The sequence below is a fragment of the Metabacillus sp. KH_069 genome (assembly GCF_057838075.1).
Genome location: NZ_CM174460.1, coordinates 1,824,460 through 2,055,145, shown reverse-complemented (window position 1 = coordinate 2,055,145; position 230,686 = coordinate 1,824,460). Strand labels below are relative to the sequence as shown.

General features: G+C 41.6%; 220 protein-coding genes, 1 pseudogene, 1 riboswitch and 1 other annotated feature (1 of these 223 cut by a window edge). Of the genes and pseudogenes, 9 read left to right on the top strand and 212 right to left on the bottom strand.

What is annotated here, in order from left to right; all coding sequences use genetic code 11:
- Positions 1-46: 46 nt before the first annotated feature.
- Positions 47-526: a hypothetical protein gene (locus AC3ISE_RS10125; protein ID WP_489224078.1), complete on the top strand. Its 480-nt coding sequence runs from the start codon at positions 47-49 to the stop codon at positions 524-526.
- 35 nt (positions 527-561) lie between these two features.
- Here the strand turns inward: AC3ISE_RS10125 and mutL are convergent, their stop codons facing one another.
- The 129 genes and pseudogenes from mutL to AC3ISE_RS09480 form a co-directional block, all read right to left on the bottom strand.
- Complete coding sequence (gene mutL, locus AC3ISE_RS10120; RefSeq protein WP_489224077.1) at positions 562-2,403, bottom strand: DNA mismatch repair endonuclease MutL; 1,842 nt, start codon at positions 2,401-2,403, stop codon at positions 562-564.
- Between the two features lie 16 nt (positions 2,404-2,419).
- Positions 2,420-5,008 (bottom strand): DNA mismatch repair protein MutS, encoded by a 2,589-nt coding sequence (mutS, locus tag AC3ISE_RS10115; RefSeq protein WP_489224076.1) that lies wholly within the window; start codon positions 5,006-5,008, stop codon positions 2,420-2,422.
- Positions 5,009-5,405: 397 nt separating this feature from the next.
- Entirely contained in the window at positions 5,406-5,951 is a 546-nt protein-coding gene (gene cotE / locus AC3ISE_RS10110; RefSeq protein WP_070877329.1) for an outer spore coat protein CotE, read from the bottom strand.
- Between the two features lie 446 nt (positions 5,952-6,397).
- A complete protein-coding gene (locus tag AC3ISE_RS10105; protein WP_489224075.1) occupies positions 6,398-6,829 on the bottom strand; it encodes a YlbF/YmcA family competence regulator in 432 nt (143 codons plus the stop codon).
- 3 nt (positions 6,830-6,832) lie between these two features.
- Positions 6,833-8,362, bottom strand: coding sequence for a tRNA (N6-isopentenyl adenosine(37)-C2)-methylthiotransferase MiaB (gene miaB, locus AC3ISE_RS10100; RefSeq protein WP_489224074.1), 1,530 nt, complete (start codon positions 8,360-8,362; stop codon positions 6,833-6,835).
- A gap of 235 nt (positions 8,363-8,597) precedes the next feature.
- Positions 8,598-9,773, bottom strand: coding sequence for a glycine C-acetyltransferase (locus tag AC3ISE_RS10095; RefSeq protein WP_489224309.1), 1,176 nt, complete (start codon positions 9,771-9,773; stop codon positions 8,598-8,600).
- Positions 9,774-9,928: 155 nt separating this feature from the next.
- On the bottom strand, positions 9,929-10,969 hold the full coding sequence (tdh, locus tag AC3ISE_RS10090) for an L-threonine 3-dehydrogenase (RefSeq protein ID WP_489224073.1): 1,041 nt from the start codon (positions 10,967-10,969) through the stop codon (positions 9,929-9,931).
- A 200-nt stretch (positions 10,970-11,169) separates the two neighbouring features.
- Positions 11,170-12,036, bottom strand: coding sequence for a 2-oxoacid:ferredoxin oxidoreductase subunit beta (locus AC3ISE_RS10085; protein WP_070877325.1), 867 nt, complete (start codon positions 12,034-12,036; stop codon positions 11,170-11,172).
- Entirely contained in the window at positions 12,037-13,776 is a 1,740-nt protein-coding gene (locus tag AC3ISE_RS10080; protein ID WP_489224072.1) for a 2-oxoacid:acceptor oxidoreductase subunit alpha, read from the bottom strand.
- 236 nt (positions 13,777-14,012) lie between these two features.
- Positions 14,013-14,930 (bottom strand): dipeptidase, encoded by a 918-nt coding sequence (locus tag AC3ISE_RS10075; RefSeq protein WP_489224071.1) that lies wholly within the window; start codon positions 14,928-14,930, stop codon positions 14,013-14,015.
- Between the two features lie 300 nt (positions 14,931-15,230).
- Positions 15,231-15,491, bottom strand: a complete 261-nt coding sequence (gene spoVS / locus AC3ISE_RS10070; RefSeq protein ID WP_029281188.1) for a stage V sporulation protein SpoVS — start codon at positions 15,489-15,491, stop codon at positions 15,231-15,233.
- Positions 15,492-15,690: 199 nt separating this feature from the next.
- Entirely contained in the window at positions 15,691-16,485 is a 795-nt protein-coding gene (locus tag AC3ISE_RS10065; RefSeq protein WP_489224070.1) for a TIGR00282 family metallophosphoesterase, read from the bottom strand.
- Between the two features lie 93 nt (positions 16,486-16,578).
- A complete protein-coding gene (gene rny, locus AC3ISE_RS10060; RefSeq protein WP_489224308.1) occupies positions 16,579-18,141 on the bottom strand; it encodes a ribonuclease Y in 1,563 nt (520 codons plus the stop codon).
- A 368-nt stretch (positions 18,142-18,509) separates the two neighbouring features.
- Complete coding sequence (gene recA / locus AC3ISE_RS10055; protein ID WP_307435764.1) at positions 18,510-19,547, bottom strand: recombinase RecA; 1,038 nt, start codon at positions 19,545-19,547, stop codon at positions 18,510-18,512.
- 348 nt (positions 19,548-19,895) lie between these two features.
- Positions 19,896-21,152 carry a competence/damage-inducible protein A gene (locus AC3ISE_RS10050; RefSeq protein WP_489224069.1) on the bottom strand — a complete coding sequence of 419 codons (1,257 nt, stop codon included), beginning with the start codon at positions 21,150-21,152 and terminating at the stop codon, positions 19,896-19,898.
- 25 nt (positions 21,153-21,177) lie between these two features.
- A complete protein-coding gene (gene pgsA, locus AC3ISE_RS10045) occupies positions 21,178-21,756 on the bottom strand; it encodes a CDP-diacylglycerol--glycerol-3-phosphate 3-phosphatidyltransferase (RefSeq protein WP_309191653.1) in 579 nt (192 codons plus the stop codon).
- Between the two features lie 72 nt (positions 21,757-21,828).
- Entirely contained in the window at positions 21,829-22,722 is an 894-nt protein-coding gene (locus AC3ISE_RS10040; RefSeq protein WP_489224068.1) for a helix-turn-helix domain-containing protein, read from the bottom strand.
- 18 nt (positions 22,723-22,740) lie between these two features.
- Positions 22,741-23,532, bottom strand: coding sequence for a DUF3388 domain-containing protein (locus tag AC3ISE_RS10035; protein ID WP_223442480.1), 792 nt, complete (start codon positions 23,530-23,532; stop codon positions 22,741-22,743).
- 219 nt (positions 23,533-23,751) lie between these two features.
- A complete protein-coding gene (locus tag AC3ISE_RS10030) occupies positions 23,752-24,009 on the bottom strand; it encodes a DUF3243 domain-containing protein (RefSeq protein ID WP_489224067.1) in 258 nt (85 codons plus the stop codon).
- Between the two features lie 80 nt (positions 24,010-24,089).
- Positions 24,090-24,830, bottom strand: coding sequence for an elongation factor P 5-aminopentanone reductase (gene ymfI, locus AC3ISE_RS10025; protein ID WP_489224307.1), 741 nt, complete (start codon positions 24,828-24,830; stop codon positions 24,090-24,092).
- A gap of 48 nt (positions 24,831-24,878) precedes the next feature.
- Positions 24,879-26,165, bottom strand: coding sequence for an EF-P 5-aminopentanol modification-associated protein YfmH (gene yfmH, locus AC3ISE_RS10020; RefSeq protein WP_489224066.1), 1,287 nt, complete (start codon positions 26,163-26,165; stop codon positions 24,879-24,881).
- Positions 26,162-27,445, bottom strand: coding sequence for an EF-P 5-aminopentanol modification-associated protein YfmF (gene yfmF / locus AC3ISE_RS10015; protein ID WP_489224065.1), 1,284 nt, complete (start codon positions 27,443-27,445; stop codon positions 26,162-26,164). Before yfmF ends, yfmH begins: the two co-directional genes overlap by 4 nt.
- Positions 27,446-27,600: 155 nt before the next feature.
- Positions 27,601-28,818: a bacillibactin exporter BcbE gene (bcbE, locus tag AC3ISE_RS10010; RefSeq protein ID WP_489224064.1), complete on the bottom strand. Its 1,218-nt coding sequence runs from the start codon at positions 28,816-28,818 to the stop codon at positions 27,601-27,603.
- A 149-nt stretch (positions 28,819-28,967) separates the two neighbouring features.
- Positions 28,968-29,912 (bottom strand): ABC transporter permease, encoded by a 945-nt coding sequence (locus AC3ISE_RS10005; protein ID WP_489224306.1) that lies wholly within the window; start codon positions 29,910-29,912, stop codon positions 28,968-28,970.
- Positions 29,913-29,927: 15 nt separating this feature from the next.
- Positions 29,928-30,974, bottom strand: coding sequence for an ABC transporter permease (locus tag AC3ISE_RS10000; protein ID WP_489224063.1), 1,047 nt, complete (start codon positions 30,972-30,974; stop codon positions 29,928-29,930).
- A complete protein-coding gene (locus AC3ISE_RS09995) occupies positions 30,971-32,500 on the bottom strand; it encodes an ABC transporter ATP-binding protein (protein WP_489224305.1) in 1,530 nt (509 codons plus the stop codon). The genes AC3ISE_RS10000 and AC3ISE_RS09995 overlap by 4 nt, the downstream gene beginning before the upstream one ends.
- Positions 32,501-32,758: 258 nt before the next feature.
- Positions 32,759-33,805 (bottom strand): BMP family lipoprotein, encoded by a 1,047-nt coding sequence (locus AC3ISE_RS09990; protein WP_489224062.1) that lies wholly within the window; start codon positions 33,803-33,805, stop codon positions 32,759-32,761.
- A 103-nt stretch (positions 33,806-33,908) separates the two neighbouring features.
- Positions 33,909-34,634: a GntR family transcriptional regulator gene (locus AC3ISE_RS09985; protein ID WP_489224061.1), complete on the bottom strand. Its 726-nt coding sequence runs from the start codon at positions 34,632-34,634 to the stop codon at positions 33,909-33,911.
- Positions 34,635-35,123: 489 nt separating this feature from the next.
- Positions 35,124-37,481, bottom strand: a complete 2,358-nt coding sequence (locus tag AC3ISE_RS09980) for a DNA translocase FtsK (protein ID WP_489224060.1) — start codon at positions 37,479-37,481, stop codon at positions 35,124-35,126.
- A 375-nt stretch (positions 37,482-37,856) separates the two neighbouring features.
- Entirely contained in the window at positions 37,857-38,081 is a 225-nt protein-coding gene (locus AC3ISE_RS09975) for a YlzJ-like family protein (protein WP_133311021.1), read from the bottom strand.
- The gene (locus AC3ISE_RS09970; protein WP_070877304.1) at positions 38,078-38,830 is read right to left on the bottom strand and encodes a ClpP family protease; all 753 of its coding nucleotides are present in this window, start codon (positions 38,828-38,830) and stop codon (positions 38,078-38,080) included. Before AC3ISE_RS09970 ends, AC3ISE_RS09975 begins: the two co-directional genes overlap by 4 nt.
- A 129-nt stretch (positions 38,831-38,959) precedes the next feature.
- The gene (locus AC3ISE_RS09965) at positions 38,960-40,624 is read right to left on the bottom strand and encodes a ribonuclease J (RefSeq protein WP_489224059.1); all 1,665 of its coding nucleotides are present in this window, start codon (positions 40,622-40,624) and stop codon (positions 38,960-38,962) included.
- A gap of 171 nt (positions 40,625-40,795) precedes the next feature.
- Positions 40,796-41,668, bottom strand: coding sequence for a 4-hydroxy-tetrahydrodipicolinate synthase (gene dapA / locus AC3ISE_RS09960; RefSeq protein WP_489224058.1), 873 nt, complete (start codon positions 41,666-41,668; stop codon positions 40,796-40,798).
- A gap of 35 nt (positions 41,669-41,703) precedes the next feature.
- Positions 41,704-42,918, bottom strand: coding sequence for an aspartate kinase (gene dapG, locus AC3ISE_RS09955; RefSeq protein ID WP_489224057.1), 1,215 nt, complete (start codon positions 42,916-42,918; stop codon positions 41,704-41,706).
- A gap of 70 nt (positions 42,919-42,988) precedes the next feature.
- The gene (asd, locus tag AC3ISE_RS09950; RefSeq protein WP_489224056.1) at positions 42,989-44,032 is read right to left on the bottom strand and encodes an aspartate-semialdehyde dehydrogenase; all 1,044 of its coding nucleotides are present in this window, start codon (positions 44,030-44,032) and stop codon (positions 42,989-42,991) included.
- A gap of 139 nt (positions 44,033-44,171) precedes the next feature.
- Positions 44,172-44,771, bottom strand: coding sequence for a dipicolinate synthase subunit B (gene dpaB, locus AC3ISE_RS09945; RefSeq protein WP_070877299.1), 600 nt, complete (start codon positions 44,769-44,771; stop codon positions 44,172-44,174).
- Positions 44,768-45,670 (bottom strand): dipicolinic acid synthetase subunit A, encoded by a 903-nt coding sequence (dpaA, locus tag AC3ISE_RS09940; RefSeq protein ID WP_133311027.1) that lies wholly within the window; start codon positions 45,668-45,670, stop codon positions 44,768-44,770. The genes dpaB and dpaA overlap by 4 nt, the downstream gene beginning before the upstream one ends.
- Positions 45,671-45,924: 254 nt before the next feature.
- Entirely contained in the window at positions 45,925-46,182 is a 258-nt protein-coding gene (locus AC3ISE_RS09935) for a YlmC/YmxH family sporulation protein (protein WP_070877297.1), read from the bottom strand.
- Between the two features lie 80 nt (positions 46,183-46,262).
- Entirely contained in the window at positions 46,263-47,504 is a 1,242-nt protein-coding gene (locus tag AC3ISE_RS09930; protein WP_489224055.1) for a M16 family metallopeptidase, read from the bottom strand.
- A 56-nt stretch (positions 47,505-47,560) separates the two neighbouring features.
- The gene (locus tag AC3ISE_RS09925; protein ID WP_489224054.1) at positions 47,561-48,520 is read right to left on the bottom strand and encodes a polysaccharide deacetylase family protein; all 960 of its coding nucleotides are present in this window, start codon (positions 48,518-48,520) and stop codon (positions 47,561-47,563) included.
- A 128-nt stretch (positions 48,521-48,648) separates the two neighbouring features.
- Entirely contained in the window at positions 48,649-50,766 is a 2,118-nt protein-coding gene (pnp, locus tag AC3ISE_RS09920) for a polyribonucleotide nucleotidyltransferase (RefSeq protein ID WP_489224053.1), read from the bottom strand.
- A gap of 267 nt (positions 50,767-51,033) precedes the next feature.
- Complete coding sequence (rpsO, locus tag AC3ISE_RS09915; RefSeq protein ID WP_070877293.1) at positions 51,034-51,303, bottom strand: 30S ribosomal protein S15; 270 nt, start codon at positions 51,301-51,303, stop codon at positions 51,034-51,036.
- Between the two features lie 124 nt (positions 51,304-51,427).
- On the bottom strand, positions 51,428-52,378 hold the full coding sequence (ribF, locus tag AC3ISE_RS09910; RefSeq protein ID WP_489224052.1) for a bifunctional riboflavin kinase/FAD synthetase: 951 nt from the start codon (positions 52,376-52,378) through the stop codon (positions 51,428-51,430).
- A gap of 41 nt (positions 52,379-52,419) precedes the next feature.
- Positions 52,420-53,334 (bottom strand): tRNA pseudouridine(55) synthase TruB, encoded by a 915-nt coding sequence (gene truB, locus AC3ISE_RS09905; RefSeq protein WP_489224051.1) that lies wholly within the window; start codon positions 53,332-53,334, stop codon positions 52,420-52,422.
- Between the two features lie 73 nt (positions 53,335-53,407).
- Entirely contained in the window at positions 53,408-53,764 is a 357-nt protein-coding gene (rbfA, locus tag AC3ISE_RS09900) for a 30S ribosome-binding factor RbfA (protein ID WP_070877290.1), read from the bottom strand.
- 15 nt (positions 53,765-53,779) lie between these two features.
- Positions 53,780-54,058, bottom strand: coding sequence for a DUF503 domain-containing protein (locus tag AC3ISE_RS09895; RefSeq protein WP_070877289.1), 279 nt, complete (start codon positions 54,056-54,058; stop codon positions 53,780-53,782).
- Positions 54,055-56,244, bottom strand: a complete 2,190-nt coding sequence (gene infB / locus AC3ISE_RS09890) for a translation initiation factor IF-2 (protein WP_489224050.1) — start codon at positions 56,242-56,244, stop codon at positions 54,055-54,057. Before infB ends, AC3ISE_RS09895 begins: the two co-directional genes overlap by 4 nt.
- A gap of 19 nt (positions 56,245-56,263) precedes the next feature.
- A complete protein-coding gene (locus AC3ISE_RS09885) occupies positions 56,264-56,566 on the bottom strand; it encodes a YlxQ family RNA-binding protein (protein ID WP_070877287.1) in 303 nt (100 codons plus the stop codon).
- 4 nt (positions 56,567-56,570) lie between these two features.
- Complete coding sequence (rnpM, locus tag AC3ISE_RS09880; RefSeq protein WP_133311035.1) at positions 56,571-56,846, bottom strand: RNase P modulator RnpM; 276 nt, start codon at positions 56,844-56,846, stop codon at positions 56,571-56,573.
- Between the two features lie 13 nt (positions 56,847-56,859).
- Positions 56,860-57,993: a transcription termination factor NusA gene (gene nusA, locus AC3ISE_RS09875; protein ID WP_070877285.1), complete on the bottom strand. Its 1,134-nt coding sequence runs from the start codon at positions 57,991-57,993 to the stop codon at positions 56,860-56,862.
- A 36-nt stretch (positions 57,994-58,029) separates the two neighbouring features.
- Positions 58,030-58,503, bottom strand: a complete 474-nt coding sequence (gene rimP / locus AC3ISE_RS09870) for a ribosome maturation factor RimP (RefSeq protein ID WP_070877284.1) — start codon at positions 58,501-58,503, stop codon at positions 58,030-58,032.
- A 320-nt stretch (positions 58,504-58,823) separates the two neighbouring features.
- A complete protein-coding gene (locus AC3ISE_RS09865; protein ID WP_489224049.1) occupies positions 58,824-63,125 on the bottom strand; it encodes a PolC-type DNA polymerase III in 4,302 nt (1,433 codons plus the stop codon).
- Positions 63,126-63,250: 125 nt separating this feature from the next.
- Entirely contained in the window at positions 63,251-64,954 is a 1,704-nt protein-coding gene (locus tag AC3ISE_RS09860; RefSeq protein WP_489224048.1) for a proline--tRNA ligase, read from the bottom strand.
- Positions 64,955-65,058: 104 nt separating this feature from the next.
- Positions 65,059-66,321, bottom strand: coding sequence for an RIP metalloprotease RseP (gene rseP, locus AC3ISE_RS09855; RefSeq protein WP_489224047.1), 1,263 nt, complete (start codon positions 66,319-66,321; stop codon positions 65,059-65,061).
- Between the two features lie 15 nt (positions 66,322-66,336).
- Positions 66,337-67,483 (bottom strand): annotated as a pseudogene (gene dxr / locus AC3ISE_RS09850) (1-deoxy-D-xylulose-5-phosphate reductoisomerase).
- A gap of 36 nt (positions 67,484-67,519) precedes the next feature.
- Positions 67,520-68,314: a phosphatidate cytidylyltransferase gene (locus AC3ISE_RS09845; RefSeq protein ID WP_489224046.1), complete on the bottom strand. Its 795-nt coding sequence runs from the start codon at positions 68,312-68,314 to the stop codon at positions 67,520-67,522.
- A 15-nt stretch (positions 68,315-68,329) separates the two neighbouring features.
- Entirely contained in the window at positions 68,330-69,103 is a 774-nt protein-coding gene (gene uppS, locus AC3ISE_RS09840) for an undecaprenyl pyrophosphate synthase (protein WP_489224045.1), read from the bottom strand.
- A 124-nt stretch (positions 69,104-69,227) separates the two neighbouring features.
- Entirely contained in the window at positions 69,228-69,785 is a 558-nt protein-coding gene (gene frr / locus AC3ISE_RS09835) for a ribosome recycling factor (protein WP_223442395.1), read from the bottom strand.
- Positions 69,786-69,787: 2 nt separating this feature from the next.
- Positions 69,788-70,510: a UMP kinase gene (gene pyrH, locus AC3ISE_RS09830; RefSeq protein ID WP_430005804.1), complete on the bottom strand. Its 723-nt coding sequence runs from the start codon at positions 70,508-70,510 to the stop codon at positions 69,788-69,790.
- A 148-nt stretch (positions 70,511-70,658) separates the two neighbouring features.
- Complete coding sequence (gene tsf, locus AC3ISE_RS09825; protein WP_133311043.1) at positions 70,659-71,540, bottom strand: translation elongation factor Ts; 882 nt, start codon at positions 71,538-71,540, stop codon at positions 70,659-70,661.
- 171 nt (positions 71,541-71,711) lie between these two features.
- Entirely contained in the window at positions 71,712-72,410 is a 699-nt protein-coding gene (rpsB, locus tag AC3ISE_RS09820) for a 30S ribosomal protein S2 (RefSeq protein WP_029281282.1), read from the bottom strand.
- Between the two features lie 152 nt (positions 72,411-72,562).
- Positions 72,563-73,036, bottom strand: a complete 474-nt coding sequence (locus AC3ISE_RS09815) for a hypothetical protein (protein WP_489224044.1) — start codon at positions 73,034-73,036, stop codon at positions 72,563-72,565.
- Positions 73,037-73,078: 42 nt separating this feature from the next.
- Complete coding sequence (locus tag AC3ISE_RS09810; RefSeq protein WP_489224304.1) at positions 73,079-73,846, bottom strand: FliA/WhiG family RNA polymerase sigma factor; 768 nt, start codon at positions 73,844-73,846, stop codon at positions 73,079-73,081.
- A gap of 48 nt (positions 73,847-73,894) precedes the next feature.
- Positions 73,895-74,392, bottom strand: coding sequence for a chemotaxis protein CheD (locus AC3ISE_RS09805; RefSeq protein WP_489224043.1), 498 nt, complete (start codon positions 74,390-74,392; stop codon positions 73,895-73,897).
- A 4-nt stretch (positions 74,393-74,396) separates the two neighbouring features.
- Positions 74,397-75,026, bottom strand: coding sequence for a chemotaxis protein CheC (locus tag AC3ISE_RS09800; protein ID WP_489224042.1), 630 nt, complete (start codon positions 75,024-75,026; stop codon positions 74,397-74,399).
- A gap of 11 nt (positions 75,027-75,037) precedes the next feature.
- Entirely contained in the window at positions 75,038-75,499 is a 462-nt protein-coding gene (locus tag AC3ISE_RS09795) for a chemotaxis protein CheW (protein ID WP_489224041.1), read from the bottom strand.
- Between the two features lie 27 nt (positions 75,500-75,526).
- The gene (locus AC3ISE_RS09790) at positions 75,527-77,527 is read right to left on the bottom strand and encodes a chemotaxis protein CheW (RefSeq protein ID WP_489224040.1); all 2,001 of its coding nucleotides are present in this window, start codon (positions 77,525-77,527) and stop codon (positions 75,527-75,529) included.
- A gap of 15 nt (positions 77,528-77,542) precedes the next feature.
- Entirely contained in the window at positions 77,543-78,589 is a 1,047-nt protein-coding gene (locus tag AC3ISE_RS09785; RefSeq protein ID WP_489224039.1) for a protein-glutamate methylesterase/protein-glutamine glutaminase, read from the bottom strand.
- Positions 78,590-79,459 (bottom strand): MinD/ParA family protein, encoded by an 870-nt coding sequence (locus AC3ISE_RS09780; RefSeq protein WP_489224038.1) that lies wholly within the window; start codon positions 79,457-79,459, stop codon positions 78,590-78,592. It abuts the gene before it with no gap.
- On the bottom strand, positions 79,459-80,553 hold the full coding sequence (gene flhF / locus AC3ISE_RS09775; protein WP_489224037.1) for a flagellar biosynthesis GTPase FlhF: 1,095 nt from the start codon (positions 80,551-80,553) through the stop codon (positions 79,459-79,461). The genes AC3ISE_RS09780 and flhF overlap by 1 nt, the downstream gene beginning before the upstream one ends.
- Entirely contained in the window at positions 80,550-82,583 is a 2,034-nt protein-coding gene (gene flhA / locus AC3ISE_RS09770; RefSeq protein ID WP_489224036.1) for a flagellar biosynthesis protein FlhA, read from the bottom strand. Before flhA ends, flhF begins: the two co-directional genes overlap by 4 nt.
- Positions 82,584-82,624: 41 nt before the next feature.
- Positions 82,625-83,707, bottom strand: a complete 1,083-nt coding sequence (flhB, locus tag AC3ISE_RS09765; RefSeq protein ID WP_489224035.1) for a flagellar biosynthesis protein FlhB — start codon at positions 83,705-83,707, stop codon at positions 82,625-82,627.
- A 1-nt stretch (position 83,708) separates the two neighbouring features.
- On the bottom strand, positions 83,709-84,482 hold the full coding sequence (fliR, locus tag AC3ISE_RS09760) for a flagellar biosynthetic protein FliR (RefSeq protein WP_489224034.1): 774 nt from the start codon (positions 84,480-84,482) through the stop codon (positions 83,709-83,711).
- Between the two features lie 3 nt (positions 84,483-84,485).
- On the bottom strand, positions 84,486-84,755 hold the full coding sequence (gene fliQ / locus AC3ISE_RS09755) for a flagellar biosynthesis protein FliQ (RefSeq protein ID WP_070877263.1): 270 nt from the start codon (positions 84,753-84,755) through the stop codon (positions 84,486-84,488).
- A gap of 16 nt (positions 84,756-84,771) precedes the next feature.
- Positions 84,772-85,437, bottom strand: coding sequence for a flagellar type III secretion system pore protein FliP (fliP, locus tag AC3ISE_RS09750; RefSeq protein ID WP_133311055.1), 666 nt, complete (start codon positions 85,435-85,437; stop codon positions 84,772-84,774).
- Complete coding sequence (fliO, locus tag AC3ISE_RS09745) at positions 85,434-86,090, bottom strand: flagellar biosynthetic protein FliO (protein ID WP_489224303.1); 657 nt, start codon at positions 86,088-86,090, stop codon at positions 85,434-85,436. The genes fliP and fliO overlap by 4 nt, the downstream gene beginning before the upstream one ends.
- Positions 86,091-86,111: 21 nt before the next feature.
- On the bottom strand, positions 86,112-86,474 hold the full coding sequence (gene cheY, locus AC3ISE_RS09740; RefSeq protein WP_489224033.1) for a chemotaxis protein CheY: 363 nt from the start codon (positions 86,472-86,474) through the stop codon (positions 86,112-86,114).
- Positions 86,475-86,495: 21 nt separating this feature from the next.
- Positions 86,496-87,623 carry a flagellar motor switch phosphatase FliY gene (gene fliY, locus AC3ISE_RS09735; protein WP_489224032.1) on the bottom strand — a complete coding sequence of 376 codons (1,128 nt, stop codon included), beginning with the start codon at positions 87,621-87,623 and terminating at the stop codon, positions 86,496-86,498.
- Positions 87,607-88,605, bottom strand: coding sequence for a flagellar motor switch protein FliM (gene fliM / locus AC3ISE_RS09730; RefSeq protein ID WP_489224031.1), 999 nt, complete (start codon positions 88,603-88,605; stop codon positions 87,607-87,609). Before fliM ends, fliY begins: the two co-directional genes overlap by 17 nt.
- Positions 88,606-88,641: 36 nt before the next feature.
- Positions 88,642-89,073 (bottom strand): flagellar basal body-associated protein FliL, encoded by a 432-nt coding sequence (fliL, locus tag AC3ISE_RS09725; protein ID WP_489224030.1) that lies wholly within the window; start codon positions 89,071-89,073, stop codon positions 88,642-88,644.
- A complete protein-coding gene (locus AC3ISE_RS09720; protein ID WP_489224029.1) occupies positions 89,066-89,287 on the bottom strand; it encodes a flagellar FlbD family protein in 222 nt (73 codons plus the stop codon). The genes fliL and AC3ISE_RS09720 overlap by 8 nt, the downstream gene beginning before the upstream one ends.
- A gap of 45 nt (positions 89,288-89,332) precedes the next feature.
- The gene (gene flgG, locus AC3ISE_RS09715) at positions 89,333-90,286 is read right to left on the bottom strand and encodes a flagellar basal body rod protein FlgG (RefSeq protein ID WP_489224028.1); all 954 of its coding nucleotides are present in this window, start codon (positions 90,284-90,286) and stop codon (positions 89,333-89,335) included.
- Between the two features lie 83 nt (positions 90,287-90,369).
- Positions 90,370-90,735, bottom strand: coding sequence for a TIGR02530 family flagellar biosynthesis protein (locus AC3ISE_RS09710; protein WP_489224027.1), 366 nt, complete (start codon positions 90,733-90,735; stop codon positions 90,370-90,372).
- An 8-nt stretch (positions 90,736-90,743) separates the two neighbouring features.
- Positions 90,744-91,181: a flagellar hook assembly protein FlgD gene (gene flgD / locus AC3ISE_RS09705; protein ID WP_489224026.1), complete on the bottom strand. Its 438-nt coding sequence runs from the start codon at positions 91,179-91,181 to the stop codon at positions 90,744-90,746.
- A gap of 13 nt (positions 91,182-91,194) precedes the next feature.
- Positions 91,195-93,375: a flagellar hook-length control protein FliK gene (locus tag AC3ISE_RS09700; protein ID WP_489224025.1), complete on the bottom strand. Its 2,181-nt coding sequence runs from the start codon at positions 93,373-93,375 to the stop codon at positions 91,195-91,197.
- Positions 93,376-93,408: 33 nt separating this feature from the next.
- Positions 93,409-94,005 carry a MotE family protein gene (locus AC3ISE_RS09695; protein WP_489224024.1) on the bottom strand — a complete coding sequence of 199 codons (597 nt, stop codon included), beginning with the start codon at positions 94,003-94,005 and terminating at the stop codon, positions 93,409-93,411.
- Positions 94,006-94,449 carry a flagellar export protein FliJ gene (fliJ, locus tag AC3ISE_RS09690; RefSeq protein WP_489224023.1) on the bottom strand — a complete coding sequence of 148 codons (444 nt, stop codon included), beginning with the start codon at positions 94,447-94,449 and terminating at the stop codon, positions 94,006-94,008.
- A complete protein-coding gene (fliI, locus tag AC3ISE_RS09685) occupies positions 94,446-95,768 on the bottom strand; it encodes a flagellar protein export ATPase FliI (RefSeq protein WP_489224022.1) in 1,323 nt (440 codons plus the stop codon). Before fliI ends, fliJ begins: the two co-directional genes overlap by 4 nt.
- A 7-nt stretch (positions 95,769-95,775) precedes the next feature.
- Positions 95,776-96,534, bottom strand: a complete 759-nt coding sequence (fliH, locus tag AC3ISE_RS09680; protein ID WP_489224021.1) for a flagellar assembly protein FliH — start codon at positions 96,532-96,534, stop codon at positions 95,776-95,778.
- Positions 96,527-97,546 carry a flagellar motor switch protein FliG gene (gene fliG, locus AC3ISE_RS09675; RefSeq protein ID WP_133311201.1) on the bottom strand — a complete coding sequence of 340 codons (1,020 nt, stop codon included), beginning with the start codon at positions 97,544-97,546 and terminating at the stop codon, positions 96,527-96,529. The genes fliH and fliG overlap by 8 nt, the downstream gene beginning before the upstream one ends.
- A gap of 13 nt (positions 97,547-97,559) precedes the next feature.
- Positions 97,560-99,152 (bottom strand): flagellar basal-body MS-ring/collar protein FliF, encoded by a 1,593-nt coding sequence (fliF, locus tag AC3ISE_RS09670; protein ID WP_489224020.1) that lies wholly within the window; start codon positions 99,150-99,152, stop codon positions 97,560-97,562.
- Between the two features lie 81 nt (positions 99,153-99,233).
- A complete protein-coding gene (gene fliE / locus AC3ISE_RS09665) occupies positions 99,234-99,539 on the bottom strand; it encodes a flagellar hook-basal body complex protein FliE (protein ID WP_489224019.1) in 306 nt (101 codons plus the stop codon).
- Positions 99,540-99,551: 12 nt separating this feature from the next.
- Entirely contained in the window at positions 99,552-100,004 is a 453-nt protein-coding gene (gene flgC, locus AC3ISE_RS09660; protein ID WP_489224018.1) for a flagellar basal body rod protein FlgC, read from the bottom strand.
- Between the two features lie 2 nt (positions 100,005-100,006).
- Positions 100,007-100,396: a flagellar basal body rod protein FlgB gene (gene flgB / locus AC3ISE_RS09655; protein ID WP_489224017.1), complete on the bottom strand. Its 390-nt coding sequence runs from the start codon at positions 100,394-100,396 to the stop codon at positions 100,007-100,009.
- Between the two features lie 285 nt (positions 100,397-100,681).
- Positions 100,682-101,461, bottom strand: a complete 780-nt coding sequence (gene codY, locus AC3ISE_RS09650) for a GTP-sensing pleiotropic transcriptional regulator CodY (protein ID WP_133311071.1) — start codon at positions 101,459-101,461, stop codon at positions 100,682-100,684.
- 27 nt (positions 101,462-101,488) lie between these two features.
- Positions 101,489-102,892: an ATP-dependent protease ATPase subunit HslU gene (gene hslU, locus AC3ISE_RS09645; protein WP_489224016.1), complete on the bottom strand. Its 1,404-nt coding sequence runs from the start codon at positions 102,890-102,892 to the stop codon at positions 101,489-101,491.
- Between the two features lie 19 nt (positions 102,893-102,911).
- Positions 102,912-103,454 carry an ATP-dependent protease subunit HslV gene (gene hslV / locus AC3ISE_RS09640; RefSeq protein WP_133311073.1) on the bottom strand — a complete coding sequence of 181 codons (543 nt, stop codon included), beginning with the start codon at positions 103,452-103,454 and terminating at the stop codon, positions 102,912-102,914.
- A 25-nt stretch (positions 103,455-103,479) separates the two neighbouring features.
- On the bottom strand, positions 103,480-104,388 hold the full coding sequence (xerC, locus tag AC3ISE_RS09635) for a tyrosine recombinase XerC (protein ID WP_489224015.1): 909 nt from the start codon (positions 104,386-104,388) through the stop codon (positions 103,480-103,482).
- 62 nt (positions 104,389-104,450) lie between these two features.
- On the bottom strand, positions 104,451-105,758 hold the full coding sequence (gene trmFO / locus AC3ISE_RS09630; protein ID WP_489224014.1) for an FADH(2)-oxidizing methylenetetrahydrofolate--tRNA-(uracil(54)-C(5))-methyltransferase TrmFO: 1,308 nt from the start codon (positions 105,756-105,758) through the stop codon (positions 104,451-104,453).
- 53 nt (positions 105,759-105,811) lie between these two features.
- Positions 105,812-107,887: a type I DNA topoisomerase gene (topA, locus tag AC3ISE_RS09625; RefSeq protein ID WP_489224013.1), complete on the bottom strand. Its 2,076-nt coding sequence runs from the start codon at positions 107,885-107,887 to the stop codon at positions 105,812-105,814.
- A 223-nt stretch (positions 107,888-108,110) separates the two neighbouring features.
- Positions 108,111-108,935 (bottom strand): DNA-processing protein DprA, encoded by an 825-nt coding sequence (dprA, locus tag AC3ISE_RS09620; protein WP_489224012.1) that lies wholly within the window; start codon positions 108,933-108,935, stop codon positions 108,111-108,113.
- Between the two features lie 170 nt (positions 108,936-109,105).
- The gene (gene sucD / locus AC3ISE_RS09615; RefSeq protein WP_489224011.1) at positions 109,106-110,008 is read right to left on the bottom strand and encodes a succinate--CoA ligase subunit alpha; all 903 of its coding nucleotides are present in this window, start codon (positions 110,006-110,008) and stop codon (positions 109,106-109,108) included.
- Positions 110,009-110,026: 18 nt separating this feature from the next.
- Positions 110,027-111,187 (bottom strand): ADP-forming succinate--CoA ligase subunit beta, encoded by a 1,161-nt coding sequence (gene sucC, locus AC3ISE_RS09610; protein ID WP_070877235.1) that lies wholly within the window; start codon positions 111,185-111,187, stop codon positions 110,027-110,029.
- A 157-nt stretch (positions 111,188-111,344) separates the two neighbouring features.
- On the bottom strand, positions 111,345-111,647 hold the full coding sequence (locus AC3ISE_RS09605) for an EscU/YscU/HrcU family type III secretion system export apparatus switch protein (protein ID WP_489224010.1): 303 nt from the start codon (positions 111,645-111,647) through the stop codon (positions 111,345-111,347).
- Positions 111,644-112,915: a hypothetical protein gene (locus AC3ISE_RS09600; RefSeq protein ID WP_489224009.1), complete on the bottom strand. Its 1,272-nt coding sequence runs from the start codon at positions 112,913-112,915 to the stop codon at positions 111,644-111,646. Before AC3ISE_RS09600 ends, AC3ISE_RS09605 begins: the two co-directional genes overlap by 4 nt.
- 13 nt (positions 112,916-112,928) lie before the next feature.
- The gene (gene rnhB, locus AC3ISE_RS09595) at positions 112,929-113,705 is read right to left on the bottom strand and encodes a ribonuclease HII (protein ID WP_489224008.1); all 777 of its coding nucleotides are present in this window, start codon (positions 113,703-113,705) and stop codon (positions 112,929-112,931) included.
- 97 nt (positions 113,706-113,802) lie between these two features.
- Positions 113,803-114,660, bottom strand: coding sequence for a ribosome biogenesis GTPase YlqF (ylqF, locus tag AC3ISE_RS09590; protein ID WP_430005763.1), 858 nt, complete (start codon positions 114,658-114,660; stop codon positions 113,803-113,805).
- Positions 114,661-114,740: 80 nt separating this feature from the next.
- Positions 114,741-115,274: a signal peptidase I gene (lepB, locus tag AC3ISE_RS09585; RefSeq protein ID WP_489224007.1), complete on the bottom strand. Its 534-nt coding sequence runs from the start codon at positions 115,272-115,274 to the stop codon at positions 114,741-114,743.
- 133 nt (positions 115,275-115,407) lie between these two features.
- Complete coding sequence (gene rplS, locus AC3ISE_RS09580; protein WP_029281375.1) at positions 115,408-115,752, bottom strand: 50S ribosomal protein L19; 345 nt, start codon at positions 115,750-115,752, stop codon at positions 115,408-115,410.
- A gap of 165 nt (positions 115,753-115,917) precedes the next feature.
- Positions 115,918-116,649: a tRNA (guanosine(37)-N1)-methyltransferase TrmD gene (gene trmD, locus AC3ISE_RS09575; protein ID WP_489224006.1), complete on the bottom strand. Its 732-nt coding sequence runs from the start codon at positions 116,647-116,649 to the stop codon at positions 115,918-115,920.
- Complete coding sequence (gene rimM / locus AC3ISE_RS09570; protein ID WP_309191538.1) at positions 116,646-117,170, bottom strand: ribosome maturation factor RimM; 525 nt, start codon at positions 117,168-117,170, stop codon at positions 116,646-116,648. Before rimM ends, trmD begins: the two co-directional genes overlap by 4 nt.
- Positions 117,171-117,182: 12 nt before the next feature.
- Positions 117,183-117,563 carry a YlqD family protein gene (locus AC3ISE_RS09565; RefSeq protein ID WP_133311085.1) on the bottom strand — a complete coding sequence of 127 codons (381 nt, stop codon included), beginning with the start codon at positions 117,561-117,563 and terminating at the stop codon, positions 117,183-117,185.
- A 91-nt stretch (positions 117,564-117,654) separates the two neighbouring features.
- Positions 117,655-117,885 carry a KH domain-containing protein gene (locus tag AC3ISE_RS09560; protein WP_133311086.1) on the bottom strand — a complete coding sequence of 77 codons (231 nt, stop codon included), beginning with the start codon at positions 117,883-117,885 and terminating at the stop codon, positions 117,655-117,657.
- Between the two features lie 11 nt (positions 117,886-117,896).
- Positions 117,897-118,169 (bottom strand): 30S ribosomal protein S16, encoded by a 273-nt coding sequence (gene rpsP, locus AC3ISE_RS09555; protein WP_070877225.1) that lies wholly within the window; start codon positions 118,167-118,169, stop codon positions 117,897-117,899.
- Between the two features lie 94 nt (positions 118,170-118,263).
- Positions 118,264-119,607 carry a signal recognition particle protein gene (ffh, locus tag AC3ISE_RS09550; protein ID WP_070877224.1) on the bottom strand — a complete coding sequence of 448 codons (1,344 nt, stop codon included), beginning with the start codon at positions 119,605-119,607 and terminating at the stop codon, positions 118,264-118,266.
- Between the two features lie 12 nt (positions 119,608-119,619).
- Positions 119,620-119,952, bottom strand: a complete 333-nt coding sequence (locus AC3ISE_RS09545; RefSeq protein ID WP_139149128.1) for a putative DNA-binding protein — start codon at positions 119,950-119,952, stop codon at positions 119,620-119,622.
- A 613-nt stretch (positions 119,953-120,565) separates the two neighbouring features.
- Complete coding sequence (gene ftsY / locus AC3ISE_RS09540; protein WP_489224005.1) at positions 120,566-121,555, bottom strand: signal recognition particle-docking protein FtsY; 990 nt, start codon at positions 121,553-121,555, stop codon at positions 120,566-120,568.
- Between the two features lie 14 nt (positions 121,556-121,569).
- Positions 121,570-125,136, bottom strand: coding sequence for a chromosome segregation protein SMC (smc, locus tag AC3ISE_RS09535; RefSeq protein WP_489224004.1), 3,567 nt, complete (start codon positions 125,134-125,136; stop codon positions 121,570-121,572).
- 440 nt (positions 125,137-125,576) lie between these two features.
- Positions 125,577-126,308, bottom strand: coding sequence for a ribonuclease III (gene rnc / locus AC3ISE_RS09530; RefSeq protein ID WP_191556393.1), 732 nt, complete (start codon positions 126,306-126,308; stop codon positions 125,577-125,579).
- A 99-nt stretch (positions 126,309-126,407) separates the two neighbouring features.
- Positions 126,408-126,641, bottom strand: a complete 234-nt coding sequence (gene acpP / locus AC3ISE_RS09525; protein ID WP_070879146.1) for an acyl carrier protein — start codon at positions 126,639-126,641, stop codon at positions 126,408-126,410.
- Between the two features lie 93 nt (positions 126,642-126,734).
- Positions 126,735-127,475, bottom strand: a complete 741-nt coding sequence (fabG, locus tag AC3ISE_RS09520) for a 3-oxoacyl-[acyl-carrier-protein] reductase (RefSeq protein ID WP_489224003.1) — start codon at positions 127,473-127,475, stop codon at positions 126,735-126,737.
- Positions 127,475-128,419, bottom strand: coding sequence for an ACP S-malonyltransferase (gene fabD, locus AC3ISE_RS09515; RefSeq protein ID WP_489224002.1), 945 nt, complete (start codon positions 128,417-128,419; stop codon positions 127,475-127,477). Before fabD ends, fabG begins: the two co-directional genes overlap by 1 nt.
- 3 nt (positions 128,420-128,422) lie before the next feature.
- Positions 128,423-129,433 carry a phosphate acyltransferase PlsX gene (gene plsX, locus AC3ISE_RS09510; protein WP_489224001.1) on the bottom strand — a complete coding sequence of 337 codons (1,011 nt, stop codon included), beginning with the start codon at positions 129,431-129,433 and terminating at the stop codon, positions 128,423-128,425.
- On the bottom strand, positions 129,417-130,016 hold the full coding sequence (fapR, locus tag AC3ISE_RS09505) for a transcription factor FapR (RefSeq protein WP_070879142.1): 600 nt from the start codon (positions 130,014-130,016) through the stop codon (positions 129,417-129,419). The genes plsX and fapR overlap by 17 nt, the downstream gene beginning before the upstream one ends.
- 112 nt (positions 130,017-130,128) lie before the next feature.
- Positions 130,129-132,183 carry an ATP-dependent DNA helicase RecG gene (gene recG / locus AC3ISE_RS09500; RefSeq protein ID WP_489224000.1) on the bottom strand — a complete coding sequence of 685 codons (2,055 nt, stop codon included), beginning with the start codon at positions 132,181-132,183 and terminating at the stop codon, positions 130,129-130,131.
- On the bottom strand, positions 132,170-133,057 hold the full coding sequence (gene sdaAA, locus AC3ISE_RS09495) for an L-serine ammonia-lyase, iron-sulfur-dependent, subunit alpha (protein WP_309191516.1): 888 nt from the start codon (positions 133,055-133,057) through the stop codon (positions 132,170-132,172). Before sdaAA ends, recG begins: the two co-directional genes overlap by 14 nt.
- A gap of 36 nt (positions 133,058-133,093) precedes the next feature.
- Positions 133,094-133,756, bottom strand: coding sequence for an L-serine ammonia-lyase, iron-sulfur-dependent subunit beta (gene sdaAB, locus AC3ISE_RS09490; RefSeq protein WP_070879139.1), 663 nt, complete (start codon positions 133,754-133,756; stop codon positions 133,094-133,096).
- 184 nt (positions 133,757-133,940) lie between these two features.
- Positions 133,941-135,617, bottom strand: a complete 1,677-nt coding sequence (locus AC3ISE_RS09485) for a DAK2 domain-containing protein (RefSeq protein WP_489223999.1) — start codon at positions 135,615-135,617, stop codon at positions 133,941-133,943.
- A 17-nt stretch (positions 135,618-135,634) separates the two neighbouring features.
- Positions 135,635-135,997, bottom strand: a complete 363-nt coding sequence (locus AC3ISE_RS09480; RefSeq protein ID WP_070879137.1) for an Asp23/Gls24 family envelope stress response protein — start codon at positions 135,995-135,997, stop codon at positions 135,635-135,637.
- A gap of 277 nt (positions 135,998-136,274) precedes the next feature.
- Between AC3ISE_RS09480 and rpmB the strand changes: the two genes are divergently transcribed.
- On the top strand, positions 136,275-136,463 hold the full coding sequence (gene rpmB / locus AC3ISE_RS09475) for a 50S ribosomal protein L28 (protein ID WP_070879136.1): 189 nt from the start codon (positions 136,275-136,277) through the stop codon (positions 136,461-136,463).
- 209 nt (positions 136,464-136,672) lie between these two features.
- On the opposite strand, the gene spoVM is transcribed toward rpmB, so the two are convergent.
- From spoVM to AC3ISE_RS09390, 17 genes are all read right to left on the bottom strand, one after another.
- The gene (gene spoVM, locus AC3ISE_RS09470; RefSeq protein ID WP_003328987.1) at positions 136,673-136,753 is read right to left on the bottom strand and encodes a stage V sporulation protein SpoVM; all 81 of its coding nucleotides are present in this window, start codon (positions 136,751-136,753) and stop codon (positions 136,673-136,675) included.
- 139 nt (positions 136,754-136,892) lie between these two features.
- Complete coding sequence (locus AC3ISE_RS09465; RefSeq protein WP_489223998.1) at positions 136,893-137,534, bottom strand: thiamine diphosphokinase; 642 nt, start codon at positions 137,532-137,534, stop codon at positions 136,893-136,895.
- Positions 137,535-137,858: 324 nt separating this feature from the next.
- On the bottom strand, positions 137,859-138,506 hold the full coding sequence (gene rpe / locus AC3ISE_RS09460; RefSeq protein WP_489223997.1) for a ribulose-phosphate 3-epimerase: 648 nt from the start codon (positions 138,504-138,506) through the stop codon (positions 137,859-137,861).
- A gap of 2 nt (positions 138,507-138,508) precedes the next feature.
- Complete coding sequence (gene rsgA / locus AC3ISE_RS09455) at positions 138,509-139,393, bottom strand: ribosome small subunit-dependent GTPase A (RefSeq protein WP_154318186.1); 885 nt, start codon at positions 139,391-139,393, stop codon at positions 138,509-138,511.
- Positions 139,394-139,421: 28 nt separating this feature from the next.
- Entirely contained in the window at positions 139,422-141,398 is a 1,977-nt protein-coding gene (gene pknB, locus AC3ISE_RS09450) for a Stk1 family PASTA domain-containing Ser/Thr kinase (protein ID WP_489223996.1), read from the bottom strand.
- Positions 141,392-142,153, bottom strand: coding sequence for a Stp1/IreP family PP2C-type Ser/Thr phosphatase (locus AC3ISE_RS09445; RefSeq protein WP_489223995.1), 762 nt, complete (start codon positions 142,151-142,153; stop codon positions 141,392-141,394). Before AC3ISE_RS09445 ends, pknB begins: the two co-directional genes overlap by 7 nt.
- 4 nt (positions 142,154-142,157) lie before the next feature.
- Positions 142,158-143,249: a dual-specificity RNA methyltransferase RlmN gene (rlmN, locus tag AC3ISE_RS09440; protein WP_070879129.1), complete on the bottom strand. Its 1,092-nt coding sequence runs from the start codon at positions 143,247-143,249 to the stop codon at positions 142,158-142,160.
- Positions 143,250-143,251: 2 nt separating this feature from the next.
- Positions 143,252-144,598 (bottom strand): 16S rRNA (cytosine(967)-C(5))-methyltransferase RsmB, encoded by a 1,347-nt coding sequence (gene rsmB, locus AC3ISE_RS09435; protein WP_489223994.1) that lies wholly within the window; start codon positions 144,596-144,598, stop codon positions 143,252-143,254.
- Complete coding sequence (gene fmt / locus AC3ISE_RS09430; protein WP_489223993.1) at positions 144,582-145,538, bottom strand: methionyl-tRNA formyltransferase; 957 nt, start codon at positions 145,536-145,538, stop codon at positions 144,582-144,584. Before fmt ends, rsmB begins: the two co-directional genes overlap by 17 nt.
- 5 nt (positions 145,539-145,543) lie before the next feature.
- A complete protein-coding gene (gene def / locus AC3ISE_RS09425; protein WP_309191504.1) occupies positions 145,544-146,026 on the bottom strand; it encodes a peptide deformylase in 483 nt (160 codons plus the stop codon).
- Between the two features lie 189 nt (positions 146,027-146,215).
- Positions 146,216-148,633, bottom strand: a complete 2,418-nt coding sequence (gene priA / locus AC3ISE_RS09420; RefSeq protein ID WP_489223992.1) for a primosomal protein N' — start codon at positions 148,631-148,633, stop codon at positions 146,216-146,218.
- Between the two features lie 3 nt (positions 148,634-148,636).
- Positions 148,637-149,839, bottom strand: coding sequence for a bifunctional phosphopantothenoylcysteine decarboxylase/phosphopantothenate--cysteine ligase CoaBC (coaBC, locus tag AC3ISE_RS09415; protein ID WP_489223991.1), 1,203 nt, complete (start codon positions 149,837-149,839; stop codon positions 148,637-148,639).
- Between the two features lie 109 nt (positions 149,840-149,948).
- On the bottom strand, positions 149,949-150,146 hold the full coding sequence (rpoZ, locus tag AC3ISE_RS09410; RefSeq protein WP_070879124.1) for a DNA-directed RNA polymerase subunit omega: 198 nt from the start codon (positions 150,144-150,146) through the stop codon (positions 149,949-149,951).
- Positions 150,147-150,151: 5 nt separating this feature from the next.
- Positions 150,152-150,766: a guanylate kinase gene (gene gmk / locus AC3ISE_RS09405; RefSeq protein ID WP_133311221.1), complete on the bottom strand. Its 615-nt coding sequence runs from the start codon at positions 150,764-150,766 to the stop codon at positions 150,152-150,154.
- Positions 150,767-150,780: 14 nt separating this feature from the next.
- Positions 150,781-151,044, bottom strand: coding sequence for an extracellular matrix/biofilm regulator RemA (remA, locus tag AC3ISE_RS09400; protein WP_029281439.1), 264 nt, complete (start codon positions 151,042-151,044; stop codon positions 150,781-150,783).
- A gap of 74 nt (positions 151,045-151,118) precedes the next feature.
- Complete coding sequence (locus AC3ISE_RS09395; RefSeq protein ID WP_489223990.1) at positions 151,119-151,994, bottom strand: YicC/YloC family endoribonuclease; 876 nt, start codon at positions 151,992-151,994, stop codon at positions 151,119-151,121.
- A gap of 233 nt (positions 151,995-152,227) precedes the next feature.
- Complete coding sequence (locus AC3ISE_RS09390) at positions 152,228-154,903, bottom strand: calcium-translocating P-type ATPase, SERCA-type (protein ID WP_489223989.1); 2,676 nt, start codon at positions 154,901-154,903, stop codon at positions 152,228-152,230.
- Between the two features lie 143 nt (positions 154,904-155,046).
- Here AC3ISE_RS09390 and AC3ISE_RS09385 point away from each other — a divergent pair, with 143 nt between their 5' ends.
- On the top strand, positions 155,047-156,753 hold the full coding sequence (locus tag AC3ISE_RS09385; RefSeq protein WP_489223988.1) for an Rqc2 family fibronectin-binding protein: 1,707 nt from the start codon (positions 155,047-155,049) through the stop codon (positions 156,751-156,753).
- Positions 156,754-156,758: 5 nt separating this feature from the next.
- Here AC3ISE_RS09385 and AC3ISE_RS09380 read toward each other — a convergent pair whose 3' ends face one another.
- From AC3ISE_RS09380 to AC3ISE_RS09105, 56 genes are all read right to left on the bottom strand, one after another.
- On the bottom strand, positions 156,759-157,319 hold the full coding sequence (locus AC3ISE_RS09380; protein WP_489223987.1) for a precorrin-2 dehydrogenase/sirohydrochlorin ferrochelatase family protein: 561 nt from the start codon (positions 157,317-157,319) through the stop codon (positions 156,759-156,761).
- Positions 157,300-158,085 carry a sirohydrochlorin chelatase gene (locus tag AC3ISE_RS09375; RefSeq protein WP_489223986.1) on the bottom strand — a complete coding sequence of 262 codons (786 nt, stop codon included), beginning with the start codon at positions 158,083-158,085 and terminating at the stop codon, positions 157,300-157,302. The genes AC3ISE_RS09380 and AC3ISE_RS09375 overlap by 20 nt, the downstream gene beginning before the upstream one ends.
- 1 nt (position 158,086) lies before the next feature.
- A complete protein-coding gene (gene cobA, locus AC3ISE_RS09370; RefSeq protein ID WP_489223985.1) occupies positions 158,087-158,863 on the bottom strand; it encodes a uroporphyrinogen-III C-methyltransferase in 777 nt (258 codons plus the stop codon).
- Between the two features lie 156 nt (positions 158,864-159,019).
- A complete protein-coding gene (gene cysC, locus AC3ISE_RS09365; RefSeq protein WP_489223984.1) occupies positions 159,020-159,613 on the bottom strand; it encodes an adenylyl-sulfate kinase in 594 nt (197 codons plus the stop codon).
- 16 nt (positions 159,614-159,629) lie between these two features.
- On the bottom strand, positions 159,630-160,769 hold the full coding sequence (gene sat, locus AC3ISE_RS09360; RefSeq protein ID WP_489223983.1) for a sulfate adenylyltransferase: 1,140 nt from the start codon (positions 160,767-160,769) through the stop codon (positions 159,630-159,632).
- A gap of 44 nt (positions 160,770-160,813) precedes the next feature.
- Positions 160,814-161,836, bottom strand: coding sequence for a sulfate permease (gene cysP / locus AC3ISE_RS09355; RefSeq protein ID WP_489224302.1), 1,023 nt, complete (start codon positions 161,834-161,836; stop codon positions 160,814-160,816).
- Between the two features lie 54 nt (positions 161,837-161,890).
- Positions 161,891-162,592: a phosphoadenylyl-sulfate reductase gene (locus tag AC3ISE_RS09350; protein WP_489223982.1), complete on the bottom strand. Its 702-nt coding sequence runs from the start codon at positions 162,590-162,592 to the stop codon at positions 161,891-161,893.
- A gap of 107 nt (positions 162,593-162,699) precedes the next feature.
- On the bottom strand, positions 162,700-162,843 hold the full coding sequence (locus AC3ISE_RS09345; RefSeq protein ID WP_133311231.1) for a YezD family protein: 144 nt from the start codon (positions 162,841-162,843) through the stop codon (positions 162,700-162,702).
- A 106-nt stretch (positions 162,844-162,949) separates the two neighbouring features.
- Positions 162,950-163,055, bottom strand: a riboswitch (SAM riboswitch).
- A gap of 817 nt (positions 163,056-163,872) precedes the next feature.
- Positions 163,873-164,505 carry an orotate phosphoribosyltransferase gene (gene pyrE, locus AC3ISE_RS09340; protein WP_489223981.1) on the bottom strand — a complete coding sequence of 211 codons (633 nt, stop codon included), beginning with the start codon at positions 164,503-164,505 and terminating at the stop codon, positions 163,873-163,875.
- A complete protein-coding gene (pyrF, locus tag AC3ISE_RS09335) occupies positions 164,502-165,221 on the bottom strand; it encodes an orotidine-5'-phosphate decarboxylase (RefSeq protein ID WP_489223980.1) in 720 nt (239 codons plus the stop codon). Before pyrF ends, pyrE begins: the two co-directional genes overlap by 4 nt.
- The gene (locus AC3ISE_RS09330) at positions 165,190-166,125 is read right to left on the bottom strand and encodes a dihydroorotate dehydrogenase (RefSeq protein ID WP_489223979.1); all 936 of its coding nucleotides are present in this window, start codon (positions 166,123-166,125) and stop codon (positions 165,190-165,192) included. The genes pyrF and AC3ISE_RS09330 overlap by 32 nt, the downstream gene beginning before the upstream one ends.
- Complete coding sequence (locus tag AC3ISE_RS09325; RefSeq protein ID WP_489223978.1) at positions 166,119-166,904, bottom strand: dihydroorotate dehydrogenase electron transfer subunit; 786 nt, start codon at positions 166,902-166,904, stop codon at positions 166,119-166,121. The genes AC3ISE_RS09330 and AC3ISE_RS09325 overlap by 7 nt, the downstream gene beginning before the upstream one ends.
- Positions 166,901-170,113 (bottom strand): carbamoyl-phosphate synthase large subunit, encoded by a 3,213-nt coding sequence (gene carB / locus AC3ISE_RS09320; protein ID WP_489223977.1) that lies wholly within the window; start codon positions 170,111-170,113, stop codon positions 166,901-166,903. Before carB ends, AC3ISE_RS09325 begins: the two co-directional genes overlap by 4 nt.
- Positions 170,098-171,198 (bottom strand): carbamoyl phosphate synthase small subunit, encoded by a 1,101-nt coding sequence (locus tag AC3ISE_RS09315; RefSeq protein WP_489223976.1) that lies wholly within the window; start codon positions 171,196-171,198, stop codon positions 170,098-170,100. The genes carB and AC3ISE_RS09315 overlap by 16 nt, the downstream gene beginning before the upstream one ends.
- Positions 171,195-172,481: a dihydroorotase gene (gene pyrC / locus AC3ISE_RS09310; protein WP_489223975.1), complete on the bottom strand. Its 1,287-nt coding sequence runs from the start codon at positions 172,479-172,481 to the stop codon at positions 171,195-171,197. The genes AC3ISE_RS09315 and pyrC overlap by 4 nt, the downstream gene beginning before the upstream one ends.
- On the bottom strand, positions 172,465-173,385 hold the full coding sequence (locus AC3ISE_RS09305; RefSeq protein WP_489223974.1) for an aspartate carbamoyltransferase catalytic subunit: 921 nt from the start codon (positions 173,383-173,385) through the stop codon (positions 172,465-172,467). The genes pyrC and AC3ISE_RS09305 overlap by 17 nt, the downstream gene beginning before the upstream one ends.
- A 203-nt stretch (positions 173,386-173,588) precedes the next feature.
- Positions 173,589-174,896 carry a solute carrier family 23 protein gene (locus AC3ISE_RS09300; RefSeq protein WP_489223973.1) on the bottom strand — a complete coding sequence of 436 codons (1,308 nt, stop codon included), beginning with the start codon at positions 174,894-174,896 and terminating at the stop codon, positions 173,589-173,591.
- Between the two features lie 152 nt (positions 174,897-175,048).
- Positions 175,049-175,594, bottom strand: coding sequence for a bifunctional pyr operon transcriptional regulator/uracil phosphoribosyltransferase PyrR (gene pyrR / locus AC3ISE_RS09295; protein WP_489223972.1), 546 nt, complete (start codon positions 175,592-175,594; stop codon positions 175,049-175,051).
- Positions 175,595-175,784: 190 nt separating this feature from the next.
- On the bottom strand, positions 175,785-176,699 hold the full coding sequence (locus AC3ISE_RS09290; protein WP_489223971.1) for an RluA family pseudouridine synthase: 915 nt from the start codon (positions 176,697-176,699) through the stop codon (positions 175,785-175,787).
- Positions 176,680-177,162, bottom strand: a complete 483-nt coding sequence (gene lspA, locus AC3ISE_RS09285; RefSeq protein ID WP_489223970.1) for a signal peptidase II — start codon at positions 177,160-177,162, stop codon at positions 176,680-176,682. The genes AC3ISE_RS09290 and lspA overlap by 20 nt, the downstream gene beginning before the upstream one ends.
- A 90-nt stretch (positions 177,163-177,252) precedes the next feature.
- Positions 177,253-177,624, bottom strand: a complete 372-nt coding sequence (locus AC3ISE_RS09280; protein ID WP_489223969.1) for a TraR/DksA family transcriptional regulator — start codon at positions 177,622-177,624, stop codon at positions 177,253-177,255.
- A 464-nt stretch (positions 177,625-178,088) separates the two neighbouring features.
- Positions 178,089-180,860: an isoleucine--tRNA ligase gene (ileS, locus tag AC3ISE_RS09275; protein WP_489223968.1), complete on the bottom strand. Its 2,772-nt coding sequence runs from the start codon at positions 180,858-180,860 to the stop codon at positions 178,089-178,091.
- Positions 180,861-180,939: 79 nt separating this feature from the next.
- Positions 180,940-181,166 (bottom strand) — a binding site (T-box leader).
- Positions 181,167-181,223: 57 nt separating this feature from the next.
- Complete coding sequence (locus AC3ISE_RS09270; protein WP_070879099.1) at positions 181,224-181,730, bottom strand: DivIVA domain-containing protein; 507 nt, start codon at positions 181,728-181,730, stop codon at positions 181,224-181,226.
- 99 nt (positions 181,731-181,829) lie between these two features.
- A complete protein-coding gene (locus AC3ISE_RS09265) occupies positions 181,830-182,600 on the bottom strand; it encodes a YlmH family RNA-binding protein (protein ID WP_489223967.1) in 771 nt (256 codons plus the stop codon).
- 65 nt (positions 182,601-182,665) lie between these two features.
- Positions 182,666-182,929: a YggT family protein gene (locus AC3ISE_RS09260; RefSeq protein ID WP_223442120.1), complete on the bottom strand. Its 264-nt coding sequence runs from the start codon at positions 182,927-182,929 to the stop codon at positions 182,666-182,668.
- A 6-nt stretch (positions 182,930-182,935) separates the two neighbouring features.
- A complete protein-coding gene (locus tag AC3ISE_RS09255) occupies positions 182,936-183,373 on the bottom strand; it encodes a cell division protein SepF (protein ID WP_070879097.1) in 438 nt (145 codons plus the stop codon).
- A 20-nt stretch (positions 183,374-183,393) separates the two neighbouring features.
- On the bottom strand, positions 183,394-184,062 hold the full coding sequence (locus AC3ISE_RS09250; RefSeq protein WP_489223966.1) for a YggS family pyridoxal phosphate-dependent enzyme: 669 nt from the start codon (positions 184,060-184,062) through the stop codon (positions 183,394-183,396).
- Positions 184,059-184,898: a peptidoglycan editing factor PgeF gene (gene pgeF, locus AC3ISE_RS09245; protein WP_489223965.1), complete on the bottom strand. Its 840-nt coding sequence runs from the start codon at positions 184,896-184,898 to the stop codon at positions 184,059-184,061. Before pgeF ends, AC3ISE_RS09250 begins: the two co-directional genes overlap by 4 nt.
- 94 nt (positions 184,899-184,992) lie before the next feature.
- Complete coding sequence (locus AC3ISE_RS09240) at positions 184,993-185,256, bottom strand: YlmC/YmxH family sporulation protein (RefSeq protein ID WP_133311249.1); 264 nt, start codon at positions 185,254-185,256, stop codon at positions 184,993-184,995.
- A gap of 130 nt (positions 185,257-185,386) precedes the next feature.
- A complete protein-coding gene (gene sigG / locus AC3ISE_RS09235; RefSeq protein WP_249042921.1) occupies positions 185,387-186,235 on the bottom strand; it encodes an RNA polymerase sporulation sigma factor SigG in 849 nt (282 codons plus the stop codon).
- Between the two features lie 74 nt (positions 186,236-186,309).
- On the bottom strand, positions 186,310-187,029 hold the full coding sequence (gene sigE / locus AC3ISE_RS09230) for an RNA polymerase sporulation sigma factor SigE (protein ID WP_070879092.1): 720 nt from the start codon (positions 187,027-187,029) through the stop codon (positions 186,310-186,312).
- 54 nt (positions 187,030-187,083) lie between these two features.
- On the bottom strand, positions 187,084-188,013 hold the full coding sequence (gene spoIIGA, locus AC3ISE_RS09225) for a sigma-E processing peptidase SpoIIGA (RefSeq protein WP_489223964.1): 930 nt from the start codon (positions 188,011-188,013) through the stop codon (positions 187,084-187,086).
- 282 nt (positions 188,014-188,295) lie between these two features.
- Entirely contained in the window at positions 188,296-192,612 is a 4,317-nt protein-coding gene (locus AC3ISE_RS09220; RefSeq protein ID WP_489223963.1) for a S8 family serine peptidase, read from the bottom strand.
- Positions 192,613-193,128: 516 nt separating this feature from the next.
- The gene (gene ftsZ, locus AC3ISE_RS09215; protein WP_070879089.1) at positions 193,129-194,289 is read right to left on the bottom strand and encodes a cell division protein FtsZ; all 1,161 of its coding nucleotides are present in this window, start codon (positions 194,287-194,289) and stop codon (positions 193,129-193,131) included.
- A gap of 44 nt (positions 194,290-194,333) precedes the next feature.
- Entirely contained in the window at positions 194,334-195,629 is a 1,296-nt protein-coding gene (gene ftsA, locus AC3ISE_RS09210) for a cell division protein FtsA (protein ID WP_430007328.1), read from the bottom strand.
- Positions 195,630-195,846: 217 nt separating this feature from the next.
- A complete protein-coding gene (locus AC3ISE_RS09205) occupies positions 195,847-196,209 on the bottom strand; it encodes a small basic family protein (RefSeq protein WP_070879087.1) in 363 nt (120 codons plus the stop codon).
- Positions 196,209-196,928 (bottom strand): DUF881 domain-containing protein, encoded by a 720-nt coding sequence (locus AC3ISE_RS09200; protein WP_489223962.1) that lies wholly within the window; start codon positions 196,926-196,928, stop codon positions 196,209-196,211. Before AC3ISE_RS09200 ends, AC3ISE_RS09205 begins: the two co-directional genes overlap by 1 nt.
- Positions 196,929-196,940: 12 nt before the next feature.
- A complete protein-coding gene (locus AC3ISE_RS09195; RefSeq protein ID WP_489224301.1) occupies positions 196,941-197,639 on the bottom strand; it encodes a DUF881 domain-containing protein in 699 nt (232 codons plus the stop codon).
- Positions 197,629-198,468, bottom strand: a complete 840-nt coding sequence (locus tag AC3ISE_RS09190) for a cell division protein FtsQ/DivIB (RefSeq protein WP_489223961.1) — start codon at positions 198,466-198,468, stop codon at positions 197,629-197,631. The genes AC3ISE_RS09195 and AC3ISE_RS09190 overlap by 11 nt, the downstream gene beginning before the upstream one ends.
- A 148-nt stretch (positions 198,469-198,616) precedes the next feature.
- Complete coding sequence (murB, locus tag AC3ISE_RS09185) at positions 198,617-199,528, bottom strand: UDP-N-acetylmuramate dehydrogenase (protein ID WP_489223960.1); 912 nt, start codon at positions 199,526-199,528, stop codon at positions 198,617-198,619.
- Between the two features lie 294 nt (positions 199,529-199,822).
- Positions 199,823-200,908 carry an undecaprenyldiphospho-muramoylpentapeptide beta-N-acetylglucosaminyltransferase gene (gene murG / locus AC3ISE_RS09180; RefSeq protein ID WP_489223959.1) on the bottom strand — a complete coding sequence of 362 codons (1,086 nt, stop codon included), beginning with the start codon at positions 200,906-200,908 and terminating at the stop codon, positions 199,823-199,825.
- A gap of 108 nt (positions 200,909-201,016) precedes the next feature.
- Positions 201,017-202,117 carry a stage V sporulation protein E gene (spoVE, locus tag AC3ISE_RS09175; RefSeq protein ID WP_489223958.1) on the bottom strand — a complete coding sequence of 367 codons (1,101 nt, stop codon included), beginning with the start codon at positions 202,115-202,117 and terminating at the stop codon, positions 201,017-201,019.
- A gap of 64 nt (positions 202,118-202,181) precedes the next feature.
- A complete protein-coding gene (murD, locus tag AC3ISE_RS09170) occupies positions 202,182-203,531 on the bottom strand; it encodes a UDP-N-acetylmuramoyl-L-alanine--D-glutamate ligase (protein ID WP_489223957.1) in 1,350 nt (449 codons plus the stop codon).
- A gap of 1 nt (position 203,532) precedes the next feature.
- The gene (gene mraY, locus AC3ISE_RS09165; protein ID WP_489223956.1) at positions 203,533-204,507 is read right to left on the bottom strand and encodes a phospho-N-acetylmuramoyl-pentapeptide-transferase; all 975 of its coding nucleotides are present in this window, start codon (positions 204,505-204,507) and stop codon (positions 203,533-203,535) included.
- 107 nt (positions 204,508-204,614) lie between these two features.
- Positions 204,615-206,078 (bottom strand): UDP-N-acetylmuramoyl-L-alanyl-D-glutamate--2,6-diaminopimelate ligase, encoded by a 1,464-nt coding sequence (locus tag AC3ISE_RS09160; RefSeq protein WP_489224300.1) that lies wholly within the window; start codon positions 206,076-206,078, stop codon positions 204,615-204,617.
- A gap of 230 nt (positions 206,079-206,308) precedes the next feature.
- The gene (locus tag AC3ISE_RS09155; protein ID WP_489223955.1) at positions 206,309-208,249 is read right to left on the bottom strand and encodes a stage V sporulation protein D; all 1,941 of its coding nucleotides are present in this window, start codon (positions 208,247-208,249) and stop codon (positions 206,309-206,311) included.
- Positions 208,250-208,408: 159 nt separating this feature from the next.
- Complete coding sequence (locus AC3ISE_RS09150; RefSeq protein WP_489223954.1) at positions 208,409-210,613, bottom strand: penicillin-binding protein; 2,205 nt, start codon at positions 210,611-210,613, stop codon at positions 208,409-208,411.
- A gap of 2 nt (positions 210,614-210,615) precedes the next feature.
- Positions 210,616-210,990: a cell division protein FtsL gene (gene ftsL, locus AC3ISE_RS09145; RefSeq protein ID WP_489223953.1), complete on the bottom strand. Its 375-nt coding sequence runs from the start codon at positions 210,988-210,990 to the stop codon at positions 210,616-210,618.
- Positions 210,991-211,023: 33 nt separating this feature from the next.
- On the bottom strand, positions 211,024-211,956 hold the full coding sequence (rsmH, locus tag AC3ISE_RS09140; RefSeq protein ID WP_489223952.1) for a 16S rRNA (cytosine(1402)-N(4))-methyltransferase RsmH: 933 nt from the start codon (positions 211,954-211,956) through the stop codon (positions 211,024-211,026).
- 91 nt (positions 211,957-212,047) lie between these two features.
- Complete coding sequence (gene mraZ / locus AC3ISE_RS09135) at positions 212,048-212,479, bottom strand: division/cell wall cluster transcriptional repressor MraZ (protein ID WP_133311264.1); 432 nt, start codon at positions 212,477-212,479, stop codon at positions 212,048-212,050.
- 123 nt (positions 212,480-212,602) lie between these two features.
- A complete protein-coding gene (gene bshC, locus AC3ISE_RS09130; protein ID WP_489223951.1) occupies positions 212,603-214,231 on the bottom strand; it encodes a bacillithiol biosynthesis cysteine-adding enzyme BshC in 1,629 nt (542 codons plus the stop codon).
- A gap of 88 nt (positions 214,232-214,319) precedes the next feature.
- On the bottom strand, positions 214,320-214,712 hold the full coding sequence (locus AC3ISE_RS09125; RefSeq protein WP_489223950.1) for a DUF3397 family protein: 393 nt from the start codon (positions 214,710-214,712) through the stop codon (positions 214,320-214,322).
- Positions 214,709-215,590: a 2-dehydropantoate 2-reductase gene (locus AC3ISE_RS09120; RefSeq protein ID WP_489223949.1), complete on the bottom strand. Its 882-nt coding sequence runs from the start codon at positions 215,588-215,590 to the stop codon at positions 214,709-214,711. The genes AC3ISE_RS09125 and AC3ISE_RS09120 overlap by 4 nt, the downstream gene beginning before the upstream one ends.
- A gap of 275 nt (positions 215,591-215,865) precedes the next feature.
- Complete coding sequence (locus AC3ISE_RS09115) at positions 215,866-217,407, bottom strand: acyl-CoA carboxylase subunit beta (protein WP_489223948.1); 1,542 nt, start codon at positions 217,405-217,407, stop codon at positions 215,866-215,868.
- Positions 217,408-217,423: 16 nt separating this feature from the next.
- Positions 217,424-217,639: an acetyl-CoA carboxylase biotin carboxyl carrier protein subunit gene (locus tag AC3ISE_RS09110; protein ID WP_133311269.1), complete on the bottom strand. Its 216-nt coding sequence runs from the start codon at positions 217,637-217,639 to the stop codon at positions 217,424-217,426.
- 58 nt (positions 217,640-217,697) lie between these two features.
- On the bottom strand, positions 217,698-219,035 hold the full coding sequence (locus AC3ISE_RS09105) for an acetyl-CoA carboxylase biotin carboxylase subunit (RefSeq protein WP_489223947.1): 1,338 nt from the start codon (positions 219,033-219,035) through the stop codon (positions 217,698-217,700).
- A gap of 218 nt (positions 219,036-219,253) precedes the next feature.
- On the opposite strand from AC3ISE_RS09105, the gene AC3ISE_RS09100 reads away from it, so the two are divergent.
- Positions 219,254-219,733: an N-acetyltransferase gene (locus AC3ISE_RS09100; RefSeq protein ID WP_070879069.1), complete on the top strand. Its 480-nt coding sequence runs from the start codon at positions 219,254-219,256 to the stop codon at positions 219,731-219,733.
- 50 nt (positions 219,734-219,783) lie between these two features.
- Here the strand turns inward: AC3ISE_RS09100 and AC3ISE_RS09095 are convergent, their stop codons facing one another.
- From AC3ISE_RS09095 to AC3ISE_RS09080, 4 genes are all read right to left on the bottom strand, one after another.
- Positions 219,784-220,398: an RsfA family transcriptional regulator gene (locus tag AC3ISE_RS09095; protein WP_489223946.1), complete on the bottom strand. Its 615-nt coding sequence runs from the start codon at positions 220,396-220,398 to the stop codon at positions 219,784-219,786.
- 107 nt (positions 220,399-220,505) lie between these two features.
- On the bottom strand, positions 220,506-221,264 hold the full coding sequence (locus AC3ISE_RS09090; protein ID WP_489223945.1) for an enoyl-CoA hydratase/isomerase family protein: 759 nt from the start codon (positions 221,262-221,264) through the stop codon (positions 220,506-220,508).
- A gap of 238 nt (positions 221,265-221,502) precedes the next feature.
- Positions 221,503-221,676, bottom strand: coding sequence for a 50S ribosomal protein L32 (gene rpmF / locus AC3ISE_RS09085; RefSeq protein ID WP_029285043.1), 174 nt, complete (start codon positions 221,674-221,676; stop codon positions 221,503-221,505).
- 76 nt (positions 221,677-221,752) lie between these two features.
- Positions 221,753-222,274, bottom strand: coding sequence for a YceD family protein (locus AC3ISE_RS09080; RefSeq protein WP_489223944.1), 522 nt, complete (start codon positions 222,272-222,274; stop codon positions 221,753-221,755).
- A 230-nt stretch (positions 222,275-222,504) separates the two neighbouring features.
- On the opposite strand from AC3ISE_RS09080, the gene AC3ISE_RS09075 reads away from it, so the two are divergent.
- Complete coding sequence (locus AC3ISE_RS09075) at positions 222,505-223,734, top strand: nucleotidyltransferase (RefSeq protein WP_489223943.1); 1,230 nt, start codon at positions 222,505-222,507, stop codon at positions 223,732-223,734.
- Positions 223,735-223,777: 43 nt separating this feature from the next.
- Here the strand turns inward: AC3ISE_RS09075 and AC3ISE_RS09070 are convergent, their stop codons facing one another.
- Together AC3ISE_RS09070 and AC3ISE_RS09065 are read right to left on the bottom strand one after the other, a co-directional pair.
- Positions 223,778-224,797 carry a SepM family pheromone-processing serine protease gene (locus AC3ISE_RS09070; RefSeq protein WP_489223942.1) on the bottom strand — a complete coding sequence of 340 codons (1,020 nt, stop codon included), beginning with the start codon at positions 224,795-224,797 and terminating at the stop codon, positions 223,778-223,780.
- Entirely contained in the window at positions 224,787-225,587 is an 801-nt protein-coding gene (locus AC3ISE_RS09065) for a patatin-like phospholipase family protein (protein ID WP_489223941.1), read from the bottom strand. The genes AC3ISE_RS09070 and AC3ISE_RS09065 overlap by 11 nt, the downstream gene beginning before the upstream one ends.
- A gap of 174 nt (positions 225,588-225,761) precedes the next feature.
- Here AC3ISE_RS09065 and ylbJ point away from each other — a divergent pair, with 174 nt between their 5' ends.
- The gene (ylbJ, locus tag AC3ISE_RS09060; RefSeq protein WP_489223940.1) at positions 225,762-226,973 is read left to right on the top strand and encodes a sporulation integral membrane protein YlbJ; all 1,212 of its coding nucleotides are present in this window, start codon (positions 225,762-225,764) and stop codon (positions 226,971-226,973) included.
- Positions 226,974-227,111: 138 nt separating this feature from the next.
- Here the strand turns inward: ylbJ and coaD are convergent, their stop codons facing one another.
- Together coaD and rsmD are read right to left on the bottom strand one after the other, a co-directional pair.
- Positions 227,112-227,594, bottom strand: a complete 483-nt coding sequence (gene coaD, locus AC3ISE_RS09055) for a pantetheine-phosphate adenylyltransferase (RefSeq protein WP_070879061.1) — start codon at positions 227,592-227,594, stop codon at positions 227,112-227,114.
- Position 227,595: 1 nt separating this feature from the next.
- Positions 227,596-228,165 (bottom strand): 16S rRNA (guanine(966)-N(2))-methyltransferase RsmD, encoded by a 570-nt coding sequence (rsmD, locus tag AC3ISE_RS09050; RefSeq protein WP_489223939.1) that lies wholly within the window; start codon positions 228,163-228,165, stop codon positions 227,596-227,598.
- 579 nt (positions 228,166-228,744) lie between these two features.
- Between rsmD and AC3ISE_RS09045 the strand changes: the two genes are divergently transcribed.
- Both AC3ISE_RS09045 and AC3ISE_RS09040 read left to right on the top strand, forming a co-directional pair.
- Positions 228,745-229,125 carry a DUF7147 family protein gene (locus AC3ISE_RS09045; protein WP_489223938.1) on the top strand — a complete coding sequence of 127 codons (381 nt, stop codon included), beginning with the start codon at positions 228,745-228,747 and terminating at the stop codon, positions 229,123-229,125.
- A 307-nt stretch (positions 229,126-229,432) separates the two neighbouring features.
- Positions 229,433-229,630 carry a hypothetical protein gene (locus AC3ISE_RS09040; RefSeq protein ID WP_489223937.1) on the top strand — a complete coding sequence of 66 codons (198 nt, stop codon included), beginning with the start codon at positions 229,433-229,435 and terminating at the stop codon, positions 229,628-229,630.
- Between the two features lie 249 nt (positions 229,631-229,879).
- On the opposite strand, the gene AC3ISE_RS09035 is transcribed toward AC3ISE_RS09040, so the two are convergent.
- Entirely contained in the window at positions 229,880-230,152 is a 273-nt protein-coding gene (locus tag AC3ISE_RS09035) for a YlbG family protein (protein WP_070879159.1), read from the bottom strand.
- A 105-nt stretch (positions 230,153-230,257) separates the two neighbouring features.
- On the opposite strand from AC3ISE_RS09035, the gene AC3ISE_RS09030 reads away from it, so the two are divergent.
- On the top strand, positions 230,258-230,581 hold the full coding sequence (locus AC3ISE_RS09030) for a hypothetical protein (protein WP_489223936.1): 324 nt from the start codon (positions 230,258-230,260) through the stop codon (positions 230,579-230,581).
- A gap of 23 nt (positions 230,582-230,604) precedes the next feature.
- On the opposite strand, the gene AC3ISE_RS09025 is transcribed toward AC3ISE_RS09030, so the two are convergent.
- Positions 230,605-230,686 carry the end of a YlbF/YmcA family competence regulator gene (locus AC3ISE_RS09025; RefSeq protein ID WP_489223935.1) on the bottom strand. 368 nt of this gene lie beyond the right edge of the window, so only the last 82 of its 450 coding nucleotides appear in the window; its start codon lies beyond the right edge, outside the window — the gene reads right to left on this strand; its stop codon occupies positions 230,605-230,607.

Genomic DNA, 230,686 nt, shown 5'->3' with positions numbered 1-230,686 from the left:
TTGAGGGAATTTAACCAGTAATTCATTAAGTAGGAGGGCCTGTTGCATGTTTCAGCTAGAGGATATGATCACGTTTTTTTGGGCTTTCTTTTTCGTGCTGCCAATCGTAGCATTTATTCATCAGCTGGGACACTTTGTCTTCGTTTGGATGTTTGGGGGCAAAGCCGTTTTTATACTCGGCAGAGGGAAACTTCTTTTCAGAATAGGTAAACTTGAAGTCAATCAATACTATTTTTTAGATTCCTTTTGTCAATACGACAGTTTGAATTGGGATAATCGCTACACACACGCATTTGTCTATGCCGGCGGGTCTCTGTTTAATCTATCAGCCATTTTGATTGTTAATACATTGATCCACACCGGTATTCTTGAACCGCATATATTTTTCTACCAGTTTGTTTATTTTTCCGTTTACTTTGTGTTCTTTTCGTTGCTTCCATTTAAATACTCAGAAAATCACTCATCTGACGGGCGGTCTATATATGATGTCATTAAGTATGGCAAAAGCTGCAGTCAGCTTGATTAGAAATAGATAAAAGGAAAGCCGGCGGGCTTTCCTTTTTACATGATGCGCTTAAACATTTTTTCCATTTCATACGTTGAATAATGAATAATAATCGGTCTTCCATGCGGACAAGTAAAAGGATCTGTTGTTTTTCTGAGCGTTTCGAGTAAAGCAAACATTTCATCATTGCGGAGATGATGATTGGCTTTGATGGCAGCCTTGCAGCTCATCATGATTGCAGCTTCTTCACGCAGCTTTTTAATATCCGCCTGTTTATGATCAAGCACTTCCTGAATGATTTCCTCAATTAACTCCCGCTCGTCTCCGCGCGGGAACCATTGCGGATGAGAGCGCACGATAAAGCTATTTCCGCCAAATGGCTCAAGGAAGATTCCCACTTCAGCCAGTGCCTGCATTTTCTCATTGATGATCAAAGCTTCATCTGCTGAATAGTGAATCGTAATCGGAACAAGGAGCTCTTGCACTTCCGTTGCAACTTGTCCTACTTTTTCTTTAAAGTATTCATAATTGATTCTTTCCTGAGCCGCGTGCTGATCGATAATATATAAACCAGTCTCATTTTGGGCAAGAATATACGTTCCGTGCATTTGGCCTATCGGATATAGAACTGGAACTCTTGGTTCAGCCTCTGCAGCTTTCGGTTCTTCTACATCATAACCGGGTGACTGTTCATCGTAAGTTTCAAATTCCTCTTCTATGCCTGGAGGACTTTGTTCTGTGATATCCTCTTCTGGTTCCGAAGCTTCATCCAGTTCAATCTCCCGCTTTTCCATGACCTGCTGAACAGACGCAGCTGACAGCGGCTTGTTTTCAGCATGACTGAAAGTAAATGTCTGCTGTTCATCAAAACTTTTTTCTTTCCGCTTTGGCAGAATAGCCTCAGGAATCAGCTTTTGATGGGAGAATGCTTCTTTTATGCCTGCTGAAATCAGTTCATTCAATTCAGCCTCTTTGCTTAACCTGACTTCCATTTTGGCAGGATGAACGTTTACGTCAACTAAAATAGGATCCATGTTGATTTCCAGAAAGACAATTGGAAACCGGCCGATTGGAAGCAGCGTATGATAACCTTGCTGAATCGCTTTTACAAGCGGATAGTTTTTTATAAATCTGCCATTTACGATTGTGGATATATAGTTTCGGGATGCTCTAGTGATTTCAGGCAGAGAAATATAGCCTTTCACTTCAAAATCAAGAGACTGCAAGTTAATAGGAATCATTTTCTTTGCGATTGCCAGCCCATAGATGCCGGCAATAACTTGACGCACATCGCCGTTTCCGCTAGTATGCAGCATTTGCTTTCCATTATGAGTCAGCTTGAAAGAAATGGACGGGTTTGATAGAGCCAGACGGTTGACAACATCTGTAATGTTCCCAAGCTCGGTATGAACGGTTTTCACATATTTTAAACGGGCTGGTGTGTTGAAAAATAAATTCGTCACAGTAAGGTCGCTGCCTTTTCTGCTTGAAGCAGCTTCATGGATCTCTACCTTTCCTCCTGACAGAACCATTCTTGTGCCTGCACCAGACCCTGTGCTTGTTTTCAGTTCAATATGGGAAACAGACGCGATACTCGGCAAAGCCTCTCCCCTGAATCCCAAAGTCCGGATCCGGAAAAGGTCGTTTTCGTCTTTGATTTTGCTTGTAGCATGTCTGTGAAAAGCGTTCAGACAATCCTCAGGCAAAATGCCGTCTCCATTATCAATGATGCGAATCTTGCTTAATCCCGCTTCTTCTATTTGAATTTCAATGACGGTACTGCCGGCATCAATGCTATTTTCCGTTAATTCCTTTACAACAGAAGCCGGACGTTCGACAACTTCTCCGGCGGCTATCTTGTTTGATAGTGAATCGTCAAGGCGAATAATTTTCCCCATGCTGTTCACCTCTTCATTATTTTAATTTTTTTTGGATTTGATAGAGTTCATTCATTGCATCAAGCGGCGTCATTTCAAGCAGGTTAATGGCCCGCAGCTGCTCAAGCACCAGCATGTCTTTTTTCGGAACCTGTCTGCTCTCTTTCTTTGCAGGCTGTTCATTAAAAAAGGAGAGCTGAGCTTCATCGCTTTTAAACGTTTCCGTCTTCTCAATCACCGATGCAGGAACTTTTACTGTCTGCTCGGCTTCAAGACTTTCTAAAATTTCTTTTGCTCTCTCAATCAGCTCAGCCGGCAGCTCTGCAAGTTCGGCAACATGTATTCCATAACTTTTATCTGCCGGACCTTCCTCGATTTTGTGCAGAAACACAACCTTGCCGTTTTCTTCTATTGCAGACACATGAACATTCTGAAGCTGCGGCAATCCGTCAGCAAGGCTTGTCAGCTCATGATAATGCGTGGAGAACAGCGTTTTGGCACCGATATGATGGTGAATATGTTCAATAATGGCCTGCGCAAGCGCCATTCCATCATAAGTAGAGGTCCCCCGTCCAATTTCATCAAATAAGATTAAGCTGTTTTCCGAAGCATTGACAATGGCATTTTTTGCTTCCAGCATTTCAACCATAAAGGTACTCTGTCCTGATATTAAATCATCAGCAGCGCCTATTCTGGTGAAAATCTGATCAAAGATCGGCAGGACAGCTTCTGAAGCAGGAACAAAACATCCGATTTGAGCCAGAATAGACGTCAGAGCAACCTGTCTCATATACGTGCTCTTACCGGACATATTTGGCCCCGTAATCAAGAGCATTTCGCGTTCATTTGAGAAATAACAATCGTTTGGAACATATTCCTGAGAATTCATTACTTTTTCTACGACAGGATGTCTGCCGTCCTTAATGAACAGCTCTTGATCTGAAAAAGAAGGTTTGGAATAATGTCTTTTTTCACTGATGACAGCAAAGCACTGCAGCACATCGAGCTCACTTATGCACTTTGATAAGGATTGAAGTCTTGGAATAAATTCCTTCACTTGTTCCCGAAGCTTTACAAACAATTCATATTCGATATCTACCATTTTTTCTTCTGCTTCAAGAATGAGCGTTTCTTTTTCTTTAAGCTCAGGTGTTATGAATCTTTCAGCGTTTGTCAGTGTTTGCTTACGTGTATATCTGCCTTCTTCAAGCAAGTGGACATTTGCTCTAGTTACTTCGATATAGTAGCCGAATACTCTGTTGAACCCAATTTTCAGCGATTTAATGCCTGTACGCATCCGCTCTTGCTGTTCAAGCTGTGCTATCCATGATTTGCCGTTTCTGCTGGCATCCCTGAATTGATCGAGCTGTTCATGAAAACCGTCTTTCATGATGTTGCCGTCTTTAATAGACAGCGGCGGATTCTCTACTAAAGCTGCAGCAAGCAAGTCTGTCAGTTCTGTACAAGGATCAATTTTTTCTGCCATTTCATTTATTTGATTATGCTTTACTGTTCTTAGCACTTCTTTTATTGCAGGCACCTGCTGCAATGATTTCTTCAGCTGGATTAAGTCTCTGGCATTAACATTGCCGAATGCTACTCTCCCGGCGAGCCGTTCAAGATCATAGACTTCTTTTAGCCGTTCTCTGAGATCTTCGCGTTCAAAATAGTGATCAAGCAAGGATTGGACCATTTGAAGACGGCTTTCGATTTCATTTTTAGACAGCAAAGGCCGATCGATCCATTGCTTGAGCATTCTTGCCCCCATTGCTGTTTTTGTCTCATCAAGCAGCCAGAGCAGCGACCCTTTTTTCCCTTTAGAACGGATCGTTTCCGTAAGCTCCAAATTGCGCTTTGAATACAAATCAATTTTCATGAAATCCTGCAGCTGATAGACTTTTACTTTTTGCAGATGATCAAGGCTTCTCTTTTGCGTTTTCTGCAAATAGTTGTGAAGTCTGCCGAAGGTTTCTTTTAATCTCTCATCTTCAAGGTGGCCAATAATCGCTTCAAATTTCTCTGTGCCCGCATCGATTTCAAACGAAACGGTCACTCTGGATCTTTCGGCGATTTTTTTTAAATATGATTCAGGAAAATCTGGATGCACGACTAATTCCTTTGCACCCAGAGAATACATTTCATTAATGATGTCATCAAGATGGTTTATTAATGTCACTTGGTTTTCACCAGTAGATAGATCTGTAACCGCGAAACCAAACTTAGAAGGAAATGCCGTTACGGATGCTAAGTAGTTATTCTCCCGCTCCTGCAGACCTTTCCCGTTCATAACTGTTCCAGGTGTGATCAGCTGGACAACCTCCCGGCGGACTACACCTTTCGCCTGCTTTGGATCTTCTGTTTGTTCACATATGGCAACCTTGTAGCCTTTTTCAATTAATGATTCTATATATCCGGGAGCAGAGTGATAAGGTACACCGCACATTGGAATACGTTCGGCTCCCCCGCCATCTCTGCTCGTTAATGTTATTTCAAGTTCAGCAGATGCTCTTTTGGCATCTTCAAAAAACATTTCATAAAAATCGCCTAAACGAAAAAATAAAAAGGCATCCTGATACTCTGCCTTTATTTTTAAATATTGCTGTATCATCGGCGTATATGTAGCCATTGTAATCCCCCATTGCATTTGCGTACGTTTCAAAACAAACTTTATTATAACATACATAGGGGATTTTTTGCTTTGGCGAATCCCGGAAGGTTGTCCCAGAAATAGCATGTGAATTATAGTGATTATTATTAAAGGCTGTTTTTCGAACAGATTGTTGTTTTCGATTATAAATGTTGTCCGTTCCTTTCCACTATAGGAACTTGCTTTCCGCAGTCCGGTGTGAGACTCCTCTGCATGCCTGCAGGGTCTCCCATTTCGCTCTATTTCCAGCAGGAGTCAAGTTCCTGCAGCGTAGATGCACTTATGGGTTTAAACATATCTGTTCTAATAACAACAATTTACGAAAAGAGCATTTAAAAAAAGAAAAACCAGGAAGATAATTCTCCCTAGTTTCCTCTTATTCTTCGTCTCCGCCTACTAAAAATTCCGGATTCAGATCTTCAAACTCATCATCGAGATCTTCTTCCCAGTCTTCATCCGCTTCAGCAAAGGCTTCTGTATTAATTGCGACAACGACCTTTGTCTCACCGACCACTTCCGCCAAAAACTCACGCTCAGCAGAAACAACAACCTTGCTTCCGTTTGGAGAAATATTGACCTCCATGCAATTTGGCTGCTGCATCACTTTTGCGATGACTTCATGCTCATCGTCCAAAAAGTTGTTATCTTTATATTTCAACTTAATGACGTCTACATAAGAAACTTTTTCTGTGACAACTTCTGTTTTCGTATTATCAGCATACGAATACCATACATTGATGTCGTAAGTACCTTCAACCTCGACTGTTTTCCCAACCTTTTTTGCATCATATTTATGGTTGATCAACCAGCCTCCTAGAATGCTTGTTGGTTTTTGCGAAGGAGCAATGCTGTGCGTGGATTGAGTAAACTTCTTGCCTTTCGCAACTATCGCTTTCGTAATTATTTCTCTGTATTCAGCCATTCGTACATACCCTCCTCAATCAATCTTCATTTAATCCTATGCTGGGCTAGTATGGTTTGTGCTACTAATATAAAGGAATAAATAATATGTTCCACCAATACATGAATCGGTATAGTTCATTGTATGCGTGTACGCCCAGATATGTGCCTAAATTTTGAAAAGAAAAAGCGGAATTGTCCGGTAATCTCAGTTGGGCACTAAGGTTTTGGCAGCAAAGGCTGTTTTTGCCTTTGCTGCCGGGTTCAGAGGTTACTATGATTATTTAGAACATAGTTCAATTAAATATTTATTTGTAGATTTGATTGTGTTTTCGGCTGTTGGAGATAACTGCGGAAGAATAAATCATAGTGCGCTCTTTATCGGGAATAATTATTTTAAAAGAAACTGCAGATTTGCTCTCTTAATGAAATAAAAAAACACACTGCTTTGAACAGTGTGCTCCTCTTTTAATGACAGGCTGAACCTGGTGAGTTATTTAGTTTTGAACCTGTTTCACCGCTTAACAGATTTCCGCCGGTTGTGCGGATGATTTCATCTGTCACATGGTTTGAAATCGTGACTGCAATCAATTGAAGCAAATCGTTCACTTCAACTTGAGATTCTTTGAATTCCTGAATAATTGGAAGTTCATCTAATTCCGCCTGAATTTTATCGATTTTGTCTTCTACCTGCTTCAGTGCTTCCTGCTTGCTGTAATGCTGGAAGTTAACAGCTTGTTTTTGAAGACTCTTGATGCTTGCTACTTTTTCGCGGATTTTTTGGTTCTCATTGATTTGTGCTTCCGCTTTTTTGAAAAACTCAACTTCTTTCGTATCAGCAACCATTTGTGCTAATTCACGGGCTTTTGCTACGATTTCTTCTTTAGTATATAATGACATCCCCTATTTCACCTCTATCGCTTCTTCTACCATTTCCCCATCTAAAGACCACGTTTTTGCTTTGTTTATTTTCACTTTAACAATTTGGCCGACAGCAGACTTTGGACCTTTAAAGTTTACAAGTTTGCTTTTTGTTGTATAGCCTGCAAGTACTTCCGGGTTATTTTTGCTTTCCCCTTCTACAAGTACTTCTACAACCTGACCTTCGTATTCCATCATTTTTTTAGCTGAAATTTCTTTTACAAGATCATTCAGCTTTTGAAGACGTGCTTTCTTTACTTCCATTGGAACATTATCCTGCATTTTCGCTGCAGGCGTCCCTTCACGCGGAGAGTAAATGAACGTATAGGCACTGTCGAATTCAACTTCACGGTACATAGACAGCGTTTCTTCAAATTGCTCATCTGTTTCATTTGGGAAGCCTACAATGATATCAGTAGTCAAAGAAGCCGTTGGAATCGCTTCCTTAATTTTTTTCACTAATGTCATATATTTTTCCCGGTCATATTTGCGTGCCATCAGCTTCAGGATCTCAGAGCTTCCTGACTGAACAGGCAAATGAATATGATCAAGCAGGTTGCCGCCTTTAGCAAGCACCTCAATCAGATGATCATCAAAATCACGCGGGTGACTTGTTGTAAAGCGGACACGGGCTACATCGATTTTGCGGATTTCATCCATTAAATCGCCTAGGCCGTATGAAATGTCCTCAAAATCTTTCCCATAGGCGTTTACATTCTGGCCAAGGAGTGTAATTTCCTTATATCCGCCGGCAGCAAGCTGACGTACTTCCTGAATGATTTCCTCAGGGCGTCTGCTTCTTTCTTTTCCGCGTGTATATGGAACGATGCAATACGTACAGAATTTATCACAGCCAAACATGATATTGACCCATGCTTTGACATTTCCTTTACGCTCTCTGGGAAGGTTTTCGATAACGTCCCCTTCTTTAGACCAAACTTCGATGACCATTTCTTTTGACATGTATGCGTCTTTTAGAATATTAGGCAAGCGGTGAATGTTATGCGTTCCAAAAATCATGTCAACATGCTGATGTTTTTTCATGATTCTTGTGACAACTGATTCTTCCTGCGACATACAACCGCAAACACCGATTAATAACCCTGGTTTTTCTCTTTTTAGAGACTTAAGATGACCGATTTCACCAAATACTTTGTTTTCTGCATTTTCACGGATGGCACATGTGTTCAGGAGAATCACATCTGCATCTTCTGTTGTGTTCGTAGCTTCATAGCCGAGTGCCATGAAAATTCCAGCCATGACTTCAGTATCGTGCTCGTTCATTTGACAGCCATACGTGCGGATCAGAAATTTCTTTCCGTTCCCAAGGCCTCTGAACTCTTCTGAAATGCTGAAATCATTTTGGTATTTCACTTCCTCTTTTCCGCGCTTTTTAGCATCCTTTAAGGAAGGCGGCATATAAACGGCTTGGAAATACTTACTGTAGTCCTTTTCGGATTTTTTGTCCGCCGGATTTACCTGTGTATTTTCCAAACGCTGCTTTTCATTCATGTAAAACAGTCTCCTTTCAAGCCCTTCTAACCCTACTCTCCAAGTGAGAGTATACCAATTTTATAGTATATATGTTCTTAATGAACAAAACAATATAGAAATCAAGAAAGGACTTACATCTATAGTAAATGAAACGGGTAAAAAAGAAAAGCGGAGTCTCCCGCATAGCCCAGTCATTTTGAGCTTTTAGAGCTCCAAAAAAGAGAGGCCGAAGCCTCTCTTTCCATTACTTCTACTACAAAATGTTTAACTCTTTTGCAGCTTTTTCAAAGATATCTAAAGCTTTCTGAAGCTCTTCTTTTGAATGCTCAGCCGTTACGATTGTGCGGACACGTGCCTGTCCTTTTGCCACAGTCGGGAATGCAATCCCCTGTGCAAAGACGCCATATTCTCTGAGTTTATCAGAGAATTGATGAGACAGTGCTTCATCGCCCACGATGACAGGCGTTACTGGTGTTTCACTTTTACCTGTATCAAAACCGAGATTTTCAAGGCCTTTTTTGAAGAATTTTGCGTTATCCCAAAGCTTATCAATCAGCTCAGGCTCTTCTATAAGAACGTTGATCGCCTCAATACAGGCAGCTGTTACTGCTGGAGGATGAGATGTACTGAATAAAAATGGACGTCCTTTTTGAATTAAGTAATCAATCAGTGTACGCGTACTTGCTACATACCCTCCCAGTACACCAACCGCTTTACTTAATGTCCCAACCTGAATATGTACACGTCCGTCAAGACCGAAATGGTTGACTGTGCCGCGGCCGTTTTGTCCAAGTACACCTGAAGCATGTGCATCGTCAACCATAACAAGTGCATCGTACTTTTCGGCAAGTTCAACAATTTCAGGAAGCGGTGCAATATTTCCATCCATCGAAAATACGCCATCTGTTACGATTAAACGGACTCTGTAGTCTGCTGATTCTTTTAACGCTCTTTCTAAATCTGCCACATCAACGTGGTTATATACTTTGCGTGCAGCCTTTGTTAAACGGATGCCATCGATAATTGAAGCATGGTTGAGAGAATCTGAAATCACTACATCTTCTTTTGTCAAAATAGAAGAAAGCACACCCTGGTTTGTTGTAAAGCCTGATTGAAACACAAGTGCAGCTTCTGTATGCTTAAATTCAGCAAGCTTCGTTTCAAGCTCTTCATGCATGGTAAAAGTGCCGGCAATCGTTCTTACCGATCCGGTTCCCGCTCCAAATTTCTCAGCAGCTTTGATTGATGCTTCTACCAGTCTAGGATGAGTTGTTAAACCTAAATAATTGTTAGATGATAACTGAATTAATTCTTTCCCATCTATGACAACTTTTGAAGCCTGGTCTGACTCGAGCGGAATCAGCGTCCGGAATGTTCCTTGCTGTTTCATTTCATCAAGTTCTGCCTGCAAATATTCAAAACCTTTCATCATAGCCCCTCCATTTTCATTTTAATTTTTCATATTAACAGTCAGTAAAATCTCCGCTTTTATGGTTATGTATATTGTTTTGAAAACTGAGGCGGGTTTACTGCCGGTAACAGCTTATCAACAGGGGGATGAATCTCCCCTGCCGGAAAAATACATTATGGGTGTAATACGACTTTACCACATTTTCCTTCGATCATTAAATCGAAGCCTTTTTTGAAATCATCTAAAGAAAAATGATGAGTAATCAGCGGCGTTACATCAACTTGCCCTGATTTTAAAAGTCTTGAAACCTGCTGCCATGTTTCGTACATTTTTCTGCCTGTAATTCCTTGTACCGTGATTCCTTTAAAAACGATGTCATTGGTGATATCCAGTTCAACCGGACGGACAGGGAGGCTCAGGATCGAAACACGCCCGCCATTTGTGACCATTTTGAAACCTTGATCCATCGCAATTGGGTGGCCTGACATTTCACAGACCACATCCACTCCGTTGCCGTCTGTTAATTCATTGATTCTCGCCAAAGGATCCTCATTTTTTGAATTAATGACCGTTGTTGCTCCCATTTCTTTTGCTAAATTTAAACGGTAATCGTTCAAATCAAGCGCAATCACCTGGGATGCTCCCGCTGCTTTTGCAACTCCGACAGCCATAATCCCAATTGGGCCGCATCCGATGACAGCAACACTTTTTCCTGCAACATCACCTGCTAAAACAGTGTGCACCGCATTTCCCATCGGTTCTTGAATGGATGCTACATCAAACGGCATTTCTTTTGGATTTTTCCAAAGGTTCCCTGCTGGCAAAGACACATACTCTGCAAAGCATCCGTCTGTATCCACACCAATAATTTTCGTGTTTTTACAAATATGATACTGTCCTGTTAAACATTGAGGACATTCATAGCAGACTAAATGAGTTTCAGCGGAAACAAAATCTCCGATTTCAACGCTTGTTACTTTATTTCCTATTTCAACAACTTCTCCAGAAAATTCATGGCCAAATACATAAGGCGGATTCACTCTGCTTTCCGACCAAGCATCCCAAGTATATATATGAACATCTGTACCGCAGATTGAAGTTGCTTTTACTTTGATTAAGACTTCATTTTCTTTAATCTGAGGGATGTCTACCATCTGAAGCTCAGCACCAAAGCCTCTGTGGTGCTTAACGATTGCTTTCATTTTTCCATTCACAATGAACACTCCTTGTTCCAAAAACCATCTGATTTTATGAGTATATATGAAATTTTATCATCCAAAAATAATGGTGTAAAGGAGACTGTCCACCCTGTGTAGACGTTTGAACGCATGAAAAAAAAACTCAATTTTTTTTTTATAAATCGTAAAGTCAGGCAATAAAAAAACGCCTATCATTAAGATAGACGTTTTTCCCATTACATAAACTCTGAAAGCAGTTCGTTGAATTTCTCTTCACTGATTTGCAGATCAGCGTGTGATAAAGGTGTTTCACTGTAGTTATGAACAAGCTCCTGATAAGAAGGCTGATTCTTGTTCTGATAAATCAAACCAGTAACAAGTCCGTTTTTCTCCATCAGCGTCTGCATGGCGGTCATGCGGTTAGATGGATCATACCCTTCAATATCACTCAGCTTTGTAAGATTTTCTTTAAACCAGTCATATGTGTTGATTTTGTTGTAAGTGACACATGGACTGAAAACATTGATTAATGAGAATCCTTTATGATTGATTCCTGCTTCAATGATGGAAGTTAAATCTTTCAAATCAGTTGAGAAGCTTTGTGCTACAAACGTTGCTCCTGCCGTAAGGGCCATCTCCATCACTGATAAAGAGGATTCAATTGAACCTTTAGGCGTGCTCTTCGTTTTGAAGCCGACATCACTTCGCGGAGACGTTTGGCCTTTAGTTAATCCATAAATTTGATTGTCCATTACGATATAAGTGACATCAATGTTTCTTCTGATTGCGTGAATCGTATGGCCCATTCCAATGGCAAATCCGTCGCCGTCACCGCCAGATGCAATAACGGTCAAATCTTTATTCGCCATTTTTACACCTTGTGCGATTGGAAGCGAACGGCCATGAATGCCGTGGAAACCGTAAGCGTTAATATAACCCGAAATACGTCCTGAACATCCAATCCCGGAAACTACAGCAAGCTGATCCGGTTCGAGTCCTGCGTTTGCAGCAGCACGCTGAATCGCCGCTTGTACGGAGAAGTCTCCGCAGCCAGGACACCAGTTAGGCTTTACATTGTTTCTAAATTCCTTAAACGTCGCCATTTAGAACAACTCCTTGCATTTTGAATGAACTTCATGCGGCAAGAGCGGATTTCCGTCATATTTAAGAATACTGGAAATTTTCTCTGCATGACCAACATTCATTTTTATTAGGCTTGCGAGCTGTCCAGTTGCATTATTTTCAACAACTACAACCTTTTTAGCTGCCTTCACAAGCGGAAGCATCTCATCAGCCGGGAATGGGTGAAGCAGACGGACGTGAGCATGATTTACCTTTACACCGTCTTCTTCAAGGCGTATCATCGCTTCTTCAATTGTGCCTCTAGTAGAGTTGAACCCTACGAATAATACATCCGGCTCAGGGTGAGTCAGATTTTGATGGACAGGTGTGTCAAAACGCATATCAGACAGCTTCCGCAGACGTTTGTCCATCTGTGCTTTCCGGTTCGTTGCCACCTCAGAAGGTTTGCCGGTTTCATCATGTTCAACCCCTGTAACATGGTGTATGCCGTTTTTCATGCCTGGCACTACACGAGGTGAAACGCCATCTTCTGTTACTTCAAATCGTTTAAAGTATCCTTTGTTTTCAATCTCAGGCAGCTCGCCGCCCTGTACAAGCTTTCCTCTTCGGATTTGGATTTTATCATATTGAAGCGGTTCTACCGTCTGTTTTCCAAGTGACAGCTGAAGATCTGTCAGCAAAATAACAGGACATTGATATTCTTCCGCTAAATTGAAAGCTTCGATTGTATCGTAAAATGCCTCTTGAACCGTGCTGGGCGCCATCACGATTTTCGGAATTTCTCCATGTGTTCCGTAAATCATCGCCATTAAATCAGATTGTTCCTGTTTCGTTGGAAGTCCTGTACTTGGTCCTCCGCGCTGCGTATCAATAATGACAAGCGGCTGCTCCGTAATACCTGAAAGCCCGATTGCTTCCATCATCAGAGACAGTCCCGGTCCTGCAGAAGCCGTTAATGTGCGTGTGCCCGCATAGTTTGCACCTATTGCCATCGTACAAGCCGCAATTTCATCTTCCGTTTGAATGACAGTTCCGCCGAAATCAGGCAGCTTCTTAATAAGATATTCCATGATTTCAGAAGCAGGTGTAATTGGATAGGCAGCCATGAAACGTGCTCCGCCCGCCACTGCGCCGAGTGCGATTGCATCGTTGCCGATCATGAACATGCGTTTCCTGCCGTCTGCTTTTTCAAGATACATATCATCACGGTCAAAGTTGAGTTCTTGTTTCATATAAGTTGAGCCTTTTTCAATGGCTTCTAAATTCTTTTCAACAATTTGCTGGCCTTTTTTGCCGTATATCTCCTGCACAACATTTTGAAATTGTGCTGTTCCAAGATCAAGCACAGCACTGGTTGCGCCGATTGCAACCATATTTTTCATCAGTGATGTGCCTAACTCTGTCGCAATCTGTGTAAATGGAACAGAATACAATACTGCGCTGCAATCATCAGGTATGACCGGATTAAATTTTGAATCTGCAATAACAAGACCGCCCTTGCGGAGTTCATATACGTTCACATCGATTGTTTCCTGATCAAAAGCTACTAATATATCAAGATCGTCAGAAATGGCACGAACTTGAGTTGTACTGACACGGATTTTATTATTTGTATGACCGCCTTTAATTCGAGATGAGAAATGACGGTATCCATATAAATAATAGCCCATTCTGTTTAATGCAATTGAAAACACTTCTCCGGTACTTTCGATACCTTCACCTTGCTGTCCCCCAACTTTCCATGAAAGTTGACTGATCATGTGCCTTACACCCCTTCTTAAGAAACACTCATATATTTTTTGCTCTAATTTAGAGCTCTTACACACGTTATAAATATTGTTAGAATATGTACTAAACGTTTACAATTGTAGAACGAACATGAGAAAAAAACAAGCGTTTAAAGGAAATAAACATGTTTTCCGGGTTATTTTTTTGATTTTTGAGAATTTTATATTCATTCATTCCTTTAACCCTAATATGCAATAGCAGCCTTGAACTAAAAAGGAATGGATTCAGCAAAATTTTTATACATGAATTTTTCAACCTGGCTTTCTGAATAATGCTTCAAGAGCGTATTTAACAAGTAAGGATATTGTTCATACCCTTCAAGCCCTTCAATCGTTTCATCTATCCCGTCAAAATCAGATCCAAAACCAACTGCATTTTCTCCTGCAAGTCCGCATACGTAATCCAAGTGATTAAGAAGATGCTTCATGGAAGCAAGCGGGCGGGAAGATGTGAATTGCGGAACGAACGTTATGCCGATCAGCCCTTTTTTGGCAACAATTGCTTTAATTTGATCGTCTCTTAAATTTCTTGGATGCGGACAAAGTGCATACGAATTTGAATGACTCGCAATCGGATGGTCTGCAAGCTGAATCACATCCCAAAAGCTTCGTTCAGAAAGATGTGATAAGTCTGTCCACATATGATAATGATTTAGTTTCTCGACAACATGCTTACCATAAAAGGATAGACCTGCATTTCTCGTCTCAAGCGCTCCATCAGCCAGTAAATTGGCAAAGTTCCAGGTAAGACCAGCGGATCTGACTCCAAGCTGCTGAAAAATGGATAGAAGGCTTAAATCATGGCCAATTGGCTCGCAGCCTTCAAGAGTCAAGATGGCTCCAATCTCGTCATCCTTTAGACCAAGAAGATCCTGTTTTGTCCGAATATGTATCATCTTTTCATATCCATTGATTATCCGATCGAAAAAAATGGAGGCCTGAGCAAAAGCAGCTTCTAATTTATTCGTGACTTCCACAGGTATAAAGATGGCAAAGCATTGGACTTTTGCTCCGAACTGAAAAAGCTTTTCAATGGTAATATGCAGATTCAGATCATTCCATTCACTAATTTCCGGCCTGCGCCACAATTGATAGAGCAAATCACAATGAGCATCGAAAATTCGCACGTCAGCATCTCTCCTAAAGAAAAATAAGGGGCTGTGTTCGAAAAAAAGATTGCATTAGATATAATGATCAGATTCTTTGATTTTTTCTATATGTAAAAAAATTCGTGACCTATGATGGAATGCAAAGTGCATAGATTGTTGTTTTTGATTATAAATTGTTGTCCGTTGCTTTCCGCTGCAATCCACTTATAGTTTTAAACAAATCTAGTCTATTAGCATTAAAGTTTAGTGCATTATGAAAGATCCAAATAAAACAAACCTGTTTGCGTGACCCGCAAACAGGTTGATCATTTTGTCTATTTAACGTGGCTCAATAATTAATTTAATGGCCGTACGCTCTTCTCCATCGATGAGAATATCCGTAAAGGCAGGAATACAGATTAAATCTACACCGCTCGGGGCAACAAACCCTCGGGCAATAGCTACTGCTTTTACAGCTTGGTTAAGTGCTCCAGCTCCAATTGCCTGGATTTCGGCAGCGCCTCTTTCACGCAGGACACCTGCTAGTGCTCCCGCTACAGAGTTAGGATTGGACTTTGCTGAAACTTTTAATATTTCCATTTCTAGTATCCCCCTTATTTTTCAATAGATCGTGAATGTACGTTGGATCATGCCTTATTAGATCTGTTCGGAGGGCCCATCCCCTTTATGAAGCCTTCTGAACCTCTTTCACAGCCATTCCATTGATACTATATTCACTAGAGGGAACTAGTATTCCTGCTTGTTTTACTATTTTTTCTAAAATTTCTAAATATATATTCTATTCAAAAAACATATGATCATCATTAATTAAAATGCGGTCAATTTTTACAGCTTTGCCGGTTTTATCTTGAACATCAATGACGACAGCACTCAGCTGCGCCTTGCCTTCCGTGACTTCAAAACGCACAGGGAGGCTTGTCAGGAAGCGTTTTATGACAGCATCCCTTTCGACTCCCAGAATGCCATCATAAGGTCCAGTCATGCCCACATCTGTAATAAAAGCTGTCCCTTGGTCAAGGATTCTCTCATCTGCCGTTTGAACATGAGTATGCGTTCCGACAACAGCGGTTACTCTCCCATCCAAATACCAGCCCATAGCCTGCTTCTCACTCGTTGCTTCTGCATGAAAATCGACAAAAATAATAGACGTTCTCTTTTTTGCTTCTTCAATCAGCTCATCTGCTTTTTTAAATGGACAATCGATCGGCGCAAGGAACGTGCGTCCCTGCAGATTAATCACTGCGATTTCTTTGCCATCGCATGTTATATATGTAATGCCCTTACCAGGAGTGCCTTCAGGAAAATTCGCAGGCCGAATCAAGTTAGAGTAATTATCAATGAATTCAAAGATCTCCCGCTTATCCCATGTATGGTTCCCCATTGTAACGACCTGAGCCCCAGCCTGATTAAGCTCGTGAAAGATCTTTTCAGTAATCCCTTTTCCGTGTGCCGCATTCTCTCCGTTTACAATCGTCAGGGACGGTCTATATTTTCGTTTCAGCTTTGGCAAATACTCTTTAATCATATCTCTACCTGGAGATCCGACTACATCTCCTACAAATAATAATTTCATGCTTCAATTAAACCTTCTCTCAAAATAGTGTATGTTTACCCTTAAGTTTTGCACAGTTTGCAAAAAAAATAAAGCGATGCAGAAGGCATCGCTTTATTTCGCATATTCAACAGCTCTTGTTTCACGGATAACTGTTACTTTAATATGACCTGGGTAATCTAATTCTTCTTCAATCCGCTTGCGGATGTCCCGTGCTAAACGGTGTGCCTGAAGATCATCAATCGTATCAGGTTTTACCATGATACGCACTTCACGGCCTGCCTGAATGGCGAAGGATTTTTCAACGCCTTCGTAAGATTCAGAAATCTCTTCAAGCTTTTCTAAGCGGCGAATATAGTTTTCGAGCGTTTCGCTTCTTGCGCCGGGACGTGCTGCAGATAAAGCATCTGCTGCCGCGACCAGAACGGCAATAACCGAAGTAGCCTCCTGATCGCCATGATGCGAAGCAATACTGTTGATGACAACAGGGTGTTCCTTATACTTCGTAGCAAGTTCAACCCCAATTTCAACATGGCTTCCTTCTACTTCATGGTCAATCGCTTTACCGATGTCATGCAGTAAACCTGCACGCTTGGCAAGAGTGACATCTTCACCCAGTTCTGCAGCCATGAGTCCTGATAAATAAGCGACCTCCATGGAATGCTTTAATACATTTTGACCATAGCTCGTTCTGAACTTCAGACGGCCCATAATCTTGATTAAATCTGGATGAAGCCCGTGAACACCAACTTCAAATGTTGTTTGCTCACCAACCTCGCGGATGTACTCATCAACCTCACGGCGTGATTTTTCAACCATTTCTTCAATACGTGCTGGATGGATGCGTCCATCTTGAACAAGCTTGTCTAGGGCAATTCTGGCTGTTTCCCTGCGGATTGGATCAAATCCAGATAAAATAACTGCTTCTGGAGTATCATCAATAATGAGGTCAATACCAGTCAATGTTTCAAGCGTTCTGATGTTACGCCCTTCACGACCAATGATGCGGCCTTTCATTTCATCATTTGGAAGGTTAACGACAGATACCGTAGTTTCAGCTACATGGTCTGCAGCACAACGCTGGATTGCAAGGGAAAGAATTTCTTTCGCTCGTTTATCCGCTTCTTCTTTCGCACGGTTTTCGCTTTCTTTAACAGTTACAGCGATGTCATGCGAAAGTTCATTTTCAACCTTTTCGAGAATGATCTGCTTTGCCTCTTCACGAGTCAAGCTGGAAATACGTTCAAGCTCTGATTGCTGTTTACGCACCATCTCGTCCACTTTGCTTTCCATCTCTTCAATATGCTGTTGTCTTTCATTTAGAGAATCTTCTTTTTTCTCAAGCATGTTCTCGCGCTTGTCTAAAGATTCATCCTTACGATCAAGATTCTCTTCTTTTTGTAATAAGCGATTTTCTTGTTTTTGCAGCTCATTTCGTCGTTCACGAATTTCTTGCTCTGCTTCTGTCCGAAGCTTGTGAATATCATCCTTTGCCTCAAGCAACGCTTCTTTCTTCGTTGCTTCAGCATCACGCTTCGCATCTTCAAGAATTTGCTCAGCAGTACCTTTCGCACCGGCAATTTTCGCTTCTGCAATGGATTTACGAACAAAATAGCCAACAACTGCACCGACGATTAGGCCAAGCAAAATGGAGATGATCATTGTAATGGGATCCATCATTTCACCTCCTCTTGCTATGAACTTGTTTCTTGCTAGATTTAAGTGTCGGCATGTATATTGCATAACGTTCTTCAACATACAGCACAAAGCTTAAGGGTTTCATGGAGACCTTGCAGCATCTGCTGCACAAATCAACATTTGCTTTCATAGTGCCTCGCTAAAAGTTCTAACAAAATAATAATACACCCTAATTGTAAATGTGTGAAATTTTCTTGTCAAGCCTGTCATTCTGGCGTTTTTAATGCAATTGGGAATTTTCAGGTATTGCCTTACATTTCTTGAACAGGAAAAGTCAGGATTGTCTATCGGTTGTATCGTGGATTTTGACTTCTCATATACAAAAAAGAGGCGATAATCGCCTCTTTTTAATCTTCCAGTAAATCTAATTCTTCTTGACCATCAGGAGCAACGGCAACTTCATCAAGCCCGTAGTGGCTGCGGATCTTTTCCTGAATCTCTAAGCGGATGCTAGGATTCTCTTTAAGGAAGATCTTTGCGTTTTCTCTTCCCTGGCCTAAACGCTCCTCATTGTACGAATACCATGAACCGCTCTTTTGAACAATATCAATTTCTGTTCCCAGATCGATGATTTCGCCTTCTTTAGAGATTCCTTCTCCGTACATAATGTCGACCTCTGCAACACGGAAAGGAGGTGCAACTTTGTTTTTGACAACTTTGATTTTCGTTTTATTTCCGACCATCTCATTGCCCTGTTTTAATGTTTCGGCACGGCGCACCTCTAAACGTACAGAAGAATAAAACTTCAGCGCGCGTCCGCCTGGAGTTGTTTCAGGATTACCGAACATAACTCCTACTTTTTCACGGATTTGGTTAATGAAAATGGCAATTGTTTTTGATTTGCTGATTGCTCCGGATAATTTACGCAATGCCTGAGACATAAGACGCGCCTGCAAGCCTACGTGAGCATCTCCCATTTCGCCTTCGATTTCAGCTTTTGGAACTAAAGCTGCTACAGAGTCAATGACCAGAATATCCACTGCTCCGCTTCGAACAAGTGCTTCTGCAATTTCAAGCGCCTGCTCTCCGGTATCCGGCTGTGAAAGAAGAAGTTCATCTATATTTACACCCAGCTTTTGAGCATATACAGGATCAAGGGCATGCTCTGCATCTATAAATGCAGCCTGTCCTCCCTTTTGCTGTACTTCTGCAATCGCATGAAGGGCAACTGTCGTTTTACCTGAGCTCTCAGGTCCATATATTTCTATAATTCTTCCACGGGGATATCCGCCAACCCCAAGTGCTGTATCAAGTGCAAGTGAACCGCTTGGAGATGTAGAAATCTTCCGGTCAGTCTGTTCACCGAGTTTCATAATTGAACCTTTACCAAATTGCTTTTCTATTTGTTTCAGTGCCATATCTAAGGCAGCTTGACGATCGCTCACTGAGTTTCCTCCTTTAGTTATCAACCTATTAATAATATACCTTTTATTCGAACGTTTGACAAGTAAAAAACGAACATTTATTCGGTTTTTTTACAGGCAATAACAGACTGAAAATTCTCTTTTCTCTTAAAGAAAATAAAATTTTGCTGCCTATTAAACAGCTAAAATACTAAATTGTCTTTTTGCCGGGGTTTCAAACGCAGAACTTATAAAAAGGCTGTTTTCGCATATATTGTTGTTTTTGATAATAAATATGCTCGTTCCCTTCCGCTCCAGTTAAGATTATTAACATTTAGTCTAAAAACATCTAAGTTTACGAAAAGAGCCTATAAAAAAGAAAAATACAGCTTATTCCGCTGTATTTTCCAATAGGGTTTTTATAAGCAAGTGACAGCCATATTTCACTGTGCGCCTGCGAATGGCGTTGCGGCTGCCTGCAAGATGAAGGAGAACGGTCTTTGTCGGCTGACCAATACATGCCAGTCCGATATAGACGGTTCCAGGTTTTTTCCCTTCAACAGGATCTTCCCCCGCAATGCCGGTAAAACTTATCCCGATATCACTATTTGTCAGCTTCCTGATTTGTTCAGCCATTTCTTTGGCACATTGTTCACTGACAGCCCCGTGCTGATCAAGCGTTTCTTTAGATACTTTTAATATGGATTGCTTTACTTCATTTGTGTAGCAGACAATTGTACCTTTAAAGACATCCGATGTTCCTTTAACGGCTGTCAGCTGATCTGAAAAAAGCCCTCCAGTTAAACTCTCAGCTGCTGAAATCGTCATGTTGCTTTGTCTGAGATGTCTCAGCACTTCATCAGCCAGAGTTGTCTGGTCATATCCGTAGAAAAAACCGCCAACTCTGCTGTTTATTGTTTTCTCCATTTCATTTATAAGCCGCACAGCCTCAGCTTCTTGCTGATGGCGGGCCGTCAATCTGAGTGTTACTTCCCCGTCACCCGCAAGCGGTGCAATGGTTGGATTGGTTTGAGCATCGATCAAATCCTGGATATCTGTCTCAAGCTGCGATTCGCCTATGCCGAAATAGCGGAGTACCCTGGATATAATTTTATCATTCTGGCCAAGCTTCTCCCTGAAGTAGGGAAGCCCGTACTTTATAAACATTGGTTTCATTTCGCTTGGAGGGCCAGGCAGCAGCATATAAATCCGGTCATCCGCTTCTATTGCCATTCCAGGCGCCATTCCGTGCTCATTTTTCAATACATGCGAATCCTCAAGGATCCAAGCTTGTTTTTTATTGTTTTCAGACATGCTTCTATTTACTGTAACAAAATAGTCTTCAATGCTGTGAAGGGCCTCTTCATCCGTGACAAGCTTTTTGCCCAGAATATTCGCGATTGTTTCTTTCGTTAAATCATCTTTAGTCGGTCCAAGACCGCCTGTAAAAATAATAATGTTCGAACGCTCTTTTGCAATCTTTACTGCCTGCTCAAGTCTTGCGGGATTATCACCGACAACCGTGTGATAATAGACATTAAGACCATTTTCAGCCAGCTGCTGAGATAAGAACTGGGCATTGGAGTTAACAATTTGCCCGAGAAGCAATTCTGAGCCTACTGCGATAATTTCTGTTTTTGACGTCATGCAAACTCCCCCTGTGAATGAAGAATTACTTGGAATTCAGTAATGCGGCTTTGTTTTTTGCAAAGTAGTCCCATCCTGAATAAACCGTAAAGAATAATGCTACCCATAATGCGATGTCTGCAAACGGGAATGAGATGAAGACAAATGGAATGTTGTGCAAAAGAAGGGCTGATATCGCGATAATCTGAGCCCATGTTTTAATTTTTCCGAGCATGTTGGCTGCAACTACTTCACCTTCGCCGGCAAGCACAAGACGCAAACCTGTAACAGCGAATTCACGGCTGATGATGATAATCACGATCCAAGATGGTGCAAGTCCAAGCTCAACTAAGATAATTAACGCTGCAGATACAAGCAGTTTATCGGCAAGCGGATCTAAAAACTTCCCTAAGTTTGTCACCATATTTAGCTTACGTGCATAATAGCCGTCTACCCAGTCCGTTGTAGACGCTATAATAAATAATATCGCTCCTGCCAGGTGTGCCGCTGGAATAGAAGCATCCCCGATATATAATGTGCCCCAGTCAAAAGGAGCGAGCATAATCACCATAAAAACTGGGATTAAGAGAATTCTTGAGATGGTAATGCGATTCGGTAAATTCATGTTTTTTCCTCCAGATTATAAAAGTATGTATCAGAAAATATAAAAGAAAGAAAAGCCATCTTGAAGATGACTTTACTCCTTAGTATATACAATCTGCATATCTTGTCTTACAGTTTTTTTAGGATCAATCTGATATTCCACAGGCTTTCCATTCACTTTAATTTCAGCAGCCGAAGCATTTCCGATGACGATAAATGCTTCTGTTTCATTCGTGAAGTCATGAGCCTCGGTTTGATCTTTCTTAAGCATGCCGCTGTAGAATTTTTTCCCTGAAGCATTTCGGATCTCAATCCAAGTCTGCCCTTTAGAGGTAACTTCGAGCTTGAATTCTTTGGCTTTTTTCAGCTCGTATACCGCTTTTCTGGCTGTCTTTTCTTTAAATGCAAGTTCAGAAGCCTGCTCTTCCGGTTTCTCCTCTTCAGGCTTTTCTTCTTTGGCTTTTTCATCAGCTGCCGCTTTCTCTTCCGGCTCTTTGGATTCAGAAGCATCTTCGCCATTATCAATTGAATCATATTCATTTTCGCCGTTTGAAATTTGCTGAGCCTGATCTTCCGTTTCTTTTGCACCATCCGGCTTGTCCTTTTGAACAAAAATCCAGATAACGACCGCTGCTAATAATACCAATACGATTATTAAGATCCTAGGCAAAATTTCCAAAGCCTTCGATGCTGACTTTGGCAGCTCTTTATGTGTTTTCACCCTTGAAAGCTCAGGAGTTTCCTCTGAATGAACAACCGGTATTTCATTCTTATGCTCATCGAAAATCCGGTCGGGATCAAGTCCAACTGTTTCAGCATACTGTTTAATAAATGCCCGCACATAGAAATTCCCCGGCATAACGCCGTAATTGCCTTCTTCAATTCCAATCAGATACCGCTTTTGAATTTTTGTCATTGCCTGGAGATCGTCAAGACTTAATTTCCGCTCTTCTCTCGCCTGCTTAAGTCGATTCCCTAGTTCACTCAACCATAACACCTTCCATATCTAAAAATCAAACCCGGAAAAACTTGATTCATCAAACATTTGAGGTCCAGATGCTTCCTCATATGTAATCTTTTCATCCGGATCGTTTCGAAGTTCAATTATATAGTCAAAATCATCAAGTGTATACTCTGTATTTTGTACAAACATATCAGGATGTTCGACAACTTTTGTAGCAGACAGCCTCATGATTTCTCTCACAAGCTGCAAATGTTTTTCAGAGCCTCTTCTTGTGGAAACAATCCCATCAATAATAAATACATTATCAACACTGTATTCATCTGCAATGAGCTGGCTTCTGATTGTCTGTTTTAATAAAGTTGAAGACACAAAAAGCCATCTTTTATTTGCACATACACTTGAAGCAACGATTGACTCTGTTTTACCGACGCGGGGCATGCCTCTTATTCCGATCAATTTGTGGCCTTCCTGCTTATATAATTCAGCCAGAAAGTCCACAAGCAGGCCAAGTTCGTCTCTGACAAAACGGAATGTCTTTTTATCATCTGCATCACGCTGTATGTATCTTCCGTGCCGGACTGCAAGTGTATCTCTTAATTTAGGCTTGCGCAATTTCGTTACTTTAATATGATCCATTGTATTTAAGATGGATTCCAGCCTCTGGATCTGCTCGTTATTTGAGCACTTAAGCAGCAATCCCCTGCGGCTGTCATCCACGCCGTTAATCGTCACAATATTTATAGAAAGCATCCCGAGAAGCGAAGAAATATCGCCAAGAAGTCCGGGACGGTTTTTTTGAATTTCATACTCTAAATACCATTCCTGCATCTCCAAAAAAGGACCCCCTTCAAAAACCAGGTCTATAACACCTATATCCTTATCATAAAGCATTTTGATGAAAGAGGAAAGAATAATTCCTTGACAATAAAAAAGGGGGTATGAGGACCTAGAATGCACTATTTAATTTTAAATTTTGAATGACGGCATTTATCATCAAAAACAGCAATCTATGCAAAAACAGACATAAAAAAAGAGAGGACCTTCGTCCCCCCTTTATTTCGTACCGTTATTTTCCACTAGCTTAACCATCATGTTTGCAATGGCATGCTGTTCCTCTTTAGAAGCTACGCTCCAAAGATCAGCAAGTACTCTTTCCTGATCATTTTTCGGATCAACCTGTTTTGCTAAGTAATCGCCGATTTCGTAAGCTAAGTCATTAACAGCTTCCGTTTTCATTCCATCTCCTTCAGCGTGGTGCAGACGATCGCCGAGGAAGTTTTTCCATGAATCCCAATTTTCTAAAACAGACATTATAACCCCTCCTAATTAAGTGGAATACAATGTTAGTTTGTCTTGCATGAACCGATTTATACGGATAGGCTGAGAAAAATTTATGTATGCCATCCGCCGTTTACAGAAAGCACTTGTCCTGTAATATAACTTGCGTGATTGGATGATAAAAACAAAACAGCGTCAGCTATCTCTTCAGGCTTTCCAATCCTGCCCAAAGGGATTTCATCCTTAAGATCAGCCAGGTCCTCCTCTGAAAAAGCCTGCAGCATGTCAGTTGCAACTGCTCCAGGTGCTATTGCATTAACCCTGATGCCGGAAGGAGCCAATTCTTTTGCAAGTGCCTTAACAAATGTATTTTGCCCTCCCTTAACCATGCTGTATAAGACTTCACACGAAGCACCGATTTCCCCCCAAATGGAAGAAATAACAATGATGCTGCCGCTTTTTTTTCTTACCATTTCAGGGATTAATTCTTTAGAAAGCATATATGGACTTGTAATTTGAAGCTGCACCATTTGACGGATTTCAGCGTCTTTTATATCCGTCATTAACCCGAAAAAACTCTTCCCGCTGTTTAAAACGAGCAGGTCTATCCCATGATCAAGCTGCTCGACAAGCCGTTTTACGCCTTCTTGATCTGAAAGATCCGCTTTTACCGGCTTGCAGACTGCCTCCGGTCCAAGTTCCTTAATAAGCTTTATCACGCTATCTTCATTCTTGTGATAATGCAGATACAATTGATAATTTTCCCCTGCGAGCTTTTGCGCGACAGCTTTTCCGATACCGCCGCTCGCACCTGTAATTAAAGCTGTTTTTTTCATTTTTTTCTCCTTATAGATAAAGGCTTTTCCTGTCCCAGATAAAAAAACATCCTTAAAAAGGATGCTTTACTTAGGTACTACTTGACAGACTGAAAATAATTGTTCATCAATCACTTCATTCAGCGTATGGTGAATATCATCATTTGTCAATTGTTCAAGCGTCGGTACAACATCAAACAAATTCATTTCGTTAAAAGAATAGCGTGTAAATTGGTTCGCAATGTATTCCGGTGAATTAATCGCTCTTAAAAAAGAACCGATTTTCTTTCTCTTGGCGTTCTCAAGACGTTCTGCTGGAATCCCGTTCTGTTTTGCCTTCAGCAGCGTGCTCTTTATTTCTTCAGCAAGCTGATCGGGCTGATCAGTATCTCCGCCTATCATCGCAAATCCAAAACCGCTCTCTTCTGTGTAATCAAAACTGAACGTGTCATCAATTAGGCCATTCTCATAGAGCTGAGTATAGGTGTCAGTGCTTTTCCCAAAAACCATATCAAGAATCAGGTTCATGCACAGTTCGTGTTTTAAAAGCTCTTCACCGGACCGGTCTGCCTGTTTCGCCTTCAGCCCGACTAAACATTTAGAAGATTGAACATTCATTTTGAGCTTTTCTAATGGTTTTGCTACAGTATCCGGTTCATCTACTTCAGCACGCTTGATTTCAGACTGAGGTTTAAACTCTTTTTTATCCTGATTTTCGCGGATTTGAGATAGAATTTGTTCAGGATCAATCGGGCCAACAACGAATAGCAGCATATTGCTTGGATGGTAAAACGTATTGTAGCACTCGTAAAGAAGGTCTTTCGTAATTTTGGAAATCGATTCAACGGTGCCGGCAATATCAATTCCTACCGGATGTTTATGAAACATGTTCTGAATGAGTCCAAAATAGAGTCTCCAGTCAGGATTGTCATCATACATATTAATTTCCTGTCCGATGATGCCTTTTTCTTTCTCAACCGATTTTTCAGTAAAATAAGGCTCCTGAACGAAATCGATGAGCGTTTCTAAATTTTTTTCAACATTTGACGTGCTTGAAAATAAGTAAGCCGTTCGTGTAAATGATGTAAAAGCATTAGAAGAGGCGCCCTGTTTACTGAAATCCTGAAAAACGTCGCCGTCTTCTTTTTCAAACAGCTTATGCTCTAAAAAGTGAGCGATCCCATCGGGAACTAATTTCATTTCATTTTGATCAAGAGGCACAAATTGATTATCGATCGAGCCGTATTTTGTTGTAAACGTTGCATATGTCTTATTAAACCCTTTTTTAGGAAGGACATATACATCCAATCCATTTTTCATTTTTTCATAAAAGAGCTCTTCCTGAAGCTGATCAAACTTTATGGATTTTGTCATTGTGCACCCTCCATTCCTTTTAAGAAATAGATCGTATCCAGCTGGATCTTTTTAGCCGCTGCGATGATTTCCTCTTTTGTTACCTTTTCAATTCCCTGCAGATATTTATCAAAAGGTTCATTAATATTGGAAATAACATTATGATAGAGAACCTCAACAGAGCCGTATGATGTATCGATTGTTTCAAGAAGCTGATTTTTAATGACGGCTTTAGTCTGATTGATATCTTTGTCTTCAAAATCTCCATTTTTCATTGCTTCGAGCTGCTCTTTAATAATCGTCACCGCCCGCTCGTAATTCGCAAATTCAATTCCTGACATAACCATTAAGAGTCCTTTATGACTCTCAACTCTGGATGCTGCATAGTAAGCAAGGCTTTCTTTTTCGCGGACATTAATGAAAAGCTTAGAATGCGAAAACCCGCCGAAAATGCCATTGAACACTTGCAGGGCATAATAGGATTGATCCCCATATGTGCAGTTAGTGCGGTAGCCGATGTTCAATTTACCCTGTTTAACATCCTGATCTTCAATCACTTCATTCGGCTCTCTAATCTCTTTTTCAGTAATAGATTTTTCTACAGCCTGATGGGCATTTTCATTAAAAGTGAAAAATCTTTTTGTATATTCACTGACTTCATCAGCCGATACATCTCCTACAACATACAAATCCATTTTATCTTCTTTTAATGCCTTTTTATAATACTCATACAAACTTGAAGAAGTAATTTTTTCAAGATGATCAATCTCTCCATTGACATGCAGGCGATACGGTTCATCTTTGCACATCTCCTGGACAAGTCTTAAATTGGAATACCTCATTTTGTCATCATATACAGCCTGGATGCGCTGTTTCAATGTGCGTTTTTCCTGATTAATAATTTCATCAGGGAAAGATTCTTCCTTTACTACAGGAGACAGAATGATTTCTGACAGCAGCTGAAGCGCTTTTTCAAGCAGGGGTGTCTGATCTGATAAAAAGCGTTCATTTGCAACTTCAATCCGGATCGAAATGATATGATGATCGCCTTTTTTAGATAAATCTACAAATAAAGTTGCTCCGTAAAGTTCATCAAGATGCTTTCTGAGCTCGGTGCTCGTCGGAAAAGATTTTGTTCCCCGCTGCAGCACATAAGGAAGCAGCGCTCTGAATGTGACATCCTCTTCGTTCAGCGGTGCAAGCATTTTAAATACAAGTGAATTTGTTTTAAATTTATTCGTTTGAACGGTATGCAATGTTAACCCATTAATTGATTCTATTTGTTCTTTTAAAAATTCCATTGTGACCCTCCTCGCGTGGCAGATTCCATTTTATTTTTTCCTGTTTTCTAATTTAGCGTATGGATTCATTCTAGTAATTATATCAACTTTAGGATAATTAAGGAAATGTTAACCCTGATTAAAAAAGAAAAGACGAAATGCAGCCAATTTGCGTCCTATGCTTGCTTTAATGCTGGTTTCGATTCTTTGGAAGGTTTGATAAAGAAAAGGGCAATTAAAACAGCAAGCAAGCTTACACCTGCAGAAACATAATAAACCAGATGATCTCCTACAGGCATAATGTAGGCATAAACAGGCGGTCCTGCCGCTACCCCTATAAATCTCATGGAACTGTAAATCGATGTAATGGTTCCACGTTCTTCCTTTTCCACTCCTTCTGTAATCAGGGCGTCAAGTGCAGGCAAAGAGACCCCTATTCCAATTCCGCTAATAATTAAAAAAAGAATTAAGAAAGTAAAACTATGCTGTATTCGGATGGCAATAAAAGAGACAGTCAGAAGGGCCATTCCAAAAGCAATGACAACTTTCATAAGCTGTTTGTTCTGTCCGATTTTTCTGCCCGCAATAAATGAGCTGATAGATAGGGCAAGCAGAGGAACGGCAAGCATGGCTCCTTTATAAATCCCTTTAATGTTATATTGCTTTTCAAGAGTATCAGACAAATAAAAAAGCACTCCAAATAAGATAAACATGATAAAGCAGCCGATGGCAAAAATGGCATAGAGCCATCTGCCCTTTTCCTTAAAAATAACTCTTACACACCTTAAAAATTCTTTTATAGTCTGTTTCTCTTTTTCCTGTTTTGGTATTTTCACCAAAAAAAAGACAAGTGCTACACTGATCAGACTGAAGAAAGGAATAAACCAAAATGGCAAAAACCAAATAAAGGTTGCAAGCAGCGCGCCGATGATCGGACTTAAGACTTTTCCGGCTGTATTTGCTGTTTCAATTAGCCCAAGTCCTGAACTCACTTCTTCATCTTTTTCAAACATATCGCCGATAAGAGGAATAACAACAGGAGCGGCTCCCGCTGAACCAATTCCTTGAAGAACCCGTCCGAGAAGGATGATCGTAAAAGGGTCATCCATTGTCCATGAGGCCCAACCTGATACGGCCCCGCCTGCACCTGCTATTAGCAGACATGGAACCATGACTAATTTCCTTCCGAAACGGTCAGATAAATAGCCTGCAACAGGTATGAGGAGAATAGCAACAACTGAATATACGGTTATGATGAGAGACACTTGAAATGACGAAATCCCCAACTGTTTTTCAATCAGGGGCAATACCGGAATTAACATGGAATTTCCAAGAGTCATCACTAATGGCACGGATGACAATGCGATTAAATCAAGCTTCTTTTTTGCTCCCATTCTTTTCACCTTTGTTTCGTAGTATCTTGCATTGATTAGATTTTGCCTCTAAATCAAAAAACTATACTCTAACCCTTATAGACATACATTCTCCCGATATAAAAAAAGCGGCCTGGCCTCAATAAATGAGGCCAGGCCGCTTCTGCTGATTAACGTTTTCCTTTTTCGTAAGGAGTTCCCAGCGCTTTTGGTGCATCTGCGCGTCCTATAAATCCAGTTAAAGCTAAAATAGTTAAAACGTAAGGTGTAATTAACAAGTACATGGTTGGTATGCCTTCAAGCAAAGGCAGCTGTCCGCCGATCACGCTCAGACCTTGAGCGAGCCCGAAGAATATGGCAGCTCCCATAGCACCAAGCGGATGCCATTTACCGAAGATAAGAGCAGCAAGAGCCATGAATCCCTGTCCGCTGATTGTTGCATGGCTGAAATCACGTGCAATGATTGTCGCATAAACAGCACCGCCGACACCAGCGAAAGCTCCGCTTAAAATAACGCCGATATAGCGCATTTTCACAACATTTATCCCCATAGTATCTGCTGCCATAGGATGTTCTCCAACTGCGCGCAGACGGAGACCAAATGGCGTTTTATACATAACGAACCAAACTGCAAACGCAGTGATAATGGCGATGTATGTTGTTATATATCCGTTTGAGAAAAATAATGGTCCAATAACAGGAATATCGCTGAGAAAAGGGATATCCATTTTGCTGAAACTTTCTGTGATGCGGTCTGTTTGTCCTTTTCCATAGAACAATTTTACAAGGAAAAGCGATAAACCAATGGCAAGAAAGTTAATAGCTACTCCGCTTACAACCTGATCGGCACGGAATGTGATGGATGCTACTGCGTGAAGAATGGAAAGCACAGCTCCAGCAGCCATTGCAACTAAAATAGAGAGCCACGGAGTTGCATCTCCAAATGCATCGGCATATGTCAGGTTAAAAACGATGGCAACGAAGGCTCCAATAACCATCAATCCTTCAAGCCCTATATTAACAACTCCTGACCGTTCACTGAACATGCCTCCAAGTGCAGTGAAAATAAGCGGAGCGGCAACGAATAACGCTGTAGGGATGATGAGTTCTAGCATCTGTAGTATGCTCACTTATTTCCCCTCCTTTTTGAAACGCAGTAAAATCCAGCGAATGAAATAGCTTGAAGCGACGAAAAGTATAATCAGAGCAATAACAATCTCAACAAGCTCATATGGCACACCGGCCTCAGATGGCATGTTCAGCGCTCCAACCTTCAATCCTCCGAATAAAGCAGCTGCGAAAATGATGCCAAGTGCTGTGTTTCCTCCTAAAAGGGCTACAGCGATTCCATCAAATCCAACACCTGTAAATCCGCCTTTGACAGAAACATACTGGAATGTTCCAAGCCCTTCCATCGCACCGGCGATTCCTGCAAATGCTCCGGAAATGACCATCGAAAGAATAATATTACGGCTTACATTCATCCCTGCATACTGGGCAGCATCCTGATTAAACCCTACCGATCTCAATTCATATCCTTTTGTTGTTTTCTCAAGGATGAACCACATGACAAGAGCGCCAATTAACGCAAGGAATATTCCGTAGTGCATTCTGGAATAGTCAGTCATTGTCTGGAAAAACTCAGAGCTTAATGAAGCAGAAGGGAAAATGTTTTCCGATTTATCCCCTTTATCAGATAAAACATACTGAATTAAATGATTTGTTAAATATAAGGCAATATAGTTCATCATAATTGTCACAATTACTTCGTGAACCTTGAATTTTGCTTTTAATAATCCTGGAATGAAACCCCATAGTGCACCTGCAGCAGCAGCAACGATGATTGCAAGCGGCAAATGGATGATTTTTGGAAGCTCAAATGCAACTCCCACCCATACCGCTGCAAACCAGCCTACAATCAGCTGTCCTTCTACACCGATATTAAATAATCCTGTGCGGAATGCGAAAGCGACAGCAAGTCCGGCAAAAATATACGGAGTTAACTGGCGGATTGTTTCGCCGATATAATAGGTATCACCAAAGATTCCGTTCCACAATGCTGAGTAGCCGGCTACTGGATCATATCCGGTTACGAGCATAATGATCGCGCCGCAGATCAATCCAAGCAATACAGCAATTACGGGTACGATAATATTAAAATAGCGCGCTATATTCATGATGATGCACCTGCTTCCCTGCGGCTGCTTCCTGCCATGAGCAAACCAAGCTCCTGCTCAGTCGTTTCCTTCGGACTCACAATCGCAACGATTTTTCCTTCATAGATAACCGCGATCCTGTCACTTACATTCATAATTTCCTCAAGCTCAAATGAGATGAGCAGGACGGCTTTCCCTTTATCTCTTTGCTCAATTAATCGTCTATGAATAAATTCAATCGCACCGACATCCAGCCCCCTTGTCGGCTGTGCTGCAATCAATAAATCAGGATCTCTGTCAACTTCGCGGCCGATGATGGCTTTTTGCTGATTTCCTCCTGACAGAGCACGCGCAAGTGTTGAGCTGCTTGGAGTTCTGACATCAAATTCCTTGATCAGTTTTTCTGCTTTGTCATAAATCGCTTTAAAATTCAGCACGCCTTTTTTTGAATAAGGCTTTTGATAATACGTTTGCAGAACCATATTTTCTCCGACCGGAAAATCAAGCACCAAGCCATGTTTATGACGGTCCTGAGGAATATGGCCAACACCTGCTTCAGTAATCTGACGGGGGCGCTGATTTCTGATGTCTTTGCCATTTAAATGAATTGATCCAGACTCTGAATTCATTAATCCGGTAATGGCTTCAATCAATTCAGATTGACCATTGCCATCCACTCCCGCGATTCCTACAATTTCACCGGCTTTAACTGAGAGATTCAGTGAATCGATAACCGTTACATTTCTGCTGTCTTTGACGGTTAAGTCTTGAATTTTCAGTACTTCTTCCGCTGGAACGGCTTCTGTCTTTTGAGTAGTAAAAAGGACTTCTCTGCCCACCATAAGAGCTGCCAGTTCGTTTGGATTTGTCTCAGCAACATTTACAGTTCCAATGCCTTCTCCTTTGCGGATAACGGTCACGCGGTCACACACTTCCATAATTTCTTTCAGTTTATGAGTAATCAGTATGATTGATTTGCCTTCTTTGATCAGTGTTTTCATGATGCCGATTAATTCTTTTATTTCCTGCGGCGTAAGCACAGCAGTCGGCTCATCAAAGATTAAAATTTCAGCTCCCCGGTACAGCGTTTTCAAAATTTCTACACGCTGCTGCATTCCTACTGAAATATCACTTATTTTTGCAGATGGGTTAACAGCAAGTCCATATCTTTCTGAAATTTCTTTTACTTGCATTTCTGCATCCTTCAAGTTGATTTTTCCTGTTTTAACAGGTTCATTGCCGAGAATAATATTTTCAGTGACAGAAAAATTATTGACAAGCATGAAATGTTGGTGTACCATACCTATTCCCAGATCATTAGCAATGTTAGGGTTAGTAATGTTTACTTTTTTGCCATTTACACGGATTTCACCTTTTTCAGGCTGATATAGACCGAATAAAACGTTCATTAAAGTGGATTTTCCTGCGCCATTCTCTCCCAGAAGCGCGTGAATTTCACCCTTTTTGACCTGTAAATTGATATTATCATTTGCGACGATTCCCGGAAATTCTTTGCGGATTCCAAGCATTTCAATGACATATTCCAACATGATCACTCCTTTTCCTGAAGCTCATTGATGATTAAGATGATAGATGTTAGGAAATTTATGTTTACCCTTATATAACTAGTTTCATTGACTCCCTTTTTACTTTTAAAATCACCAACTAAAAATCTATAATTCCATCACTCAATGATGTGCATATCGAACTAGTTTTCGATTATAGACTTTTAGTCAGGCGACTTTTCAGGCTAATAAAAAGGCTAGGAACAAACTAGCCTTTTTATCAGTAATATAGTTTAGTGCTTATTCAAAAGGTACTTTAATTTCACCGTCGATGATTTTTTGCTTGTAATCATCAACTTTAGCGATAACTTCTTCAGAAAGATTATCTTGTGTAGGGGCAATTCCTACACCGTTTTCTTTAAGACCGTATTCAATGATTTCTCCGCCAGGGAAGTCGCCGTCTTTAGCTTTTTCAGCTAAGTCTTTAACAGCAACGTCAACGCCTTTAACCATAGAAGTAAGTGTTACGTTGAAGCCGTCGCCTTCGCCAAGCTCATGCTGATCGCGGTCAACTCCGATAACCCATGCGTCTTTGTCCGGATTTTTCGTTTTCAAGTCAACTGCTGCAGTGAATACGCCGTTTCCAGCTCCGCCTGCTGCGTGATAAATGACGTCTGCGCCTTGACCGTACATGATTTCAGCAACTTGCTGCCCTTTAGCTGCATCACTGAACGTACCTGCATACTGAACGATTACTTCAGCGTCAGGATTAGCTGCTTTAACGCCTTCTACAAATCCAACTTCGAACTTTTTGATTAATGAGCCTTCCATACCGCCAACAAATCCTACTTTGTTTGATTTTGTTGAAAGTCCCGCAGCAACACCTACAAGGAATGAGCCTTCATGCTCTTTAAATGTGATGCTCGCAACGTTAGGCTTGTCTACTACACTGTCAACGATTGCAAAGTTTGCATCTTTCTGCTGATCAGCAATTTTTGTCACAGCATCTGTCATCAAGTAGCCGATTCCATAAACTAAATCGAACTTTTGACGAACTAGTTTGTTTAAGTTTGTTTCATAGTCTGCGTCGCTTTGAGATTGAAGGTAATCAAATCCGCCTGTCCCTTTTTCAAGGCCGTTGTCCTCGCCGTAAGACTGAATGCCTTCCCATGCAGACTGGTTGAATGATTTGTCGTCAACTCCGCCTGTATCAGTTACCATTGCAACAGAGTAGCCTTCTTTTTTGTCTCCGCCTGCATTGTCTTTATCTTCAGATGATCCGCAAGCGCTAAGCAATGTTCCTGCAGCAAGTACAAGTGACAATGTTAAACCTAATCGTTTTTTCACTTTCATTTTCCCCCTATTATTCATTTGAAATGTTTGTTTACAAGAGCCTTTGTCCAAAACACCTTCGTCCTTGGAACCACCTCCTTAAAATTGCAAACGTTTATTACAAGCGCTTTCTTACCACATGGAAGCTAAATTGATCAGCGCGGAAGTAATTCAGTGAGAATAAAACGGGTTGATCGTTTTCATCAAAATGCATTTGTTTTAAACACAGCAAAGCGGTTTCAGGATCACATTCAAGGATTGGGGAAATCTTATCGTGGTATCCGATTGGTTCTATGTGAGTTACTGCATAAGAAATATAGCGTCCAGCTTCGTCCTGAAGCAATTCAAACAGAGATTCCTGCTCATGAATGAATGTCTGTGGAAGGATATGTCTTGGAATTTTGTCTAGGCAATAAACGACCGGCTTTCCATTCGCCGTTCTGACGCGTTCAAGCAAAAAGATATCTTCGTTTGTGCGGCATTTAAAGCGTTTAACATCTTCCTCGGTTGGACTGTTAACTTGTGAGGATAAAAAGATTGTGCCAGGAACCATATTGGCCTGTTCGATCATTTCTGTGACACTATTTAATTGCTCAATTCCAGAAGTGAACAGCGGTTTGGAGTTGATGAACGTTCCGACGCCATGACGGCGAATGATAACGTTCTCTTCTTCGAGAATGCGAAGCGCTTCTCTCAATGTTGCGCGGCTGACTCCGAGTTTTTTTGAAAGCTCAAATTCAGATGGAAGTTTTTCTTTTTCTACATATGTTCCATTTTCAATATCTTCTTTAATTTTATCAATTACTTGCAAGTATAAATGACGGTTATCTGTTTTTATGGTCATATTAAGCCTCCGTCTAATCGTTTCAATCCAGAGATCAGACATCTGATGTTATACCCTTTCTCTAATCGAAAATAATATACCATGTATTCTGAAATAAATAAATAGAAATTTATTAAATTTGTCGAAAATTGATAGCCCTTTCTCACTAGTCCTAATTTTCTTCTAGAGATTTCTTCACAAAAAAGTCTCTTTTATTCTATTCATTATTTACTATTTTCAGTTTTTATTTTTTATTTATAGGCTGTTTTCGCATGAATTATTGTTTTTCATGATGAATGTTGTCCGTTCCTTGCAGCTAGAGGAACTTGCTTTCCGCGGGGAGCATGGGAGCCTTCTCGGCGTTGCCTGTGGGGTCTCCCATTTCGCTCTATTTCCCGCAGGAGTCAAGTTTATCCGCTACAATCCACTTAAGTTTTTAAACATTTAGACTAGTTGCAGCACAGTTTACGAAAAGAGCTTAAAAAAAAGAAAGGCCAAATGCGCCTTTCTTTACGAACTCACTTCATCATAATGGTCTTTTGACAGCAGAACTTCTCTCGGCTTGCTTCCTTCATACGGGCCGACAACCCCGCGGTCTTCCATAGCGTCAATCAGTCTTGCGGCTCTTGTATAGCCAACTCTGAATCGTCTTTGCAGCATGGATACAGAAGCTGTCTGCATTTCCAGAACCAACTGAACTGCGTCATCGTAAAGATCATCACTGACCTCTTCCTTTACTTCCGGAGTTTCGCTCGGTATCATTTCCTCCTGATATTGTGCTCTTTGCTGAGAAATCACATAGGATACAACCTGCTCGACTTCTTCATCTGATAAAAATGCGCCCTGCACTCTGACTGGTTTTGATGCCCCTACAGGGAGAAACAGCATATCCCCGCGGCCAAGAAGCTTCTCTGCGCCGCCCATGTCAAGAATCGTTCTTGAATCTGTCTGTGACGAAACGCTGAACGCAATTCTTGATGGAATATTGGCTTTAATTACTCCCGTAATAACATCAACAGAAGGACGCTGTGTGGCAATAATTAAATGAATGCCCGCTGCCCGCGCCATCTGTGACAGGCGCGTAATGGAATCCTCTACATCAGATGAAGCTACCATCATTAAATCTGCCAGCTCGTCCACGATCACGACGATATAAGGGAACTCAGGATTTTTCGTTCCTTCTTCCAAGTTGGATCTTCTAATATATTCATTGTAGCCTTCAATATTTCTTGTCCCTGTATGAGAGAAAAGCTCGTATCTTCTCTCCATCTCATTGACTACCTTTTTTAAAGCCTGAGAAGCTTTTTTGGGATCTGTCACGACTGGCGCAAGCAGATGCGGAATTCCGTTATACACATTCAGCTCTACCATCTTGGGATCGATCATCATCATTTTCACTTCATGAGGCTTTGCTCTCATCAGTATACTTGTAATAATGCCGTTGATGCACACACTTTTCCCGCTTCCTGTAGAACCGGCAACAAGAAGATGAGGCATTTTATTCATTTCAGCAAGAACAGCATCACCTGAGATATCTCTGCCAAGTCCCATAAGAAGCTTAGCCTCCGGACGGTCATTTGCTTTTGATTCGAGCACCTCGCGCAAGGAGACCATGGCGATTTCAGAATTGGGAACTTCAATTCCAATGGCTGATTTCCCTGGAATCGGCGCTTCTATCCGAATATCTTTAGCAGCAAGCGCAAGGGCTAAATCATCGCTGAGATTCACAATTTTACTTACCTTCACGCCTACATCAGGATAAACTTCATATTTCGTAACCGCTGGACCCAAGTGCACCTGCGTCACTTTTGCTTTTACGCCAAAGCTTTGAAACGTTTTTTCAAGCTTTCGCGCATTTTCATAAATGTTCTTTTTATCCGTTTGCTGGCTATTGACCTTAGGCTGTGACAAAAGATCAAGCGAAGGCAGCAAATACGATTTATTTTCTACTTCAGTAAATGTTATCGGCGGCACTGCAGGTTCTTCGGCCGTTTCAGTTTCAGGTTTCTTTTTCGGCGTTCTGACAGGAGGATCGGGGTTAACCTGTTCCTGCTCCTGATCAAATGCTTTAATTTCGAGTTCATTCCTGTCTGCAAAACTTGAGATAATCGGCTCAACATGAATGATTTCTGCTTCTTCTTCCTCTGCAGGATCTTCTTCATGCCTTCGCTCTTTTTTAGCCTTTTTCGGCTTAGAAGCTTCTGCTTTTTTCGCATTTTTTATTGATTTCGGCAGATTTTTCATATCCTCGTAAAAGGCAATTGCCTGTGTTTTCATAAAACGAAGAAATGGCGCAATGATTTTCCCGAGTGTTGAACCGAGAGATCTTCCAGTAATAAGCACAATTCCAATTAATATTAAAATAAATGAAATGATGCGGGACCCCGCTGCTGCAAATAAATAATAAGATGCTGCAAAAAGAATGGCTCCAATCATTCCTCCCCCAAGATCAGGCGTTCTTATCTGTCCATTAACCTCCATGAAAAAAAGTTCCCATGTATTGGTTATGACGCTCGGCGAAGAGAGGGCGCCTTTTTTGGTAAGCATCTGAAACAGCGTGACATGACTCAGAAGCAGGATAGCAGAAAGGACGCAATACAGGCCGACAATCTGCCTTGAAAATAAGGACGGCCATCTTCGGTTCCACATCACATAACCTGAAAGAACGAGCATGCCGATTAAGGCTGCCATATACCATTCACCAATAAAAAATCTGAATAAGTAAACGAACGTTTTTCCTACAAAACCTAAATTTGAAATCGCAATCAGCGAAATAGCGAGCAGGACTAGCCCGATGAGTTCAAATTTCAGCGTTTGCCGCCAGTCATCCCCTGTTTTTTTCTTTTGTCTCCGTTTTTGTTTTGCCATTAGTTATCACCTATGTATAAAATTTGCTAATGGCTGATTTCGCATAAACAGCTGTGAATCAGTCCCAGCATTTTAGTGAATTTCGAGCTCTTTTACTATCAGAAACAGATACACTTAAATCTTCATAAAAGCTCTTTTCAAATTGATTGTTGTTTGAGGTTATACATTAACCTATGAATCTCCGCTGCAGTCCACTCAAGATTTTACATTCTTTCTAAAACAACAAAGGTTATAAAAAGAGCCTTTTATAAAACTGACCATTTTTCAACTTAAGACCGATAACAGCAAGTTTCACGAAAAAAGCCTTTTATAAACAAAGAAAGCAGCCAAATGCAGGCTGCGGACATGTTTGTGTAAAGTTAGTATAGCATATTATCAGGAAAACGAGAATGTCATAGAAATTTTTTGTCCGGGAGAATATTGCTCGTTTAGAAAATCCTGCGGATCTGTGCTTAAAAGCCGGACAATTTCATATTGGTTCTGTTCTGTCTGTCTTACCACCATTTGCAGTCCGTTCATTTCAATGGTTGAAACACTTTCAAAATCAGCTGTTTGTACTGGGAATATGAGCTCTTCAGGCATGGATGTGTATAAAATCATTGCAGCATTTGCTCCTCGCCGGATTCGTCTTTTTTGCCGATCATTTCATTTAGCTTCATGATCGCCTGGCCTACACCGCCGACTCCGTCAATAAGCCCATAATCTACAGCATCATTTCCGACAACATTCGTTCCAATATCCCTTGTTAAGTTGCCTTTTGAAAACATAAGCTCTTTAAACTTTTCTTCCGTAATATTCGAATGTTTGGTAACAAAATTAACTACGCGGTCCTGCATTTTGTCCAAATACTCAAACGTCTGCGGCACTCCGATGACCAGTCCTGTTAATCTGACTGGATGAATCGTCATAGTCGCTGTTTCTGCAATAAAAGAATAGTCGCATGAAACGGCAATCGGCACGCCAATAGAATGGCCCCCGCCTAAAACAATGGAAACAGTAGGCTTTGATAAGGATGCAAGCATTTCTGCTATGGCAAGACCTGCTTCCACATCTCCCCCAACTGTATTCAGCACAATCAGGAGTCCTTCTATTTTAGGATTTTGCTCAATGGCCACGATTTGCGGGATAACATGCTCATATTTGGTCGTTTTATTTTGAGGAGGAAGCTGAATATGACCTTCTATTTGTCCGATAATCGTCAGGCAATGAATTCTTGCATCCTGGGATAATTGCGGAACATTTGTCGATCCAAGCTGCTGGATTTTTTCTACTAGAGAAGGTTCCTTCCCCTCTTGTTTATCCCCATTCGGTTCTGAATTTTCCTGTATGTAGCGGGAATCTTTGCTCATGTGGCTTCACCCTTCCTTTCATGAATGTGTTTATTATTCGCAGATCTTCCTGAAAACATTCGAAAGGGGGGAAATTTAGGCAGGCAATTTAGACAAAAAAAAGAGCCTTAAAAAAGGCTCTTAATTTGATTAAATCTCCATGATGATCGGTAAAATCATTGGTCTGCGCTTCGTTTGTTCAAATAAGAAACGATTCAGCGCCTCGCGGATATTTAATTTCAATGCAGACCATTCAATACCGTGGCCCTGCATGCTCTTTTCTACAATTTCTGTAACCATCTCAGAAGCTTTTAAAATAAGTTCTTCCGATTCCCTGACATAGACAAATCCTCTTGAAATAATCTCAGGACCTGAAATCATCACTTTTTTAGAGCGGTCTAAGGTGACAACGACAATGAGAATGCCATCCTGGGAAAGGAGCCTGCGGTCTCTCAATACGATGTTTCCGATATCGCCTACGCCTAGACCGTCAATCAGTACATTTCCTGAAGGAACTTTGGAAATGGATTTCACTTTATGCTGAGAGAACTCAATGACATCGCCTTTTTCAACAACGAAAATATTTTCTTCTTCCATGCCGGCGGATTTAGCAAGTTTAGCATGTGCTTTTTGCATTTTGTACTCGCCGTTAATCGGAATAAAATATTTCGGCTTCATCATATTCAGCATTAACTTTAATTCTTCCTGACTGCCATGGCCTGATACATGGATTTGTTTCTGTCCGAAAATGACATTCGCTCCAGCACGGTAGAGCTGATCGACTGTTTTGGAAAAATGAAGTTCATTTCCCGGTACAGGTGTTGCAGAGATGATGACTGTATCATCTTTTTCAATGCGAATTTGTTTATGAGCACCTTTTGCCATACGGGTTAAAACCGTTAGGGGTTCTCCCTGATGACCTGTTGTCAGAATGGCTACTTCATTTTTAGGATATTTATCGATATCTTGGACGGGTATGATTAAATTTTCACTTTCAGTGATGTATCCTAAATTTTTCGCAATTTCATAAACATTTTTGATTGAATTTCCAAGCAGGACAAGTTTTCTCTTATTATCAGATGCAGCTTCAATCACTTGGACGATGCGGTTGATGTTTGAAGCATAAATCGCCACAATCGTTCTTCCATTTGCATTGTACATCGCATCTGAAATTTCATGGCCTACAACTGTTTCAGATGCTGTAAACCCTGGACGCTCTGCATTTGTACTGTCTGATAGAAGACAAAGGACGCCTTCTTCTCCAATCAGGGCCATTTTGCCTAAATCAGAGCTTGTATTAAGCACAGGTGTTGTATCAAATTTAAAATCCCCTGTATGCACAATCGCTCCAAGTGAAGTATGGAAGCATACTCCGACTGAGTCAGGAATGCTGTGAATGGTTCTGAAGAAAGACACATTCACCCCATCAAAATCTAAAACAGTGGAAGAATCAATTTCCTGGTAATCAGCTTTTTGCTTCGGATTTAGTTCTTTTACCTTTTGGGACACTAACGCAAGAGTCAATTTCGTACCATAAACTGGAATCGACAGATGTCTCAGCACATAGAAAACGCCGCCAATGTTCTCGTCGTGACCGTGTGTTAAAAAGATGCCCTTCACCCGATCTGCATTCTCACGCAAGTATGTAATGTCAGGAATGACCATATCAATCCCTAACATCCCGGCTTCTGGATACATCAATCCAGCATCAACGATAAAGATGTTATGATCGATTTCAATGACATACAAATTCTTGCCAATTTCTCCAACTCCGCCTAGGGCAATAATCTTGATGTTTTCTGTCTGTTTATTCAATTGGTAATCCTCCTTGAACCCGTCCAATACAACTAATGCCTATTATAACTGATGAAAGAATTGGAATACAAGGAAATAATCTCTTGGGAGCTGAGGAAATGAAAAGAAAACAAGTCAATTTTCATATATTGAGATCAAAAAAGGACCAATCCTGTGATTGGTCCTCTTGTTTTAGATGGACTGGATGACGTTCGTCAATTCATTTCTTTCTGTTTCAGTTAATGAGATGAGCGGCAATCTCACAGGTCCTACGTCAAGACCTTTGAGCTGAAGAGCCGTTTTAACAGGTGCCGGATTTGGTGCTTTGAAAAGCTGTTTCATTATAGGAAGCAGCTGACGGTGTATCGCTCCTGCTCTTACATTTTCACCCGTGTTAAATGCAGCAATCATTTCCTGCATTTCGTTTCCGATCACATGTGATGCTACAGAGACGATCCCTGCACCCCCGATAGAAAGAACAGGAAGTGTCAAGCCGTCATCTCCAGAATATAAAGCGAAATCTTCCGGCGTTTTTGAAATAATTTCAGACATTGCATCCAAATCACCGCTCGCTTCTTTCACAGCAACCACATTTGGAAGCTCTGCAAGGCGGGCGATGGTATCTGGAGAAATGCTTACTACTGTGCGTCCAGGTACATTGTAAATCATAACAGGAAGCTCAGTTGCCTCTGCAATCGTTTTAAAATGCAGGTAAAGACCCTCTTGATTTGGCTTATTGTAGTAAGGTGCTACAAGCATCACTGCGTCCACTCCTGCAGCCTCTGCTTTTTTTGTCAGATCAATTGATGCTTTCGTGTTGTTGCTTCCCGTGCCGGCAATAACAGGCACTCTGCCGTTTACTTCAGAAACAACATGCTTAAATAAAGCGATCTTTTCTTCTGATGTAAGTGTAGGAGATTCTCCTGTCGTTCCTGCCACAACTAATGAATCTGATCCATTTTGAATTAAGAAATTCACTAGCTGTGATGTTTTAGCAAAATCAATGTTTCCATTTTTATCAAATGGGGTTACCATGGCTGTAGATATCTTACCAAAGTCAATCATTGTGACACTCCTCTTTTTTCACTTGAATCTTAGTGTTATTCCGAGAGATCAAATGCTTCATGCAATGCGTTGACTGCATTAATCATATCCTCTTCTTTTACCAATACCCAAATTGTTGTATGACTATCTGCCGATTGAAGAATTTGTATGCCCTGTTCAGACAGTGCGGTTACAATTTTAGCCGTTACACCGGGCACTCCGGCGATACCCGCTCCAACTGTAGAAACTTTTGCACAATGCCTTTTGACGGCTGGTTCATATTCCATGCCTCTTAAAATTTCAATCGCAGCATCTGTTACATCTTCTGCAACCGTATAGATGACAGATCTTGGCGTGATATTGAAGAAATCGACACTGATTCCTGCGCGCGCCATAGCTTTAAATACCTCAGTCTGCACCTCGTATTGCCCTTCTTTGGCAGAGACATGAATCTGTGTGACATTCGAAACGTTGGCGATGCCTGTGATCAGTCTGTCATTGATGTCACTGCCCAGGTTTTCAGAATGATGGGAGGTAACAAGTGTGCCTAGACCTTCTGAATAGGTTGAACGGATTCTGATTGGGACTTTTGCCTGCATGGCAATTTCAACAGCCCGCGGGTGAATCACTTTTGCACCCTGATAAGCCAGGTTGCAAATCTCTGTATACGTAACCGTTGTAAGAGGCTTTGCTTTTTCAACTATTCTTGGATCTGCTGTCATGACACCTTCGACATCCGTAAAAATATCAATGAATTCAGCTTCAAGAGCTGCTCCAAGCGCTGCTGCGGATGTATCGCTTCCGCCTCTGCCGATCGTCGTTATGTCTCCGCTTTTAGTTGCTCCCTGGAAGCCGGCAACAACAACCACATCATTGTAGTCCAGCTCTCTTCTGAGACGCTCGCATCTCATATCAAGGATCTTTGCATTAGTATAGTCTTCATTTGTTAAAAATCCTGCCTGTGCCCCGCTCAGTGAAGAAGCTGCAATTCCTTCTGACTTCAGCATGCTTGTGAAAACAACAGAAGAGATTGTTTCGCCGCAGGATAACAGCATATCCTGTTCCCGCTTTGAAATCGAAGCTGTGCCGCCGTATAGAAGATTTAAAAAAGAATCTGTCGCGTACGGGTCTCCGTTTCTGCCCATTGCTGAGACAACTACAACCACTTTATACTGCTCTTTTAATGCATCACTTATATGTTTTAATGCCATTTTCCGGCCGTGATCATCTTTAACAGATGTTCCGCCGAATTTTTGAACGATTATTTTCATCCTTACACCCCGACTCTATACGTAAGAGAAGAGAGCAGGTATTATGTACCCTCGCTCTCTCCGACCCTGCTTATACTAATTTCAATTTAACAAGACTTTCTGCAATCTGAACAGAGTTCCATGCAGCACCTTTTAAGAGATTATCAGAGACAATCCACAAATGGAAGCCATTTGCACGATCAGGATCTTTGCGGATGCGTCCGACAAATACATCATTTTTCCCTACACAGTCTGCAGGCATTGGATATGTTTGTGTAAGCGGATCATCCTGAAGAGTAACTCCAGGTGCATCTTTTAATAATTCATGAATGTCCCGTACACTGACAGAATCTGAATCAAGTTCAATGTAAACAGATTCAGAATGACCAGTCTCAACCGGAATTCGCACACATGTAGCAGCAATTTCAAGGTTTGACATGTGCATGATTTTTTTCGTTTCATTCATCATTTTCATTTCTTCGAAAGTAAAGCCATTTTCTTCAAATTTGTCAATTTGAGGAATGGCATTAAAAGCGATCTGAAAGTGCTTTTTATCGCCCTTTACAGGGAGAATTTCAGGAGTAAACTCTTCGCCTTTTAAGATTGCTTCCGATTGAGTTTTTAATTCTTCAATTGCAGCAGCGCCGGATCCTGATACTGCCTGGTATGTCGATACGATTACTTTGTTTAAGCCGTATGCCTGTCGCAAAGGTTCAAGAGCAACAACCATTTGGATAGTAGAGCAGTTAGGATTGGCGATAATGCCGTTATGTTCGTTTAAATCTTCCTCATTTACTTCTGGAACAACAAGCGGAACATTTTCATCCATGCGGAAGGCACTTGTATTATCAACAACAATTGCCCCGTGCTTGACAGCTTCAGGAGCAAATTCTTTAGAAACACTGCCGCCTGCGCTGAAAAGGGCGATTTGAACACCTTTAAAGCTGTCAGGGCTAGCAGCCTGAACTTCATATTCCTCTCCTTTAAACATCACTTTTTTGCCGGCTGATCTTGCAGAAGACAATAAAGTCAGTTTAGAAATAGGAAAGTCCCGCTCTTCCAAAGTCTGCAGCATTTGCTGTCCCACTGCGCCTGTTGCGCCAAGGACAGCAACATGATAACCATTCGTATTCATCAATCAAAACTCCTTCCGCGATTATCCGTATTCAACCCGGATTAACTTCATATCATATTGTGTATTAGTTTATCATAGACTAGGTGTATTCATTATACAACCATGATTTTTCTTGCCTTCTATTCTATCAAGAAGCAGGCTATTCGTCATCACGAAATTTTTCAATGATCACCGGCTGGAATTGTGAATGCTCTAATGCTGCTTCTACTGTTTCCAATAATAAGTCCATTTTAGCCACTAAAGAATTCGGCTTTTTAAAAGGAGCATCCTGGCCAAATGGGATAAAATAAATATTCTTTGCCGCCATCAGCTTCATCAGATTTGCACCGTTTAATCCAAGCCCGTCATTCGTCGAGATGCCAAGGACTACCGGTTTGTGGTTTCTTAAAGTAGCCTTTGCAGCCATCAGCACCGGAGATTCTGTCATCGCATTTGCAAGCTTGCTCATTGAATTGCCGGTCATAGGGGCAACAACCATGCAGTCAAGCGGAATTTTCGGCCCAAGGGGTTCTGCTCCTACAATGGAATCAATGACTTTATGGCCCGTCAGTTCTTCAATCTTTTTTATCCACTCCTCACCTTCGCCAAATCTTGTGTTAGTGAATTTTACCGTATTTGTGACGACAGGCATGACATCTGCTCCTTCGTCAATTAATCGTTTAATCTGCGGATAAACTGCATCATATGTGCAGTGGGACCCCGTTAGTCCAAATCCGATTCTCTTGCCTTTAACCTTCATGATGATGACCCCTTCCTTTTGGAGAATTCCTCTGTAAGCAGCGCCGCCAATACGTTCGCCACAATCTGACCAGCCGTTTTCGGTGCGACTATCCCCGGAAGACCCGGTGCGAGCAATGCTTTTATGCCCCTTTTTTCAGCATATTTAAAATCCGTTCCCCCCGGCTTTGATGCAAGGTCAATGATCAATGTGTGAGCAGGCATTTTTGAGATCACTTTTGCCGTCACGATGTGATAAGGAATCGTATTAATGCAGATGTCTATTTGAGAAACTTCTTTTTCAAGATCCTCAAGCTGAAAAGACTCAAGTCCCATTTCAATAATTCTTGCTATATGCGAAGACTTTCTTGCTCCTACCTTCACTTTTGCACCAAGCGCTGAGAATGTGCGCGCAACGCTCATTCCTACCCGTCCAAGTCCCAGTACAGCAATTCTTGATCCGTGGATCGTAAAATCGGTGTGCTGAATAGCCATCATAATTGTTCCTTCTACGGTCGGAATAGAATTGTAAATCGCTACATCATCTCTTTCGAAAAGCTGAACAAGTTCCCGGTTTGTTCCATCAATTATTCCATCTAAGTATGGATTGCTGATTCCAGAATAAATGATGCAATGAGGAGGTGTTCTTGCAATAATCTCCTCCGTTAACACTACTTCCTCATTGGAGAAGATTGTATCGACGTGCCCTTCTAAATTCGTTCCGGGAACAGGCAGAATAATGACATCTATTTCTTCAAATTGCACTTCGGCAAGCTTTAATTTCGCGGCTCCGGTAAATCCATGATCCAGCTGGTCAAAGCCTACTAAAAAAAGCTTTGCATCAAGTTCAGTCAATTTCCGTATGACCTCCAGCTGCCGAGCATCTCCTCCAATGACTGCTATGTTAAGTCCTGTTAACATACGACCCTTTCACCTACTTTTTCGCGATGTATATATTCATATTGATTAAATCCTGAGTGAACTTACTTAAACATCTTATGTAATATCAGCGGGCGGGGTGATAGACTTTCCTGCATATAATTGTGAGTCAGGCAGTTGACTTTCAGCATTTTAACATCAGGAGCTGATCAGCCTCTTCACAGAAATCATGAATCGTATTGCTGCTCTTTTAAGAAGAGATCCCATAAAAAAAAGCGATTGTCGCCCAATCGCTTTCATTCTAAAAGTTTGATTTGATCATCTTCAATGTCTAAAATAATCATATCGGTGCCAATCTTTTTAATGTGAAGCCAGGGAACTCTTATTTCACCTCCCTGCTTTCTGAATCCAAACCATTTGACAGACGGAATGACAAGGGCGGTTATTTGACCGGTCTGTTCATTAATCTCAAGGTCCGTCTGTCCTAAAATTCCCAGTCTTTCGGCTCTTTTCACATCCACAATTTCTTTTCCGCTCAGCTCGCTCAGCCTCATGGAACCACCATCCTTTTTATCATATATATACATTTGGACATAAAAAAGACCTGCAGGAAATTCCCTGCAGGTCTAACTGATTATTGTTTTAAAGCAGAAGGAAGCTTTCCGTCCGGGCTGATCAGAGCAATGGAGTAGTCATCCGTAAATAATTGTTTTGCGAGTGCATTTACATTATCTGCAGTAACTTCATTAATCTTTTCAATCATTTCATCCAGGCTGCGGTGACGGCCAAGAAGAAGTTCATTTTTACCGTTTCGGCTCATGCGGCTGTTTGTACTTTCTAAGCTGAGCATCAAATTGCCTTTCATTTGCTCAATGCTGTTTGTAAGCTCTTTTGAAGTGATGCCTTCTTTTTTCAATGTAGCAAGTGTTTCCTGGATCGTTTCAAACAGAACATCAAGCTGAGCACGTCCTGTGCCGCCGTAAATCGTCAGCATGCCATTGTCCTCGTAAGAAGAGTGATAGGAGAAAACGGAATAGGCAAGCCCTTTTTGCTCACGGACATCCTGGAACAGTCTTGAGCTCATGCTGCCGCCAAGTACATTATTTAATACAATCAGATCGTAAATTTTTTCGTGGCCGACTTGAAGTCCGTCAAAGCCGATGCAAAGATGTGCCTGCTCTGTATCTTTTTTGCGCGCAAGCTTATGAGTCATGAATTCAGGTGCACCAATTTCAGTTCCCTTTTGAGACGTCTCAAACGAACCGAATTGTTTTTCGACCTCCGAAATAAAGCTCTCTGAAATATTGCCGGCTACAGAAATCACGACGTTTTCTGGAGTGTAATATTGATCCATATACTCTCTTAATGTGTCGCTTTCGAATTTAGCAAGCGTTTCTTCTGTTCCTAAAATAGGATACCCCAGCGGATGATCGCCGTATGTTGCTTTGCTGAGTAAATCATGTACGATATCGTCCGGAGTATCTTCATACATTTTAATTTCTTCATAAACAACATTTTTCTCTTTTTTCAGCTCAATGTCATCGAACGTTGAGTTGAAGAACATATCTGCAAGCACTTCAAGTGCATAGTCAGAATGTTCATCAAGCACTTTTGCATAATAACACGTGTATTCTTTTGAAGTAAAAGCGTTTACTTGCCCGCCGATGCTGTCAAATGATTCAGCAATTTCCCGTGCTGATCTTGTTTTTGTGCCTTTGAAAAACATATGCTCTAAAAAGTGGGAAATCCCATTATTTTTTTCATTTTCGTTTCGTGAGCCAGTGCCAATCCATACCCCGATTGCAACTGATCTTACATGGGGAATATTCTCGAGCACGATTCTTACACCATTTTGGCATGTATACTTTTTAATCAAACTTGTTCCTCCTATCTATCTGTAAGCTCCAAGGATTTGTAATTGATGTGAATATGTTATTTAGATGCAGGCAGCCGTTCTTCATCCATGAGCATTGAGACAGAACCGAAAGAATAGCCCTTCTGTTTTATTGACTGAATCAATGTTTCTAAACTTCTAGACGTGGAATCAGTAGGATGCATAAGAATCATAGCACCATTATGAACCTTTTTAAGGACGCGTTCAACTAAAACGCTGGGTTCGGGCTTTTGCCAGTCAATCGTATCAACTGACCAAAGAACCGTCTCCATCTTAAATTCATCTGCTGCTGTAATCACGTCCTGCCTGAAGCTTCCGCTTGGAGGTGCGAACCAGACTGGGGCGGTGCCTGTTATCTCTTTGATGACTTCATTTGTTGAACCAATCTGTTTACGGATTTGGTCTGTTGTGATTCTTGCCATATCAGGATGGGAATAGGAATGATTCCCGATTTCATGACCTGCTTCTTTTATTTTTTTGACAAGTCCCGGATTTTCTTTTGCCCATCTTCCTTCAAGGAAAAAGGTAGCTTTTACTCCATGCTTATCAAGCACTTCAAGCATAGCTGGAAGATATTCATTTCCCCAGGCAACATTAATGAGAAAAGAAACCATTGATTTATCAGGGTGTCCTCTGTAAATGGGAGCAGGCGGCAAGTCGCCTAAGTGAACTTTTGGATTAACCTGTCTGAAGACAAGCTGCTTTTCATCGAACTTCCCTTTTTTCTTCATTTTTTTATACGAATCATCAATATCAACCGTTATGCCATTGTAGCCGGGAGTAGCTTTCCAGACGGTATGTATTTGAGCATCCTGTGCCGGCTTTTCATAGTCCTTTGCCTTTGCAGCTATCGCCTGATAGAGCTCATCGGGCTGCTTTACAGCTGAAACATCTTCTACTTTCATTGTAGACACATAGGCTGATGTATATGGATTCTGTATAACAGCACCAGTTACGATTATGATGAGCGCAATGCTTAATAAATGGAACCTCTTCATGTTTGTCTTCCCCCTTTTTACTAGAAAATATGTACGAAGGGGACAAGGTAGAACATGTTGCAAGAGATGCCATGGTTACCTGGAAAAATGCAAAAAGAAGCCAGACTAGCTTCTCTGGCTTCTACACTTTAAGAATTTTGCTTTTCTTTTTCTTTCTCGTCACGAAGAACTGCTTTTCTAGAAAGATTGACGCGACCTTGTTTATCAATTTCAGTTACCTTCACAAGCAACTCATCACCGATTTTAACAACATCCTCAACTTTTCCAACGCGCTCTTCTGCGAGTTCAGAAATGTGTACTAAACCGTCTTTGCCATTGAATATTTCAACGAAAGCACCGAACTTTTCAACGCGCTTCACTTTTCCTAAATACATTTGTCCGACAACAACTTCGCGGACAATGTCTTCAATAATTTGCTTCGCTTTTTGATTCATTTCCTCATTCGTTGACGAAATAAAGACCGTTCCGTCTTGTTCAATGTCAATTTTAACGCCAGTTTCTTCGATGATTTTATTGATTTGTTTACCGCTTGGCCCAATAACATCGCGGATTTTATCAGGATTAATCGCCATCATTAAGATTTTAGGAGCATATTGAGACAGCTCAGTGCGAGGCTCTTTGATCGTTGCAAGCATTGATTCAAGGATTTCCATGCGTCCTTTTTTAGCCTGAAGAAGAGCTTCTTCTAAAATTTCACGGGATAAACCCTCGATTTTAATGTCCATTTGAAGGGCAGTTACGCCTTTAGCCGTTCCTGCTACTTTAAAGTCCATGTCTCCAAGGTGATCTTCCATTCCCTGAATATCAGTCAGCACTGAGTAATGCTCTCCTGATTTCACAAGTCCCATTGCAATCCCTGCTACAGGAGCTTTAAGAGGAACACCCGCATCCATCATGGCAAGTGTGCTTGCACAAATACTTGCTTGTGAGGTTGAACCGTTTGATTCAAGAACTTCTGATACAAGACGAACTGTATACGGGAAATCCTTTTCAGAAGGAATGACAGGCTCAAGAGCTCTTTCGCCGAGCGCGCCATGGCCGATTTCACGGCGTCCAGGTCCGCGCATAAATCCAGTTTCCCCTACGCTGAACAGCGGGAAATTGTAATGATGCATAAAACGTTTTGTTTCTTCAATGCCAAGACCGTCAAGAATCTGCACATCTCCAAGTGCTCCAAGCGTACAAATGCTTAGCGCCTGAGTTTGTCCGCGTGTGAACAGACCTGAACCATGCGTGCGGGATAATAAGCCGACTTCAGAAGAAAGAGGGCGGATTTCATCAATTTTACGTCCATCCGGGCGGACTTTATCTTCAGTGATCAGACGGCGGACTTCTTGTTTAACTAATTTCGAGAGGATTTCTTTCACTTGTTTAAGAGTGTCAGCTTCTGCTTCCTGCTCTTCAAAATGAGCAACGACTGTTTTCTTCACTTCATTAATGGCTTCTTCGCGTGCATGTTTTTCCTGCACTTGAATCGCTGAAAGCAAGTCTTTTTCAGCCATTTCACGAATGCTTGTCTCAAGATCAGCATCAAGAACATACAGTTTCACTTCTGATTTTGCTTTCGCTACTTGAGCTGCAATTTCTTCCTGGAATGCAATCAGACGCTTGATTTCATTATGACCAAACATAATCGCTTCAAGCATGATTTCCTCAGGAACTTCATTTGCTCCTGCTTCTACCATGTTAATGGCATCTTTTGTGCCAGCAACAATTAAGTTGATATCGCTTTTATCCATTTGGTCAACTGTCGGATTGATGACAAACTCATTATCCACACGTCCGACAACAACGCCTGCAATCGGACCTTCAAACGGGATGTCAGATACAGTTAACGCAAGGGATGAACCAAACATTGCAGCCATTTCAGATGAACAGTCCTGATCGACACTCATCACGATACTGACAACCTGTACTTCATTGCGGAATCCATCTGCAAACAATGGACGCAATGGACGGTCAATCAGACGGCTTGCAAGGATTGCTTTTTCACTTGGGCGTCCTTCGCGTTTAATAAATCCTCCTGGAATTTTACCAACGGCATACAGGCGCTCTTCGTAATTGACAGTCAACGGGAAAAAGTCAACCGTTTTAGGTTCTTTTGATGCTGTTGCTGTACTTAATACAGCTGTGTCTCCATAGCGGATCAGTGCCGCGCCGTTGGCCTGTTTTGCCAGCTGGCCAACTTCTACGGTCAATTCTCTTCCAGCCCAATCAATGGAGAACACTTGTTTTTCTTGTCCCATATAAGAATGAACTCCTCTCGTCATATAAGTCACAACATACAATTATGTATTATTATGAACCATTTAAATTCAACATATCAATGTTATTCCGGTATGTAAATAGATCACGTGAAAATCTTATTGTTTATTCGTATAGAATATTTAAATTTCCGCATTCATGCAAGCTCCAGCGCCTGGATCCCAGGTCTGAAATGATCAGGTCAAAACGCTCCTGCTTTTCTTATTTTAATACACTAAAAAAGCGGGAATTCTCCCGCTTTTCAAAGATTATCGGCGTAAACCAAGCTTGTTGATTAGATCGCGATAACGAGTTACGTCATTATTGCGCAGGTACGTCAAAAGATTACGGCGTTTACCTACCATTTTCAAAAGACCGCGACGTGAATGGTGGTCTTTCTTGTGAACACGTAAATGTCCATTAAGATTGTTAATATCCTCAGTTAGGATAGCGATTTGAACTTCTGGAGAACCAGTGTCCGTATCATGCGTTCTGTACTCAGTGATAATTTCATTCTTACGTTCTTGAGTGATTGCCATCCTATTCACCTCCTTCATTTAAAAACCCCAATTACCGAGCAAACGTTGGTGAATCGTTTTGCCAAGCAATGGTTATAAAAGTTACAAGTATTAGAATACTATTTTTCGTGGAATAAGGCAAGTGTTAATCTTGCAGATCTTGAAAAAATTGCTCAGCGGAAGCTTTGTCTTTGCCGATCTGCTGGATCAGTTCGTCAATGGAACCGAATTTTTGCTCGCTTCTTATCCGTTTATACCAGAATATAGAAACATTCTTTCCATATATAGATTTATTAAACTCAAAAATATGGACTTCTATGCTTGGTTTTAGTTTTTTTTCATCGTAAAAGGTAGGTTTGTAGCCAATGTTGCATACTCCATTGTAAATCTCTTCCCCAATTTGAAATCTGACAGCATATACCCCTGTAGGCGGGATGATATATGCCCCGTCAAGCTCTATATTAGCCGTTGGAAACCCGATTGTTCTCCCGCGCTTATCTCCGTGTATCACAGTTCCGTTTACCTTGTGAGGCCTGTTCAGAAGGCGTGATGCATACTCTACATCCCCGTTTCTCAGTACCTCCCTGATCAAGGTTGAACTGATTTTCCGGTCATGATCTGTCTGCTTGGTGATTGTCGTCTGTTCAAAAGCGCTTCTTGAATGAAACGGCAAGGTTTCCATCGTTCCTTTGCCAAGTCTTCCATAAGAATAATCAAAGCCTGCTATTACATGTTTTACATTCAAGCGGATAATATATTGGTCTACAAATTCCTGGGGAAGCAATGCTGCAAATTCTTCGGAAAATTGAACGATAAAAAGATAATCAATTTCAAGCTTTTCAACTAAATCAATTTTGTCCTGGAGGGTTGTAATCGCTTCGACGTGCTGAATATTTTTTCTTAAAACGACCGAAGGATGAGGATCAAACGTCATAACTGCACTTTTTAATCCTTTTTCTTCTGCTGTTTTTTTGGCTGTTAATATAACTTCCTGATGCCCACGATGAACGCCGTCAAAATAGCCAAGCGCCATTGCCAGCTGAGGCATTTCTATGTCGTTTAAAGAGTGCGGATGCGTTAGTTTGATCGTTTTCACTCGTGTTTCACCTTTTCTGTATCAGCTTTCTTCCCGCCAGGTCAGATGACAAGGACTTTGGAAGGTTTAAGGAAGTGGGGTTTTTCGGGATGCTGCTTGTATATCGCAAGGCAGGTTCCCTGTTCATCATATACGGCAATGGAGTCTTCAGCCGCATACTGTTCAAAACCAGACGGAACCTCAAGCACCGCACCATTTTTCACTTTCTTTGCTAATGTATCATTTATGGACAATTTGGGCAAATGATTTAAAGCTGTACTGATAGGGATGAGTTCATCCTGCAGTCTGCCCTCTTCTGCCATTTCCTCGATGTCTTCAAAGGTGTGGCATTGATCAATTAAAAACGGTCCTGAAGCTGTTCTGATTAAATGCGACATATGAGCAGGAAAACCCAATTTTTCGCCGATCATCACAGCAAGTGTTCTTACATATGTACCCTTGGAACATTGAACTTTAAAACGGAAAGAAACGGTATCTTCTTTGATTTCTATGTCAGATAAAAGGGTCATTTCGTGAATCGTGATTTTTCTCGATGGCCGCTCAATTGTCTGCCCTGCTCTTGCATATTCGTACAGTTTTTTCCCTCCTATTTTCACCGCTGAATACATCGGAGGCACCTGATCGATCTCACCTGTAAGAGACTTCAGCGCTTCTAGGACATCTTCCTTCGTAATAACCGCATCCACTTTCTTCTTTTCAACCACTTCACCGGAGGAGTCCTCTGTCGTTGTTGAGAAACCAATGGTAACTTCTGCTTCATATGTTTTTGATGCTGCCGTTAAATATTCAACAATCTTAGTTGCCCGTCCAAGGCAGACAGGCAGAACTCCTGTAACATCTGGGTCGAGCGTTCCGGTATGACCGACTTTTTTTGTCCTGGCAATTCGTCTCATTTTAGCAACACAGTCATGTGATGTCATTCCGGCAGGCTTATTTATTAATAAAACACCTTCCATTGCATGCTTTCCGCCCTTCTATCCAGTCAGATTACATAAACGAAAAGGATAGACTGATGTCTATCCTCTCCCGTTAATCTTCCTGCTTGTTTTCTTGATTAATTTCATGGATCAATGTTTCGATCCGGTTTCCATAATCAACGGATTCATCAAATTCAAAAAGGATTTCAGGTGTTTTTCTCAGCCTTATGCGCTGGCCGATTTCAGAACGGATAAAGCCTTTTGCTTTTGCAAGGCCTTTTAAAGTGTTTTCTCTCTTTTCTTCATCTCCAAGAACTGAAATGTAGACTTTTGCAATTTGCAGATCTCCTGACACTCTTACATCTGTAACAGTAACAAATCCAATTCGGGGATCTTTAATTTTCCGGCTGATAATTTCGCCTAATTCTTTTTTCATTTGTTCGCCGACTCTGTTCGCTCGTAAACTCATGCTATCACCTCACTGTTAAAGCCAATCAAACGAGGTTACAGTGCGTTCAATCTCTGGAAAAGAATCAATCATAGCAAGAGCTTTGTTCAATTCTTTTTCTGTTTGAACTTTATTTGATGTGATGGCGACGATGCCAATCTTGGTTCTCTGCCATGTGTCCTGAAAATCAATTTCTGAAACAGAGACATTGTGCCTCTGCTTCAGCCTCATCAAAATACGCTGTAAAACAGCCCGTTTGTCCTTCAATGATTGTGCATCATAAATCATGCACTCACATTCTGCATATCCAATCACTTGCGCTCAATTTCTTCCATGACGTATGCTTCGATGATATCTCCTTCTTTGATATCATTGAAGTTTTTAATCGTAATCCCGCACTCATAGTTTTGCGCAACTTCTTTTACATCATCTTTAAAACGTTTCAGAACGTCCACTTCACCTTCGAAGACAACGACTCCGTCGCGAATAACACGGATGCTGCTGTCGCGGGTGATTTTGCCGTCTGTTACATAAGAACCGGCAATTGTACCGATTTTAGATACTTTAATTGTTTGACGGACTTCAACTTGACCGATGACTTTTTCTTCAAATTCAGGGTCAAGCATTCCCTTCATTGCTGCTTCAATTTCTTCAATTACTTTGTAGATGATGCGGTGGAGTCGAATGTCTACTTTTTCTGCATCAGCCGTTCTCTTAGCATTCCCATCAGGGCGCACGTTAAATCCGATTACAATCGCGTTTGAAGCAGAAGCTAAAATAATGTCAGATTCCGTGATTGCTCCAACGCCTGTAAGGATGATTTTTACTTTAACGCCTTCTACATCAATTTTTTGAAGAGAAGCAGCCAAAGCTTCAGCAGATCCTTGAACATCTGCTTTGACGATCAGGTTGATATCTTTGATATCGCCTTGTTTAATTTGTTCAAACAGATCATCAAGGCTTAATTTCGCGCCTTCTTTACGCTGTTCATCAAGCTGCTTGCTTGCACGCGCTTCTCCAACCTGGCGGGCTTTTTTCTCATCAGTGAAGACCATGAACTGATCTCCTGCCTGCGGTACATCGTTAAGTCCTGTAATCTCAACAGGTGTTGAAGGTCCTACTTCTTTCACACGGCGTCCAAGGTCATTGACCATTGCACGGACACGTCCGAATGTATTACCCACTACGATTGAGTCACCTACGCGAAGTGTACCATTTTGAACAAGAAGTGTTGCAACTGAACCGCGGCCTTTATCAAGCTGAGCTTCAATAACCGTTCCTGTTGCAGCACGGTTTGGATTTGCTTTCCATTCTTCTACTTCACTGACAAGAAGGATCATTTCAAGCAATTCATCGATCCCGTCGCCTGATAAAGCTGAAAGCGGAACAAAGATTGTGTCCCCGCCCCATGCTTCAGATACTAGACCGTATTCAGTCAGTTCCTGCATTACGCGGTCAGGGTTTGCCGATTCTTTATCCATTTTGTTTACAGCTACAATGATTGGAACCTCAGCCGCTTTAGCATGGCTGATTGCTTCCACTGTTTGAGGCATAACGCCGTCATCAGCTGCTACGACAAGGATTGTAATATCTGTTACTTGAGCACCGCGGGCACGCATTGTTGTAAACGCAGCATGTCCCGGAGTATCAAGGAATGTAATTTTTTTGTTGTTTACAACAACCTGATAGGCACCGATATGCTGAGTGATTCCGCCAGCCTCGCCTGCAGTTACTTTTGTATTTCGGATTGAGTCGAGTAAAGTTGTTTTACCATGGTCAACGTGACCCATAATTGTAACAACCGGAGGACGGATTTGAAGCTGATCTTCTTGATCCTCTGTTGCATAGCCTTCAAATTCAGTTACGTCAAATACGATAACTTCTTCAACTTCCACACCATACTCGCCGGCAATCAATTCGATTGAATCTTTATCAAGATCCTGATTGATTGTTGCCATGACGCCAAGCATAAATAATTTTTTAATGATCTCAGAAGGCTCTTTATGAAGCTTTCCTGCCAATTCTCCTACTGTAAGGCTGCCTGTAAAAGTAATTTTGCTCGGCATTTCCTTTTTAGGCTGTACAGGTGCTGCTCCCTGAGGTCTGCGCTGATTATTATTGCTGCTGTTTTTCTTGTTGCCGAAATTTTTCTTGTTATTGTTGTTGCGGTTATTGTTGTTATTATTTGATTTTCCCTGCTGGCTAAAAGGCTTGCTGCCGCCTTTTGCTGCTGGTTTAGTTGGATTAGCCGGTTTTGTGTTGTTAGTATTCTCTTGTTTTTGCATAGGCGTTTTGTGATCTTCCCTTTGTTTGACAGAAATGGATTTAGTTGTTTCTTTCTTATCTGCCTTGTATTTTCCGTCCAGTTTGACAATTACATGATCGTCAATTGTTGACATATGGTTGCTGACTTCAACATTCATACTCTGCAAGGCTGTAATAACATCCTTGCTTGATATGTTTTGTTTTTTTGCATATTCGTAAACTCTCATTTTCGTCATATGGTCACCCCCAAGAAATTTAATCGAGCAAGGTTTTCATTTTTGCAGCAAAGCCTGCATCAACTAATGCCACAACTACTCGAGCATCCTTTCCAATCGCCTGACCTAACAGGTACCGATCCGGGACCGAGACAACAGGAATGTTGTAAAAACTGCATTTATCATGAACCTTTTTAGCAGTATTTTCTGATGCATCTTTTGAGAGCAGAACAAGTTTTGCACGTGATTGTCTAACTTCTTTGATGACAAGTTCTTCTCCTGAAACAATCTTTCTTGCCCGATTTGCTAAGCCCAATAAGGACATCCATTGATGCTTTACCATACCATTAATGTTTCTCCTTCTCAGCTAGCTGAAGCAATTCTTCGTAGATGGCATCTTCAATTTTTACTTGCAGGTGATTAGCCAGTACATTCTTCTTTTTAGCTTGTAAAATACAGTCTTTATCAAGTGAGAGGTAAGCTCCGCGTCCGTTCTTCTTGCCTGTAGGATCAACGGAAACTTCTCCTTCTTTTGAACGGACAATACGAACAAGTTCTTTTTTCGGCTTCATTTCCCCAGTTGCCACGCATTTGCGCAGCGGAACTTTTCTTTGATTGTTCACATTGCCTCACCTCTTACTTGTCTAATTCATCTTGATTGAAAGAAAAAAGCGGCTCATCATCATCGCTTTCGTCAAGCGGAACATTTGCTCCTGCACGAGGATAAATGCCCATTTGCAGTGCGTCTGTCTCGCTTTTAATATCAATCTTCCAGTTTGTCAATTTTGCCGCCAAACGTGCATTTTGGCCTCTTTTGCCGATAGCAAGCGATAATTGATAATCAGGAACAACCACTGTTGTCGCTTTATCATCTTCGTTCACATTAACATCAAGAACTTTAGATGGACTTAAAGCATTGGCCACAAACAGAACAGGATCGTTTGACCATTTTACAATGTCAATCTTTTCGCCTTTTAATTCATTTACAATTGCCTGTACACGCTGGCCTTTAGGACCTACACATGAACCAACCGGATCAACCTCAGGGTTGTCTGAGTGCACAGAGATTTTCGAACGGTCGCCAGCTTCGCGTGCCACTGATTTAATTTCTACCGTGCCGTCATAAATTTCAGGAACCTCAATTTCAAATAATCGTTTTAATAAGCCAGGATGAGTGCGTGAAACGAAAATTTGAGGTCCTTTTGTTGTTTTTTCAACCTTTGTGATAAATACTTTAATGCGGTCATGAGGCTTGTATTTCTCATTTGGCATTTGTTCGCTTACAGGAAGCAGCGCCTCAATTTTGCCAAGGCTCACATAAATAAATTTAGAATCAATTCTTTGGACAATGCCAGTCATGATATCCTCTTCGCGATCTACAAATTCAGAGTAGATCACACCGCGTTCTGCTTCGCGCACACGCTGCGTTACAACCTGCTTGGCTGTTTGAGCTGCAATGCGGCCGAAGTCTTTAGGCGTAACTTCCATTTCAAGAACATCATTTACTTGATAGCTTGGATTTACGCTTTGAGCTTCTTCAACAGAAACTTCAAGTCTTGGGTCATATACTTCATCAACTACATCTTTTCTTGCAAAGACTCTCATTGTTCCTGTGTCGCGGTTTAAATCAACGCGCACATTTTGAGCCTGATTAAAATTACGCTTATAAGCTGAGATCAAAGCAGCTTCAATGGCTTCTATGATCACTTCTTTACTGATGCCTTTTTCTTTTTCAAGAATCGTTAAGGCATCTAAAAGTTCATTACTCATCTTATCGGTTTCCCCCTTATCCATCTAACAGTTTATTTAATTGAATGTGACAGCGAGCCGGGCACTGGCAATTTTTTCGTAAGGTATTTGAATTTGTTTTTTGCGTGTTTTAATTAAGATCGTCACAATAACATGCTCACCGTCAAAAGCAGTAAGCTCTCCTTCAAATACTTTTGAGCCTTCAAAAGGCTCATATGTTTTAATATAAACATTTTTGCCGATTGATTTTGTGAAGTCAGAGTCCTTCTTAAGCGGTCGCTCAGCCCCAGGCGATGAAACTTCAAGAAAATAATTTTGTTCAATTGGATCTGTTTCATCTAATTTTTCACTTAATTTTTCGCTGACAATCGCGCAATGTTCAATGTCGATTCCGTCACTTGAATCTATAAATACGCGCAAAAACCATTCTTTTCCTTCTTTTACGAACTCTACATCCACTAATTCCAATGTTAATTCATCTAAAATCGGCATAGCTAATTCTGCTACGATTTCAGTAACTTTTTTGCTCATCCCGTTCCTCCTTGTGAAATAGAAGCAAATATGACACTATTAGTTGCTGAAAAACCCTGCTTCATATTGAGCAGGGAATGTATGTACACAACACGCGATCCGAATGAAGAGACAATAAAATCTCTACTCAATACGAAAGAGTGGGTTGCCCCACTCTCTGCCTCTAACTATCGTTAGCATTTCCATAAAAAATATAACATAACCGGCCATTTATTGCAAATTAAAATCAAACTGCGTAAGGCATTTCAGGAGATATTGCAAGATTTTTCTCCTGAAAAGATTCAGTGAATATTTCCCAATTCACAGGTCTGTCAAAAAAATTAAAACAGAGACAGCTGGTTTTGATCAGGAAGCGACTCGAGACAGCCTTGCTTGTCAAGATATTCAATAATTGTCTTAGACACCTTGCCGCGCTGCTGAAGGTCCTCTTTGGAGAGGAATTCTCCGTTCTGTCTTGCATTTACGATATTTATTGCAGCATTGGTTCCGAGCCCTGGAATGGAATTGAAAGGCGGGATTAAAGAGTTCCCGTCAATCAGGAAATCCGTGGCACTGGATCTGTACAGATCTACTTTTTGGAACGAATAGCCGCGCTCGCACATTTCTAGGGCAAGTTCAAGAACTGTCAGTAAACTCTTTTCTTTAGGTGATGCCTCAAGTCCTTTTTGATTAATCTCAACTATTTTTGCTTTAATTGGCTCTGAGCCTTTTACCATCGTTTCAATGTCAAAATCATCGGCACGGACTGTGAAGTAAGCAGAATAATAAAGCAGGGCATGATGCACTTTAAAATAGGCAATCCGGACAGCCATCAAAACATATGCTGCGGCATGGGCTTTCGGAAACATGTACTTTATTTTGAGGCATGAGCTGATGTACCAGTCAGGCACCTCATTCTTTTTCATTTCCTCCACCATTTCCGGTGTAAGTCCCTTCCCTTTACGCACAGACTCCATAATTTTAAAAGCAAATGAAGGCTCTAGCCCCTGATAGATTAAATAAACCATAATATCATCACGGCAGCCGATTACTTCGCTCAGCGTACAAGTATTATCGTGAATTAATTCCTGTGCATTCCCAAGCCATACGTCCGTTCCGTGGGAAAGTCCGGATATTTGCACGAGCTCAGAAAATGTAGTCGGCTTTGTGTCTTCAAGCATTTGACGGACAAAGCGGGTACCGAATTCCGGAATTCCGAGTGTACCGGTTTTACACATAATCTGTTCTTCTGTTACACCAAGGGATTCTGTCCCGCTGAATATTTTCATTACCTCTTTATCATCAGTCGGAATCGTTTTCGGATCAATTCCGCTAAGATCCTGGAGCATCCTGATCACTGTCGGGTCGTCGTGTCCCAGAATATCAAGCTTCAGCAAATTATCATGAATGGAATGAAAGTCAAAGTGAGTTGTTTTCCATTCAGAACCCGTTGCATCAGCCGGAAATTGAATTGGTGAAAAATCGTATATATCCATATAATCCGGCACAACGATGATTCCGCCCGGATGCTGGCCGGTATTTCTTTTTACACCTGTACAGCCTTGAACAAGACGGTCGACTTCTGCATTTCTGAGCATTAAGTTGTTGTCGCCCGCGTAGCCTTTCACATATCCGTATGCTGTTTTCTCAGCGACTGTACCGATGGTTCCGGCGCGGAACACGTTATCTTCCCCAAAAAGGTCCTTCGTGTAATTATGCGCTCTCGGCTGATATTCTCCCGAGAAGTTCAAATCGATATCAGGTACTTTATCTCCTTTAAATCCAAGGAACGTTTCAAACGGTATATCATGACCATCTTTATGATATTTTGCTCCGCATTCCGGACAGTCCTTATTCGGCAGATCAAACCCCGAACCTACTGATCCATCATTAAAGAATTCTGAATGCTTGCAGTCAGGACAAACATAATGCGGAGGCAGCGGGTTAACCTCTGTTATCTCCGTCATGGTAGCAACAAGGGATGATCCGACAGAGCCCCTTGAACCAACAAGATATCCATCATCAAGAGATCTTTTAACAAGCTTGTGCGAAATCAGGTAAATAACGGCAAAGCCGTGGCCGATGATACTTTTCAGTTCTTTTTCAAGTCTTGCTTCGACGATTTCCGGAAGCTGGCTGCCATAAATGCTTCTGGCCATGCTATAGCTCATTTCACGGATTTCATCGTCTGCACCATCAATTTTTGGTGTATAAAGGTCATCTTTAATAGGTTTAATTTCTTCAATTAATTCTGCTACACGATGTGTATTGTCAATGACAATTTCACGTGCTTTCTCTTTCCCGAGAAAACTGAAGCAATCGAGCATTTCATTCGTTGGTCTGAAATGAACATTTGGAAGCTCGTGGCGGTTCAGCGGATTCGCACCGCCCTGAGAGTTTACTAGAATCTTGCGGTAAATTTTATCTTCCGGCTGAAGATAGTGTACGTTTCCGGTTGCAACGACCGGCTTTTCAAGCTTTTCGCCAAGATTCACAAGGTTCGTGATGATTTCTTTGAGAGCCATTTCGTCCTTTATATACTCCATCTGAATTAAGTGGCGGTATACTTCAGGAGGCTGCACCTCAATGTAATCATAGAAAGCGGCTATATCTTCCACTTCCTCTGGAGACTTTTGCATCATGCCTTCAAACACTTCCCCGCGGTCGCAGGCTGAGCCGACAAGGATCCCTTCACGGTGCTTAGTGAGCTGAGATCTCGGCACTCGTGCAACTCGGTAGAAATAATCAATATGAGAAAGCGAAACAAGTTTAAACAAGTTTTTTAAGCCAATTTCATTTTGGGCAAGCAGAATCGCATGATAAGGACGAGCCCGCTGATAAGCATTGCCCTGACCCATATTATCGTTAAGCTGGTTATGGTTCTCAATTCCTTTTTCAGCAGCATCCTTCAGCATTCTGAGCAGAAGATATCCTGTTGCTTCCGCGTCAAAAATAGCACGGTGATGCTGAGTCAGCTCAATATCAAACTTTTTGGCAAGTGTATTTAATCTGTGGCTTTTCAGCTCAGGGTATAAAAATCTGCCGAGTTCAAGAGTATCGATGACAGGGTTGGCTGCTTTACCCGCACCAAGCAGCTGTTTATAGCCAACGTTTAAGAAGCCCATATCGAAGCTTGCATTATGTGCAACCAAAATGTCGTCTCCTGCCCACTCTTTGAACCTGCGGAGCACTTCGTCTACATTTGGCGCTGTTGCCACCATATCATCTGTAATGCCGGTTAACTCTATTGTTGTCGCTGATAGACGGTGATGAGGATTTGCAAACGACTCAAAACGGTCGATGATTTCGCCGTTTCTGATTTTAACGGCTGCAAGCTCAATAATCGTATCGTATACAGCTGATAAACCGGTTGTCTCTACGTCAAATACGACATAGGTTGCTTCAGGCAAAAACCGATCCTGCCCGTTATAAGCAATCGGCACTCCGTCATCAACCAGGTTAATTTCTACACCGTACAAGACTTTGATGCCATTTTTCTTGCCTGCAGAATACGCTTCAGGGAACGACTGTGCAACAGCGTGATCAGTGATTGCTACAGCAGGATGCCCCCATTTACTTGCCTGTCCGACTAAAGAACTGACAGATGATACAGCATCCATTTGGCTCATTGGAGTGTGCAAATGAAGCTCTATTCTTTTTTCATCAGACGTATCCTGACGAATTTCAGGCTTGATTTCATTAATATCATTTGCAATCATGACTAAATCCCTTACAAATGTATCATTCTGAATGCTGCCGCGAGCCTTAACCCACATACCTTTTTTCAGTGTTTGCAGAAGAACTGCGTCTTCTTTATCCCGGGCAAACATTTTTACTAAAATGGAGTTTGTATAGTCGGTTACTTTAAACGTGCATAATGTTCGTCCGCTGCGGAGTTCTCTTGTTTCGGCATCGAATACATATCCTTGAATGGTGATGCGGCGCTCTTCATCTTCAATCGTGTTGATCTGTTTAATTTCTTCGTCATTCTTAATGGCATAGCCGATCATCAGAGGACCCTGAGGAGCCTCCTGTTCTTGATCTTTCTTATCCATTTCTGTAATGGCAAGCATCATTTTTTCTTGATCTTCAAGCTTCTTCTGCTCTTGGAACTTTTGAATTTCTTCTTTTGATATATTAACGGTCGTATCAAGCTGAATGAGAGGAAAGCCATATTGTGCAAAGCTGTCCTGAAGAACCGATGTGTATTTTTTCTTGATGGCCATTGCTTCGGTTTCATTTCTCGTTTTTACAATCAGCTTTAATCCCTGTACTTCAGGAATTTGCTCATTTAATAAAGAGAGCATAGGGGGAGAAATCCCCTGCATTTCCTGGACACAAACCGACCAATAGTCTGCAATTAAATTTTCATCAAATGTTTGATCATTAACGGTAATTTTAAATGATACATCAGCTATATGCGAAAATGATTTTGTTAATTTCGCATAAAAAATCCGGTACACTTCAAAAGGAAGGATCCGGTCAAATGAAAATTGGAATTCCCATTTCTTTGACAGCTTATGGACTGTCAGTTTTGTGATCGCACCGTTTTTAAAATGATTAAAAACAGCATCGTCTGTTAAATCGATTTGCTGAAGCAGCAGCTGAAATCGCTCTTTTTGAGCTTTCGAAAGTTCGTCCATTCTAACCGTCCCCTCTTACAATAATCGATCCTCATAATTGAAGGTACCTCGCTCTTTGCGAGGTACCTTTAAATGTTTTATTCACTTACTTATCATAACATGAATAAAACAGAGCTTCATGTTTTTTAATTGGATAATAAATTGGAAATGGTGCCAGTTAAATCAGACAATGCAACATCCATTCCTTCACCTGTTTTGCGGACCTTCACTTCAACGATTCCGTCCGCAGCCTGTTTCCCGACCACGACTCTTACTGGGATGCCGATAAGATCTGAATCTGCAAATTTCACGCCTGCACGTTCAATCCGGTCATCGTACAGGACTTCAAATCCAGCTTCTTTAAGATCTGCATATAATTTATCACTTAATTCAGACTGAACTTCATTTTTTGCATTGGCACTAATTATGTGAACCTGGAACGGAGCAACCGCTGCAGGCCATACAATGCCCTTTTCATCGTTGTATTGCTCGACGATGGCTGCAAGTGTTCTCGAAACTCCAATACCGTAGCAGCCCATGATCATCGGCTGCGCTCTGCCGTTTTCATCCAGGAACGTCGCATTCATGGCTTCACTGTAGCGTGTGCCAAGTTTAAATACATGACCTACTTCAATGCCTTTTGCAAATTGAATGATGCCTTGTCCATCAGGAGATAAGTCTCCTTCTTCAATAAATCTCAAATCAGCAAATTGAGATACGTTTGCATCACGTTCAATATTCACGCCTGTGTAATGATAGTTCTCTTCGTTCGCTCCGCACACACCGTTTACGATAGCCTGAACGGCCATGTCTGCAATAATCTCCACTTCTGAGCTGACTGCAACAGGACCTACATAGCCCGGCAGCACGCCGACTGCCTGCTTTGTCTCTTCAGCCGATGCAAGCTCTACAATGGAAGCTCCATATAAGTTTTTAATTTTAATGTCATTAACCTCATGATCTCCGCGCACTAAAACTAATACGAATTTCTCATCCACTTTGAACAGAAGAGACTTAATTAATTGTTCTTTAGCTGTATTTAAGAACGCAGAAATTTCATCAATTGTTTTTTGATCGGGTGTTTCCACCTTTTCAAGACTCTGAGCTTCTTCGCCGCTTTTTTCATATTGATTAATGACAGGAGCCATTTCAATGTTTGCAGCATACTGGGAAGTATCGGAGTATGCAATCGTATCTTCTCCTACATCTGAGAGCACCATGAATTCATGCGTATCTTTCCCGCCCATTGCACCGGAATCTGCGATGACTGCACGGTAATTTAAGCCGCAGCGCGAGAAGATATTGCTGTATGCCTGGAACATTTTTTCATAGACCTCATCAAGACTTTCAAAAGATGCGTGGAAAGAATAGGCGTCTTTCATAATAAATTCACGGCCGCGAAGCAGACCGAAACGAGGACGTTTTTCATCTCTGAATTTAGATTGAATTTGAAATAGGTTCAAAGGCAGTCTTTTATACGATTTTACTTCGTCTCTGACAAGAGAAGTGATAACTTCTTCATGTGTTGCACCAAGCGCAAATTCACGGCTGTGGCGGTCTTTCATCCGCATTAGTTCAGGGCCGTACGTATACCATCTGCCAGACTCCTGCCAAAGCTCTGCCTGTTGAAGTGCAGGCATTAACAGTTCGGATGACCCGGCACGATTCATTTCTTCACGCACAATTTGCTCAATTTTTTTCAGGACAATGGAAGCAAGCGGCAAGTAACTGTAAATCCCGCTTGCATTTTGCCGCATAAAGCCTGCACGCAATAAAAGCTGATGGCTTTTAATGTCAGCGTCTGCAGGCACTTCTCTTAAAGTAGGAATAAATGTCATACTCTGTTTCATCTTCAAGCACCTCTATCTATTTATACATTTTAAAAGTCAGTTTAAGAAAAAGAGAGGACGGTCTGAGTAAAAATGATAACGCCCTCTCAGGTCATAGCTAAGCCTTATAAAAAGAATCTTTGAATATCATTCCATGTGACAACCAGCATTAACAGCATCAATAAGGCAAAACCGATAAAATGGACAACGCCTTCTTTTTGGCGGTCAATCGGTTTCCCTCTCAGCGCTTCTACAAGGAAGAATAATAGTCTTCCTCCGTCCAGTGCAGGAATCGGAAGCAGATTGACAATACCTAAGTTGATGCTCAGAATGGCAGCCCAGCTCATTAAATTGATGATGCCTGTTTTTGCGACCTGGTCTGTCATGTCATAAATTCCTACCGGACCTGAAAGCATGTCGATCGAAAACTGTCCAGTGACCAATTTTCCAAGTCCCAGCACAATTTCCTTTGTCCAATTGAATGTTTCCGTTACTCCATATTTCAATGATCCGACGAATGATTTTTCAACAGGGTTATAAGCTCCGATTCTGCCAATCGTCTCTTCCCCTACTTTACTCGCTTCAGGGACTACTTCCACTTCAAGGTTTTGACCGCCGCGGTTAATGGCAAAAGTCAGTTCTTGTTCTGGATTTGCCTGAATAACAGAAACGACCTGTTTCCATGAAGACATTACTTTTCCCTCAATGGATGTAATTTCATCGCCTTCTTTAAGTCCAGATTCTACAGCTGAACCGTCCGGCGTCAGCTTCCCTAAAATCGGTTCATCAATTGGAGCCCCTTGAATAAATCCAAGGGAGAATAATAGGACAAACGCTAAAATAAAATTCATCAGCGGTCCAGCAATAATCGCCGCTGTCCGCTGTCCAAGCGTTTTCGAGCCAAACTGGCGGTTATAAGGGGCAATTTGAACTTCAGAACCATCTACAATGAAGAAAGATTTTTCGCTCACTTCAAAGTTTTTCAGTATTTCATCCTCTTCGCCCTGTTCATAACCTGAAATGAACATTTTATGTTCAAGATCAGCCTGTTCTACTTCAATAACTCTTGCACGCGGATATTTTTCCTTATTATTAAGGATGATTTTTTCAACTTTATTTTCTTTATTAAACAGCAAACCTACATTATATCCAGGCTTCACTTCTATCATTTCTGGATCTTCACCAGCCATGCGGACAAATCCGCCAAGGGGAAGGAGTCTGATGGTATAGACAGTTTCATCTTTCATGAAAGAAAAGATCTTCGGTCCAAACCCAATTGCAAATTCACGGCATAAAATACCTGCCCGTTTTGCTAAAACTAAATGTCCCAGCTCGTGAAAGAATACGAGTGCTCCAAAAATAATAACAAACGCTAAAACGGTATTCACGTTTCATGACCACCTTTATGAATATAATGTTTGAACAAATTGTCTCGTCTCTTTGTCCACTTCTTGAATGATATGCAAATCCGGGTTTGATATCACACTATGTTTTGTCAAAGCTTTTTCTATGAGATCTTCAATTTGAAGGAAGGCAATTTGGCCTTTTAAAAATGCTCCGACTGCTTCTTCGTTTGCTGCATTCAGCACAGTTGGCATTGTACCGCCTATTTTACCTGAATCATACGCAAATTGTAAGCAGCGGTATCTTTCAAAGTCCGCTTTCTCGAAATGAAGCTTGCCTACTTCCCACAGATTTAATTGCTTAGTTGATGAAAGCGGCAATCGTTCTGGATAGGATAAGGCATATTGAATGGGGACTCTCATATCCGGAGATCCAAGCTTGCGCAATCACACTTCGGTCATGAAACTCTGCCATCGAATGAATAATGCTTTCTTTATGAAGCAGTACCTCTATCTTTTCGTACGGCAAATCAAAGAGCCAGTGTGCCTCAATCACTTCAAGACCTTTGTTCATCATAGTAGCAGAATCGATTGTGATTTTAGCACCCATGGACCAATTCGGATGATTGAGAGCCTCGTCGACTGTTACATCTGCTAACTCTTCACGTTTTCTGTCGCGGAAGCTTCCGCCGGATGCTGTCACGATCAGCCTTTCCAGTGATTTAGGATTTTCACCCTGCAGACATTGAAAAATAGCGGAATGTTCGCTGTCAACCGGAAGAAGATCCACACCATATTTTCTTGCATGTTCTGTTACAAGATGTCCGGCAGTAACCAGGGTCTCTTTATTTGCAAGCGCAATCGTTTTTTTGCATTCAATTGCTTTTAAAGTAGGCATTAGACCGACACTTCCAACAACTGCATTAACCACAATTTGAGCTTCGGAGAGTACAGCTGCTTCTATAAGGCCTTCGGCACCATATGTAAATGTTATGTTCGGAAATTCTTCTTTCAGCTGTGAATATGCGTTAAAATCATTAACAGCTACTAGACTTGGAGAAAAATCTGAAATCGCTTTTCTTCCAAGCTCCAAATTACTTCCAAAAGACATGGCAACAAGCTGAAATTGATCGGGATGACATTTAATTACATCCAGTGTTTGCTGACCAATTGAACCTGTTGCACCCAATAAGCTAATCTTCTTCACCATGTCACTCCCATTCGTTTGTCACAGATAATCTATTCAGTTAAAAAACAAAAACAAGAAATGCATGATCGGCAATACAAAGATCAGACTGTCAAAGCGATCCAAGATTCCCCCGTGTCCAGGCAGGATATGCCCTGAATCTTTTACTTGATAATGACGCTTTAAAGCTGATTCGGCCAAATCCCCAATTTGTCCAAAAATGGACAGCAAAACAGTGATTAGCGTGATGCTAAAATAGGAGTCTGCAAAGGCAGTAAAATATTGAAAGATCCACGCGATAATGACGGCGCAGAAGATTCCTCCAAAAGATCCCTCTATCGTTTTGTTTGGACTTATTTCCGGCCACAGCTTTCTTTTACCTGCTGATTTTCCGATAAAATAAGCACCTGAATCTGTAGCCCAAATAATCAGCAGGGCATAAAAGATTGAATAAAGGCCAATGTTTCGCATTTCAATAAAATAAAAAAATCCGATACCGATGTACATGGTTGCTATAATGGTAAATCCTACATCATCAAAGGAAAATCTGTTCTTAGTCACCACGGTATAACATAAGAAAAACAGGACACCAAGCAATGCAATTTCTATTTTAGTTATGCTGTATTCATCTAATAAGTTTATGTAGTTACTGGGGATTAATAGAACCCAAAGCAATAATAAACTGAGCAGCCCCGGTACACTGTATATCGTAATTCGCTTCATCTTCAGCAGTTCATAAAGGGCGATGGAAGCTAATAAGTATATAAAAATAGTAAAAGGAGCGCGTCCATAAATGACGGCCGGCAAAAAAACGGCCAAAGCGATTAAGGCAGTTATAATTCTCTGTTTCACTCTGTCACCTTCATCTTATAAACCGCCAAATCTTCGCCCTCTATGCTGATATTCATCAATGGCTGCAAGTAAATGATCTTCGCTGAAGTCCGGCCAAAGCACGTCTGTAAAGACAAATTCAGAATATGCAAGCTGCCATAACATGAAATTGCTCAGCCTGATTTCTCCGCTTGTTCGAATCAGCAAATCCGGATCTCTCATGTCTTTTGTCATTAAGTATTGTGAAAATAATGCTTCATTAATGTCTTCAGGGCTGATGCTGCCCTTTTCAACATCCTGCACAATTCCCTGAACTGCATGAATCATTTCAGCTCGGCTGCCATAATTCAGAGCGAAATTCAGGATAAGACCATTATTATTTTTCGTATCTTCCTTTGCCTTTTGCACAGCGCGAAGTGTATGTTCCGGAATTTTTGATTCTTCTCCTATAATTCTCACTTGCACATTTTCTTCTACAAGTTCCGGCAAGAATGTTCCCAAAAATTCTTCAGGCAGCTTCATCAAGTAATCCACTTCCGTTTTTGGCCTCTTCCAGTTTTCTGTAGAAAAAGCATATAAGGTTAAGGCTTTTACTCCTAGTTCATTAGAAAGCTTCGTTATTTTTCTGACAACTTTCATGCCTTCATGATGTCCGGCAATTCTGGGAAGAGCTCTTTTTTTAGCCCAGCGGCCATTTCCATCCATAATAATTGCAATATGTTCCGGAATTTCCCGTTTCAGAATTTCTTCTTTTGAGAATTCCGATTGCTCGCGGTTAGGATTTCTCCATTTTTTCAATTTGCCAAGCATGTGATTCCTCCATCACCATTCTGCGGTCTCATATACTGCAACAATGTTAACAGTATTAACAAAAAAACCCCCTGTAAACATTAGAGGGTCTTTTAAGCACAATTCCATTGTACAGAGTTTTTTCTTAAACTTCCATGATTTCTTTTTCTTTATCTTTTGCAATTGCATCAATTTTGCTGATGAAATCATCTGTTGCTTTTTGAACATTGTCATTGTTGCTGCGAAGCTCGTCTTCCGTGATTTCGCCATTTTTTTCAAGCTTTTTCAAGTCGTCGTTTGCATCGCGGCGTACATTGCGGACAGCAACTTTCGCTTCTTCAGCATATTTTTTAACAAGCTTTGCAAGCTCTTTGCGTCGTTCCTCAGTAAGTGCAGGAATAGCAAGACGAATTAAAGATCCGTCATTTGTCGGATTTAAACCAAGATCTGATTTTAAAATCGCTTTTTCAATTTCGCCTAAGACTGTTTTGTCATAAGGCTGGATAACAAGCAATCTTGCTTCAGGAATATTGATAGAAGCTAATTGATTGACAGGTGTTGGAGCACCGTAATAGTCTACAACGATTTTATCAAGCAATGATGCATTCGCACGTCCGGCACGGACAGTAGAAAGCTCTCTGTTAAATGCAGATACTGCTTTTTCCATTTTGTCTTTCGCTTGTGATAGCACTTGTTTTGCCATGATTATTTCCCCCTTACAATAGTTCCGATATTTTCGCCTAATACTGCACGTTTAATATTTCCTTCTTCCATAACTGAGAAGACAATAAGCGGAATATCATTGTCCATGCATAGTGATGAAGCAGTTGAATCCATTACTTCTAATCCTTCTTTTAATACATCCAGATAAGAAAGTGTTTCATATTTAACTGCTGTTGCGTCTTTTTTAGGATCGGCTGTATAAACTCCGTCGACGTTGTTTTTTGCCATCAGAATGACATCAGCTTCAATTTCTGCAGCACGCAGTGCAGCTGTTGTGTCAGTAGAGAAATACGGATTTCCTGTACCGGCAGCAAAGATGACAACCCGTTTTTTCTCCAGGTGTCTGATTGCTTTTCTTCTTATGTACGGTTCAGCCACTTGACGCATCTCAATGGAAGTTTGAACGCGAGTTTGAATTCCAAACGTTTCCAGGCTGTCCTGAAGAGCAAGTGAATTCATGACAGTAGCAAGCATCCCCATATAGTCTGCCGTCGCACGGTCCATGCCCATCTCACTGCCGATTTTACCGCGCCAAATGTTTCCGCCGCCGACTACAACAGCAACTTCAACATCCAGTTCTGCAATTTCTTTTACTTGTTTAGCAATGGATTGAATAACGGCAGGCTTTATGCCAAAGCTGTCGTTTCCAGCTAAAGCTTCACCGCTTAGTTTAAGTACAATACGATTATATTTAGGTTTACTCATAATGACCTCCAAGTCTTTTCCAATAGATCTAAGTACCGTGTAAATGATTTTTTAAAAAGAGGGAACACAGATGTGTGTTCCCTGTCTTTCATTTACTCATTTCTGTCTTCTGCTAAAGTTTTTGCTTCAGCAGGCGGAACAGACCTGATTATTTTTTGACTTGGTTCATAACTTCTTCAGCGAAATTATCCTGGCGTTTTTCAATGCCTTCGCCAACTTCGTAGCGAGTGAAGCTCTTCACTGAAGCGCCTTTAGATTCTACGAATTGTTTAACTTTTAAATCAGGGTTTTTAACGAAGCTTTGCTCAAGAAGGCAAATGTCTTCGAAGAATTTGCCAAGACGGCCTTCTACCATTTTCTCAACGATGTTAGCAGGCTTGCCTTCGTTTAGAGCTTGCTGAGATAATACTTCGCGCTCGCGAGTTACTTCTTCTTCGCTTACAGCGTCGCGTCCGATATATTTAGGGTTAACTGCAGCAACATGCATAGCAACATCTTTCGCAGTTTCTTCTTCTGTTGTTCCTTCAAGAACAGTTAATACAGCAATGCGTCCGCCCATGTGCAGGTAAGCACCAAATGCGTCGCTGTCTGTTTTTGTCACAATTTCAAAGCGGCGAAGCGTGATTTTCTCACCAATTTTTGCGATTGCAGCATTAATGAAATCAGCAACTGTTGATCCGTTGTCCATTGTTTGAGTCATAGCTTCATCAAGGTTTGCAGGTTTTTTAGCAAGCAAGTGAGAAGCAAGTGCATCAAGAAGTTCTTTGAAGCCTTCGTTTTTAGCTACGAAGTCAGTTTCTGAGTTTACTTCAAGGATAACAGCTTCGTTGCCTTCAGACTTAACAAGTGCTAAGCCTTCTGCAGCAACGCGGTCTGCTTTTTTAGATGCAGAAGCGATTCCTTTTTCACGAAGGAAGTCGATTGCTTTTTCCATGTCACCGTTTGTTTCTGTTAAAGCTTTTTTGCAGTCCATCATGCCTGCACCAGTTTTTTCGCGAAGTTCTTTTACCATTTGAGCAGTAATTGCCATGAGAGTTTTCCTCCTTATTATGTGGCCGTTATCGGCGTTATGTATTGTTTTCATTCATAAATGAATGCTGTTTGCTTTGCATGATTAAAAGGCGGCTCCTCCCGAAGAATGGAGCCTCTTTAAAAAAGGTGATAAAAGGCATTCCCCTCTTATCACCTTTACTTTACCTAATTAAGCAGTTGTTTCTTCACCTTGTTTTGTTTCAAGAATTGCATCAGCAATTTTAGAAGTTAAAAGCTTAACTGCACGGATTGCATCATCGTTTGCAGGGATTACGTAATCAATTTCATCTGGATCACAGTTCGTATCAACGATACCAACGATCGGAATGTTTAATTTACGAGCTTCAGCAACTGCAATACGCTCTTTGCGAGGGTCAATGATGAACAATGCATCAGGAAGACCTTTCATATCTTTGATTCCGCCTAAGAATTTTTCAAGACGCTCAAGCTCTTTGTTAAGCTGAACAACTTCTTTCTTAGGAAGTACTTCGAAAGTGCCGTCTTCTTGCATTTTTTCGATGTCTTTAAGACGTTTGATGCGCTTTTGAATTGTTTCAAAGTTTGTTAACGTTCCGCCTAACCAGCGTTGGTTAACGAAGTACATGCCTGAACGCTCAGCTTCTTCTTTAACAGAATCTTGAGCTTGTTTTTTTGTACCAACGAAAAGAATTGTACCGCCGTTTGCAGCAAGTTCTTTCGTGAATTGGTAAGCTTCTTCAACCTTTTTAACTGTTTTTTGAAGGTCGATGATGTAGATGCCGTTACGCTCTGTGAAGATGTAACGTTTCATTTTAGGGTTCCAGCGGCGTGTTTGATGACCGAAGTGAACACCTGCTTCAAGTAGTTGCTTCATTGAAATGACTGACATGATATTTCCTCCTAAATGGTTTTTGCTCCTCCGCACATATCATCTTTAGGCAAAACTGTTTTAAACAGCACCATTGCCCAAATCTATGGCGTGTGTATTAACACCAAAAATTAATATATCATAAGGATTGATCATAAGCAAGCAAAAATCGACTAGTTTTGACGGAATTTAAGCAAAAGCTCAACTTCTGTTTTCCCTTTATTTAATTCTCTCGCGATTTCCTCAGAAGAAAACCCTTTTTGATAAAGGGAAATGATCTTTTTCTCTTCTGATTCGGGGTGACCTTTTTCCATTAGATCTGATAACTCCAGCTGATCTTCATGGGCTATTTTTAGAACCGGAAAATCCGGATCTTCCGGTTCTGTCTCTGATTTTTGCGGGTGAGAGCTGTTTCTACCTATATTAATAGCTTTCTGCTGAGCCATTTTCATTCCGGCTATCAGTTTTTCATTCTCTTCCTTAAATTCAATCAAATAAGCTGCAAGCGACTGCTCTGCTTCTTCAAGCATGGCTGCTTGCTTTTCTTCTGATTGTTTAACTGATTGATATTTTAAATATAAAAGGGCAATAAAATAAAATCCTGCAGCATGGAGAATCATGCTGATGATCAATAGAACGGCTGTCATATATTTTTTTCACTCACTTGGTATAAGACTTATGCTGCTTCATTATTGAATGATTTTTTCAAGTAAATTTCTTAATTTGAACAGCGCTTTCGAGTGAATTTGGGAAATGCGCGATGTCGAAAGCCCCATCACTTGTCCGATTTCTGTAAGCGTCAGTTCTTCTTTATAAAATAAACTGACCACAAGCTGTTCTTTTTCAGACAGGCCGATGATGACTTCACTTAATTGCTGAATCAGCTCATCCTTCACGATTTTTTCCTCGGGAGAAACTGACTTCTCGTCTTTGAGAACCATTTTGGAATGGTGCTCCTGTTCATCGTGCTCGTGATTTTGGTCGTCTATAGAAAGAACATTCGCAAAGAAACCCTCATTCATAATGTGTGTTACTTCATCTTCTGACATTTCAAGGTCCTTTGCAACTTCGCGGGGCATCACGTTCCGCAAATACTTTTGCTCAAGACGCTCTATACTCGCATCCACTTTTTTAGCTTTTTCTCTAGAGCTTCTCGGCAGCCAGTCTTCTTTTCTGAGACCGTCTAAAATGGCGCCTCTTATCCGAAATGAAGCATATGTTTCAAACTTTAGATCTCTTTTGTAATCAAATTTTTCAAGGGCGTCATATAACCCGATCATTCCAATGCTCTTTAAATCCTCTTTATTCACTGATTTTGGCAGACTGACTGAGATGCGCTGCACATGATAGCTTACAAGCGGCATGTATCTCTTAATCAGCGCATCGCACGCATCATTGTCGCGGAAGTGAATCCATTTGTCCCAATGCTCTTGTTCTTCGATTTTTGCTGCTTGTATCATTTTTCTCCCCTTCTGATTTGTGATTTTTAACTTCTGGTGTGTTTTTTATATCGTTTTAGATCCTTGATTGACCGTTCTTATATGCAACATGCAGGTAGCGGGATCAAACTCGATTGTTCTCCCGCTGCTTCCCCCTACATCCATGCTGACAACGGGAATATGCAATTGATGAAGCTGTTCGAGTATGGCTTCAACATTTCTTGGACCGATGCGCATCGTGCTGTTTGCAGACTGAAATTGAAACATTTGCGCACCGCCTGCAAGTTTTGCTTTTAACAAACCTCGGCGCCCTCCGCATGAAATAATTTGTCTGATTAGTTCTTTGACTGCGGTGTCCGCATATTTAGAAGGATTTTGTACACCTGACTTGGCGAGAGCTGAATCAGGAAGCATGACATGCACCAATCCTGCTATTTTTCTGAACTCATCATAAAGAACAAGCCCTACACAAGAACCGAGGCCTGAAGTGCGAATCCACTTTGGCGGCTCTACAACATCTTTTTCCGCTATTCCGACTTTTACAATCTCCACTATTTGAGTCATGCTGTTATACTCCTATTGATTTGAAGAGTTTGTCAAAAGAGTCCGGGTCCGGCATCAGGAAAAAATGTCCTTGAATCACTTCTGTGCTCTCATCGCCGCTCTCTTGGATAGCCGTATCAATGACTATGGCGTAATCGCTCACATGCGAGAGCTCGATCAGCCCATGTGTAATGACGGCTGCGAACATATCAATGGAAAGGCCAGGAACTGATGGATAAAGACTGAGACCTGTAAAGTCTGACAATGCAGTCAAATATGATCCCGTCACGATATTTCCAAGCTCCTTAAGGGCAGAGGTTCCGATTTCTTCCTGTTCAATATTTTCTATGTTAAAGCCTGGATCCTTCGTCAAATTCCGGATGAATCTTTCAGCCTGTTCAATGGATAAGATAAAATACATGGAACCCGGCAGATCCCCCTCAATTCTTAAATAAAGGCCAGCCACAGCCATTTCTGGTCCGCCTAAACGTTCTGTAAGCTCATTAAATGAAAGCAGGCTGACATCAGGAATCTTCATTTCAATTCTTTTATTTAAAAGAGCCGAAAGAGCTGTAGCGGAATGACCTGCTCCTATGTTGCCCGCTTCTTTTAAAATATCTAAATGCAGAGCTGAAAGCTGATTGAAATCATTCATACACAAGATCCTTAAGATTGAAGGGCAAACGTTTTGTCTGCTGCCAATACTTTATTCAAATCAAGAATGATAATCAGGCGTCTGTCGATTTTAGCAATACCTTCTACATAGTCTGCCTCTACTGCACCGACAACCTCAGGAGCAGGTTCCACTTCATCCAATGCCAAATCGATGACATCATTAGCGGCATCGACGATCAATCCAACCTCAAATTGATCTAAAGAAGCAACAATGATCCTTGTACTATCTGTAAATGGTTTCTGCTCCAAATTAAATCTTGTGCGCAAATCAATAATTGGCGTGACAATACCTCTTAAATTGATAACCCCTTTAACAAAAGGCTCTGTTCCGGGAACACGTGTAAAGGTCTGTATTTTTTCAATAGAGCGCACTTTATCGACTGAAATTCCGTATTCTTCGTGATTTAATTGAAAAACAATCATTTTCATCTGTTTTTTGATTGTATCCGTCATTTCTACATCCCCTATTCGATAAATAAACTATTTGATAAGAGCGTTGCAATCTATGATTAAAGCCACTTGTCCATCGCCGAGTATCGTTGCACCTGATACAGCAAAAACGGAGTTTAGGTAATGACCCAGTGACTTTAGAACAATTTCCTGCTGGCCAATAAATGAACTGACTGTCAGTGCAGCCGTTTTATCCCCTTTTTTTACAATAACAATTGCAAGATGGGAGTCTTCTTCTTTTTCAGCCGGCACTTCAAAAACATCTGAAAGGGAGATAAGCGGAACAATTCTGCCTCTGAAGTCAATGACTTTCTGATTATGTGCACTCATGACTTCATCTTTGCTGATCACGGCCGTTTCAATGATTGAAGAAATCGGAATAGCAAATGTTTCATTCGCAAGCTTCACAAGCATGACTGATATGATAGACAGCGTGAGGGGAAGCTGTATGGAAAATAGGGAACCTGCGCCTTCTCTGGAATCGATTGAAATCGAGCCTCCAAGAGCTTCGATGGTGTTTTTGACCACATCAAGTCCAACCCCTCTCCCGGATATATCTGATATCGTTTCTGCTGTTGAAAACCCGGAAGAGAAAATCAATTCATAGACCTGCTTATCAGAAAGTGCCTCTGCCATTTTTTCTGATACTATTGCTCTGTCAATCGCTTTCTTTAACACTCTTTCTCTGCTGATGCCATTTCCGTCATCTTCAATCTCAATAAAGACATAATTTCCGCTGTGATAAGCTCTAAGGACGACTTTGCCTTCTTCGCTCTTTCCGTGCTTTAGGCGCGTTTCAGGCGATTCAATTCCATGATCAATTGCATTCCTTAAAAGATGTACGAGCGGATCTCCGATTTCATCAATAACAGTCCGGTCAAGCTCGGTTTCAGCACCGTTAATCTCAAGATTGATTTTTTTATTTAAGTCTTTAGCAAGCTTTCTGATCATGCGGGGAAAACGGTTGAAAACAGTCTCAACAGGGACCATTCTCATGTTCAGGATAATCGTTTGAAGATCTCCTGATATACGCGACATATGCTCCACTGTTTCATTTAGCTCGTTATTTTTCAGCTGCTTTGAAATCTGCTCAAGCCTTCCTCTGTCAATCACAAGTTCTTCAAAAAGATTCATGAGGCTGTCAAGCCTGTCTATATTCACTCGGATCGTTTTTGAACTTGCTTGTACGGCTCCATTAGAAACAGCTGCTTCATCTTTTGCAGCTATCTGTTCGGAATTTGCAGCACTTTCACCATATTGACCAGGTTCTTTTTCTATCAATCTTTCATCAATCGAAAGCGGAGATACTTCAACAGATTGAATTTCAGAAACCTTCATGATTTGTCTTTCTATCTCATTTGCAGATTCCTTAGTGACAAAAGCGAGCTGAAATTGCTGATCAAATTTTTCTTCTTCAAGCAAATCAACTGAAGGAACAGATTTTATGACTTCTCCAAGCTTTTCAGCTATTTCAAAAACCATAAAAACACGCGCTGCCTTCAAGAGACAATCTTCTCTTAATCGAATCGTCAGTTCATATGTATGAAAGCCTTGCTCTTTTGACTGCTGCAGGACAGTTCGTTCAAAATCATCGAATTCTTTCATCGTTGTGAGGGATGATTCTTCGTCTGTATGTTCCATTTTCTCATGTTCACCCGTTTCAATCTTTTTCAGCTTGGCAATCACGTTTTTAACATCTTTCTTTCCATCTCCGCCTTCAGCAATGGATAAAACCATTACCTCAAGGTCATCAACAGCCTGAAAGACGGCATCAAGCAGGACATCGGATACTTGCAGTTTCTCATTGCGGATGGCATCGAGCACGTTTTCCATCTGGTGGGTCAAATTAGCTAAATCACTGTAACCCATCGTCGCACTCATGCCTTTTAATGTGTGGGCTGAACGGAAAATTTCATTAACGATGAATAAATCTGCAGGATTTTTCTCCAGTTCCAGCAGCTTTTCATTACAAGACTGCAAATGTTCTTTACTTTCTTCAATGAAGACCTCTAAGTATTGACTCATATCCATTTAAGTTTACTCCCCTTAGCCTCGAATAAATTTCATAATAAAAGCAGCAATATCCTGTACATCTAAAACTGCATCAATTGCTTTTGTCTGAAAAGCGTTCTTCGGCATTCCAAAAACAATCGACGTTTTTTCAGATTCTGAGATGGCATGCAGATCTCCTGACTGCTTTAATTTCTTTAACCCTTCTGTTCCGTCTGCCCCCATGCCTGTCATAATAACAGCCACTTTATGAATATTTTCAAGCATGCTTATTGATTCAAACAGCGTGTCAACAGAGGGTCTGTGCCCATTCCGCGGATTTTCTTTATTCAGCCTGATGATTATCCCGTTTTTATCCCCTGCAATCTTCATGTGAAATCCGCCTGGCGCAATATAGGCTGTTCCATTTAAAGCAAGTTCACCATCTTCTGCTTCTTTCACATTTATGGCTGAAAGAGCATTCAGTCTAGCAGCCAAAGAAGAAGTAAATCCTTCTGGCATGTGCTGTACGATAAAGACCGGAGCTTCAAGATCTTCCGGCAGTCTTGGCAATACCTGCTGGAGAGCTCTTGGGCCTCCTGTGGAAGTTCCAATGCAGATGAGATGCTTACTGTTCCTGTGTACGCAAGTCTTAGTATTTAGTTTGATCGGTTCAATTCTTATAGAACTAATTTTTCTAACGCTTGAACGACTTGCCGTCTGTACTTTTTGAATTAATTCCTGTCTCACTTTATGGAGATCAAGAGATATCGCTCCCGAAGGTTTTGCGATAAAATCTATCGCGCCAAGCTGCAGAGATTGAATGGTATGATCTGCCCCTTCTTTTGTGGTGCTCGACAGCATAATGACAGGCTTTGGGAAATCCTCCATAATCCGTTTTAAAATCTGAAGACCGTTCAATCCCGGCATCTCGATATCCAGCGTAATGACATCAGGATCCAATTGGCCGATTTTAGACAGGGCATCTTGACCATTGCGCGCTGCAGCCACCACTTCTATAAAGCCGCTTTCTTCCAGAAAATCGGTGATCAGCTTTCTCATAAAGGCAGAGTCGTCTACCACCAGAACCCTAATCTTTGTCATTTAATAACTGCCTCCTCTGATGAATTGCGACATTTTAAAGAGAAACGAAGCAGTTTTTGGATGGAAAGCCGAGTCCTTTTTCCCCCGGCCCAAGAAATTAGCAGCAATCTCATGCAGCGCCCTGCTAGCGGCACTTTTGGGAAATAATAAAGTAAATGGAATCTGTCTGATTACAGCCTGTGAAACAAAACCGTCATCCGGCATCCATCCTGCGTATGACGATTTCATATCAAGAAACTGTTCAATCGCAGCCTGCATTCTCACAGATGTCTGATGTGCAGCTTTTGCATGATCAGCCTTGTTCACAACAATGGAAATCGGGATGCTTTTATCATTCATGCTTATTTGCTTGATGGCTGAATAGGCATCCGTAATGGAAGTTGGCTCAGGTGTAGTGACCATGATCAGCTCATCTGCTGACAAAACAAATTTCAAGCTTTCCTCTGTCATACCGGCACCCATATCAAAAATGATGTAATCGTATTCTTTAAACAGCGCTTCAAGCTTAGCGGAGAAAGAATCGAATTGAGCTTTCTCCATTTTGAACAAATATGATAATCCGGTTCCTCCGCATATATAATCAAAACCTCCAGGGCCAGTCTGTATCAGTTCATTTAGCTCTTTTTTTCGATTAAAAAAGTCTAGTATTGAACAAGAGCTAGATTGCCCAATAAGGATGTCAATGTTTCCATATCCAATATCCAAATCAAAAACAAGCACACGTTTTTCATTTTCTGCTAGCCTTATAGCGAAATTGATTGTGAAATTCGATTTGCCGACTCCGCCTTTTCCGCTGATGACAGCAATGGATTTTGCATCATTTTTATTCAGTTGCTGTAACTGCAGCCTTAACTGCTCTGCCTGATCCATTACCTCAAAATCTCTTCCGCTGTCAGTTTTGCGGTAGCCATCAGGATATCATCCGGAACGTTCTGTCCGTTCGTCATATAGGCAACGCCTTTATCAGCAGACAGGATAAAATCATACATCGATCCTTTTGAATGGGTTTCATCAAGCTTTGTAAAAATGATTTTATCGATTTGAATGGAAGAGAAATTATCATAGATTTCAAGCATGTCATTTAGTTTAGAAGTAACCGACAGCACGAGGAATGTTTCCACTTCTTCGGTGAAATCAATCAGTTTCTCTAAATCTGCTACAAGCTGCCGGTTCCTGAAATTACGGCCGGCGGTATCAATAAAAACCATATCCATTTCCTTGAATTTTTCTTTTGCTCTCTGAAAGTCTTCAAGTGAATAACAGACCTCAAGCGGTGCATTTAATATTTTGGCGTACGTTTTGATTTGTTCGATTGCTGCGATTCTGTATGTATCCACAGTGATAAAAGCAATTTTTTTTTGTTTTCTCAGCATGCTTTCAGCTGCGAGCTTGGCCAGTGTAGTTGTTTTTCCGACACCGGTTGGACCGACAACATTAATATATTTCTTTTGATAAGAGATTCCTCCAAACGCCAGGTGTCCCATCTTTTTCTCCATCACATTAACTGCTTCTGAATGTAATCCGGATGGATCTGTCGTATCACCAGAGAAGTCTGAAAGGATGTCAATTCTGCCTGAAGACCCTATTTCTTTTTCTTCAAGAAATTGATTCAGCTTTATCAGATGAGCAGGAAGATTCTTTTGCTGTTCATTCATATTTATGGATTTCACAAGTTTTTTCAGTTCAAGGACCTCTGACATCAGGGATTGCTCATGATTCATCTCATATGCCGGTGTCTCTGCAGGCTCGTCTTTTACATATCCGGTTTTCAAATGACTTCTATTAATCAGCGGATCCGGATCGTGCCCGGCGATCACTTCAATCTTTTTTTTCGTAAAAAGACCAAAGACTCCACCGGTATGAACGACCTTTGAATTTAAAATCACGGCATCATGACCGAGTTCACTTTTAATTTTTTTCATCGCTTCCTGCATATTTGGAGCTATATATTTTTTTACCTTCATGCGATATTCACCACCCCGACACTTTGAACTTCCACATTGGCCTCAAGCTCGTTATAGGAGAGCACAGGCAGCTGAGGAAAATAGCGGTCTATTAATTGTCTGACATACATTCTTACAGCCGGCGAACATAGAAGGATCGGTGACTGCTCCTGCAAAGCTAATTGTTCGATCTCTTTTGCAATCGATTCAATAATAGCTTGAGAGATGTCCGGTTCAATAGACAGGTAATTTCCATGCTCAGTTTGCTGCACTCCTTCTGCAACAGCTTTTTCAACTCTTCCGGAAAGAGTCACTACTTTTAGCGTTTCACCAGATGAATACTGGCTTGTAATTTGTTTTGCTAATGCCTGTCTGACGTATTCTCCTAATAATTCTGTATCTGACGTCATTTTTCCGTAATCAGCCAAAGATTCAAAAATCACCGGCAAATTCCGAATCGACACCTTCTCCTTTAATAGCTTTGCAAGCACTTTTTGAATTTCACCGATTGAGAGTGGAGATGGTGTAACCTCTTCTGCGAGAATCGGATATGACTCTTTCAAATGATCAATAAGCTGTTTCGTCTCCTGACGCCCAAGGAGCTCATGGGCGTATTGTTTTATCGTTTCAGTAATATGTGTAGAAACAACAGACGGAGGATCGACGACGGTATAGCCGAACATTTCAGCCGCATCCTTGTTTTCTTCATTAATCCATTTGGCGGGAAGCCCAAACGCGGGCTCGATCGTATCAATCCCCTCAATGGAATCATCTTCAATTCCAGGCGCCATTGCCAAATAATGATCAAGAAGAACCTCACCTTTGGCTACTTCATTTCCTTTTAGCTTTAGTCTGTATTCATTGGGCTGAAGCTGGATGTTGTCACGTATTCGCACAACTGGAATAACAAGTCCAAGTTCAATCGCAAGCTGCCTCCTGATCATCACAATCCGGTCAAGCAGATCACCTCCCTGATTCGTGTCAGCAAGCGGAATCAGACCATATCCAAATTCAAATTCAATCGGATCCACATTCAGCAGCTGTACGACACTCTCAGGTGTTTTCATTTCATCAATCTCGACTTCCTCTTCCACTTCTTCTTCTAATTTCAGCTGATCCTGTTTCGATTTAGAAATAAAATATCCTCCGAAACCAAATGCAGAAGCAATCGGCACTGTAACAAATAAACCAATCGGTGTAAATATGCCGAGCAGGAGAATGGTTCCTGCTGCGACATACATCATTTTCGGATATGCAAACAATTGACTTGTAATATCTGTTCCTAAATTGCCGTCAGAAGCAGCTCTTGTCACAACTATGCCGGTTGCAGTTGAAATAAGCAGGGCAGGTATTTGACTGACAATACCGTCACCGACTGTAAGCATCGTAAAGTGAACTGCAGCATCCCCAAAACCCATGCCAAGCTGCATCATTCCGATAATGATTCCGAAAATCATATTGATTATCACGATGATGATCCCTGCAATCGCATCACCCTTTACAAACTTGCTCGCACCGTCCATGGCTCCGTAGAAATCTGCTTCTCTGGACACTTTTTCACGGCGTGTGCGGGCCTGCTGCTCAGAAATGACGCCTGCATTTAAATCAGCATCAATACTCATCTGTTTTCCGGGCATCGCATCAAGAGTAAATCTTGCCGCAACTTCAGATACCCTTTCTGATCCTTTCGTGATAACCACAAACTGAATGATAATCAGGATAAGGAATACAACAAACCCAACTAATACATTTCCGCCTACGACAAACGTTCCAAATGTTTCAACAACACCGCCTGCTTCACCTTTTGATAAAATTGAACGCGTCGTGGATACATTCAGTCCAAGACGAAAGAGAGTGAGCAGCAATAATAAGGATGGAAAAATGGCAAAATCAAGGGGCTCCCTCATATTCATTGAAGTTAAAAGAACGAGAAGCGCGAGGGTAATATTTAACATGATAAGCAGGCTCAGCAGCCATGTTGGAAACGGAATAATCAGCATTGCAACAATCAATATTACACTTAATAAAACAGATAAATCTCGAGCTTGCATGGTTAACCTCTCTTTCAAACAGAACCAGTATCCTCTAAACTTTAAATCTTATTTTTCAGCTGATAAACATAAGCCAATATTTCTGCTATGGCTTTAAAAAATTCTTCAGGCACCGCTTTTCCGATTTCAACTTGATCGTAAAGCGCTCTAGCTAAAGGCCGATTTTCAACCATTGTCACTTCATTTGCTTTTGCCGTCTCTTTGATTTTTTGAGCAACAAAATCGACTCCTTTAGCTACAACGAACGGTGCATCCATTTTGTCTTCGTCATATTTTAAGGCGATAGCAAAGTGAGTCGGATTTGTAATGACTACATCTGCATTCGGCACTTCCTGCATCATGCGCCTTGCAGCCATTTCTCTTTGCTTTTGTTTTATGCGGGATTTTATTAAAGGATCTCCCTCTGACTTTTTGTACTCATCTTTAAGATCCTGCTTAGACATGCGGATGTTCTTTTCAAAATCGAATTTTTGATAAAAATAGTCAAGCAGTGAGAGAAACAACAGAGCGATGGAAGCGAACAAACCCATTTGAAAGGTTAGTTTTGCTATGAAGATGAATGATTTTTCTATTGTTATTTTTGAAAGTGACAGAATTTCCGCCATCTGAAACCAGATGACAGAAAAGGTTACAGCCCCGACAAATGATATTTTCAATATTGATTTAAGCAGTTCAACAATCGCGCGCAGAGAGTAAATGCGTTTGAAGCCTTGAATCGGGTTGATTTTCTCAAGTTTCATCTGAATGGCTTCTGTTGAAAATAAAAAACCGACCTGCATGTAGTTTCCTGCGACTCCTGCAACTAATGCAACCCCCATAACAGGAGCACTTATATAGGCTGATTCAATCACCATTTCCACCATCAGCTCATGAACATTTTTTTCTGTCAGATTCATTAAAATTGTCTCCTGCAATGACGCATTCATCATTGTAAGTATCCGCCCAAACATGAAAGGCCCGATAAACAGCAGGGATAAAAAAATGGACAGCAGGCTTATTGCCGTATTCACATCCGCACTTTTTGCAACCTGCCCTTTTTTTCTGACATCATCACGTTTGCGCGGTGTAGCTTTTTCTGTTTTTTCACCTGAAAAGAACTGCAGATCAAGTTTAAGAAATTCCATTTCATGCTCCTCCGATTAATTCCATTAAACTCCGCATCGTATAAATCATCGTTTCGAACACGTCCTGGATGAGCATAAACATTGCTCCCATTACCAATATGAGCATAATAAAGCTGACGCCTATTTTCAGCGGCAGTCCTACAACAAAAATGTTCAGCTGAGGCACTGTGCGCGCTACAATGCCAAGAGCCAGATCCACCAGGAACAGCGATGCCACAACAGGAAAGGACATTTGAAAAGCGATCAAAAACATCGCACTAAATGATTTTGTGATCATTTTGGCGATATTCCCATCTCCAAAAGGAAAAGCAGCACCCTCAAGCGGAATGTATTGAAAACTGTAAAAAACACCGTCCAGCAAAAGATGATGGGCGTTTACACTCAGCATGAAAAGCAAGGCCAAAATATTCAGGAACTGACCAATAAGCGGACTTTGCGCCCCTGTTTGCGGATCGATAATATTGGCAATGGCAAAACCCATTTGAAAATCAATCAAGCTTCCTGCTATTTGGACAGCAGCCATCATAAGATAGGCAGAAAAACCGATGAAAAGACCGATCATGACTTCTTTTACTGCAAGGAGTATAAATGCTCCGTTCAGTTCCATCGGTTCTGGATTTATTGCAGTGAATACAATAAGAGATAGAAAAAAAGAAAAACCGATTTTATGCACAGTTGGAATCGTGCGATATGAAAAGAGCGGCAGTGTGACAAAAAAGGCACTCAATCTCGCAAATATAAGCAAAAATGCCGGAAAACTTTCAATTACATTCATGCTTTAACCTACAAATCTATTAAGATTGCCGAAAATATCCTGTGCATACGATATGATGATTGACAGCATCCAAGGGCCGAAAAAGACAAGCCCAATCAGCACTCCCACAATCTTAGGAACGAACGCCAGCGTCTGCTCCTGAATTTGGGTTGTCGCCTGAAAAACACTGACAACTAATCCAATGACCAGGGCGATCGCCAAAAGAGGACCGCAGATGATCAAAGTTGTATAAATCGCTTTTTCAGCAATCGAAATGACAAATTCTGAACTCATATGTTTAATCTCCTACTCAGAAACTTTGAAGAAGTGATTTCACGACCAAATACCATCCATCTACAAGCACAAACAGCAGAATTTTAAATGGAAGTGAGATCATCACCGGCGGCAGCATCATCATTCCCATTGACATTAAAATACTTGCTACGACCATGTCGATGACTAAGAATGGGATAAAGATCATAAATCCTATTTGAAAAGCCGTTTTTATTTCACTGATGGCAAACGCAGGAACAAGTGCTGTAAGAGGAATATCTTCAACCGATTGGGGCTTGTCCATCTTTGCGTATTCAAGAAACAGAGCTAAATCCTTTTGCCTTGTATGCTTGCTCATAAATTCCTTCAAAGGGAGAGCAGCTTTCTCATAAGCTTCCTCGAGGTCAATTTCTTCATTAAATAAAGGCGTCAGTGCCTGCTCATTTATTTCTGAAAAAGTCGGGGCCATTATGAAAAATGTCAGAAACAGGGCAATGCCGATCAGCACCTGGTTCGGCGGCATCTGCTGTGTTGCAAGCGACGTTCTTACAAATGACAGGACAATAATAATTCTTGTAAAACATGTCATTAAGATTAAGATGCTTGGTGCGAGAGAAAGGACTGTCAGCAGCAGCAGCAATTTGACAGACGTGCTGACATTTTCTGCATCACTATTGCTGAATATTTCCACAAATTCATTCATTTTGTGTGATCCTTTCCAGCTATTTCCTCTAAGCTGCTTTGTCTTTCTTTTTTTAATTGCTCCAGCTGTTCTTTAAAGGAAAATGAATGCCCGTCCGCCATCCCATTATTTTTTTTACTAAACAATGGAGCTGATACGTTTTTAAGCCAGTCCTTCGTGTCGATTGCGGCAGCAAACCTCTGCTGATGTTCCTCAGTAATCTCCCGGCATTCATCTTCATCGTCAATCTCTTTCAGCAGCTGAACAGAATCTGAAACACCTACTACAAGGATTTTTTTTCCTACTTTTACTAATTGGATGGAACGATTCTGTCCAACATTTGTCCCGCCAAGGTTTTCAATGTAGTTTGATGAAGAAGTGAATTTGTTTCTTTTACTCACAAATCTCAGCAGTATGTAAATTAAAAATATGATAAATGCAGTTGCCAGGATCATCTTAATGAAATCCCATGCTGTCACTGATGTTTCAGAAGCTTGGTATCCAACATCCGATTTCCCGCTGTTTTTTTCACTCTTGCTGTCAGCCGTTTTTTCATCTGAACCGACCCAGTCTGCCACAGATTCAGTCCCCTGCTCCGCATGAACAGCTGACTCACTATGCGGCAGCAGGAAAAGAAGAAGAATCACAGCTATTGGTATCCATTTTATTTTCACTTGCAAGTGGAAAGACTCCTTTTAGCTTAATGTTTTATTAATAGCTTCTAGCACTCTGTCTGCCTGAAAGGGCTTCACGATAAAATCTTTTGCACCGGCTTGAATCGCATCAATGACCATAGCCTGCTGTCCCATTGCAGAACACATGATGACTTTAGCGTGAGCGTTGATTTTTTTAATTTCTTTAAGGGCAGTAATGCCATCCATCTCCGGCATTGTGATATCCATTGTTATTAAATCCGGAAAGTGCTCTTTATATTTCTCTACAGCTTGTGCACCGTCAGCAGCTTCAGCTACGACATCAAATCCATTTTTTATTAAGATATCTTTGATCATCATTCTCATAAATGCTGCATCGTCCACGATCATTATTTTATGTGCCATTCCAGTCACTCCCATGATTGATTACTTTAGTTTATTTAAACGCTCAGTCTGACTTAAAATATCTGTCACCCGAACTCCGAAATTTTCTTCAATAACGACGACTTCCCCTTGAGCGACGATTTTGTTGTTGATCAGAATATCAACTGGTTCACCTGCCAGTTTATCCAGCTCAATGATGGAGCCGGATGATAATTCAAGGATTTCTTTCACTGAACGCTTCGTGCGGCCAAGTTCAACAGTGACCTGAAGCGGGATATCCAGCAGCATATCAAGATTTTTCATTTCATTTTGATACATTGGGACAGATTCGAAAGATGAAAATTCTGCCGGTTTTACATCGACGGGCTGCCTCTCTGCTCTTTGCTGGACAGGCTGTGCAGGATAACTGCGCTGTTTCTCTGAATGAGCAGGCGCAGGTTTAATCCGAACTTCTTCTTCAATAGCTTCAATAGTCGCTGCTTGCTGCTTCGGGTTCATCAGCTCTTCAACAAGATCTTTTCCAAATTGCAGCGGCAGAAGCTGCATAATCTCTGAATCTATTAAAATTCCCACTTTCAGCCTAAAGGCAACTTTCAAGAACAGGTCTTCTTTTGGAAATGCTTCTGTTCCTTCTCCTTCTTTTATATCTAAGAGCTCGATTGATGGAGGAGAGATATCTACTTTTTTGTTAAAAATCGTAGACATTGACGTGGCAGCTGACCCCATCATTTGATTCATTGCTTCCTGAACTGCACTGATCATGATGTCATCCAGTGATGAATCGGTAATTTCTCCATTACCGCCTATCATTAAGTCTGCAATAATCGCTGCATCACTTTGTTTAATCACTAGTAAATTACTGCCTATAAATCCTTCTGTATAATTCACTTCGATCGCTACATAAGGATGAGGAAACTCATCGGATATTCTTTGTCTTTGGACAACCGAAACAGTCGGAGTCGTAATTTCCACTTTTTGTTGAAGCAAAGTAGAAAGCGCCGTTGCAGAACTGCCAAATGAAATATTGCCTATTTCTCCAATTGCATCTTTTTCCATGTCATCCAAATAATCGTGTGTATCTATCGTATAATCTTCTTCGTTTGAATCTGTACCCTTTAAAAGAGCATCAATCTCATCTTGAGATAACATCCCATTACTCACCTTCTTCATGCCCCCTCTGATAATGGCCGATTACTTGCACTGCAGCTTTTCTTTTCAGTTTACCTGGCTGACCATAAAATTTAGGTTTATCCCCTATTTTAATAACCAAAGGCTGATCAATGGCTTTTTCCAGCTGTATCACATCTCCAGCTTGAATGTCTAAAAATTCTTGAATCGTGATCTCTGACATTCCGAGTTCTGCAATAATCTGAAGTTCTGCTGATTGAATTTTTCTCTCCAGAGCTTCAACTTCGTTTGGCTTCGGTTCTTTTCTTTCAGACTGCATCCAAAAATGAACACTCAATCGTGGAATGATCGGCTCTAAAATGACATGAGGAATACAGAGATTTATCATGCCGCTGATTTCGCCGATCTGTGTATTCAGCGATATGACAACCACCGTTTCATTCGGGGAAACCATCTGCAAAAACTGCGGATTGACTTCTAAATTATTCATGACCGGGTCGATAGCAAAGATGGAACTCCATGCCTCTTTGTAATTATCAAGTGATTTTTCAAACAGATTTGACATAATTCTGCTTTCAATTTCCGTTAATTGATCTGATTTGCTTAAACCAGTACCCAGTCCGCCCATCAGCCTGTCCATCATGGCATATGCAATATTCGGATTGACTTCCATTAAAATCCGCCCATTTAAAGGGCGTACTTCAAATACATTAAGCACTGTCATCTTTGGAATAGAGCGAATAAACTCTTCATAAGGCAGCTGATCTACAGATCCAACGCTGATTTGCACATATGTTCTCAGCTGAGCTGAAAAATAGGTTGTTAACAGCCTTGCAAAATTCTCATGTATCCTTGTTAAACTTCTAATTTGATCTTTTGAAAACCGGAGTGCTCTTTTAAAATCGTAAACTTTCACTTTCCGCTCTGTCTCTTCTTTTTTTAATTCATCAGCATCCATTTCACCTGATGAAATCGCGGATAGCAATGCATCTATTTCATTTTGCGACAGAATTTCACTTGACATGCATTCACACCTCCTGTGCATGGGATTTATGCCAAACTATTGAATGATATAGGAGGTTGTGTAGACCTTCTGAATTTTGCCTTTTTGCATCAATTCGTTTGCACGCTTTTTCACAGTCTCTTTAAATGCTTTCATCCCGTCTTTTCCATCCAATTCTTCAGCAGAAATATTTGAAAGCTCTGAAATGATAATGTCTCGGACTTGAAATTCTCTTTTTTCCAGCTCTTCTTTCGCTTTCTTGCTGTCCGTTTCTAATTTGAAAGACAAACGGACAATGTTGTCACTAGCAAGATTTGTCGTGATTTCCGGAAGGTCAAAGGAATACTCAATAACTTCATCGATCGACGGCTCTTTTGCTTTTGCTTCAGCTGTATCCATAAAATTTGTTACGATAACTAATGCTGTTACCCCTATTAATGTAATGGATGTAATGATGACAAGCATAATGGTTAATAATTTTTTATTCATGATCACCCACCTCCGGAGCACCTGATGCATGTAATAGATGAATTTCTTTATAAAAATTGCGGGTTAATAACGAAACGGCGGATTCTGATTCTTTTACAACAAACTTTTTGCCGTTGGTCAGCGTGATGGTTGTGTCCGGAAAAGACTCGACTTGCTCTATGTAAATCGCATTTAATGTAAAAGACTTTCCGTTTAAACGAGTTAATAAAATCAAATGCTGCGGGGGTCATATATAGTTATGAGCCCCCTGCCCCCTAACTTATCGTTTTAAATTCATTAATTCCTGTAGAATTTCATCAGAAGTCGTAATAATTTTTGTATTGGACTGGAAGCCGCGCTGAGCCACAATCATTTCTGTGAATTCATCTGCAAGGTCTACGTTTGACATTTCAAGCATTCCGGCCATGATTGTGGCTGAGCCGTCTTGGCCAGGGATTGAAAATTCGTCAATTTGTATACCTGCAGTGCCGTTATTATTTAGAGTTCCTGAATTACTGGATTCTTTGTATAAATTCCCTCCAACTTTTTCAAGACCGCCTTCGTTTGCAAAATTGGCAACTCTAATTTGACCGGCTGTGTTTAAATTTCCTCCAGCGTCTACAAAGCTAACTTTTCCATCTGGACCGATATTAAAGCTTTTTGCATCAAGAGGGATTTGGATAAGACCTGCAGCGTTACTGAGCTGATTATTCCATGTTGAATTTGCGGGATTTTTATTACCTGTTTCTCCCACTAAGTAATAGCCATCTGAAGTTACTAAATAACCCTTATCGTCTAAATAGAAATTCCCTGAACGTGTGTAGCTAAGATCCATTGCAGTATCAATTGGTCCATTTATTTTATTGTCGCCTTTTGCAGTTTGCGTATCTTCGTTAACTAATGCGGGAGCTTTAATCGTCCCAACCACAAAAAACCCATCACCAGCTAAAGCAAGGTCAAGCGTTCTGCCTGTTGTCTGATTTGAACCTGCTGTGTGAATCGTATCAATTGAGCTTAGTGCTGATCCAAGTCCTACCTGCTTGGCATTCATCCCGCTTGTATTTCCGGTAGCTGCACTTGCGCCGGCAATCTGCTGATTGATTAGATCTTTATATGTGACACGGCCTTTCTTAAAACCGTATGTATTAACGTTTGCGATGTTATTTCCGATCACATCAAGCTTTGTCTGGAAATTTTTCATACCGCTGACACCTGAGTACATTGAACGCAACATATTTTTTCTCTCCCTATTGGATCTATTTTATTTGCTGCTTCGCTCGTTCCGCAGCAATGGCCTCCATTAAAGGTCCAGCCCGTTTACTTTAAGATGATGGTTCCGTTAATATTTGTAAAAATTTGATCATTTGCTTCTTTTCGGTTCATGGCTGTAATCACGATGTTGTTTTTAATGTTAACGATGATTGCTGCCTGTTCTAATAAAACCAGCGAATCGTTTACACCTTTAGATCTTGCTTCAGACATTTTTTCTTTCATTTTGCTCCATTGATGTTCTTCTACCACAATCCCCCGATCAGACATTCTTTGTTTGGCATGTTTGCTTATTTTAATAGATGAATGCTCATCTTTAAGCAGTTCCTGAAAGGTTGGCTTGTGACCTGTTTTTACTTCAGTTGTTTTTGGTATTAAAGACAGGGGATGCTTATTTAAATGACTGATTATCATTGAAATGTTTAGCTTGCTTCATTCTGAGCTGTAACTTTTGTTATTAATGCACTCGGTATCTCTTTCCCGCTTTGCATTTCAAGGATAATATCAGCCCCAGATTGTTTGATGGATTTAACTGTGCCTTTTTCCGCTGCCCCGTCTTCAGTGCTCCATTCGACTTGTTTGCCAATCATTTCTGAATATTTTAAGATTCCATCATTTACTTGAAGCTGTATAAAGCTGCTCAGCTGTGTATTCATGTTTGTCATTTGCTCAAGAGATGAGAAGCTTGCCATTTGAGAAATAAATTCTTTATCCTCCATCGGGTTTAAAGGATCCTGATTTTGCAGCTGGGCAATCAGAATCTTCAAAAAATCATCCTTGCCCAGATTTGATTTACCGCCAGATTTTTCAGCGGTCGTCGATGATAAAAGCAGCCCTGTGTCAATTGTGTTTTGTGTCATAGGAAACCTCCATTTACGTCAGCATATTTAAGTGAGCCTTAAAGGAATCTTTTTCATCTTCGTTTTCAGTTTCCTCTTTTTTTCTGTCTTGTTCATAGCGATTATGATTATTTTCTTCCTGCCTGCGATTAAATGATGTCTCCACTTGCTCTCCGTAAACTTCAAACCTGTCTACTTGAATATTTAATGAAGGCAATGCCTGCTTCAATTGATGAATGCTTTGTTCAACAAGCTCTTTCGCAGACTTTGTGGAAGTGATAATTTTAGCTGTCATTTCACCATGCTGCTGTTGAAGCTTAACTGTGAGCATTCCTAGATGTTCAGGAGCCAGCCTAATTGTCATTTGTGAAAAACCGTTTGATAAAAATCTAGTTTTCGATCTTTTAAAGACATCTGTCAACTGACTTAAAATAAGTTGATAACTAGAATGGAACGGTTTTTCTTTTAAAGATGGGATATCATTATTCATTTTCAATAAATCTGTTTGAAGGATATTTTCCATTGACGGCTGATTGCTTAAGCGACTATTTTTATAATCATTAACAGTTATAACTGGTTCCTTTGAAATGTGAAGTTCGTTTTCAACAGGAATCATTTGATCATGTTCTTCAAAACGTGTTGCTGGAAAGGTATCTTGGCTGGTGGATTGATTTTGCTTATTAGTCTGACTATCTGTTTTTATATCGCTAAGCAACAAGCTATTATGGCCATTCGCAATCTGGCTTGCTGCTTTCAGTTTTATCTCATTCATTAGAGTTTCTGAAATCTCGTTGTCAATTTGTGAGAAAGCTCCAGTCATTTCATTGCTTACCGGTGTCTTATCAATTTTGCTTCCTGTACCATCTGGCATTACCATCAATAACTGTTTTGAAAGCTTCACTTGAAGATGATGAATATTTTCAGCATTTTTGATTGAAACTTGTATTTCCTTCAATGATGGAATGGAAAGTGATAATGCTGATTGAATTAATTGTTGAATCACTTGTTCTCTGTTCAGTTCTATTTTATTCATCCCTTTAATGTGAGTCTGTTTATCAAGGGATTTTATTAATTCCAGCATTTGTGAAGTTTGCACACCCTCTTTGGAAGTCAATTCCGACAAATATGCCTTTAGCGGCTCTGACAATTCATTCAAAGATAAATTCCCACTAATGAATGAGACAAATTTTTCGGCATCCAAAGAATTCATTCCTTTTGATAATCCTGCTTTAGATTCAGGACTTGCATCCATCATCCACTCGCTCATTGCATCCTGAACTGCAGCAATCATTGTTTGAGAGCTAACCTCTTTTAACGCAGACTTGTTATCATAAAAACTTGGAGAACTGGTATCGATCTTGCTTACCAATGGGAAATTACCAGTGTTATTAGCTTGAAATTCATTCTCTATATTCAACTTATTTATCAGCTTTTGAACATCATATAAAAAATCAACAACTGATGTTGAGTCAGAATCTGATTCAGAAATCTTGCTTTGTTCATTGAAGTGTTCTCTCTTACTTAAAGATTTAGTTATTACACCGTTTATTAAAGATACAGAATCATTGATTAATTGAGTCTCTTTATCTTCAGCTAGTCCATACTCAAGCAACTTTCTAGAATCCCCTGTCTGATAGATTTTCGTCATTCCAGCTGGATGATTCAAAAAATTTGGAATAGCTTTTTCTAAGAGGGGTTTGTCTTCAACATGTTCAGGGTATTTTTGAGTAATATAATGACTAACTTCAGCTTCAATCTGTTTTTTTTGCTCAGTGTCAGGCAGCTGAATGACTCCGGCCATCACAGATATTATTTTCACTGTTTCAGGTTGATCAGAGAGCTGAGAAAGAATTCCTTCCATTGATACAGCTTTACTGAGAATTGCTTGTACAGCTTTCATTTCAACCTCATTTCCTAACACCAATAATTCATTGACTTTCTCATTGGTAATAGGAGTTTCTTTAAAAAAACCATCTTCTATCGGTATTTCCTTCAAGGCGTTCATAATACGGTCTTCCAGGTACTGAAATTCAAATCCTATTTTTTCCGCTTCTGGCAGTGCTTCCACTTCGGCTTCGGCTGTAAAAGAATTTTCTCTTCCGGTTAAGAACGGAACTTGATCTAAGAACATTTGAAAAGAAGCTGGATTTCTGCTTTTTTCAGAACTGTTTTGCACAAGTGGCGCAGCACCAAATACAGCAAATGGAATTTTCATTTTTTCACCCCCTCTCAAAACCTTTCTCACAGGTTAGGAATCAGCAAGCATCTTTGTATATCTCGCAGCATCTTCAGCTGACATTTTTTCCATCACTGCAATGACCTGATCGTCATTAATAGACGTTAAAATCCTTAATGCCTCTTCATCTGATAGAAAAGGAATGATTTCAGCCGCTTTTTTGCTGGACATCTTATCATAGAGTTTCGCAATGTCTTTGCCTTCGTTTTCTTTGGTGTCAGATGCCTGAAGCTGTTCTTTGAGAGACTTTACTTCTTGGCTGAGCTGCTGTATTTCTCTTACTTTAAGGTCTGCGTCATTTTCCAAAGCTGAGATTTCCTGCTGCTGTTTTTCAATGGTGGATTTCTGAAGGTTATTTTCTTCCTCAAGCTCTGTTGTATGGGCGGGATCTGCATTTACGCTGTTATTTTTCTCTTGAACACTCGTAACCTCTGCAGTTCCTGGTATATGCGAGATTGCTTCTTTCATTTTCCCGGCCACATCAATGCCTGCGACTGTTAGAATGACCGTAATGAAAGTGACAGTAAAAAGGACGGGAATAACAATTACAAATAACGTCCATTGAAGCTTGCTTGAATCATTCTCATTGTTTTTCACAGTATTTTTCACCTAATTCCCCCGAAGTGCAAAGGCTTGAATCGAGAGATCATCCATGAACTTTGATTCTGAGGCTTTCACATGTTCGAGATGTACTTCATAATGCTTTTCTTTCATTTTTTCATATTTCTTTACTTCGATATTTTTTTCAGTAAGCTCAAGCTGTTTTTCTTGCATGTTGTCCCGGGTAATGACAACAAGCCTCTGATAATGAGTGATCGTTTTTTCTAAGTTTGTAACAAACTGCTGAAAGTGGCGGATTTCCTGTACAGGCATGCCTGTGTTCAGCTCTCTTGCTGTTTTCTCTTCAAGCACTTCTTTTTTCTTCAGGCAGTCATATAGCTTTTCCGCCGCTTTTTCAAACTCAGTAACAGAGCGGTTATAGTCTTCGAGAGACTTTTCTTTTTCATTTTCTTTTAATTCGAGCACTTTTTGAAACCGGTATGTATATTTCACCCATTCTCACCTTTTTCAATCAATCGTTCTAATGATGCCGCACTCTCTGCAAACGTGATTTTATCGTGCACATTCTGTTTTAAAAATGAAAGAATCTTTGGATAAAACCGGATGGCATCATCAATTTCTCTGTTCGAACCCCGCTTGTATGCGCCAATGTTTATCAAGTCTTCAGAATTCATATATGTGGCAAGGTATCCTCTCAGTTTTGCCGCGTTCTTTTTCTGAGTATCCGAAACTATTTGATTCATGACTCTGCTTATGCTTTTTAATACATTGACTGCAGGAAACTGGCCTTTGTTAGCTAAAGCGCGGTCAAGCACGATGTGCCCGTCGAGAATTCCCCGCACCGTATCCGCAATCGGCTCATTCATATCATCACCATCAACAAGCACGGTATAAAAAGCAGTGATGGTTCCTTTTTCATTTGTCCCAGTCCGCTCTAAAAGCTTTGGCAAAACGGCAAAAACACTTGGTGTATAGCCTTTGGTTGTCGGAGGCTCACCAACTGCGAGCCCTATTTCTCTCTGGGCCATGGCAACCCTCGTCACCGAATCCATCATGAACATGACATTCATGCCTTTATCACGGAAATATTCAGCGATGGCTGTTGCAGTATAGGAAGCTTTCATTCTCATTAAAGCTGGCTGATCTGAGGTTGCAACTACCACAATTGACCGTTTCAGCCCTTCTTCTCCCAGATCCTTTTCAATAAATTCCCTGACTTCGCGCCCCCGCTCTCCTATTAGAGCAATCACATTCAAGTCCGCTTTAGTATTTCTTGCAATCATTCCCATGAGTGTACTTTTACCCACACCGCTTCCTGCAAATATGCCTACACGCTGACCTTTCCCTACAGTCAGCAGGCTGTCAATCACGCGAACGCCTACTTCCATCGGTTCATGTATTGGAGGTCTTTTCATTGGGTTTGGGGGACTTTGTTCAGCAGATATTGGTGTTAATCCCTTCGGCAATGGAGTTTGATTAAGAGGATGGCCATAGGCATCTACAACTTGCCCGATCAAACCGGAACCTGCTTTTATTTTCAGAGAGTCCTTTGTTGCTTCAACAATACTCCCCGGTGAAATTTGTGATAGATGTTCAAAAGGCATCAATAGGACATTTTCTCCTTTGAATCCAACCACTTCAGCAGGAATTCTTGATTCTTTTTTTGAACCTGCATGGATATAGCATAAATCTCCGATTGAACTTTCCGGACCCCGAGATTCAATCATCAGTCCAATGACTTTGTTAACTTTTCCATATCTCTTATAAGAATCCAGAGTTTCTATTTTCGAAATTAAATCCTCTGCTTTCAAAAAGTTCTCATTCCTCTCCAATCAATTCGAGCATTTGCTGCTTCAGCTGCTGAAGCTGTGCATCGATTCCAGCATCAATCTTTCCGAAAGGAGATTCAATCTGACAGCTTCCTTCAGGCAATGCTTCATCAGGAAAGATATATAATTCTGATTTAGACATCAGCATATTCTCTAATTCATTCTTCTGTTTCAGTACATGACCATAATGAACAGGATGGACAAAAATTTTAATTTCAGGATACTCCCGGACTTCGTGCAAAGCTTTTTTAACTAGCTCCAAAAACCAATCCGGATGTTCATCCAATTCTATAAAAATCAGTTTTTCGGCTAATTTAACAGCAAGATTGACAATCGTTTCTTCAGAGCCGGCAATTTTGCTGATATAGTCTTCCTTCGATTGCTCAACAATTTTAAGTGCTTCTTCCAGATGGGAGCTGTACTGCCTGAAGCCTTCTTCTTTTCCGGCATCCAGACCAGCCAGGAATCCTTCTTGTCTGGCTTGTTCTCTTTGCCTCTCACGCGCAGATTCCCATTCCTGCTGCTCAGCCGCCATTATCATACGGATGCTGTCCGCTTCAGCTTTAGCGCTTTGAATAAGCGCCTCAGCGTCCTTGCTTGCCTGCTGTAAATAAACGTTTGCTTTCATTGACAGTTCACTATTTTCTCTTTCATTTGAAGAAGGAAGGAAGTCCTTTGTCTGTATTAAAATTGATTTTTTGGCGTCTTCCTGCTGGATGGCGTGGGCCGATTTAATCAATTTAGACAATGATATCATCTCCTCCGCCTCGGGCAATGACGATTTCGCCTGCATCCTCAAGTCTGCGGATAACAGCAACAATGCGTGACTGAGCTTCTTCAACATCCCGAAGTCTGACTGGACCCATAAATTCCATTTCTTCTTTAAATGTCTCAACCATTCTCTTCGACATATTTTTATAGACAACTTCTTTTACTTCCTCGCTGGCAACTTTCAGAGAAAGCATTAAATCCTCGTTCTCCACATCGCGGATCACGCGCTGAATCGCTCTGCTGTCAAGTGTCACAATATCTTCAAACACAAACATTCTCTTCTTTATTTCCTCTGCAAGTTCCGGATCCTGAATTTCAAGAGAATCAAGAATGGTTTTTTCTGTGCTGCGGTCTACACCGTTAAGCACTTCAACTACAGCTTCTACGCCGCCTGTTTGTGTATAATCCTGCGTAACAGTGGATGATAATTTCCGCTCAAGGATCTGTTCAACTTCATTAATAATTTCTGGCGATGTGCGGTCCATTTTAGCGATGCGCCTTGCGATGTCAGCCTGCTGTTCGTGCGGTAAGCCTGATAAAATCTGCCCTGATTGGACAGGGTCCAAATAAGATAAAATAAGGGCAATCGTTTGGGGATGCTCCCCTTGAATAAAATTAAATATCTGTGCAGGATCAGCTTTTCTTGCAAAATCAAAAGGTTTTACCTGCAGGGAAGAAGTCAGCCTGTGAATAATGCTTGATGCCCGTTCTGCTCCCAAAGCTTTTTCCAGAATTTGTTTCGCGTAAGAGATGCCTCCTTGCGAGATAAATTCCTGAGCCATGGCAATTTGATGAAACTCTTCAATGATCTCTTCTTTATTTTGAGAATCTACTTTTCTGACTCCTGAAATTTCAAGAGTCAGTTTTTCAATCTCCTCTTCTGATAGATGCTTATAAACGGAAGCAGCTGTATCCGGACCAAGGGAAATCAGAAGGATGGCGGCTTTTTGCTTCCCAGTAAGTCTTCCATTGTTTGCTCTTCTTACCATCACTTAAAACCTCCTATTCTTCCGTCAGCCAAGATCTGAGCAGCTTTGCAAAATCTTCTGGTTTTTCTCTGGCCATTTTCTCTAGTTGCTTTTTCCTTACAGATGTTTCGCTTTCATGTTCGGCGTTTACATCCGGCAATATGATTTTCTCTTGAACAAAAATGTCTTCCTCTTCATATTCCTCATCTGGTTTGCGGTTCTTTCTAAAAAGCAGGAAGAGCAGGATGATAATGATCAGCAAGAGAATTCCTCCTGCTGCATAAAGCCAAAATGGAAGAGACGTTTTTGTTTCATCCAGCGTGTCCATTTTCCCTGCAAACGGTTGTACAGACACGGAGATTTTCTCTCCAACCTGTTCATCTGTAAGCGGCTCTTCTGTTTCATCTTTATTGATTGATGTGCGGATGATTGTCCCAAGGAGCTGTTCGATGTCATTTACACTTTCAGCAGATAGTGAATTTGGATCCTGTGCATCAGGAGGTTCCACCATGACTTGAATTCCTAAATCACGAACTTTATATGGACTCTCAATAATCTCTTTTTTCACTCGGTTTACTTCATTATTTATTCGTTCTTCGATTTTTTCGTAGTCGCCTGTTCCCCCGCCTTGAACAGCTTCGTATCCGGGTACATCATCTTCTCCAGCTCCCGTTACGCCGCCTTCAGGTGCGCCTTCGCCTGTGTACGTTTCCGTAATTCTTTCTACACTCAACGCAAGACCTTCCATATTTTCCTTGTCTACAGGCTCAACGATGTTTTCTTCTCTGTTTTCTTGGGTAAAGTCTAAATCAGCTGTAACAGATACAACTACTTTATCCTGCCCCATCATTGTTCCGAGCATTTTTTGAACTTGACGCTGAATATCCCTCTCAATTTTCGTTTTCAAATCATGCTGAGTGGAAATATTTTCTACAATAGGAATATTTTTATTACTTTTTAAATCAAAGTACTCAAAATTTTGACCCATAATGACGATATTATCTGTAGATAGCCCAGGAACACTTTTTGATACGAGATGGTAAAGGGCATTTACTTTTGTCTGATCAAGCTGGATTCCGGGCTTCATGCTTAAAACAATCGAAGCGGTTGATGTACCATTGTCTTCATTAACAAAAACAGATTCTTTTGGAAGATTGATCATGACTTTAGCGTCATGTACCCCCTCAATGCCTTTCATTAAGTTTGAAAGCTCTGTTTGGGTGGCTTTCAGCTTCAAAACATCAAATTCATTATCGGTCATTCCAAAGCCAATATTTTGACCAAAGAAAGAATAATCGATCACACCGCTGTTCGGGATGCCCTCAGCAGCAAGCTCAACTTTTAGAGTGTCAACCATTTCAGAAGGCACCATAATTGTTGCACCATTGTCAGCGATTTTTGATGTAACCCCTTGAGAATCCAGCGTTTCTTTTATTTGACCCGTCTCTTGGGGTGACAGATCCTTATAAAGCGGCACAAGATTGGGGTTTGATGACAGATAAGCACCTATTGCAGTAAAAAGAAGCAAAGCAGCCGCTCCGCCAATGATGAATCCCTTTTGAGCTTTCGTGCGTTCCGTCCATACCTGTTTTAGTTTGTTTCTAAGTTCTGTTAACTTCTGATTCATTCCTGGAAATCCCCCGATAATGACGACATGAATGCTGCATTGAGAAGTCGGCATCCATCGCTAGTTTTATACATATTTAGGTTACATTTGCATTCTCATCATTTCCTGATATGCTTCTACTGCTTTATTCCTGATTTCAATTGTTGTAAGCATGGTTACACTCGCCTTTTCAGCAGCAATCATGACATCCTGCAATTGAACATTTTTCCCTTCTGCTAAAGCACCGGTCATTTGATCTGATTGTATCTGCATGGAATTTACTTCATTAATCGATTGTTTTAAGAAATCGGAAAATGAGGTCTGCTGATTTTGTTTGGGACTTTGAACGACCTGAGATTGACTGTCCTGGATACTCTGGGCCTGAAAGGGTGAAATGGCATTAATCATAGATCCTCAATCCTACTTTCCTAATTCTAATGTCTTCATCAGCATGTCTTTAGAAGCGTTAAAAACTGTTACATTTGCTTCGTATGACCTTGTGCTGCTAATTAAATCAACCATTTCTTTTAAAGGATCCACATTCGGAAGCTCTACATATCCTTGATCATTCGCATCCGGATGTTCCGGGTCAAATACAAGTTTAAATGGAGTCAGGTCCTCTCTGATTCCAGAAACTTTTACCCCTGACAAGTCACTAGACTCTTTCCCTTGTGCTCTATGTAAGTGAGATAAAAACGTATTTCCATTGGGCTCTGTTACGACCGTTTTGCGGCGGTAAGGCTGCCACTCCCCATTTTCAAAAACCGCTCTTGTTGTATCTGCATTAGCCATATTGGATGAGATAACATCCATTCGCAGTCTTTGTGCTGTAAGAGCTGAAGCAGTTGTGTTTAACTGACTGAAAATATTCATAATCAGCTTCCTCCTCTAATCACCGTTTTGAGCGAATTAAATTTACTGCTTAAACGGTCGATAAGTGCATTGTAGTAAATTTGATTTTCAGCCAAGTCTGACATTTCGCGATCTACGTCAACATTATTGCCGTTTGCCTGGTAGGATGTGTTCGCTTTGGATTTGATCAAATAGGATTCTTGTCCTGATCCGAAAGAAAGATGCCGCTGATCTGTCTTAGTAGCTTGAAGCCTGCTCACTTCAGAATCTAAGGACTGTTTGAAGGTGATTTCTTTCGATTTATAATTCGGAGTGTCAACGTTGGCAATATTTTGACTAATTACTTTTTGCTTAACTGCGGAACGATTCACAGCATTTTCAAGCGAATGCATTGTTTCAGAAAAAATTTTCATTTAGTCCCCTCACAAAATCCTTATACCTTTCGAATGGTATATTGTCGAATTATGTTAAATCTATACTGTAATTGTAAGAAATAATAGTCTTAAAGTCTATGAAGGTTTTGTAAAAAAAGGTCGGAATTTGTATCTATTTTTATTTAGGTTCTTTTTACCTAGTATTTTTACACTATTTACCACGATAATGTAATGGTCATGGGAACTTTTACACTCATATACATAAATTCAATAAGCAAAACAAAAAAGCACTTCAAAAGAAGTGCTTTTTTTGTAAAGGAATTGTTAATTTGTTTTTAATTTTTCAAGTTCCAACAAGAATTTATCATTCAACACTTTAATGTATGTGCCTTTCATACCAAGAGAACGTGATTCAATTACACCCGCACTCTCAAGTTTGCGCAATGCATTAACGATAACCGAACGGGTAATTCCTACTCTGTCAGCAATTTTACTCGCAACGAGTAAGCCTTCATTGCCGTTTAGTTCTTCAAAAATGTGCTCGATTGCTTCTAACTCACTGTAAGATAATGAGCTGATCGCCATTTGAACGACTGCTTTGCTTCTTGCTTCATCTTCAATTTCTTCTGCTTTTTCGCGCAGAATTTCCATACCAACTACTGTTGCGCCATATTCTGCAAGGATTAAGTCATCATCCTCGAATTGAGCCTGCAGACGAGCTAAGATAAGTGTACCCAGACGCTCTCCTCCGCCAATGATAGGTACAATTGTAGTCAGGCCGCTTTTGAACAGTTCGCGGTTCTCAACAGGGAAAGCTGTATATTCACTGAACACATCAAGGTTTGATGATGTTTCATTCACGTTAAACAAATTCTTCGTGTATTCTTCTGGGAATTGTCGATCTTCAAGCATTTGGATCATGCGCTCGTTTTCGATCTGCTGATTAATGGCAAATCCCAAAAGTTTGCCGCGGCGGCTGACGACGAAAATATTTGCTTCGATAACGTCGCTTAGTGTTTCAGACATTTCTTTGAAATTAACTGGTTTACCTGCTGCCTTTTGAAGCATAGCATTGATTTTTCTAGTTTTTTGCAATAAAGCCATTAGTAAGTTCCTCCTGGAAATATGTAATTATAAGATAAATTGACTCAAGTCTTTGTTTTTAGCAATTTTGCTTAACTTATCCTCAACGTACTGAGGTGTAATCGCTATTTTATCTAGCGTAATTTCGGGTGCTTCAAATGAAAGGTCTTCAAGAAGTCTTTCGAGTATCGTGTGAAGTCTTCTTGCCCCGATATTATCTGTGTCTTGGTTGACCTGGAATGCAACTTCCGCAATCTTACGAATAGCATCGTCAGAAAATTCAAGTTGTATACCTTCTGTTTCCAATAAAGCAGTATATTGCTTAAGCAGAGCATTGTCTGGCTCAGTTAAAATCCGTACGAAGTCTTCGACGTTTAACTTTGTCAGTTCCACGCGGATTGGAAATCTTCCCTGCAGCTCTGGAATTAAATCAGAAGGTTTTGCAATATGGAATGCACCGGCTGCTATAAAAAGGACATGGTCTGTTTTGACAGAACCATATTTTGTAACAACTGTTGATCCTTCAACAATTGGCAGAATATCACGCTGAACTCCTTCTCGTGAAACATCGGCTGAAGAACCAGCTTGATTCTTCTTGGCGATTTTGTCAATTTCATCTATGAAAATGATGCCCATTTGCTCTGCGCGCATAACAGCGTCCTGTGTAACATCATCCATGTCGATCAGCTTTTGTGCTTCTTCACTTGTCAGGACCTTACGGGCGTCGCGAACTGTGAGCTTGCGTTTTTTCTTCTTTTTAGGCATAAAGCTGCTTAAAGCATCCTGCATGTTCATTCCCATTTGTTCCATACCCGATCCCTGAAGCATATCAAACATGGAAGCATTCTGTTCTTCTACTTCCACTGTTACGTGATGGTCTTCAAGTTCGCCTAAAGCAAGCTGATGAGCGATTTTGCGTCTTTTTTCTTCAACAGACTGCTCTTCCGCTGAATAATCATCTTGATCCTGTGAGGTGCTGCCTTGAGCACCGCCGAAAAGCATTTCTAAAGGGTTTTTATAAGATGTTTGCTTTTTCTTGCCCGGAACTAATAATTCTGCAAGTCTTCGATTGGCATTTTCTTCAGCAGCGGATTTCACTTCTGCCATTTTTTCTTCTTTGACTAAACGGACAGATGTTTCAACCAGATCTCGAACCATTGATTCAACATCGCGTCCCACATAACCGACCTCAGTAAATTTTGTTGCTTCAACTTTAATGAAAGGAGCTCCTACAAGTTTTGCAATTCTTCTTGCAATTTCTGTTTTTCCTACACCTGTAGGTCCGATCATTAAAATGTTCTTCGGTACAACTTCATCACGGAGGTTTTCTGACAGCAGGCTTCTGCGATAGCGGTTTCTTAATGCTACAGCAACTGCTTTTTTTGCGTCTTTCTGACCAACTATATACTGATCCAATCGTTCAACAATTTGTCTTGGCGTCATTTCTTTCATTTGATCATTACTCCTCTCTTTATAACTCTTCTACTGTTATATTCAGATTTGTATAAACGCAAATTTCACCGGCCATCTGAAGAGCTGCTTCTGCAATCTCTTTTGCTGTCAGCGTCTCTCCGGAATATCTTTTAAGAGCTCTTCCTGCTGAAAGGGCATAATTTCCGCCAGATCCAATTGCTAAAATTCCATCATCAGGTTCAATCACTTCACCGGTACCGGAAATGAGGAGGATATCGTCCTCATTCATGACGATAAGCATAGCCTCAAGCTTGCGGAGCACCTTATCACTGCGCCATTCCTTAGCAAGCTCGACCGCTGCACGCTGGAGGTTACCGTTGTACTCTTCAAGCTTGCCTTCAAACATTTCAAATAAAGTGAACGCATCTGCTACTGAACCGGCAAATCCTGCAATGACCTTGCCGTTAAATAGTTTTCTCACCTTTTTTGCAGTATGTTTCATAACAACTGCATTGCCGAATGTTACTTGACCGTCGCCTGCCATCGCACACTTGCCGTTGTGCTGAATCGCAAATATGGTCGTCGCATGAAATTGAGACATACAAATACCTCCGTAATCTTTTTCTTTATGCACGCGGATGATGAGACATATAGATGTTCCGCAAATGATCTTTTGTTACATGAGTATAAATTTGTGTAGAAGATAAATGAGAATGACCTAAAAGCTCCTGCACACTCCTCATATCAGCCCCTTCATTCAGAAGGTGTGTTGCAAACGTATGCCGGAACATATGAGGGCTGATATTCATTGTAGAAGAAGTCTTCTTAATCATTTCATTCAGAATGTGCCGGACTCCCCTTACTGTCAAAGGACCGCCACGCTGATTAACAAATAAATGATCATGATCACCGGCTTGTTTATCTTTAAGAAGAAGCTGCTTTCTGCCTGAAGATAAATATAGCTCCAAAGTGTCCTGTGCAAAGCTTCCAAAGGGAACATAGCGCTGTTTTCCGCCTTTGCCGTTTACAAGGACCGTTCCAATCTGCAAATCAAGATCGGTCAGCTTGATTTGACACAATTCGCTTACTCTTATACCGGTTCCATATAAGACTTCAAGGAGCGCCTGATTTCTCTGGCCGGCTGCAGTTGCAGAATCTGACAGGGTAAAAAGCTGCTCGAGCTCTTTTTCATACAAGAACTGCGGGAGCCTGTGTTCTTTCTTTGGAAGAGAGACACTTGCAAAAGGATTTTCTGAAGCGATCTTTTCCCGGTTAAGAAACCTGTAAAAGCTTCTTAATGAAGAAATTTTTCTTGAAATTGTTTTTCTGGCAAAATTTTTTTGATGCAGCTGAGTTAAGTATAATCTTGTATCAGAATATGTAATGAGCTGAAGATCAATCAATGATTGTTCCTTCATAAATATAAAAAAATCTTCTATATCAGCAACATAATTCACAATTGTATATTGTGAATAGTTTTTCTCAATTTGTAAATATTCTACGAACAAATTTAAAGAATTCTTAACATTTTCCATCTTAACACCTCACAAGGGCTACTAAATGTTATCACACATTCAGCAGCCCTTGCAAATGATTTCTATGATTTTTTCGAAATTTTTTGAATTGTTTCAATCGCTCTGTTTGCGTATCTTTCGTAGCGTTCTTTTTTGTTTTTAATACGCTCCGGAAGCTCTGCAAAAATGCCAAAATTCGCATTCATCGGCTGGAAATTGTCAGGATTTGCTGTTGTAATATATCTTGCCATGCTTCCCATTGCTGTCTCATGAGGAAGAACAAGCATTTCTTCTCCAAGAACATAATTTGCAGCATTGATGCCCGCTAGTAAGCCAGAAGCAGCAGATTCTACATAGCCTTCAACACCTGTCATTTGACCTGCAAAAAACAGATCTTCTCTCTCTTTATACTGATAAGTCGGCTTCAGCATTTTAGGAGAATTAATGAATGTATTCCGGTGCATCACACCGTATCTGACAATCTCTGCATTCTCTAAACCCGGGATCAGCTTCAATACTTCTTTTTGAGGCCCCCATTTTAAATGTGTCTGAAAACCGACAATGTTATAAAGGGTGCCGGCGGCATCATCCTGTCTGAGCTGAACGACCGCATGAGGTCTTTTTCCAGTCTTCGGATCTTCGAGTCCAACTGGTTTTAGCGGGCCGAAAAGCATTGTCTTTTTCCCGCGTTTTGCCATGACTTCAATCGGCATGCAGCCTTCAAAGAAAATTTCCTTTTCGAATTCTTTAAGAGGAACCGTTTCGGCTTCAACAAGCGCATCATAGAAACGATCAAACTCTTCTTCTGTCATCGGGCAGTTTAAGTATGCTGCTTCGCCTTTATCATAACGGGACTTCAAGTACACCTTGTCCATATCGATGCTGTCTTTTTCAAGAATAGGAGCAGCAGCGTCATAGAAGTAAAGATATTCTTCACCCGTAAGTGCCTTTAATTGTTCAGATAATGCTTTAGAAGTAAGCGGTCCTGTTGCAATAATTGTTGGACCAGCCGGAATTTCAGTTACTTCGTCTGTGATGACAGTTACATTAGGATGCCCTTTCACACGATCTGTAACAAGTGCTGCAAATTCATGACGGTCAACTGCGAGTGCGCCGCCCGCTGGTACTGCACAGTCATCAGCAGATTTAATAATCACTGAATCGAACATTCTCATTTCTTCTTTCAAAACGCCCACTGCATTCGTTAATCCATTTGCACGAAGCGAGTTGCTGCAGACTAATTCTGCAAATTTGTCTGTATGGTGTGCCGGAGTCTGTTTAACCGGTCTCATTTCATACATGTTTACGCGGACTCCGCGATTTGCAAGCTGCCATGCAGCTTCACTGCCGGCAAGACCGGCTCCAATGACATTTACTGTTTTATTGTTCATCTATTTAACCTCCATAAAACACATAAAGAAGGTGAGCAAGACTTCGCTCACCTTTACTTTTGCTGTTCTTCTTTATAATCACAGTTCACGCACTGTACCTGCATGCCCTTTTTGAGTTTTTTCTCAACTAGCATATTATCACATTTTGGACATGATCTTGCAATCGGTTTATCCCACGAGAGGAAGTCACATTCTGGAAACTGATCACAGCCATAGAAAATGCGGCGTTTCTTTGATTTTCTTTCAACGATATTGCCTTTTTCACACTTCGGACAAGGTACACCGATTTCTTTTACTATCGGTTTCGTATTGCGGCAGTCAGGGAAGTTCGAGCATGCCATGAATTTTCCGTAGCGTCCCATCTTAAACACCATCGGGTTGCCGCACTCTTCACAGTCAACGCCAGCCGGTTCATCTTTAATTTCGATTTCTTCCATTTCGTTTTCAGCAACTTCAAGGCGCTTGGCGAAATCTTGATAGAAATCGTCAATGATATTAACCCATAAAACATTTCCATCTTCAATTTCATCCAGACTGTTTTCCATTTTAGCGGTGAATTCAACGTTGATGATTTCCGGGAAAAATTCCATAATCAATTCAAGGACAATCTCGCCAAGTTCTGTCGGAATAAAACGTTTATTGTCAAGTGCAACATAGCCCCTTTTCTGAATGGTATCAAGTGTAGGTGCATACGTTGACGGTCTGCCTATTCCCAGTTCTTCAAGCGTTTTCACAAGTCTTGCCTCAGTATAGCGCGGAGGCGGCTGAGTAAAATGCTGAGCAGGTTCGATATCTTTAGAATATACCACATCTCCATTTTGCAGGTCCGGAAGCATGCGGTCCTTCTCTTCCACTCCATCATCATTTCCCTCGACATAAACTTTCATAAACCCGGGAAATTTAATTTTGGATCCATTGGCTCTGAACATCACATCGTTATTGTTTAAATCCACGCTCATTGTATCGAGTACGGCTGATGCCATTTGACTAGCTACAAATCGTTCCCAGATTAATTTGTATAAACGAAGCTGATCTCGGCTTAAAAATTCTTTTAAAGAAGCAGGATCTTTCAAAGTTGAAGTAGGGCGGATCGCCTCATGGGCATCCTGCGTATTTGAATTCTTCTTCACAGCCTTCTTTGCTGTGTTCGTATATTCTTTGCCGTACTTCTGTTCGATGTAAGTAAATGCTTCCTGCTGAGCTGTTTCAGAAATTCTTGTAGAGTCTGTACGCATATAAGTAATCAGACCGACAGTTCCTTCTTTTCCAAGGTCCATTCCCTCGTATAACTGCTGAGCAATCATCATTGTTTTTTTCGCTCTGAAATTCAATTTGCGGGCTGCTTCCTGCTGTAATGTAGATGTAGTAAAGGGTACCGCCGGATTGCGTTTTCGTTCCTTTTTTGAAACATTAGTGACTGTAAAATTGTTGCCTTTGATTTTATTTAGCACTGCTTTAACATCATCTTCGGTTTTTAATTCCGCTTTTTTTCCATTAATCCCGAAAAATGCGCCATCGAACAGATCCTTGTCTTTTAGAAATTGACTCTCGATTGTCCAGTATTCTTCCGGAATAAACGCTTTTATTTCTTTTTCGCGGTCAATAATCAGACGAACTGCTACAGACTGAACACGGCCTGCACTTAAGCCCTTTTTAACTTTTTTCCAGAGAATCGGGCTGATTTTATAGCCGACTAATCTGTCCAGAATCCGTCTGGCCTGCTGAGCATCCACTAAATCCATGTTGATCGGGCGCGGATGTTTAAATGATTCTTTGATGGCATCCTTTGTAATCTCATTGAAAACAACACGGCAGTCTGACAAAACATCAACGTCCAGACTATGAGCCAGATGCCAGGCAATAGCTTCCCCTTCGCGATCCGGGTCAGCTGCGAGATAAACTTTTTTTGCTTTTTTTGCTGCTGTTTTTAATTCTTTAAGTACTGGCCCTTTTCCCCGAATGGTAATATATTTTGGTTCGTAATTCCCCTCAGTGTCCACGCCGATCTGACTTCTCGGAAGATCCCGGACATGCCCCATTGAAGCTTTAACCTTATATTTTTTCCCTAGATATCGTTCGATTGTTTTCGCTTTTGCCGGCGATTCAACAATCACTAAAAAATCCGACATACATGATCCTCCTTAAAGAGGTGTTCTCTCTCTTTATTTTCATACTTTCACTTTTTTCAATTTATGTGTTTATCTTTTAAATGAAATGATATTCCTGCCTGCATACAAAAAGAATCGCATACATTCCATGATTTGCTTAAACAGGTTAAATCTCCACTATTATTAAATATAGTGATGCAGTTTGTCAAACAGTAAATGAACATAAGAAGGAAAATCACACTTATTATACCTGTAAAATGAGATCATTTATGATATCGTTTCCGTCTTCTGCAAGGTAGGCGCCCTGCTTAATCAGCTGATTTGCTCCTGCTGAAAAATCGTCAAAAATTGACCCTGGAACAGCAAAAACCTGTCTCCCCTGATCCAAAGCGGTGTTTGCTGTAATCAGTGAGCCGCTTTTCTCTTTTGCCTGCATAACAACTGTGCCAAGACTCAAGCCGCTGATAATTCGGTTCCTTTGAGGAAAGTGCCATTTTTGAGGTTTTATATTTGGAGGATGTTCCGAAAGTACAAGATGTTCAGAGCACATTTGTTCAAACAGAGCTTGATTTTCCTTAGGATAAAAATGATTCAGTCCCCCTGCAATAACCCCGATTGTTTTCCCGTTTCCGCTTAACGCAGCACGATGAGCAAGTGCGTCTATGCCTTTTGCCAGCCCGCTTACAACCGTCCATCCATCTCTGACTAATGGATTCACGATTTTCCGGAGCGCATTGGAGCCGTATGATGTTGGATTCCGTGTTCCGACAATGCTGATCATTTTTTTCATTTTTAGTCGAGTTATGTCACCTTTATAAAATAGAATTGGAGGAGGGTCCGGTATTTCCCGGAGCAGCTCTGGGTAGTTTTCATCAAAAAGAGTGAGCATATGAAGGTTTTGTTCACAATATTGAGAGATAACTTCATGAAGATTGAATGAGTGGAAATCCTGCAGGAATTGGGGGAGAGTTTGATCTGAGAGGCGGAAAAGCTGCTGTATCTCTTGATCTGTAAGTCTATATAGAGATTTTAAGGTTGGATCGGCTTTCAGCAGGTTGAAAAAATCCATATGGCGAAAGCCCCGGCAGTGGGATAAATGAATAATTTTATGATGAATTTCGAGCATTTTTTGTCCCTTTCTACTATTATATATAGTTTTATTAGAAAGCTTTTTAGCAAATTAAAATTGTGTTCCATAGAAAGAAGGGAATAGCATGAAACGCTATTCCCGGATCTTTTTTAATGAGTTTTGCATTTTTCAAGTAAATTGTTTTCTTTTAGTGCTTCAATCAATGTTTCACCCATAACAGATGGAGTGTCAGCTACTTTGATGCCGCACTCATTCATTGTTTTGATCTTTTCAGCCGCAGTACCCTTTCCGCCTGAAATAATCGCACCAGCATGGCCCATGCGCTTTCCAGGAGGTGCTGTTTGGCCGCCGATAAAGCCTACAACCGGTTTCGTCATGTTTTCTTTGATCCATAACGCCGCTTCTTCTTCAGATGTACCGCCGATTTCGCCGATCATGATGACAGCATATGTGTCCTCATCTTCATTAAAAGCTTTTAAAACATCGATGAAGTTTGTGCCGTTTACAGGATCTCCGCCAATACCTACAGCTGTAGATTGACCGATGCCTGCTTGAGTAAGCTGATGAACAGCTTCGTATGTTAATGTTCCAGAACGCGATACAACCCCAACATGGCCTTTTGTATGAATATATCCTGGCATGATGCCGATTTTACATTCATCTGGTGTAATAACACCAGGGCAGTTTGGTCCCACAAGTCGTGTTTTCTTGCCTTCCATGTAACGCTTCACATTCACCATATCAAGAACCGGAATGTGCTCAGTGATGCAGATAACAAGATCAAGTTCAGCATCAACAGCTTCCATGATAGCATCTGCAGCAAATGGTGCCGGAACATAAATGACTGATGCGTTCGCACCTGTTTCTTTAACAGCATCTTCAACTGTATTAAAGACAGGAACTCCTTCTACTTCCGTGTTTCCTTTTCCCGGTGTAACTCCGCCTACTATTTTCGTGCCATACTCAAGCATTTGCTTCGTATGGAATAGAGCAGTAGATCCTGTAATTCCCTGTACAATCACTTTAGTATCTTTGTTAATAAATACGCTCATCTTAGTCCCCTGCCTTTCTTACCCTACTAAAGATACGATTTTTTGTGCGCCATCAGCCATTGATTCTGCGGATGTGATATTCAAACCGGATTCATTTAAGATATTTTTGCCAAGCTCTACGTTAGTTCCTTCTAAACGGACAACTAAAGGAATTTCAAGTCCAACTTGTTTCGTTGCCTCAACAACTCCCTGAGCGATAATGTCACATTTCATGATACCGCCGAAAATGTTGACGAAAATCCCTTTTACGTTTTGATCTGAAAGGATAATCTTAAACGCTTCTGTTACCTTCTCAGCCGTTGCACCGCCCCCAACGTCCAGGAAGTTTGCGGGATCCCCACCATAGTACTTGATGATATCCATTGTAGCCATAGCAAGTCCTGCTCCGTTAACCATACAGCCGATATTTCCATCTAAAGAAATATAGCTTAAGTCATATTTAGAAGCTTCGATTTCTTTCGCATCTTCTTCGTCAAGATCACGGTATTCAAGAATATCTTTTCTGCGGTAAAGGGCATTTGCGTCAAAATTTAATTTTGCATCAAGCGCCATTACTTTTCCGTCTCCTGTTACAACAAGAGGATTGATTTCTGCAATTGAACAGTCTTTTTCAGTGAATGCTTTGTACAGGCTCATCATGAATTTAACAGCCTGTCCCACTAATTCTTTTTGAATATTAATATTAAAAGCAATTCTGCGAGCCTGGTAAGCTTGTAAACCTACAGCAGGATCGATTACTTCTTTGAAAATCTTCTCAGGAGTCGCTTCTGCAACTTCTTCAATTTCCGTTCCGCCTTCTTCAGATGCCATTAAGACAACACGTGAAGTTGCACGGTCTAGTACAAGTCCGATGTAGTATTCTTTCTTAATATCGCAGCCTTCTTCAATCAGTAAGCGTTTTACTTCTTTGCCTTCCGGACCTGTCTGGTGTGTAACCAGCGTTTTGCCTAAAATTTCTTTCGCATAAGTTTCTACTTCTTCAATATTCTTTGCAACTTTTACCCCGCCAGCTTTACCGCGGCCGCCCGCATGGATCTGAGCTTTTACGACAACTACCTCAGTACCTAATTCTTTTGCTGCTGACACAGCTTCTTCAACTGTGAAGGCAACTTTGCCGTTTGGTACTGCTACTCCATATTTTCTAAGGATTTCTTTTCCTTGATACTCATGGATATTCATTTCCCATCCTCCTAACTTATGTACGAAAAAAATAGACTGCGCTTTCATTTTATAAAATAGTTGATTCCTTGTCTACTATTCTGCAGAAATTCGTCGAATCCTTCATTTTTTTCAAACTTTTTCACAAAAATTATTTTTCTAGTAATATAAAATATTATCAATCTCTGCCTTTATCGTTCGTTTGCTTCGTTTCGGCTTCTTTATCCACCTGATAAAGAAATGAAAAAATTTCAGCGACTGCCTGATAAAGTTCTTCCGGAATCAGCTCGTTCACTTCCATCTTATGGAGGACTTCGATTAATGAAGGGTCCTCCTGCACTGGCACATCATTTAGTTTGGCAGCTTCAATAATCGTGTCCGCCACATGCCCTTTGCCTTTGGCAGTAACACGCGGAGCAGCATCCTTTTTATCTTGATACCGGAGTGCTGCCGCTTTCTTTTGCTTATTTTCATTTTTCATATTTTCAGATCCACTCCCTGCACTGCACGATGATTACGGTACATGACCCTGTTCATAAATTGAGCATGATGATCTTCAGCTTCATTAAGCTGTTCAATTTTGATTGAACTCACCGAATAATGATGCTGCTGCAATTTTTGTTTTAACGCATCTGCATGTTTGCGTAAGAGCGCATGAAACGGTATAGACTGATTATAAATCGTGACGGTCACAATGCGGTTTTGAATATGTAAATCAATCATAATATCTTTAAGAACATTCATATTTAAGTAAAATAGGATCCGGCAGTAATCAGGGTTGATTTCTCCCTTATCATTTTTTCTGCCCGTCCATTCGATGTTCAGGTCAGATTGAAAATCTCCATAATGGAGCGGTATTTGCACGAAGTGGTTTTGAGTGAAGCCTTGGTCAGCACTTAACAAAGTTTGTCCGTTCAGCTTTGAAAGCAGCTGATCGATTTTTTCTTTTACAGCCGGATCAGACTGTTTGCGACTTGCAGACAGCAATAGAAGCTTCAGATTCTCCTCTTGCCGGATAGAATCAGCACCTTTTGCCAGCTGCTGTAAAATGGAGATTTCCGCCTTTAAACCAGCCTTCTTTTGAAAGAAAGATAATGCTCCGGCAAGTCCGTCAGCATTTTTTTCGATATCCTGAGCGATTATGGAGCCTATTTGAGTCTTAAGGGCATCTTCAGTCTCCAGTACACTGTGAAGCTGTTTTAATTGATCATAGAGGGTTTCGCTGCTTTGCACGTCAAAAAGGGCATTTAAGACCGCTGCAGACAGAGGAAAGTTATTTTTCAGGGCGAAAGATATGGACGCCATCGTCTTTGCCGGATCTCGTCTTCCTTTTTCAGCAGCATGCTTCAATGTCTGCTGCTGATCTTTCCGCTTGATTCCAGCGTGCTCATGCAGCAGCTGATGCATGAAATCCACATTCCCTATTGTCCTTGCAGCATTAGCTTCCTTTAAAAGATTCGGGATAAATTCCGGTGCACCTGAAGGCTCTCCGGACATCTGGGCAACCGACCGCATTTTCAGCTGAATGGCATCGCTCTCTTTACTGGATTTCACCTCAAACCAAAAGCTGCCTGAAGAAGGAAGACTGCTGTCGATCCTTGCATGAAGTTTAGTTTCTCCAATTTGGATGACAGCACGATCCCCCTTTTTATCAAGGATTTTCCCGTAAACGAAATCATTCTTCCTGAAATCAGGCATTTCTTCTTTTGGAATGAATAACTGAGGTTTACCCGTAATGATAGGATCCATTAGCTCTGCCCCCTTATTTAATGAGTGCCATTTCTTTCACAGGAGAAAAACTCTTGCGGTGATAATCAGTTATCCCATCCCTATTTAAAGCTTCAAGATGCAGTTTTGTTCCATATCCCATATTTTGATCGAAGCCATACTGAGGAAATGTTTCAGCAAGCTTTTTCATGATTCGGTCTCTCGTTACCTTTGCCACGACAGAGGCGGCAGCGATGCTCACGCTTCTTGCATCCCCTTTTATCAATGATTCTTGAGGGATTGGGAGGGCAAGCTCCATCGCATCAATAAGCATGTACTCAGGGCTCACAGCGAGCTCATCTACAGCCATCAGCATCGCCGCTTTTGTAGCCTGGTAGATGTTCAGCTCATCAATTTGCGCAGGTGAAATAATGCCGACTCCATAAGCAACAGCCTCACTCAGAATCGTCCCGTAAAAAAGTTCTCTTTTTTCTGCAGACAATTTTTTTGAATCAGTTAACCCCGGCAGATAAAATTCTTCAGGCAGGATAACGGCTGCAGCCACAACAGGACCTGCGAGCGGTCCCCTTCCGACTTCATCAATTCCGCATATGTATTTATATCCCTTGTCTCTTGCCTGACGTTCAAATGTCATCATGTCCTCAAACATCTGCCTGTCTTTTTTCTTCTGTTCAAACTTGCGCATCCATTTTTTGACGAGTGCTTGTACACTTTTTCGTTCATCTTTTATGCATTCGAGTAAAAATGGGTCGTCTGAACGCTGAACTTGCATCAATTTTTGCCTGATTTGTTCAGTTGATTGCTTTTTCATGGATATCACTGCCTTTAATAATCAATATGTAAGAACTAAAAGAGCCTAACCTTTTACAAAAAAAATAAAGACGCGCCTTTTAGCGAGTCTTCTTTTTTTATTGCTGAATGCTTTCTGTCGTTTCAAAGCTCAGGCGTCCAAGCTTTTCAGAACGGATTTCTCTCAGGAGAAGTTCGGAGGCTTTATCATAGTCCACCCATCCGCCTGACATGATGCATCCTCTTTTTTTCGCTACAGCATCAAAAAGCTCTACACGGTCTTCAGGAATTTCTTCAAGTGCATATCTTTCTTTAAGCCGGTGCGGATACTTTTCGCCCAAAAATTCCAAGGCATAAAAAGCCACTTCCTGAAGATTCAAGATAGCATCTTTTATGGCACCTGTAGTTGCAAGCTTGAGCCCGACAAGCTCATCTTCAAATTTAGGCCATAGAATTCCTGGAGTATCAAGCAGTTCAAGCTCTTTGCCTACTTTCACCCACTGCTGCGCAGTAGTAACTCCCGGACGGTCTCCGGTTTTTGCCATATTCTTTTTTGCCAGACGGTTAATAAGCGTCGACTTTCCGACATTTGGAATGCCGATAATCAATGCGCGGATCGCTCTTGGTTTAACTCCTCTTGCAGCCAGTCTGTCAAACTTTTCTTTCAGGACTTCTTTTGACATCGAAACAATCTGCTTCATGCCTGTACCCGTTTTAGCATCAATCGGCAATGCGTGAATGCCCTGCTCTTTGAAATAGGCAAGCCACTGCTGGGTCGCCTTCGGATCAGCCATATCTGCTTTATTCAGCAGAACGATTCTCGGTTTGCTTGAAATGATCTCATCGATCATCGGGTTTCTTGATGAAACTGGAATTCTCGCATCGACAAGTTCAAATACGATATCTATTAACTTTAATTTTTCGGTTACTTGACGTCTTGCTTTGGCCATGTGGCCGGGAAACCATTGGATAGTCATTCTTTACACCTGCTTTATTTCTTTACTCATTTGCATGTTTTCTGTGCATCAGCCGAGAAAACAGAGCTGCGAAATGAGCATTACTTAACAAATCGAATATCATTTAATGGCCAGTAGATCAGGCTGGTTTGTCCCATAACCTCAACTTTTGGGACCGGGCCGATATGGCGGCTGTCTTTGCTGTACCTGCGGTTATCCCCCATTACAAACAACTGGCCTTCCGGAACTTCTTCCACTGTAAACGGTTCTGTTAATGGTCCGTCAATCAGCGTATTTTTATACTCATCTAAATAAGGCTCAGCGTAGGCTTTTCCGTTAATGTAGAGGGTATCATCACGGTATTCTACACGGTCACCCGGAAGTCCGATGACTCTTTTGATGTAATCCTTTTCCTCTGTTGCATGAAACACGACAATATCAAACCGCTCCGGTTCACCTATTTTGTAGCCGATCTTATTAACGATCATACGGTCCTGATCGTGCAGGGTAGGCATCATGGACAAGCCATCCACAACAATTGGCGCAAATAAGAAATAACGGATAACAGCTGCGAGTATTACTGCAATAGCGAGTGCTTTGATCCATTCGAACAGCTCGCTCTTTTTTCGGGTCATCTTTTTAGTTCACCTTCTCATACACGTTTTTGTCATGAATCTATTATAGTAGGGCTTCACTTGAGCCATTGTTTGTTTACATTAAGAAAAAAGGGCTTGTTCAAAGTAGACAAGCCCTTTTAGGTACGATCGATTATCGAATTTCTTTAATACGAGCCGCTTTACCGCGTAGTTCGCGCAAGTAGTAAAGTTTCGCACGGCGTACTTTACCGCGACGGATAACTTCTAACTGTGCGATTTTAGGTGTGTGAACTGGGAATGTACGCTCAACGCCTACCCCATAAGAAATTTTGCGAACTGTGAAAGTTTCGCTGATTCCACCACCACGACGCTTAATGACAACACCTTCAAAAATCTGAATACGCTCACGAGTTCCCTCAACAACTTTAACGTGTACACGTACAGTGTCTCCAGGACGGAAAGCAGGAAGATCAGATCTTAATTGTTCTTTAGTGATATCTTCAATTAGTTTTTGCATCGTTTTCAACTCCTTCCAACAGATGCTCATTACAAAATAATTCATGCAGCGGAACACCGTTTTAGTGTGACGTGCGCCAAATGCCTTTCAAGGAAAAACACTTTATAGGCAACCAAATCACAAGAAACATCATATCATATTGAAACAGCTCACGCAATACTGCATTTAACCTTTTTTAAATTCTTCTATCCACTTTTTCTGCTTTTCTGTTAAATCGAAAGAGCTGAGCAAATCAGGTCTTCTGCTAAAAGTCCTTCGCAGTGATTCTTTTTCCCGCCATTCATCAATTTTGGCGTGATTGCCGGAGATTAATACATCCGGAACCTTCATGCCGCGGAAATCAGATGGACGAGTGTAGTGAGGATGCTCCAGAAGCCCTGTGCTGAAGGAATCGAGCACAGGAGAGTCCTCATTGCCCAAAACGTCCGGAAGCAGCCTGACGACGCTGTCTGCGATCACCATCGAAGCTAATTCCCCGCCCGTAAGGATAAAATCCCCGATCGAAATTTCATCCGTTACTAAATGCTCTCTGATTCTCTCATCATATCCTTCATAATGTCCGCAGATAAAAACCAAATGCTCTTCCTTTGCAAGTTCTTCTGCTTTTCTCTGGGTATACGTTTCGCCCTGAGGGCATACGAGAATAATTTTAGGAGCAGAGCCGCTTTCTTTTTGAATATCTTCTACAGCATCGAATATAGGCTGCGGCTTCAGAACCATGCCCGCTCCTCCGCCATATGGATAGTCATCCACAATTGAGTGTTTATGGTCAGAGTAATCTCTGAAATTGGTTACTTTAAAGCTGACGGCACCTTTTTCTTCCGCTTTTTTCAAAATGGAATTGCCGATCACTCCATGAAACATTTCCGGAAAGAGAGTTAAAAAGTCAATTCTCATTCGTCAATTAGTCCTTCCATCAGTGAAATAACAATGCGCTTTTCTTCTACATCAATCTCCTTAACAACATCATCAATGAAAGGAATTAAGGCATCCTTTTTGTTTTTTCTTTTGACAATCCAGACGTCGTTGGCACCTGTTTCGAGAATTTCTTTAATCGTTCCAATTTCTTCTCCTTCGTCCGTTAAAACCGTACAGCCGATAATTTCGTGAAAATAGTACTCACCTTCATCAAGATCTGTCAACTGGCTTTCAGGGACTTTAATAAGAGAATTTTTATACTTTTCGACATCATTGATAGAATCATGTCCTTCAAATGTAAGGAGATCGAATGTTTTATGAAAACGATGTGTTTTAATTTTTACTTCTACAGGCTCTTTTTGTTCATTTTGAAAGAGATAGAGAACATTTCCTGTCTGGTAGCGTTCTTCAGGAAAATCCGTCGTCGATAAAACTCTGACTTCTCCTTTTACACCATGAGTATTTACGATTTTTCCTACATTAAACCATTTTTCTGCCATTCCTATTCACCTCTAGCGTATTTCGACTACGATTCCATCTTTAATCACAATTGTCTTTTCTTTAATAAGATCATCCCAGCGGTCCCCGACTTGAACCTCCAAGATTGCATTCATCTCTTTTTCTTTCATTTCGCTTCCAAGCGGCAGAGTATGTAATTGCTGTATTTGAAAGTCGGCTATTTTTATTTTATCCATCCGCTTTGATATTTCCCGCTGATATTGTTTGCGCATTTCTTCTGTCTGATTCGTTTTTTCTTTTTTCTTCAGCTGAAAGGCAAGCTGATCAATTTCCCGTTCCAGCTGCTGTTTGGTTTGCATGAAATGATTTAAAAGCTGTTCCCTGCTCGTTTCTGTCAATATCTGTTTGACCGTAACTGTCTGGAAGATTTCCATCGCCATTCCTCCGGTAACCTATTCTAATAACAGCATTTCTGAATCTCTTTCATTGTACAAAAAAAAGGGAGGTTATACCTCCCCTTTTTGCTTAATCATTAATTTCCAGCTGAACTCTTTTTTTAGAGTTAGATCCTGCTGCGTATACAACAGTCCGAATCGCTTTCGCTATCCGGCCGTGTTTTCCAATCACCTTGCCGATATCATCTTGATGTAAGGTTAATTCGTAGACAATTTGATGTTCACGTTCATTTTCTACAACAGACACATCTTCAGGATGGTCAACAAGCGGCTTCACGATCGACTCGATTAACTCTTTCATCGAATCAGCCCTTACTTGCTGTGTTTAGCGTTATGGAATTTTTCCATAATGCCTTGGTTTGAAAACAAGTTGCGAACTGTGTCAGATGGTTTTGCACCATTTTGCATCCATTTAAGAGCAAGCTCTTCGTTGATGTCAACGATTGCCGGGTTAGCAACTGGATTGTAAGTTCCAACTGTTTCGATGAAACGTCCATCACGTGGTGAACGAGAATCTGCAACTACGATACGATAGAAAGGAGATTTATTAGCTCCCATGCGTTTTAAACGAATTTTTACTGCCATTTTATAAAGCACCTCCGAAAATATTTCAACAAGATAGTATGATATCAATGAAAAAGCACTTTGTAAAGTGTTTTTTCTTAACACCTAAAAATTGTTACATAAACGGAAATTTCATTCCGCCTTTTTTCTTGCCTTTTGACATGCTCGTCATTTGTTTCATCATCTTTTTCATGTCTTCAAATTGCTTTAAGAGACGGTTTACTTCCGGGACGGTCGTTCCGCTTCCTTTTGCAATCCGCTTTCTGCGGCCAGAGTTGATGATTTCAGGATGCTGTTTTTCTTCCTTCGTCATCGAACGGATGATGGCTTCAACAGATCCAATCTGTTTTTCATCGACTTGAGCATTTTTTAACCCTTTAATTTTGTTTGCGCCCGGGAGCATTCCAAGAAGCTCATCAAGCGGTCCCATGCTGCGGACTTGTCCGAGCTGTTCGAGGAAGTCGTCAAATGTAAACGAAGCCGTCCTCATTTTTTGTTCAAGTTCTTTTGCTTTATCTTCATCCACATTGGCCTGTGCCTTCTCAATCAATGTGAGAACATCACCCATGCCTAAAATACGGGATGCCATGCGTTCTGGATGAAATGCTTCAATTGCATCCAGTTTTTCACCAAGACCAACAAATTTAATTGGTGTTTGGGTTACAGATCTGATGGAAAGTGCAGCCCCGCCCCGTGTGTCGCCATCAAGCTTTGTCAGGACTACGCCTGTTAAGCCGAGCTGATCATTGAAGCTTTGTGCTACATTTACGGCATCCTGTCCTGTCATTGCATCAACAACGAGGAAGATTTCATCAGGTTTAGATAATTCTTTTACCTGCTGAAGCTCATCCATCAGTGTTTCATCAATATGAAGACGGCCCGCTGTATCAATCAGAACGTAATCAAGATGTTCTTTTTTTGCGTGCTCAATCGCCTGCTTGGCAATTTCAACAGGACTTACTTGATCACCCAGGGAAAAGACAGGCATATTCAGCTGTTTTCCAAGTGTTTCAAGCTGTTTGATGGCAGCAGGACGGTAAATATCTGCAGCGACCAACAGAGGATTGCGGTTATGTTTCTTTCGAAGCAGATTCGCAAGCTTTCCTGTAGTCGTTGTTTTACCGGCACCTTGCAGACCAACCATCATAATAACGGTTGGCGGTCTATTGGCGACGGCAATTTTGCTCTGTTCGCCGCCCATTAAAGCAGTCAGCTCTTCTTTAACAACTTTAATGACCTGCTGGCCAGGAGTTAAGCTTGTCATAACTTCCTGTCCTACTGACCGTTCGCTTACTTTTTTCACAAAATCTTTTACGACTTTAAAGTTAACGTCTGCTTCTAAAAGTGCTAATCGCACTTCACGCATCATTTCTTTTACATCAGACTCCGACACTTTGCCTTTGCCGCGGATTTTTGCGATTGTATTCTGCAGTCGGTCGGCTAATCCTTCAAATGCCATACATGCCGCCTCCTAGTCTAATTTCTCCAGCGCCTCAATCAGCGTCAAAAGTGAACGTTCCTGATCAATCTTGAACGCTGCAGCTTTTAATTGTTCAATCAAATGTTGACGCTCTTGAAATTTTTGAAAAAGCAATAATTTAGTTTCATATTGCTCTAACATTGCCTCAGTTCGTTTTATGTTATCATACACGGCCTGCCGGCTAATGTCGTACTCTTCAGCAATTTCTCCCAAGGAGTAATCATCAAGATAATAAAGCGACATATAGCTTTTTTGCTTTGGTGTCAACAACGATTGATAAAAGTCAAACAGATAATTTACTCTCGTTGTTTTTTCAAGCATCACTCAGCGTCTCTCCTTTGTTAAGGGAATTGCCTTTACAAGTCATTAGTTTACAAGCTATTGAAATACATGTCAAGTTTTTTTCTTAACACTAACAGAAAAGCGGAACCGACTGGTCAGACCCGACAGACAGATAAGGATCCGACAGAAAAGGCGCTTTTTGCCTTTACTGGCGGATCCGTTCTGGCCGAGGGGCTAGGAGGTGGAGCTGGACACCGAGAAAAGCGGAATCGCCCGTTTAGCTCCGACAGACAGATAAGGATCAGCCAGTGAAGGCGCTTTTTGCCTTTGCTGGATGATCCGTTCTGGCCGAGGAGTTGGGCGATGGAGCTGGACACCGAGAAAAGCGGAACCGGCTGGTCAGACTCGGGCAAACAAATAAGGGTTCACCCCAAAAGTAAACACATTAGAATTAGAGCCCGGAATTGAATAATGAAACTCGTGATAGCGGAAAGGAAGCCAGATAAAGTCCAGAGACATCAACTAAATGCCATTTTTCTGTGATTTACAATGATTTCTTGGTCATTTTTCGGTTTGCAGCCTACCATTTCTCAAGATAAGAAAAAACTGCCTCACCACAGCCGTATTCACGGCTTCATGAGACAGTTTTCTCTGTTTAGGCTTCTTCCACTAAATCAGCAAATAATCCATAAACATACTGTTCAGCATCAAATTCCTGCAGGTCATCCATTTTTTCGCCGAGGCCGACAAATTTCACCGGTATGCTCAGTTCATTGCGGATGGCGAGAACGATGCCGCCTTTTGCTGTGCCATCAAGCTTCGTCAGGACGATGCCTGATACATCTGTCGCCTGAGAAAATTGTTTCGCCTGGACCATGGCATTTTGGCCGGTTGTTGCGTCAAGGACGAGCAGCACTTCGTGAGGAGCGCCGGGAATTTCACGTTCGATCACGCGCTTTACTTTTTCGAGCTCTTTCATGAGGTTTACCTTATTTTGCAGACGTCCTGCTGTATCGCATAATAAGACATCTACTTTTCTTGCTTTAGCTGCCTGGACAGCATCAAACATGACAGCTGCGGGATCAGATCCGGCTGACTGCTTAATGACATCCACTCCTGTGCGCTCTCCCCAAACTTCCAGCTGTTCAATCGCACCAGCGCGGAATGTGTCTCCTGCAGCGAGCAGAACGGATTTGCCTTCGCCTTTAAGCTTGTGTGCGAGTTTGCCGATTGTCGTTGTTTTTCCAACACCGTTTACTCCGACAAACAGGACGACGTTTAATCGGTCTTCCTGAATATCAAGTTTTGGAGATTGAGCATCTTCCCCTTGATAGATGTCAACAAGCTTTTCTGAAATGACAGAACGCACATCTTTTGAATCTTGGATGTTGCGGCGCTTTACTTCTGTTTTCAGCTCATCAATCAGTTCCATGACCGTTGATACGCCAACATCAGCACCGATCAAGACTTCTTCAAGCTCTTCAAAAAACTCTTCATCTACTTTGCGGTAGCGGGCTACAAGATTATTCACCCGTTCTGAAAATGAGACCCGAGTTTTTGTCAGGCCGTCTTTAAATTTTTCCGGTGAAGAATCCGGCTCTTGCTGCTGTGTAAATTTCTCTTTTAATTTTTTAAAAAAACTCATTCAGCTTCTTCCTTTCATCCTGATTGCACAAATTCTTTTGTTTCTTCCAAGCGGACTGATACCATCTTGGAAACGCCTGACTCCTGCATGGTGACTCCATACAGGACATCAGCATCTTCCATCGTGCCTTTGCGGTGTGTAATAACGATAAATTGCGTGTCTTTGCTGAATTTCTTCAGATATTGAGAAAACCTGTGGACATTCGCTTCATCAAGTGCTGCTTCGACCTCATCAAGGACACAAAATGGCACCGGACGGACTTTTAAAATGGAGAAAAGCAATGCGATTGCTGTTAATGCACGCTCTCCGCCTGATAAAAGACCGAGGTTTTGAAGTTTTTTCCCTGGAGGCTGAGCAACAATATCTACCCCTGTGTTCAGCAGATCATCTGGATTTGTAAGCCTGAGCTCTGCACGGCCGCCTCCAAATAACGCTTGAAAGACAGACTCAAAATGAGATCTGATTTGGGTGAAGGTATGATGAAATCTCTTTTTCATTTCTTCATCCATTTCGCCAATAACCTGATAGAGAGTGTCTTTGGCTTCTTGAAGGTCATTGCGCTGATCAGTCAGAAAATGGAATCGTTCTGAAACTCTTTCATATTCCTCAATCGCTCCAAGATTGACCGTTCCAAGCTCTTCAATCGCAAGTTTAATGAGTTTTACCCGCTTGCGCGCCTCACCCGCTTCAAGATCCAGAACATATTTTTCTTTGGCAGCTTCAAATGACAGGAAGTATTCCTGACGCAAATGATTCAGTCGATTATCAAGTTCTACATCGAATCGGTTTAATCTGACCTCTTCATCTTTCAGCAGATCTGAAAGCTGCTTATACTGCCTGTTTAATTCTTTCACTTCCCGTTCAGAAACCTCAAGCTGATCCTGGAGTTTCAGGCGCTGATTTCGTCTGACGGAAATCAGTTCAATCGTCTTGTTTTTGTCTTCGCGTTTTTGACGGGCTGTTTCCTCTAATTTTTCTTCACCCGAAAAATTGGAATTCATTTCATCGTGCAGGAAATTCAAATCTTCCCGAGCTTCCGTCAGTTTTTTATGCTGATCATCAAGCTCAATCTTTGTCCGATCTGCTTTTTCAAGCTGATTTTCGAGTGATTGCTTTTTGCTTGCTAAAACAACTTTCAGATCGGTTATCTCGTTTTGAACTTCTTCTTTTGAAGATTGCTGGGTTGTTTTTTGTGCAGATAATTCGGCAATAAGCTGATCAAGATTCTTCATTTTTTCCTTTGAAGCATCCAGCTGCAGCGAAAGCTCTTCTTTCCGCTTTATCATTCTGGCCTCTTCAAACTGATATGATTCTTTTTCAGCATCATAAAGAGAAAGATGATTGTTTACATTCTTCTCGTTCATTTCCATCTCTCTCAGTTCGGACCGGACTGACTGTGTTTCAATCCGCAGCTGCTCTCCTTTTTCTCTTTGAAGTTCAACCTGCTGATCCAAAGCTGAAATCGAGTGCTTCAGTGATTTCACGTCTTCTTCAAGCTGACTTGTTTTGTCGCTCATTTCATTAAATTGCTTTTCGATTGTTTCTAATTCGCGGCTGCGGCTTAAGAGAGAATTGTTTTTTTGCTTGACGGCTCCGCCAGTCATCGATCCCCCGGGATTTACGACATCTCCGCCCACAGTAACAAAGCGAAAACGGTAGTTTAGCAGTTTAGCAAGTTCATTTGCACCCTTTAAATCTTCTGTGACAACGACTGTGCCGAGCAAATTAGATACAGCCTTCTGGTAGCGAGGGTCAAAAGAAACCAGTTCTGAAGCAATTCCTTTAAAAGCACTGTGGCTTCTCAATGTTTGGAGATCATGTGCTGAAACGGTGCGTTCCTTCATGACAGTTAATGGAAGGAATGTCGCACGTCCAAACGCATTTTTCTTTAGATATGAAATCGCTGTTCTGGCAGCTTGCTCGTCTTCAACTGCCACATGCTGCGCAGCACCGCCAAGGGCAATTTCTATCGCTGTCTCATACTGCTTGTCCGTTGATATAAGCTCTGCAATGGCGCCATGAATGCCTTGAAGCTGATTGCGCTGTTTCAGGACTTCCTTTACCCCCTGGAAAAAGCCTGCGTAATCCTCCTGCATGGACTCAAGCATTTCTTTGCGCGATTTTGTCTGCTGCAAATATTGATAGGCTTGATAAAGAGCCGTTTCTCTTTTTTGATAAGCTGCTTTGTCCTTCTCTAATTTCGCCTGTGCGCCACGGAAGGTTTTAATTTGTTCATCCAGCTGGGCTTCAAGTAAAGAGAGCCTTGCTTCAAGTCTTCTCTTTTTCTCTTCAATCTCATTTCGTTCATTAATGTACTTTTGATTTGCTTCTTTTAACCGGCCGGTTTTCTTTGTTTGCTGATCCATTTGATCATCTATGTACGTTATTTCATTTCTTGCCTGTGCCTGTGCATTCAGCAAATCAAAATATTCACTTTTGAGAGATTCAATTTTCTCTTCAATGTTCTGATCGTACGTTGACAGCAGTGTTTGTTTCTCCTGAAGCTGCTTTTTAAGATCGCTGACTTCTTTTTGGAGCTTTTCCAATAATGCTGACTGGGTTTTCTTTTCATTCTCAAGAGCTGCTGTCCGTTCAGATGCTTCTTCTATTATTTTTTGAAGCTGAGATTTATTCTGATGAGCATTTTTTTTGCGCTCTTTAAGAACTTCTTTACGGCCTTCAAGCTTTTCGAGGTCCTCGCTTGCAAGAAGCAGCACTTGCTGAAGATCATTAATTGATTCGTCGAGTGCCTGGGACTGATCCCTGGTTTGTTCAATTTCAGCCTCTTTCTTTTGAACAGAGGCAAACAGACTGCTTTCTTGCAGTCTTCCATTCTCTACAGTCTGTGATAAAGACTCCCATTTTTTATGAAGCTCTTCAATTTCATAAACAGTGAGAGCTACTTCGAATTGTTCAAGCTCTTCTTTTTTCTCAAGAAAATCCTTTGCAATCGATGCCTGAATTTTAAGGGGCTCGACCTGGCCTTCAAGTTCATGAAGAATATCTTGAACACGATTAAGATTTTCCTGCGTTTCCGCTAATTTGAATTCTGCTTTTTTCTTTCGTGTTTTATATTTTAAAACACCTGCCGCTTCTTCAAAGATGCTGCGTCTTTCCTCCGCTTTACTGCTGAGAATTTCTTCCACTTTGCCTTGGCTGATGATTGAAAAAGCTTCTTTGCCAAGTCCGGAATCCATAAAAAGATCGACAATATCTTTCAGCCGGCAAGACTGATTGTTAATATAAAAGTCGCTTTCACCAGATCTGTATACTCTTCTCGTAACCGATACCTCATGATAATCGATCGGCAGAAACTGGTCCTCGTTATCAAGAGTGAGAGTAACCTCCGCCATATTTACACCTTTTCTTGAGTCGCTTCCGGCAAAGATAATATCCTCCATTTTCGTTCCCCGGAGTGACCTTGCCGACTGCTCGCCCAGCACCCATCTTATGGCGTCCGTAATATTGCTTTTCCCGCTGCCGTTTGGTCCGACTACTGCGGTCACGCCTTTTACAAAATCTACATTCACCCGCTCAGCGAATGATTTAAATCCTACTATATCCAAACGTTTGAGGAACATTTAGGATCCTCCCTACTATTCTTTAAAATCAACCATATTCTATCATAATTCAGGGCAGTTTGTTTAAAAAGATAAAGCCCCTTCCCGCTTTTGATCCGGATTTGCAGGCTATTAATAGTAATTTTGCACGAAAGCTTTATTCAAAAGGCTGTTTTCACATACGTTGTTGTTTTACATTAAAAATGTTGACCGTTCCTTGCAGCTAGAGGAACTTGCTTTCCGCGGGGAGCATGGAAGCCTCCTCGGCGTTGCCTCTAGGGTCTCCCATTTTGCTCTATTTCCCGCAGGAGTCAAGTTTATCCGCTGCAATCCACTTACATTTTTAACATTTAATGTTTTACCATTTAATCTGGCAGCAACGATATTTATGAAAAGAGCCATTCAAAAACTGCCGGACATAAAGAGAACCCCCTGATTTCCGGGGGGTTAATTCATTCATCTTAATGAGGTTTCAGTTTTGTTAATGCTTCCTGCGCGGCATGCTGTTCTGCCGCTTTTTTTGATTTGCCGTTTCCGGTTCCGAGAATTTCTCCATTTAGAGAGACAGTCGCCACAAACTCACGATTGTGGGCAGGACCCTTCTCCTGAAGAATTTTATATTCTAAAGAACCTTTGCTGTCTCTTTGAACAAACTCCTGAAGCTGACTTTTAAAATCCATCACATGAGAAAAAGCACCATCATTAATTTTAGGAAATACACATTTTTCTAAAAAGGCAACGACAGGATCAAGCCCTGAATCCAAATATAAAGCTCCAATAAATGCTTCAAAAACATCTGCCAGCAGAGCAGGTCTTGCTCTTCCGCCAGTCATTTCTTCACCTTTACCAAGCAGTACAAGCTTTCCAAATGATAATTCATTTGCAAATGCTACAAGCGACGGCTCACATACAATAGCCGCTCGGACCTTTGTTAAATCCCCTTCGCTCATTGTTGGATATTTCTTAAATAAAAACTGAGAAATCGTTAATTCTAAAACCGCATCTCCTAAAAATTCCAGTCTTTCATTGTCCTCGTAAGGCTTTTTGCGATGCTCATTCACATAGGATGAATGTGTGAAGGCTTGATACAAAAGTCTTTCATTTTGAAATGTATGGCCAATTTGTTCTTGAAATTGTTTGAATTCTGCTTTTTTGACAAACGATCTTCTCTCTCTGTAATTCATCTTCGGCATAGGTACCTCCATCACTTAAACAACCGCATCTTTTCTTTTTTGTTCCCATCTTTTAAAAGGGATAAAGCCCCGCTTAGAAACGGGACTTTAAATGCAACATTACTGTTGACTTTGTATGTAGTTCACAGCGTCACCCACTGTTGCAATTGTTTCTGCATCTTCATCAGAAATCTCCATGTCGAACTCATCTTCAAGCTCCATTACAAGTTCTACTACATCAAGGGAATCCGCACCTAAATCGTCTTTAAAAGAAGCTTCCATTTTTACTTCAGCCTCATCAACACCAAGACGGTCAACGATAATTTTCGTTACGCGAGCTAGTACATCTGCCATAACATTTCACCTCCCCTCAAAGTATTATAGTGTATATCCTATTAAAAAACTAGCCGAAATGAGAGAATCGAAAGCAAGACACAAAATTCTTTTTTACATGACCATTCCGCCGTCAATATGAATCGTCTGCCCTGTGATATAGCTGCTTTTATCAGAAGCCAGGAACGTGACCGCGTTTGAAATATCAGTTGGCTCACCAAAGCGGGCAAGCGGAATTTGCTTCAGCATTTCGGTTTTCACTTCTTCAGTCAGTTTATCCGTCATATCGGTTGTGATAAACCCGGGTGCGATCGCATTGACTGTAATATTTCTCGATGAAAGCTCTTTAGCTGCTGTTTTTGTTAAACCGATTACACCTGCTTTTGCCGCTACATAATTCGCCTGGCCAGGATTTCCGCTTACACCGACAATCGATGCAATATTGATGATTCGGCCTTGACGCTGCTTCATCATTTGGCGTGTTACCGCTTTTGTTGTCAGAAAAACACCTTTCAAATTGATGTTGATGACATCATCCCACTCAGAGTCTTTCATTCTCATCAGGAGATTATCTTTTGTAATTCCGGCATTGTTTACTAGTATATCCAGTCTTCCAAATTGCTCAACTGTTGCTTTGACCATAGCAGCTACAGCCTCACTGTCGCTGACATCTGCCTGAACGGCAAATGCTTCTCTGCCGAGTGCTTTTATTTCATCGACAACCTCATTTGCTTTCGCTTCGCTTCCTGCGTAATTTACCGCTACATTTGCACCGTTTTGAGCCAGTTCAAGCGCAATGGCGCGCCCGATTCCTCTTGATGCACCAGTAACTAATGCCACTTTACCTTCAACCATTATTTGACCTCCCTGAGCTTTTCGATTGCAGCTTCGATTGATGCCAAGTCAGATACAGCAATCGTGTTTACCTTGCGATCGATTTTTTTCACTAAGCCTGAAAGAACTTTTCCAGGCCCGATTTCAACGAAAGTCGTTACACCCTGTTCAATCATTTCGCTGACCGACTGCTCCCATTTGACTGGAGAAAACAATTGTTCGACGAGCAGGTTCTTTATGTCTGCACTGCCTGTTACAGGCGCTGCTGTAACATTTGCCACTACAGGCACAGCTGCATCACTCAGGCTGACTTCATCAAGGATGCTTTTGAACTTTTCTGCAGCAGGCTTCATCAGCTCTGAATGAAACGGTCCGCTCACATCAAGCGGAATTGCTCTTTTAGCGCCATTCTCCTTCGCTAATGCTGACGCCTTTTCTACCCCTTTAGCCGTTCCTGAAATGACAATTTGACCGGGACAATTCAAATTCGCCAGCTGCACAGAGAAGCCATCGTTCGTGATTTGTTCTGTCACTTCACGCAGATCCTCTGAATTCATTCCAAGGATCGCAGCCATCGCTCCGACGCCAGCAGGAACAGCTTCGTTCATATATTCTCCGCGTTTTCTGACAGCATATACAGCATCTTCAAATGATAGGACTCCGCCTGCAACAAGTGCCGTGTATTCTCCAAGACTGTGTCCGGCAACAAAATCCGGCTGAATTCCGCTTTCTTTGAATTTTTCCAAAACAGCGATGCTTGCTGTCAGCAGAGCAGGCTGTGCGTTGTAAGTCAATGTCAGCTTTTCTTGCGGACCTTCAAAGATTATTTCAGAAAGCTGAATACCAAGCTTTTCATCTGCAGCTGCAAACACGCTGCGCGATGCTTCCACTTCATCATATAAATCTTTCCCCATGCCGACAGTCTGTGATCCTTGACCGGGAAAAATAAAGGCTAGTTTACTCATATTCTATCTCCTCTCAAGGTCCCGAACAGAGTTCGTTTTCTCAATTGTTTGCTGAATTGTCTTGCAGACATCGTTGTTTACCATCTCGCGAGCCTGGCGGATTGCATTATAAACAGCGTTAGGGTCTGAAGAGCCGTGCGCTTTTATAACAGGAGCTTTCAGTCCGAACAATCCGGCACCGCCGTACTCGGAGTAATCCATTTTCCCTTTGATTTCTTTTAATTGCGGCTTTAATACAGCGGCTGCGAGTTTTGATTTCATATTGCTGGTTAAAGCTGACTTCAGCATTTTAAATACGGACAGCGCCGTTCCCTCTACCGTTTTTAAAGCAACATTGCCCGTAAATCCGTCTGTTACGACAACATCTGCCACTCCGTCGAGCAAATCTCTCGCTTCGACGTTTCCAATGAAGTTAAGATCAGATTCTTTCAGTAATTGAAAAGCTGCTTTTGTCAGTTCATTTCCTTTTTTGTCCTCTGTGCCGACATTCAGCAATCCTATTCTTGGATTTGCAAGTCCGCGGACATTTTTAGCATAAATGGAGCCCATGATCGCGTATTGCTGTAAATGCTCAGGCTTTGCGTCAACATTTGCCCCAACATCAAGCATGAGGAATCCCTGTCCTTGGATGGTAGGAAGTGTCGGCGATAATGCAGGCCGTTCAATTCCGTCTATTCTGCCGACAATGAATAGACCAGCTGTCATTAATGCTCCGGTGTTGCCTGCAGATATACAGGCATCAGCCTGTCCTTCTTTTACAGCGTTTGCCATCAGCACCATCGATGCATCTTTTTTTCTTCTAACTGCCCTGACAGGTTCATCTGTTCCTTCAATGACGGTATCCGTATGTACAATTGTGATTCTTTCCGGATTAGAAAGATGTTCTTTTATAAGAGTTTCTCTGCCGTATAAGGTAATCTCAATATCTTTAAATAGAGTGACAGCTTTCATTGCACCTTCTACGATTGCTTTAGGAGCGTTGTCTCCTCCCATTGCATCAATTGCGATCTTCATTGCTGAAACCTGCCTTTTTCATTGTTTTTGACCGGTACATTTCAAATGTGCCGGAGAAGACCAGTTCAGTTCCGACATAACTGTTTACATCGACCGTGGTTCTTCCTTTGTCTTCATCCATTTTTATCACTTTAGCTTTAGCGATTACTCTCTCTTTTTCTTTAACCTGCCTTGTAAAACGAATATTTGCCTTAGCTGTTAAAGCCAGTTCATCATCTATGACCGCAACTGCCAGTGAATTCGCCTGAGCAAATAAATGATGGCCGCGGGCAATTTGGTTCCGGACAAACACGTGCTCTTTTTTCACTTCAAAAATAGAGATGGCTGAGGAATCAAGATCAAGGTCGATAATTTCGCCGATTACTTCTTCTAAAGGAAGTGATTTCACTTCATCGTCAAGCTGCTTGACGGCTACATGCTTAATCCGTTCTCGAAGCTCCGGGATCGAAAGCTCAAGCCGGTCAAGTCTGATTGTCTGAATGCTGACACTGAATTTATCTGCCAGCTCTTCATCTGTAATAAAAGGTGTTTCATTTATAGTCTGCTGCAGCATCGACTGCCGCTCTTTTTTGGATTTTCTCATTTAGTCTGACACCGTCCGCACTCTTAAGACTAGGTACTAATAGTAGTATATAATCAAATAAAGCAGATTGCAAGGTCCAAATGCAATCTGCTTTCTCTATTGAAGCACTCTATTAATCTAATTTATCTCCATCAACAACCCCGGTTTGATCAAGATACTCTCTGAGTTCCCTGTAGTCATCTGAGTGCCAGAAAGCATCAGATTGAACGAGCTTTGCGGCATCACTCCTGGCGGTTTCAAGCGCACGGTAATCATGAACCATATCAGCCACTTTAAACTCAGGCATTCCGCTTTGCTTCCTGCCAAAAAAGTCTCCTGGCCCTCTGAGTTCCAGGTCTTTCTCTGACAGCTCAAAGCCATCCGCTGTTTCTGTCATCACACGCATGCGTTCTTTGCCTGTTTCTGATTTCGGATCAGCAAGCAGGATACAGTATGACTGGGAGCTTCCTCGTCCTACCCGGCCTCTTAATTGATGGAGCTGTGAAAGTCCGAAGCGCTCTGCATCATAAATCATCATAACCGTAGCATTCGGTACATTGACTCCTACTTCAACAACCGTTGTAGAAACCAAAATTTGAACCCGGTTTTCACTGAACTCCCTCATCACTTCATCTTTTTCCGCGCTTGTCAGTCTGCCGTGCATCAGTCCCACATTCCATTTATCTTTATAAAAATGAACGAGTGTGCTGTGAACGTCGATTGCATTTTGAACATCAAGCTTATCAGATTCCTCAATTAGGGGGCAGATAACATAAGCCTGTCTTCCTGCCTGCAGTTCTTTATGAATAAAACGAAGGATGCGGTCCAGCATTTCGTGCTTCACCCAATACGTTTCAATTTGTTTTCGCCCAGCCGGAAGTTCGTCAATCAAAGAGACATCCATTTCGCCAAATGCCGTGATGGCAAGCGTCCTTGGAATGGGTGTAGCTGTCATAAACAGGACATCCGGGTTTTCTCCTTTAGCCCGCAGCACTTTTCTCTGCTCAACACCAAAGCGGTGCTGTTCATCTGTAATCACGAGTCCAAGCTTTGCAAAATGGACATCCTGCTGAATCAGGGCATGCGTTCCGACAACAAATTGGATTTCGCCATCTGCAACTCTCTGCAGGAGTTCTTTTCTTTTTTTTCCTTTCACCGAGCTTGTAAGCAAGGCGACAGTGACAGGGAAGCGGATGAAGGTTTCCGCAAGCGATTCTGCATGCTGCTCTGCCAGAATTTCTGTCGGCACCATCAATGCAGCTTGATAGCCGGATAAATGAGCGGCATACATAGCAATGGCCGCAACAACTGTTTTACCTGAACCCACATCTCCCTGAAGGAGGCGGTTCATGCGGTAGTTTGACTTCATGTCAGTTAAGATTTCTCCGACTACCCTCTGCTGGGCATTAGTTAGAGGAAAAGGAAGAGATTCGGTAAATCCGTCTAATTGCAATGGATCGATCTGATGGATAATTCCATGGGACTGCTCGCGCTGAAATTTTCGCAAAGCCTGCATTTTCAGCTGAAAAAGAAGGAATTCCTCATAAACAAAATATCTTCTTGCATGCTTTAAATCCTCATGCTTCAAAGGGTGATGCATCGTAAAAATGGCTTCTTTTTTTGCGGGAAGACGATACGCGGCCATGAGCTGCTCCGGAATCATATCCGTGATGGCAGATGCGTATTGACTAAGTGCCTGATTGATGAACTTTCTCATCGTTTTGACCGTGATCTTTTCTTTAACTGAGTATACCGGTTCGATTTCATGCTGCTTTTCCTGAGGGCCAAATACGATTTCGCTGACGGAAATCGTCTGGCGGTGCTTGTCCCATTTTCCTGAAATCGTGATGGTGGACTGCAGTTCCAGCTTCTTTTTGTAGTACGGGCGGTTAAAAAACACGGCACTGATTAAGTATCTTCCAACGAGAACGCGGACAGTCAGCCTTGATTTCTTTTTGCCGAAAAAGGCAAGAGAAGGTTCACTATGAACCTTCCCCTCGACTGTCACCCGTTCATCATGCTGTACTTCCGCTAAGTCCTTCAGGCGATAATCTTCATAACGATATGGCAAATATTCAATTAAGTCTTTGACGGTATAAATGCCCATTCCATTCAAGATTTCTTCTGACTCAGCTCCTATCCCCTTTACGGCACTGACAGGCTGCATGAGGGTATTAGCCGCGTTCATCAAGCGAGATCCCAAAAATTTTCGCCTCGAGTTCACGGCCAGTCGGAGTTGCCGCGAGTCCGCCCTGAGCTGTTTCTTTAAGAGCAGTCGGCATCGATTGACCGATGCGGAACATAGCATCGATTACCTCATCACACGGGATTCGGCTCGTAATGCCTGCTAAAGCCATGTCAGCCGCGATCATAGCATTTGCTGCACCCATAGCATTTCTTTTTACACATGGAACTTCTACTAAACCGGCAACCGGATCACATACAAGTCCAAGCATATTTTTCAGAGTAATTGCCATCGCCTCTGCAGCCTGACTAGGCGTCCCACCTGCCATCTCAGTTATTGCAGCCGCAGCCATGCCTGAAGCAGATCCGACTTCAGCCTGACAGCCGCCGGCAGCGCCGGAAATAGATGCGTTATTGGCAACCACAAAGCCAAAAGCACCAGAAGTAAACAGAAAATCAATCATTTGTTCTCTGCTTGGATTTAATTTCGCTTTTACCGCAAAAAGAGTTCCCGGAACAACGCCCGCCGATCCTGCAGTAGGTGTTGCGCAAATGGTTCCCATTGCAGCATTCACTTCGTTTGTGGCAACCGCTTTACTGACGGCATCCAGAATAATTTCTCCTGATAGGAAATTCCCCTTTTGGATATATGCCTGCATGAGAACGGCGTCTCCTCCAGTCAGCCCAGAATGAGATTTCACCCCTGCAAGCCCCTTTTCAACAGCTTGTTCCATGACCGTTAAATTCTGATCCATCATGGACAAAATTTGATCACGCGTTCTGCCGGTCATTTCCATTTCCTGCTGAATCATAATTTCTGCTATTTTAACGCCCTTGCTTTCAGCAAGTTCGACTAGTTCTGCTACATTTCGAAACATGTTTTTTCCCCCAGTCACATCACTGCTTTTTTCAGCTTAATCTGCTATTTTCGTTACTTGAAGAATATTCGGCAGTGTTTTAAGTTCATCCAGTACAGCGATATCGATGTTTTGATCCACTTCGATCGTCATTAAAGCAAGCTTGCCTTTTTCCTTCCGCGCTACATTCATATGGCCAATATTAATCGCATATTTTGCCAGAACATTCGCTACAGCAGCAATGGCGCCAAAACGGTCGTTGTGAACAACTAATATGGCAGGATGATTTCCTGATAATTTCAGTTCAAACCCGTTCAGTTCAGTGATCTCAATTTTCCCGCCGCCGATGGAGATTCCAACAAGCTCAAGCTGGCCTTGATCATCACCGATGATGACACGAGCCGTATTCGGGTGATCTGTTATCGCTTCTTCTTCTGTGAAGGTTACTTTCATTCCTTTTTGATCTGCAATCTCTAAAGATGTTTTGATTCTTTCATCAAATGTATCAAAGTCGAGCAAGCCGCCGATAATGGCTACATCTGTGCCATGGCCTTTAAATGTTTTGGCAAACGAGCCGTAAAATGAAATCGCCGCCCACTTCGGCTCTCTTCCAAACAGGCTCCGTGCCACTCTCCCGATTCTTGCAGCCCCTGCTGTATGCGAGCTTGAAGGGCCGATCATAATGGGTCCAATAATATCAAATACACTTCTATATTTCATAAAATCCCCCTAAGCTTAGAAAAAAGTTACTGAAAAAAATCTTATTCTCCCCCTGCAAGTCTCAGTTTACCAGAAAATGATCGATTGCGAAAACGTAATCATACTGGAAAAAATGTTCAGGAAAGCTAATGAAATTTCAGCCCACATAAGAAATAGAAGGGGAATCCCCTTCTATTTTTTTGTTTTATTCAATTGAAAAGATGTAAGAATACAAAGGCTGTTCACCTTTATGAACTTCTACTTCTATTTCTTCATATGTTTCTTCGATGAATTGCACCAATTTCTGCAGCTCATCATCACCAGCATCTTCACCTTGAAGAATTGTAAGAATTTCATCATCTTCTGAAATCATCGTTTCAAGAAGCTTTTTCGCAGAGGCTAATTGGTTTGTGTCTTTTGTAACAATTTTGCCATTTGCAATTCCCATGAAGTCTCCCTTTTCAATATCAAGTCCGTCAATATTCGTATCGCGGACAGCGTACGTAATTTGACCTGTTTTGACAGAGCCAAGGGCTTCTTTCATGATTTCTTCATTATCTTCTGCAGATCCCGCGGGATTGAATGCAAGCAATGCAGCCATTCCCTGAGGCACTGTTTTTGATGGAATAACGATTACATGATCATCAACAACAGAAGCCGCCTGCTGAGCAGCCATGACAATATTTGAATTGTTAGGCAGGATAATGACATTCTCTGCATGAACATCTTTAATGGCCTGAACAATATCTTCAGTGCTCGGATTCATCGTTTGTCCGCCTTCAATGACAGAATGAGAGCCGATGCTTCTGAAAAGATCAGCAATGCCTTTCCCCATTGTCACGGTAACGATGCCGTATTTTTGTTTTTCTTTCTTTTTGGAAACAGGTTCAGCGGCAGGCATAGACGGAGCGTCATCAAGCAAGCTTGTGTGCTGCTGGCGCATGTTTTCTATTTTCATGTTGATCAGGCTTCCATAACGCTGTGCATATGTAAGAACCTGGCCAGGATATTCTGCGTGGATATGTACTTTAACGATTTCTTCATCAGCAATGACTAATAAAGAATCACCGTGCTCGCTGAGATCCTGTCTGAACGTCTCTTCGGCAAAAGCGTCTTTATCATCTTCAAACCGCACCATAAATTCCGTACAGTAGCCAAATTCAATGTCTTCTGTATTGATGTGGGAAGCTACACTTTTGTGATGTTCAGCACTTACAAGATCCGTCATCGAAGCAGTAACCTTAATATTTGACACCTTTTCGCCTCTTAATTCAGCAAGGAAACCTTCATAAACAAATACAAGTCCCTGGCCGCCGCTGTCGACTACTCCAACTTCTTTAAGAACAGGCAATAAATCCGGCGTTCTCTCTAAAGATGCTTTAGCTTCTGTTAAAATCGCTTCCATTAATTGATCGATTGAGATAGATGAATCAGACTCAATTGTTTCAACCGCTTTTTTAGCAGAGTCTTTAGCAACAGTTAAAATCGTACCTTCAACAGGTTTCATTACCGCTTTATAAGCAGTATTTACACCAGCCTGAAGTGCGTTTGCAAAATCGGCGCTTGTAATCGTGCTTTTTGATTCGATTGCTTTTGAAAAACCTCTGAACAGCTGAGACAGAATAACACCTGAATTTCCGCGGGCTCCCATTAATAAACCTTTTGAGAGTGCTGCACCGACTTTGCCGATGTGTTCAGATACATGATTTTGAACTTCTTTCGCACCTGAAGTCATCGAAAGGTTCATATTTGTTCCGGTATCTCCATCCGGAACAGGAAAAACGTTTAATGCATCAACGTATTTTGCATTGTTTGACAGGTGTCCTGCCCCCTGCAAAATCATTTCTGCAAAACGTTTTCCATCTAAAGTTGTAATTGACACGGACTTTTTCCTCCTTACTACGGGTTCGTTACACGAACACTCTGAACAAAAATATTGACTGAATCAACAGCTAGTCCAACTGTTTTATCCAGTGTGTACTTCACTTTCGTTTGAACATTATGAGCCACTTCAGAGATTTTAGTTCCGTAGCTGACGATAATGTACATATCAATATTGATATGATCTTCTTCTTGACGGACAATAACTCCGCGGCTGAAATTTTCTTTTCTTAAGATCTCAGTGATGCCGTCTTTGATCTGATTTTTTGACGCCATTCCGACAATGCCATAACAGTCTATTGCTGCACCGCCTGCAACGGTTGCAATGACTTCGTTGGATATGTCAATTTGTCCGTACTTTGTTTTCATCTCAATGGACATGATTGTTCCCCCTTTGGAATTGTTCGCATAGGCTAAAGCTATTTTACTATATACAAGCGATTTTTAAAAGTCATTCTATATCACTGCCACGGGACATCTTACCCTATAGTATTATTCAGCATCAATTATTCATGTATGTCAAGGAAAAATTCTTGAAAGCAAAAGCAAGAACTATTGCATTCCGAAAGGAGTTGTGATAAATTATTAAAGTATCTCATGACAAACAAGATTAGTATGTTTGAATTGGAAAGGTTTTTTGCAGTTAGGAGGGAATACGATGGCACGTAAATGCGTAATCACAGGTAAAAAAACACGTTCTGGAAACACACGTTCTCACGCAATGAACGCTTCAAAACGTACTTGGGGTGCTAACCTTCAAAAAGTACGTATCTTAGTTGACGGCAAACCAAAACGCGTATATGTATCTGCTCGAGCTTTAAAATCTGGTAAAGTTGAGCGTGTTTAATCAAAAGCTTTAAGCTTTTGACCCGTTCATTTCTATAGATTTTCTAAAACGAATTCAGGACGGGATTAAAACATATGAAAAAAGCACCGCTTTGCGCGGTGCTTTTTTTATATTCTCAAAAGCCATGGGAAATGGCCCAACAAGGCAAAAAGCGCCTTCTTAGGCCATTTATTTATACCTTAATGACCAGGGCGCTTTGCTTTTGGTTTTTAGTCTTTTTTAAATGATCCCAGCATCGCCCGAACGATGCCACCTAAAAACTTCGGTAATTTGATCGTATAAAATTTCATACTTTCCCTCCTCAGCCATTCGTTCAAAATGATGATGAAAGATTCAGCGGATCTGTTTTTTTCATTCTTCATCGTATGCGAAGCAAGTGCAGCCCCGATTATTTTTTTAAACATCATAGTTTAAAAAACGCTCCAGAAGTTATTCATCAGTACTTCTTACCATCATTAATATGCCTTGCTCAAACGAAAAAGTACCGAACGAAAGAATAAGTTCATTACTAATACATAGTGTAGAGCCAAGCTTAATATGACAATTTGAAAGCGGGTATTTAAAGCCAAGAAGGGTAATGCCTTTTACTTCACCGGTTACAGGAAGAAACGAAATATACGGATGACTGCTTTCACTTCCGATATGATAAGTGCCTGGCAAATGCACTGTTATTTCATTCGTATGATCAATGATTTTAATCGGTGCATCCGGATACTTTGCAAGCAGCTGAGTATTCGCAAGAAAATGATCCATTCTTCCGCCTGTTGAACCGAATAAAAAAACTTCATCGGGTTCCTGCAATATTGCCCATTCTAAAGCAATCTCCGTATCGGTTTGATCTTTTTCTGACGGAAACAAGTCCATTTTAAGAGACGATTTTGCTAAATCCTCACGTTCATGATCGGAAATGGAATCAAAGTCTCCAAAAGCTCTGTCGGGGGTAATGCCTGCTTCCTGCAGGAAAATGACTCCCCTGTCAACACCTATCCAGATAACTGAATCCTTGTCATAGCTTGCTAATGATGGTATGTATCTTTTCGGTCCACCTGCAACAATGTAGATTGATTTCATTTCACTCACCTTACCCAGTTTACATAATAATATTATTTTATAAAACACAAACTTTCAAATAAGAGGTTGTCCAGAAAGTCTGGTTTCACAAAAATTGTTGTTTTCGATTATAAATGTTGTCCGTTTCTTTCCGCTCCAGAAACTTCCTTTCCGCGGGGAGCGTGGAAGCCTCCGCGTCGAGCCTGCGGGGTCTTCCATTTCGCTCTCTTTCTCGCAGGAGTCAAGTTCCTTCCGCTGCAATTCACTAAGGTTTACAACAATTAGTCTCAAAGGAAAAATGTTTACGGAAAGAGCCTTTAAAAAAAGAACCGCAAAAAGCGGTTCTTAAGTATTTCTTATTTCACGAATGGCTTTCATGCGATCCTGCTGATTGTATATAGCGGAACCGGCAACAAGGACATTTGCTCCTGCCTCAATGCAAAGTTTGGCTGTTTCTGCATTTACTCCGCCATCTACTTCAATTTCCGTATTCAATCCGCGGTCCTTCACCATTTCTGCTACTTCAGTGATTTTCGGCAGCACAGAATGAATAAAGGATTGACCGCCGAACCCTGGATTGACGGTCATAAGAAGAACCATATCAAGTTCGTCAAGGACGTGTTTAATGACATCAGCCGGTGTATGAGGATTAAGAACTACCCCCGCTTTTACACCTTCAGACTTGATCAGCTGAATGGTCCGGTGCAGATGAGGGCATGCTTCTGCGTGAACAGTAATGATATCCGCACCCATTTTAGCAAATGTACTAATGAAAGCGTCAGGATTCTCAATCATTAAATGAACATCTAAAGGGAGCTTTGTAACCGGTCTGATCGCTTCAACAATCAGCGGTCCGATTGTGATATTAGGTACGAAATGGCCATCCATCACATCGACATGAATATAATCCGCTCCCCCTCTTTCAACATCCTCAATTTCTGCTCCAAGGCGGGAAAAGTCAGCTGAAAGAATGGATGGTGCAATTTTAATCATGGTTAGTACCTCGGCTTTCTATCCTTAATTTCTTCAATAAAACTCAAATAATGGTCATACCGGTATTTCGGGATTTCCCCATTTTCAACTGCCGTCTTAACCGCACATTTCGGCTCTGACACATGTGTGCAGGCTCTGAATTTGCATTGATCGCTTTTTTCTCTCATTTCAGGAAAGCAATACGAAAGATCTTCAACTTCAATATTCATAAATTCCAGTGAACTGAAGCCGGGTGTATCTGCTACTAGTCCTGATCCGACAGGAATAAGCTCTACATGCCTTGTCGTATGCTTTCCGCGGCCCAAATGGGCAGAGATATCGCTCGTTTTAAGGGCAAGTTCAGGGCGCAGCACATTTAATAGAGATGATTTTCCAACACCGGACTGTCCGGCAAATACGGAGATGCGGTCATTTAACAATGGCAGCAGCTCGGCAATGCCATCAGCTTCAAGGGTAGAAGTCAGTCTCACTTCATATCCCATTCTGCGGTAATCATCCGCATAGGCAAAAATCTCATTCTTCTGTTTTTCATCTTCAATCAAATCCGTTTTGCTGATGCAAATAATCGGTTCAATCTCGTTCGATTCAATAAGGACCAAAAAACGGTCCAGCAGCACCGTGCTGAAATCAGGCTCAACAGCTGAAAATACAAGGATAGCCTGATCGACATTTGCAATCGGCGGACGCACAAGCTCGTTTTTTCTGTCCAGTACTTCCTGGATGGTGCCTTCCCGTTCATTTTCGTAATCATAAATGACTTCATCGCCAACGAGCGGTGTTACTTTATTTTTACGGAAGACTCCGCGGCCGCGGCACTGAATCGTCCTCTCTCCATCAAGACAATAATAAAATCCGCTTAACGCTTTAATAATTTTGCCTTTAGGCATACATTTCCTCCTTGATTGCTGCAGACAATTACTCAGGGTATGGAATAATTTCAGATTTCACTACCCTCTTGTCGATGATCACCTGATAAAACGCTTTATCACCGGGTGCAATCGAAAATTCTATTTCACGTGAAGTATTCTCAGTGGTCGTAAATGTTTCGAACTCATCTGAAATAGAATGCTCTGCATCATCTATGTTGATACTGACCTCGGCTGGCTGACCTGCAAGCTCGGGCGGATAAGGAATTTCGATTATTCTCTTCACTTTTTGGTTTGGTTTCGGTTCTGCACCCAAGGAAACTGTCACTTCAAGTGTATCTCCAGGGAGTACTTTTTCAGATGGTCCAGGAGATTGTGTGATGACTTCTCCTTTGTTTACCGTGTCTGAATAAACGTCTTTCCTGACCAATTCCAGATCATTTTCTTCAATATAAGCATTTAAAGCTTCCTCTGAATAGCCGGTCAAATCCTGCAGTTCAAATTCCTCAGGTCCCTTGCTTACCGTTAAGACCAGCTCATCTTCTCCTGGAATGACCTCAACTCCAGGTTCAGGGTCCTGTTCTAAAATCGTTCCCGCTGCTGCTTCATTAAATTCCTCTTCAATTTTAATATTTGTAAACCCTTTTCTTTCAAGAAGATCACGGACCCGGTTAATATCACGGTTCACATAATCATCGAGCTCTACCTTCTCTTTGCCGGAGCTTTCATAGATGATGATTGTATCTCCTTCTTTTACCGTTTTGCCAGCTTCAGGTTTTGTTTTGACAACATAACCTTCCTGTATTTCTTCATCTTCAATTAATATAGGGTCATCGACGACAAATTTTTCAGCAAGGAGCTCTTTAACCGCATCTTCATACTGCATTCCCGATAAATCAGGCACCTCAACATCCTTTGGCATAAGCAGTGATGGAACAACAGTTACTGCTGCCACACTTCCTACTAAAAGCAAAAGGAAGATTGTCAGAATAATCATCCCGGCTTTGTTCTTTTTCTTTTTTTCTTTTTTGCCTTTTTTATTTGCCTCTTTTACCGGCTTTTTTGATTCATCTGTTCCTATGTTCTCAGGAGCGCGGACCATCGTATCGCCGGTCTTTTCATACATATTAGAATCCGTTATGATCGGTATCGCTTTTGTTGCTTCATTATCCTCAGGTATGACAAATTTTTCTTCATTAAGGCGCTCTGGCTTCAGGGCAGTTGTAATATCTTCTTCCATCTCTTCAGCAGATTCATATCTGTGAAAAGTATCCTTGGCCATTGCCTTTAAAATGATATTCTCCACACTCTGCGGGATTGTGGCATTCCATCGTTTTGCAGAAGGTGTTTCTGACTGCAGATGTTTCAGTGCAATGGAAATGGCAGATTCTCCGTCAAAAGGAAGTCTGCCTGTAAGCAGCTCAAAAAGAACGATTCCGAGGGAATAAATATCTGACTTTTTATTCGCCATTCCTCCGCGCGCCTGCTCTGGCGACAAATAATGAACAGAGCCCAGCACAGAGTTCGTCTGGGTAATTGTCGTAGAGCTGAGTGCCATTGCGATGCCGAAGTCGGTTACCTTCACATTTCCATGCGGATCGATCAGAATATTGTGCGGCTTAATGTCACGATGGACGATATGATTTTCATGGGCGTGTGCGATCGCGGATACGATCTGCTCCATGATATTTAAAGCTTCTCTTGGATGAAGGGGTGCATATTGCTGTATGTATTGTTTTAACGTATTGCCTTCAACGTACTCCATGACGATGTAATAGATGCCATCCTCTTCTCCAACATCAAAAATACTGACGATATTCGGATGGGCAAGGCTTGTTGCTGATTGAGCCTCTCGTCTGAATCTCTTAATAAATTCATCATCATTTGAAAAATCAAATCTTAGGACTTTCATTGCAACATCGCGATCTAAGATCATATCCCGCGCCAAATATACGTTTGCCATTCCTCCGCCGCCAATAACCCGAAGAATTTTATACCTGCCGCTTAATCGCTTGCCAATTAACACGTCTGATCACCCTCTTTGATTTCAGACGGCTGTTTGACGATGACGAGTGAAATATTATCCTCTCCTCCATTATCATTTGCCTGTTTGACCAAAGATAATGCGATTTCCTCAAGTGACACGAGAGAGGTAAGCGTCTGCTTCATTTCACTCTCGCCAACTTTGTTGGATAGTCCATCGGAACATAAAAGCAGAATATCTGATTCCTCAAGACAAATGGATGTCAGATCAAGTTCAACGTGTTCTTCTGTCCCTAAAGCCCTTACAAGAACATTTTTTCTGGGATGATGTTCTGCATCTTCCTTTGAAATCTGTCCTGAACGCACGAGTTCATTTACGAGTGAATGATCCTCCGTAATTTGTTTAAAACCGTCCGTGTTGCATAAGTAACCCCGGCTGTCGCCGATATGACCGATTGTGGCAAAGCTTTCTGTGCAGATTGCCGCAACTACAGTTGTCCCCATTCCTTTGCAGTCCGGATTTGTCAATGCATGTTCAAGCAAAATAGCATTCACTTTTTCGATATGCTCTTTCAGCCAATGTACAGCAAGGTCAGGGGAAGAAATGCGGGAAGCTGATTCCCACATTTCTTTCAAAGTTGCAATGGTCATTTGACTTGCAACATCCCCTGCTAAGTGACCTCCCATACCATCTGCGACAACCGCGAGCACATCTCCGTCTTCATTTTTATAGACGCCAACACTGTCTTCATTATGCTGCCTTACTTTTCCCCTGTCTGTTACAATAACGGTTTCCATGAAGTCACCTCGTCTCTTCTTTGCGCTCCTTCGCTCTAAGCTGACCGCATGCTGCATCAATGTCGTGTCCCTGTTCACGTCTGGTCGTTACGTTTATGCCGCGTTTTTTCAATGTCTTCTCGAACAGATCAATCTGTTCTCTTGGCGTTCTGACATAGTCTCGTTCAGGCACATAGTTGACCGGAATTAAGTTCACATGACATTTGAGATGCTTAATAAGCTTCGCGAGCTCTTCAGCGTGCTCTACCTGATCATTTACTCCGCCGAATAAACCATATTCAAAACTCACGCGGCGGCCTGTTTTATTTACATAATACTCAATGGCTTCCATCAGTTCAGGAAGCTTGTATGCCTTGTTGATTGGCATCAAACGGCTTCTAAGCTCCGTATTTGGAGCATGAAGAGAAACGGCAAAGTTAATTTGCAGGTGTTCATCTGCAAATTTATAGATTTTTGGAATGATCCCGCTCGTTGAAACGGTAATATGGCGGGCTCCAATATTTAATCCATCATCATGATTAATGATTTTAAGGAATCCCATCATTTCATCATAGTTGTCAAATGGTTCGCCGATGCCCATGATGACCACATGACTCACGCGTTCTCCAAGCTCATCAAGTGCCTTCTGTACTTTTACGACCTGAGCAACGATTTCTCCTGCTTCTAAATTGCGTTTTAATCCGCCAAGTGTAGATGCACAGAACGTACAGCCAATCCGGCATCCGACTTGTGTTGTTACACAAACCGAATTTCCATATTCATGGCGCATCAGTACGGTTTCAATCGAATATCCGTCATGAAGTTCAAATAAAAACTTCATTGTGCCGTCATTTGAAGTTTGCTGAATGATTGTTTTAAGTGTTGTTAAAACAAAGTTCTCATCAAGCTTGCTTCTCAGCGCTTTAGGTAAATTTGACATTTCCTCAAAAGAGGATGCTCTTTTAATATAAAGCCAGTCAAAAATTTGAGCAGCTCTGAACGGCTTTTCGCCTTTCTCTGTTAACCAATCTTGCAATTCTCCGAGTTCAAGAGAATAAATGGAAGGTTTTACTTGATCTTTGATGACTGTTTTTTTTGTGCGTTTTACTTCTTCCATTTTTACACCTTCTTTCTTAAGCTTGCTATATAAAATCCGTCCGTGCCGAAATAATGCGGCAGTATTTGAAGCTGTCCATCAGCAGCAAATGGTTTTGCAGGCTGCGGCAAACGGTCAATTAATGAATGATCGAGCTCGTAATCACTGTGTTTTTCTAAAAATGCCTGTACGACTTGTCCATTTTCTTCATGATCAATTGTACATGTGCTATAGATTAGTGTACCATCTTTTTTCAATAAAGGCGCGACTGAAGAAAGAATTGCCAGCTGAATTTCTGAAAGACGCCCTACATCCTCTTCTGTTTTTGAATATTTTATATCCGGTTTTCGGCGGATGACGCCAAATCCTGAACAAGGTGCATCCACTAAAATTTTATCAAACTGGCCGTTTTCAAATCGGATATGAGCCTTTCTGCTGTCGAGCGCTTCTGTCTCAATATTGCTCAGGTGAAGACGGTCTGCCTGCTCTTTAATTAATTTCACCTTATGCTCATGCAGATCAAGTGAATGAACGGATCCTGTGTTTTCGAGGATTTCAGCAATATGCGTTGATTTCCCGCCCGGTGCAGCGCATGCGTCAAGCACACAGTCGCCTTTTTGCAATCCAAGCGTTCGTGCTACAAGCATTGAGCTTTCATCCTGGATTGTAAAGCAGCCCTTTTTAAATTCTTCTGTTTGAGCAAGATTTCCCTTCAGGCTTTTAATGGCATCTTCTGTCAGGTCGCCTTTTTCAGTTTGAATTCCTTTTCGCTCAAGCATATCCATCAATTCCTCAGGTGATTGTTTCATTTGATTCACCCGTGCTGTCACACTTGGCGGTGTGATATTTGCCTCGCACATTTTTCTTGTCTCGCAGGTTCCAAGCTGGGCGATCCAGCGCTGAACTAACCAGAGAGGATGACTTGTTTCTACTGCAATCCGTTTTGCATCATCTTTAATGGAATCAAAGGATGGAACACCTTCACGCTGAAGCGACCTTAAAATTCCATTTACAAAAGAGGCAATGCCTTTATGCCCCCTGGACTTGGCAATTTCCACCGCTTCAAATAATACGGCCCTCTCAGGCACCCGGTCCAGATAAACCATTTGATAAACTGAAAGGCGAAGCAGATTCATGACCCACTGTTCTGTCTTTTTGGCATTTTTCAAGAACGGCGCCAGGTAAAAATCAATCGTATCTTTGCGCTGCAGAGTTCCATAAACCATCTCAGTCAGAAGCGGAATATCGATTTCTTTCACGTTATTCTTCTTTATCATAGAATTTAAAAGAAGATGGCTGTATGCCTGATTTTTTTCAATTGTCAGCAGTGTTTCCAAAGCAACCTCGCGGACATTATTTGTTTTCTTCATTTTGCTCTCCCAACTTTTCTCCTGCCTGCATTTGCGTGCCTCTCAGAAAATCTTCTCCGCTCATCTTTTTCTTTCCGGATGGCTGAAGTTCTGTAATTTTGATTGCCGTGCTGTCACCAGTTGCCACAACAAAGCCATCAGAATCGATTCCAATGATTGTTCCAGGTGCTGCTGTATTTTTATTTGGCAGTTTTTCACCCCACCAAATCTTTACAACCTGATTATTCATATGGGTAAAGGCAACTGGCCATGGATGCAGACCGCGGATATGATCATAGATTTCCTGGCCGCTTTTCGTCCAGTCAATCTTCTCTTGTTCGCGCTTGATGTTTGATGCGAATGTTGCTTTTTCATTATCCTGCTTGCGCGGAGTCAGTTTTCCTTCAAGCAGCAGGGGCAGCGTTTCTGCCAATAGATCAGCTCCGGCAGCACTCAGTTTATCATGTAGAGTCCCTACATGATCTCGCTCTTCAATTGTCACTTCTGCCTGAGTCAGGATATCACCGGCATCAAGTTTTTCAACCATATACATGATCGTGATGCCCGTTTTCTTTTTGCCCTGAAGAATGGAATAATGAATAGGAGCTCCGCCTCTTAGCTCAGGAAGCAATGAGGCATGAACATTTATGCAGCCGAACTTGGGCGCTTCTAATAATTCATTCGGCAGAATTTGACCGAATGCAGCTGTTACGACCAGATCCGGTTTGAGAGCAAGCACTTGTTCAAGCTCTTTTTTATCTCTGATTTTTTCAGGCTGAAGCACAGGAATCTTCTGTTTTTCTGCTTCTACTTTTACTGGAGGAGGTGTCAGGGTTTTTTTACGGCCTTTAGGACGGTCAGGCTGAGTGACAACTCCAACAACTTCATATCCTTCTGCCACGAGTCTTTTTAAAACAGGAACTGAAAAATCAGGCGTTCCCATAAAAACGATTCTTGTCATGCCAATCATCCTTCCAATTCTTCTAGCTCTTCTTCTTTAATGTATTTTTTCACTTTAGACGTAAACAGAATTCCGTGCAGGTGATCAATTTCATGCTGTATTGCTCTAGCTAAAAAACCATTTGCTTCAATGACAAATGGTTTGCCTTTTCGATTTTGAGCTCTTACTTTAACAAAATCGCTGCGTTCTACTTCGCCATATAATCCCGGGAAGCTTAAGCAGCCTTCTGGTCCTGTCTGAGAGCCGCTCTTCTCTATAATAACTGGATTAATCAGTTCGATTGTTCCATGATGATCATCTATGTCAACAACAGCTGCTTGAATGGGTATTCCCACTTGAGGAGCAGCAAGACCCACCCCGTCAAGTTCAATCATTGTATCATACATGTCTTTTAATAACTTTGAAAGCTTTCTGTCAAAGACGGTGACAGGTTCGCATTCTTGCTCCAGCACTTCTGCCGGGTGCACTACGATTGGTTTTATAGCCAATGAAACATCCTCCAGATTTATCATTTTTTTAGGGTATTTTCGCATAGATTGTTGTTTTTATTTTAAAAGGTTGTCCGTTTCTTTCCGCTCCAGGAACTTAGTTGTTTAAAACATTTAGTCTAAAAGCAACAAAGTTTACGAATAGAGCCTTTTTTTATTTATTTTAGACGCATATGCTGCATCTAAACCCTACATCATTGTATTTGGATTTAAATCGAGGCTGATGGATAATTGATTTTTATTCATATCCTGCTGATAGCGTTCGATAATCATTTTAAGCGATGCGTGCAGATTTTCTTCCCGCTTGTATTTTATCATGCATTGATAGCGATATCTATCGTTTATCCTTGGAATGGGTGAAGCTACGGGTCCAAGGATCTGCACAGTATCTGAAAGTCTTTGATTCAGGTGCTTCGCTATTTTTTCTGTGACGGAAACAGCCTTCAGAAGATCGGGATGAGACACCGTGACTAAAGCAAGATAATAAAAAGGAGGATAAGCATGCTGCTTTCTTGACAGCATTTCCTGCTGATAAAATGAATCATAATCATGATGACTTGCAAGCTGAATGCTGTAATGCTCAGGTGAATAGGACTGAATCACAACCTCGCCCGGCAGTTCATGCCTGCCCGCTCTGCCGCTTACTTGTGTCAGCAGCTGAAACGTTTTTTCAGATGAGCGGAAATCCGGCAGATGCAGCATCGTATCTGCGGTTAATACCCCTACAAGGGTTACATCCGGAAAATCCAGGCCTTTTGCAATCATTTGCGTGCCTAAAAGGATATCTGCCTCTTTATTGCCAAACTGAGTCAGTAATTTTTCATGAGACCCTTTCCGTCCTGTCGTATCCACATCCATGCGGATGATTCTTGCTTCCGGCAGTACTTTTGCAAGCTCTTCTTCTACCCGCTGGGTTCCCGTTCCAAAGAAACGGATGTGTTCACTGCTGCATTCAGGACAAACCTTTGGCATTGGCTCTTCATGCCCGCAATAATGGCACTTTAATTGAGAACCATGTTTATGATAGGTTAAGGAAATATCACAATGCGGACAGCCGGTCACACATCCGCAGTCTCTGCACATGACAAAAGAAGAATATCCCCGTTTATTTAAAAATAAGACGGATTGCTCCCCTTTTTGGGTTCGGTCCTGAAGTTTTTCAAGCAGGGATGATGAAAACATCGTTCTGTTCCCGCTTCTTAATTCATCTCTCATATCAATCACTTCAACTTGGGGAAGCGGCCGCTGATTCACACGCTCTTTTAAGGAAAGCAGCTGATAAACCCCTTTACCTGCTCTTGCAAACGATTCTAGTGAAGGAGTTGCGCTCCCCAAAACAACTGGACATTGATGAAATTTTGCACGGTAAATAGCAACATCCCTTGCATGATAGCGGGGATTCTCTTCTTGCTTATAGCTTCCTTCATGTTCCTCATCAATAATAATCATTCCGAGATTCGTGAATGGAGCAAACACTGCAGATCTTGCTCCAACGACAAGTTTTACTTCACCGCGATGAATTTTTCTCCATTCATCGTACTTTTCTCCGACTGAAAGACCGCTGTGCAGCACGGCCACAAGTGAACCAAATCTTCCTTTAAACCGATTGACCATTTGCGGGGTAAGCGAAATCTCAGGAACGAGAACAATTGCTTCTTTCCCCTGATTGAGGACAGACTCGATTGACTGCAGGTAAACCTCTGTTTTCCCGCTGCCTGTTACACCATACATTAAAAAGACATCATGCCGGTTTTGTTCAACCGAGTTCAGGATTGGAGAAATGGCAGTCTGCTGCTCAGCAGTCAGTGCAAGGGGCTCTGTCTTTTTAAATGTGCGGTCCTCGTAAGGATCACGGTAAACCTCAATATTCTCTTCCCTTAACAATTTCTTTTTAATAAGCGTTTTTACAGGAGAGTCTGTGATGTTCAGCTGTAAAAGAAGTTCCTGAAACGGCACAGATAGACCGCTATTTTCAATAAAGTAATCGAGAACAAGCTTTTGTTTTGCTGCCTGCGCAGTACATGACTCTGATTCCTTCATTAATTCGGCTATTTCCGCATTCGAAGTGATGTACTTTTGAGTCTTTTTTTTGTTTTTTTGTTTTACCTGATAAATAACCTCAAGGACTCCCCGTTCGATTTCCAGCTGAAATTCTTTTACAGAATCGCTTTTTTCGATGTCTTTCCAATAAATGCTTCTTCTGCTTTGAAACCATGGAAGGACTTTCGGGTGTAGGTTCGGTCTGTATTCATCAGAAACAAGGACAATTTCCTTCTCGTATTTCGCTTTCATCGCAGCCGGCAGCATAGCCTGGAAAGCAGAAATCTTAAAGCATAACGTTGTTTGAGTAAGCCAATGGCCGATATCGAGCAGTTCCTTTGTTAGTGCAGGCGTAATATCCATCACTTCAGCGATTGGCTTTACCCTGTCAAATTCACTTTCATTTTTAAGGCCAATTACAAACCCCTGAACTTTGCGGGGGCCAAACGGAACGATCACACGCATTCCAGCTTTAATAAAACCTGCCCATTTACCAGGAATGACATAATCAAATGCTCTGTCTGTCTGCATTGCTTTCACATCAACGATTACGCTTGCGAACCTCATGATTTATACTCCTTTATAAAGACGGGTGATTTCTCCTAAAATTTGCTTTGCTACTTCTTGCTTAGACAGCACAGGAAGCTCGATTTTTTCACCGCTCTTTTTGTATATGGTCACAATATTTGTATCCGTTCCGAAACCGGCTCCGGCTAGCGTCACATTGTTTGCCACTATCATATCCAGATTTTTCTTCTGGAGTTTTCTTAACGCATATTCCTCCACATTTTCCGTTTCGGCTGCGAATCCTACGAGAAACTGGTTTTCTTTTCGCTCTCCCAGATCTTTTAAAATATCTTTTGTCCGTTCCATTTCAATCGTTAAAGAACCATCCTGTTTTTTCATTTTCTGATCAGAGACGATGCGCGGCCGGTAATCGGCAACTGCCGCAGATTTAATGACAATATCCATTTCACTGAAGCGGTTCAATACTTCATGATGCATTTCTTCTGCTGATTCAACCTTCACAACCGTCACTCCTGAAGGAGAAGCAATCGAAACCGGGCCTGAGATCAACGTAACTTCCGCACCCATTTGATATGCAGCCTCCGCAATCGCATAACCCATTTTACCTGAGGAATGATTGGTAAAATAACGGACTGGGTCTACTTTTTCACGGGTCGGGCCCGCAGTAATCATCACGTTTTTGCCTTTTAAAGGCTTCATGTGCTTATCAGAAAAAAAACCTTCTATTAAAGAGACGATTTTCTCAGGTTCTTCAAGTCTTCCTTTCCCGACATATCCGCAGGCTAAATAACCTTCACTTGGCTCTATATATTGATACCCATACTGGGATAACGTCAGAATGTTTTTCTGAACAGCCGGATTGTCATACATATGAACATTCATAGCTGGAGCAATCCAGACCGGTGCAGTTGTCGCAAGCAATGTCGTTGTCAGCATATCGTCTGCAATTCCATTTGCTAATTTACCGATCGTATTTGCAGTGGCAGGTGCGACAACAACAAGATCTGCCCAATCCGCAAGATCAATGTGTGAGATAACGGCAGGATTTTTCTCGTCAAATGTATCAAAATAAACGTCATTTCTGGATAAAGCCTGAAAGGTCAGCGGGTTAACAAATTCGCGCGCTGAGTTTGTCATGATTACTTTTATTTCAGCTCCAGCCTGAATGATTTTGCTTGTTAAAGCTGCTGCTTTATAGACGGCAATACCTCCGCTTACGCAAAGAAGGATTTTCTTCCCCTTCATTTCACATTCCCCCACCAAAGTCATAATAGTTATTATAGCTGTGAATTATCAAGAATGAAAAAATAACAACCCATGTTGTTTCAGGTTGTTATTTTAAAGTGCCATTTAATTAGTCTTGTTTTTCATAATCCAGCAAGCCTGAATTAATTTCTTCAAGTGCTTTGCCGACATATTTATGAGAGACAGGCTTCACGATTTGCTGATCGTGATTTTCCTGCATTTCACGTGCGCGTCTTGCCGCGACTGTTACGAGTGTATATTTAGAATCAAGCTTATTCATTAGTTTATCAATAGATGGATATAACATATTATTTATTCAACCTCCAGCATTTTCTTATAACGAAGTGCAATGCGGTCACGTCTGCAATGTTCAGCTGTGACAATCGCACGAATACGTCCGCAGGCTAGATCCACATGATCATTTTCAACGACGTAATCGTAAGCATCCATCATTTCAATTTCTTCTTTGGCAACCTTCATGCGATTATTGATGATATCCTGTGTTTCTGTTCCGCGTGTGACGATGCGGTTTTTAAGCTCGCTTAAGCTTGGCGGCATAAGGAAGATGAATAACCCTTCCGGAAATGCCTTTCGCACCTGCAATGCTCCCTGAACTTCAATTTCAAGGAAAACATCTCTTCCTTCGCTTAACGTTTTCTCCACATAGTCAATCGGCGTTCCGTAGTAGTTGCCCACGAATTCCGCCCATTCCAATAAACGCTCTTCTTTAATTAATTGTTCGAATTCTTCTTTTGATTTAAAGAAATAATCAACTCCGTCAACTTCGCCTTCACGCGGTTTGCGTGTCGTCATGCTGATCGAATATTGAAAATCTGTATCATTCTGTGAAAAGATAGCTTTTCTTACAGTACCTTTACCAACACCAGAAGGACCCGAAAGCACGATGAGTAATCCTCTTTCTTTCATATCCAGAACTTTCCCTACCCTTCATCTGTTAACTCGTCTTTATTTGAAAGCCTGTGGGCAACCGTTTCTGGCTGAACCGCAGATAGTATAATATGATCACTGTCCATAATCACGACTGCTCTCGTTCTGCGGCCATATGTCGCATCAATAAGCATGGCGCGGTCACGGGCGTCTTGAATGATCCTTTTAATCGGAGCTGATTCAGGACTTACAATGGAAATAATGCGATTGGCTGAGACAATATTGCCAAAGCCGATATTAATTAACTTAATACTCATCTGTTCGCTCCCCCTAGTAAACGACAAAACTATTTTTGCCCTAAATGGCCCATTATAAACGATTTAACTGCTCATTATTCAATATTTTGAACTTGCTCTTTTAATCTTTCTATGACGCTTTTCAGTTCTACTGAACATTTGGATATATCTTTATCATTTGCTTTAGAACCGATCGTATTCGCTTCTCTATTCAGCTCCTGAACAAGAAAATCTAATTTTCTTCCAATTGATTCTTCTTTTTGCATCGTTTCGCGGAATTGTGAGAGATGACTTCTGATTCTCGTAATCTCTTCTGCAATATCCGCTCTGTCAGCAAAAAGGGCAGCCTCCGTTACCAATCTGCTTTCATCAATTGTGCCCTCGGAGAGCTCAGCTATCTTTTTTTCCAGCCTTTGTTTGTAGCGAATTACGACTTGGGGTGCATATTTCTCAATATCAGATACATAAGACTCCAAAAATGCCAGCTGCTTTTGCAAATCAATTTTAAGATGTGCACCTTCTGCCATTCTCATCTCTTTCAGCTTTTCTGCTGCATCCTGCACAGCCGCAAAGACCATGGAATGAATTTCTTCATTCCCTTTTGCCTGTTCTCCAACTGCAATAACATGTTCCAGCTTAAGGAGATCTGTCAGCTGCAATCCATTATGTAAATCATACCGGTTTTGAATCGAAGCAGCCGCCTGAACATAGTGATCAAGCAAATTCCAATCAACTTCGATAAACCGGTCTGCCAATGATTCGCCTTCAATTGTTATGTATACTTCCACGCGTCCTCTATTAATGATAGAAGAGATCACTTTTTTGATTTTATCCTCTATGGACATCAATTGTCTAGGCATTCTTACGTTAATTTCAAAAAAACGGTGATTAACCGATTTCATTTCGGCTGTAATGGTCAATTTATTATTCTCAATTGATGAACGCCCGTATCCTGTCATGCTGCAAACCATATATTTCACATCCAATTCTTTGATCAAATCATAAGGAATGCACTCTGCTTATGTACCAAAAGGCTGTTTTGCATAGATTGTTGTTTTTTATGATAAATGTTGTCCGTTCCTTCCGCTACAATACACTTAATGTTTTAAACATTTAGTTCATTAAAAACAATATTTACGAAAAGAGCTTCTAACAAAAGAAAAGGTAATAGACTGAGCTATTACCTTTTGAATTATAGCATATTTTAACTTTTTTTTCTTGTCAAAAGTGATCCTGCCAGCAAAAAAGTTGGAATGGCTGATAATCCAAGCACCAAGAGCCAGTCTCTTGCCATGATTGGCACTGTATGGAAGATCGGCTGCATCGGGGCATAATAGATCACAGCAAGCATCAGCAGCACAGATGAAATAACCGCACCTACAAGATAGAGGTTCTCAAATGGATTTCTCAAAAACACAGACCTTTCGCTTCTGCAGTCAAACACATGTATCAACTGAGCCATGACCAATGTTGCAAACGCAATGGTCTGGGCATATATCAAATTGTCAGGATCACGGTGATAGACAATCATAAACGCTGCAAGGGTAACAATCCCAATCAGGAATCCCCTGGAAATGACTTTCCAGCCAAGACCCCGTGCAAATACCCCTTCCTTATGATGCCGCGGTTTTCTCTGCATTAAATCTCCCTCTGGCTGATCTAAACCGAGAGCCATCGCAGGCAGACCATCTGTCACAAGGTTGACCCACAGAATCTGGATGGGAACAAGGGGCAGCGGAAGCGCGAGCAGCATGGCAAAAAGCATAACCAGAATTTCGCCGACGTTCGAAGCAAGCAAATATCGGATAAACTTCCTTATGTTCTCATAGATATTCCGGCCTTCTTTAATTGCAAGCTTGATCGTAGCAAAATTATCATCCACTAAAACAAGGGCAGATGCTTCCTTTGCCACATCTGTTCCTGTAATCCCCATTGAAATGCCAATATCAGCAGCTTTAATAGCAGGTGCATCGTTTACTCCGTCCCCAGTCATCGCAACGATATGCCCTCTGCTTTGAAGCGCTTTAACAATTTTTAGCTTGTGTTCAGGCGATACCCTTGCAAACACATAAATATCGTCTACAATCTGCACAAGCTCCTCATTTGGCATAGCCGACAGAGCTGCCCCATCTATTACTTTCCCATTTGGCGGAAGGAGGTCAAGCTGTTTGGCAATGGCTCTAGCCGTATTAACATGGTCACCTGTGATCATCACCGTTTTTATTCCGGCCTGTCTGCATTCTTTCACTGCTTGTTTCACTTCAGGACGCGGCGGATCGATCATTCCCTGCAGCCCTAAGAAAACCAAGCTTTTCTCAACTTCATGCTGATGATAAATGGTTTGAACAGAGACAGGCTTAAAGGCAACCGCAATCGTCCTTAGTGCTTGAGAAGCCAGATTGTCAATTGCTTCATTTATTTTTGTTTCATATTTTGAAGATATATAGTGCTGTTTTTCATCCCAAAGCACAAAGTCTAATTTCTGAAGAAGAATATCTGGCGCACCTTTTGTGATGACAAAGCGCTTGCCGTTTTTATCTTCGATGATGACGCTCATCATTTTCCGGGTGGAGTCAAATGGGAATTCATCGATGATTTTAAACTGCTTGGAAAGCGCTTCTCTTGAGAGCCCTGCTTTCATCGCAGCTACAACAAGCGCCCCTTCCGTCGGATCTCCGTCCAGAATGTAGTCATCATCTTTCTCATAAATGTTTGCCGTATTGCAAAGCATGCCAAATGTAAGAATTTGCTGAAGGGATTTATTGTCCTTTACTAATACCTTTTGTTCATTGGCGAAAAATTCGCCTTTCGGCTGATACCCTGTGCCGCTGAGCTGCCAAGTGCGTCCGCCGGACCATATATGCGTAACGGTCATCTTGTTTTGTGTCATCGTTCCAGTTTTATCTGAACAAATGACGGATGCACAGCCAAGCGTTTCTACAGCTGGCAGCTTTCTGACAATCGATCTTTGCTTGATCATTCTTTGTACACCTAATGACAAAGCAACCGTTACGATGGCCGGAAGTCCTTCTGGAATCGCAGCTACAGCAAGAGATACACCTGCAAGGAACATATCGTAGAGCTCATGCCCTTGAATCACTCCAACCGCCACTACTAAAAAAGTTAACGCAAGAGCAACAACAATTAAGATTTTTCCGAGCTGTTCAAGTCTTCTCTGAAGCGGTGTTTCCATCGTTTCGGCAGACTGAAGCAAGTCGGCAATCTGTCCCATCGCCGTATTCATGCCCGTTGCAACAACAACTCCAACCCCATTGCCCCGAGTGACCAGCGTTCCCATGAAGGCCATATTAGTTAAATCCCCAATACCCGCATGACCGTCTGACAGAGCATTCGTAAATTTAGATACAGGAAGTGACTCGCCTGTTAAAGCTGATTCTTCAATTTCCAAGCTTTTTGCTTCGATCAAGCGGAGATCTGCGCCTATTCTGTCCCCGCTCGAAAATTTCACAATATCTCCGGGAACAAGATCCTTCGACTGAATCCTTGTCCATTCGCCTTCTCTCAGAGCCTGCACTTGAGGCGCTGACATCTCTTTTAGGGCTTCAAGTGATTTTTCCGCACGCCGCTCCTGAAAAAAACCAAGTATGCCATTAATTAAAACGATGGCAATGATGGCAATCGCATCAATATATTCGCCAAGAAGACCCGAAATCAGTGTTGCCGCCAGCAAAACCAGCACCATAAAATCTTTAAACTGCTCCAAAAATAATAAAAATGCTGAAGGTTTTTCAGCTTCCTTAAGTTCATTGAAACCGTGATGCTTCACTCTTTTTTGAACATCTTTTTCCGTTAATCCGTTTTCTCTGCTTGTATTAATTGACTGAAGAACTTCTTCCGGTCCAATTTCATGCCATTTCATGAATTTTTTTTACACCTCTCAATACGTGGAATAGTAGGACAATCTCTTATAATGTCAATTTATTCAGCCCTGTCCAAAAAAATGCTATAATAATTTGAATGTGGAGATTTGATCCAACTTACCTATAGAAAAGGGTGCTTGCGATGTCATTTGATGGCATGTTTACATATGCGATAACAGAAGAATTGAAAAAAGAACTGGCAAATGGAAGAATCTCAAAGATCCATCAGCCGTATAAAAATGAACTGATTTTTATCATCCGGGCAAATGGGGGCAATCACCGTCTCCTGCTGTCAGCCCATCCAAGCTATGCAAGAATTCACTTAACAACAGAAAGCTATGAAAATCCGAGCGAACCTCCAATGTTTTGCATGCTGCTAAGAAAGCATCTCGAAGGCGGAGTCATTGAAAGAATCGGACAAATCGAATTAGAACGAATTCTGTACATTGATGTGAAAGGCAGAAATGAAATCGGCGACGTTACTTATAAGCGCCTGATTATTGAAATAATGGGCAGACACAGCAACATTATTCTTATTGACCGTGACCGCAATATGATTCTTGACAGCATTAAGCACATCTCGCCTGCTGTGAATCGTCACCGCACGATTATGCCGGGACAGGAATATGTTCTGCCTCCTGAGCAGAATAAACTGAATCCCTTTGAAGCGACAGAAGAAACAATTTTGCGCAAAATGGATTTTAATTCAGGAAAATTAGATCAGCAGCTTATGCAGCAGTTTGCCGGAATCTCTCCTCTTTTTGCAAAAGAGATCCTGTTCAGGGCAGGCCTTGCCAGCAGGATTAGCCTGCCGGAATCCTTTTTAAAGATTGTTTCTGAGATCAAGAATAATGACATCTCAGCATCTATGATTGAAACAAATGATAAAGAATATTTCTATATTCTTCCGCTTACTCACTTAAACGGGACGAGCAAGGTTTTTCCTTCAATTTCTGAGATGCTAGACCGCTATTATTATGGAAAAGCAGCCCGTGACAGAGTAAAGCAGCAAGGCAATGATCTTGAACGATTTGTACAAAATGAACTGAAGAAAAATAAAACAAAAATCAAAAAGCTGCAAGCGACGCTTAAGGATGCCGAAAAAGCAGAGAAATACAAGCTTCGCGGCGAGCTGATTACAGCTAATATGTATGCAATAAAACGCGGGGATAAAACGGCTGATGTCATAAACTATTATGACGGAGAAATGGTCAGCATTACCTTGAACCCGCAAAAGACACCGTCTGAAAATGCACAGGCATATTTCCAAAAATACAACAAGGCGAAAAAATCGGTTGCTTTTGTTGAAGAACAAATCAGACTCGCTGAAAATGAAATCCTCTATTTTGAAAACGTGTTTCAGCAAATTGAATCCGCTTCTCCGAAGGACATCGAAGAGATTAGAGAAGAATTGATGGACGGGGGCTATTTAAAGAAAAAACAAGCAAAAGGAAATAAAAAGAATAAGCCGGCAAAAATAATCCTTGAAAAATATGCGGCAACTGACGGCACGGAAATTCTTGTCGGAAAAAACAACAAGCAAAACGATTACTTAACAAACAAAACAGCAGCACGGGATGATATTTGGCTCCATACAAAAGACATACCAGGCTCTCATGTTGTTATCCGAAGCCAGGAACCAAGCGAGGAAACGATCTTAGAAGCGGCGGGTCTTGCAGCTTATTTCAGTAAAGCAAAAGGATCAAGCTCTGTCCCGGTTGATTTCACAAAAATACGGCATGTCAAAAAGCCGAATGGATCTAAACCTGGTTTCGTCATTTATGACAACCAGCAAACCGTGTATGTTACACCTGATCCGGATTTGGTCATTAAATTAAGAAAAGCATAGACTCTTTATGAGTCCATGCTTTTTTTTGCAAGCTGAATTAATAGTCTTTTCTTTTCATCCTGACTAAGATCGAAAGCTTTTATTTTTTCCCGTTCTTTAAAGAGTTCTTCTAAGAGATCAAAAAACGCATCATCAAACTGATCAATAAATTGCTTCGATAAATTTTTGGCGATAGTCGGACTTGCGCCCCCGGTGGACACAGCAAGTGTCAATCTTCCACGCTGATGAAAAGAAGGAACTTGAACATTGCCAAGCTCTGACTCACCGGCAAGGTTGACAAGCTGATGTTCGCCCGCCTCCCTTGCCGCCCAGGCATTCACTTCTTTGCTGTCAGTTGCAGCAACAATTATGAATGCTTCTTGTAAATCCTCTATATCTGCTTCTTTTTGCTTCCACTCAATTTGTGATTGAGCGTGCAGACGGCTGATTTCTTCGATCACGTGCGGGCTGATCACCTTTATTTTTGCACCCTGCTTTAAAAATACAGAAAGTCTTCTATATGCAATTTTTCCGCCGCCGATGACGATAACCAGGCGATTTCGGACATCAACCATTAATGGCAGCATTGCATGGTTCTCCATATCTGAAGGTGTATTTTGAATCATGATTATTAATTGCGGACTGCACTCTCTCGGCAAAAACTTGTTCAACTTCAGAGTCATAGCCCAGATACCGGCAGAGCTTGATTTTTTCATGGTCAAGCTTATCAGCCTTTGTCTGAATTTCCCTCATAAGCAGCCCGGTAAATAATAAATAGGGAACAAGGAAAACCGTTTTCTCTTTAAAAAGCAAAAGGTTTGAAAGCATTTCATCAAGACTCGGTTTTGCAGCAGTCAGAAAGCAGATTTCTACATTGCTGACACCCGCCTCACTCTTTACAAGTTCACTTATGGCAGTCAAATCTCTTACTACGTCCGGGTCTGAGCTGCCGCGTCCAATCAGAACGATGATCGATTCAGCATCTGGTCTGCCCTGTTCATAGATTCGATTCATGATGCTTCTTGCCATCTTTTGATGCACCCCGATAGGCAGGCCATATGTAACAGCAACTTCCGGATGATTTTCTGCAGCCTTTTTCACTTCCAGAGGAATGTCCTCTTTTGCATGAACAGCCGTAAGCAATAATAATGGAACAACGGCAACATGTGTGGCCCCTTGCTTGATGCAGGAAGAGAACCCTTCTTCAATAGAAGGCTCAGCCAGTTCAAGAAATGAAATTTCCTGAATATCAGCATGAATGTGCTTTTGCGTTCTCTCGATAAAAGCAATGGCCTCATCACAGGCTTCTTTCACCCGGCTGCCATGGCAAACATATAAAACAGCTTGTTTCATGTTATAACGCCTCGCTGATTGGAGATGAAGTCTGCAATTTCTCTTCAAACCACTTAATCTTCTCGCGGTAGCGGACTACTTCTCCGATAATAATCATACTTGGATTTTTTATATTCTCTTCACGGACAACATCCAGAATATTTTCAAGTGTGCCTGTCACCGTTTTCTGAACATCTGTTGTTCCCCAGTGTACCAGCGCAACAGGCGTTTCTTTGCTTTTTCCATTTTTCAAAAGCTGCTCCTGAATATATGGAAGATTGCCGACACCCATATAAATCGCTAACGTATCTATGCCTTTTGCCAGGCTTGCCCACTTCTCATCTTCTTTTTCATCATTTTTGTGATGGCCTGTTACAAAAGCAACGCTTGCACTTACGTCCCTGTGCGTGACAGGAATTCCTGCATAGGCAGCCGCTGCTATGCCCGAGGTGATGCCAGGCACAATTTCAAATGGAATCTTCTGTTTTGCAAGTGCTTCTGCTTCTTCTGCACCGCGCCCGAATACAAACGGATCTCCCCCTTTTAAACGGGTAACGATCTTGCCGCTTTTCGCATAACGGATTAAGAAGTGATGAATCGTTTCCTGCTTCATCAAATGATAGTCAGGAAGCTTGCCGCAATAGATGAGATCTGCTTCCTTTTTGGCATAGGAAAGCAATTCTTTATTGACCAGGCGATCATACAAAATAACATCTGCCTGCTGTATGCATTTGATGGCTTTGAGCGTGATCAGCTCAGGATCACCGGGTCCTGCTCCAACTAAATAAACCTTTCCCATGGATAGACTCTCCTTACTAACACGCAAATGTCCCGCGCTTCATTTTGAGACAGCTGCCTTCATTGAGATTTGATATTCTTATAGAATAATATATCAAAAAATTCAAGCTTTTAGAGGGTTTTTTTTCTTGGATATTCAGCCCCTAGAAAAAAACCTTTAAATTAAACCCTTCTCAATTAGGATTTTCGTCATTTGTTTGACACAGTCTTCTATTGAATATTTTTCTGTATCCAGGACAATCTCAGGGTTCGCAGGCTCTTCATAAGGTGCGCTGATTCCTGTAAAATGTTTGATTTCTTCATTTCTCGCTTTTTTATAAAGTCCTTTAGGATCGCGTTTTTCGCATTCTTCTATCGAACATTTAATATAAACCTCGAGGAATTCATCCTTTTCAACCAATTCTCTAACAAGGTCGCGGTCAGCACGGTAAGGAGAGATAAAAGCGGTTAAGACGATCTGGCCGCTTTCAACAAACAGTTTTGAAACTTCTCCAATCCGTCTGATATTTTCCTTGCGGTCGGTCTCATTAAAGCCAAGATCCTGATTCAGGCCATGGCGAACATTATCCCCATCAAGAACAAACGCCTGAGCGCCACGGTCAAATAAAGTCCGTGCAAAAGCGTTCGCAACAGAAGATTTGCCGGAAGCTGACAACCCTGTAAACCAGAGTATAAAACTCTGGTGCTTATTTTTATCTCTTCTCTCTTGTTTTGAAATAGAGGATTCGTGCCATACAATATTGCTGCTCATCGCTGTTTCTCCCTTCTTATGAAACGACTTCTTTTTTAAGTCCGTTTATTAAAACCTCAATGACTTCAGGACGGCTGAACGTGCTTGGCGGAACTTCACCATTTCTCAGCATTTGCCTTACCTTTGTTCCTGATAGAATGATATGATCCGAGCTGTCATGAGGACATGTTTTCGTTGTTGCCATTCCCTCGCATTTGCTGCAGTAGAAGCTGTGATCGAATTTCAGAGGCTTGATTCCAAGCTCCTGTTCCTCAAACTGATCAAAAATTTTCTGGGCATCATAAGTTCCGTAGTAATCACCTACACCGGCGTGGTCTCTTCCTACAATAAAATGAGTGCAGCCGTAATTTTTACGGACAATGGCATGGAAAATGGCTTCTCTTGGTCCGGCATATCTCATCGCTGCAGGGAAGACGCCAAGCTCAACCCGTTCTTCCGGATAGTAGTTTCTTAGAAGAACCTCGTAGCTCTCCATTCTGATTTCGGCTGAAATGTCATCTGATTTTGTTTCCCCTACAAGCGGATTTAAAAATAATCCATCTACTGTTTCAAGGGCTGATTTTTGGATATATTCATGAGCTCTGTGAACCGGGTTTCTAGTTTGGAATCCAACGACCGTCTTCCAGCCTTTGCTTTTGAAAATTTCACGAGTTTCAATTGGATCGAACGTGTATTGCTTAAACGGCTTTACAGGTCGTTTAAGCAGTGTAATTTTGCCGCCTACATAGACATCTTCCCGTTCATGCATTTTTTTTACGCCCGGATGCGCAAGGTCTGCCGTTCCATAAACGTTTATGGCTTCAATCGCTTTGTCGGGTTCATAAACATCCTCAACCTGTATCAGGCCATATACCTCTCCTTTGTAAAGAAGTCTTGCTTTTTCTCCGACTATTAATCTCTCAGCCGTTTCCTTGGAAACAGGCAATGTAATCGGGATGCTCCAGACAGTGCCTGAGGCCAGTCTCATCTCATTTACGACCTGCTCATAATCTTTCTGAGAAAGAAATCCTTCAAGCGGGCTGTATGCTCCAATTCCGATTAATTCCAAATCACTTAATGCCATTGCATCAATTTCAATTTCTGCGTGAATCTCCTGATATTTTTCCTCTGGGTTATATGCTTGTATTAGCAAACCTCCGTGCGGCTGTAAACTCATTATTATAATTCCTCCTAAACATACCATTTTAATTGGTTTTAACGTTAAATGCCCCCGCCTTCTTCATGCACAGCCCGCTTTTCCTCTTTGATGGCCTTCATCAAACTGAGGGCTCCTAAGGTTGCAAGCATGACACTGACAAGAACGGTGATTGAGTAAAGATCACTTTCTAAAAATAATTTAACTAAGAAATAAGAAATGGCCAGTGAAAACAGAGGTGAAACAATCCATATGCGGACAATTTTCTTCACGATGTGGTTATGAAGAATTTCGCTTCCGTTTTTCGCCATTCCAAGACCGATAATCGCTGATGAAGTGACCTGTGTGAGCGGAACCGGCAATCCGAAAATGGAACTGATAATGACGAGACCGGCACCAGTTCCTGAGATTAATATCCCTTCAGGCTTTGAATATCTGGTAATCTTCTTGCCGTTGGTCTCCAGTACTTTTTTTCCGAGGAAAATGGCTCCGATTGCTACAAATGCCCCTCCGATCCAGGTTCCTTTTGAAACGGAGATCAAACCTGCTCCAACTAGAGGACCAACTGCATTCGCGACATTATTCATCCCCGCAGAGAAGGCTTCAAGAAATCCTGCAAGAATCAAAATGCCGGTAAGCCACGGACGATCATGCAAAAATCCCTTATTTTGCAGCCTATAGAGCCCTTTGCCGAATATCCAGGCTAAACCGAAAGCAGCAACAGGAACGATCACCCAAAACATCATAATGACCAGCAGCGAATTAACAAACAGCACTTGATACGCAATCCCGACTCCTACTACCGCCCCAACCGTAACTTCACTGGTAGAAAGCGGAATGCCGAGCAAATTTGCAAAAAACAGGGAGCTTGTCGCAGATAGAATGATAATCAGCACGATTTTTACATTAATAATTTCCTGAGGTATGATGCCTCCGCTGATTGTCTTAACAACTTCTCCGCCTCCGAGCACCGCTCCGGCAAAGACCCCGGCTGCACAAATGAAAAGGGCATGCCTTGCTTTTGGGACTGCACCTGACCCATAAGCAACACCCATCGAGGCAGCAGCACCGCTTGCCCCTATATTCATTGCAAAAAAGAGACTGATCGCAAGAGCCGCTATTTCAAGCACGGGACCTGCTCCTTATCCATGTAATCCGCATTCTGTTTTACCCTGTCCGCTCCATCTTCCGGAACGCAAATCATCGGCATTAAACGCAGGTGCGGTGCAGTGAGAGCAGCCAATGCTCGGGTAGCCCCTGTCATGCAGAGGGTTATAAGGCAAATCATTTTTGTGCACGTACCGCCATACATCTTTCCATGTCCAGTGAATCAGCGGACAAATTTTCACCGACTGAAATTTATCATCCCGGTTAATAAATTGAACATGTTTCCTTGTTTCTGACTGCTCTCTGCGCAGTCCCGAGATCCATGCTTCAGATTCAGATAACGTCTCGTTCAGAGGCTGAAGCTTTCTGATTTGGCAGCATTTATTCGGGTTGGTTTCCCAAAGTTTATCTCCATGTTCCGCTGCCTGTTCCTCTAATGTGAGTTCCGGCTTCTTCATCACGATATTCAGCTTCGGATATTTTTCCCGCACCCGGTCGATTGTTTCATATGTTTCTTTAAAATGAACGTCCGTATCCAGAAAAACAATAGTTGCATCCGGCTCTACTTTCGAAATTAAATCAACAAGCACAATCCCTTCTATTCCAAAGCTGCAGGCATAAACAATCTCTTTGCCGTAATGACTGTAGCTCCACTTTAAAACGTTTAATGCGCCTTTATAAGTGTCATCAACTTCAAACTCAGCCGCTGGCTCCTGCCAGTTTTCATACGTAAGCATGTGAATTCTTCCCCTCTATCAGCCAGGTCCCGTTAAAAAAAGACACTTTAACAGAATGACGGAACCCGTTCAATGTTAAAATGCCTCCAGTTTATCTAGTCAGCACATTATTTTATTCTTACTTTTTCGTTCTTCTCAAGCTGAATCACTTTGCCGTCCTGAACAATCAATGTGACAGAACCATAATTCATCGTTTTCAGCATTTCCCTTAATCTTTCGAAGACGAGTTCAAGCTGTTCTTCCTTTCCCACTGCAGTCCCCCATTTCATTTCTTATCCGCTCTTTTTTTCTGAGAAATGCACCGCAATCTGAGAATGTAAAAAAGCCTTCCAACTTGAAAGACTGTTCAGGTAATGTACCTTATCTTTCAAAATGGGTTTACATTTTGCTGGATTTAGCACCTTGCCAAACGCAGGTTGCCGGGCTTCACAGGGCCAGATCCCTTCGCCTCTCTGGATAAGTTTATTATATTTTTCTAAATTTTATCACAATTAGCCGCCGTGTCAACCCTAGTTTTTCGATCGGAATTAATTTTTTTTATTTTTCAGCGAAATTTAGTTCTAAAATTGAGAATCGTGAATAAAGTTTATGGTCAAAAAATTACTATCGTAGAGGTGAAACAAATTCTCATTCCATTCATTATGACCCTATTCGCTTTCGTTATAGGCGGATTTTCATTAGCTTATGCCATTGTATCTCTTGATGATCATCTTATTTTCCAAAAAATCAAAAGTGAACAATCCGGACTTTTTTGGATATTTGGCTGGCTCGGCCATGCGAGCTTCTCGTTTTGCAAAAGGTTTGATAAAAAAGCATGGCAGATAAAAATGTTCCGAACTGGTTATCTGCTTCTAAGCCTTGTTTCGATTCTAGTTTCGATTTTGATTTGGATATAAAAAAGAGACTGGGACGTAACGATTATCTCCTGAAACTAAAGCCGAACATTGAATAGTGCGAAAATTATTAAAAGAAAGGGCTATTTTCGCATAAATTGTTGTTTCTAATGTTAAATATAGTCCGTTCCTTGCAGCGAGAGGAACTTGCTTTCCGCGGGGAGCATGAGAGCCTCTCGGTGTTGCCTGTGGGGTCTCCCATTTTGCTCTATATCCCGCAGGAGTCAAGTTCCTTCCGCTGCTATCCTCCTAAGGTTTCTAACATTTAGTACTGCAGCAACAATAGAAAAAAATCCGAACTAAAACGAAATTCAAGTTGGAATTTCACATAATAGTTCGGATTATTCTTTGCCTGAAAACCTTTTGTCCCAGCCTCTTTTTGCCTATTTAAACAGTCATCCATGCTTCATTTGCCGGGTTTTCACGCCATTTTTTCAGCTTTTCCAGATCTTCTTTTTCAATGGATCCTTTATTCAAAGCTACATCAATCAATGAAGAATAATCGGTAAGAGATACAGTATGAATGCCTGCTTCTGCAAGCATTTCTGCGCCTTTTTGCAATTCATATGTGAAGATGGAGACCACTCCAATTACTTCACATCCTGCCTCTCGCAGAGCCTGAACAGCCGTAATAACGCTTCCTCCTGTTGAGATTAAATCCTCAACGACTACGACTTTTTGACCTTCGTGCACTTTCCCTTCGATTTGATTGCCTTTTCCATGGCCCTTCGGCTTGCTTCTCACATAGCACATAGGCAGATTAAGAAGATCACTAACCCATGCAGCATGAGGAATACCGGCTGTTGCGGTTCCTGCAATCATTTCAGCCTGGGGATACTCTTCCCTGATTAGCTTAGTTAATCCCTCTGCAATGTCTTTTCTGACTTCAGGATAGGATAACGTTAAACGATTGTCGCAATAAATTGGAGATTTGAGGCCGCTTGACCATGTAAATGGCTCATTTGGACTTAAAAAGACGGCTTCAATTTTTAACAGCTGCTCAGCAATTTGATGTTTCATACAGGCAGACCCTCCCATGCGTTTTTCATTTGTAAGTATGCTTTCAGCGGATCATCCGCTTTTGTGATGCTTCTGCCGACAACAATGGCAGTTGATCCAAGCTCTCTCGCCTTATAAGGAGTCGCCACTCTCACTTGATCATTCATTGAGTCTTCCGCCATGCGGATTCCAGGCGTAATGGTTTTGAAAGAACGGTCCAAATGCTGATAGATATCAGGTACTTCAAGCGAAGAACAGACAATCCCATCGAGTCCGCTCTCATCTGCCAATTTGGCATAGTGCAGGACGGTTTCGTTCAGCCCTTTTTCGATAAGCAGTTCATGTTTAAGCATGGACTCTGATGTGCTTGTTAATTGAGTTACAGCAATACAGTCAGGTCTTTTTGCCCCTGCCCGCGTTCCTGATTCCAGACCTTCTATCGCAGCCTGCATCATCGCGCTTCCGCCTGCAGCATGAACATTGACAAGATCCACTTCAAGCTTTGCAAGTCCTTTCATAGCCTGTTTGACGGTCTGCGGAATATCATGGAGCTTCAAATCAAGAAAAATGTCATGTCCGTCTGATTTAAGCTGATGGATTATCGCGGGGCCTTCCTGATAAAACAGCTCCATTCCCACTTTTACATAAAGCTTTTGATCAGGCAGCTTTTTTAAAAATCCGTCCACTTCTTTTCCGTCCGGAAAATCAAGCGCGATAATTAGCGGTCTCCCGTTCATTTTTCCAGCTCCTTCCGATGCATTCTGAAATATGTTCAAATCCATATTCTTTTAATGTCTGAGGCAATTGTTCGATGATTTCTGGACATACAAACGGATTGACGAAGTTTGCTGTTCCGACAGCGACTGCACTTGCACCTGCATACATAAATTCAAGGACATCTTCAGCTGTCTGCACGCCTCCCATGCCGATAATCGGTATGGAAACAGCCTGGCTTACTTCATACACCATTCTGATCGCGACAGGCTTGATGGCAGGGCCTGATAATCCCCCGGAGCGGTTGGCGAGAATTGGTTTTGCCGTTCTCATGTTGAGCCTCATCCCAAGCAGCGTATTAATCATCGTTAAACCATCTGCACCTGCGTTTTCAATGGCTTTGGCGATTTCAACAATGTTGCTTACATTTGGAGAAAGCTTCACATAGACAGGCACCTCTGATACTTCTTTTACTGCCTTTGTCAAAGATGCGGCAATCTCAGGGTTCGTTCCGAAAGCAATTCCCCCCGTTTTTACATTCGGGCAAGAGATATTCAGTTCAATTGCGTGAACATTTTCTGCTCTGCTGATTTCTCTTGCTACTTCAACATAATCCTCCTGTGCGGAGCCCGCTACATTCGCAATAATCGGCACATCATAAGACTCGAGCCAGGGAAGCTCTTGTTCAAGGACTCCCGTGAGGCCTGGATTTTGAAGGCCAATGGCATTCAGCATGCCTGCCTCTGTTTCCGCCACTCTTGGCGTCGGGTTGCCAAAGCGTGCTTCTGCCGTGGCAGCTTTAATCATAATCGCACCAAGACTGCTCAAATCGTACAGGTTTGCAAATTCTTTACCGAAGCCAAAGCAGCCTGAGGCCGGCATAACCGGATTTTTCAGGGATAAACCGGGCAATTCGATGTTCAGCATGATAAAAGCACCTCCCCGGCTTTAAATACTGGACCGTCGCTGCACACTTTTTTATAAGAAGTGCCAGCAGGATCATCAGCTGTATGACATACACAGGCGAAGCATGCGCCAATTCCGCAGCCCATCCTTTCTTCTAGTGACAGAAAGACACGCTTGTCAGGAAAAAGTCTTTCTATGTTTGCAAGCATCGGAGTGGGTCCGCAGGAAAACAAAGCATCAAAAGCGAGATCATATTCTTTAATCAAATCTGTGACGTATCCCTGCATTCCATAAGTGCCGTCTACAGTCGTTACATAAGTATCTCCAAGCTTTTGAAACTCTTTTTCATAGAAAACGTGCTCTTTTGACTGAAAGCCCAGAACATGCTTAACCGTAACCCCTCTTTTTATCAGGCGTCTTGACAGTTCATATAAAGGAGGCACGCCGATCCCGCCTCCGACAAGAAGGGCTGTATCGCCTTTTTCCATCTGTTCAGGATCAAATCCATTGCCGAGCGGTCCAAGTACATCAACAAGCTCGCCATTCTTTCTTGCAGAAAGGAGCTTCGTGCCTGCTCCCTCTGCTCTATATATCATGGTAAATTCCTGATTCTCTTTGTCTATTTTCGCTATGCTGATCGGTCTTCTTAATAACGGTGAGGCCGTCTCTGAAACTTTTACATGTACAAACTGCCCTGGCTGATTCATGTGATCGACTAAACTGCCTTTTAATGTGATTTCATAAATGCCTGCTGCCAATTCCCTCTGATCTGCAATCGTCATCCATTCTTTTTGTATCAAGCGTATGTCACCTCTTTGCTGATAGCGCGCTTTGGCATTTCGTCTGTAGAGAATGTCATGGACTCAAGCACTCTTAAAATCGCTTTTGCCGTATCGAGCGATGTTAAGCACGGAATGCCGTTTTCTACAGATTCACGGCGGATTCGGAATCCATCCCGCTGCGGCTGTTTTCCTTTTGTCAGTGTATTGATGACAAACTGTGCTTCGCTTGTGCGGATGATGTCAAGCATGTTTGGCGCCTCGCTGCCGATTTTATTCACAATCTTTGCAGAAACTCCATTGGCATGAAGGTATTCCGCCGTTCCGCTTGTCGCCATAATCTGATAGCCGATGGCGCTGAAGCGTCTTGCAACTTCAAGACCTTCTTCTTTATCTTTATCTGCAATCGTCAGCAGAACCTGTCCGTAATTCTGCACTTTCATTCCGGATGCAATCAGGCCTTTATACAGAGCTTTTTCAAGCGTTGTATCCTTGCCCATGACTTCTCCGGTAGATTTCATTTCAGGGCCGAGTGTAATATCGACTCTGCGCAGCTTTTCGAAGGAGAATACCGGAACTTTCACATAGACGCCGGCACTCTCAGGCTGAATGCCTGTTTCATAGCCTAGCTCATGAAGTGTTTTTCCTAAGATAACCTTTGTAGCGAGATTCGCCATTGGGACTCCCGTAATCTTGCTTAAAAATGGAACCGTGCGGCTTGATCTTGGGTTTACCTCAAGCACATAAACTTCATTTTTGTAGATAACAAACTGGATATTCAGCAAACCTTTTATATTTAATCCTTTGGCAAGAGCGATTGTTCTTTCTATAATCGTTTCCTTTATTTCTGCGGACAGAGTTTGCGGCGGATAGACGGCAATTGAGTCGCCTGAGTGAACGCCTGCACGTTCGATGTGTTCCATAATTCCTGGAATAAAGACCGTTTCGCCGTCTGAAATCGCGTCTACTTCGATTTCTTTTCCGGTTAAATATTTGTCAATGAGAACGGGATGCTGCGGATTTACTTTTACCGCATTTTTCATATAATGCAGCAGGTCTTTTTCTTCATATACAATTTCCATTGCCCGGCCGCCGAGAACATAGGATGGTCTAACTAATACCGGGTAGCGGATCTCTGCTGCAATTTTAACTGCTTCTTCAACAGAAGTGGCTGTTTTACCGAGCGGCTGAGGGATGTTAAGCTTGCCTAATGTGTACTCAAACTTATCTCTGTTTTCAGCGCGGTCCAAATCTTCAAGGGATGTACCAAGGATCTGCACGCCTCTTGCTTCAAGCTCTTCTGCTAGATTAATAGCTGTTTGTCCGCCAAATTGAACGACTACGCCGCGTGGTTTTTCAAGTTCTACAATATGCATGACATCTTCTGCAGTAAGCGGTTCAAAGTAAAGCTTATCTGAGATGCTGAAGTCTGTAGAAACCGTCTCAGGGTTATTGTTGATAATGATTGCCTCATACCCGGCCTCTTTGATGGCCCATACAGAATGTACCGTTGCATAATCAAATTCCACGCCCTGGCCGATTCGAATCGGTCCTGAACCGAGGACAATCACACTTTCTTTGTCTGTTACAGCAGATTCGTTTTCATCTTCGTACGTGCCGTAGAAGTAAGGAGTTTGTGATTCAAACTCGGCTGCACATGTATCAACTGTTTTGAAAACCGGGAACAGCTTCAGCTGTTTTCTGTAGTCATAGACTTCACGTTCAGCCATGTTCCAGAGCCTTGCGATTGCAATATCCGAGAAGCCCATTTTCTTGGCTTGTTTTAGGACATCAGCATCAAGCTTTGCTTCTTTCAGCACATTTTCAAACTTGATGATTTTTTCTATTTTCACTAAGAAGAACAGATCGATCGCACTCCACTCATGAATCGTTTCAATGGATACCCCTCTTCTGATTGCTTCAGAAAGATAGAATAGACGCTCGTCGCCTGCTTTCCTGATTCTCTTTTCGATCAGTTCATTGCTGAATTCATCAGCATTTTTCAGATCCAGATGATACTCATCTGATTCAAGTGAACGTACAGCTTTCAGCAATGATTCTTCAAATGTTCTGCCGATCGCCATTACTTCTCCTGTCGCCTTCATTTGAGTGCCAAGGCGGCGGTTTGCTGACTCAAACTTGTCAAATGGCCATCTCGGAATTTTCGTCACGATGTAGTCAAGTGCAGGTTCAAAGCAAGCATACGTCTTGCCGGTAACTGGGTTCATCATTTCGTCAAGCGTCAAACCGACAGCGATTTTAGCTGCAAGCTTTGCAATTGGATAGCCAGTTGCTTTTGAAGCAAGCGCAGATGATCTGCTGACGCGCGGATTGACCTCGATGATGTAATATTGAAAGCTGTTTGGATCAAGTGCGAGCTGAACGTTGCAGCCGCCTTCGATTTGCAGAGCCCGGATGATTTTAAGTGAAACGTTCCGGAGCATTTGATACTCGCGGTCACTTAAAGTCTGACTTGGTGCAACGACGATTGAGTCACCTGTGTGTATGCCGACAGGATCGATGTTTTCCATGTTGCAGACCACAATCGCACTGTCATTTTTATCGCGCATTACTTCATATTCAATCTCCTTATAGCCTGCGATGCTTTTTTCAAGAAGACATTGAGTGACTGGGCTGTACTTTAATCCGCTTGTGACGATCTCAATCAGCTCTTCTTCGTTCGAACAGATACCACCGCCTGTACCGCCAAGCGTATAGGCTGGTCTTACAATAACCGGATAGCCTACTCTATCTACAAAAGTGAACGCTTCTTCAAGGTTATGCACAATGTCACTATCAGGCACAGGTTCACCAAGTTCATTCATTAACTGGCGGAATAGATCACGGTCTTCCGCTTTTTGAATCGCGCTGAGCTTTGTTCCTAAGATTTCAACATTGCACTCTTCAAGCACACCGGCATTTGCAAGCTCTACTGCCATATTCAATCCGGTTTGTCCTCCGAGAGTCGGGAGAAGGGCATCCGGACGTTCTTTTCGGATGATTTTTGTTAAAAATTCCACTGTTAAAGGTTCAATGTAGACTTTATCCGCCATTTCGGTATCCGTCATGATCGTTGCCGGATTGGAGTTTACTAGAATAACCTCATAGCCTTCTTCTTTTAAAGCAAGGCAGGCTTGAGTTCCGGCATAATCAAACTCTGCCGCCTGGCCAATAATGATCGGACCTGAACCTATTACTAGAATTTTTTTAATGTCTACGCGTTTTGGCATACTTTGACCCCTTCTTTCTTGTGAGTTTCAATCATGTCGATAAATTGATCAAAAAGTCCGTTTGCATCTTCCGGTCCTGGTGAAGCTTCCGGGTGGTATTGAACCGTAAATGCAGGAAGTTCTTTATGTTTAAGGCCTTCAACTGACCCATCATTCAGCGCAATATGTGTTACTTCAAGATCAGTTGCAGCAACTGAATCAAGAGTGACAGTGTAGCCGTGATTTTGAGAGGTCATCGCAATTTTTCCTGTAGCTAAATCTTTGACAGGATGATTTGAACCGCGATGTCCGAATTTCATTTTTTCAGTGTTTGCTCCTCCTGCCAGTGCGAAAAGCTGGTGGCCAAGACAAATTCCGAATAACGGAATTTTCCCGAGCACTCCGTTGATCATATCCAGTGCATGCGGCACATCTTTTGGATCCCCAGGTCCGTTTGAAAGCATAATGCCGTCTGGATTCAATTGAAGGATTTCTTCTGCTGTCGTTGTGTGTGGAACAACAACGACGTCACAATCGCGCTTATTAAGCTCGCGCAAAATGCCATGCTTCATTCCAAAGTCCACTAATGCAACTCTGCAGCCGCGTCCAGGACTCGGATAAGATGTTTTTGTTGATACGGTTTCCACTTGGTTAGTTGGAAGGTTTGCTGCTTTTAATTTTGCAAGCACCGCCTCCGTATCTGCATTCTCAGAGCAAAATGCCCCTTTCAGGGTTCCATATGTCCGGATAATCCTTGTGAGTTTACGAGTATCGATTCCTGCTAATCCAGGTATCTTTTTAAGTTTAAAATACTCATCAAGTGAATACTCGCTTCTGAAGTTTGATGGTACTTCACATAATTCTTTTACGATAAACCCATTAATGAAAGGCGAGATGGTTTCAAAATCATCGCGGTTAATTCCATAGTTTCCGATAAGCGGATAAGTAAGTGTGACAATTTGTCCGCAATATGACGGGTCAGATAAAATCTCCTGATAACCTGTCATTCCAGTGTGAAAAACGATTTCCCCAATCGTATCTTCTTCGCTTCCAAATCCTTGTCCTGTGAAAATGGTTCCGTCTTCGAGAATTAGATGTCTGATCATGCGTTTACTCTCTCCTTTTCCCAAACTAGCTGTCCTTGTGCGATTGTTGCGATTGGCCATCCTTTGCAATTCCATCCTCCAAACGGAGTGTTCTTGCCTTTTGACAGGAATGCTCCAGGATCAATTACTTTTACTTCCTCTAAGTCAATGATTGTAAGATCTGCCGGACTGCCAACTTCTAATTTTCCATATGGAAGGTTAAAAGCTTTACTCGGCTTAATTGTCAGATAGTCGATAAGCTGCTTCAATGTCCATTCGTTCGACTCTACAAATCGTGTATACAGCAGCGGAAAGGCGGTCTCCAAACCTACGATTCCAAATGGCGCAAGCTCTATGGTTTCCGCTTTTTCCTCTTTTGTATGCGGAGCATGGTCTGTTGCTATAAAATCGATGGTTCCGTCAAGCAGTGCTTCAATTAAAGCATCCTTGTCATCACTTCCGCGCAGCGGCGGATTCATTTTGTAGTTCGTATCAAGTTCAGGAATATCACTGTCGCAAAGCAGCAGGTGATGAGGCGTAACTTCAGCCGTGACGTTGATGCCCGCTTTCTTTGCATCTCTCACCACTCTTACAGATTCCTTTGTGCTGATGTGACAGACATGATAATGACAGCCTGCTGCTTCTGCAAGCAATACATCTCTCGCAATCTGGACCGCCTCACACACAGATGGAATACCGTTTATGCCATTTCTTTTTGCAAATTCTCCGTCATGCAAAGCTCCTTTATAAATCAGCGAGTTATCCTCACAGTGTGCAACAATGCTCACTCCAAGCGCGGCAGCTTTTTTCATTGCCTCAAACATCATGCCGGCTGACTGCACTCCTACACCGTCGTCTGTAAAAGCAAACGCACCTGCCTGTTTTAATCCCTCAAAGTCTGTCAGCTCTTTCCCTGCCTGGCGTGTTGTAATAGATGCATATGGCAGCACACGGACCGAAGCCGTTTCTTTTATGCGATTTTGCAGCCAGTTCATTTGTTCAGGATGATCCGGCACTGGTTTCGTGTTAGGCATTGCGGCAACCGTTGTGAATCCTCCTGCTGCAGCTGCTTTTGTGCCAGTTTCAATGGTTTCCTTATGCTCCCCTCCCGGTTCTCTCAGATGGATATGTAAATCGACAAAGCCAGGAGAAACAAGATTGCCTTTAGCATCAATGACCTGTGCCGTTTCATGCTTGATATTTTCTTCTATTTGAACAATGATTCCATCCTGAATCAGAATATCCGCTTTTTTCTCTGCACCGCTGTTATCTAAAATACGTCCATTTTTAATGATAAAATGCATAAGTATTTTCCTCCTCGCTTAATGTGGCACTTTCTAAAGCCCGCTTCAGTACGGCCATTCGGATATAAACGCCATTTTCCATTTGCTTGAAAATCCTTGATCTTCTGCTCTCAACCAGCTCGCCGGCAATTTCTACTCCGCGATTAACCGGTGCAGGGTGCATAATGATGGCATTCGGCTTCATGTTTTTTTCTCTTTCAATCGTTAATCCAAATTTGCGGTGATAGTCTGAAAGACCATCATTTTCACCGTGATGTCTCTCATGCTGAATTCTAAGCAGCATCACAACATCGGATGTCTCTATCGCTTCATCTGTCGGTACGTATTGCCCGAACCCATCTGATGAATCTCTCCATTCCTCCGGCCCTGAGAGTAAAACGTTTGCCCCGAGACGCTTCAGCACTTCTGCATTTGACCGCGCTACCCGGCTATGTTTGATATCTCCGTGAATGGAGACTGTCAGGCCTTCAAATTGTTTGAACTCCTGCTGAATCGTAAGCAGATCAAGCAGTGACTGTGTCGGGTGATGACCGCAGCCGTCCCCAGCATTCAATATCGGAATCTTTACTTTATCTTGCAATTCAGTAAAGTACTCATCGTTTGGATGTCTGATGACAACTGCGTTTGCTCCAATTGCCTCAAGTGTCCTTACCGTATCGTACAAGGTTTCGCCTTTTTGAACACTAGAGTGAGAGGCGTCGAAATTGAGAACATTCAGTCCAAGTCTTTTTTCTGCAACTTCAAAGCTGAATCTTGTTCGTGTGCTTGGTTCAAAAAACAGATTAGCAACAAATGTCGGTGTTTCCTGCAGCACGGTTTTCCCTGCTTTAAATCGTTCTGCATCTTTTAATATCTTCATGATTTCATCTGCAGGTACATCAGTCATTTTCAATAAGTGCCTCAAAGCCATCTCTCCCCTTTTTTAGTAAGAAAGCGCAAGCGTCTGTTTAGCTCCCAGACTTCAATGCCCCAAACTTTCTCCCTTTTTTCTGCAAAAAAACACCCTGATCAGAGATTCAGGGTGTGAGGAAGCTGACAAATCATCAGGCTGATCTGCCAATGCTCATCCACCCTTGCAAGTCTCTCTGGACTTTCGTTAAAAGGTGATTATGCAGCTGTGTTTTTTTTCATGTTCTGTTCCTTTTCAGCGTCTTTCCGTCCAGGCAGGACCAGGTTTAAAAGAATGCCGATGATGGCTGCAAGCGCCATGCCATGAAGTTCAAATTGTTCACTTACTTTTATCATTGCACCGCCGATGCCGATTACCAGAATGACGGATGATATCACAAGATTGCGTTTGTTTCCGAAATCAATTTTGCTGTCTGTCAGCATTCTGAGTCCTGATGAAGCGATGATTCCAAACAGCAGGATGGACACACCGCCCATAACCGGTGTTGGGATGGAGCTGATCAGAGCCGAAATTTTACCGATAAATCCGAACACGATCGCCATCACAGCAGCTCCGGCAATGATATATACGCTGTATACTCTCGTTATTGCCAATACGCCGATATTCTCGCCGTATGTCGTGTTTGGAGGACCGCCAATTAATGCTGCAATCATCGTCGCAGTTCCATCTCCTAAGATTGAGCGGTGAAGACCCGGTTTTTCAATATAGTCACGTCCGACAACTTTTCCAAGGACAAGCTGATGTCCGATATGTTCAGACAGGGTGACGATGGCGACCGGCACCATCAGCAGGATGATTTCATAAGAGAAGCTCGGTGTGTATGTGATAAAAGGAAGAATAAAGTCCGGTTTTTCAAACACATTTGCTTCTGCTACTTTACTGAAATCTACAAGTCCGATTGCAAGGGCATAAACATAGCCTCCAACGATTCCAATCAGTACTGGGATAAGGCTGATAAATCCTTTAAAGACGACCGAGCAGATGATTGTTATCGCAAGTGTTACTAATGCTACCGAGAAGTAAGTCAGATTATATTCCCCGTCCGGATTATTCATAGCCATCCCGACAGCGACGTTTGCAAGGCTCAGTCCGATTACGATGATGACTGGTCCGACCACTATCGGCGGCAAGAGCTTCATAATCCACTTATAGCCGACCATTTTTATTAATAAAGCTACAATTCCGTATACAACACCGGCCAGAAAGCTTCCTACCATTGCTCCTTCAGGGCCTGCCGCAGCTTTTGCTGCGATGATTGGAGCAATAAAGGCAAAGGATGAGCCAAGGTAAGCAGGAACCTGGCCTTTCGTAATTAAAAGGAAGGCTATTGTTCCAAGTCCGCTTGAAATCAGCGCTATTGCCGGATCGAGACCCACAAGGAAAGGCACTAGTATAGTTGCACCGAACATGGCGAACAAATGCTGAAAGCTGAGCGTGATCCATGTGAGCGGCTTTGGAACCTCATTTACATCCAGCTGTATGGCATTCTCTTGATTCTTTTTCATTTTCATTCCTCCGCTTCTTCTCTTTTTGAGAAACAAAAAACCTCTTTGCATGAGGTGCAAAGAGGCAGAATAATCCCGCCTGACTCAAACTGATCACAGGCGTGTGATTTTCTTTCCCTTTTGCAGCCTCTCTGGACTCCATTAAAAGGTCTTTATTCTTTTTCGTAGATGGTTACTTGATCTGTTTCGTCCACTTCCAGCAGTTCAACTACAATTTTTTCAGAGCTTGAAGTCGGAATGTTTTTCCCCACATAATCTGCTCGGATCGGCAGTTCGCGGTGACCGCGGTCTACAAGAACTGCCAGCTGAATTTGCGATGGCCTGCCAATATCGATTAGAGCATCAAGTCCTGCTCTTACTGTTCTTCCCGTGTATAAAACATCGTCTACAAGGATGATGGTTTTATTAGTAATATCCGCCGGAATGTCAGATCCTTTTACAAGAGGTTCCTGATCGTCCGTTTTTTTTGAAAGATCATCACGGTATAGCGTGATATCAAGTTCTCCGACTTCAACTGGCTTTCCTTCAATCTGTTCGATGCGCTCAGCGAGCCTTTTGGCAAGGTGAATGCCTCTTGTCTTGATGCCGACAAGAATGACTGAATCAATTCCCTTATTCCGTTCGATAATTTCATGTGCGATTCGGGTTAAAGCTCTTCTTATGGACTGCTGATCTAAAACGATCGCTTTTTGCGGCATGATTCTCACCTCTTTTTTTAGAACCTTAAAAAGAAAAATCCCTCTCGCCGTTTTAGCGAGAGGGATTTGGATGCATAGCTTAAAATACGCAGTATTAGCGTATAAGATCCGTTTCCTTCTCAGCCTCACGGGACTGTTTTAAAGGTTCATTTTTGAACTATAGTCATTATGTCAGAATAACATGAGTGTGTCAATGGTTATTTTTAAGTTCTGAGATAACATCCTCAAACTCTGCAGGCAGAGGAGCTTTAAACTCCAAATATTCTCCTGTTCTCGGATGCTTGAATCCAAGTACGCCTGCATGAAGCGCCTGACCGTTTATTTTCATTGTTTTCTTAAGTCCGTACTTTGGATCTCCTACAATCGGGAAACCGATATATTTCATGTGTACGCGAATTTGGTGGGTTCTTCCCGTTTCAAGCTGACATTCGATTAAAGTATATCCTTCAAAGCGTTCAAGTACATGAAAATGGGTAACAGCATCTTTACTGTGCTCATTTGTTACCGTCATGCTTTGGCGGTCTTGTTTATCACGGCCAATCGGAGCATCAACTGTTCCCTTATCATGCTGAATCACTCCATGAACAATTGCCTGATATCGTCTAGTAACTGACTTTTCTACGAGCTGACCCACTAATGATTCATGAGCTTTATCATTCTTCGCAACCATTAAGAGCCCAGACGTATCTTTATCAATTCTATGAACGATTCCCGGTCTCATGACTCCATTAATGCCAGACAGGTCTTTACAGTGAGCCATCAGGCCATTGACCAGAGTGCCTGATAAGTGGCCTGGTGCAGGATGAACAACCATTCCTTTTGGCTTGTTCACTACGAGGACATCACCATCTTCATAATAGATATCAAGATTCATCTCCTCAGGCATCACATCAAGCGGTTCAGGGTCTGGAATGAGAAGGGTGACTGTATCTCCTGGCTGAACCTTGTAATTGCTTCTTGATTCTGCATCATTCACTTTTACATGCCCTTCTTTAATCCAGATCTGTACCTGGCTTCTCGACCAATCGGAATTCTCTGCTGCAAGCAGCTTATCCAGACGTTCAAATTTATTGCTGTCATCAATCTTAATTTCTATGCTGTTCATTCACTTTCTCCTTATCTTGTTTCCCTTCAAAAAGCATGACAATAAATAACAAAGCAACCCCTACACAAAGAGCCGAATCTGCTATGTTAAAGATAGGAAATGGGTATGTTCCTATGTAAGTTTGTACAAAATCCACCACTTCCTGATGAATAACGCGGTCTATAAAATTGCCAATCGCTCCGCCAAGCATAAGTCCGAGCGCAATTCCCATTAATCGCTGGTCTTTTGCAAATTTTTGAATATAGATAACGAGTCCAATTACGACGATAACGGTAATGACATAAAAAAACCACATCTGACCCTGAAGAATTCCCCAGGCAGCACCTTGATTCCGATGTGATGTAATATACAATACGTTTTCAATAACAGGTATTCTTTCTCCGATTTCCAATTCGTTGACAATCAGCCATTTAGACAGCTGATCGAGCGCAATAATAACAAGTGCGATGATATAGTAAAGCACAAGCTTTCCCCAACTTTCCTATAATGTACCTTTGAATTGTATCACAGGCAAAAAAGAAGAGTAAAGCTTGTATCTCATGAAAGCAGTGTTTTAATGATATTCTCCCACTTCATAGTGAGATTGGTGATTGAGATAGAGATGAGGCAGTGATTTTCTTTCATAAAGTTCTTGAAATGCAAAATCATGAATGGTTCTAGCCGTGGGGATAATAGCTAATTTATCAAGCGCAATTGGAGTACCTGTCTCTTCACAAATGCCAAACGTGCCGTTTTCAATCTTCTGAAGAGCTCTTTCTACATCATTTAACTCTTCTTTCACATGAATCATAATTGTTTTTTCCTTGAAGGGATAAAATAAATTTTGTTCATTCATATCCATTTCAAACAAACAATGATCAAACAGCCTTGTTTTCAATTCCTGCTGCATAATTTGAAGCTCATACCAAATGGCGTCTAAACTCATAGCGGACAACTCCTTGTGTACTTGCTTTGTACTCATAGTGTATCCGTTCTCCCGCCGCTCACGCTTTTAAGAATTTTCCTGTTATGACAAAGAAAAGCGGAATCGCCCGTTTAGCTCCGACAGACAGATAAGTCTCATCCAGTAAAGGCGCTTTTTGCTTTTACTGGATGAGACGTTCTGGCCGAGGAGTTGGGCGATGGAGCTAGACACCGCGAAAAGCGGAACCGACTAGTCAAATCGAGGAGTCAATACTGAATTGATTAGGTTACCAATTTTATTGGAGGGGTTTTGGAATTAATTCATGTGGTTTCCGAATTATTTGGAGGGGTTTCCAATTTAATTGGAGAAATTTGTTCTGACCCGGGGGCTAGGAGGTGGAGCTGGACACCGCGAAATGAGCCGAGCCACTCAAATGTATTGAACAAGAAAAAACCGCTGAACAAAGTTCAGCGGTTCCCAAAAATTTAAGCAGTTGTATAATTTTCATCCACAATGGCTGCACAGCGGCTGCAAAGGGTTTTATGGTTTTCGCTGCTGCCGACATCCGTTGTAACAACCCAGCATCGTTCACAAGTTTCACCTTCAGCCGGTTTAACGGCAATTTTCACATGATCAAATACATGAGCATCACTCGGCGCTGCATCATAATCACCTGCAAGTTTAAAGCCTGAAACAATAAACAGCTGCTTGAGGTTTTCTTCAACTGAATCAAGCAATTGCTTCGTTTCAGCATCAACATAAAGCTCAATGCTTGCTGTTAATGACTTGCCGATTACTTTTTCGTTTCTTGCCACTTCAAGAGCCTTCAGCACATCATCGCGAAGTTCCATGAAAGCATCCCATTTTTCTTCTAATGCATCCGCATTTTCAAGTGTTTTCACTTCCGGCATATCCACAAGCTGAACACTTTCTTCAGTTACAGAATCAATATGTGCCCAAACTTCGTCAGCTGTATGAGGAAGGATTGGCGTTACTAATTTCACTAGAGAAAGAAGTGTTTCATGCAAGACGGTTTGAATCGCACGGCGCTCTTTATTGTCTGGCGCTTCGATGTACAGGACATCTTTTGCGAAATCAAGATAAAATGAGCTGAGTTCAATCGTACAGAAGTTATGAACCGCATGGAAAATCGCTGCAAATTCATACTCTTCATAGGATTTTTTCACTTTATCTGTTAATTTATTCAGCTTTACAAGCATGTAGCGATCTACATCGCGCAGTTCGTCATAAGATAGAGCATCTTTTGCCGGATTAAAATCTGCAAGGTTTCCAAGAAGGAAACGGAACGTGTTGCGGATTTTTCTGTATACTTCAGCAACCTGCTTTAAAATATTATCAGAAACTCTTACGTCTGCCTGATAGTCAACAGATGCTACCCATAGACGAAGGATGTCTCCTCCAAGCTGATTCATGACTTTTGAAGGCAGAACAACGTTTCCTAATGATTTACTCATTTTTCGTCCTTCTCCGTCAAGAGCAAATCCATGGCTCAGCACTCCTTTGTAAGGAGCTTTCCCAGTTACAGCAACTGCTGTTGATAAGGAAGAGTTAAACCAGCCGCGATATTGATCAGATCCTTCTAAATAAAGATCTGCCGGACGCTGCAGGTCATCTCTTTCTAATAAAACAGCCTGATGGGATGAACCTGAATCAAACCATACATCCATAATGTCCTGTTCTTTCGTGAACAATCCATTCGGGCTGCCCGGATGTGTATATCCTTCAGGAAGCAGATCTTTTGTTTCACGTTCAAACCAAATATTTGAACCATGTTCGCGGAACAAGTCTGATACATGATTGATTGTTTCATCTGTGATGATTGGTTCCCCGTTCTCAGCATAGAAAACTGGAATTGGGACGCCCCATGCACGCTGTCTGGAAATACACCAGTCGCCGCGGTCGCGGACCATGTTGAATAATCTTGTTTCTCCCCATGCAGGAACCCATTTGGTTTCTTTGACTGCCGTGAGCAGCTCTTCACGGAAATCTTTAATGGATGCAAACCACTGAGCCGTTGCTCTGAAAATCGTTGGTTTTTTTGTTCTCCAGTCATGCGGGTATGAGTGAGTAATAAACGATAGTTTCAGCAATGCGCCTGCTTCTTCAAGCTGTTCTGTAATTGGTTTATTTGCTGCATCATAAAACATGCCTTCAAAGCCAGGTGCTTCATTCGTCATATGGCCTTTTTCATCTACTGGGCAAAGGACGCCAAGACCGTATTTCTGTCCGACAATGAAGTCATCTTCCCCGTGTCCAGGAGCCGTATGAACACATCCGGTACCGGCTTCTGTCGTTACATGCTCTCCAAGGACTACAAGCGATTCGCGGTCGTATAAAGGATGTTTCGCAACCACCTTTTCGAGCTGTGCACCTTTAAGGGTTTTTGAAACCGTATAAGTTTCCCATTCAAGTTCTTTAGCAACAGTTTCTAAAAGAGCAGATGCAACGATGAAAGAATCATCATTTACAGATACAACACTGTATTCCAGCTCAGGATGAACGGCAATTCCAAGGTTTGCAGGAATCGTCCAAGGTGTTGTCGTCCAAATCACGATTTTTTCTCCGCCGTTTAATACATCATTTCCTTCGTTAACTGTAAACGCTACATAAATGGAAGCAGATCGTTTATCGTAGTATTCGATTTCTGCTTCTGCTAAAGCAGATTCACTTGATGGAGACCAATAAACAGGTTTTAAACCTTTGTAGATATAGCCTTTTTTCGCCATATCACCGAATACTTTAATTTGCTGTGCTTCATATTCAGGGTTTAATGTTACATATGGATTTTCCCAGTCTCCCCGTACGCCAAGGCGCTTGAACTGTTCACGCTGGTTATTGATCTGCTCCCAAGCGTATTCAGCACAAAGCTTGCGGAACTCCGCGACACTTAGTTCTTTCCGGTTCACTTTTTTGTTTTTTGTTAATGCTGTTTCAATTGGAAGACCGTGTGTATCCCAGCCTGGCACGTATGGTGCATTGAAGCCCGTCATTGACTTGTAGCGGACGATAAAATCTTTCAGCACTTTATTTAATGCATGCCCCATATGAATATCGCCATTTGCGTACGGGGGACCATCATGCAAGACGAACATCGGACGATCCTTCGTGCGTTCTTGAACTTTTTGGTAAATATTCATTTCTTCCCATTTTTCCTGCATTTGAGGCTCGCGGTTCGGCAAGTTTCCGCGCATTGGGAATTCAGTTTTTGGCATTAGCAGTGTATCTTTGTACTCCATGGGTATTCCTCCAAACATTTTTTAAATAGGCTTAGATGTCAGCCATTAAATCAGAAAACACAAAAAACCTTCTCATCCCATAAGGGACGAGAAGGTTTTCTCGCGGTACCACCCTTTTAGATAACCGGCATTCTGGTTATCCTCTCGACATTCGTAACGTGAATAACGCGTCTTTGCTTACTTTCTATATTGTTTCAGCAAAAAACTCAAGGGTGATATTCACTCATTCTCCTTTGCCGGGCTTCCACCAGTTCCAGCTCGCTTAAAAAGGATAAAATGAGCTACTCTCCCTCTCATCGTTTCATTTTATGATAATTGTAGTAGTGATCGTATTATATGTGAAACTATGTACGCAAGTCAAGATTACACTTTAGATTCTTCGCGTTCTTCGTAAAGTGCTTCCACTTCATACTCTAATAAATGATCCCAGTCGTCATTTTTAAGGAGATCAAGCTGTGCTTCAATCAGCATTTGGAACCGGGTGCGGAAAACCTTAGACTGCTTTTTGAGCTCTTCAATCTCAACTGCGATTTTTCTTGATTTAGACAGCGATTCATTAATGATGCGGTCTGCATTCTTTTCTGCTTCTTTTACGATTAATTTCGCTTCTTTTTGAGCGTGGCGGCGAACCTCTTCAGCTGCTTCCTGAGCAACTAGAATCGATTTATTTAGTGTTTCTTCAATGTTTGCAAAATGACCAAGCTTCTCGGTCAATTCTCCGACTTTTGATTCAAGTTCTTTGCGTTCGCGAATCGCCATTTCGTAATCCTTTATGACTTGATCAAGGAATTCGTTCACTTCATCTTCATCATAGCCGCGGAAGCCTTTGTTGAATTCTTTGTTATGAATATCTAACGGTGTTAAGGGCACTTGTGCCACCTCCATTATGTATTGAATGAAACGTTTCTTTTAAAACAGTATAATTCATAATTAGACAGAAATGTCAAAATTCCTGCTAAATCCCTAAAATTATTTTTGTTTTCCGATGGTCAGCTTCCATTTTTCCTTCTTTGTTCTGCCATCAATCGACATAAGCCTGGATCTCCCAAACCCTCTGACAGAAAGGGTGTCTCCCTCGCGGCATTCAAAAGAAGTCTGTTCAATCACTTTCCAGTTTACTTTTACATGTCCATTCTGAATGAGCAAGCCGATTTTTTGTCTGGATACATTATAAATAGAAGCTGCAACAGCATCTAACCTTAAGGAGCTCACAGTTACAGACAATTCTTGAATTTCTTCATTATGCGGAATTCTTTCACTCCAGGCAAGCTTGCGAAGCGAAACCTTAGCTCTCCCGATTTCGGTTACATTCATTAAAATAAAATCCTCAACCTCTCCAGCTGCCACAAGCTGAATCCGTTCCCCAAAGAACAAAAGATCTCCAAATTTAGACCGCTTCAGTCCAAGAGACATAAGTGACCCCAAGATATGGCGATGCTCAAGAGAGATAAATTTAACCGGATATTGAATTTCGATCAGGGATAACTGAAAATCTTCCAAGGAAGGCGTAAAGTAATCAGGGTAGAGGAGAGCCCGCTTTCGCTCCATGTCATCTCCTGAAAACATGACGTTTACTTCCCCATTTGAACCAACTACTGCCTGTACCATTTCTTGCTCTCTCGGATCAAGAAAGTCAGTCAATTTAGCACTGTATTGATTCAGAACATTTTCTTTCCACTCCATCACCTGATCGATAAAGTGACGCTCTTCTTGTCTAAAATGCTGATAAACATGGTTCACTTCATACAGCTCCAAACCGTTCTAAATGAAAACAGTGCCGCATAAACGGCACTTGCAGGACAATTTTATCCAATCATGCTGAATATTGAATTCAGCCCATATCCCGCAAATCGAAGTGCCAGAAGCGCGACGATTGGGGAAATATCAATCATTCCAAGTGGCGGAATGAATCTGCGGAATGGCTCCAGATAAGGTTCAACGATTTTAGCTAAAAATTGGCCAAAACCGCTTTCTCTTGCATTAGGAAACCAGGAAAGCAGAATATAAATAATAATCGCATACGAATAAATCTGCAATAATGTAAATAATACATCAGCTACTATGCCCATCTAGACTTACCACCTCTGATCTTCTTCAGTTACAATTTCAGATATCGATCCTGCCACATCCACATTATCAGGAGTGCAAAGAAAAATATTTGCCCCTATCTTTTGAATGTCTCCACCTATAGCGTACACAGTTCCGCTTAAAAAGTCTACAATCCGCTTTGCCTGATCATGCTGAATCCGCTGCAGATTGACAACAACAGCTCTCCGGTTTTTAAGCTGATCGGCTACATCCTGAGCTTCAGCATAAACTCTGGGCTCACATAATACCACTTTAGATGATTTTTGAACACTTTGCAAACTTACAACATTCTGTTTCGCTTGCGGTTTTGCGGCAAACGGCTGCTCGTCTTCATAGTCATCTTCCTGATAACGATCCTGCTCAACATACTCATACTCTTCTTCATCCAAGGCAAAAAAGCTTTTAAACTTATTTTTAATACTCAACTTATGACACCTCCGATTTCTTATCCTACCAGGGCAGAGCCTATACGTATGAAGGTTGCGCCTTCTTCAATCGCGATCTCGAAATCATTCGACATGCCCATTGAGAGCTCTTTGCACGGGGCATAAGGCAAGTGCAGCGCTCTTACTTCCTCGCTTAACTCCCTTAATCTGCGGAATGATTGCCTTAAAACACCTGTATCGTCTGTATGAGGGGCCATTGTCATTAATCCTGCCACATTTATGTACGGAAAGCTTTCAAGTTCTTTAACAAATGGCAAAACCTCATTTGGAGCCATACCATGCTTGGATTCTTCCCCTAATGTATTTACCTGGATAAAGCAGTCTATTTTATTATCGGCACGTTTGCTGATTTCTTTTGCCAGTGAAAGTCTGTCAAGCGAATGAATATAATCCGCTAGCCCAATGATATCTTTCACTTTTCTCGTTTGCAGTGTTCCGATAAAGTGCCATTTTGCCTCTGATCCAATTGCTGAATATTTTTCGTTAAGTCCTTCATTCCTGTTCTCTCCAAGATGGCTGATGCCAGCACTTAACGCTTCTTTAGCACGATTTATATCAACATACTTTGTAACCGCAATGATTTGAATTTCATTAGGATTTCGCCCTATTTTCGAACATGTATTTTCAATTCGGGCATAAATTTCATTTAAGTTGTCTGCTACACTCATAGCTGCTTGTGCCTCCTCGTCAGACCAATAAAACTGAACATTCTCCCAGTAGATCCCGCGTCTCTGCGATGTGAAAAAAACATGGAAGATTCACAGCTTGTACAAAAAGAACTCGTCAAAATTCGGTCCTCTTTCACACCTGCATGAATCAGCAATTGTTTGTTCAGCTGTTTTAGATCAAGAGAATATTGTCCTTTAGATACTTCGTAATATGGCAGCGCATCTTTATTCGGCATCACTTGATTGACCCGTTCAATAACGTAATCGTCAACTACATAGCAGCAGTCTCCGATTGATGGTCCAATCATGGCATAGATTGAGTTTACATCAGCTTCTTCGTCCTTTATCCATGTTTGAATCATTTTTCCGCCTATATCTTTTACAGTGCCCTTCCAGCCGGCATGTGCAGTTCCTATCAGCTTTTTATCTTGTTCATAAAAATACAAAGGGACACAGTCTGCATAGCAAAGAGCAAGCATCAAATTTTCTTCTCTTGTATAAAGACCGTCTGTTCCAGGAATGGCTGAATGATAATCGAGTATTCCTTTGCCTCTATCGGATTGCGTTACTTTTTGGATACTGCTGTCATGGATCTGATCTGCACAAACCCAATTTTCAAGCGGCATATTCAATTCTTCTGCCAGCCGTTTTCGATTTAAAACGACATGTTCAGGCTTGTCTTTTACATGAAGGCCAAGATTCAGCGAGTGAAATTCTCCGCTGCTTATGCCTCCGTTTTTTGTTGTAAAACCGACAATCAGCTCATTATTTAATTTTTCCCAGACCGGGCTGTTCAAATGGGTTTCATGCTGCAGTTGAAACGGCTGCTCAGTCATAAAATGTTCATTCCTTTTGTTTACAGATTGCTGCATGTTTTAGATATACACGACTATATTTTACCACATCTTTCCCATTCCGACAGAAAGATTGTTAAATTAATTCATTATTTTGGTCTATCTCCCTATTTACACGCACTAAAATCACATCTTCTCCGATTTTCACGATATTTCTCCAGGGAACAACCAATTCTTCATCTTTCCCGAAAAAACCCAGCACTTTTCCAGTTCCGCTAATAATCACTGCCTGAATTTTTCCTGTTGTCACGTTTATATCAAAATCTGAAACAATCCCAAGCTTCTTGCCATCTGAAACATTGACAACATCTTTCGTCTGAAATTCAGATATATTCATCATCGAAACCGCCCCCTGTTCTTACTTTAACTATATGATTGTACGTCCTGAATCTATTCGAGCTTTTTACGCAGTATTTTTCCTTAAATAGTGATTGCAGAATAGATAAAAAGGACTGTTCAGATGAACAGTCCTAATTTTGTATGTTCTTATTCATTTGTTTGATTGCAGCTTTCTCAAGTCTTGAAACCTGTGCTTGAGATATACCTATTTCTTCTGCTACTTCCATTTGAGTTTTCCCTTGGAAGAACCGCTTTCTGAGGATCAATTTTTCACGGTCATTCAGCCGTCTCATTCCTTCTTTCAAAGCGATTTCTTCTATCCAGTGAGAGTCTCGGTTTTTCTCATCACTCAGCTGATCCATGACATATATCGGATCGCCCCCGTCATTGTAAATCGGTTCAAACAGAGAAACGGGATCTTGTATAGCATCTAAAGCGAAAACAATTTCTTCATGAGGAACTTCGAGCACCCTGGAAATCTCCTCAGCGGTAGGTTCCCTTGAGGTTTTGCTCATTAATTGTTCTCTGACCTGCAAAGCTTTGTAGGCAATATCGCGCAGAGATCTTGATACGCGGATTGGATTATTGTCCCGCAAATATCTTCTGATCTCCCCAATTATCATGGGTACAGCATAAGTTGAAAATTTTACATTTTGGCCAAGATCGAAATTATCAATTGATTTCATAAGTCCAATGCAGCCTACTTGAAACAGGTCATCAACAAACTCTCCCCGGTTGTTAAAACGCTGAATGACGCTTAACACCAGGCGTAAATTGCCGTTTACCAGCTTTTCTCTTGCTGATAGTTCACCGCTTTGCATTTGCCTGAACAAAATTCTCATTTCCTCATTTTTTAGGACTGGAAGTTTGGAAGTATCTACTCCGCAAATTTCAACTTTATTTCTTGCCACATCTTTCCCTCCTAACAGGAGCTGCTGTACAGAGTTAAGTATCTCCTTAGGTGGGAAAAATATGCACATGTCCAGGCAGGGAAAATTATTCATAAACGGGAAAAACCATGCCGGTATTGGAAATTATCTGGGTAAATTTTTTTTTAAACCATTTTGTTGAATTCTTTGCGCAATCTTTTGATAATTCTTTTTTCTAATCTTGAAATATAGGACTGGGATATACCAAGCATATCTGCGACATCTTTTTGAGTTTTTTCTTCTCCCCCCTGTAGCCCAAAGCGGAGTTCCATGATTTGCTTTTCCCTGTCATTCAGCTGCTGAAGAGCTTTCAACAGCAATTTGCGGTCAACATTTGCTTCCAGATCTTTCGTAATAATATCTTCCTCTGTTCCAAGCACATCCGATAGGAGGAGCTCATTTCCATCCCAATCAATGTTTAATGGTTCATCAAAGGAAACTTCTGAACGAATTTTATTATTGCGGCGCAAGTACATTAAGATCTCATTTTCGATGCACCTGGATGCATATGTGGCTAGTTTAATTTTCTTTTCCGGATTAAAGGTATTGACTGCTTTGATTAAACCGATTGTGCCGATGCTTATCAGGTCTTCAATATTGATGCCTGTGTTTTCAAATTTCCTGGCAATGTATACAACTAAACGGAGATTTCTTTCAATAAGAATCGATCGTGCTGCCTGATCGCCGCCCGGCAGCTTTTTAAGAAGAACTTCTTCCTCATCCTTTGAGAGCGGGGGCGGGAGAGCTTCACTTCCCCCTATGTAGTGGATTTCATCCGTTTTCAGGCCAAGCTTCATCAGTAATTTATACCATAGATACGTAATGTGCAATTTTAGTTTTTTCATGGTTCTCCCCCTTCTATTTTCCGATTGATCTGAGTACACTACTACAGGATGATATCACGAAACGTCCTGAACAGCTCCGCTCTGAAGCATCTTCGGATGAACAATGCAGTCGTATTCCCCTTCAGGCGACAGGCTTGTTCGGTTCAATCCAATAATGGCTTTTGGAACCAGTATGGTTTCATCTTTTGTTGTGATCATCATTTCATCAGGTTTAAGGCCAATTAAAAACTGATTTGATTTTCCAACTACACGGAACGGAATAATCCGCACCCTGTTCTCTAGAGGATGTGATTCCTCCGAAGATGACAATGCCGTCATGACATCTTCCTGAAGGGCTATATTCAGAAGAACATCCGGCAGGAAACCTCTGAGCTTGCCTGCATCTGCTATCATCACAGGAGACTTTGAAATCGGATCATAAAGCTGATTGCCGCTGTCGATAAGACCTTTTAATAGAATTGTCGAGTCCCCTACTTTAATGAATACACTGACGATCTGATCATACTGGATTTTTTTCATTTCCAGGTCATCAAGCCGCTTTCTTGAAAACATCCAGGCAGCGGGAAAACCGGCCAGCACGAACAGCCAGCTGACAGGGTCACCAAAGCCTCCTGAGTTTGTCATGAGAATGCCGTCAGCAAATCCGATTTCCGTCTGAATAAAATAGTGTGCTCCCATCATCCCCCCGCCTACCATAAAGGTGACAAAGTAAAAAGTGAACAGGGACTGTGCAAAAAACTTAAACCTTTTAAAACCAAAGGCAGAGAGCACCATAAGAATAGATACAAACAGCTTTCCAAGTGGATGCATTGCTAAAGGAGCAAACGGCGTAAATAGCAGAATAACGATACTGGACCCAATTAAGGCTCCTATAATGATCCGAAGCTTCATGATCTTCCTTTTCAGCAAAATGGCTGTAAGAAGCAGCAATAGCAAATCAAACGAAAAATTCAAAAACCAGATTACATCCAAATAAATGGCCACGTGAAACTCCTTTCCGAAGGTTTTCACTTACATATAAAAAAGGATGAAGGCACTGTCCGATTGGATAGTAATAGTATAGCTGAGCAACGCCGGTGAAGTCTGTCAGTTACTGCCGATAAAATAGAGTATTTTTGATAGAAATCGCTGCTATTTGTCGATGAAAAAGGGTGGAAAAGCATTAGAAATTCTGTTTACTGAATAGCTATAGTCTTTTCAAAATATAGGGAAAACGAAAAAACTCTCATTCCTGTTTTGCTGGAATGAGAGTTTTTCTTCTGTTTATTACTTCGCCGGCTTCTTGCCGCCTATAAACAGCTTTCCTTCTGCTACTGCTCTTGTTTCGTTGCCAAAATCATCTTTTGCAATGACTTCGACTCTCGCACCGTCAGCCTTCATGTTTGAAGTTGCTGTGTAATATCCTTCGTAATGACCAGGTGCCGTTTCTCTCAATGGAAGCTCTGTTGCATTTTGAATGCCCGCATTAGTGAGCGGCATATGGATAACGAATGTTGCATCTAAATCTTCTTCGCTGTCAAATTCTATTTTCACACTTTCCCCTGACTTGATGTATTTATCTTCGGCAGGTTTTAGATTCTCAATGACCGGAGCATCGTATTTTACATATACTTTAACGCTTTTCTTTAAACGATTTCCTGCTTTGTCAGCTGCAAGAACGGTAATCACATTCTCTCCGTTTTCAAGCAGGATCCGTTTAGAGAATTTGCCGTCTTTGACTGCTGCCTTTTGACCATTGACTTTTATCCAGTCTAGATGGTCATCTGAAACGGTACCGCTGACCGTCAATGCCTCTGTATTCAGTTTTTGGCCGTCTTTTGGATTTTCAACAGTGAACTGCGGTTTTGTTTTGTCCAAAGTAACTTTTACCGCATTAGACGCATCAGTCATGCCTGCATCTGTGCTGGATTTGGCTGTCAGTACATTTTCACCAGCATTAAGTGTTACTTCTGCACGGAATATACCGTTTTCAGAAGCTTGTACAGAAGCTGCTTCTGTTTCTCCATTGTAAATATGAACGGTAGTAGTCGGTGATGCATTTCCCTCAACAACAGCTGTTTCTTGATTTGTAAACGAACCGTCTTTAGGAGACGTAATTTCAGGTGCTGTCACCTCATAATCCACAATTGCCCGGATCATATAGTTTCCTTCGTCAGCAGGTGACGGTGACCAGGATCCGCTTACCATCTGCCAGCTGCGGCCGGCATTTTCACCATCTTCATCTGTTGCAAGTCCAGGTGAGTTAGGGTTTGCTTTTGTTTGGATGTAAACCATATAGAAGTCTCCATCGACGACTACACCCTGGTCAAGCAAATCAACCATTGTCCATTCTCCGTTGCGCAGAGCTGTTGCATTGATTGGTCCTGCAAGCTTTTTGCCCGGAGCTCCGTCAGTTCCTGATGCATCGTAGATCGCAACCTGGAACTCAGTGCCTCCAGGTACAGGCCATTCTGTATCCCAGAACCTGAACAGGCCTCCAGTGACCATTGCACGGGTATTTCCTTCAGCAAGAGACATTTTAACCGCCCAGCCATTACCTGCTGCATTAAAGGCTCTCGCGTTTTCAGCTGTACCGTCGTCATATCCGATTTCACCAGGATACCCGATGAATGGCTTGAGCGTAATATTTTGAACAGTTGGCTGTTCTGCATCAATCACGATGCTTGTATCCTTGGCATAATAGGAAGGTGCCATCGCTTTTAACGTATAGTCTCCTTCATATGCTTCAATCGTATATTCCCCTTGTTCATTTGTCTGAACAGGTGTAATTGCTGCATCTTCAACAAGCAGAAGCGTTGCGTTTGGCACTGGCTCCCCTGTCGCTTCGTTTGTAACTACACCGCTGACTGTTCCTTGAGGAAGTTCTTCAAGAACAAAGTTCGCTTCTGTTATGCCGTCGTTTTCAATCGTGATCGGCTGCGTTTGTGCAGCGTATCCGTAGGCTTCTGCCTTGAGTGTAAATGATCCGGCACCGTGAACCATTTCATAGCTGCCATCCTGAAGACTTGAGTATGTGGATCTTCCGGTTTCAACAATGCTCACTTCTGCTCTCATTGGAAGAGCAGCAGGCAACGCAGTTTCCTGCGATCCTTTCACAGCCCCGCTGAATGGTGCAGGCTGAATTTTATTTGGATAAACTTTTTCCTTTTTCTCCGTGGCTGCTTTATCCGCACTTGCAGATTTGCTTTCTAAGCCCAGACTTGCTTTGTTTTGAATTTCAATGGCCGTATCAGACAATTTAACATCATCGATGTACCAGCCGTCTTTTACAACGCTTCCGTCAGAGGTTACATTGAACGCAACATAAATCCGCTGGCCCGCATACTGGCTGAGATCAACCTGGCCGTCTATCCAGCTGGCTGTATTTCCATTAACCCTAAGGGCCTGTGTCCATGTTTCCTGATCGGTTGAAACGAAAACATGGCCATAGTCATATCGCGCTTCAAGTTCATGCCACTGCTTAAATTGAAGGAAGGCTGATCCTTCTGCAGGCAGATCAATTGGAGGCATAAGCAAATTCATATTTGCTCCATTTTCATAATCGCCATCAAGATTCGTAGCAAAGACTTTTTCACCTGAAGCTGCATTGCCAGGACCGTTTACCGGCGCTCCATGCTCCCAGCTGTTTTTCACTCCGTAAGAAGTCCAGCCGGCTGCGCCAGATTCAAAATCCTGCTCATAGCCAGTCGTAATGCCAGGCTGAACTGAGACTTCATACTCTTCGGAAACAACTTCATTTGCCCCAAAATCAACGGCTTTCCACTTATAGACTAGTGTGCCTTCGGCGATTGCTTCACCTGGAATCACCGCTTCGTAATTTCCATTAAGGAAATCCCCTGAAATTCTTGCAGCTTCAGCTGTCTGCCATTCTCCGCCGTTGCTTTGATAGTGAAGAGAAACATTCGTAACGCTTATATTATCGCTTACAGACACTCTAAGAGATAGGTTCATTCCTTCAAATGTTTCAGCGGGTGCCGTGTGCTCTATAACCGGAGCCTCGGTATCTTCCCCTTCTTTCGCAACTTGTCCTTTCACTTTTCCAAGACCTGTCATTAGAGAGGAGACAGCATCATATGCATTTACCAGGCCATGGCCATAGCCGTTATTAGGTGAGCTGGTAAAAGTTGAATCAGTCAAAGGTGTTGCCGTTGTTGTCAGTACGTTTTCAATTTCATCTACAGTAATGGAGGAGTCTACCTGTCTCAGCAAGGCAACGACAGCCGAAACGTGAGGCCCTGCCATTGATGTTCCATTCCAGCCGCCTTCATAAACACCGCCAGGAACAGATGAACGGATGTTTACTCCCGGAGCTGCAATATCAGGCTTTGTTTCATCATACGGTGAAGGCCCTTGCAGAGAGAAACTTCCTAATTGGTTATTGATGTCCGTTGCACCTGTTGCAAAGGATTCAGGATAGTTTGCCGGATTGGCAATCGATCCTGGGCCGCCCGGATTAAATAATGTCGTGTTTCCGGCAGAGAACTCTGGAAAGATGTCTGCAGCCCTCCATGCATTAACCATCGGTCTGTACCATTCATCAAGCCCAGCTCCGCCGCCCCATGAGTTGTTGACTACATCTGGAGCCATTTCTGGATGAGGGTTACCTTCGGCATCTTTTGGAGCTAAAATCCATTCACCTGCTTCAAGCAAATCAGCATCTGTTCCGCCATTTGCAGTAAAAGCCTTAACAGCAATCCATTTTGCTCCCGGAGCAACCCCGATTTGATTATTTCCATTCGGTTCTGCCCCAACCATGGTTCCAGTTACATGTGTTCCGTGCCCTTGATCGTCATATGGCACTGCCTGGTTTGCCGTTGCATCGAACCAGCTGAACTCGTGATTCGGCGTATTTGGTGCAGCTGGATTAAAGCCGCGGTACTTTTCTTTTAATGCCGGGTGATCCCATTGAACCCCAGTATCAATTGAAGCAACCACCGTTCCGCTACCGTCGATGCCCATCTCCCATGCTGCTTGCGCACCAATCTGATTAATGTTCCACTCGGTTGCAGCAGGATTTGCTTTTGCATCAGCCTTTTTCCCGGATGTTTTTTCTTTCACTGCAGTCCCGGCTGCCAGCTGCCGGACTTCGTTTGGAAGGACCTTGTCCACCTCAGGAAATGCAGCAACCTTTTCCATGACTTCCTTTGTAGCCGTAACAGCCATTCCATTAACAATGTAGTATGATCGGATGTCTTTGGCATTGCCTGCCTTTTCTTGTTTCGTTAAGTACGTTTTCAAATTCTGCTGCGTTTCAAAGGCTTTTGCCCGAAGAGAAGATACAACAGCCGAACGCTTCTCATACTTAGCTTGAGTCTTAGATTTTTTTGATGCGGTTTTTGCAGCATTTTTTGCGACTTTTGCTGTATCAACCTGTTCTTTCAGCTTAATGAGAAATGTTACCTTCTCTTCCTTTTTAAAAGACTCAGCTAGCTTCTTTGAAACTTTTTCAGCAGCTATGTTTTTTTGGTCCTTTACTGATGTACTGACGCTTGTGCTTGCCATTGAAACACTTGGAGCAAGCAAAGTAAGCAGCAGGATACAAATTGACAAAATACTGACCAATTTCACACGTTTCTTCCGCATTCCTTAAATTCCCCCTTAATTTGTAATTCGCCGTTAACGATCCCCCTTTCTGCTTGAATGTCTGTCAGTTCTGAGATGCTATCTTAAATGTAAAGAAAATTTTTAGAAAATTTTGTCATTTTATGTAGCCAAATTCTTCCTGTTAATAAAACAAGTGTTTAGTAGGATATATATGGAAATACATCTGAGGCTAAAGCATGTCACCTGAAAATGGCGGTCCTTGATCAAAGCAGGCTATTACAGGAATTATAGAAGATGGATATGGAGGTCAAACTATCTATATCAAAAGAAATAACATAAAAATAAACATTTATTACCACATTTAACTTTAATTGGATAATAATGATTTAAACAAGCTGCGGCTTTTGTAATAGTAAAAGGGTTAGTTAAAAAGAAAAGTGATGGATATATGAGGACTATTAGAGCAAGCTGCAAAGAGGATTGGTTCAAATGGTTTATATAAATAATTTGGAGGAAAATAAAAAAGACATGGCACTTGGGCCATGTCTTTAAGTGTTATCGGCGTTTATTGCGGTTTCTTAAGAATGTTGGGATATCAAGTGTATCTTCACCTTGCTGCATAGAACGGTTTGTCATTTCTTGTGCAGGCTCTTCGCGCTCGCGCTCACGCTTCATTTCTCTTACGTCGCGAGGCTTTGGCATAGGTTTTGCAGATGTATTATTCCCAAAAGGTCTTGATGCCGGTTTGCTGTGGTTGATCTCAACTTCATTGAAACCAGTTGCAATAACCGTCACGACAATTTCATCTTTTAAGTTTTCATTAATAACAGATCCGAAAATCATGTTTACATCTTGATCAGATGCAGTCGCTACAATATCAGCAGCTTCCTGAACTTCGTACAAGCTTAAGTTTGAACCGCCTGTAATATTCATCAGGACACCTTGAGCACCATCAATTGATGTTTCAAGGAGGGGACTTGAGATTGCCTTCTTAGCAGCTTCTGCAGCTCTGCTTTCTCCAGTTGCAACACCAATACCCATTAATGAAGATCCTTTATTGGACATGATTGTTTTAACATCAGCAAAGTCAAGGTTAATTAATCCAGGTACAGCGATTAAGTCGGAAATACCTTGTACACCTTGGCGTAAAACGTTGTCCGCTTCACGGAAAGCTTCAAGCATAGGAGTATTTTTATCTACGATTTCAAGGAGACGGTCATTTGGAATGACGATTAATGTATCAACTGATTCCTTCATAGAAGAAATTCCGCCTGCAGCCTGCATTGCACGCTTGCGTCCTTCAAATGTAAATGGACGAGTGACAACACCTACAGTTAAAGCACCTAAGTCTTTAGCGATCTGGGCAATAACCGGAGCTGCTCCAGTTCCTGTTCCTCCGCCCATTCCCGCTGTAACGAAGACCATATCAGCGCCTCTTAAAGCTTCTTCAATCTGTTCTTTGCTTTCTTCAGCTGCTTTTTTTCCTACTTCAGGGTTAGCACCAGCTCCAAGACCTCTTGTAAGCTTTGAACCAATTTGCATTCTTGTTTCTGCTTTGGACAGGTTCAGTGCCTGTGCATCAGTGTTCACTGCGATAAAGTCTACTCCCTGAACACCGTGTTCTATCATACGGTTAACAGCGTTGTTTCCTCCGCCGCCAACCCCTATTACTTTAATTGTTGCCATGCCATCAATATTGCTTTCAAACTCCAACATACAAAATCCTCCTAATCCATCGAATGACTTCCTCTTGATGCAGGTTATTCAAAGAAGTAACCAAAGAATTTTTTTACTTTGCTTTCTTTTTTCTCTTCTTTTTCTTTTGGTTTTGAACGCTGCTGCTGATGCTGCTGATGCTGAGGTTCTCTTTGAGACGTTTTCTCAAGCTTATCAGGAACAACATTCGAACTGATGCTTCTGCCTTGAATCTTCGCATTTTTATAAGCAAATTGGATTAATCCTACTCCAGTCATATATTGAGGTTCTCTTACACCAATATAATCCGGGCTTGCGATGCGGACATTGTTTTGCAGAACAGCCTGTGAAATCTCAAGTACTCCCGGCATGCTGACCGTTCCACCAGTCAGAACAAATCCGCCGGGCAGGTCTCTTACTCCAAGTCTCTTAATCTCGTGTAATACTAGTTCAAACATTTCTTCAAGTCTAGCTTCTATAATATCAGATATTTCAAGCTGATTGAATTGCTGTTTTTGGTCTGTGCCAATAATTGCAGCTTCAAACACTTCTTCTTCAGAAGCATAATCATAGAAAGCATGTCCATGTTTTACTTTAATGCGTTCTGCTTCATCCGTTGTTGTGCGAAGTCCGATTGAAAGATCCTTCGTAATATTCTCTCCGCCAATTGGAAGAACGCTTGTCGTTTGCAGATGACCTTGATCAAAAACTGCAATCGTCGTTGAGCCTCCGCCAATATCAACCAAGGCTACACCGAGGTTTTTCTCATCTTTTGATAGTGCAACGGCTCCTGAAGCAAGCGGCTGCAGACAAATATCCGTTATTTCAAGGCCTGCTTTTTCTACACAGCGAAGCAGATTATGTAAAATCGTTCTAGATCCCGTGATGATGGTACCTTCCATTTCAAGACGGACACCAATCATTCCGCGCGGATCGCTGATTTCATCCAAACCATCGACTATGAACTGCTGAGGAATTACATCTATTATTTCTCGTTCTGGAGGTATAGACATAACTTGAGCTGCTTCAATGACTCTTCTTATGTCCTCATTAGCTATTTCACGATTGTCACTTGAAACTGCAACAACACCGTGACAATCCTGCAACTGAACGTGATTGCCAGTCACCCCTACTACGACTCTTTTAAGCGGTATGCCAACCATTCTTTCTGCCTGCTCCACCGCTTTTTTAATAGAATGAACGGTCTCGTCAATATCAACGATCGACCCTTTTCTTAATCCTTCAGATTTCACATTGCCTACACCTATAATGTTTAAATTATCATCTGCCATTTCACCGATGATAACCTTAACACTGGATGTACCGATGTCTAGACTTACAAAGATTTCATTGTTGTTCATTCTATGGCACCTCCTTAACTTATCATTTCCATTCTATTATTAGAGGAACAACAATACAATGAATCTAGTTTTACATATTTGTAACAATAGTGAAAAATATTGTGATAATTGACTTCTCATTGTCACATTTATTTTCCGGCCCGTCATACGGACTCTTTTTAATAAATACATACTAAAGTGAGTATTCGTCAAATCCTTGATTTTCCCTCTTAAAAAATCAACTTTTTTTTAGTTTTTGGCGCGATTGAGTCCAATTGGAAATTAATATTCGTCTAATCACAGCAATATTTTGAAACAGTCTGACTCCAAAAGCAAATATTGCTACCAAATACAAGTCTACACCAAGATGAACACCTAGAAAAGCTAAACTTGCAGCCAATATGATGTTAAAGAAAAATCCGGATACAAAAACCATCTCATCGTACATGTTTTGCAGATGAGCACGAATTCCTCCAAGCAGAGTATCCAGGGCTGCGAGAATAGCAATGGACAGATAATTCGAATATTCACCGGGAATTCGGAAATCAGTCAGCAGCCCCAATGTTATTCCTAGTATTAATCCTAAAATGGGAAGCCACATTATGATTTCTCTCCTTCCTCAACCGGCTTCATATTTTTCATCCGGATCGCATCATCATACGGCGGTATGACAATCCGGTTCTTTGGCTTTGAAATTGAAAGCCGCAGATTGTCAATTGCAAAGGTGTCCATTGTCGTGGACCCGTTCAGGCGGCTGAATAGCTTTTCTGCGTCTTCTGAAATGACTTTAATTTCAATTGGATATGAATTCAAACTGTACCCGTCCATTTTTGTCTGGCCATTAATATCACGGATGACAGTAGTATTCACAACTCTTCTGTCTGAAATAGCGACATGCTCGGCACCATATGAATTCAGCTCGTTCAACAATCGTTTCAGCAAATCTGGCGCAATATTTTCAACCTCAGTCTGAGAAACCGCTGCATCAAACAGGGGTTCTATAGTAATGACTACACCCGCTCCCGTAACTTCCGTTAAGCCCGCTTCATTTTTAAGTTCCTCAAGAGTCTCTTTCAGCGTTCTTTCTGCACTTTGACTTTCATCATTTTCGTATGTATCAATCAGCTCTTCGTATTTGCGGATCTCAAGCAACAGGTTCGACTGAGTTTCTTGTTCCTGCTTGAGCGCCTCCCTCAATTGCCACATGTCACGTGTATCTCTTACTGCCGGCTCCTGGATCGATTGAAATTGAACGGCAAGCATTAATCCAAATATCATGGTCAGCAGTGAAAAGCTGACACCCTTAAGATTTTTCTTCAAGGCAACCACCCATCAAGATTTCTTTTCTTGCAATAAAGGATTCATCTTTATTTCGTTTTTCTTCTCAAGGGTTATTACGATATTATCGTAAGCAATCTGTTCGACAATACCGCCGGCGATATTTAAAGCCTGGTCCAGAACAGCAGGCTCTCCGATGGCAGATATGACAAAGGGAGCTGGATATTGATTTCCATCCACGGTGACGACAGGACCATTACAATATATATACGAATCATGTGATAATCTTTGTCCATTGATGGCTACGGCGCTTGCACCTGAAATAAGCAATTCGTTGATTACTTTAAAAATATGGCCTTCATGAACAATGTAATTATTTACATTTTCCCCTTCTGGAATGTAGGAGGAATCCTCAAGAGTCACTTCGATCCCCTCCCCTGCTACACCCAGTTCGCCTACATACATTCTGTACTTCTCAACATCTTCAACAAGATTAAAGTAAATCTGCTTTTCATTCTTCAGATTTTCTTCAATTTCTCTTACTTTTTCCTGGCTTTTAAATAGTTCCTTTTGAAGTTCGGTATTTCTCTCCTCCTGCTTGATCAGCAGCTGTCTTGTTTCATACTCTTTGCTCCACTGTTCAGAAGATATTCCATTATTCGGACGCTGTTCTTTAGTGAGCTGATAAGAAAAAGAAACTAAAAAACCGAGAACTAGCATGATTAAAGATAGAACAACATATCTACCTCTCATCTTCATTTTCATTTTGCTCTGTCCCCTCCGGCTCTGCTTCTGATGCGGCTCCCTCTTCCGCCGCTTCCTGTTCAGCTTCATCTTTCTTATCATACGATTCAAAATAGGTTCCGACTTCCATATGAATGATGCCTTTGGAATTCGGAGCCAGCTGGCTGACAATGGCAGGATAATCAATCATTTTTTTTGAGAAGCTGCGGACTGAGGCCTGCACTTCAAATCCGTCATTCATGTACAGCGTAATATGCCATGGATCCGTTTTTTCAGGTGTATGATAGATTTCAGAAATCGCATTCTTTACACTGTCTGGAAGACTCATGAGTTCCATGGCCATTTCTTCAATCTCCTCAGCTTTGCTCCAATTAATCAGAAGCGGCGCATCGTCTGGAAAAGTTCCTTCAACCGGGTCAAGTGTTTTGCCGTTTTCAAGGATGGGAGAGTATTGATCTCCTTTCACGATATAGGCCACTTTATGATATTCTTCAACCACAATCGTCACTTTATTTGGCAATTGCTTGTCCAATTTCACATTTTGAATCTGTTCAAAATCCGAAAGGGCATCGTTCACTTCTTTTTCATTGATGCTCCAAAAGCCTGATTTTTCTGTAATTCCACTCATATTTATTATTTCTTCTTCTGATACTGTCTTATTTCCGGCAACATCTACGGAAGATACTTTGCTAAGCGGAGATTGAAAGTAGATCACCAATAAAATGAGGATGAAAAAGACGGATAAAAATAGTATTAACCTGCGGTTGGATTTTTGTTTCCGATGCTCCTTGAGCTTTGGAACTCGATCTTCAAGCGAAACGACTTTGCCTTTTTCCAACTTGTAATCACCCCTCATCCCGAAACACTTTCGGGGGCGTAAAATCATCTTTAAAAGAGAAACAAACGGCATATAGTATGCCGTTTAGCAACTGTACCTTTAATAAAGATAGTATACCACAATAAAAGGAAAAAGAGATAAGCATTCTCTACTCATTTACACCGACAATTTCAACTTCTGTTTCCATTTTGACAGCGTGTTTTTCATAAATTGTTTTTTTAACAAAATCAATTAAATCAAGAACATCTTTTGCTGTGGCATTGCCTGTATTCACAATAAAATTCCCGTGAAGTTCTGAAATTTTCGCTCCGCCGATCTGATATCCCTTTAGGCCGGATTCCTGAATCAGCTGGCCGGCATAATACGGCAGGGGATTTCTAAAAACGCTGCCGCAGTTAGGATGATCCCAAGGCTGCGTTTCTCTGCGGTAATCTTTATTTTTCTGAAGCTCTGCCACTATTTCTTCCCGATTGCCTTTATCAAGCTTCAGAACCGCTTCGAGACAAATGCCGGGACGCTTCTTCTGAAGCAGGGAAGTACGGTATGAAAACTCTAATTCTTCCGCTGTCAGCCATTCCATTGTTCCATCTTCAAACAGAATATGCGCCTTTACAAGAATTTTAGACATATCAGATCCGTGAGCACCCGCGTTCATGTAGACAGCTCCGCCAACCGATCCGGGAATGCCTCCTGCGAACTGAAGGCCTGAGAGTCCTTGTTTGCTGATGACAGTCGTTAATTTAATAAGAGAGTAGCCTCCGCCCGCGGTAATGGTATCTCCATCCACTTCAAGATGATCCAGCCCTTTTCCGAGTTTAATAACCACACCCTTAATGCCTGAATCCCCGACAAGCAGGTTTGATCCCCTGCCGATTGCTCTCCATGGAACTCCGCTTTTTGTCACGATATCCATCGTTTTTTTCAGATCTTCAATCGAATTCGGCTCTACAAAAATCTCTGCAGGGCCTCCGATTTTAATCGTCGTATGCTTTGCCAGCGGTTCATTTTGAACAACTTTCCCAACTTCTGCTTCTTGTAATTTCATTAGTATCTGTTCCATGACAGCCTCCTAAAATAGATTGTTCTTTTGTATATGACATTGAAGAAGGCTCATAGGAATTATAGTTCGATAGGCACAAATAATTTGATACCCTCTTTCATAATGAAATAAACCCCTATGCCTTCTGTCTTTTTTAAAATTCTATGTCAGCAATCAAGATTAAAGCTAATTTATTTTGCTGTTTTCGCATAGATTAATGTTTGGGTTATAAATGTTACCCGTTGCTTTCCGCTGCAATCCGCTTAAAGTTTTAAACATCTAGTTTAAAAGCAACAAACTGTATGAAAATAACCTTTATTTTTCAGCAAGAACCTGTATTTCTTTATATAACTTGGCTGCAGCATCTGGAATGCCCAGCTGTTTAGATGCTGCTGACATTTTTTGAAGATTCTCCGCATCAAGCAATATAGCATCCATCTCTTTTATTAATGCAGCACTTGTGAGGTCTTTTTCAAGGATTAATGCCGCTGCATCATGATCACTTAAAGCCCGTGCATTTTTTTCCTGATGATTTGCCGTAACGTAAGGACTGGGGATCAGAATACTTGGAAGCCCAAGCGCCGTTATTTCTGCTAATGTAGTAGCACCTGACCTGGCAACAATTAAATCAATCCCTTTTAAGACTTCAGGCATGTTATGAATGAAAGGTTTGATTACTACATTTTCAGGGAGATTCTTAACTTGATCCATAACGTGATCATAATGAACTTCACCAGTTACATAGATAACTTGATAATTTTTATTTTTCATTTCATCAAGCATTCCGATCACAGCATCATTAATAGGCTTTGCCCCTCTGCTTCCTCCCATAATCAGCACTGTTTTTTTATCGGGCTTAAGAGCAGGGTCCTTATAATGTCTTACATCATCCGTTGCTACTTCAGACGCTCTCGGATTTCCGGTCAGCACTGTTTTTTCAGCAGGAAAATAGCTTCTTGCCTCTTCAAAACAAATCGCTACCTTATCTACATACCGGGCTAAGAATTTGTTCGTTACTCCCGGCAGGCTGTTTTGTTCATGGATAATTGCGGGAACCTTAAGCTTAGAAGCGGCATAAACAACAGGTCCGCACACATAGCCGCCTGTGCCGATTACAACATCAGGCTTAAATTCTTTTATGAATTTTCTGCTGTCGCTGACGCCTTTGAAAAAACGCATGATTGTCTTTGCATTATCCAGAGAGATTTTTCTTTTAAAACCTGAAATTTTGATTGAACGAAAAGCTACTCCTGCTTTTGGAACGATTTTAGACTCCAGGCCATTATCTGTGCCGACATACAAAAATTCCGCATTTGGATCATTTCTTTTTATTTCATTTATTAAAGCAAGAGCAGGATAAATGTGCCCGCCTGTCCCGCCGCCGCTTACTAAAATTTTCATATGTATCCCCCATTAATTAGAAACATTTTCAAAAATATTCAACTTTAGCTTAAAAAAATGATAAACCCTGTTTTTCAACAGGGTCTTTTTCAACTATAAAATGTAAGTTCAGTATCTAGCATATCTGCTAATATTAAGCAGAACACCAACTGCCATCAGCATGAGCGTCAATGAAGATCCGCCGTAGCTCAGAAATGGCAGGGTAATGCCTGTTACCGGCATCAGTCCCGTTACTACTCCAATATTGATCATAACTTGAATCGCAACCATTGTGATGATGCCAATCGCCAGAAAAGAACCATACAGATCCGGGGCACCGAGGGCTATTCTTACACCGCGCCACAGTAACAGACCAAACAGCAAAATGATCAGAGACCCGCCGATGAAGCCCAGCTCCTCTGCCAGGATTGCAAAGATAAAATCTGTTTGCGGCTCTGGCAAGTAAAAGAATTTTTGCCTGCTCTGTCCAAGGCCAAGACCAAATAGTCCGCCTGGACCAATCGCATACAGGGATTGAATGATTTGAAATCCGCTTCCCAAGGGATCTTCCCATGGATTTAAAAACGATGTGATCCGCTTAATCCTATAGGGAGCTGATAACACTAATCCTACGAATCCGGCAACTCCGAGCAAACCAAGCAAACCAAAATGAGTAATTCTCGCTCCGGCAACAAAGATCATCACAATACATGTCCCGACCATAACAGTTCCAGTTCCAAGGTCAGGCTGAAGCATAATTAATGCAAATGCAGTAAACACAAAGCCAAGTGAGGGAAAAAGACCTTTTTTAAATGATGTTATTTTTTTTTGATTTTCAGACAGAAATTTAGCCAAAAAAGCGATCATGGCAAGCTTCATGAACTCAGAAGGCTGAATGGAAAACGCGCCGACTCCAATCCAGCTGCGTGAACCATTTCTCTCCATTCCAATGCCCGGAACTAAAACAGCCAGAAGCAGTACAAAACAAATAATAATCAGCATCTTTGCCCAGGTTCTCCAAGTCCAGTAATCTACATTCATTAAAAAAAACATGGCGATTACACCTACACCCGCAAAAAGCAGCTGCCTCTTTGCAAAGAAAAATGAATCTTCAAATTTATAAGTTGCCCAAACTGCGCTTGCACTGTAAACCATGATCAGTCCAATCGTCAGCAGCAGCAAGGTAATGATGACTAGAATGAAATCTGGTGCAGATCTTTTTGCCGTCAACGCCGAACACCCCAATATTATGGAATTAGGGCTCAAGCTTTGTGGCAATGCGTGTACGAGCCCTTTACTTTAGCTTATGCACGGCGTTCTCAAACATGTCTCCTCTTTGCTCAAATGTTTTATATTGATCCCAGCTAGCGCACGCAGGAGATAAGAGAACAATGTCACCATCTTGAGAAATGTCAAACGCCGCCTTAGCCGCTTGTTCAACATTATCGACACGTTTGATCACTTCTATTCCAGCATCTCCTGCTATTCTCTCAAGTTTTGGCGCCGTCTGTCCGAATGTGATGATTGCCTTTACATTGCTTAGGAATGGGATAAGCTCATCAAACTCATTTCCGCGATCCAAGCCTCCTGCAAGCAGAATTGTCGGCGCATCAAAGGCCTGGAGCGCTTTAGATGTCGCCAATATATTGGTAGCTTTAGAATCGTTGTAATATTTTACTCCGTCAATCGTGCTGATAAACTGCAGACGATGTTTAACACCTTTAAAAGCAGTCAGAACTTTTTGAATGGCGCCTGTTGAAGCTCCATATAGTTTTACCACACAGATTGCAGCAAGGATATTCTCAAGATTATGCTTGCCCGGAAGGACAATATCTTTTATTTCAATAATCTGCTCATCGTTATACCATAGCGCTCCATTACTAATATAAGCGCCTTTTTCAAGCTTCTCGGAAACGGAGAAATAAACGATTTGACCTTTTGAATTTTCTGCTGCCCGGCGGACATCCATATCATCATAATTCACGACAGAATAATCATCAGCCTGCTGATTTTCATAGATTTTCGCTTTTGCAAGGGCATATTCTTCTCTAGTGCCATGATAATCAAGATGGGCATCAAATAGATTCAGCAGCAGCGCTATTTTCGGTCTGAATTTGATTGTACCCATAAGCTGAAAAGAAGACAGCTCAGTCACAATGACATTTTCTTCAGAAGCATGTTCAGCGACCTCACACGCAACGGTGCCGATGTTGCCGGCAATTAAAGATTTCTTTTGATCCGCTACAAGCATTTCGTGAATAAGAGTAGTCGTGGTTGTTTTTCCATTTGATCCCGTTATTCCGATCATATCGGCTTCAGAGATTAAATAAGCGAGCTCTACTTCTGTGACAATCGGAATCTTCCGCTCCAATGCAACAGCCAGCAGTGGATTGGAATAAGGAATGCCAGGGTTTTTGACAATGTATTCTGCATGATCAAGAAGCTCTATCGGATGACTTCCGCACAGGACCTTCAGGCCAGCAGCCTGAAGCTCTTGCGCAGACTCATTTTCCTCGAATGGCTTCATATCATTGACTGTTACTTTCGCACCGAGTTTATGTAAGAGCTTTGCAGCAGCTAAACCGCTTTTTGCAAGCCCCAATACAAGTACATGTTTATGAGTAAAATCTTGAATACTTTTCATCTTATAACCACACCTCTATATAGATTCCCAGAATGGCAAACACGAGTCCCACAGACCAGAATGTTACGACAACTCTCCATTCTGACCAGCCGGTTAATTCATAGTGGTGATGAAGCGGGCTCATCTTAAACACCCGTTTTCCAGTTGTTTTAAAAGAAATAACCTGAATAATAACAGACAGCGTTTCGATAACGAAAACTCCGCCGATTAAGACAAGAAGAATTTCAAGCTTTGTTAAAATAGCAACCGTAACAATAGCTCCACCGAGTGCGAGTGATCCTGTGTCACCCATAAATACTTTTGCAGGATGGGCATTAAAGACAAGAAAACCAAGAACCGCTCCGACAACAGCCACTGAAAAAATAGCCACGTCATATTGAGATTGATTCCATGCAAGAACAGCAAATGCTCCGAAAGCAATGGCGGCCGTACCAGAAAGCAAGCCATCAAGCCCGTCTGTCAGGTTAACAGCATTTGATCCGCCGACAAGCATAAAGATAATCAGAATCACATATGCCCAGCCTAAATCAAATCCAAATTCTGTTCCTGGTATGCGGATTTCTGATGAAAACCCATATTGTCTAAAAACGATATAGAAAATAACTGCAATCATAATCTGGCCTATCAATTTCTGTTTTGATGTCAGGCCGAGGTTGCGCTTCATCACAACCTTAATAAAATCATCCAGAAAGCCGAGAAGGCCGTATCCGAACATAACAAATAAAAGCAAATACATTTCCACACTTGGTTCTGCAAATTTATAGCTCATGACAAGCGTTGTCACAATGACAGACAGGATAATCATGATCCCGCCCATCGTTGGGGTGCCTGATTTTTTCTGATGAGATTTCGGCCCTTCATCCCGAATGCTTTGTCCGAACTTAAGCCTTCTTAAAAATGGAATAAAGATGGGAGATATCAGAACACTGATTAAAAAACCCATAATAATTGTAAATAAAATAATTTGTTCGAGCATGTTTAGATCCTCCCTGAATAACTGCGTGATGACCGCTTTTGATTACGGATTCATCATAAATACAAGCTTGTGAATTTCTTAAATACATGTGTTGCGGCGAATCATTATTAAATCCGTTCTTTAATAGCTTTCAAGGCTACTTCGCGATCATCAAAATCGAAAATCTGCGTTCCGATCTGCTGATACGTTTCATGGCCTTTTCCGGCAATTAAAATGACGTCTCCGGGCTTCGCATTGGCAACGGCAAAATAGATGGCTTTCTCTCTATTTTCAATGGAGTGATAATATTCTCCCCTGACCCCATCTTCCATTTCATTCAATATGGCGACAGGATCTTCACTTCTAGGATTATCGGATGTAAAGATCGGTTCATCTGCATACTTAACTGCAATCTGTGCCATGATTTTGCGTTTTGTCCGGTCACGGTCACCGCCGCAGCCGACAACGACAAATGTCTTTCCAAGAACAAATTGTTTGACCGTAGAAAGAACATTTTCGAGACTGTCTGGAGTATGGGCATAATCAACAATGACAGAAAAGTCCTGTCCGCCGTCGACAACTTCAAAACGGCCTCGAACGCCTTCAATATCTCCCAGTGTAGCAGCAATAACAGATAGAGGCACATTAGAAGCAAGACTTGCAGCTGCAGCAGCAAGCGCATTATAGATGCTGAATTTGCCGATCAGCTTCATATTTATCTTCTCAGTGCCCTGTGGAGTCACAAGATCAAATGACGTACCGCTTGGAGACATCGCAATATTTTTTGCCATCACATCACACTCTGAATCAATGCCATACGTTAAAACATGTGCTGCCGTCATTTTCATGAACTCGGACGAAGCTGAGTCATCACCGTTCAGGACAGCTGTTTTAGGCTTATTTTGATCGAACTTGTTGCCAAGCTGCGAAAATAGAAGACCTTTAGCTGCACGATATGAATCCATAGTCTCATGATAATCAAGATGATCCTGTGTCAAGTTTGTAAAGACAGCTACGTCATAGTCACACCCATGAACACGACCCATATGCAAGGCATGGGAGGAAACCTCCATAATGGCATGGCTGACTCCTTTATCAACCATCTTTCCAAAGGTTTTTTGCAGAGTCAGGCTCTCTGGAGTTGTGTTTTTAACACTTAATTGTTCATCACCGATTTTTATGTACATCGTGCCGATTAATCCGGTTGTATGACTGGAATTTTGAAGAATTTTCTCAATCAGATGCGTTGTTGACGTTTTGCCGTTTGTGCCTGTCACGCCAATTAAGTGAAGCTTATGTGTAGGCTGCCCGTAAAACGTGTCTGCAAGGAGCGCCATCGCTCTTTTTGTGTTATTAACTACAATAACAGGTACGGAAAGTGACAGAGGCTTCTCAGATAATACAGCAGCAGCCCCCCTGCTGACAGCCTGTTCTGCGTAATCGTGGCCATCTACTGTGTACCCGCTGATGCAAATAAATAAACTTCCTTCCTTCACTTCTCTTGAGTCCATTTCAATCGAGAGAATCTCTGGATTTTCATTTACGCTCAATTTCGTATTTTGCAGCTGCGATAGCAGTGTCTGTAATTTCATCATGACCAAATCCTCTCAAAAACCAACAATAGTTTCTTTCTTTATTTTTATACAAAATCATCTATTTTCAAAAAAACGCACAGTTCTTATTTTATCTCATATTAGCTAAAAGAGCCATATCAGCTTTAAAAAATGTGTTTGTCAGGGACTGGGTCTTTTCATGCTCTAAAATAAAAGCGAGGCAAACACGTTTTGTGGTTGCCGGCTTTTTTGCTGTATAAAAAGAGTTTTTACTCGTTCTCTGTTTTTTTATCGCTTTTTCCTAAATAAAGACGGAGAGTTGAACCTTCTTTCACTTTCACTCCGGCTGCTGGAGACTGCTGGACAACCGTGTCGCCGGAACCTGCAATATCAAGCTTCAGGTTAACCATTTGCTCTCTTAGCTCCGTTGTCGTCAGCCCTAAAACATTCGGGACATTGACAAGTTTTGTGTCTAGCCATGTATATTCTTTTTCGATTTGATCTTTTCTCGGCTTCACACCAAGCTCTCTTAAACTGTCTTCCATGATGTTTCCTACAATTGGCGCAGCTACCGTTCCCCCGAACTGAACAGTGCCTTTTGGGTTATCAACAGCCACATAGACGACGATTTCAGGGTCATCAGCGGGTGCAAAACCAATGAATGATACGATATAGTTATTTTTCAAGTAAACTCCGTCTTTGACCTTTTGGGCGGTTCCCGTTTTACCGCCGACACGGTATCCATCGACAAATGCATTTCGCCCTGTTCCTTGTGCCACTACACTTTCTAACGCATATCTAATCTGTTTTGACGTTTCTTCTGAAATCACCCTGCGCTTTGCCTCAGGAGCAGTCTGACTGACAACGTCTCCGGTAATTGGATCAATCCATTCCTTGGCAATAAAAGGCGTATAAAGCGTTCCGCCGTTAACCGCCGCTGAAACGGCTGCCACCTGCTGAATAGGTGTAACCGATACCCCTTGGCCAAATGCCGTTGTCGCCTGTTCAACAGGTCCGACATTTTTAACATTGAAGAGGATTCCTCTCGCTTCTCCCTGCAGATCAATTCCGGTTTTCTGCCCGAAACCAAAGTTTTGAATATATTTAAACAGCGTATTTGTGCCGAGTCTTTGTCCTAATTCTACAAATCCCGGGTTGCATGAGTTCTGAACGACTTCAAGAAATGTCTGACTGCCATGGCCGCCTCTTTTCCAGCACTTCAGTCTTGCTCCTCCTACTTCAACAGATCCGCCGTCATGAAAGTGTTCTTTTTGCAGATTTACTTTGTTCTCTTCCAGGGCTGCAGCCAGTGTAATAATCTTAAAGGTTGATCCTGGTTCGTATGAGCTCCATACAGGAAGATTGCGGTTGTATATAAGCGGATCTACATTTCTGAAATCCGCAGGGTCAAAGTCCGGTCTGCTTGACATCCCGAGAATTTCCCCATTTTTCGGATTCATGGCAATGGCAATCATGCCGTCAGGATTGTATGCCGCCTGGGCGTTATCCAGCTCCCGCTCCATAATGGTCTGGACTTTCGAATCGATTGTTAATTTTAAATTTAATCCGTCTATTGGAGCTGTATATTCATCCGCTTCCTCGGGCATTCTTTTCCCTTTTGCATCCGAGTAGAATTTCACATACCCTTTCGTGCCTTTCAGCTGTTCATCGTAATAGGACTCAAGACCAAGCAATCCCTGATTATCAATGCCGGCAAAACCAAGCACATGTGAGAGGTAGCTTCCAAACGGATAATGGCGTTTGGAATCTTCCGCTATGTATACTCCCTTCAGTCCGAGGGCGCGGAGCTCTTTTGCTTTTTCATGAGATATTTTTCTTCCTTCAGGATTGATGCGCTGTATGGACTGCTTCTTTGTTATAAGCTCATAAGCTCTTTCTTTAGACATATTTAATACAGAAGCAAGCTTTTCAGCCGTATCTGCCGGATTTTCCACCTGCCTCGGCACTACAAGGACCGACGGAGCACTCATATTCGTTGCAAGCTTGACGCCATTCCGGTCAAGGATCTCGCCCCGTTCAGGTTCAAATGGAATGTTTCTGCTCCAGGAGTCCTTAGCAAGAGCAGTTAATTTATCCCCAATAAAAAACTGAACGTATCCAAGACGGACATCGATAATAATAAAAATCAGAAATCCAAATAGCAGCACCATTGCCAGACGCTTTCTGACAGTCACATTTGAAACGCGCATAGAATTATACTCCTCCTTATTCAGGCTCGTTCAAATATATGCTTGTACAGAAACATCTAGAACATTTAGAGATTAGGAGAAGGCAGTCGAACGTGTAATAGATCATCCATGCATTTGACCGAAAAAAGCTTGATCAACGATGTTGACCAAGCTTTGTTTCTACCTAGCTTCTTCTTCCTCATCAGACTGATGATTATCTCCGCCGTCTGGCTGTTCCGGGCTTTCAAGCTTTACAATTAACTGATCATTCTCTTGTACTGTTTCGTTTTTGGATATATTTTGAGAAACGACATAGCCGTTTCCGTTTATCTTGAGATTAAGATCAAGGAAGTTAGCAAGCTTCATTACGTCCCTTGATGACCAGCCATTTAAGTCAGGCATCTTGATTTTTCCATCTGTCTGCAAAAGCACACGTTCATTGACGATCATTTTTTTGCCGGCTTCGGGATATTGAGCGGTAATTTCATTGCCGGATCCAAGAATCAGCGGCTGGATATTGTTTGATTTCAGCCATTTTTCAGCTGATGCTGCATTTTCACCGACAAAGGACGGAACTTCTGCCCCAATTTCAGTTTCCGTTTTCTTAGGCTGTTCTTCCGCTTCTTCAGAAGGCTGGATTTTCAAATACTGAAGGCTGTTTTTCATAACAGTATTAAATACGGACGATACAGGCATAGAGCCTGTTTCTGTGTCTTTCAGATTAGGCTGCTGGACTGCAACATAAACAAGGAGCTCCGGATCTTCTTTGGGCGCCATTCCAAGGAATGAAAAAATAAAATTATCCCGGCCGCTTAAATATTTTCCGTCACTTCCTGCAATTTGAGCTGTTCCTGTCTTACCAGCTACCTCATACCCTTCAATCTGGTACGGTTTTCCGGTACCTTTTTCTGAACTGACAACTGTTTCCAGAATGTCGAGCACTTCTTTTGACGTTTTTTCAGAAATAGGTGTGCCTGCCACTTCCGGCTTATTTTGTTTGATCACTTTGTCATGATCAACGTCAACAATTTTATCAATGATATAAGGCTTCATCATCTTTCCGCCGTTTGCAATTGCAGTTGCTGCCTGTACCTGCTGAATCGGCGTCACGGTTGAACCCTGGCCGAATGCGGTCGTTACTTTTTCAATATCATATTTATAGTTGAACTTCCCGTTTGCCTCGTTCGGCAGATCAATTCCGGTTTTTTCATTTAATCCGAACTTGTTCATATACTGCATAAATCGATCAGGTCCAAGCTTTTCTTTTGCAAGGATGGCCATCGCTACATTGGATGAGCGCTGAACACCTTCTAAGAAGGAAATCGTTCCCCAGCCAGTCTTATTATGATCGCGGATTCTCCCGCCTTCCACTTTATAGGCTCCCGACTGATACAATTCATTGCGGTTAAATACGCCTTCTTCAATCGCAGCCGCAAGCGTGAAAATTTTCATCGTCGATCCCGGCTCAAATGGATAGGCAACAGCATCATTGTAATAATTGTTGATATCACGGACATTCGGATCAAAGCTCGGGCGCTGCCCCATTGCAAGAATCTTCCCTGTCTTTGGATCCGCCACAATTCCGATTATCTTCTCTGGTTCATATTCCTCTGCAGCTTCATTCATTGCATCTTCTAGGAATGTTTGAACCTTCTGGTCAATCGTCAGATAAACATTGTCTCCGTTATCAGGTGCTACTATTTTTTCTTCTCCATTCGGGAGCTTAAACCCTTGTTTATCTCCCTCATAGACTTTGTAGCCATCTTTTTCTTGAAGATATTTATCAAGACTTTTCTCAATTCCAAACATGCCTACCGTTTTATTTGATTCTTCGTCTCTTTGAGCATATCCGATGATATGTGAGGCAAATGTGCCATTCGGGTAGTAGCGGTGGGTGTCTCTGATAAATCCGATACCCGGAAGTTTCATTTTCTCAATCTTCACCTTTAATGAATGGCTGATGTTTCTTCCCGCAGAACCAAACTCTACCTGAAAAGCATCCTTAGATAAAATGGCACTGACCTCGCTCTCATCCATATCAAGCAATGGAGCAAGTTTCTCAGCTGTTTCTTCCGGTTCAATCACATGCTTCGGTTTTTTCGGACTTGTTGTCATGCTGTCATCAAGAACGGCAACCAAAGTATAAGTAGACGTATCCTGAGCAATTGCTTCTCCTCTTCTGTCCAAAATGGAGCCCCGGTTTGCTTCAATGCCGCGTTTTCTCTCGTATTGCTCCTGAGCGCGTGCCGCGAGGATTTCTCCATTTACTTCACCCGTTGTCTGCAAATACAGGAATCTGATGATTAAGACAAAAAAGAGCAATGCAAATATTAAAGTTAATATTGCTGCTCCTCTGTTCATATTGATATTTTTCGGCTGTGTCATGATTAATCGTTAACAACTTTCACATTTTTTACATTGTCTGGATTAAGGTTAAGCCCCTGCTTTTTTGCTTCAGTCATGATTCGCTCATATGTGCTTAATTCTTTTACTTGGACAGATAAGTCGGAATTAGTTCTTTGCTGATCCTGTATTTGCGCCTCAATCTTCTGAATCGCAATGTTTGACTGATAAACGGTTACGCTGTTTGATACGATTTGGACGGCTGCAAATAAGAGGACAGATAAGAAAGCGACAATAAGCACTTTTTCCCCTACTGTTATGGTTGGTCTTCTTGTAATGACGACCGTTTGCTGCTGCTCGGGCATTTGCTTATGCTGCTCTTGCCTTTGCTGCTGTAATTTCACTGCTAAATTACTCATGAACCAATACCCCCTCTGATTTTTTTGATTTCTTTATAGTTTTTCTAAGATTCTAAGTTTGGCTGATCTTGCCCGGTTGTTTTCTTCTAGTTCTTCGTCTGATGGCACGATCGGTTTTCTTGTGATCAGTTTTACTTTCGGTTTAAATTCATCCGGTATAACCGGCAAGTTGGGAGGCAATTCCGGTAAAGCAGCAGCTTGTTTAAATGCTGTTTTGCAGATTCTGTCCTCTAATGAATGGAACGTTATGACACTGACTCTGCCGCCGGGTTTGATCAGATCGACAGCTTGTCCAATCGCTTCTTCAAATACTTTCAGTTCATCGTTTACCGCAATTCGGATCGCCTGAAAAATTCGTTTGGCAGGATGCCCGCCTTTTCTTCTTGCTGGAGCAGGAATCGCATCTTTAATTAATTCCACGAGCTCTCCAGTTGTTTGGATCGGCTGTTTTTCTCTTGCTGCTTCTATTTTTCTCGCTACCTGCTTTGAGAATTTTTCTTCTCCGTAACGGAAGAAGATTTTGACCAGCTCTTCATATGTCCAGTGATTCACCACATCAAATGCGGAAATGCTGGCATGCTGATCCATTCTCATATCAAGAGGTGCATCGTGATGATAGCTGAAGCCTCTCTCAGGTGTATCTAATTGCGGCGATGATACGCCAAGGTCAAATAAAATGCCGTCTACTTCAGTAACACCTAACTCTTCCAGTTCTTCTTTTAAATACCTGAAATTGCTTTTTATAAATGTAACCTGTCCCGCGTAATCTGCCAGAATTTCTTTAGCATGCGAGAGGGCTGCATCATCCTGATCAAAAGCGAAGAGGTGGCCATCCTTAGACAGCTTGGACAGCAGATAAGAGCTGTGCCCCGCTCCCCCTAAGGTGCAGTCTACATATACACCGTCTTCTTTAATGTTTAATCCTTCTACCGTTTCACGCAATAATACTGTTTTATGTTGAAACATTGCTGTTACCACCTTTATCAGAGTCGATTGTTTTGGATGTTTAAATATGATGTTGGAATGTCTTATTACTCATTGTTTGCACAAGAGACCATTATATATCAAAACCAATCATATTTTCAGCAATTTCGGCAAATGAATCTTCCTGCTCTGTCACATATGTATCCCAAATTGCCTTATCCCATAACTCGATCCGATTTGATACTCCGATAACAACACATTCTTTTTCAAGCTTTGCATATTGCAAAAGCGGTGCTGCCAAATTAATGCGGCCTTGCTTATCGAGCTCGCATTCAACAGCCCCTGAAAAGAAAAACCGAGTGAATGCACGTGCATCTTTTTTTGTTAACGGGAGAGCTTTAAGCTTATCTTCGATCAATTTCCACTCGCTCATTGGATAACCGAACAAACATTGATCAAGTCCTCTTGTGATGACGAAAGTTTCTCCGAGTTCTTCCCGGAACTTGGCAGGAACAATCATGCGGCCTTTTGCATCAATCGTATGATGATATTCACCCATGAACATGTCCGTCGCCCCACTTTCTTTCTCTCAGTCACCACTTCCCCCCACTTCTCCCCACCTCCTATTCTACACGTTCTTTTCATAAAAAAAAACCCTGTATTCCACAGGATTTCAGAAAATCGTTATTTAAATTTTGACAATTTTATGATGATTGTTAAAAGAATAGCGAAGCTGCACGATTTCGTCTAAAAAATTTGGACCGTATTTATTCAAATAGTAGTAAATATTCCACGTTCTCTCCTGAAAACCGTCATTCGGCTTGAGAGATTTCCCGATTCTTGTGAATTTTTCCATTTCCACCCGATGTTTTTGTTGAATCTTCTTGTCGATATGAGAATTCAGTAAATCGAGCTGAGCTTGAATAAAATACGCATTTTTCATTAAAAATGGCTCCAAGCTTTTGTCAATAGTCAAAGCTGACTCACGAAGTTCACGGTGAATCTGTTCAAATTGCTTTTTCGTGTCTTCAATTTTAGGTGACATTCGAGACGGTTCTCTTTTTGACACCCATTCTTCACGCGCTTTTTCAACACCTCGAGTAAAAACATCTTCAATCCCGATCTCCACATCCATCAAGTCTGTTTCAATCGAGCGCTCCAAAATGGTGATGTTCAGTCTTGGAACGACAGGCGGCATTTCAAAATCAAAAACTTGAAAGACTTTCTTCAATTCCGCCCAATAAGTAAGCTCCCCAGGCCCTGCAATAAACGCCAGGGTCGGCAGGATACATTCCTGCATTAATGGTCTTGTGACAACGTTATTGCTCAGTCTTTCGGGACTTTGTTCAGCAAGGTGCCTCAGTTCCTCTTCAGTAAACGTTAATTTATCATCCACTGAATATGTTTTATCTTTTGAACGGCGGAGCAAAGAGCGTTCATGATTTTCATGATGATAAAACAGATTGGCACTGGTCTTTTCTGTTACAATGATCGGCTGATAGCCCGCTGAATTCATAAATTCCTGCTGTGCTTCAAGCGCTTCCGATATTTCTTCATTTTTTCTGATGAACTGCTGGAAAAATGGCGATTCCATTTTTCTTAGGTCAGGATCGGCTGAGTTTATAATAACAAGTCCGTATTCAGAAAACATTTCATATGTAAGTTTTTCAAAAAATTGAGTATACGTTTTTGACGCACTTAATGTGTGTTTCAGACTTTCCATCAGCATGTTTGAATAATCTGTTTCACCGAAGGTTTCAAAAACGGAGCAGATCCAATTCCAGCATTCCTTTTGGTCGAGCTCTTTATGGAAAACAGGAATTTTTTCGGATTGCGTGTCTTTAACCGCTTTCTTTTTTATAACTTGATTTTGCGATACATATAAATGATTGATTTCCGCAAAATCATGGTCCTCGCCTGCAACCCAGAAAATCGGGATGACGGGAACAGACAGCTTTGCTTCCTGCTGCTTTGAAAGGACGAGAATGGAAATAATCTTATGTATTGTATAAAGCGGCCCCGTAAGTAAACCTGCCTGCTGGCCCCCGACAACTACAAGACTGTCCGGCTGTTTAAGACGTTCAATGTTCTCGGTCACTGCATGATTTTCAGGAAAGTGTTTCTGGTGATAGGATAAAAGGTAATCCGATAATTCTTCCCGTGCAAACGTTCTATTTTTTAAATCGTTCATTCTCTTCTCATAGACATCATTATTTGTAATCTGATAATCAAAGTAATCCACCGTATTTAACCTTGCATGAACCAAATCTTCCACAAGGCGGTTCGTGTGGCGAAGGGAGAGTTCAGTAATCTCCATTTGTGTAACTTCCTTTCCGGGTTATGTAAGCTTCCGAGAAGAGTATAGCATTTATTGCTTCGAAAATAAAAAAAGTTTGCCTGAGATTTTACAGATATTCAAGGATTCCGGAAATGATTCCATATACAGTAAGAAACGTTGAGAGCGGCAGCAAAAGTAAAAATGAGAAACGCCAGCATTTTTTAAATGCAATGGCTATTGAAATGGACGATTGCGATCTGATAAGGATAAGCAAACCCGTAAACATGATGAGGAGGCAGACGAAAAATAAGCCGCCGTAAAAAGCAGTTTGTGATAATGTAAGCAATTTGAAATAAATTGAGAATATAAATAAAACCACACCGATGTCCGCAGCAAGCAGCAAGGCTCTTTTTTTGCTGTTTGTCATCATAATCATAAGAAGAAACAGCAGGAAAAAACTAAGCAGCGGAAGTGTAACAGCAAATGCAAAGATACTGATTATAGAATCGATTATAATCATCCTTCCATTCCCCTAATGGCCTGATATAAGAAATGCAGGACAGGAACTTCAAGCTTTTCAGTTTCTGCCTGATTGATTAAGCAGCCAATGATTCCATCAATCTCTGTCTTTCTGCCTTCTTCAATATCTTTCAGCATTGATGACCGATTTTGAGCAGTGTTTCTGCATATGTCCATGACATGCTCCCATTCTTCTTGTCCTTTCTGAAAAGCCAAAACTTTCATTGCTTCATGAAATACACTCTCTGTCATTTTATTAAACATGGGGTTTGAAGCAAGCTCGCCATTTGGGACCCGCAACAAAGCAGTCAGAGGATTTATGCAGGCATTCACAAGCAGTTTCCGGGACATCATTTCCTTCCAGTCTCTTATATATTCAAATGGAAAATACTCCATTTGCATCTCCAGGATAGGCAGCTCTTTTGAACGCTCATCAGGATAAAGTGAGCTGACCTTAATGCATCCCAAACCTGTATGCTTAACACTATTGTCACTCAGTTTTAATGCACCATGCTCTACTGTACCCACAAATATGCGGTGTCCTTTCAGTGTTTGAAGCAAAGGTATATGGGACATGCCATTCTGCAAAAAAAGCACGGTTTTAGGCGGACTCTTTTTCAAGGCATCAAGTATAGAATCCAGCTGATATTGCTTGACCGTTACAATTAGAAGAGGTTCTTTATATGAGGAGTTTTCTTCTGCTCCGAGGTTAATAGATATGTTCTCATGACGTTCCCCGCGCACGAGGGTTATTCCTGCATCGTTGATAAGATCTGCTTGCTCTTTGCGCCTTGTATACAGCGTCACTTCATGGTATTTGCTTAAATACGCGGCACTGAGTAATCCGACTGCTCCTGAACCGATAATTCCTATCTCCATAAGCGCATCCCACCGTTTTCCCTTAATTCTTTTATCATACCAAATATAAGAAGTATTTCCCATATATAACTAGCAGGAAATAAGAAAAGCGGAATCTCCCGTTTAGCGCAGGCAGACAGAAAAGGATCCGCCAGTTAAGGCGCTTTTTGCCAATACTTGCGGATCCGTTCTGGCCGAGGAGCCTGAGCGATTCCGCTCGCCATCGAAGCGCAAAATTTTATACTTTCCTAAAAAATAAGAAAAGCCAGCTCTGAAAGCTGGCTTTTCCACCTGCACTATACCGGATAAACCGGGTGCTTCCGTTCACTGAATGCTAGCTGTTTTGTTTCATATAAAGAGAAGCGGGAAATAAGTTCCTCTCTAAGATCATCTGCGGAAACAATGTCATCCACAATCATTTCAGATGCAAGCTTATAAATGTCGATATTCTCTTTATATTCCTGCTGTTTTTGAAGGACAAATTTCATTCTCTCCTTCGGATCTTCAATTTCATTGATTTTATTTGAATAAATCGCATTAACTGCAGCTTCAGGACCCATAACAGCAATTTGGGCTGTAGGAAGAGCAATCACACAATCCGTTTCAAAAGCCGGTCCTGCCATTGCATAAAGGCCTGCACCGTATGCTTTTCTGACGATAACAGAGATCTTTGGAACCGTAGCAGAGCTCATGGCAGCGATCATCTTAGCGCCATGGCGGATAATTCCCGCTCTTTCTACCTTTGTGCCAATCATGAAGCCCGGCACATCCGCAAGGAATAGCAGCGGAATATGGAACGCATCCGCAAGCTGCATAAACTTAGCGGCTTTGTCTGCTGAATCTACAAATAAAACTCCGCCTTTTACCCGGGGCTGATTAGCAATGACCGCAACAACTTTACCGTCCATCCGGGCAAATCCTGTAATGATTTCCGGTGCGAATAAGCGTTTAATTTCAAAAAAGCTTCCCTCGTCTATAAGAGCGTCGATGCACTCATACATATCAAATGGCGCATTCTGATTTTCCGGAACAATTTCAGACAGCCTTCTGCCCTGCTTTGGAGCAACCGCTTCAACAGGCACCGAAGCATGCTGATAATTTTGCGGAAAGTAAGTTAAGTATCTTCTAGCTTCTAATATGGCGTCTTCTTCTGTTTTTGCAAGAACATCGCCGCATCCGCTTACAGAGCAGTGCATTCTCGCTCCGCCCATTTCTTCAAGGCTGACTTTTTCACCGATGACTTTTTCTGCCATTCGCGGCGAACCCAAATACATGGAGGCATTTCCTTCGACCATGATGACAATATCACAAAATGCCGGGATGTATGCTCCTCCAGCTGCTGAAGGACCAAATAGAAGACAGATTTGCGGAATCATCCCTGACAATTTAACCTGGTTATAAAAGATTTTCCCTGCACCGCGCCGATTTGGGAACATATCAATCTGATCCGTAATTCTCGCTCCGGCTGAATCCACCAGATAGAGCAAGGGAACTTTTAATTTTTCAGCTGTTTCCTGAATGCGGATGATTTTTTCAACCGTTCTTGCCCCCCAAGAGCCGGCTTTGATGGTAGAATCATTTGCCATTACGCAAACGGTTTGGTTATTGATTTTCCCGATGGCCGTAACCACGCCGTCTGATGGCAGGTCGCCTGCCTGGTTATTCGCAAATTTCCCATCCTCTGTGTATTTTCCATTATCAAACAGACGGTTAAGTCTCTCTCTCACAAACAATTTTCCCTGCTGCTGCAGTTTTTCATGATATTTAGGGTGTCCGCCGGCTTCAATTTCAGCTGTCTTTTCTTTAAGGATTTTGACCAATTCATCCGTTTTCAACATTGGAAATACCTCCTTTTTACGCTTTTAAAATAAGTAATACATCGCCCTCGTTAACAAAATCGCCCGTTTCGGCTTTTACTTCCTCCACAACACCATTTTCCGGGCTGTCTAAAGGTATTTCCATTTTCATTGATTCAAGCATGATCACATCTTGTCCTGCCGTTACTTCGTCCCCTGCTGCCACTAATACATTCAATACCGTTCCTGCCATACTTGCTTTAATTTCGATCATGTTATAAATCCTCCATTCTTGATGTGGTGAAACAAATTCTTTCTTTTCAAGTTCCTGCTTATGCGAAAACAGCTGTCTGTAAAAAGGATGTGCTGTATCTTCCGCGGTTAAATTGTTCATTCGATAAAATATTTATAAATAAAGGAAGGTTGGTTTTAATTCCCTCGATTTTCATTTCATTTAAGAATGTCTTTGCTTTTTCAATGGTTTCTTCACGGCTATTGCCGTTTACAATAATTTTTGCCACTAGCGGGTCATAAAAAGGCGTAACTGTATTTCCTTCTTTATAGGCAAGATCCACAACAACACCGTTCATCTCATTAAATGTAAACGCTTTAATTAATCCGGGTGACGGAATGAACTTCACAGGATCTTCTGCGTAAAGCCTGAATTGAATGGAATGGCCGTTTTTCGTAATTTCCTCTTGTGTAAAAGGAAGCGCGTTTCCTGCCGCAGTCTGAATTTGAAGCTCTACAAGATCAAGACCGGTCACACCTTCTGTCACCCTGTGCTCGACTTGCAGTCTAGTATTCATTTCAAGGAAATAAAAGTTTTCTTTATCATCCACAATAAACTCGATCGTTCCTGCGTTTATGTATCCTACATGCTTTGCTGCAGTGACAGCAGCTTCGCACATTTTGGCCCGTGTCTCATCAGACAGGTGCGGGGATGGAGATTCTTCGACCACTTTTTGATTTCTGCGCTGAACAGAACAGTCACGCTCAAACATGTGCACGACATTTCCGTGATGATCTCCAAATAATTGAATTTCAATGTGCCTTGCCTCTGCAATGAATTTTTCTATAAAGACTTCATCATTTCCGAAGTATGCTTTTGCCCTTGTTTTCGTTGAGTCAAAACATTTTATAAGGGCTGCTTCATCGTCACACCGCTGCATGCCGATCCCGCCGCCTCCGCCGCTTGCTTTAAGCATAACCGGATAGCCGATTTCCGCTGCAAAGGAACAGGCGTCCTCAACTGTAGAAATACCTGTAACACTTCCAGGCACGACAGGCACGAGAGCTTCCTTCATCGTTTTTCGCGCTGCAACTTTATCTCCCATTAGAGCCATTGTTTCTGAATGAGGACCAATAAACTTTATGCCCTTTTCTTCTGCTGCCTGGGCAAACTCCGTATTTTCAGATAAGAAACCATAACCCGGATGAATCCCATCCACTTGTTCCGTGACGGCAATATTTAAAATTTCATCCTTTAATAAATAGGACTTCGCTACAGGAGCTTCACCTATTCTAAAGGCATAGTCTGCTTCTTTAACAAATGGCAGCTCAGCATCGGCATCAGAAAAAATGACGACTGTTTCAATCCCCATTTTTTTGCATGTTTGGATAATCCGAAGCGCAATTTCTCCCCGGTTTGCAATTAAAATCTTCTTCAATTTCTCCCCTCCCAAGGTGTAAAAGAATATCCCCACAGAGTACATTTCTTCATAAACTTCAAATTTCCTGCTATAAAATGAAAACGCTCACGAAACTCTTTTCTAATCTTATCTGCGTGGTATAATAAATGTAAGTTTTAAAATGTTGATAAGATTTTGTATTCTTATCTTAAACCTGCATGAATAACAACGATCAGAGGCTGCAAGGGGGAGAAACAATGTTTAAGGTAGAAAAATTGCTTATTAATTATAAAACGTTAGAGGAATTTAAAAAATTTAAAGAATACGGGCTGCAGGAGCTGTCCATGCTGGATGATCTTCAGGATAACATCATCGAAAATGACAGCAATTCTCCATTCTACGGCATTTACTTTGGCGAGAAACTGGTTGCCCGCATGAGCCTTTACCGAGTTGATAAGAAATTCGATGAATATTTTGACCCAAAACAGGATTATTTGGAGCTGTGGAAGCTTGAAGTGCTTCCTGATTATAAGCGCAAAGGCTATGGCACGGCACTTGTTGAATATGCAAAGTCTTACGGTGTTCCGATCAAAACCAATCCAAGAATAAAGTCGGGTGAATTCTGGTCAAGAATGGGATTTGAATCAGTGACATATGACATGGACCGCGATAAAGGAGAAAATCCTCTTGTCTGGTATCCTGAAGGCGTTTCCGAACAAAAAGGAGAATCCGCTTAATAAAACCTGCTCAATACAATAAAAGAATGACCGCAGCGGCGGTCATTCTTTTATTTTTCAGCTCTTTCGAGATTTCCCTTGCGGTCCATCTGAAACTTCACTTTGCGGCTGCGTTCATCGTCTCTCAAAACAGCCATATTTCTTGCGCGTTCCATCATTTCAATCAGCATCATATAATCTTCCTCTACAATCTTAAGATTGCTGTGGATGGTCTCTTTTTCAGCCTGCAGTTTTTCAATTTGCTGCTCAAGATGGGTTACTTTTTTAATAAGTTTTTCATTTTCGCTTTTTAAGTCTGCCGCGCTTCCTGAATTTTCATAGGTTTGCAAAAACGATATCACTTCATGAAAAGTCAGCGGTCCTCCCGCTTCAGGCTGCTGCAATTCAGTTTCGTAAGAGGGCTTAGCCTGTTCTGCTGATTCTTCAGGCTCTTGTTTACGGATTTTCTTGCGCTGCGATTTTGCCATTTCTATCGCTGATTTGTACTGCTTTCTCACATAAGAATTCCAGCGGAAACCGCATGCTGCAGCTGTTCTTGATAACTTTTGCCCAACTTCTTCAAATGCTGCAAGCTGTGTTCCGCCTTCACGAATCTGCCTGAGAACTATTTCAGCAAGCATCAAATCCTCATCCTGAGTCCAAGCATCCTGACGTGTAGTCGTCATATCTATTCCCCCTAATACGCATTTTTTACATACATATGCGCCTGCTAGAATAGATAGACTACCGAGCGTGACAGAAATCACAGGAATACAAGCTGTTTTTTCCCTGTCTACTTTTGAAAGAATTGCCTTACAGCATGAAGATGATCTTCACGTGCCCAAAGCTCTGCACACTGGGCGATTTCTTCTTGCATTCTCTTTTTCAGACCGGAGCTGACCCATTTATTGATCTGAACTTTTTTATACGCTCTTATCACATCAGGATAAGGAATAAGAGACTTTCTTATGTATTCATATGCATCTGTTTCAAATGTATCAGAATGAAAAACACGTGAAGCAAATCCAAGTTCTTTTGCTTTTTGAGCATTCATTCTCTCCCCGCTCGCGAGCATGTATAAAGCTTTATCATGCTGCATTTTTTCAAACAGCATCGTGCTGCCGCCCCAGCCAGTAGTAATCGCTTGATTTCCCTGAATAAATCCTAGTGAAGCTTCTTCATTTACTAGTCTGAAATCAGCAGAAACAGCTAGTTCCATTCCTCCGCCTACAGCCGTTCCATTTATCATAGCGAATGTCGGTACAGGAAGAGTCATAATTCTGTATAACAGATTCCCCATTTTAGAGAGCATATGCAGAGCTTCTTCAGCAGTCGTGATATTCCCGAAAACAGAAAGATCACCGCCTGAACAAAAAGCCTTGCTGCCGCTGCCGGTTATGATTGCCGCAATCAGTCTCTCATCGCCTTCTGCTTCATTCAAAATCGTTTCTAATTCATTCATCACATCATAGTCAATTGCATTTCTGCGTTCCGGCCGGTTAATTTTAATCTCTAATAGTCCGTTTCTCTCGCTTGCTGATACTTTCCCCACTTTTATCCCCCTAATAGAAAAAGATGAATACCTTTTATTTTATAGAAAGGACCGGCCAAGTACTAGAGCGTATTTTTATTAATCTTCATAAAAAGGCTGTTTTCGCACGGATTGTTGTTTTGGTTATAAATGTTGCCCGTTGCTTACCGCCGCAATCCGGTTAAGGGTATAAACATATAATTAAACGACAACAAAAAAAGCGCAAGGATCAGAGATCCTTGCGCTTTTAATGAAGTTATTATTTGCTAACAACTTCTTTTCCTTTGTATGTTCCACATTCTTTACATACACGGTGAGCTAATTTAACTTCACCACAGTTTGGGCATGCTACCATACCAGGCACTTGCAATTTGAAGTGTGTACGACGTAGTCTTTTTCTTGTTTTAGAAGTTCTTCTAAAAGGTACAGCCATTATTCCCACCTCCTTACAGAGTTTCATTAAAACTTTGTGTTTAAAACAGCCTATATATAAGTGCTAAACAATAGCATTAGCTGTCTTGATCATCGAAGAATTTCGATAAGCCTGCAAGTCTCGGGTCAATCTTGTTTTTGTTATCTTCTTCAGAGATAACTTTCCAATCTTTTCCCTCTTGCGGGGCAGCCTGATCATTTCCTTCAACAGAATCGCTAAAAACCTGCATCGGTACTTCCAAAAGTATGTTTTCTTTAATAACAGGTATTAAGTCAACGATATCTTCTTGAACGTGATGGACATCTTCCTCCATCTCGAAGTCGGCATTCGGTTTTAATAAAAACGTTTCAGTTGTATGAATTTCGAACGGAAATGGAACATCCACTAGCGTTCTTGCACAAGGGAGAATCATCGTGCCAGTCAGCGTCAAATGAAAAGTTGCTTTAGAAGAGCCAAGATCTGCTCTGCCTTTTACTAAAACAGGTGAAATTTCACGTATTTCAGAAAGCGCGCCTTTCATATCTGTCAATTGGACGGTTTCATCAATTTGCAATCCCTTGTTTTGCAGTTGGTTCAGTTGATTAATAGACCATTTCATATGGTATCACCTCAAGGCAACAAAGGTAATTATAGCTTTCGCAATAATATTTGTCAATATTTTTTCTTTACAGTGTTTAGTATACATGAATATTGTTTTAATGCAAAATGTTCACGCTGATTTTAAAGGTCTTTCAGCCTTTTTTTTGCAGAAACTTGACTTCATGAGCCCCACGTTTCATGATTTAATTAGAAAAATAATGAAAAAAAATAAATCAGGGAGGAATGTTCTTGAAAGCAGTCGGGTTAGTAGTTGAATATAATCCATTTCATAATGGACATCTCTATCACCTTCAGGCTTCCAAAGAAAAATCTGAAGCAGATACAGTCATCGCCGTAATGAGCGGCCATTTTCTGCAGCGAGGCGAGCCTGCACTTGTCTCAAAATGGAGCCGGGCGAAAATGGCCCTGCAGCAGGGAGCTGATCTGGTCGTTGAACTTCCATATGCATTTGCGACCCAAAAAGCAGAAATTTTCGCAGATGGCGCCATCTCCATATTGGAAGCGTTAAAATGCCATTCCGTTTGCTTTGGAAGTGAAAATGGAGAGATCACGCCTTTCCTTGAGACGGCTAAAACACTTGCAGAACGTGATTCAGACTATCAGGATGCTATAAAGTATTATATGAAACAGGGAATAAGTTATCCAAGTGCCCAGACAAAGGCCTATCAATCACTGGACACAGGCGGACATACACTTGATTTATCGATGCCGAATAATATTTTAGGTTATCAATATGTAAAAGCTATTCAGAAACAGGGATCTGCCATTTCCCCGATCACGATTAAACGGACATCAGCAGGCTACCATGATGAAGAATTTAATGAAACCCCTATTGCAAGTGCGACGAGCATACGCAAGGCCATTTTTTCAGAAGAAAACAAAGATATTCAATCTTTTGTACCTGAAACCACCTGGGACAATCTAAAGACGTATAAACATGATTTTGACACCTTTCATCAATGGGAAGATTACTTTGGATTTCTTAAATATACAATCTGCACAATGACGCATGATGAGCTGAAGCAGATTTATGAAGTTGAAGAAGGCCTTGAAAACCGGGTGAAATCTCTCATTCATCAGGCTGCATCATTTAAGGGTTTTATGGAGCAGCTGAAAACAAAACGGTACACATGGACAAGACTTCAGCGTCTTTGCCTTCATATTTTAACAAGAACCACCAAAGATCAAATGAAGCTTGATGAAACAGGAGCCCCTTATTTGAGGCTGCTGGGCATGTCTTCGCAGGGGAGGGCTTATTTAAACGGCATAAAGAAAACGGTCGATAAACCAATCGTTTCAACTTTGTCTGCATTCAGCCACCCGCTGCTTGATCTGGATATAAAAGCAGCATCAGTCTATGCCATGGCTTTCCCTGAACCGATGCGCTCTCAATTTATGCTCAGCGAATATTCCACAAGACCTATTCAATATAACGAAGCAGAAAACCTGTTTTTGTAGGCTGCTGCAAATAAAAAGTGACTTCTCGATGAAGTCACTTTTTTTATTTTTCTTTTAATTTTTTCAGATAAGCCACCGCATCATCGAATGTGTCAATCGGCACAATTTTCATATCCGTGTCAATCTCTTCGGCCGTTGCAGCTGCTTCTTTATAATTGGAGGCAGCGATGCCATTTTGATTCGGCGCAAAAAAGATCTCTGCTCCCGATTTATCCGCTGCTACAATTTTCTGTGATATCCCGCCAATTGGGCCAACTGTTCCTTTTTCATCAATCGTTCCTGTGCCTGCAATATGATAGCCTTTTGTATAATCTTCCTTTGTCAGCTGATTATAAATTTCAAGTGTCATCATTAATCCTGCAGATGGTCCTCCAATATTGCTTGTATCAAGCGAAATGTCAGGCTCGGTTAATAGTTCTCTGTCAGTGACAAGAGAGATTCCGATGCCGACTTTGTTTTTGTTATCCGGAAACTGGGCCGCTGTTATTTCGGTTTTGCCTTCTTTTCCAGTGCGGTCATATGTAATATCTATCTTATCGCCTTTTTTCTTTTGGCTGACATATGCTATAAATTCTTCTGCTGTTTTAAATTCTTTCCCGTCGACTCTAAAAATACGGTCTCCGGTTTTAAGCTTGCCTTCTGACGGCATCCCTTCAACAACCTGCATGACATAGATGCCGTGGAACTTGTAGTCCACTTTTTTGCCTGCCTTTTCATACGCTAATGAAACAGCAGATTCCTGAGAAGATTCCATCATATGCATTTGTCTATTTAAATAATCATCATCCGATTCACCTTCCTGAACGACATCTTCAAGCGGCAAAAGCTCATGATAAGGAAGGACATTTGCGAGGACGTAAGAAAATAGATTTGCCCTTCCAAAACCGACGGTTGTCAGCGAAAAACTGCCTTCTTCATCATATCCGCCATCCACTTCTATAATCGGTTCAAGCTCAGTTGCCATGCCCGGCTTTGTTACATAATAAGGGAGTTTAATAAAATTCAGGACCGCAGCGAGGATTACCCCTATTAAAATGGCTCTGACTACTTTGTTATTCTTCATCTTGCTGTGACCCCTTCCAACTCTCAATCAGCTCTTTTATTTCGCTTACATGCTTTTTTGCTTCGTTTTCACCGATCTCAATGATTTCTTTTATGTTTTTAAAAGCTCTTGAACTATATTGCTCTACATGCGGCCGTATCATAATATCCGAGGCAATTTTGCGGTGATGGACAAGCTCATCCTGCATAATGTCAAGGCTCTGAAGAATGACATCAAAAATGGACGTGATTTCTTCCGTCTTTTTTACATGAGAAACATCTACAGCTATGACAAGATCTGCGCCCATCTCTTTAACTACCGAAACAGGAATCCGGTCAATCACCCCGCCGTCAATGAGAAGCTTTCCATCTATTTTTTCAGGAACAAAAATACCGGGAATCGCAATGCTTGCCCGAACTGCATCTGCAACTGGCCCTTTTGTAAAGACCACTTTTTTTCCTTCGTATAAATCTGTCGCAACAATAGACAGCGGAATATCCAAGTCTTCAATATGCTTGCCTCTTGTGAAGACCTTGATAAAATCCTTTACGCGGTTCCCTGCAATAAAACCCATTTTAGGCACTGTAAAATCCAAATAATATTTGCGTTTAAATAATGTAGCTAGCTTATATAAATGCTCAAATCCGAGCCCTGTCGCATAAAAACTGCCGACCAATGCACCCATGCTGCTTCCTGCAATCATGCTGACCTGAATACCCTCTTCACTTAATACCTTCAATACTCCGAGATGAGCAAAACCGCGTGCTCCGCCGGATCCCAAGGCGAGACCAATTTTAGGTTCTCTTTTCAAAGAGATGCCTCCTCTAATGTCAATTCATCCGTTAGTCAATTCTATGGTCTAAAATGGTCCCCTATTCTCGTATATTGAACTATCAAAGAGTGTACAACCCTGCAGGAAAGATTGACTATATTTTATCATTATCCGCTTTAAAAAGTATAGAAAGAAGCAAGAGGGGGACATATTTTGAACGCAGCTAAATTAAAAACACTTCTGCTGGGATTTTTATTGATCATCCTGGCATTTGCTATGATTATCAGCCCCAAAGTTTCCTTTACTGCTTCTAAAGCAGGGCTTGAGCTTTGGTGGGGTGTCGTTTTCCCGTCTTTGCTGCCCTTTTTCATCCTTTCCCATCTGCTGATCGGATTTGGAATTGTCAGGTTCATTGGTGTGCTTTTAGAACCGGTCATGAGACCCCTGTTTAAAGTTCCAGGCATTGGAGGATTTGTCTGGGCAATGGGATGGGCATCGGGCTCCCCTGCAGGCGCAAAGCTGACGGCAGAGATGCGGAAAAAAAATCAGCTGACTGCTATTGAAGCTGAGAGGCTTGTATCCTTTACGAATTCTTCTAATCCATTATTTATTTTCGGAGCCGTCGCCATTGGATTTTTCAGCAATCAGGCTCTTGGCCTGCTTCTCGCTGCTGCCCATTATACCGGAAATCTGGCTGTTGGTCTGACCATGAGATTTCACGGACGCGAACAGAATAAACCGTTAAAAACAGACTACAAAAGACCGTCAATAAGAGAAGCTTTCAGACAGATGCACCAGACCCGGATTGATGAGACAAGGCCTATCGGAAAAATGCTTGGCGATGCTGTTCTCTCATCAATCCAAACCCTGCTTATGGTGGGCGGATTCATCATTTTATTTTCTGTATTAAATAAACTATTATCCCTATTATCGATCACGGATTTTATTGCTGTCGCATTCTCTCTATTCCTTGGACTTTTTAAATTGTCTGCTGAACTCAGCGTTCCGCTTGTATCAGGCATGTTTGAGATGACACTCGGCAGCAAGCTTGCAAGTGCAGCAGGTGCCGACCTGCTGCAAAAAGCGATTGTGACAAGCTTCATGCTTGGCTTCAGCGGTCTGTCTATTCAGGCTCAGGTTGCAAGCATTCTTGCAGAGACAGACATCCGTTTTCGTCCGTTTTTTATCGCGCGAATTCTGCAGGGAGTCTACGCCGCCTTCTTTGCATGGATCTTCTGGAAGCCTGTCTATTTGGAGCTCTCCGGCTCAAATGTATCTGTTCTGCCGGTTTTTCTCACAGAGGATACTCCTGTTCTTCTAGCGTCCATCTGGAGCCTGTTAACTGAAATTGGGCCGATGATCACGATCGTCTCTTTGCTTGTATACATTTTCATATATGCAGGCAGAGTCTTTTCAAGGAATTAGATTAAGCAAGCTGAGGCAAAAATGGAAGATCAGCGGATTTACAGCATTCACCAACCAAATTATTCGGTTTTTTATTTTTTATCCCCATATAAAAAAGTGACCCCATAGAACGCATTCACGTCCAAAGGTCACTCTTTTTCATCGGTTAAATTTCTGTTTTAACGCATTTTCAACTGCTTTAGGAACAAGTTCCGAAATATCGCCGCGGTATTTGGCCACTTCTTTTACGATACTCGAGCTTAAAAATGAATATTGGTTGTTCGTCATCATGAATAACGTTTCTACGTTTGGATCAAGCACCCTGTTCATGGAGGTAATCTGCATTTCATATTCAAAATCAGAAACCGCACGCAGCCCTCTCAAAATCGTGCTTGCATTCTTGCTGTTTGCATACTCAATTAAAAGACCTTTAAAGGATTCTACCACAACATTCGGCATATCCTTTGTTACTTCCATTAAGAGCTCACAGCGCTCATCCACATTAAACAATGGGTTTTTTGATGAATTATTCAGCACACAAACATACACCTTATCAAATACTTTTGCCCCGCGTTTAATAATATCCAAATGTCCGTACGTCACAGGATCAAAGCTCCCCGGACAAACAGCAATGCTTGCCATTTTACTCCCCCGTCCCTTGTTCTTTATATATATAGATGGACACAGCACTAATGCCGTATGATTCATAGCGGGTGAGCTTATAGGATCCAATCTCATCCGGCAATGTAATCCCGGCATCATGTTCAGCCACGATAATGCCTCCATCTTCCACTAAACGAAAAGAATCAATCAATTCGATAAGCGCTTTCAATTTTTGTTGCTTGTACGGAGGATCCAAAAAGATCAACTTGAAGGACAGCTCTCTTTTCGCAATGGCTTTTAACGCTCTCTCCGCATCATTGCGGTAGACCTCTGCCTGACTTTGAAAATGACAGGCTTCTAAATTTTTATGTATGGTTGCAACTGCTTTCGCTTCCCGGTCGACAAAGATGCATTTATCAATTCCTCTGCTTAAAGCTTCGATTCCAAGACCGCCGCTTCCCCCAAACAAATCGACTGCAAGCCCCCCGTCAAAATAAGGGCCAATAATATTAAAGATAGATTCTTTCACTTTATCAGTTGTTGGGCGTGTCGACATGCCCGGCACCGCTTTTAATGGCCGCCCTTTACAGCTGCCTGATACTACTCTCATCTTTCTCACCACTGTTATTTTGTCTTTGCTGCTAGAAATTAGCCTGTTTTATCGTATCATAGAGCGTGGACAGAGACAATATTGAAAAGCGGAGCCTTACTCTCTCCACCATGCTGGAATCAGGATTTCGCCTGCATGGTGCAGCTTCTTTTCTGCGGCCATTGTTCATAAGGTGTCCGAAAACTAAAAAGACAATTAAAATAACTGGTTCAGCCACCTTTATCAACCTGTCATGGGCTCATTGTCAGTATACTTACTTAAGAGTTGAAGTCCGCCAACTAAAAAAACCCCGCAGGAAACCTGCAGGGTCCTTCTAATCCAAAAAAAGCGGACTTTTTTTGGGCAGAAGGCAAAGGGAGAGGAGAAACCGGAGGAAGAACTTATGGGGAAACGTAAGTCTTCTCCGCGGTTGGCAACAACATCTTCGATTCGATGTTGTTACTATACATTATCCACCAATAGAGTTCACACTATACATTTCTATAAACTTTTTTCTTGATAAAAATAAGACATCATCTATCTAACTGAATTTAAACATGTTACATTATGATGAGAAAGAAAGAACAGGAGGAATTCAGTTTGATACAGCGCTTTATCGAGCTTGGAGCCGGCTATTCGGATCTGTATGAATTAATCGAAACCACACAGGCGAATGCTCATCGTGTCTCAAGATTTTTAATACTTAATACAACGATTAACGAAAGAAAAATGTCATCTTTTGCAGTCACAATGAACCCGACTGACCCTGGTCAATTCCAGGCGATCTACCTGTGCCTTGAAGGCATTCCCGCAGGAGAAAGCAAACGCCGTGAATTATTTGAAGAGCTTGCAAAAAAACTTGACAAATCTATTATAGAGCTTGACGTAAAATCTTCTGATCAATTTGCCGAAAAAGAATTGTATTTTCAATACCTCACAGGGATTTTGAGAATGAACCGGTATTTGCCGCCTTGGCAATAAGAAATGCGGAATCACCCGTTTAGCTCCGACAGCCAGAAAAGGATCCGGCAGTAAAGGCGCTTTTTGCCTTTACTGCCGGATCCGTTCTGGCCGAGGAGTTGGGTGATGGAGCTGGACAATAACGAAAAGCGGAGCCGACTGTTTAGCCCCGACAGACAGATAAGAATCCGGCAGTGAAGGCGCTTTTTGCCTTTGCTGACGGATTTGTTCTGGCCGAGGGGTTAGGAGGCGGAGCTAGACAATAACGAAAAGCGGAATGGCCGTTTAGCTCCGACTGACGTATCCGTTCTGGCCGAGGAGTTGGGTGATGGAGCTGGACAATAACGAAAAGCGGAGCCGACTGTTTAGCCCAGGCATGACAGATAAGAATCCGGCAGTGAAGGCGCTTTTTGCCTTTGCTGACGGATTTGTTCTGGCCGAGGGGTTAGGAGGCGGAGCTAGACAATACGAAAGCGGAACCGCCCGTTTAGCCGATTTTTCTATTTTTTTAGCTAATTTATATTAATTAGGAGAATGCTTTTTTTCATTTAGCCTACATTTAAAGATTCAGCTGCTTTTCTTTGCATCTAGAATTTTCTTCTGTTTTATAGCCTATACATCTCCCTTTTCAGCCAATCTGCTGCTCAAACTTTGGTCCATTTCTCATGCATAAAAACGTTTTACTCCTGCAGTCAAACTATAAAAGCTGCCAGCCAAAATTCCTCAATCTGAATATAAGAAAAAGCGCAGCCCCAAACAGGATTGCGCTTTTCTTCTAAAGACCAAGTTTATAGTCATATTCTTTTGCTTTATCGATTTTCGATTCGAATTCCAATTTAAGAAAGGGCTTATATGACGGTTCAGCGTGCTTTACAAATGAAAAGGATGATACCTTCTCTATTGTGTGTTCAACATGTTCCATGTCACAATATAAGACAACATACTTTAATTTTTTGGATACGTAATGGATGTTCCCGAATTTACGGAGCATTTTAATTTGCTTTAAGGAATGCATCCAGATGATAATGCCTTGACGCTTATCAAACATCATAAATAATCTCCCTTTTTATATTCTCCACTTGAAGTGTACCAATTTTCTATTTTTTTTACAATACGCACCTTGAAAACCTTTCTGCAAAAGGAGCTGAATGCTTTGAACCTGAGCCAGACTGTCCAATTATTTTTAGATAGAATGAATGCAGATGAAACACTTTCATGCTGGATAAAAAAATCTGCCGGCATTCCGTTTCTCTATGTTCAGGCAAATTCCGCAGGATCACTTGCTCACATTAAGCTCAAGATTGAGAAAGAGTCCCGTTATGCAATGAAGGGGAAACGGCTTACGTTTGAATGCATCTTTGTCAGAGAAGACACGAAATTATATGTATTTAGGCACCGGTTTTATGTGCCTCAGGAAAAAATGTTCTGCTGCGGCAATTTGTGCGAGGACTGTATCCGTCTTAAAAAAGGAACTTAAAAAACGAGGACTGGCCTCGTTTTTTAAGATGCTTTACAGCCGCATCCCCCGCCTGAGCCGCATCCTCCCCCACAGCTTGATCCGGCATCGAAAAACGGATTGCCT

Excerpts from the sequence above, each read along its gene's own strand:
- AC3ISE_RS10125 (WP_489224078.1), top strand. The coding sequence starts at position 47 with ATGTTTCAGCTAGAGGATATGATCACGTTTTTTTGGGCTTTCTTTTTC.
- mutL (WP_489224077.1), bottom strand. The coding sequence starts at position 2,403 with ATGGGGAAAATTATTCGCCTTGACGATTCACTATCAAACAAGATAGCC.
- mutS (WP_489224076.1), bottom strand. The coding sequence starts at position 5,008 with ATGGCTACATATACGCCGATGATACAGCAATATTTAAAAATAAAGGCA.
- cotE (WP_070877329.1), bottom strand. The coding sequence starts at position 5,951 with ATGGCTGAATACAGAGAAATAATTACGAAAGCGATAGTTGCGAAAGGC.
- AC3ISE_RS10105 (WP_489224075.1), bottom strand. The coding sequence starts at position 6,829 with ATGTCATTATATACTAAAGAAGAAATCGTAGCAAAAGCCCGTGAATTA.
- miaB (WP_489224074.1), bottom strand. The coding sequence starts at position 8,362 with ATGAATGAAAAGCAGCGTTTGGAAAATACACAGGTAAATCCGGCGGAC.
- AC3ISE_RS10095 (WP_489224309.1), bottom strand. The coding sequence starts at position 9,773 with ATGAAAGGTTTTGAATATTTGCAGGCAGAACTTGATGAAATGAAACAG.
- AC3ISE_RS10085 (WP_070877325.1), bottom strand. The coding sequence starts at position 12,036 with ATGGCGACGTTTAAGGAATTTAGAAACAATGTAAAGCCTAACTGGTGT.
- AC3ISE_RS10080 (WP_489224072.1), bottom strand. The coding sequence starts at position 13,776 with ATGATCAGTCAACTTTCATGGAAAGTTGGGGGACAGCAAGGTGAAGGT.
- spoVS (WP_029281188.1), bottom strand. The coding sequence starts at position 15,491 with ATGGAAATATTAAAAGTTTCAGCAAAGTCCAATCCTAACTCTGTAGCG.
- AC3ISE_RS10065 (WP_489224070.1), bottom strand. The coding sequence starts at position 16,485 with ATGAAATTATTATTTGTAGGAGATGTAGTCGGATCTCCAGGTAGAGAT.
- rny (WP_489224308.1), bottom strand. The coding sequence starts at position 18,141 with ATGGATCCCATTACAATGATCATCTCCATTTTGCTTGGCCTAATCGTC.
- AC3ISE_RS10050 (WP_489224069.1), bottom strand. The coding sequence starts at position 21,152 with ATGACGTCAAAAACAGAAATTATCGCAGTAGGCTCAGAATTGCTTCTC.
- pgsA (WP_309191653.1), bottom strand. The coding sequence starts at position 21,756 with ATGAATTTACCGAATCGCATTACCATCTCAAGAATTCTCTTAATCCCA.
- AC3ISE_RS10030 (WP_489224067.1), bottom strand. The coding sequence starts at position 24,009 with ATGTCTGTTTTAGAAAATTGGGATTCATGGAAAAACTTCCTCGGCGAT.
- yfmH (WP_489224066.1), bottom strand. The coding sequence starts at position 26,165 with ATGACAAAATCCATAAAGTTTGATCAGCTTCAGGAAGAGCTCTTTTAT.
- yfmF (WP_489224065.1), bottom strand. The coding sequence starts at position 27,445 with ATGGAATTTTTAAAAGAACAAATAGAATCAATTAATGGGTTAACATTG.
- bcbE (WP_489224064.1), bottom strand. The coding sequence starts at position 28,818 with ATGGGAGCAAAAAAGAAGCTTGATTTAATCGCATTGTCATCCGTGCCA.
- AC3ISE_RS10005 (WP_489224306.1), bottom strand. The coding sequence starts at position 29,912 with ATGCTAGAACTCATCATCCCTACAGCGTTATTCGTTGCCGCTCCGCTT.
- AC3ISE_RS10000 (WP_489224063.1), bottom strand. The coding sequence starts at position 30,974 with ATGAATATAGCGCGCTATTTTAATATTATCGTACCCGTAATTGCTGTA.
- AC3ISE_RS09985 (WP_489224061.1), bottom strand. The coding sequence starts at position 34,634 with ATGACCATAAAAACAGATAACCGTCATTTATACTTGCAAGTAATTGAT.
- AC3ISE_RS09980 (WP_489224060.1), bottom strand. The coding sequence starts at position 37,481 with ATGGCAAAACAAAAACGGAGACAAAAGAAAAAAACAGGGGATGACTGG.
- AC3ISE_RS09975 (WP_133311021.1), bottom strand. The coding sequence starts at position 38,081 with ATGATTTTATACACATCCATGCCTGAAGAGCTCATATTCCCAGTACAA.
- AC3ISE_RS09970 (WP_070877304.1), bottom strand. The coding sequence starts at position 38,830 with ATGAGCAAAGATTCCCGCTACATACAGGAAAATTCAGAACCGAATGGG.
- dapA (WP_489224058.1), bottom strand. The coding sequence starts at position 41,668 with ATGATTGACTTTGGTAAGATATCTACAGCCATGGTAACCCCATTTGAT.
- dapG (WP_489224057.1), bottom strand. The coding sequence starts at position 42,918 with ATGAAAATAATCGTTCAAAAATTCGGCGGAACATCTGTTAAAGATGAT.
- asd (WP_489224056.1), bottom strand. The coding sequence starts at position 44,032 with ATGAATACGAATGGTTATCATGTTGCTGTCCTTGGCGCAACAGGCGCA.
- dpaB (WP_070877299.1), bottom strand. The coding sequence starts at position 44,771 with ATGAAGGTTAAAGGCAAGAGAATCGGATTTGGACTAACGGGGTCCCAC.
- dpaA (WP_133311027.1), bottom strand. The coding sequence starts at position 45,670 with ATGTTAACAGGACTTAACATAGCAGTCATTGGAGGAGATGCTCGGCAG.
- AC3ISE_RS09935 (WP_070877297.1), bottom strand. The coding sequence starts at position 46,182 with ATGAGGCTGAGCGAGCTGAGCGGAAAAGAAATTGTGGATGTGAAAAGA.
- AC3ISE_RS09925 (WP_489224054.1), bottom strand. The coding sequence starts at position 48,520 with ATGAAGAGGTTCCATTTATTAAGCATTGCGCTCATCATAATCGTAACT.
- pnp (WP_489224053.1), bottom strand. The coding sequence starts at position 50,766 with ATGGGACAAGAAAAACAAGTGTTCTCCATTGATTGGGCTGGAAGAGAA.
- rpsO (WP_070877293.1), bottom strand. The coding sequence starts at position 51,303 with ATGGCAATCACTCAAGAACGTAAGAATGAAATTATCACTGAGTACAGA.
- truB (WP_489224051.1), bottom strand. The coding sequence starts at position 53,334 with ATGGAAGGTGTTTTATTAATAAATAAGCCTGCCGGAATGACATCACAT.
- rbfA (WP_070877290.1), bottom strand. The coding sequence starts at position 53,764 with ATGAGTTTACGAGCGAACAGAGTCGGCGAACAAATGAAAAAAGAATTA.
- infB (WP_489224050.1), bottom strand. The coding sequence starts at position 56,244 with ATGACGAAAATGAGAGTTTACGAATATGCAAAAAAACAAAACATATCA.
- AC3ISE_RS09885 (WP_070877287.1), bottom strand. The coding sequence starts at position 56,566 with ATGGTAAAGCATCAATGGATGTCCTTATTGGGCTTAGCAAATCGGGCA.
- nusA (WP_070877285.1), bottom strand. The coding sequence starts at position 57,993 with ATGAGTAATGAACTTTTAGATGCCTTAACGATTCTTGAAAAAGAAAAA.
- rimP (WP_070877284.1), bottom strand. The coding sequence starts at position 58,503 with ATGAGCAAAAAAGTTACTGAAATCGTAGCAGAATTAGCTATGCCGATT.
- AC3ISE_RS09865 (WP_489224049.1), bottom strand. The coding sequence starts at position 63,125 with ATGGACGAACTTTCGAAAGCTCAAAAAGAGCGATTTCAGCTGCTGCTT.
- AC3ISE_RS09860 (WP_489224048.1), bottom strand. The coding sequence starts at position 64,954 with ATGAAACAGAGTATGACATTTATTCCTACTTTAAGAGAAGTGCCTGCA.
- uppS (WP_489224045.1), bottom strand. The coding sequence starts at position 69,103 with ATGCTTGGCAAATTGAAAAAATGGAGAAATCCTAACCGCGAGCAATCG.
- frr (WP_223442395.1), bottom strand. The coding sequence starts at position 69,785 with ATGGCAAAACAAGTGCTATCACAAGCGAAAGACAAAATGGAAAAAGCA.
- pyrH (WP_430005804.1), bottom strand. The coding sequence starts at position 70,510 with ATGAGTAAACCTAAATATAATCGTATTGTACTTAAACTAAGCGGTGAA.
- tsf (WP_133311043.1), bottom strand. The coding sequence starts at position 71,540 with ATGGCAATTACTGCTCAAATGGTAAAAGAACTTCGCGAAAAAACTGGT.
- rpsB (WP_029281282.1), bottom strand. The coding sequence starts at position 72,410 with ATGTCAGTCATTTCAATGAAGCAACTACTTGAAGCAGGTGTTCACTTC.
- AC3ISE_RS09815 (WP_489224044.1), bottom strand. The coding sequence starts at position 73,036 with ATGACAGCCGTTCTATTGATCATCAGCATGATTCTCCATGCTGCAGGA.
- AC3ISE_RS09805 (WP_489224043.1), bottom strand. The coding sequence starts at position 74,392 with ATGACTCAAATAGTGGAGATTGTAAAAGTCGGAATAGCGGAAAAAGAT.
- AC3ISE_RS09800 (WP_489224042.1), bottom strand. The coding sequence starts at position 75,026 with ATGAATGATTTCAATCAGCTTTCAGCTCTGCATTTAGATATTTTAAAA.
- AC3ISE_RS09795 (WP_489224041.1), bottom strand. The coding sequence starts at position 75,499 with ATGACGGATACAATCAAAAAACAGATGAAAATGATTGTTTTTCAATTA.
- AC3ISE_RS09790 (WP_489224040.1), bottom strand. The coding sequence starts at position 77,527 with ATGGATATGAGTCAATACTTAGAGGTCTTCATTGAAGAAAGTAAAGAA.
- AC3ISE_RS09785 (WP_489224039.1), bottom strand. The coding sequence starts at position 78,589 with ATGACAAAGATTAGGGTTCTGGTGGTAGACGACTCTGCCTTTATGAGA.
- AC3ISE_RS09780 (WP_489224038.1), bottom strand. The coding sequence starts at position 79,459 with ATGGATCAGGCAGAGCAGTTAAGGCTGCAGTTACAGCAACTGAATAAA.
- flhF (WP_489224037.1), bottom strand. The coding sequence starts at position 80,553 with ATGAAGGTAAAAAAATATATAGCTCCAAATATGCAGGAAGCGATGAAA.
- flhA (WP_489224036.1), bottom strand. The coding sequence starts at position 82,583 with ATGCAAGCTCGAGATTTATCTGTTTTATTAAGTGTAATATTGATTGTT.
- flhB (WP_489224035.1), bottom strand. The coding sequence starts at position 83,707 with ATGGAATTTCTTAAACTTGATCTGCAGTTCTTTTCAGGTGAAAAAACA.
- fliR (WP_489224034.1), bottom strand. The coding sequence starts at position 84,482 with ATGAATGTAATTGAAAGTTTTCCGGCATTTTTGCTTATATTTGCGAGA.
- fliQ (WP_070877263.1), bottom strand. The coding sequence starts at position 84,755 with ATGAGTTCAGAATTTGTCATTTCGATTGCTGAAAAAGCGATTTATACA.
- fliP (WP_133311055.1), bottom strand. The coding sequence starts at position 85,437 with ATGAATGAATTTGTGGAAATATTCAGCAATAGTGATGCAGAAAATGTC.
- cheY (WP_489224033.1), bottom strand. The coding sequence starts at position 86,474 with ATGGCACATAAAATAATGATCGTGGACGATGCAGCATTTATGAGAATG.
- fliY (WP_489224032.1), bottom strand. The coding sequence starts at position 87,623 with ATGAAGAAGGTGAGTAATGGGATGTTATCTCAAGATGAGATTGATGCT.
- fliM (WP_489224031.1), bottom strand. The coding sequence starts at position 88,605 with ATGTCAAGTGAAATTCTGTCGCAAAATGAAATAGATGCATTGCTATCC.
- fliL (WP_489224030.1), bottom strand. The coding sequence starts at position 89,073 with ATGAATAAAAAATTATTAACCATTATGCTTGTCATCATTACATCCATT.
- flgG (WP_489224028.1), bottom strand. The coding sequence starts at position 90,286 with ATGTTGCGTTCAATGTACTCAGGTGTCAGCGGTATGAAAAATTTCCAG.
- AC3ISE_RS09710 (WP_489224027.1), bottom strand. The coding sequence starts at position 90,735 with ATGATAATCAGTCATTTAAATAAGCATCCCCTGTCTTTAATACCAAAA.
- flgD (WP_489224026.1), bottom strand. The coding sequence starts at position 91,181 with ATGACACAAAACACAATTGACACAGGGCTGCTTTTATCATCGACGACC.
- AC3ISE_RS09700 (WP_489224025.1), bottom strand. The coding sequence starts at position 93,375 with ATGAAAATTCCATTTGCTGTATTTGGTGCTGCGCCACTTGTGCAAAAC.
- fliG (WP_133311201.1), bottom strand. The coding sequence starts at position 97,546 with ATGGTAAGAAGAGCAAACAATGGAAGACTTACTGGGAAGCAAAAAGCC.
- fliF (WP_489224020.1), bottom strand. The coding sequence starts at position 99,152 with ATGAATCAGAAGTTAACAGAACTTAGAAACAAACTAAAACAGGTATGG.
- fliE (WP_489224019.1), bottom strand. The coding sequence starts at position 99,539 with ATGATTAATGCCATTTCACCCTTTCAGGCCCAGAGTATCCAGGACAGT.
- flgC (WP_489224018.1), bottom strand. The coding sequence starts at position 100,004 with ATGAATATTTTCAGTCAGTTAAACACAACTGCTTCAGCTCTTACAGCA.
- flgB (WP_489224017.1), bottom strand. The coding sequence starts at position 100,396 with ATGAAAATTTTTTCTGAAACAATGCATTCGCTTGAAAATGCTGTGAAT.
- codY (WP_133311071.1), bottom strand. The coding sequence starts at position 101,461 with ATGGCTTTATTGCAAAAAACTAGAAAAATCAATGCTATGCTTCAAAAG.
- hslU (WP_489224016.1), bottom strand. The coding sequence starts at position 102,892 with ATGAAAGAAATGACGCCAAGACAAATTGTTGAACGATTGGATCAGTAT.
- hslV (WP_133311073.1), bottom strand. The coding sequence starts at position 103,454 with ATGTCTCAATTTCATGCGACGACCATATTTGCGATTCAGCACAACGGC.
- xerC (WP_489224015.1), bottom strand. The coding sequence starts at position 104,388 with ATGGAAAATGTTAAGAATTCTTTAAATTTGTTCGTAGAATATTTACAA.
- trmFO (WP_489224014.1), bottom strand. The coding sequence starts at position 105,758 with ATGAACAATAAAACAGTAAATGTCATTGGAGCCGGTCTTGCCGGCAGT.
- topA (WP_489224013.1), bottom strand. The coding sequence starts at position 107,887 with ATGTCGGATTTTTTAGTGATTGTTGAATCGCCGGCAAAAGCGAAAACA.
- dprA (WP_489224012.1), bottom strand. The coding sequence starts at position 108,935 with ATGGATTTTTTCAACCTGCTGAAAGCCGATCCAACCTTAAAATCTCTA.
- sucD (WP_489224011.1), bottom strand. The coding sequence starts at position 110,008 with ATGAGCGTATTTATTAACAAAGATACTAAAGTGATTGTACAGGGAATT.
- sucC (WP_070877235.1), bottom strand. The coding sequence starts at position 111,187 with ATGAATATCCATGAGTATCAAGGAAAAGAAATCCTTAGAAAATATGGA.
- AC3ISE_RS09605 (WP_489224010.1), bottom strand. The coding sequence starts at position 111,647 with ATGAAAAATGAAAATAAGCAAAAGAAAGCGGCAGCACTCCGGTATCAA.
- AC3ISE_RS09600 (WP_489224009.1), bottom strand. The coding sequence starts at position 112,915 with ATGGATCCTATCATTACGGGTAAACCTCAGTTATTCATTCCAAAAGAA.
- rnhB (WP_489224008.1), bottom strand. The coding sequence starts at position 113,705 with ATGAAAAAGCAATCAACTGAACAAATCAGGCAAAAATTGATGCAAGTT.
- ylqF (WP_430005763.1), bottom strand. The coding sequence starts at position 114,660 with ATGACTATCCAATGGTTTCCCGGCCACATGGCCAAAGCAAGACGTCAA.
- lepB (WP_489224007.1), bottom strand. The coding sequence starts at position 115,274 with ATGACCCGAAAAAAGAGCGAGCTGTTCGAATGGATCAAAGCACTCGCT.
- rplS (WP_029281375.1), bottom strand. The coding sequence starts at position 115,752 with ATGCAAAAACTAATTGAAGATATCACTAAAGAACAATTAAGATCTGAT.
- trmD (WP_489224006.1), bottom strand. The coding sequence starts at position 116,649 with ATGAGAATTGACTTTTTAACTCTCTTTCCGGAAATGTTTCATGGAGTG.
- rimM (WP_309191538.1), bottom strand. The coding sequence starts at position 117,170 with ATGGCAGAAAAATGGTTTAATGTAGGAAAAATCGTAAATACTCATGGT.
- AC3ISE_RS09565 (WP_133311085.1), bottom strand. The coding sequence starts at position 117,563 with ATGGAAATCTTCCAGACAGTTACGGTCAAACAGATATTGACAGAAACG.
- AC3ISE_RS09560 (WP_133311086.1), bottom strand. The coding sequence starts at position 117,885 with ATGAAAGAGTTAATCGAGTCGATCGTGAAGCCGCTTGTTGACCATCCT.
- rpsP (WP_070877225.1), bottom strand. The coding sequence starts at position 118,169 with ATGGCAGTAAAAATTCGTTTAAAACGCATGGGAGCTAATAAATCTCCT.
- ffh (WP_070877224.1), bottom strand. The coding sequence starts at position 119,607 with ATGGCATTTGAAGGATTAGCCGACCGACTGCAGAATACAATCGCAAAA.
- ftsY (WP_489224005.1), bottom strand. The coding sequence starts at position 121,555 with ATGAGTTTTTTTAAAAAATTAAAAGAGAAATTTACACAGCAGCAAGAG.
- smc (WP_489224004.1), bottom strand. The coding sequence starts at position 125,136 with ATGTTCCTCAAACGTTTGGATATAGTAGGATTTAAATCATTCGCTGAG.
- rnc (WP_191556393.1), bottom strand. The coding sequence starts at position 126,308 with ATGCCGAAGATGAATTACAGAGAGAGAAGATCGTTTGTCAAAAAAGCA.
- acpP (WP_070879146.1), bottom strand. The coding sequence starts at position 126,641 with ATGGCAGATGTACTAGCTCGCGTAACGAAAATTATCGTTGACCGTCTT.
- fabG (WP_489224003.1), bottom strand. The coding sequence starts at position 127,475 with ATGGTTGAAGGTAAAGTGGCATTAGTTACTGGTGCATCAAGAGGAATC.
- fabD (WP_489224002.1), bottom strand. The coding sequence starts at position 128,419 with ATGAGTAAACTAGCCTTTATTTTTCCCGGTCAAGGATCACAGACTGTC.
- plsX (WP_489224001.1), bottom strand. The coding sequence starts at position 129,433 with ATGAAGATCGCAATTGATGCAATGGGAGGAGACAACGCTCCTAAAGCA.
- fapR (WP_070879142.1), bottom strand. The coding sequence starts at position 130,016 with ATGAGAAAATCCAAAAAAGAGCGGCAGTCGATGCTGCAGCAGACTATA.
- recG (WP_489224000.1), bottom strand. The coding sequence starts at position 132,183 with ATGAACGCGGCTAATACCCTCATGCAGCCTGTCAGTGCCGTAAAGGGG.
- sdaAA (WP_309191516.1), bottom strand. The coding sequence starts at position 133,057 with ATGTTTCGAAATGTAGCAGAACTAGTCGAACTTGCTGAAAGCAAGGGC.
- sdaAB (WP_070879139.1), bottom strand. The coding sequence starts at position 133,756 with ATGAAATATAGAAGTGTATTTGATATTATTGGACCCATTATGATCGGC.
- AC3ISE_RS09480 (WP_070879137.1), bottom strand. The coding sequence starts at position 135,997 with ATGTCCATTGAGATGAAAACAAAGTACGGACAAATTGACATATCCAAC.
- rpmB (WP_070879136.1), top strand. The coding sequence starts at position 136,275 with ATGGCACGTAAATGCGTAATCACAGGTAAAAAAACACGTTCTGGAAAC.
- spoVM (WP_003328987.1), bottom strand. The coding sequence starts at position 136,753 with ATGAAATTTTATACGATCAAATTACCGAAGTTTTTAGGTGGCATCGTT.
- AC3ISE_RS09465 (WP_489223998.1), bottom strand. The coding sequence starts at position 137,534 with ATGAAATCAATCTACATTGTTGCAGGTGGACCGAAAAGATACATACCA.
- rpe (WP_489223997.1), bottom strand. The coding sequence starts at position 138,506 with ATGATTAAAATTGCACCATCCATTCTTTCAGCTGACTTTTCCCGCCTT.
- rsgA (WP_154318186.1), bottom strand. The coding sequence starts at position 139,393 with ATGCCTAAAGGCAAAATTATTAAAGCGTTAAGCGGATTTTATTATTGT.
- AC3ISE_RS09445 (WP_489223995.1), bottom strand. The coding sequence starts at position 142,153 with ATGGAAACCGTTATTGTAACAGACAGGGGAAAAGTAAGGCAGCATAAT.
- rlmN (WP_070879129.1), bottom strand. The coding sequence starts at position 143,249 with ATGGAAGAAGTAAAACGCACAAAAAAAACAGTCATCAAAGATCAAGTA.
- rsmB (WP_489223994.1), bottom strand. The coding sequence starts at position 144,598 with ATGAAGAAAACAAATAATGTCCGCGAGGTTGCTTTGGAAACACTGCTG.
- fmt (WP_489223993.1), bottom strand. The coding sequence starts at position 145,538 with ATGACAAGAATCGTTTTTATGGGAACGCCTGATTTTTCAGTTCCTGTT.
- priA (WP_489223992.1), bottom strand. The coding sequence starts at position 148,633 with ATGAGGTTCGCAAGCGTAATCGTTGATGTGAAAGCAATGCAGACAGAC.
- coaBC (WP_489223991.1), bottom strand. The coding sequence starts at position 149,839 with ATGAAGGGGAAGAAAATCCTTCTTTGCGTAAGCGGAGGTATTGCCGTC.
- rpoZ (WP_070879124.1), bottom strand. The coding sequence starts at position 150,146 with ATGTTATATCCATCTATTGATAAACTAATGAATAAGCTTGATTCTAAA.
- gmk (WP_133311221.1), bottom strand. The coding sequence starts at position 150,766 with ATGAAAGAAAGAGGATTACTCATCGTGCTTTCGGGTCCTTCTGGTGTT.
- remA (WP_029281439.1), bottom strand. The coding sequence starts at position 151,044 with ATGAGTATTAAGTTAATTAATATCGGCTTTGGCAATATTGTCTCAGCC.
- AC3ISE_RS09395 (WP_489223990.1), bottom strand. The coding sequence starts at position 151,994 with ATGGTTTGCAGCATGACAGGATACGGGCGTTCATCAATTGAGAATAAT.
- AC3ISE_RS09390 (WP_489223989.1), bottom strand. The coding sequence starts at position 154,903 with ATGAAATGGCATGAAATTGGACCGGAAGAAGTTCTTCAGTCAATTAAT.
- AC3ISE_RS09385 (WP_489223988.1), top strand. The coding sequence starts at position 155,047 with ATGTCATTTGATGGCATGTTTACATATGCGATAACAGAAGAATTGAAA.
- AC3ISE_RS09380 (WP_489223987.1), bottom strand. The coding sequence starts at position 157,319 with ATGCTGCCATTAATGGTTGATGTCCGAAATCGCCTGGTTATCGTCATC.
- AC3ISE_RS09375 (WP_489223986.1), bottom strand. The coding sequence starts at position 158,085 with ATGAAACAAGCTGTTTTATATGTTTGCCATGGCAGCCGGGTGAAAGAA.
- cobA (WP_489223985.1), bottom strand. The coding sequence starts at position 158,863 with ATGGGAAAGGTTTATTTAGTTGGAGCAGGACCCGGTGATCCTGAGCTG.
- cysC (WP_489223984.1), bottom strand. The coding sequence starts at position 159,613 with ATGAGCAGCAATATTGTATGGCACGAATCCTCTATTTCAAAACAAGAG.
- sat (WP_489223983.1), bottom strand. The coding sequence starts at position 160,769 with ATGAGTTTACAGCCGCACGGAGGTTTGCTAATACAAGCATATAACCCA.
- cysP (WP_489224302.1), bottom strand. The coding sequence starts at position 161,836 with ATGAATATAGGGGCAAGCGGTGCTGCTGCCTCGATGGGTGTTGCTTAT.
- AC3ISE_RS09350 (WP_489223982.1), bottom strand. The coding sequence starts at position 162,592 with ATGCTTACGTATGAAAACTGGCAGGAGCCAGCGGCTGAGTTTGAAGTT.
- pyrE (WP_489223981.1), bottom strand. The coding sequence starts at position 164,505 with ATGAAACATCAAATTGCTGAGCAGCTGTTAAAAATTGAAGCCGTCTTT.
- pyrF (WP_489223980.1), bottom strand. The coding sequence starts at position 165,221 with ATGAACGGGAGACCGCTAATTATCGCGCTTGATTTTCCGGACGGAAAA.
- AC3ISE_RS09330 (WP_489223979.1), bottom strand. The coding sequence starts at position 166,125 with ATGCTGAACATCGAATTGCCCGGTTTATCCCTGAAAAATCCGGTTATG.
- carB (WP_489223977.1), bottom strand. The coding sequence starts at position 170,113 with ATGCCAAAACGCGTAGACATTAAAAAAATTCTAGTAATAGGTTCAGGT.
- AC3ISE_RS09315 (WP_489223976.1), bottom strand. The coding sequence starts at position 171,198 with ATGATCAGACATCTAATTCTCGAAGACGGAACCATTTTCACAGGACAA.
- pyrC (WP_489223975.1), bottom strand. The coding sequence starts at position 172,481 with ATGCATTTTATCATTAAAAATGGACGTATTTTAGATAACAGCGGTGCA.
- AC3ISE_RS09300 (WP_489223973.1), bottom strand. The coding sequence starts at position 174,896 with ATGAAAAAGAATCAAGAGAATGCCATACAGCTGGATGTAAATGAGGTT.
- pyrR (WP_489223972.1), bottom strand. The coding sequence starts at position 175,594 with ATGCCGCAAAAAGCGATCGTTTTAGATCAGCAGTCCATAAGAAGAGCT.
- AC3ISE_RS09290 (WP_489223971.1), bottom strand. The coding sequence starts at position 176,699 with ATGAACAGCATAGAAATTAAGATTGATGACAGCAATAAATTTGAACGT.
- AC3ISE_RS09280 (WP_489223969.1), bottom strand. The coding sequence starts at position 177,624 with ATGAGTTTAGACGCCATTTGGTATGAGCTTCAAATTATGCAGCAGGAA.
- ileS (WP_489223968.1), bottom strand. The coding sequence starts at position 180,860 with ATGGAGTACAAAGATACACTGCTAATGCCAAAAACTGAATTCCCAATG.
- AC3ISE_RS09260 (WP_223442120.1), bottom strand. The coding sequence starts at position 182,929 with ATGGGCATAGTAGCTGATGTATTATTTACATTATTGCAGATTTATTCG.
- AC3ISE_RS09250 (WP_489223966.1), bottom strand. The coding sequence starts at position 184,062 with ATGAGTGTAGCAGACAACTTAAATGAAATTTATGCCCGAATTGAAAAT.
- pgeF (WP_489223965.1), bottom strand. The coding sequence starts at position 184,898 with ATGACTGAGCAGCCGTTTCAACTGCAGCATGAAACCCATTTGAACAGC.
- AC3ISE_RS09240 (WP_133311249.1), bottom strand. The coding sequence starts at position 185,256 with ATGATGAATATATCTGAATTTCAGACGAAAGATGTTGTCAATGTTTCA.
- sigG (WP_249042921.1), bottom strand. The coding sequence starts at position 186,235 with ATGTGCATATTTTTCCCACCTAAGGAGATACTTAACTCTGTACAGCAG.
- sigE (WP_070879092.1), bottom strand. The coding sequence starts at position 187,029 with ATGAAAAAACTAAAATTGCACATTACGTATCTATGGTATAAATTACTG.
- AC3ISE_RS09220 (WP_489223963.1), bottom strand. The coding sequence starts at position 192,612 with ATGCGGAAGAAACGTGTGAAATTGGTCAGTATTTTGTCAATTTGTATC.
- ftsZ (WP_070879089.1), bottom strand. The coding sequence starts at position 194,289 with ATGTTGGAGTTTGAAAGCAATATTGATGGCATGGCAACAATTAAAGTA.
- ftsA (WP_430007328.1), bottom strand. The coding sequence starts at position 195,629 with ATGAACAACAATGAAATCTTTGTAAGTCTAGACATCGGTACATCCAGT.
- AC3ISE_RS09205 (WP_070879087.1), bottom strand. The coding sequence starts at position 196,209 with ATGTGGCTTCCCATTTTAGGATTAATACTAGGAATAACATTGGGGCTG.
- AC3ISE_RS09195 (WP_489224301.1), bottom strand. The coding sequence starts at position 197,639 with ATGAGAGGTAGATATGTTGTTCTATCTTTAATCATGCTAGTTCTCGGT.
- murB (WP_489223960.1), bottom strand. The coding sequence starts at position 199,528 with ATGGAACAGATACTAATGAAATTACAAGAAGCAGAAGTTGGGAAAGTT.
- murG (WP_489223959.1), bottom strand. The coding sequence starts at position 200,908 with ATGAAAATTTTAGTAAGCGGCGGCGGGACAGGCGGGCACATTTATCCT.
- murD (WP_489223957.1), bottom strand. The coding sequence starts at position 203,531 with ATGAAAAGTATTCAAGATTTTACTCATAAACATGTACTTGTATTGGGG.
- mraY (WP_489223956.1), bottom strand. The coding sequence starts at position 204,507 with ATGCTCGAACAAATTATTTTATTTACAATTATTATGGGTTTTTTAATC.
- AC3ISE_RS09160 (WP_489224300.1), bottom strand. The coding sequence starts at position 206,078 with ATGAAATTACAGACACTGCTATCGCAGCTGCAAAATACGAAATTGAGC.
- AC3ISE_RS09155 (WP_489223955.1), bottom strand. The coding sequence starts at position 208,249 with ATGCGCGTTTCAAATGTGACTGTCAGAAAGCGTCTGGCAATGGTGCTG.
- AC3ISE_RS09150 (WP_489223954.1), bottom strand. The coding sequence starts at position 210,613 with ATGACACAGCCGAAAAATATCAATATGAACAGAGGAGCAGCAATATTA.
- ftsL (WP_489223953.1), bottom strand. The coding sequence starts at position 210,990 with ATGAGTAATTTAGCAGTGAAATTACAGCAGCAAAGGCAAGAGCAGCAT.
- rsmH (WP_489223952.1), bottom strand. The coding sequence starts at position 211,956 with ATGTTTCAACATAAAACAGTATTATTGCGTGAAACGGTAGAAGGATTA.
- mraZ (WP_133311264.1), bottom strand. The coding sequence starts at position 212,479 with ATGTTCATGGGTGAATATCATCATACGATTGATGCAAAAGGCCGCATG.
- bshC (WP_489223951.1), bottom strand. The coding sequence starts at position 214,231 with ATGGAGATTACTGAACTCTCCCTTCGCCACACGAACCGCCTTGTGGAA.
- AC3ISE_RS09125 (WP_489223950.1), bottom strand. The coding sequence starts at position 214,712 with ATGATTATAATCGATTCTATAATCAGTATCTTTGCATTTGCTGTTACA.
- AC3ISE_RS09120 (WP_489223949.1), bottom strand. The coding sequence starts at position 215,590 with ATGGAGATAGGAATTATCGGTTCAGGAGCAGTCGGATTACTCAGTGCC.
- AC3ISE_RS09115 (WP_489223948.1), bottom strand. The coding sequence starts at position 217,407 with ATGTTGAAAACGGATGAATTGGTCAAAATCCTTAAAGAAAAGACAGCT.
- AC3ISE_RS09110 (WP_133311269.1), bottom strand. The coding sequence starts at position 217,639 with ATGATCGAAATTAAAGCAAGTATGGCAGGAACGGTATTGAATGTATTA.
- AC3ISE_RS09100 (WP_070879069.1), top strand. The coding sequence starts at position 219,254 with ATGTTTAAGGTAGAAAAATTGCTTATTAATTATAAAACGTTAGAGGAA.
- AC3ISE_RS09095 (WP_489223946.1), bottom strand. The coding sequence starts at position 220,398 with ATGACGACTACACGTCAGGATGCTTGGACTCAGGATGAGGATTTGATG.
- rpmF (WP_029285043.1), bottom strand. The coding sequence starts at position 221,676 with ATGGCTGTACCTTTTAGAAGAACTTCTAAAACAAGAAAAAGACTACGT.
- AC3ISE_RS09080 (WP_489223944.1), bottom strand. The coding sequence starts at position 222,274 with ATGAAATGGTCTATTAATCAACTGAACCAACTGCAAAACAAGGGATTG.
- AC3ISE_RS09070 (WP_489223942.1), bottom strand. The coding sequence starts at position 224,797 with ATGAAGAATAACAAAGTAGTCAGAGCCATTTTAATAGGGGTAATCCTC.
- coaD (WP_070879061.1), bottom strand. The coding sequence starts at position 227,594 with ATGGCAAGCATTGCTGTTTGTCCGGGGAGCTTTGATCCTGTGACGTAC.
- rsmD (WP_489223939.1), bottom strand. The coding sequence starts at position 228,165 with ATGAGAGTAGTATCAGGCAGCTGTAAAGGGCGGCCATTAAAAGCGGTG.
- AC3ISE_RS09040 (WP_489223937.1), top strand. The coding sequence starts at position 229,433 with ATGGAGCTGGACAATAACGAAAAGCGGAGCCGACTGTTTAGCCCAGGC.
- AC3ISE_RS09035 (WP_070879159.1), bottom strand. The coding sequence starts at position 230,152 with ATGTTTGATAAGCGTCAAGGCATTATCATCTGGATGCATTCCTTAAAG.